General features: G+C 65.1%; 200 protein-coding genes, 1 pseudogene and 3 riboswitches (1 of these 204 only partly in view). Of the genes and pseudogenes, 119 read left to right on the top strand and 82 right to left on the bottom strand.

Annotated elements, in window-relative coordinates; all coding sequences use genetic code 11:
- The 6 genes from QUW00_RS03870 to QUW00_RS03845 all read left to right on the top strand — a co-directional run.
- Positions 1-569 carry the 3' portion of an ABC transporter substrate-binding protein gene (locus QUW00_RS03870; protein WP_289613084.1) on the top strand. 589 nt of this gene lie to the left of the window's left edge, so 569 of the gene's 1,158 nt are visible here — the last part of the coding sequence; its start codon lies off the left edge, out of view; its stop codon occupies positions 567-569.
- A gap of 88 nt (positions 570-657) precedes the next feature.
- A complete protein-coding gene (locus QUW00_RS03865) occupies positions 658-1,548 on the top strand; it encodes an ABC transporter permease (protein ID WP_289613083.1) in 891 nt (296 codons plus the stop codon).
- Complete coding sequence (locus QUW00_RS03860) at positions 1,545-2,369, top strand: ABC transporter permease (protein WP_289613082.1); 825 nt, start codon at positions 1,545-1,547, stop codon at positions 2,367-2,369. The genes QUW00_RS03865 and QUW00_RS03860 overlap by 4 nt, the downstream gene beginning before the upstream one ends.
- A gap of 4 nt (positions 2,370-2,373) precedes the next feature.
- Entirely contained in the window at positions 2,374-3,417 is a 1,044-nt protein-coding gene (locus tag QUW00_RS03855; protein ID WP_289613081.1) for an ABC transporter ATP-binding protein, read from the top strand.
- A 76-nt stretch (positions 3,418-3,493) separates the two neighbouring features.
- A complete protein-coding gene (locus QUW00_RS03850; RefSeq protein WP_289613080.1) occupies positions 3,494-4,477 on the top strand; it encodes a hypothetical protein in 984 nt (327 codons plus the stop codon).
- Between the two features lie 103 nt (positions 4,478-4,580).
- Positions 4,581-5,423, top strand: a complete 843-nt coding sequence (locus QUW00_RS03845) for a PHP domain-containing protein (protein WP_289613079.1) — start codon at positions 4,581-4,583, stop codon at positions 5,421-5,423.
- Between the two features lie 460 nt (positions 5,424-5,883).
- Here the strand turns inward: QUW00_RS03845 and QUW00_RS03840 are convergent, their stop codons facing one another.
- The 4 genes from QUW00_RS03840 to QUW00_RS03825 form a co-directional block, all read right to left on the bottom strand.
- Positions 5,884-6,348: a hypothetical protein gene (locus QUW00_RS03840; RefSeq protein ID WP_289613078.1), complete on the bottom strand. Its 465-nt coding sequence runs from the start codon at positions 6,346-6,348 to the stop codon at positions 5,884-5,886.
- A 184-nt stretch (positions 6,349-6,532) separates the two neighbouring features.
- Entirely contained in the window at positions 6,533-6,805 is a 273-nt protein-coding gene (locus QUW00_RS03835) for a metal-sensing transcriptional repressor (protein WP_289613077.1), read from the bottom strand.
- 5 nt (positions 6,806-6,810) lie between these two features.
- Positions 6,811-7,032, bottom strand: coding sequence for a heavy-metal-associated domain-containing protein (locus QUW00_RS03830; protein ID WP_289613076.1), 222 nt, complete (start codon positions 7,030-7,032; stop codon positions 6,811-6,813).
- 36 nt (positions 7,033-7,068) lie between these two features.
- Entirely contained in the window at positions 7,069-9,396 is a 2,328-nt protein-coding gene (locus tag QUW00_RS03825) for a heavy metal translocating P-type ATPase (RefSeq protein WP_289613075.1), read from the bottom strand.
- A gap of 206 nt (positions 9,397-9,602) precedes the next feature.
- Between QUW00_RS03825 and QUW00_RS03820 the strand changes: the two genes are divergently transcribed.
- The 4 genes from QUW00_RS03820 (at position 9,603) to QUW00_RS03805 (ending at position 13,678) form a co-directional block, all read left to right on the top strand.
- Positions 9,603-9,860, top strand: coding sequence for a DNA-binding protein (locus QUW00_RS03820; RefSeq protein ID WP_289613074.1), 258 nt, complete (start codon positions 9,603-9,605; stop codon positions 9,858-9,860).
- A gap of 302 nt (positions 9,861-10,162) precedes the next feature.
- Positions 10,163-12,016, top strand: coding sequence for a DEAD/DEAH box helicase (locus tag QUW00_RS03815; RefSeq protein ID WP_289613073.1), 1,854 nt, complete (start codon positions 10,163-10,165; stop codon positions 12,014-12,016).
- Positions 12,017-12,221: 205 nt separating this feature from the next.
- Positions 12,222-12,440 (top strand): type II toxin-antitoxin system RelB/DinJ family antitoxin, encoded by a 219-nt coding sequence (locus tag QUW00_RS03810; RefSeq protein WP_289613072.1) that lies wholly within the window; start codon positions 12,222-12,224, stop codon positions 12,438-12,440.
- Positions 12,437-13,678 carry a CPBP family intramembrane glutamic endopeptidase gene (locus tag QUW00_RS03805; RefSeq protein ID WP_289613071.1) on the top strand — a complete coding sequence of 414 codons (1,242 nt, stop codon included), beginning with the start codon at positions 12,437-12,439 and terminating at the stop codon, positions 13,676-13,678. Before QUW00_RS03810 ends, QUW00_RS03805 begins: the two co-directional genes overlap by 4 nt.
- A 341-nt stretch (positions 13,679-14,019) precedes the next feature.
- Here QUW00_RS03805 and QUW00_RS03800 read toward each other — a convergent pair whose 3' ends face one another.
- Positions 14,020-16,023, bottom strand: a complete 2,004-nt coding sequence (locus QUW00_RS03800; protein WP_289613070.1) for a YgiQ family radical SAM protein — start codon at positions 16,021-16,023, stop codon at positions 14,020-14,022.
- 192 nt (positions 16,024-16,215) lie between these two features.
- On the opposite strand from QUW00_RS03800, the gene QUW00_RS03795 reads away from it, so the two are divergent.
- From QUW00_RS03795 to fucO, 3 genes are all read left to right on the top strand, one after another.
- The gene (locus QUW00_RS03795; protein WP_289613069.1) at positions 16,216-17,613 is read left to right on the top strand and encodes a threonine/serine ThrE exporter family protein; all 1,398 of its coding nucleotides are present in this window, start codon (positions 16,216-16,218) and stop codon (positions 17,611-17,613) included.
- An 84-nt stretch (positions 17,614-17,697) separates the two neighbouring features.
- Complete coding sequence (locus QUW00_RS03790) at positions 17,698-18,024, top strand: L-rhamnose mutarotase (RefSeq protein ID WP_289613068.1); 327 nt, start codon at positions 17,698-17,700, stop codon at positions 18,022-18,024.
- Positions 18,025-18,303: 279 nt separating this feature from the next.
- The gene (gene fucO, locus QUW00_RS03785) at positions 18,304-19,464 is read left to right on the top strand and encodes a lactaldehyde reductase (RefSeq protein ID WP_289613067.1); all 1,161 of its coding nucleotides are present in this window, start codon (positions 18,304-18,306) and stop codon (positions 19,462-19,464) included.
- Between the two features lie 75 nt (positions 19,465-19,539).
- Here fucO and mnmA read toward each other — a convergent pair whose 3' ends face one another.
- Both mnmA and cysK read right to left on the bottom strand, forming a co-directional pair.
- Entirely contained in the window at positions 19,540-20,682 is a 1,143-nt protein-coding gene (mnmA, locus tag QUW00_RS03780; RefSeq protein WP_289613066.1) for a tRNA 2-thiouridine(34) synthase MnmA, read from the bottom strand.
- A gap of 7 nt (positions 20,683-20,689) precedes the next feature.
- Positions 20,690-21,628 carry a cysteine synthase A gene (gene cysK, locus QUW00_RS03775; RefSeq protein ID WP_289613065.1) on the bottom strand — a complete coding sequence of 313 codons (939 nt, stop codon included), beginning with the start codon at positions 21,626-21,628 and terminating at the stop codon, positions 20,690-20,692.
- 208 nt (positions 21,629-21,836) lie between these two features.
- On the opposite strand from cysK, the gene QUW00_RS03770 reads away from it, so the two are divergent.
- Complete coding sequence (locus tag QUW00_RS03770) at positions 21,837-22,262, top strand: RrF2 family transcriptional regulator (protein WP_289613064.1); 426 nt, start codon at positions 21,837-21,839, stop codon at positions 22,260-22,262.
- Positions 22,263-22,274: 12 nt separating this feature from the next.
- On the opposite strand, the gene QUW00_RS03765 is transcribed toward QUW00_RS03770, so the two are convergent.
- A complete protein-coding gene (locus QUW00_RS03765) occupies positions 22,275-22,649 on the bottom strand; it encodes a phage holin family protein (RefSeq protein WP_289613063.1) in 375 nt (124 codons plus the stop codon).
- A gap of 103 nt (positions 22,650-22,752) precedes the next feature.
- Between QUW00_RS03765 and QUW00_RS03760 the strand changes: the two genes are divergently transcribed.
- The 7 genes from QUW00_RS03760 (at position 22,753) to QUW00_RS03730 (ending at position 38,629) form a co-directional block, all read left to right on the top strand.
- Entirely contained in the window at positions 22,753-23,793 is a 1,041-nt protein-coding gene (locus tag QUW00_RS03760) for an FAD:protein FMN transferase (protein ID WP_289613062.1), read from the top strand.
- Positions 23,794-23,978: 185 nt separating this feature from the next.
- Positions 23,979-24,290 carry a YerC/YecD family TrpR-related protein gene (locus QUW00_RS03755; protein WP_289613061.1) on the top strand — a complete coding sequence of 104 codons (312 nt, stop codon included), beginning with the start codon at positions 23,979-23,981 and terminating at the stop codon, positions 24,288-24,290.
- A 169-nt stretch (positions 24,291-24,459) separates the two neighbouring features.
- Positions 24,460-27,429, top strand: a complete 2,970-nt coding sequence (locus QUW00_RS03750; protein ID WP_289613060.1) for a PD-(D/E)XK nuclease family protein — start codon at positions 24,460-24,462, stop codon at positions 27,427-27,429.
- Between the two features lie 5 nt (positions 27,430-27,434).
- Positions 27,435-31,028 carry a UvrD-helicase domain-containing protein gene (locus QUW00_RS03745; protein WP_289613059.1) on the top strand — a complete coding sequence of 1,198 codons (3,594 nt, stop codon included), beginning with the start codon at positions 27,435-27,437 and terminating at the stop codon, positions 31,026-31,028.
- Positions 31,029-31,175: 147 nt separating this feature from the next.
- Positions 31,176-32,633, top strand: a complete 1,458-nt coding sequence (locus QUW00_RS03740) for a M81 family metallopeptidase (protein WP_289613058.1) — start codon at positions 31,176-31,178, stop codon at positions 32,631-32,633.
- Positions 32,634-32,885: 252 nt separating this feature from the next.
- Positions 32,886-36,692 (top strand): DNA polymerase III subunit alpha, encoded by a 3,807-nt coding sequence (dnaE, locus tag QUW00_RS03735; protein WP_289613057.1) that lies wholly within the window; start codon positions 32,886-32,888, stop codon positions 36,690-36,692.
- A 461-nt stretch (positions 36,693-37,153) separates the two neighbouring features.
- A complete protein-coding gene (locus QUW00_RS03730; protein WP_289613056.1) occupies positions 37,154-38,629 on the top strand; it encodes a hypothetical protein in 1,476 nt (491 codons plus the stop codon).
- A gap of 81 nt (positions 38,630-38,710) precedes the next feature.
- On the opposite strand, the gene ilvC is transcribed toward QUW00_RS03730, so the two are convergent.
- The 5 genes from ilvC to ilvA all read right to left on the bottom strand — a co-directional run bounded on the left by ilvC (position 38,711) and on the right by ilvA (position 45,770).
- Positions 38,711-39,703: a ketol-acid reductoisomerase gene (ilvC, locus tag QUW00_RS03725; RefSeq protein WP_289613055.1), complete on the bottom strand. Its 993-nt coding sequence runs from the start codon at positions 39,701-39,703 to the stop codon at positions 38,711-38,713.
- Positions 39,704-39,814: 111 nt separating this feature from the next.
- Positions 39,815-40,300, bottom strand: a complete 486-nt coding sequence (gene ilvN / locus QUW00_RS03720) for an acetolactate synthase small subunit (protein ID WP_289613054.1) — start codon at positions 40,298-40,300, stop codon at positions 39,815-39,817.
- A gap of 2 nt (positions 40,301-40,302) precedes the next feature.
- Positions 40,303-42,378 carry a biosynthetic-type acetolactate synthase large subunit gene (gene ilvB / locus QUW00_RS03715; protein ID WP_354003403.1) on the bottom strand — a complete coding sequence of 692 codons (2,076 nt, stop codon included), beginning with the start codon at positions 42,376-42,378 and terminating at the stop codon, positions 40,303-40,305.
- Complete coding sequence (gene ilvD / locus QUW00_RS03710; protein WP_289613053.1) at positions 42,375-44,039, bottom strand: dihydroxy-acid dehydratase; 1,665 nt, start codon at positions 44,037-44,039, stop codon at positions 42,375-42,377. The genes ilvB and ilvD overlap by 4 nt, the downstream gene beginning before the upstream one ends.
- Before the next feature lie 510 nt (positions 44,040-44,549).
- A complete protein-coding gene (ilvA, locus tag QUW00_RS03705) occupies positions 44,550-45,770 on the bottom strand; it encodes a threonine ammonia-lyase (RefSeq protein WP_289613052.1) in 1,221 nt (406 codons plus the stop codon).
- 109 nt (positions 45,771-45,879) lie between these two features.
- Here ilvA and QUW00_RS03700 point away from each other — a divergent pair, with 109 nt between their 5' ends.
- The 12 genes from QUW00_RS03700 to QUW00_RS03645 all read left to right on the top strand — a co-directional run bounded on the left by QUW00_RS03700 (position 45,880) and on the right by QUW00_RS03645 (position 59,635).
- Positions 45,880-46,677: an ABC transporter ATP-binding protein gene (locus QUW00_RS03700; RefSeq protein ID WP_289613051.1), complete on the top strand. Its 798-nt coding sequence runs from the start codon at positions 45,880-45,882 to the stop codon at positions 46,675-46,677.
- 126 nt (positions 46,678-46,803) lie between these two features.
- On the top strand, positions 46,804-47,277 hold the full coding sequence (locus QUW00_RS03695; protein WP_289613050.1) for a universal stress protein: 474 nt from the start codon (positions 46,804-46,806) through the stop codon (positions 47,275-47,277).
- A gap of 103 nt (positions 47,278-47,380) precedes the next feature.
- Complete coding sequence (locus QUW00_RS03690) at positions 47,381-47,740, top strand: desulfoferrodoxin family protein (protein WP_289613049.1); 360 nt, start codon at positions 47,381-47,383, stop codon at positions 47,738-47,740.
- 140 nt (positions 47,741-47,880) lie between these two features.
- Positions 47,881-49,884, top strand: coding sequence for a hypothetical protein (locus QUW00_RS03685; RefSeq protein ID WP_289613048.1), 2,004 nt, complete (start codon positions 47,881-47,883; stop codon positions 49,882-49,884).
- A gap of 94 nt (positions 49,885-49,978) precedes the next feature.
- On the top strand, positions 49,979-50,500 hold the full coding sequence (ruvC, locus tag QUW00_RS03680) for a crossover junction endodeoxyribonuclease RuvC (RefSeq protein ID WP_289613047.1): 522 nt from the start codon (positions 49,979-49,981) through the stop codon (positions 50,498-50,500).
- Positions 50,500-51,120, top strand: a complete 621-nt coding sequence (gene ruvA, locus QUW00_RS03675; RefSeq protein WP_289613046.1) for a Holliday junction branch migration protein RuvA — start codon at positions 50,500-50,502, stop codon at positions 51,118-51,120. The genes ruvC and ruvA overlap by 1 nt, the downstream gene beginning before the upstream one ends.
- Complete coding sequence (gene ruvB / locus QUW00_RS03670) at positions 51,120-52,202, top strand: Holliday junction branch migration DNA helicase RuvB (protein WP_289613130.1); 1,083 nt, start codon at positions 51,120-51,122, stop codon at positions 52,200-52,202. The genes ruvA and ruvB overlap by 1 nt, the downstream gene beginning before the upstream one ends.
- A gap of 163 nt (positions 52,203-52,365) precedes the next feature.
- On the top strand, positions 52,366-54,033 hold the full coding sequence (locus QUW00_RS03665; RefSeq protein ID WP_289613045.1) for a formate--tetrahydrofolate ligase: 1,668 nt from the start codon (positions 52,366-52,368) through the stop codon (positions 54,031-54,033).
- 393 nt (positions 54,034-54,426) lie between these two features.
- Entirely contained in the window at positions 54,427-55,284 is an 858-nt protein-coding gene (folD, locus tag QUW00_RS03660; protein ID WP_289613044.1) for a bifunctional methylenetetrahydrofolate dehydrogenase/methenyltetrahydrofolate cyclohydrolase FolD, read from the top strand.
- A 339-nt stretch (positions 55,285-55,623) separates the two neighbouring features.
- Positions 55,624-57,261: a C69 family dipeptidase gene (locus tag QUW00_RS03655; RefSeq protein WP_289613043.1), complete on the top strand. Its 1,638-nt coding sequence runs from the start codon at positions 55,624-55,626 to the stop codon at positions 57,259-57,261.
- Between the two features lie 151 nt (positions 57,262-57,412).
- Positions 57,413-57,856: a hypothetical protein gene (locus QUW00_RS03650; RefSeq protein ID WP_289613042.1), complete on the top strand. Its 444-nt coding sequence runs from the start codon at positions 57,413-57,415 to the stop codon at positions 57,854-57,856.
- Between the two features lie 9 nt (positions 57,857-57,865).
- Positions 57,866-59,635 carry an ABC1 kinase family protein gene (locus QUW00_RS03645; protein WP_289613041.1) on the top strand — a complete coding sequence of 590 codons (1,770 nt, stop codon included), beginning with the start codon at positions 57,866-57,868 and terminating at the stop codon, positions 59,633-59,635.
- A gap of 24 nt (positions 59,636-59,659) precedes the next feature.
- On the opposite strand, the gene QUW00_RS03640 is transcribed toward QUW00_RS03645, so the two are convergent.
- Complete coding sequence (locus tag QUW00_RS03640) at positions 59,660-60,217, bottom strand: GNAT family N-acetyltransferase (RefSeq protein ID WP_289613040.1); 558 nt, start codon at positions 60,215-60,217, stop codon at positions 59,660-59,662.
- A gap of 301 nt (positions 60,218-60,518) precedes the next feature.
- Here QUW00_RS03640 and QUW00_RS03635 point away from each other — a divergent pair, with 301 nt between their 5' ends.
- Positions 60,519-61,361 (top strand): putative RNA methyltransferase, encoded by an 843-nt coding sequence (locus QUW00_RS03635; RefSeq protein ID WP_289613039.1) that lies wholly within the window; start codon positions 60,519-60,521, stop codon positions 61,359-61,361.
- Positions 61,362-61,483: 122 nt separating this feature from the next.
- Here the strand turns inward: QUW00_RS03635 and QUW00_RS03630 are convergent, their stop codons facing one another.
- Entirely contained in the window at positions 61,484-63,547 is a 2,064-nt protein-coding gene (locus tag QUW00_RS03630; protein ID WP_289613038.1) for a class I tRNA ligase family protein, read from the bottom strand.
- 256 nt (positions 63,548-63,803) lie between these two features.
- Between QUW00_RS03630 and QUW00_RS03625 the strand changes: the two genes are divergently transcribed.
- From QUW00_RS03625 to QUW00_RS03610, 4 genes are all read left to right on the top strand, one after another.
- Positions 63,804-64,505, top strand: a complete 702-nt coding sequence (locus QUW00_RS03625) for a DUF3267 domain-containing protein (protein ID WP_289613037.1) — start codon at positions 63,804-63,806, stop codon at positions 64,503-64,505.
- A complete protein-coding gene (locus QUW00_RS03620) occupies positions 64,502-65,089 on the top strand; it encodes an epoxyqueuosine reductase QueH (RefSeq protein WP_289613036.1) in 588 nt (195 codons plus the stop codon). The genes QUW00_RS03625 and QUW00_RS03620 overlap by 4 nt, the downstream gene beginning before the upstream one ends.
- 186 nt (positions 65,090-65,275) lie before the next feature.
- Positions 65,276-65,668, top strand: a complete 393-nt coding sequence (locus QUW00_RS03615) for a hypothetical protein (protein WP_289613035.1) — start codon at positions 65,276-65,278, stop codon at positions 65,666-65,668.
- Positions 65,669-65,671: 3 nt separating this feature from the next.
- On the top strand, positions 65,672-66,343 hold the full coding sequence (locus QUW00_RS03610) for an alpha/beta hydrolase-fold protein (protein ID WP_289613034.1): 672 nt from the start codon (positions 65,672-65,674) through the stop codon (positions 66,341-66,343).
- Between the two features lie 123 nt (positions 66,344-66,466).
- On the opposite strand, the gene QUW00_RS03605 is transcribed toward QUW00_RS03610, so the two are convergent.
- From QUW00_RS03605 to QUW00_RS03595, 3 genes are all read right to left on the bottom strand, one after another.
- Positions 66,467-66,685 carry a DNA alkylation repair protein gene (locus QUW00_RS03605; RefSeq protein ID WP_289613033.1) on the bottom strand — a complete coding sequence of 73 codons (219 nt, stop codon included), beginning with the start codon at positions 66,683-66,685 and terminating at the stop codon, positions 66,467-66,469.
- An 81-nt stretch (positions 66,686-66,766) separates the two neighbouring features.
- Complete coding sequence (locus QUW00_RS03600) at positions 66,767-67,129, bottom strand: DUF2200 domain-containing protein (RefSeq protein ID WP_289613032.1); 363 nt, start codon at positions 67,127-67,129, stop codon at positions 66,767-66,769.
- A 27-nt stretch (positions 67,130-67,156) separates the two neighbouring features.
- The gene (locus tag QUW00_RS03595) at positions 67,157-67,666 is read right to left on the bottom strand and encodes a hypothetical protein (protein ID WP_289613031.1); all 510 of its coding nucleotides are present in this window, start codon (positions 67,664-67,666) and stop codon (positions 67,157-67,159) included.
- A gap of 262 nt (positions 67,667-67,928) precedes the next feature.
- Here QUW00_RS03595 and QUW00_RS03590 point away from each other — a divergent pair, with 262 nt between their 5' ends.
- A complete protein-coding gene (locus QUW00_RS03590) occupies positions 67,929-68,564 on the top strand; it encodes a helix-turn-helix domain-containing protein (protein WP_289613030.1) in 636 nt (211 codons plus the stop codon).
- A gap of 129 nt (positions 68,565-68,693) precedes the next feature.
- On the opposite strand, the gene QUW00_RS03585 is transcribed toward QUW00_RS03590, so the two are convergent.
- The 4 genes from QUW00_RS03585 to QUW00_RS03570 form a co-directional block, all read right to left on the bottom strand.
- On the bottom strand, positions 68,694-69,431 hold the full coding sequence (locus tag QUW00_RS03585) for a TVP38/TMEM64 family protein (protein ID WP_289613029.1): 738 nt from the start codon (positions 69,429-69,431) through the stop codon (positions 68,694-68,696).
- Positions 69,432-69,536: 105 nt separating this feature from the next.
- On the bottom strand, positions 69,537-69,956 hold the full coding sequence (locus QUW00_RS03580; RefSeq protein WP_289613028.1) for a helix-turn-helix domain-containing protein: 420 nt from the start codon (positions 69,954-69,956) through the stop codon (positions 69,537-69,539).
- 178 nt (positions 69,957-70,134) lie between these two features.
- On the bottom strand, positions 70,135-70,554 hold the full coding sequence (locus tag QUW00_RS03575; RefSeq protein ID WP_289613027.1) for a hypothetical protein: 420 nt from the start codon (positions 70,552-70,554) through the stop codon (positions 70,135-70,137).
- Between the two features lie 126 nt (positions 70,555-70,680).
- On the bottom strand, positions 70,681-71,169 hold the full coding sequence (locus QUW00_RS03570; RefSeq protein WP_289613026.1) for a prolyl-tRNA synthetase associated domain-containing protein: 489 nt from the start codon (positions 71,167-71,169) through the stop codon (positions 70,681-70,683).
- A gap of 206 nt (positions 71,170-71,375) precedes the next feature.
- On the opposite strand from QUW00_RS03570, the gene QUW00_RS03565 reads away from it, so the two are divergent.
- Positions 71,376-71,855: a PH domain-containing protein gene (locus tag QUW00_RS03565; protein ID WP_289613025.1), complete on the top strand. Its 480-nt coding sequence runs from the start codon at positions 71,376-71,378 to the stop codon at positions 71,853-71,855.
- Positions 71,852-73,540 (top strand): PH domain-containing protein, encoded by a 1,689-nt coding sequence (locus QUW00_RS03560; RefSeq protein ID WP_289613024.1) that lies wholly within the window; start codon positions 71,852-71,854, stop codon positions 73,538-73,540. The genes QUW00_RS03565 and QUW00_RS03560 overlap by 4 nt, the downstream gene beginning before the upstream one ends.
- Positions 73,541-73,594: 54 nt before the next feature.
- Here QUW00_RS03560 and QUW00_RS03555 read toward each other — a convergent pair whose 3' ends face one another.
- A complete protein-coding gene (locus QUW00_RS03555) occupies positions 73,595-73,918 on the bottom strand; it encodes a DMT family transporter (RefSeq protein WP_289613023.1) in 324 nt (107 codons plus the stop codon).
- A gap of 100 nt (positions 73,919-74,018) precedes the next feature.
- Positions 74,019-74,582 (bottom strand): TetR/AcrR family transcriptional regulator, encoded by a 564-nt coding sequence (locus QUW00_RS03550; RefSeq protein WP_289613022.1) that lies wholly within the window; start codon positions 74,580-74,582, stop codon positions 74,019-74,021.
- Between the two features lie 143 nt (positions 74,583-74,725).
- On the opposite strand from QUW00_RS03550, the gene QUW00_RS03545 reads away from it, so the two are divergent.
- Positions 74,726-75,607: a DMT family transporter gene (locus QUW00_RS03545; protein WP_289613021.1), complete on the top strand. Its 882-nt coding sequence runs from the start codon at positions 74,726-74,728 to the stop codon at positions 75,605-75,607.
- A 274-nt stretch (positions 75,608-75,881) separates the two neighbouring features.
- Positions 75,882-77,231 carry an FtsX-like permease family protein gene (locus QUW00_RS03540; protein ID WP_289613020.1) on the top strand — a complete coding sequence of 450 codons (1,350 nt, stop codon included), beginning with the start codon at positions 75,882-75,884 and terminating at the stop codon, positions 77,229-77,231.
- 54 nt (positions 77,232-77,285) lie between these two features.
- On the opposite strand, the gene QUW00_RS03535 is transcribed toward QUW00_RS03540, so the two are convergent.
- Positions 77,286-77,498: a helix-turn-helix domain-containing protein gene (locus QUW00_RS03535; RefSeq protein WP_289613019.1), complete on the bottom strand. Its 213-nt coding sequence runs from the start codon at positions 77,496-77,498 to the stop codon at positions 77,286-77,288.
- A gap of 289 nt (positions 77,499-77,787) precedes the next feature.
- Between QUW00_RS03535 and QUW00_RS03530 the strand changes: the two genes are divergently transcribed.
- The 5 genes from QUW00_RS03530 (at position 77,788) to QUW00_RS03510 (ending at position 80,402) form a co-directional block, all read left to right on the top strand.
- On the top strand, positions 77,788-77,970 hold the full coding sequence (locus QUW00_RS03530; protein ID WP_289613018.1) for a Txe/YoeB family addiction module toxin: 183 nt from the start codon (positions 77,788-77,790) through the stop codon (positions 77,968-77,970).
- A 25-nt stretch (positions 77,971-77,995) separates the two neighbouring features.
- Entirely contained in the window at positions 77,996-78,277 is a 282-nt protein-coding gene (locus QUW00_RS03525) for a HigA family addiction module antitoxin (protein WP_289613129.1), read from the top strand.
- 44 nt (positions 78,278-78,321) lie between these two features.
- The gene (locus QUW00_RS09405; protein ID WP_289613017.1) at positions 78,322-79,101 is read left to right on the top strand and encodes an AAA family ATPase; all 780 of its coding nucleotides are present in this window, start codon (positions 78,322-78,324) and stop codon (positions 79,099-79,101) included.
- Between the two features lie 12 nt (positions 79,102-79,113).
- Positions 79,114-79,497: an MmcQ/YjbR family DNA-binding protein gene (locus QUW00_RS03515; protein WP_289613016.1), complete on the top strand. Its 384-nt coding sequence runs from the start codon at positions 79,114-79,116 to the stop codon at positions 79,495-79,497.
- Between the two features lie 80 nt (positions 79,498-79,577).
- Positions 79,578-80,402: a TipAS antibiotic-recognition domain-containing protein gene (locus QUW00_RS03510; RefSeq protein WP_289613015.1), complete on the top strand. Its 825-nt coding sequence runs from the start codon at positions 79,578-79,580 to the stop codon at positions 80,400-80,402.
- Positions 80,403-80,650: 248 nt separating this feature from the next.
- On the opposite strand, the gene QUW00_RS03505 is transcribed toward QUW00_RS03510, so the two are convergent.
- Both QUW00_RS03505 and QUW00_RS03500 read right to left on the bottom strand, forming a co-directional pair.
- Complete coding sequence (locus QUW00_RS03505; protein WP_289613014.1) at positions 80,651-81,292, bottom strand: DUF6796 family protein; 642 nt, start codon at positions 81,290-81,292, stop codon at positions 80,651-80,653.
- Positions 81,293-81,299: 7 nt separating this feature from the next.
- Positions 81,300-81,524: a hypothetical protein gene (locus QUW00_RS03500; RefSeq protein WP_289613013.1), complete on the bottom strand. Its 225-nt coding sequence runs from the start codon at positions 81,522-81,524 to the stop codon at positions 81,300-81,302.
- 259 nt (positions 81,525-81,783) lie between these two features.
- Between QUW00_RS03500 and QUW00_RS03495 the strand changes: the two genes are divergently transcribed.
- Both QUW00_RS03495 and QUW00_RS03490 read left to right on the top strand, forming a co-directional pair.
- Positions 81,784-82,371, top strand: coding sequence for a TetR/AcrR family transcriptional regulator (locus QUW00_RS03495; RefSeq protein ID WP_289613012.1), 588 nt, complete (start codon positions 81,784-81,786; stop codon positions 82,369-82,371).
- Between the two features lie 75 nt (positions 82,372-82,446).
- Positions 82,447-83,100 (top strand): class I SAM-dependent methyltransferase, encoded by a 654-nt coding sequence (locus tag QUW00_RS03490; protein ID WP_289613011.1) that lies wholly within the window; start codon positions 82,447-82,449, stop codon positions 83,098-83,100.
- A 69-nt stretch (positions 83,101-83,169) separates the two neighbouring features.
- Here QUW00_RS03490 and QUW00_RS03485 read toward each other — a convergent pair whose 3' ends face one another.
- On the bottom strand, positions 83,170-84,141 hold the full coding sequence (locus QUW00_RS03485; protein WP_289613128.1) for a helix-turn-helix domain-containing protein: 972 nt from the start codon (positions 84,139-84,141) through the stop codon (positions 83,170-83,172).
- 145 nt (positions 84,142-84,286) lie between these two features.
- On the opposite strand from QUW00_RS03485, the gene QUW00_RS03480 reads away from it, so the two are divergent.
- Entirely contained in the window at positions 84,287-86,221 is a 1,935-nt protein-coding gene (locus QUW00_RS03480; RefSeq protein ID WP_289613010.1) for an ABC transporter ATP-binding protein, read from the top strand.
- A complete protein-coding gene (locus tag QUW00_RS03475; RefSeq protein ID WP_289613009.1) occupies positions 86,222-87,955 on the top strand; it encodes an ABC transporter ATP-binding protein in 1,734 nt (577 codons plus the stop codon). It begins immediately after the preceding gene.
- A gap of 174 nt (positions 87,956-88,129) precedes the next feature.
- Here the strand turns inward: QUW00_RS03475 and QUW00_RS03470 are convergent, their stop codons facing one another.
- Together QUW00_RS03470 and QUW00_RS03465 are read right to left on the bottom strand one after the other, a co-directional pair.
- Positions 88,130-90,205, bottom strand: coding sequence for a heavy metal translocating P-type ATPase (locus tag QUW00_RS03470; RefSeq protein WP_289613008.1), 2,076 nt, complete (start codon positions 90,203-90,205; stop codon positions 88,130-88,132).
- Positions 90,206-90,213: 8 nt separating this feature from the next.
- Positions 90,214-90,504 carry a DUF6110 family protein gene (locus QUW00_RS03465; RefSeq protein WP_289613007.1) on the bottom strand — a complete coding sequence of 97 codons (291 nt, stop codon included), beginning with the start codon at positions 90,502-90,504 and terminating at the stop codon, positions 90,214-90,216.
- 415 nt (positions 90,505-90,919) lie between these two features.
- On the opposite strand from QUW00_RS03465, the gene QUW00_RS03460 reads away from it, so the two are divergent.
- Positions 90,920-91,132 carry a helix-turn-helix transcriptional regulator gene (locus QUW00_RS03460; RefSeq protein ID WP_289613006.1) on the top strand — a complete coding sequence of 71 codons (213 nt, stop codon included), beginning with the start codon at positions 90,920-90,922 and terminating at the stop codon, positions 91,130-91,132.
- Positions 91,133-91,278: 146 nt separating this feature from the next.
- On the opposite strand, the gene QUW00_RS03455 is transcribed toward QUW00_RS03460, so the two are convergent.
- The 4 genes from QUW00_RS03455 to QUW00_RS03440 all read right to left on the bottom strand — a co-directional run bounded on the left by QUW00_RS03455 (position 91,279) and on the right by QUW00_RS03440 (position 94,031).
- Entirely contained in the window at positions 91,279-92,004 is a 726-nt protein-coding gene (locus QUW00_RS03455; protein ID WP_289613005.1) for an ABC-2 transporter permease, read from the bottom strand.
- Entirely contained in the window at positions 92,005-92,925 is a 921-nt protein-coding gene (locus tag QUW00_RS03450; RefSeq protein ID WP_289613004.1) for an ABC transporter ATP-binding protein, read from the bottom strand.
- Positions 92,926-92,964: 39 nt separating this feature from the next.
- Entirely contained in the window at positions 92,965-93,333 is a 369-nt protein-coding gene (locus QUW00_RS03445) for a GntR family transcriptional regulator (protein ID WP_204618117.1), read from the bottom strand.
- Between the two features lie 209 nt (positions 93,334-93,542).
- Entirely contained in the window at positions 93,543-94,031 is a 489-nt protein-coding gene (locus tag QUW00_RS03440; protein ID WP_289613003.1) for a GNAT family N-acetyltransferase, read from the bottom strand.
- A 60-nt stretch (positions 94,032-94,091) separates the two neighbouring features.
- Between QUW00_RS03440 and QUW00_RS03435 the strand changes: the two genes are divergently transcribed.
- Complete coding sequence (locus QUW00_RS03435; RefSeq protein WP_289613002.1) at positions 94,092-94,901, top strand: alpha/beta fold hydrolase; 810 nt, start codon at positions 94,092-94,094, stop codon at positions 94,899-94,901.
- A gap of 36 nt (positions 94,902-94,937) precedes the next feature.
- On the opposite strand, the gene QUW00_RS03430 is transcribed toward QUW00_RS03435, so the two are convergent.
- Complete coding sequence (locus QUW00_RS03430; RefSeq protein ID WP_289613001.1) at positions 94,938-95,336, bottom strand: hypothetical protein; 399 nt, start codon at positions 95,334-95,336, stop codon at positions 94,938-94,940.
- Positions 95,337-95,502: 166 nt separating this feature from the next.
- Between QUW00_RS03430 and QUW00_RS03425 the strand changes: the two genes are divergently transcribed.
- From QUW00_RS03425 to QUW00_RS03410, 4 genes are all read left to right on the top strand, one after another.
- Positions 95,503-96,228 (top strand): response regulator transcription factor, encoded by a 726-nt coding sequence (locus QUW00_RS03425; protein WP_289613000.1) that lies wholly within the window; start codon positions 95,503-95,505, stop codon positions 96,226-96,228.
- Between the two features lie 145 nt (positions 96,229-96,373).
- The gene (locus tag QUW00_RS03420; RefSeq protein ID WP_289612999.1) at positions 96,374-97,402 is read left to right on the top strand and encodes an ABC transporter ATP-binding protein; all 1,029 of its coding nucleotides are present in this window, start codon (positions 96,374-96,376) and stop codon (positions 97,400-97,402) included.
- 80 nt (positions 97,403-97,482) lie between these two features.
- Complete coding sequence (locus QUW00_RS03415) at positions 97,483-98,367, top strand: hypothetical protein (RefSeq protein ID WP_289612998.1); 885 nt, start codon at positions 97,483-97,485, stop codon at positions 98,365-98,367.
- A gap of 496 nt (positions 98,368-98,863) precedes the next feature.
- The gene (locus tag QUW00_RS03410) at positions 98,864-99,769 is read left to right on the top strand and encodes a sensor histidine kinase (RefSeq protein ID WP_289612997.1); all 906 of its coding nucleotides are present in this window, start codon (positions 98,864-98,866) and stop codon (positions 99,767-99,769) included.
- Positions 99,770-99,796: 27 nt separating this feature from the next.
- Here QUW00_RS03410 and QUW00_RS03405 read toward each other — a convergent pair whose 3' ends face one another.
- Complete coding sequence (locus QUW00_RS03405; RefSeq protein WP_289612996.1) at positions 99,797-100,921, bottom strand: hypothetical protein; 1,125 nt, start codon at positions 100,919-100,921, stop codon at positions 99,797-99,799.
- Between the two features lie 251 nt (positions 100,922-101,172).
- On the opposite strand from QUW00_RS03405, the gene QUW00_RS03400 reads away from it, so the two are divergent.
- Together QUW00_RS03400 and QUW00_RS03395 are read left to right on the top strand one after the other, a co-directional pair.
- Positions 101,173-102,279, top strand: coding sequence for an AI-2E family transporter (locus tag QUW00_RS03400; RefSeq protein WP_289612995.1), 1,107 nt, complete (start codon positions 101,173-101,175; stop codon positions 102,277-102,279).
- Between the two features lie 181 nt (positions 102,280-102,460).
- Entirely contained in the window at positions 102,461-103,327 is an 867-nt protein-coding gene (locus QUW00_RS03395; RefSeq protein WP_289612994.1) for a hypothetical protein, read from the top strand.
- 86 nt (positions 103,328-103,413) lie between these two features.
- On the opposite strand, the gene QUW00_RS03390 is transcribed toward QUW00_RS03395, so the two are convergent.
- The gene (locus QUW00_RS03390; RefSeq protein WP_289612993.1) at positions 103,414-103,929 is read right to left on the bottom strand and encodes a nitroreductase family protein; all 516 of its coding nucleotides are present in this window, start codon (positions 103,927-103,929) and stop codon (positions 103,414-103,416) included.
- 158 nt (positions 103,930-104,087) lie between these two features.
- On the opposite strand from QUW00_RS03390, the gene QUW00_RS03385 reads away from it, so the two are divergent.
- The 3 genes from QUW00_RS03385 to QUW00_RS03375 all read left to right on the top strand — a co-directional run bounded on the left by QUW00_RS03385 (position 104,088) and on the right by QUW00_RS03375 (position 106,885).
- Positions 104,088-105,323, top strand: a complete 1,236-nt coding sequence (locus QUW00_RS03385) for an MFS transporter (protein ID WP_289612992.1) — start codon at positions 104,088-104,090, stop codon at positions 105,321-105,323.
- 48 nt (positions 105,324-105,371) lie between these two features.
- A complete protein-coding gene (locus QUW00_RS03380; protein ID WP_289612991.1) occupies positions 105,372-106,172 on the top strand; it encodes a methyltransferase domain-containing protein in 801 nt (266 codons plus the stop codon).
- A gap of 125 nt (positions 106,173-106,297) precedes the next feature.
- Positions 106,298-106,885: a DNA-3-methyladenine glycosylase I gene (locus QUW00_RS03375; RefSeq protein ID WP_289613127.1), complete on the top strand. Its 588-nt coding sequence runs from the start codon at positions 106,298-106,300 to the stop codon at positions 106,883-106,885.
- Here QUW00_RS03375 and QUW00_RS03370 read toward each other — a convergent pair.
- The 3 genes and pseudogenes from QUW00_RS03370 to QUW00_RS03360 form a co-directional block, all read right to left on the bottom strand.
- Positions 106,882-107,196 (bottom strand): annotated as a pseudogene (locus tag QUW00_RS03370) (histidine phosphatase family protein); the annotation flags it as partial. The gene QUW00_RS03375 and the pseudogene QUW00_RS03370 sit on opposite strands and share 4 nt — an antisense overlap.
- Before the next feature lie 137 nt (positions 107,197-107,333).
- On the bottom strand, positions 107,334-108,212 hold the full coding sequence (locus QUW00_RS03365) for an aldo/keto reductase (RefSeq protein WP_289612990.1): 879 nt from the start codon (positions 108,210-108,212) through the stop codon (positions 107,334-107,336).
- A gap of 48 nt (positions 108,213-108,260) precedes the next feature.
- Positions 108,261-109,169: an aldo/keto reductase gene (locus QUW00_RS03360; protein ID WP_289612989.1), complete on the bottom strand. Its 909-nt coding sequence runs from the start codon at positions 109,167-109,169 to the stop codon at positions 108,261-108,263.
- Between the two features lie 151 nt (positions 109,170-109,320).
- Between QUW00_RS03360 and QUW00_RS03355 the strand changes: the two genes are divergently transcribed.
- The 4 genes from QUW00_RS03355 to QUW00_RS03340 all read left to right on the top strand — a co-directional run bounded on the left by QUW00_RS03355 (position 109,321) and on the right by QUW00_RS03340 (position 115,273).
- Positions 109,321-110,199: a LysR family transcriptional regulator gene (locus QUW00_RS03355; RefSeq protein ID WP_289612988.1), complete on the top strand. Its 879-nt coding sequence runs from the start codon at positions 109,321-109,323 to the stop codon at positions 110,197-110,199.
- A gap of 137 nt (positions 110,200-110,336) precedes the next feature.
- The gene (locus tag QUW00_RS03350) at positions 110,337-111,827 is read left to right on the top strand and encodes a S10 family peptidase (protein WP_289612987.1); all 1,491 of its coding nucleotides are present in this window, start codon (positions 110,337-110,339) and stop codon (positions 111,825-111,827) included.
- Between the two features lie 286 nt (positions 111,828-112,113).
- Complete coding sequence (locus tag QUW00_RS03345) at positions 112,114-113,532, top strand: MFS transporter (protein ID WP_289612986.1); 1,419 nt, start codon at positions 112,114-112,116, stop codon at positions 113,530-113,532.
- A 130-nt stretch (positions 113,533-113,662) separates the two neighbouring features.
- Positions 113,663-115,273 (top strand): peptide chain release factor 3, encoded by a 1,611-nt coding sequence (locus QUW00_RS03340; protein ID WP_289612985.1) that lies wholly within the window; start codon positions 113,663-113,665, stop codon positions 115,271-115,273.
- A 93-nt stretch (positions 115,274-115,366) separates the two neighbouring features.
- Here the strand turns inward: QUW00_RS03340 and queA are convergent, their stop codons facing one another.
- Both queA and QUW00_RS03330 read right to left on the bottom strand, forming a co-directional pair.
- Positions 115,367-116,590, bottom strand: a complete 1,224-nt coding sequence (gene queA / locus QUW00_RS03335; RefSeq protein ID WP_289612984.1) for a tRNA preQ1(34) S-adenosylmethionine ribosyltransferase-isomerase QueA — start codon at positions 116,588-116,590, stop codon at positions 115,367-115,369.
- A 765-nt stretch (positions 116,591-117,355) separates the two neighbouring features.
- A complete protein-coding gene (locus tag QUW00_RS03330) occupies positions 117,356-117,637 on the bottom strand; it encodes a GNAT family N-acetyltransferase (RefSeq protein ID WP_289612983.1) in 282 nt (93 codons plus the stop codon).
- Positions 117,638-117,826: 189 nt separating this feature from the next.
- On the opposite strand from QUW00_RS03330, the gene QUW00_RS03325 reads away from it, so the two are divergent.
- The 4 genes from QUW00_RS03325 (at position 117,827) to QUW00_RS03310 (ending at position 121,457) form a co-directional block, all read left to right on the top strand.
- Entirely contained in the window at positions 117,827-118,855 is a 1,029-nt protein-coding gene (locus QUW00_RS03325) for a 3-deoxy-7-phosphoheptulonate synthase (RefSeq protein ID WP_289612982.1), read from the top strand.
- A 79-nt stretch (positions 118,856-118,934) separates the two neighbouring features.
- Positions 118,935-119,609, top strand: a complete 675-nt coding sequence (locus QUW00_RS03320) for a DNA-3-methyladenine glycosylase family protein (RefSeq protein WP_289612981.1) — start codon at positions 118,935-118,937, stop codon at positions 119,607-119,609.
- Positions 119,606-120,145: a methylated-DNA--[protein]-cysteine S-methyltransferase gene (locus QUW00_RS03315; protein ID WP_289612980.1), complete on the top strand. Its 540-nt coding sequence runs from the start codon at positions 119,606-119,608 to the stop codon at positions 120,143-120,145. Before QUW00_RS03320 ends, QUW00_RS03315 begins: the two co-directional genes overlap by 4 nt.
- Positions 120,146-120,587: 442 nt before the next feature.
- Positions 120,588-121,457, top strand: a complete 870-nt coding sequence (locus QUW00_RS03310) for a deoxyribonuclease IV (RefSeq protein ID WP_289612979.1) — start codon at positions 120,588-120,590, stop codon at positions 121,455-121,457.
- Between the two features lie 80 nt (positions 121,458-121,537).
- On the opposite strand, the gene QUW00_RS03305 is transcribed toward QUW00_RS03310, so the two are convergent.
- The 5 genes from QUW00_RS03305 to QUW00_RS03285 all read right to left on the bottom strand — a co-directional run bounded on the left by QUW00_RS03305 (position 121,538) and on the right by QUW00_RS03285 (position 126,199).
- Complete coding sequence (locus tag QUW00_RS03305; RefSeq protein ID WP_289612978.1) at positions 121,538-122,794, bottom strand: glycoside hydrolase family 3 protein; 1,257 nt, start codon at positions 122,792-122,794, stop codon at positions 121,538-121,540.
- A 169-nt stretch (positions 122,795-122,963) separates the two neighbouring features.
- Positions 122,964-124,205: an iron-containing alcohol dehydrogenase gene (locus QUW00_RS03300; RefSeq protein WP_289612977.1), complete on the bottom strand. Its 1,242-nt coding sequence runs from the start codon at positions 124,203-124,205 to the stop codon at positions 122,964-122,966.
- Positions 124,206-124,262: 57 nt separating this feature from the next.
- Positions 124,263-124,901: a lactate utilization protein gene (locus QUW00_RS03295; RefSeq protein ID WP_289612976.1), complete on the bottom strand. Its 639-nt coding sequence runs from the start codon at positions 124,899-124,901 to the stop codon at positions 124,263-124,265.
- A 162-nt stretch (positions 124,902-125,063) separates the two neighbouring features.
- Positions 125,064-125,483 (bottom strand): flavodoxin, encoded by a 420-nt coding sequence (locus tag QUW00_RS03290; RefSeq protein WP_289612975.1) that lies wholly within the window; start codon positions 125,481-125,483, stop codon positions 125,064-125,066.
- Positions 125,484-125,524: 41 nt separating this feature from the next.
- A complete protein-coding gene (locus tag QUW00_RS03285; protein ID WP_289612974.1) occupies positions 125,525-126,199 on the bottom strand; it encodes a DUF3793 family protein in 675 nt (224 codons plus the stop codon).
- A 168-nt stretch (positions 126,200-126,367) separates the two neighbouring features.
- Between QUW00_RS03285 and QUW00_RS03280 the strand changes: the two genes are divergently transcribed.
- On the top strand, positions 126,368-126,754 hold the full coding sequence (locus tag QUW00_RS03280) for a heavy-metal-associated domain-containing protein (RefSeq protein WP_289612973.1): 387 nt from the start codon (positions 126,368-126,370) through the stop codon (positions 126,752-126,754).
- Positions 126,755-126,876: 122 nt separating this feature from the next.
- Here QUW00_RS03280 and QUW00_RS03275 read toward each other — a convergent pair whose 3' ends face one another.
- The 6 genes from QUW00_RS03275 to QUW00_RS03250 form a co-directional block, all read right to left on the bottom strand.
- On the bottom strand, positions 126,877-127,317 hold the full coding sequence (locus tag QUW00_RS03275; protein WP_289612972.1) for a YolD-like family protein: 441 nt from the start codon (positions 127,315-127,317) through the stop codon (positions 126,877-126,879).
- Complete coding sequence (locus QUW00_RS03270; RefSeq protein WP_289612971.1) at positions 127,310-128,824, bottom strand: DNA repair protein; 1,515 nt, start codon at positions 128,822-128,824, stop codon at positions 127,310-127,312. Before QUW00_RS03270 ends, QUW00_RS03275 begins: the two co-directional genes overlap by 8 nt.
- A gap of 316 nt (positions 128,825-129,140) precedes the next feature.
- Positions 129,141-129,470 carry an MGMT family protein gene (locus QUW00_RS03265; RefSeq protein ID WP_289612970.1) on the bottom strand — a complete coding sequence of 110 codons (330 nt, stop codon included), beginning with the start codon at positions 129,468-129,470 and terminating at the stop codon, positions 129,141-129,143.
- 318 nt (positions 129,471-129,788) lie between these two features.
- The gene (locus QUW00_RS03260; protein ID WP_289612969.1) at positions 129,789-130,007 is read right to left on the bottom strand and encodes a DUF6485 family protein; all 219 of its coding nucleotides are present in this window, start codon (positions 130,005-130,007) and stop codon (positions 129,789-129,791) included.
- Between the two features lie 109 nt (positions 130,008-130,116).
- Positions 130,117-131,166, bottom strand: coding sequence for a tryptophan--tRNA ligase (trpS, locus tag QUW00_RS03255; RefSeq protein WP_289612968.1), 1,050 nt, complete (start codon positions 131,164-131,166; stop codon positions 130,117-130,119).
- Between the two features lie 36 nt (positions 131,167-131,202).
- On the bottom strand, positions 131,203-132,480 hold the full coding sequence (locus QUW00_RS03250) for an MraY family glycosyltransferase (RefSeq protein ID WP_289612967.1): 1,278 nt from the start codon (positions 132,478-132,480) through the stop codon (positions 131,203-131,205).
- A 324-nt stretch (positions 132,481-132,804) separates the two neighbouring features.
- On the opposite strand from QUW00_RS03250, the gene QUW00_RS03245 reads away from it, so the two are divergent.
- From QUW00_RS03245 to QUW00_RS03235, 3 genes are all read left to right on the top strand, one after another.
- Positions 132,805-133,710, top strand: coding sequence for a TIGR02452 family protein (locus tag QUW00_RS03245; RefSeq protein ID WP_289612966.1), 906 nt, complete (start codon positions 132,805-132,807; stop codon positions 133,708-133,710).
- Positions 133,710-134,375 carry a pentapeptide repeat-containing protein gene (locus tag QUW00_RS03240; protein ID WP_289612965.1) on the top strand — a complete coding sequence of 222 codons (666 nt, stop codon included), beginning with the start codon at positions 133,710-133,712 and terminating at the stop codon, positions 134,373-134,375. The genes QUW00_RS03245 and QUW00_RS03240 overlap by 1 nt, the downstream gene beginning before the upstream one ends.
- A gap of 519 nt (positions 134,376-134,894) precedes the next feature.
- Positions 134,895-136,406, top strand: a complete 1,512-nt coding sequence (locus QUW00_RS03235) for a YfcC family protein (protein WP_289612964.1) — start codon at positions 134,895-134,897, stop codon at positions 136,404-136,406.
- Positions 136,407-136,546: 140 nt separating this feature from the next.
- Here QUW00_RS03235 and thiD read toward each other — a convergent pair whose 3' ends face one another.
- The 4 genes from thiD to thiC all read right to left on the bottom strand — a co-directional run bounded on the left by thiD (position 136,547) and on the right by thiC (position 140,594).
- Positions 136,547-137,389, bottom strand: a complete 843-nt coding sequence (thiD, locus tag QUW00_RS03230) for a bifunctional hydroxymethylpyrimidine kinase/phosphomethylpyrimidine kinase (RefSeq protein WP_289612963.1) — start codon at positions 137,387-137,389, stop codon at positions 136,547-136,549.
- A 49-nt stretch (positions 137,390-137,438) separates the two neighbouring features.
- The gene (thiE, locus tag QUW00_RS03225; protein ID WP_289612962.1) at positions 137,439-138,113 is read right to left on the bottom strand and encodes a thiamine phosphate synthase; all 675 of its coding nucleotides are present in this window, start codon (positions 138,111-138,113) and stop codon (positions 137,439-137,441) included.
- Positions 138,113-138,946, bottom strand: a complete 834-nt coding sequence (gene thiM, locus QUW00_RS03220) for a hydroxyethylthiazole kinase (RefSeq protein ID WP_289612961.1) — start codon at positions 138,944-138,946, stop codon at positions 138,113-138,115. Before thiM ends, thiE begins: the two co-directional genes overlap by 1 nt.
- 289 nt (positions 138,947-139,235) lie before the next feature.
- On the bottom strand, positions 139,236-140,594 hold the full coding sequence (gene thiC / locus QUW00_RS03215; protein ID WP_289612960.1) for a phosphomethylpyrimidine synthase ThiC: 1,359 nt from the start codon (positions 140,592-140,594) through the stop codon (positions 139,236-139,238).
- A riboswitch (TPP riboswitch) is annotated at positions 140,586-140,703 on the bottom strand. (Overlaps the previous gene by 9 nt.)
- Before the next feature lie 180 nt (positions 140,704-140,883).
- Here thiC and QUW00_RS03210 point away from each other — a divergent pair.
- Positions 140,884-141,099, top strand: coding sequence for a hypothetical protein (locus QUW00_RS03210; protein WP_289612959.1), 216 nt, complete (start codon positions 140,884-140,886; stop codon positions 141,097-141,099).
- A gap of 62 nt (positions 141,100-141,161) precedes the next feature.
- The gene (locus tag QUW00_RS03205; RefSeq protein ID WP_289612958.1) at positions 141,162-141,494 is read left to right on the top strand and encodes a DUF6054 family protein; all 333 of its coding nucleotides are present in this window, start codon (positions 141,162-141,164) and stop codon (positions 141,492-141,494) included.
- A gap of 30 nt (positions 141,495-141,524) precedes the next feature.
- Here the strand turns inward: QUW00_RS03205 and QUW00_RS03200 are convergent, their stop codons facing one another.
- Both QUW00_RS03200 and QUW00_RS03195 read right to left on the bottom strand, forming a co-directional pair.
- Positions 141,525-142,328 carry a YaaA family protein gene (locus tag QUW00_RS03200; protein ID WP_289612957.1) on the bottom strand — a complete coding sequence of 268 codons (804 nt, stop codon included), beginning with the start codon at positions 142,326-142,328 and terminating at the stop codon, positions 141,525-141,527.
- Positions 142,329-142,505: 177 nt separating this feature from the next.
- Positions 142,506-143,897 (bottom strand): aminopeptidase, encoded by a 1,392-nt coding sequence (locus tag QUW00_RS03195; protein WP_289612956.1) that lies wholly within the window; start codon positions 143,895-143,897, stop codon positions 142,506-142,508.
- Between the two features lie 266 nt (positions 143,898-144,163).
- On the opposite strand from QUW00_RS03195, the gene QUW00_RS03190 reads away from it, so the two are divergent.
- A complete protein-coding gene (locus QUW00_RS03190) occupies positions 144,164-145,486 on the top strand; it encodes a DUF4041 domain-containing protein (RefSeq protein ID WP_289612955.1) in 1,323 nt (440 codons plus the stop codon).
- A 20-nt stretch (positions 145,487-145,506) separates the two neighbouring features.
- Here QUW00_RS03190 and QUW00_RS03185 read toward each other — a convergent pair whose 3' ends face one another.
- Complete coding sequence (locus QUW00_RS03185) at positions 145,507-145,797, bottom strand: nucleotidyltransferase family protein (RefSeq protein WP_289612954.1); 291 nt, start codon at positions 145,795-145,797, stop codon at positions 145,507-145,509.
- Positions 145,798-145,966: 169 nt separating this feature from the next.
- Here QUW00_RS03185 and polA point away from each other — a divergent pair, with 169 nt between their 5' ends.
- The 7 genes from polA (at position 145,967) to QUW00_RS03150 (ending at position 156,226) form a co-directional block, all read left to right on the top strand.
- The gene (polA, locus tag QUW00_RS03180) at positions 145,967-148,750 is read left to right on the top strand and encodes a DNA polymerase I (RefSeq protein ID WP_289612953.1); all 2,784 of its coding nucleotides are present in this window, start codon (positions 145,967-145,969) and stop codon (positions 148,748-148,750) included.
- Between the two features lie 84 nt (positions 148,751-148,834).
- Positions 148,835-149,668: an HAD family hydrolase gene (locus QUW00_RS03175; protein ID WP_289612952.1), complete on the top strand. Its 834-nt coding sequence runs from the start codon at positions 148,835-148,837 to the stop codon at positions 149,666-149,668.
- 91 nt (positions 149,669-149,759) lie between these two features.
- Complete coding sequence (locus tag QUW00_RS03170; protein ID WP_289612951.1) at positions 149,760-151,028, top strand: MFS transporter; 1,269 nt, start codon at positions 149,760-149,762, stop codon at positions 151,026-151,028.
- A gap of 662 nt (positions 151,029-151,690) precedes the next feature.
- Entirely contained in the window at positions 151,691-152,923 is a 1,233-nt protein-coding gene (locus tag QUW00_RS03165) for an argininosuccinate synthase (RefSeq protein WP_289612950.1), read from the top strand.
- A gap of 168 nt (positions 152,924-153,091) precedes the next feature.
- Positions 153,092-153,319, top strand: coding sequence for a hypothetical protein (locus QUW00_RS03160; protein ID WP_289612949.1), 228 nt, complete (start codon positions 153,092-153,094; stop codon positions 153,317-153,319).
- Positions 153,320-154,759 carry an argininosuccinate lyase gene (argH, locus tag QUW00_RS03155; RefSeq protein WP_289612948.1) on the top strand — a complete coding sequence of 480 codons (1,440 nt, stop codon included), beginning with the start codon at positions 153,320-153,322 and terminating at the stop codon, positions 154,757-154,759.
- A 144-nt stretch (positions 154,760-154,903) separates the two neighbouring features.
- Positions 154,904-156,226, top strand: a complete 1,323-nt coding sequence (locus QUW00_RS03150) for a serine dehydratase subunit alpha family protein (protein ID WP_289612947.1) — start codon at positions 154,904-154,906, stop codon at positions 156,224-156,226.
- A gap of 136 nt (positions 156,227-156,362) precedes the next feature.
- Here QUW00_RS03150 and QUW00_RS03145 read toward each other — a convergent pair whose 3' ends face one another.
- Positions 156,363-157,142 carry an HAD family hydrolase gene (locus QUW00_RS03145; protein ID WP_289612946.1) on the bottom strand — a complete coding sequence of 260 codons (780 nt, stop codon included), beginning with the start codon at positions 157,140-157,142 and terminating at the stop codon, positions 156,363-156,365.
- A 389-nt stretch (positions 157,143-157,531) separates the two neighbouring features.
- Here QUW00_RS03145 and rpsA point away from each other — a divergent pair, with 389 nt between their 5' ends.
- The 7 genes from rpsA to pstB all read left to right on the top strand — a co-directional run bounded on the left by rpsA (position 157,532) and on the right by pstB (position 165,317).
- Entirely contained in the window at positions 157,532-158,692 is a 1,161-nt protein-coding gene (rpsA, locus tag QUW00_RS03140; RefSeq protein WP_289612945.1) for a 30S ribosomal protein S1, read from the top strand.
- 303 nt (positions 158,693-158,995) lie between these two features.
- Positions 158,996-159,682, top strand: a complete 687-nt coding sequence (locus QUW00_RS03135; protein WP_289612944.1) for an HAD hydrolase-like protein — start codon at positions 158,996-158,998, stop codon at positions 159,680-159,682.
- Between the two features lie 36 nt (positions 159,683-159,718).
- Complete coding sequence (locus tag QUW00_RS03130; protein WP_289612943.1) at positions 159,719-161,131, top strand: Sapep family Mn(2+)-dependent dipeptidase; 1,413 nt, start codon at positions 159,719-159,721, stop codon at positions 161,129-161,131.
- Positions 161,132-161,655: 524 nt separating this feature from the next.
- Complete coding sequence (locus tag QUW00_RS03125; RefSeq protein ID WP_289612942.1) at positions 161,656-162,597, top strand: phosphate ABC transporter substrate-binding protein; 942 nt, start codon at positions 161,656-161,658, stop codon at positions 162,595-162,597.
- A gap of 56 nt (positions 162,598-162,653) precedes the next feature.
- Entirely contained in the window at positions 162,654-163,565 is a 912-nt protein-coding gene (gene pstC / locus QUW00_RS03120; protein ID WP_289612941.1) for a phosphate ABC transporter permease subunit PstC, read from the top strand.
- Positions 163,558-164,484, top strand: coding sequence for a phosphate ABC transporter permease PstA (gene pstA / locus QUW00_RS03115; RefSeq protein WP_289612940.1), 927 nt, complete (start codon positions 163,558-163,560; stop codon positions 164,482-164,484). The genes pstC and pstA overlap by 8 nt, the downstream gene beginning before the upstream one ends.
- Positions 164,481-165,317 (top strand): phosphate ABC transporter ATP-binding protein PstB, encoded by an 837-nt coding sequence (gene pstB, locus QUW00_RS03110; protein WP_289612939.1) that lies wholly within the window; start codon positions 164,481-164,483, stop codon positions 165,315-165,317. Before pstA ends, pstB begins: the two co-directional genes overlap by 4 nt.
- Positions 165,318-165,628: 311 nt before the next feature.
- On the opposite strand, the gene QUW00_RS03105 is transcribed toward pstB, so the two are convergent.
- Positions 165,629-167,257 (bottom strand): amidohydrolase, encoded by a 1,629-nt coding sequence (locus tag QUW00_RS03105; protein ID WP_289612938.1) that lies wholly within the window; start codon positions 167,255-167,257, stop codon positions 165,629-165,631.
- Between the two features lie 330 nt (positions 167,258-167,587).
- Between QUW00_RS03105 and QUW00_RS03100 the strand changes: the two genes are divergently transcribed.
- The 6 genes from QUW00_RS03100 to QUW00_RS03075 all read left to right on the top strand — a co-directional run bounded on the left by QUW00_RS03100 (position 167,588) and on the right by QUW00_RS03075 (position 175,931).
- Positions 167,588-168,841 carry a M20 metallopeptidase family protein gene (locus QUW00_RS03100; protein ID WP_289612937.1) on the top strand — a complete coding sequence of 418 codons (1,254 nt, stop codon included), beginning with the start codon at positions 167,588-167,590 and terminating at the stop codon, positions 168,839-168,841.
- 55 nt (positions 168,842-168,896) lie between these two features.
- Positions 168,897-170,234, top strand: a complete 1,338-nt coding sequence (locus tag QUW00_RS03095; protein WP_289612936.1) for an MFS transporter — start codon at positions 168,897-168,899, stop codon at positions 170,232-170,234.
- Between the two features lie 72 nt (positions 170,235-170,306).
- Positions 170,307-172,124: an ABC-F family ATP-binding cassette domain-containing protein gene (locus QUW00_RS03090; protein ID WP_289612935.1), complete on the top strand. Its 1,818-nt coding sequence runs from the start codon at positions 170,307-170,309 to the stop codon at positions 172,122-172,124.
- 23 nt (positions 172,125-172,147) lie between these two features.
- Complete coding sequence (locus QUW00_RS03085) at positions 172,148-172,510, top strand: hypothetical protein (RefSeq protein ID WP_289612934.1); 363 nt, start codon at positions 172,148-172,150, stop codon at positions 172,508-172,510.
- Positions 172,511-173,184: 674 nt separating this feature from the next.
- On the top strand, positions 173,185-174,879 hold the full coding sequence (gene pgi / locus QUW00_RS03080; RefSeq protein ID WP_289612933.1) for a glucose-6-phosphate isomerase: 1,695 nt from the start codon (positions 173,185-173,187) through the stop codon (positions 174,877-174,879).
- Between the two features lie 389 nt (positions 174,880-175,268).
- Positions 175,269-175,931: an HAD family hydrolase gene (locus QUW00_RS03075; RefSeq protein WP_289612932.1), complete on the top strand. Its 663-nt coding sequence runs from the start codon at positions 175,269-175,271 to the stop codon at positions 175,929-175,931.
- 378 nt (positions 175,932-176,309) lie between these two features.
- Here QUW00_RS03075 and QUW00_RS03070 read toward each other — a convergent pair whose 3' ends face one another.
- The 3 genes from QUW00_RS03070 to QUW00_RS03060 form a co-directional block, all read right to left on the bottom strand.
- Positions 176,310-176,582, bottom strand: coding sequence for a hypothetical protein (locus QUW00_RS03070; protein WP_289612931.1), 273 nt, complete (start codon positions 176,580-176,582; stop codon positions 176,310-176,312).
- Positions 176,583-176,689: 107 nt separating this feature from the next.
- Positions 176,690-177,451 (bottom strand): TatD family hydrolase, encoded by a 762-nt coding sequence (locus QUW00_RS03065; protein WP_289612930.1) that lies wholly within the window; start codon positions 177,449-177,451, stop codon positions 176,690-176,692.
- Positions 177,452-177,467: 16 nt separating this feature from the next.
- Positions 177,468-178,235 (bottom strand): tRNA threonylcarbamoyladenosine dehydratase, encoded by a 768-nt coding sequence (locus QUW00_RS03060; RefSeq protein ID WP_289612929.1) that lies wholly within the window; start codon positions 178,233-178,235, stop codon positions 177,468-177,470.
- A 208-nt stretch (positions 178,236-178,443) separates the two neighbouring features.
- On the opposite strand from QUW00_RS03060, the gene ettA reads away from it, so the two are divergent.
- On the top strand, positions 178,444-180,123 hold the full coding sequence (gene ettA / locus QUW00_RS03055) for an energy-dependent translational throttle protein EttA (protein WP_289612928.1): 1,680 nt from the start codon (positions 178,444-178,446) through the stop codon (positions 180,121-180,123).
- A gap of 86 nt (positions 180,124-180,209) precedes the next feature.
- Here ettA and QUW00_RS03050 read toward each other — a convergent pair whose 3' ends face one another.
- The 3 genes from QUW00_RS03050 to QUW00_RS03040 form a co-directional block, all read right to left on the bottom strand.
- Positions 180,210-181,511 (bottom strand): hypothetical protein, encoded by a 1,302-nt coding sequence (locus QUW00_RS03050; protein ID WP_289612927.1) that lies wholly within the window; start codon positions 181,509-181,511, stop codon positions 180,210-180,212.
- A gap of 184 nt (positions 181,512-181,695) precedes the next feature.
- A complete protein-coding gene (locus QUW00_RS03045) occupies positions 181,696-182,643 on the bottom strand; it encodes a hypothetical protein (RefSeq protein WP_289612926.1) in 948 nt (315 codons plus the stop codon).
- Positions 182,644-182,857: 214 nt separating this feature from the next.
- Entirely contained in the window at positions 182,858-183,901 is a 1,044-nt protein-coding gene (locus tag QUW00_RS03040) for a glycosyltransferase (RefSeq protein ID WP_289612925.1), read from the bottom strand.
- A 287-nt stretch (positions 183,902-184,188) separates the two neighbouring features.
- Here QUW00_RS03040 and QUW00_RS03035 point away from each other — a divergent pair, with 287 nt between their 5' ends.
- The 8 genes from QUW00_RS03035 (at position 184,189) to QUW00_RS03000 (ending at position 196,120) form a co-directional block, all read left to right on the top strand.
- Positions 184,189-185,331, top strand: a complete 1,143-nt coding sequence (locus QUW00_RS03035; protein WP_289612924.1) for a glycosyltransferase family 2 protein — start codon at positions 184,189-184,191, stop codon at positions 185,329-185,331.
- Entirely contained in the window at positions 185,324-186,427 is a 1,104-nt protein-coding gene (locus QUW00_RS03030; protein ID WP_289612923.1) for a glycosyltransferase family 2 protein, read from the top strand. The genes QUW00_RS03035 and QUW00_RS03030 overlap by 8 nt, the downstream gene beginning before the upstream one ends.
- 190 nt (positions 186,428-186,617) lie before the next feature.
- A complete protein-coding gene (locus tag QUW00_RS03025; RefSeq protein WP_289612922.1) occupies positions 186,618-188,660 on the top strand; it encodes an NAD(+) synthase in 2,043 nt (680 codons plus the stop codon).
- Between the two features lie 114 nt (positions 188,661-188,774).
- Positions 188,775-189,935, top strand: a complete 1,161-nt coding sequence (locus tag QUW00_RS03020) for a pyridoxal phosphate-dependent aminotransferase (protein WP_289612921.1) — start codon at positions 188,775-188,777, stop codon at positions 189,933-189,935.
- Positions 189,936-190,220: 285 nt separating this feature from the next.
- On the top strand, positions 190,221-191,168 hold the full coding sequence (locus tag QUW00_RS03015; RefSeq protein WP_289612920.1) for an L-lactate dehydrogenase: 948 nt from the start codon (positions 190,221-190,223) through the stop codon (positions 191,166-191,168).
- 327 nt (positions 191,169-191,495) lie between these two features.
- Positions 191,496-193,265 carry a glycoside hydrolase family 13 protein gene (locus QUW00_RS03010; protein ID WP_289612919.1) on the top strand — a complete coding sequence of 590 codons (1,770 nt, stop codon included), beginning with the start codon at positions 191,496-191,498 and terminating at the stop codon, positions 193,263-193,265.
- 284 nt (positions 193,266-193,549) lie between these two features.
- Complete coding sequence (locus QUW00_RS03005) at positions 193,550-195,037, top strand: DUF2974 domain-containing protein (protein WP_289612918.1); 1,488 nt, start codon at positions 193,550-193,552, stop codon at positions 195,035-195,037.
- A gap of 78 nt (positions 195,038-195,115) precedes the next feature.
- Positions 195,116-196,120, top strand: coding sequence for a nucleoid-associated protein (locus QUW00_RS03000; RefSeq protein ID WP_289612917.1), 1,005 nt, complete (start codon positions 195,116-195,118; stop codon positions 196,118-196,120).
- A 284-nt stretch (positions 196,121-196,404) separates the two neighbouring features.
- On the opposite strand, the gene QUW00_RS02995 is transcribed toward QUW00_RS03000, so the two are convergent.
- The 7 genes from QUW00_RS02995 to QUW00_RS02965 form a co-directional block, all read right to left on the bottom strand.
- A complete protein-coding gene (locus tag QUW00_RS02995; RefSeq protein WP_289612916.1) occupies positions 196,405-196,767 on the bottom strand; it encodes a DUF1667 domain-containing protein in 363 nt (120 codons plus the stop codon).
- A complete protein-coding gene (locus tag QUW00_RS02990; RefSeq protein ID WP_289612915.1) occupies positions 196,761-197,999 on the bottom strand; it encodes an FAD-dependent oxidoreductase in 1,239 nt (412 codons plus the stop codon). The genes QUW00_RS02995 and QUW00_RS02990 overlap by 7 nt, the downstream gene beginning before the upstream one ends.
- Positions 197,999-199,498, bottom strand: a complete 1,500-nt coding sequence (locus QUW00_RS02985; RefSeq protein WP_289612914.1) for an NAD(P)/FAD-dependent oxidoreductase — start codon at positions 199,496-199,498, stop codon at positions 197,999-198,001. The genes QUW00_RS02990 and QUW00_RS02985 overlap by 1 nt, the downstream gene beginning before the upstream one ends.
- A 209-nt stretch (positions 199,499-199,707) precedes the next feature.
- Positions 199,708-200,409 (bottom strand): 2,3,4,5-tetrahydropyridine-2,6-dicarboxylate N-acetyltransferase, encoded by a 702-nt coding sequence (gene dapD / locus QUW00_RS02980; RefSeq protein ID WP_289612913.1) that lies wholly within the window; start codon positions 200,407-200,409, stop codon positions 199,708-199,710.
- A 106-nt stretch (positions 200,410-200,515) separates the two neighbouring features.
- Positions 200,516-201,250, bottom strand: coding sequence for a 4-hydroxy-tetrahydrodipicolinate reductase (gene dapB / locus QUW00_RS02975; protein WP_289612912.1), 735 nt, complete (start codon positions 201,248-201,250; stop codon positions 200,516-200,518).
- A complete protein-coding gene (dapA, locus tag QUW00_RS02970) occupies positions 201,243-202,133 on the bottom strand; it encodes a 4-hydroxy-tetrahydrodipicolinate synthase (RefSeq protein WP_289612911.1) in 891 nt (296 codons plus the stop codon). The genes dapB and dapA overlap by 8 nt, the downstream gene beginning before the upstream one ends.
- A gap of 1 nt (position 202,134) precedes the next feature.
- Positions 202,135-203,445: a diaminopimelate decarboxylase family protein gene (locus QUW00_RS02965; RefSeq protein ID WP_289612910.1), complete on the bottom strand. Its 1,311-nt coding sequence runs from the start codon at positions 203,443-203,445 to the stop codon at positions 202,135-202,137.
- Between the two features lie 5 nt (positions 203,446-203,450).
- Positions 203,451-203,619: riboswitch (Lysine riboswitch) on the bottom strand.
- A 123-nt stretch (positions 203,620-203,742) separates the two neighbouring features.
- Here QUW00_RS02965 and QUW00_RS02960 point away from each other — a divergent pair.
- From QUW00_RS02960 to QUW00_RS02945, 4 genes are all read left to right on the top strand, one after another.
- A complete protein-coding gene (locus QUW00_RS02960) occupies positions 203,743-204,927 on the top strand; it encodes an amidohydrolase (protein ID WP_289612909.1) in 1,185 nt (394 codons plus the stop codon).
- Positions 204,928-205,122: 195 nt separating this feature from the next.
- Positions 205,123-205,764 (top strand): FxLYD domain-containing protein, encoded by a 642-nt coding sequence (locus QUW00_RS02955; protein WP_289612908.1) that lies wholly within the window; start codon positions 205,123-205,125, stop codon positions 205,762-205,764.
- A 116-nt stretch (positions 205,765-205,880) separates the two neighbouring features.
- Positions 205,881-206,300 carry an XRE family transcriptional regulator gene (locus QUW00_RS02950; protein ID WP_289612907.1) on the top strand — a complete coding sequence of 140 codons (420 nt, stop codon included), beginning with the start codon at positions 205,881-205,883 and terminating at the stop codon, positions 206,298-206,300.
- A 64-nt stretch (positions 206,301-206,364) separates the two neighbouring features.
- On the top strand, positions 206,365-207,813 hold the full coding sequence (locus QUW00_RS02945; RefSeq protein ID WP_289612906.1) for a serine/threonine protein kinase: 1,449 nt from the start codon (positions 206,365-206,367) through the stop codon (positions 207,811-207,813).
- A 130-nt stretch (positions 207,814-207,943) separates the two neighbouring features.
- Here the strand turns inward: QUW00_RS02945 and QUW00_RS02940 are convergent, their stop codons facing one another.
- On the bottom strand, positions 207,944-209,026 hold the full coding sequence (locus QUW00_RS02940; RefSeq protein WP_289612905.1) for a coiled-coil domain-containing protein: 1,083 nt from the start codon (positions 209,024-209,026) through the stop codon (positions 207,944-207,946).
- Positions 209,027-209,383: 357 nt separating this feature from the next.
- Positions 209,384-209,451: riboswitch (adenosylcobalamin-variant (AdoCbl-variant) riboswitch) on the top strand.
- Between the two features lie 140 nt (positions 209,452-209,591).
- Here QUW00_RS02940 and QUW00_RS02935 point away from each other — a divergent pair.
- Both QUW00_RS02935 and QUW00_RS02930 read left to right on the top strand, forming a co-directional pair.
- On the top strand, positions 209,592-212,822 hold the full coding sequence (locus tag QUW00_RS02935) for a DUF4430 domain-containing protein (protein WP_289612904.1): 3,231 nt from the start codon (positions 209,592-209,594) through the stop codon (positions 212,820-212,822).
- Between the two features lie 6 nt (positions 212,823-212,828).
- The gene (locus tag QUW00_RS02930) at positions 212,829-213,719 is read left to right on the top strand and encodes a DUF4430 domain-containing protein (RefSeq protein WP_289612903.1); all 891 of its coding nucleotides are present in this window, start codon (positions 212,829-212,831) and stop codon (positions 213,717-213,719) included.
- Positions 213,720-214,405: 686 nt separating this feature from the next.
- Here the strand turns inward: QUW00_RS02930 and QUW00_RS02925 are convergent.
- From QUW00_RS02925 to QUW00_RS02900, 6 genes are all read right to left on the bottom strand, one after another.
- Complete coding sequence (locus tag QUW00_RS02925) at positions 214,406-214,813, bottom strand: GtrA family protein (protein ID WP_289612902.1); 408 nt, start codon at positions 214,811-214,813, stop codon at positions 214,406-214,408.
- A 299-nt stretch (positions 214,814-215,112) separates the two neighbouring features.
- A complete protein-coding gene (locus tag QUW00_RS02920) occupies positions 215,113-215,508 on the bottom strand; it encodes a GtrA family protein (protein ID WP_289612901.1) in 396 nt (131 codons plus the stop codon).
- 237 nt (positions 215,509-215,745) lie between these two features.
- Positions 215,746-217,659 carry a fructose-1,6-bisphosphatase gene (locus QUW00_RS02915; protein WP_289612900.1) on the bottom strand — a complete coding sequence of 638 codons (1,914 nt, stop codon included), beginning with the start codon at positions 217,657-217,659 and terminating at the stop codon, positions 215,746-215,748.
- A 226-nt stretch (positions 217,660-217,885) separates the two neighbouring features.
- Positions 217,886-218,650, bottom strand: a complete 765-nt coding sequence (locus tag QUW00_RS02910) for an ABC transporter ATP-binding protein (RefSeq protein ID WP_289612899.1) — start codon at positions 218,648-218,650, stop codon at positions 217,886-217,888.
- Positions 218,651-218,668: 18 nt separating this feature from the next.
- The gene (locus QUW00_RS02905) at positions 218,669-219,499 is read right to left on the bottom strand and encodes an ABC transporter permease (protein ID WP_289612898.1); all 831 of its coding nucleotides are present in this window, start codon (positions 219,497-219,499) and stop codon (positions 218,669-218,671) included.
- A gap of 117 nt (positions 219,500-219,616) precedes the next feature.
- The gene (locus tag QUW00_RS02900) at positions 219,617-219,790 is read right to left on the bottom strand and encodes a helix-turn-helix domain-containing protein (RefSeq protein ID WP_289612897.1); all 174 of its coding nucleotides are present in this window, start codon (positions 219,788-219,790) and stop codon (positions 219,617-219,619) included.
- A 304-nt stretch (positions 219,791-220,094) separates the two neighbouring features.
- On the opposite strand from QUW00_RS02900, the gene QUW00_RS02895 reads away from it, so the two are divergent.
- The 6 genes from QUW00_RS02895 to QUW00_RS02870 all read left to right on the top strand — a co-directional run bounded on the left by QUW00_RS02895 (position 220,095) and on the right by QUW00_RS02870 (position 228,522).
- Positions 220,095-221,300 (top strand): CDP-glycerol glycerophosphotransferase family protein, encoded by a 1,206-nt coding sequence (locus tag QUW00_RS02895; protein ID WP_289612896.1) that lies wholly within the window; start codon positions 220,095-220,097, stop codon positions 221,298-221,300.
- A complete protein-coding gene (tagD, locus tag QUW00_RS02890; protein WP_354003402.1) occupies positions 221,290-221,787 on the top strand; it encodes a glycerol-3-phosphate cytidylyltransferase in 498 nt (165 codons plus the stop codon). The genes QUW00_RS02895 and tagD overlap by 11 nt, the downstream gene beginning before the upstream one ends.
- 12 nt (positions 221,788-221,799) lie before the next feature.
- A complete protein-coding gene (locus QUW00_RS02885; protein WP_289612895.1) occupies positions 221,800-223,098 on the top strand; it encodes a CDP-glycerol glycerophosphotransferase family protein in 1,299 nt (432 codons plus the stop codon).
- 77 nt (positions 223,099-223,175) lie between these two features.
- A complete protein-coding gene (locus QUW00_RS02880) occupies positions 223,176-223,982 on the top strand; it encodes an ABC transporter permease (protein ID WP_289612894.1) in 807 nt (268 codons plus the stop codon).
- Positions 223,972-224,766 (top strand): ABC transporter ATP-binding protein, encoded by a 795-nt coding sequence (locus QUW00_RS02875; protein ID WP_289612893.1) that lies wholly within the window; start codon positions 223,972-223,974, stop codon positions 224,764-224,766. The genes QUW00_RS02880 and QUW00_RS02875 overlap by 11 nt, the downstream gene beginning before the upstream one ends.
- Positions 224,767-225,378: 612 nt before the next feature.
- Positions 225,379-228,522: an RICIN domain-containing protein gene (locus QUW00_RS02870; RefSeq protein ID WP_289612892.1), complete on the top strand. Its 3,144-nt coding sequence runs from the start codon at positions 225,379-225,381 to the stop codon at positions 228,520-228,522.
- Positions 228,523-228,681 lie beyond the last annotated feature (159 nt).

Raw genomic sequence — 228,681 nt, 5'->3', positions numbered from 1 at the left:
CCATCGGCGACGTCGTCGCCGGCGCCTCCTCGCAGTACGCCGTACTCGCTGCCGCGTATGCGCTGGGCGGAGGCATCGACGATATGCAGCCCGCCTACGACTTCTTGACCCAGCTCGCCGAGGCCGGTCGCCTCGACACCGGCGACCCCTCCATCGCGCGCCTCGAGAGCGGCGAGATCGCAGTCGCCCTGCACTGGGACTACAACACCATGAACTATCGTGCCCAGATTCTCGAGAACAATCCGGACGCCTCCTTCACGGTGACGATTCCGCAGGACGCCAGCGTGCGCTCGGGCTACTGCACCATCATCAACAAGTACGCGCCGCATCCGGCTGCCGCGTGCCTGGCCCGCGAGTACATCCTGTCCGACGAGGGCCAGATCAACCTTGCCCGCGGCTTCGCGACGCCGATCCGCGACGTCGAGCTGCCCGAGGACGTCAAGGCCCTCCATCTCGATGATTCCGCCTACGGCGACAACGTCGTGGATGTCGACAACGACAAGTGGACCGATGTCTGCGCAGAGCTCATCACCTGGTATCAGGAGAACATCATCCCGATGATCGGCTAATCATCCAACGTCCCTTCCTGTCCGTGACGCGGAGCGGCTGCGCCAGCTGCCCCGCGTCACGGCGTCTTGTTTGCAAAGGAGGTCGAACATGGCGACATCCTCATCCGCGAGCTCCCCGGCCAAGGCGACGAAGCGTCGCATGTGGCTCGGATACGCCGCGCTCATCCCGTTTGCGCTCGTGGTCATCGCCTACGAGTTCTTGCCTTTGGCGCAGATTCTGATCGACAGCCTGATCGGCAAGGAATCCGGCGCACCTGGTCTCGAGAACTTCATCAAGATCTTCACGACGCCGCTGTATCAGCAGTCCATTTGGAACAGCGTCTGGATCAGCCTGCTGTCCGCCGTCGTCGGCATCGTGGTGGCGTTCCTCGCCGCACGCTTCGCCTACGAGTCGAGCGAGCGCGTGCGGGGCGTCTTCACGCTCATCCTCAACATGATGTCGAACTTCTCCGGCGTGCCGCTCGCCTTCGCCTTCATGGTGCTCATGGGCAACTCCGGCGTGCTTACCATCATGGGGCGCACCTGGGGCATTCCCTTTCTGGCGGACTTCGATCTGTATGGCAGCCAGGGCCTTGTGATCCTGTATATCTACTTCCAGATCCCGTTGGCGACCCTGCTGCTTCTGCCTGCGTTTTCCGGCATCCGCAAGGAGTGGCGCGAGGCGGCGATCATCCTCAAGGCGACGCCGATCGATTACTGGTTCAAGATCGTCATCCCGAACCTCATGCCCTCCATCCTGGGCACGCTGTCCGTGCTGTTCTCAAACGCGCTCGCCGCCTATGCGACCGCCTACGCGCTCGTCATGAACAACTTCGCCCTGCTGCCCCTGCAGATCACCTCGAAGTTCAAAGGTGACGTTCAGGTGGATGCCGCGACGGGCAGCGCCCTTGCCGTCGTGCTCATCCTGCTCATGGTCGCATGCACGCTCATCAACAACCACTTCACCAAGCGCGCCGCGAAAGGTCGTGAGATCGTATGAGTGCCCATTCCAAAAGCGCGCCGCGCGGCAAGAAGACTTCGCTTGGCGCCAAGATCTTCCTTGCCGTCGTGGGCCTGTATCTGCTGGTTCCGTTTGCCGTCACGTTTATCTACTCGCTGTTTGTGGAGTGGACCGACATCCTTCCTTCGGGATTCACCCTTCGCAACTACATCGAGCTGTTCAGCAACGCGACCTTTTGGGCTTCCATCGGCCGCACGCTCGTGCTGTGCTTGGTGAGCGTCGTCATCACGATTGCGTTGCTGCTGCTTGCGATGTACGTGGTCGTCGCGATCAATCGCAAGCTCGGCAACGTCATGCAGTTCGTGTGCATGATCCCCTACGCGCTGCAGGGCGTGATCTTGTCCATCGGCATCATCTCCCTGTACACGGGGACGGGAACCGTCCTGTCCAACCGCATGGTGATGCTGTTCGGCGCTTACACCATCCTCGTGCTGCCCTATATCTACCAGGGTATCCGCAACGCGCTCAACGCCATCGACGCCGAGATGCTCATCCAGGCGGCCGAGATGCTCGGATGCAGCCGCTTTCGCGCCTACGTGCAGGTGGTCCTGCCCAATATCGTCTCGGGCATCCTCGTCTCGAGTCTGCTTGCCCAAAGCATCGTCTTCGGCGACTTCGTGCTCGCCAACAACATCGCGGGCACCAACTATCAGAACATCCAGGTGTTCCTGCAGGCCAATATGGATAAATCGAGCGGTCTTTCGAGCGCCATCGTCGTCATCATCTTCCTGGTGGTGGGTGCGGTGACCGCCTTGGTCCTCAAGCTGCAGAGCAGCGCACGGAAAACCGAGAAGGAGTAATGCGATGTCCTACATCGAGTTCAAAAACGTGGTGAAGCGCTTCGGCGACAACACCGTCCTCGACCATATCGATTTCGGTATCGAGCAGGGCGATCTGGTGACGCTGCTCGGCCCCTCGGGATGCGGCAAATCCACGCTGCTGCGCTGCCTGTCCGGTCTGGAGCAGGTCAGCGAGGGCAAGATCATCCTCAACGGTCGCGACATCACCGACGTGCCGGCGTCCAAGCGCAACATCGGCATGGTCTTCCAGCAGTACAGCCTGTTTCCCAACATGACGGTGGAGCAAAACATCGCCTTCGGCCTCAAGATGAAAAAGGTGGCGCCCGACGTCATCGAGAAGAAGGTCGCCGATGCCATCGCGATGGTCGAGCTCACCGGCAAGGAGCGCTCCTATCCGGCGAACCTGTCCGGCGGCCAGCAGCAGCGCGCTGCCCTCGCGCGCTCGATCGTGACCGAGCCCGATGTCCTGCTGCTCGACGAGCCGCTGTCGGCCATCGACGCCAAGCTGCGCCGCGCCCTGCAGAGCCGTATCCGCGAGATCCAGCAGGAGCTGGGACTGACGACGATCTTCGTCACCCACGATCAGGACGAGGCCATGGTCATGTCCGATGTGATTCAGCTGTTCCACGCCGGTCGCATCGAGCAGGCGGGCAGCCCGGTGCAGGTCTACACGAATCCCGTCTCGGAGTTCGCGGCGAGCTTCATCGGCAGCTACAACCTCCTGACCGCCGATGAGTTCCGCGCGCTCACGGGCGATACGGTCGACGACGGGCACATGGTGGCGATTCGCCCTGAGACCATCGCCGTTTCCGCCGAGCCGCTGGTCGACGACGCGGCTTACGTCGTCGAGGCGACGGTGGTGCGCAACGTGCCTCGCGGCAACGTCTTGCGCTACACGCTTGACGCGTCGGGCGTGGAGTTCCGCGTCGACACGCTGTTCCGCAGCTTCCATCTGTTCGACGACGGCGACCGCGTTTTCGTCGCGCTTCCCAAGCACGACTGCCTGCGCATCCCCATGGAGGCTGTCGGCGCACGGACGGCTGCGTAGCCGGCAGACGACCGTATCCTTCGCGCCCGCCGGGACGGCTTTTGTCCGGGCGGGCGCTTGTCGATGAGGAGCAACTATGATCGACGACCAGATCGGCCTGCCTCAGGGCACGGGCCGCTATAAGGGCAACCTGCATGCGCACTCCACCAATTCGGATGGACGTCTGACGCCTGCCGAGGTGGTTGCCGATTTTCGGGCGCACGGCTATCAGTTCCTGTGCCTGTCCGAGCACGACGTGTTCACGGACCTTTCGGGGGAGTTCGACAGCGAGGATTTCATCGTGCTGCCCGGCATTGAGGCGTCGGCGTATCTGTTTGCGGATGACTCGTGCGACCGGCGCGCCCGGATGCGCTGCCATCACATGCATGGCATCCTGGGAACCGACGAGATGATCGCGGCTGCGCCAGCGCGTTTTGAGCACATGGAGCGCCTGGAGCCCCTCGTGTGCCATGGCGGATGGGACGGGCTGTCCGTCGCGCGTGCGCTGCGCGACGAGCTGACGCGTCGCGGCTGCGCCGTGATGTACAACCATCCTATCTGGAGCCGGATCGAGCCCGAGGACGTCTTGGGCCTTGACGGCATCTTCGGCATCGAGGTGTTCAACTACGACACCGTGAACGAAGGCGGCGACGGGGCCGACACCGTGTACTGGGACCTGCTGCTGCGTCGCGGCGTGGCGGTGGGCGGTATCGCATCCGACGATAGTCACCATGTTGTTGACTTCGATGACGTGTTCGGAGGATGGGTCGTCGTGTGCGCCGAATCGCTTACCCGCGATGCGATCGTCCGCGCTCTGATGGCGGGGGAGTACTATTCGTCCAGCGGTCCCGCGATTGAGGGATTTGGCGTTCGCGAGGGCGTCCTGTGGGTCGATTGCAGTCCGTGCGAACGCGTGACCATGGTGGCGGGCGGTCCCATCGGCGGCAACCGCACCGTGATCGCGCCGGCCGGGGATGCAATCGAGCACGCCGAGTTCAAGCTGTCCGGATGCGAGTCGTATGTCCGGCTCGAATGCACCGATGCGTCCGGGAAGACCGCTTGGACCAACGCTCTTCGCTAGCTGGTCACACGGTACAATCGTCGTGATTGCGATGTCGCGTGCCGCACGGGCACTGTGGTCAGATGCCCTGCTGCGGCGCGCGTTTCTTTGAATCGAGGTTCCCATGATGCGTCCGCTGCCCGCCCGCTCCATCGTCGACACTCATACGCACACGCGGTTTTCCGACGGCGTCGGCACGTTTCTGCAGAATGCTGACGCTGCCGTGAAGGCGGGGTGTGCGGTGATGGTCGCCACGGACCATCTCACCTTGCCGCATGCCATGGATCCTGCCGGTGAGGTGCAGGTGATCGAAGACGAGCTCGCCGCGCATCGGCAGGCTTTCGACGAGGCGGCGGCTGCCCATCCCGAGCTCGAGTACCTCTATGGCTTTGAGTGCGACTGGTACGAAGGCTGCGAGGAGAACATCCGCCGCTGGAGCGCGGGCGCGCAGGTGCGCCTGGGCAGCGTGCACTGGTTGGGCCCCATCGAGGGCGGCGCGTGGATCGACGACGCGAGCGATCAGCGCATCTGGCGCGAGCTCGGGACCGATGAGGTGTGGCGCCGCTACGTCGACACGTGGTGCCGCGCCTGCGCATGCGACCTGTTCGACACGATGGCACATCCCGATTTGGCGATGCGCTTTGCCAACGAGGGCTTCGCGCCGACGATCGACCTGCGCCCGCTCTGGGACGAGATGGTTGCCTGCGCGCGCGATACCGGCAAGCGCGTCGAGCTCTCGACGGCAGGCTGGCGCAAGGGCGTGGGGGACTACTATCCGGCGCAGGGCCTGCTCGAGCGGTTTTTGCGCGCGGGCGTGCCCATCACGGTGGGATCCGACGGCCATGCGCCGGGCGATATCTGCGACGGCATCGCGAGGGCGTATGACCATGCCGCGCGCGTGGGCTACCGCACCGTCGAGGTGCCCCGCGCCGACGGCTCGTGGGAGGCAATGCCGATTGCCGACTAGTCGCCCGCCCGTCCAGACGGGCGGGCGGCGCTGTACGCCGCCCGAAAACGGGTTGGAAGGCGTTGGGGATCGCGCATCTGGTCATCGGCGAACGTTTACTGTCGAGGGCACGGTGCGCGCTTCCGCTATGTACGCCGCCTCGCGGCGAAGGGACTGCGGTTTCGCGCCGCATCCATGGCAATCCGAGCGTTTCTGCTGGGGAGAGGGGCGCTGTGGGTCCGTTCGGAGTGCGGTGAACCCGGCACTAGCGGCTGCAGGCGACAGGAATCGTGTCCGTATGGTAGCCGTCGGCGGCTGCAGGCGACAGGAATCGTGCTCTCGTGACCACAATCGCCATCACGAGCCGCCAGCCGTTTTTTCGACCCCTGAAACGTGCATACGACCGTCCCTGAATTGAATAAAAAACGGGCGCCCGAAGGCGCCCGCCAAAACATCGGACAATGTTGTCGCCAAAGGCGCCTTACGAGCGCTTCTCGACCTTCGTGCCGCACTTGGGGCAGGTGACGCGGATGCGGCCCTTGCCGCGGGGCACCGACAGGAGCTGGCCGCAGTTCTTGCACTTGAAGTACATCGTGGTCTTGCGGTTCTCCCACATGGTCTGTGCGGTGCGCTTCTTGCGGTCAAAGCTGGAGGCGCCGGGAGCCGCAGCATCCTGCGGGTAGGAGGCGCGGGGGCCGGAGCCGCGCATGCTGCCGGCGAGCGGCGTCTTGGCGAGCAGATCGCGAAACGCGTCGTTCTCGCGCTCGCGGGCGGCGACGTTGGTCGAGAACGCGCGAAGGAGCGCGACGATAACCGCGACGAGCGCGATCCAGCCGAGCCAGGAGATGGAGAAGATCGACCCGATGAGCGCGAGCACCATGCTCGCGCCGCCCAGGGTGGTGGTCAACTCGTCCACGCCACGGCGGCCGTTCATGAAATCGTTCATAGCCACTAGCCTCGATTCTAAGCAGTCAGTCGAACAGGCAGCATTTTACCCGTTTCCTGCGCGCTGCGTATAGCCGAGGACGGGAGAGCCACAAGTTTTCGGAAAAACGTACCGCCGTCGGCGCGTTCGCGCCCGCGTTGCAAAGAGCTGTTGAGGCAGCCGCGATTCCGTCGGCACGCATCCTTCACTTGGCAAGCTTTTCGATGACCATCTCGATCTCGGCGAGCTTGGCGTCCTGCTCGACCTCGTCGCCCGTCTCCATCGCTGTGCGCACACAGCCCTCGACATGCGCTTTGAGCACGTCGGCGTTGATGCGGGCAAGCAGCGATTCGGTGGCCATGAGCTGCGTGGAGATGTCGATGCAGTAGCGATCGTCCTCCACCATGCGCAGGATGCCGTCGATCTGTCCGCGGGCGGTCTTGAGCAGGCGCGTGATGCGCTCGTGATCTGCCATCATGGCGGCTACGCGACCTTGATCTCGATGACCTTGAAGCTGTCGCCCGCGCCCTCGACGGCGGCGGTGAGCTGCTCGGGGGTCACGGTGTCATCGCATGCGACCTCCACGACGTTGACCTCGTGATCGGCGTCCGCGTCGGTCACGCCCGCGACGTTCAACAGCGCGCTCTCGACGGCGGCGTCGCAGTGGCCGCAGTGCAGGCCCTCGGTCTTGATGGTGTAGTTCATGGTATGTCTCCTTTCCTGTGGGAGCATCGTGTGCTCCTAGTTTCCCATATCGGTCGTCTTGGGGCGAAAACCGCGCAGGCGAAGGGCATTGCTCACCACGCATACGCTCGACAGGCTCATGGCAGCGGCGCCGAACATGGGCGAGAGCTGCCAGCCGAGTACCGGGTACAGCACGCCGGCGGCAAGGGGGATGCCCAGGCTGTTGTAGAACAGCGCCCAGAACAGGTCCTGCTTGATGTTGCGGATGACCGCGCGCGACAGCTCGATGGCGCGGGCGACGTCGAGCAGGTCGCTGTGCATGAGGACGACGTCGGCGCCCTCCTTGGCAACGTCGGCGCCGGCGCCGATGGCCAGGCCGACGTCGGCGCGGGCGAGCGCGGGGGAGTCGTTGATGCCGTCGCCCACCATGGCGACCACGTGACCCGCGTCCTGCAGGTCGCGCACGTGGCGCTCCTTGTCGGCGGGCATGACGTCCGCGACGACATCGGCGAGTCCCACGCGCCGGGCGATGGCGTCGGCCGTCATTCGGTTGTCGCCGGTGAGCATGACCGCGCGCACGCCGAGGCGCCCGAGTGCCTCGATGGCGGCGGGGCTGGTGGGCTTGATCTCGTCGGCCACGGCGATCGTGCCGGCGAGTTCGCCGTTTTTGGCGAAGAACAGCGGCGTTTTGCCCTCGCGCGCGAACGCCTCGAGCTGCGCGCGGTCGATTTCGATGCCCAGCTCCGCCATGAGCTGCGCGTTGCCCGCGGCGATGGGGTTCGCGCCCTCGCGGGCGGTGACGCCGCGACCGGGAACGGCGGCGAAGTCGGCCACCGGGCGCGCGACGATGCCCCGTTCGTCCGCTGCGGCCATGATCGCCTCGGCGAGGGGGTGCTCGCTTGATTTCTCGAGGGCAGAGGCAAGTTTGAGCAGCTGCTTCTCGCTCATGGCGCGACCATCGGCGCGCTCGGCGGGCAGGATGTCGGTCACGGCGGGGCGCCCCTGCGTGACCGTGCCGGTCTTGTCCAGCACGACCGTATCCACCTTGTGCAGGGTCTCGAGGGCCTCGGCGCTCTTGAACAGCACGCCCATCTCGGCACCCTTGCCGGTGCCGACCATGATTGCCACGGGCGTGGCGAGACCGAGCGCGCACGGGCAGCTGATGACCACGACGGCGACGCCGGCGGTGAGCGCCTCGTTGACGTCGCCGGTCAGGACCATCCAGACGATAAACGTGACGAGCGCGATGAGCAGCACGGCGGGCACGAAGACCGCGGCGACCTTGTCAGCCAGGCGCGAGATGGGGGCCTTCGTGGCGTTGGCGTCCTCCACGAGCTGGATGATCTTGGCGAGGCTCGTGTCGGAGCCCACACGGGTCGCGCGGAAGGTAAACGAGCCGGTGCGGTTGATGGTCGCGGCGTGCACGGTGTCGCCGGGGTTCTTCTCCTGCGGGATGGACTCACCGGTGAGTGCGCTCTCGTCGATGGCGGACGTGCCCTCGAGTACGACGCCGTCGACGGGCACCGACTCGCCCGGGCGCACGCGCACGGTTTGGCCCACCTGGATGGCGTCGACATCGACGGTCTGCTCGCTGCCGTCCGCGGCGACGACGCACGCCGTCTTGGGCGCGAGGTCGATGAGCGCCTCGATGGCAGATCCCGTCTTGGATTTAGAGCGGGTCTCCAGGTACTTGCCGACCGTCACGAGCGTGAGGATGGTTCCGGCGCTCTCCAGATACAGGTTGTCCATGGCGGTTGCGGCCGCGCCGTGCACATCGCCGTAGGCAAGCTGGTCGGCCATGACGAACATGGCGTAGACCGACCATGCGACGCTCGCCGCGGCGCCGATGGCGATGAGCGCATCCATGGTGGGAGCGCGATGCGCGAGCGACTTGAAGCCGTTGATGAAGTACGCGCGGTTCATGTACAGGATGGGCAGCAGGAGCACGAACATGGTGAGCGCGAGCGTCATGGCATGGATGTGGTCGGTGAAGACGCTCGGCAGCGGCCAGCCCAGCATGTGGCCCATGCCGATGTAGAACAAGGGGATGAGGAAGACGATCGAGACGATCAGGCGCGTCTTCATGGCGTCGGCGGTCGCCTCGAGTTTCTTCGTGGGGCTCTCGTGGTGGGCGGCGCCAGGGCCGGCGGTCGCGGTGCCCGGGGCGGCCGATGCGACCGGGGCGGCCGAGTAGCCGGCGCGGTCGACGGCGGCGCAGATGTCGTCGGCGCTCAGCTGGGTTTCGTCATAGTCCACGGTCATGGATCCGGAGAGCAGGTTCACCGAGACGTCCGTCACGCCGTTAAGGCTGCAGACGGCCTTGTCCACATGCGCTTGGCAGGCGGCGCAGGTCATGCCGCCGACGTCGAATTTCTCATGAGCCATGGCGGCTCCTTTCCTTCGCTGTTGTCTGCAGAGTACCCCCACCCCCCGGGGGTGTCAACCCGACAAGATGGTGCCAGGTATAAACTTGTCGCGACAAGTTTGTACCTGGCACCATCTTGTCGTCTCTTGTCTAAGAGGACGTTTCTGGTATTCCGGCATCGGGTATAAGCGGGACATGTGCCCGCGCGGTGGAAGAAAGGTGTTCCATGGGGTTCTTTTCGGAGTTTTCCAAGGCGCTGAACGGCGATGAATCCGGGGAGCGCTACGAGGTCGCCGGTCATGCGGTGACATGTCCTCACTGCGGCGGCAAGCGCTTCTTCGAGAGCTCCGCGCTGCTTGATGGGCGTGCGGGCTCGTTCATAGGCCTCGAGTGGGCGAGCGACTCGGCGGTGACGCTCATCTGCGCGACGTGCGGTCACGTGGACTGGTTCGCCAGCCCCAAGCTCGTGGAGCGCGTTTCCTGACAAGATGGTGCCAGGTACAAACTTGTCGGGTGACAAGAAGGGGCCGGGTTCAAATTTGTCGCAAACTTGTTGCGACAAGTTTGAACCCGGCACCATCTTGTCGCTCCTGATTTCGTGGTATTCGGGTGTGTCCACGTCATTCCCACAGGGTTTATCGGTTGCGTCCGTATACTTTTCCGCGGCGGAACCTGCTCCATCGCGCGCGAACAACGCCATCTTGCGCGAACCGCCGTATGCAACGCGACAGAATCGACAAATGCGGCGCGACCTTCATCGCGCCGTTTGGAATGGACTTTGCTTTCATGTCTTCAATCGAACAGAATTCAGTGACCTTTGCCGATCTCGGCCTGTCCGAGACCGTGCTCGCCGCCGTGGCGGACATGGGCTATGAGGAGCCCACGCCCGTCCAGGCAGCCGCCATCCCCGAGGTTCTTGCCGGCCGCGACCTGCTTGCTGCGGCGCAGACCGGCACCGGCAAGACGGCGGCCTTCCTGCTTCCCGTCATGGACCGCCTGCCGCACGTGGTGCCGCCCGTCAAGAAGGGCGAGCGTGGCCGCCGTCGCCGCAACGCCGCGAAGGGCCGCGGCCCCGCCATGCTCGTGATCACGCCGACGCGCGAGCTCGCTCAGCAGATCGAGGAGGTCTGCCGCGCCATCGCCGCGCGCACGGGTCACGTCGCCGTCACCGTGGTGGGCGGCGTGGGCTACGTCCCGCAAAAGCAGGCGCTCGCCCGCGGCTGCGACATCCTCGTCGCCACGCCGGGCCGTCTCGTGGACCTGATCGACCAGGAGTCCGCCAACCTCGATGAGGTGGGCGTGCTCGTGCTCGACGAGGCCGACCGCATGCTCGACATGGGCTTTTTGCCCCAGGTGCGCCGCATCGTCGACGCCTGCCGCACCGAGCGCCAGACCCTGCTGTTCTCGGCGACGCTCGACGAGAGCCGCGTGGGCGCCATCACCGATCTTGTGCGCGATCCCGCCCGCGTGGAGATCGCCCCGGTCACCTCGACGGCCGATACGGTCGACCAGTACGTGCTGCCGGTGTCGCTGGATGCAAAAAACGGCGCGCTGACCGCTGTGCTCAAGAAGGAAGGACCCGAGCGGGCGATCGTGTTCGTCCGCACGAAGCGCCGTGCCGACACCTGCGCGCGCCGTCTGGGCCGCGCCGGCATCACCTGCGGCACCATTCACGGCGACCGCAGCCAGGCTCAGCGCGAGCGCGCCCTGCAGGAGTTCCGCGAGGGCAAGGTGCAGGTGCTCGTCGCTACCGACGTGCTCGCGCGCGGCATCGACATCACCGACGTCCGCTACGTCGTGAACTTCGATGTTCCCGAGGAGCCGACCGACTACATCCACCGCATCGGCCGTACGGGCCGCGCGGGCGAGGAGGGCTGGTCCCTGACGTTCGTGACGCCCGACGACGTCGATGAGTTCTACGACATCGAGGCCCTGATGGGCAAGACAGCCGACCTGTACGATGCGGGCGACATCCGCTGCGGCGAGGAGGCGCCCGAGGTGGATCCCGATCGCGTGCCCGCGGCGCACGTTCCGTCCAAGAAGGCCAAGAAGCGTCGCAACCAGCGCGCGAAGAAGGCGACGAAGCGCGAGCGGGTGCGTGAGCCCCGTCAGCGCGCCCCGCGCCAACGCGACATCGAGCGCCGCGCCGCTCGCGACGCAGCGCGTGAGGCGGCCGGAGAGGCGGCATCGCGTCCCGCGGCGCGCAAGCGCCCCGGCAGGGTGCGCGTCCACGCTGAGGAAGGCGTCGCGGCCACGTCGCCCGCCGAGACCGCCGTTCCCAAGAACCGCGCCGAGCGTCGCGCCGAGCGCTTCGGCGACGCGTCGGCCCACCGCGGCCGTCCCGAGCATGCCGAGAGCCGTGCGGCACGCTCGGGACGCAAGGGGGCGTCACGCTCCTCTAACGCCTCTGAGGTGCAGGGACGTCGCTCCACCCGCTCCGGCGCCGGCGCGCGCGGGCGCGATGAGGCGCCCGAGCGCACGACGCGCGACGCGTGGCGAAATTACGACGAGGGTGATTCCCACGGCCGTGGGGGCAAGCGCAGCGGGCGCGCCGGTGGGCGCGACAACCGCACGAGCATGCGCCCGACCTCTTCGGGGCGCGCGGGGCGCCGTCCGGGAGACCGCGGCGGAAAGCGCTAAGTACCAGGCTTGATCCAGATAAGAGCGAGGGCGTGGATTCCCTCGCTCTTTTTTTGTCTGTCCGCGTTTGCGCGCGGTGCATATCTGCTATACTGCCGGTGGGGTATAACGAAGGAATACTAAGTAATACCACCACCGCAGAAACGCAGCACGCCGCGCGCGAGCACGCGGCAAACGAGCCACCAACATGCACCGAGGACCAGTCATGGCAGAACGTATGACCCCGGTCGTCGCGAAGGTCCTGCCCGAGGAGAAGGCAGCCTTCGCGGCGGCGACCCAGCAGGTGGGCACCACCCCGTCCAACGCCATCCGCATGTTCATCGCCGCCTTTAACCGATGCGGCACGTTTCCGTTTGATATCTCGCCGAACGGAGCGTTTGGGATCATGGCGTCGGGGGATACTGCACCCGAGGTGAGATCATGAACGACATGAACCGGCGCTCCTACGGCAGCCCCTATGCGACCGACGCGGGATATGCGAGCCCGTCCAGCGGTCCCGAAGCCGCAGGAGCGTCCTATCAGAATCCTGCGGGAGCGGACGTTCCCGCGCCCGGTCAGCCCGCTGTCGCGCCGACATGCGCGCCTGCCCCCGCGGCGGCGACCTCTCAGGCAGCCTACGGCCAGACGCCTATCTACGGCCAGGTGCCCGGCGCGGCACCATATGCTTGGGCGCCCGGTGCCCAGATGCCCGCTCTGCCGCCGCGGCCCTCGATGCAGCCGCAATCGCCTGCCAAGGGGCGTGCGGGCTGGCTCGCTGCCGCGCTGGGAGCGTTCATCTCAGTGCTCGCCGCGCAGATGCTCATAAGCTTTGTCGGCGCGATCGTGCTGACGATCGGCTACGCCATCATCGATCCGACCGCTGGCGTCGATGCCGTTACGAATGCCATCATGGGACCGCTCATGCTCGCCGCGCAGCTGGGGTGCCTTGCGATCTTCTTGCCGTGGTGGCTGCACCTGCGGCCCGTGTCGTTTGTCGAGTCGATGCGCGGACGCGCGTCGACAACCGCGGGCATGGTCGCCCTGCGCATCGTCGCCATCGTCATATTGGGCGTAGGGCTCCAGCTTGCCATCAGCTATGCGCTGACGTTTTTGCTGCCGCTCGCGCCCGATCTGCAGACCGAGTACACCGATCTTATGAACGATGGCGTCACGAGTGAGTTCTCGGTCCTGTCCGTCATCATCCTGGCGATCGGCGCACCGGTGACCGAGGAGCTCGCCTGTCGCGGCGTGATCTTCGAGTTTGCCCTGCGCATGCTCTGCCCCAGCTATGCCGCGCGCTGGCAGGACCGCTCGTGGCGCAAGGCTACCGGCACGCCCATGCCGAGCTTTCCGGCGGTGCCCTCGGCGAGCTTCTGGATGGCCAACCTCTTCCAGGCGCTGCTCTTCGGCATCCTGCACCTCAACCTGGTCCAGGGGCTTTATGCGTTCGTACTCGGTGCCGTCTTGGGTTGGGTCGCCTGGCGCACCGGCGGGCTCGCGTACAACATCGGGCTGCACCTGGTCGTCAACTTCTCCTCGTATTTCGTCGCGGTGCTCGCGAGCGCCCTTGAGATCGGCGGCGTGGTCTTTGCCGTCATGGCGGCCGTGAGCCTGGTGGCGTTGGGCATCTGGCTGTTCTGGTTCGCATCGCGCCCCGCCGCGGCCATCGGCAAGTCAGCCTGACAGACGCAGGATGACCGCTGAGGCGTACGTTTCGCCGGCACGATGTAGCGCGGCGGCGCCGTACTGAGCGGTGAAACGCCGAAACCCCCGTTTAGGGGACGGTTTTGCGGGCACCGTGCGCGTAGCGGTATCTTACGGCCCAAGGAATGAGCAGGTAGAGAGCTCGGACGTTTTGCTTGTACTCGCCAGGGGCACGCAAAACCGTCCCCTAAACGGGAGTAGTGCATCCCGGGGAAGCGGATGCCCCGAGCCGGACAGGCGAAATATACTCCGGTGTTATTTCAGCGCGCGAGATGCGAAAAACGTCCGAGACGAGTTCGCCCGAGCCAAGTTCACCCGCTTTAACGGCGGCGATTGCCACGGGCGCCTTCGCGGCCCTGGGCGGCGCGGTTGCGCGCATGGGGCGCCGAGCCGCTGGCGCCATGGCTGAGCGCCTTCTTGCCGCCCTTGGGCGACGGGGCACCGTGTGTCGTCTTGCCCGCGTGGACCTGCTTGCTGCCGGATCCCTTGCGCGCGCCTGTACCGCCGCGCGGCGGTACAGGTCGAATCAGGCAGTGCTTGTCGTAGCCGATCAGGTCGCGGCGGCCTGCCCGCTCGAGCGCCTCGCGCACGAGCTTGTAGTTCTCGGGCTTGCGATACTGGATGAGCGCGCGCTGCATCGCCTTCTCGTGGGGGTCGCGCGCGACGTAGACGGGCTCCATGGTGCGCGGGTCTACGCCGGTGTAGTACATGCAGGTCGACATCGTCGAGGGGGTGGGGTAGAAGTCCTGCACCTGCTCGGGCATGTAGCCCATGTCGCGCACGGCTTCTGCGAGTTCCACCGCCTCTTTCATCGTGGAGCCGGGATGGCTGCTGATCAGGTAGGGGACCACGTACTGCTCGAGGCCGCAGCGCGCGGACAGCTCGCGGAAGCGCTTGCAGAACGCGTCGTATACCGCGCGGCTCGGCTTGCCCATGATGGCCAGCACCGTATCGCTCACGTGCTCGGGCGCCAGGCGCAGCTGGCCGCTCACGTGATGGCGCACGAGCTCCTCCAGGAAGCGGTCGGACGGGTCGGCCATCGCGTAGTCGAAGCGGATGCCGCTGCGCACGAAAACCTTCTTGACGCCGGGAAGCCCGCGCAGCTCGCGCAAGAGGTCCGCGTAGCCGTCCTCGTCGACCACCATGTTCTTGCAGACGCTCGGCCATAGGCAGCGCCGGTTTGCGCACACGCCGTGCTCGCGCTGCTTGTCGCAGGCGGGACGGAAGAAGTTAGCGGTCGGGCCGCCCACGTCGTTGATGTAGCCCTTGAAATCGGGATCGTGCGTGAGCATCTCGGCTTCGCGCACGATGCTCTCACGGCTGCGAACCTGCAGCATGCGACCCTGATGGAACGTCAGCGCGCAAAACGAGCACTCGCCGAAGCACCCGCGGTTGGACGATAGGGAGAACTTGACCTCCGAGAAGGCCGGCACGCCGCCCGCCTCGTCGTAGTCGGGATGCCAGGCGCGCGCATAGGGCAGCTCGTAGACCGCATCCATCTCCTCGGTCGTCAAGGGTGCCGCCGGCGGGTTTTGCACCACGTAGACGCCGTGCGGATAGGGCTCGACCAGGCGTCCGCCCGTAATGGGGTCCATGTTGCGGTACTGGACGGCAAAGCTCCGCGCATAGGCGAGACGGTCGGCGGAAAGCTCGTCCCACGAGGGGAGCAGCTCGTAGTCGTAGACCTCGGCGAGCGCGTTCTCGCCGCTCGTGCGATAGACGGTTCCGGGCACGTAGGTGACCTGCTCGATGGGCAGACCGGCGGCAAGCGCATCGGCGACCTCGACGATCGCATGCTCGCCCATGCCGTAGATGACGAGGTCCGCGCCGGCGTCGAGCAGGATGGAGCGTTTGAGGCCGTCGGACCAGTAGTCGTAGTGCGCAAGGCGGCGCAGGCTCGCCTCGATGCCGCCGAGGATGATGGGGGTGCGCTTGAACGTGCGTCGGATGAGATTGCCGTAGACCGCGGCGGCGTGGTTGGGGCGCGCGCCCGCGCGTCCGCCGGGGGTGTAGGCATCGGTGCGGCGGCGGTGCTTGGTCACGGAGTAGTGGTTGACCATGGAGTCCATGTTGCCCGCGGACACAAGGAAGCCCAGCCGCGGCTCGCCGAGCACGGCGATGCTTGCCGGGTCGCGCCAATCGGGCTGGCAGATGACGCCGACGCGGTAGCCGTGCGCCTCGAGCATGCGGGTGATGATGGCCATGCCGAACGAGGGGTGGTCGACGTAGGCGTCGCCGCACACGTATACGAAATCGCAGGCGTCCCAGCCGCGCTCGTCCATGTCGGCGCGATTCACCGGGAGGAACTGCGAACGGTCTGCCATGGGGCCTCCTTGTGCGGTCGTCGTGCTCGTCGCTGAGTAAGTATACGCGGATGAGCTCGCATCGGCTCTGCCCGAGCGCGCCGGGTCCACATCTACACGGGTGCGCGAAAACAAACGCCTTGTTCGGGCACATCGCGGGGGCGGACCGGTACACTAGAGGGTACCGGTCCGCCGATCATGAGGAGTCGTCCCATGGACCACGAGCACACAAGCGCCGTCGACGGGATTCGCGAGGCGCTCTCCCATGCCCATCTGCCCCACGCGCACCGTGCGCGCGTGCGGCATCGCAACCACATGGCCGTGCCGTGGCACGAGGTGACCGATTGCGACGACATGCTCGCCGTCGATGCCGACCTCGACGACAAGTCGTCCATCATCTGTCGCGCGGGCCTGCTGCTGCTCGCGGGCGGCACGGGCAGCTGGCGCGTGCGGGACTGCATGAACAAGATCGCCGGCGTGCTGGGCGTCACCATCTCGGCGGCGGTGAGCCTCACCACGATCGAGTGCACGTGCATCGACGGGCACACGAGCTTCTCCGAGGTGATCTCGCTGCACACGACGGGTGTCAACACCGAGCGCATCCGCCTCATGGAGCAGTTCACGCGCGAGGTGCAGAAGCGCGGCGACACCTTCACCGTGCGCGAGTTCCACGACCGCATGGATGCCATCGAGCACACACCCGGCAACTACGCTCCCTGGGCGGTCGGTCTGGCGTCGGCGGCCGCCTGCGCGGCGTTCGTGTTTCTGCTCGGCGGTGGCCCCATCGAGATGGGCTGCGCGTTCGTGGGCGCCGGCCTGGGAAACTTCACGCGCCGCATCATGCTCGACCGCAGGCTCACGCACTTCGTGTGCATCGGCGCCTCGGTCGCCATCGCGTGCCTGGCGTACCTCGGCTGCCTGTCGCTGCTGTCGCTCGTCGTGCCCGGGGCGCTTGAGCACGAGGCCGGCTACATCGGTGCCATGCTCTTCGTGATCCCTGGCTTTCCGCTCATCACGAGCGGTCTGGACATCGCCAAGCTCGATTTCCGCTCCGGCCTCGAGCGCCTCGCCTACGCCGTGGCGGTCATCGTCGTGGCCACGCTCGTGGCATGGCTCGTGGCGATGATGGTCGAGCTTTCGCCCGACGAGTTCTCCGCGCAGGGCCTCTCCGCTCCCGTTCAGCTCGCCTTGCGCCTGGTCGCGAGTTTCGTGGGCGTCTTCGGGTTCTCCATGATGTTCAACTCGACGCTCGAGATGGCGGCGACCGCCGGCGTCGTGGGCGCGCTCGCCAACACGCTGCGCCTGTCGCTGGTCGACTTCGCGGCGATGCCCCCGGAGGCGGCGGCGTTCGTGGGCGCCACCTGCGCCGGCCTCATGGCGTCGGCCGCGGCGACCAAGACGGCGTTTCCGCGCATCTCCATCACCGTGCCCTCCATCGTCATCATGGTGCCGGGCCTGTACATGTACCGCGCGGTCTACTACATGGGCGTCTTCGACACGATCGACGCTATGGAGTGGATCATCCGTGCGGTCATGATCATCCTGTTCTTGCCGATGGGCCTGGGCCTCGCCCGCGCCCTTACCGATCCCGACTGGCGCTACTGCTCGTAGGGTTGCCGACGCGTGCCGGCGCCGCGCCGACGGGTCGGCACGCGTAGACGTATCATGGGAAAAGACCTAGCTGAGGAGGTTGCTATGGGTAAGATTCAACGGTTCGGTTCGATCTCGCGCACGAACGGCGAGGAGGGCTACCGCCAGTACAAGGCCTACCATGCGGCGCCGTTCGAGGGCGTCAACGAGATGATCAAGGCCTGCAACCTGCAAAACTACTCGATCTACTACTACGACGGCCTGCTGTTCTCGTACTACGAGTACACCGGCGACGACTACGAGGCCGACATGGCCAAGATGGCCGCCGACCCGCGGACGCAGGAGTGGTGGGCCGCCGTCGGCCCGAACATGAAGCCCTTCGGCGAGGACGGCGACTGGGAGTTCATGGAGGAGCTCTACCACCTGGAGTAGGCTTCCTGCGGGTTGTCGCCCGTTGCCGGCGGATGTGTCCGCATCGACGTCCGGGCGGCTGCCGGAAGGGTGGGGCCGTTCGCCGAACGATACCTACCGTCTACGTCGAACCGCCAGCTAGATGGCGGTGAATCCGATTCGGTGACCGGTTCGACCGCTTACGGTGTCCGCATGCGGGCATAAAATATCGATAGTTTGAGAGGATGCGCCGCGCACGCGACTCGCGCGGCGCATTCCCGTGTTTGCGGGGCCGTGCCCCGTGTGGAAAGGAAGGCAATCATGGCCAATCGCATCGTTTTGAACACCATCTCCTATCATGGCGCCGGCGCCATCAAGGAGATCCCCGGCGAGATCAGCCGCCGCGGCTTCAAGAAGGTCTTTGTCTGCGCCGATCCCGACCTGGTCAAGTTCGGCGTCGCCGCCAAGGTCACCGACCTGCTCGACGAGGCCGGCATCGCTTGGAGCATGTACTCCGAGATCAAGCCCAACCCCACGATCAAGAACGTCCAGGACGGCGTCGAGGCCTTTAAGGCCGCCGAGGCCGATTCCATCGTGACCATCGGCGGCGGCTCCGCGATGGACACCGCCAAGGCCATAGGCATCATCATCAACAACCCCGAGTTCGCCGACGTGCGCTCGCTCGAGGGCGTCGCCCCCACGAAGAACCACGCCGTGTTCACCATCGCCGTGCCCACCACCGCCGGCACCGCGGCCGAGGTCACCATCAACTACGTCATCACCGACGTCGAGAAGGTCCGCAAGTTCGTGTGCGTCGACACCAACGACGCCCCCGAGGTCGCGGTCGTCGACCCCGAGATGATGGCCACCATGCCCGCCGGCCTCACCGCCTCGACCGGTATGGACGCGCTGACCCACGCCATCGAGGGCTACACCACCCGCGGCGCCTGGGAGCTCACCGACATGTTCCACCTGAAGGCCATCGAGCTCATCGCCAAGAACCTGCGCGACGCCGTGGCCGAGGCCAAGAGCGGTCAGCCGGGGAGCGGCCGCGAGGGCATGGCGCTCGCCCAGTACATCGCCGGCATGGGCTTCTCCAACGTCGGCCTGGGCATCGACCACGCCATGGCGCACACCCTGTCCGCTCACTATGACACCCCGCACGGCGTGGCCTGCGCCATGCTGCTGCCGATCGCGATGGAGTTCAACAAGCCCGTCGTGGCCGAGCGCCTGGCCGACGTCGCCGTCGCCATGGGCGTTGACACCACCGGCATGACGACCGACGAGGCCGCCGACGCCGCCATCGCCGCGGTGCGCCAGCTGTCTGCCGACGTCGACATCCCGACCGTCTGCGAGGCCATCACCGAGGACGAGCTCGACCAGATCGCCGACGACGCGCTGGCCGACGCCTGCTACCCGGGCAACCCGCGCGACGCCGATCACGCCACCGTCGTGGAGCTGTTCCGCAAGATCATGAAGTAACGAGCGCCCAACGGTCTCGTTGCGAGGGGCGACCTGCCGACCGGGCGGGTCGCCCCTTGTGCGTTCGAGGGCTTGCTATCGTGAGTCCGCGTGGCGGACCGTGCCGCCGCCGAGGACCGTGTCGCCGTCGTAGACGACGACGGCCTGGCCGGGTGCGATGCCGCGCTGGGGCGTCTCGAAGCGCACGCGGACCCCGCCGTCCGCGCCTGCGCCGGCATCGGCGAACGAGAGGCGCGCTGCCTGATCGGGCTGGTGATAGCGGATCTTGGCGCCGACCGCGATGCCGGCGTCCCCGGCGTCGCGCAGGCGCTCCTCCATCGCGGCTGCCGGCGCGCTCCAGACCCAGTCGTCGGCGACGAGCTCGTCTGCCATCAGGTCGTCGACGGAGCCGAGCGTCACCGTGTTGCGCCCGATATCGATGGCGCATACGTACAGCGGGTGCGCGGCGGCGACGCCTAAGCCCTTGCGCTGGCCGATGGTGTAGCGCAGCGCGCCCCGGTGGTGTCCGAGCACGGCGCCGTGCGTGTCGACGACGTCGCCTTCCGGCAGCGGGCGCCCGTGGCGGCGTTCGATGAACGAGGCGAAGTCGTTTCCCGGCACGAAGCAGATTCCCTGGCTGTCGGGCTTCTCGGCGCTGACGAAGCCCTGCTCGCGCGCGATGCGGCGCACGTCGCGGTCTTTGGTAAGGGACCCGAGCGGCAGCAGCACGTGCGCCAGATGCCGTTGGGTGAGCGCATAGAGCACGTAGCTTTGCTCCTTGGCGGCATCGGCGCCCTTGACGAGCCGCCATGCCCCGTCCGGCTGCGCGGGCGGCACGACCTGCGCGTAGTGCCCGGTCGCCACGAAGTCGCACCCGAGCTCGCGGGCGTGGTCGAGCAGCGCCCCGAACTTGAGGTAGCGGTTGCAGTCGCAGCAGGGGTTGGGGGTGCGGCCCGCCTCGTAGGTGCGCACGAACTTGTCCACCACGCAGCGCTCGAAGGTCGCGCGCAAATCGAGGACGTGGTGTGGAAAGCCGAGCGCGTGCGCCACGCTCGCGGCATCGTCGGCGTCGCGCGACGACCCGCAGGTGCCGGTGTCCGCATCGTCCGCCGCCGGGTCGTCGTGCAGAAGCATCGTGGCGCCGACGCAGTCGTAGCCCTGCTGTTTGAGCAGGTATGCCGTCACGCTCGAATCGACGCCGCCGCTCATGGCGACGAGCACGCGCCTTCTTGCCGTCACGTCGCGCCTACTCGGCGAACAGGGCGCTCGACAGGTAGCGCTCTCCGGTGTCGGGCAGCAGCACGACGATCATCTTGCCGGCGTACTGCGGCATCTTGGCGAGCTCGATCGCGGCCCATGCGGCGGCGCCCGACGAGATGCCGACGAGCACGCCCTCGGTGCGGGCGATGAGGCGGGCGCAGGCGAGCGCGTCCTCGTCCGTCACGGGGACGACCTCGTCGTACACGCCGGTGTCGAGCACCTTGGGCACGAAGCCCGCGCCGATGCCCTGGATGGCGTGCTGTCCGGCCTCGCCGCCGGACAGCACCGGGGAGCCGGCGGGCTCGACGGCGACGATGCGTATGTCGGGGCGCTTGGTGCGCAGGTAGCGTCCGACGCCGGTGATCGTGCCGCCCGTGCCGGCGCCTGCGACGAAGACGTCGACGTCCCCGTCGGTGTCGCGCCAGATCTCCGGGCCGGTCGTCGCCTCGTGGGCGGCGGGGTTCGCGGGATTGGTGAACTGGCCGGCGATGATGCTGCCGTCGATTTCGCGGGAGAGCTCCTCGGCGCGGCGTATAGCGCCCGCCATGCCCTGCGCGCCGGGCGTGAGGATGACCTCGGCGCCGTAGCCCTCCATGAGCTTGCGGCGCTCGGGGCTCATGGAGTCGGGCATGGTGATGATGAGGCGGTAGCCGCGGGCGGCGGCCAGGGCGGCGAGGCCGATACCGGTGTTGCCGCTCGTGGGCTCGATGATGGTGCAGCCGGCGTGCGGCCGGATGGTGCCCGCGGCCTCGGCGTCATCGAGGATGCGCCGGGCGACGCGGTCCTTGGCCGAACCGGCGGGGTTGAAGTATTCGAGCTTGGCGACGACGCGCGCGCCGAGGCCCAGCTCGCGCTCGATGCCGGTGAGCTCGAGCAGGGGAGTGTTGCCGATCAGCTGGTCGATCGAGGTGTTGATGGCGCTCATGGACGCTCCTTGGCAGACGGGTTGCATGCACCCCGATTATACGGCGGGCGCACGCCGCGCGCCCGCGCCGCGCTATCGCGCGCACCGTCGTCACAGGTTCCGCAGGTGCGCGGCTCTATGGAATAAAAAGACCCCTACTATTCGGTTCACGTTATATAAAGGTATTTGGTATGCTGATGGAGCAATGTCGTCGAGAGGGGGAGATAGCATGCTGGTATCGACGAAAGGCCGCTACGCCCTGCGCGTCATGATCGATCTTGCCGAGCACCAAGCGGACGGTCGCATACCCCTCAAGGAGATCGCCGAGCGCCAGGGCGTATCCGAGAAATACCTGGAGAATATCCTGTCGACGCTCGTGCGCAACGATATGCTCACCGGCATGCGCGGCAAGCGCGGCGGCTACCGTCTCACCCGGCCCGTCGAGGATTACACGGTCGGCGAGATTCTGCGCCTGACCGAGGGCGGACTCGCCCCGGTGTCGTGCCTGGAGGGCGGCAAGACTGGGTGCGAGCGCGCACCCGAGTGCCCGACCATCCACATGTGGACCGAGCTCGATGGGCTCATCTCCCGCTATCTGGACGGCGTGACCCTGGCGGACCTGGCCGCCTCGCCCCGAGGGATCGACTGCCTCTAGGACCTGGGTCCCTTACGCCTGCGCGTCCTGCGTCACCATGTTGAGGATGCCTCCGACGATGCTGATGACGATCGCACCGAAAAACGCTGCCCAAAAGCCATCGATCGCGATGCCCGCTCCGAGCAGGTTCAGGGAGAACCAGCTCGCAAGCTCGAGCATGAGCCCGTTGATGACCAGCTGAAACACGCCGAGCGTCAGGATGGTCACCGGAAGGGACACGATGGTGAGCAGGGGCTTGACGAGTGCGTTGACCAGGCCGAGAAACAGCCCGACAAACGCGAAGCACAGCCAGGGATCCGCCTGCCCGAAGGGCTCGATACCCGGCACGATGTAGGCCGCGATGGATATGGCGATGGAAATGAGCAGCCAATTGAGGATGAAGCGCATGGGCGCCGACCGCCTTTCTGGGGGCCTGCCGCCGCGAAGCGGGGCGTATCATGGGTGAGAAGATTGTGAGCCATGCGAAAAGGGGTTGCCGGTGCGAGACGGGATGAGTCATCAAAAACCCAGACCGCCCGCGCCCGTGGGGTGTTCGGACGGCGGGCGCGAGCTCGCGTTCACGGCGTTTGACACCGAGGTGCGCCTGCGGGTCTACCCGGCGCCGGCGCGCCCGGACGCTGACGTCTCGCCCGCCGCGCTCGACGCCGCGCTCGCGACATGCCGGATGCGGTGCGCGTATTTCGAGGGCATCCTTTCGCGCACCCGCCCCGAGTCCGACATCGCCCGAGCCCATCGCGCGGCGCCGCGTCCGGTGCCGGTGGCGCCCGAGACCGCCGAGGTGGTCCGGCTGGCGCTCGGGTATTGCGAGCGGAGCCGAGGCCTGTTCGATATCACCATGGGCACGGTGACGTCGCTATGGGACTTCCACGCCGGTCGCGTCCCGACGGCGCTCGCGCTCGCGCGCGCCCTGCCGCATGTCGACTATCGACTTGTCGAGGTGAGCCCGCCGGGCACAGCACCGACCTTGGCGATCGGAGACCCCGAAACCGTCCTTGACCTCGGAGGCATCGCGAAGGGCTATATCGCCGACGACCTCGCGGCGCTGCTGGAGCGGGCGGGCGTGGGCTGCTTCGCGTTGAATCTCGGCGGCAACGTGATGCTGCGCGGCGGACGCCCTCCGCGCGCCGACGACGCGGGGGCGGCGCCGCTACCCTGGAGAACCGGGATCGCCGACCCCTTCGATGCGGCGCGCTTCTGCGCGGTGGTCGACGTCGTGGACGGCTCGGTGGTCACGAGCGGGGCGCGCGAGCGGAGCTTCGTCAAAGGCGGCAGGGTCTACCATCACATCCTGGACCCTGCGAGCGGCATGCCGGCGCAAAGCGACGTGGCGAGCGCGACCGTCGTGGCCGACCGCTCGCTCGACTGCGACGGCTATTCGACGACCCTGTTCATGCTGGGGGCACAGGAGGCCCTGGCGTTTGCCGAGGGGGTCAGCGGCATCGAGGCGCTGATCGTCGACGACCGCGGACGCCTCAGCTGGACGAGCGGGCTTGCCGGCCGCGTGCACGCCTCCGTGCAGCCGCGGCGATAGACCGCCGCCCGCCAAGGGTCGCGGTGCCGCTCGCCGCCGGATACCGCGATACTTTAGCGCGGTGGTGTGATACACTGCATCACGTGGCCGTGTCTTGTCGGGTGTTGGATATTTTGAGCCCCCAATACGCGTATGCCAGTATCAATCCGAGCCGATATGAGCTAATTTGGCGGTGCCGTATCCGTATGAATATCGAAAAGATGTATGAGCGAAGCGACGTCCAGCAGCTCGTGCGCGCGATGCTGCTGCTCGATGACGAGGACGATGTGCGGGCCTTTCTGACCGACCTGTGCACGCCGCGCGAGATCTGCGATTTCGGGCAGCGCCTTCAGGTTGCCCGCTTCCTCGACGAGGGTGAGCCCTACGTTGAGGTCCAGGCGCGGACCGGCGCGTCGTCCACCACGGTGAGCCGTGTGTCCAAGGCGCTCAACGGCGAGCACGGCGGGTATCGTCGCGTCCTCATCAAGCTCGAGGACCAGGAGCGCGGCCGGACGTAGCGGCCGCAGCGAAGATGGCAACGAGGCGTCCTGCATCCCATCGTCGGTGCAGGGCGCCTCTTCTTGTGTCGCGCCTGAGCGTTTTGGCGCAAGCGGCGCGCTGCGTGTCCGTGCGGGCGTGTAGGATAGGTGCAAGCGAATCTATACGAAGTCGATCCGTGGGAGGGCCATGTCGGTACGAATCGTGAAGACGCGCCCGGGCGTCGTCCCGGGCGATGCCGAACTCGACCTGATCCGTCGGGGCGTCTCCCAATGGGGGCGGTGCACGCTGCTTGCGCCCTCGCTGGCCGAGCGCGATCAGGTGCGGCGCAGCCTCGCGCGCGCCGGCGTGGGCGTGGGCGTCGACGCCGCCGTCGTGCCGGCGTGGATCGAGAGCCTGTGGGAGCTGCTCGGCGACGGCAGCCATCTGTGCTCAGGCGTCCAGCGCCAGCTCGTCATGGCCGAGCTCGTGCACACGAGCGCACCGGAAGATCTGGCGCCCCTGCGCGCGAACCCCGGCACGGTGCGGCTGCTCGCCGCCATGGCGCGCGATCTTTTGCCCTACGCTGGCGCCTCGGCGGCGCCTGGCGCCTCGGATGGGGCGGCGGCATCCGTGCTGGCCTGTCTTCGCCGGTACGCCGACGCCCTGGCGGGCCGCGGGCTTACCGAACCCTCGTGCGCGGCGGCCACGTTGGCCGAAGCGCTCGCCGCCTCACCGGTCGCCTGCGCGCGCTTCGTCGTACTGCGCGGTATCACGACGCTGCCCGCCTATCTGATGCGGTTGCTCGCCTCCATCGCCGTCGCGGGGGAGGCCGTGGTGCTGCTCGCCGGCGAACAGGCCGCATGGAGCGATGAGCTTGCCGCGGCGTTTGCGAACCTTGGCTGCGACGTCGCCATCGAGGAATGCGTCGACGGGCGCCCCGCTGCTCCGTGTGCTACCCCGACGTTTTTGGAGGTCTTCGGCCCCCATGCCCGGTCCCGCGCGTATGCCGACGCGATCGCGCGCGCCGGTGCGGACGGTGCGCGCAGCGCGGTGGTCGCTTCGGCACATGCGAGCGAGCTGGCGGATGCGCTTGCGCCCTATCTCGCCGCGCGCGGCATCCCCTTTGAGCTCACCCGGTTCGTGCGGTTCGGTCAGACGGCGTTCGGCCGGCAGCTGCGCGCCTTGGCGGACCTCGTCGCGCGCATGCGCGCGGACGAGGAGCAGACGGGGTCGGCGCTGGAATGGTGGCCTGCTCCCGAGCTCACCGACTGGCTCTATTCGCCGCTGTCGGGCGCGGACGCGCTTCTCGCGCGCTCGTTTGACAAGAAGGTGCGCGCGACGCGCTCCCTGGGCGTCCAGGGCGTTCTGCGCGAGCTGCAAAGCGTCCAGTCGCGCACCGCCGCGGCGCGCCGCAAGCTTGCCGACGGCCATCCGTTTGCCCGCGTCCCCGCCGTCTGCGCCGACGTCGTGCGCTTCCTGTGGCAAGATCGGCCGGTCTCGGCCATCAAGGCGATGCTCGAGGTGCTCGAGGCGCTGCCCGCCGCATCGCTTGGCTCCGTGGCGGGAACCTGTCGCGTGACGTGCGAGCGCGCGATGGCGCGCCGTGCGCTCGAGGTCGTCGCCGACGAGGCGCGCGCCCTCGGCGTATCGCAGGCGAGTGCCGTGGAGTCCCTCGACGGCCTGTGCGTCGTCTCGCGTGAGCGCGCGAGCGCGTCACCTGTGGACGAGGGCACGGCCGTCGAGGTGTCTTTCATGACGCTCGCCGACGCCGCGGCGCTGCCGTGCGGCTCGGTCGACTTCATGCTCCTGGCCGACGTGGAAGTCGCGAACTATCCGCTCTCCCATGACGAAGGGGCGCGTGCGTCCCTGGCAGACCTCCTCGGCGCGCCGACGCTTGCGCTCGAGCCCATCGCTCGCGTCCGCGACCTCGTGGGCCGCGCCCGCGCGGCGGCGCGGTCGTGCGTGCTCGCCCGTGTCACCCACGACCGGCAGGCCAAGGACCGCTATCCCGCTGCGATCTGGACCGAGCTCGTCGCCGCGCTCGGCGAGGGGGCCTCGATCGCGCGCGAGGGCGAGCAGGACGTCGCGGGCGATTTCGACCCCGCCGGCACCGGTTCCTGGTCGGCGGAGCGCATCGCCTGCCTGCCTCCCCAGCAGCTCGACGAGGCGGCCGCCCGCTACATGGTGCTCATGCGTCGCACCGAGGAGGGGGCGCTCGAGCCGCGTCAGTTCTCGGCGTCGCAGATCGAGATGTACTCGTCGTGCCCGCTGTGCTGGTTCATGTCCTCGCGCGTGCGCCCCGCCGTCATCGATGCTGGCTTCTCCAACATGGAGAAGGGCAACTTCGTGCACGACGTCATGGACCGCTTCCACGAGCGCCTGGCGTCCGACGGCGCGCGCCGCGTGACGCCCGAGAACCTCGCTTCCTCGCTCAACCTGCTCGACGAGGTGTTCGCCGAGGTGCGCGCCGAGCACGCCCGCGGCAAGACGGCGAGCTCGGCGCCGCTCGTGGCGCTGAGCGCTGGCGAGGAGCGGCAGATCGACGACATCCTGCCCCAGTTGAGGAAGGTGGTGCGCTACGAGGCGGGCGCGCTCGCGCCGTTCGCCCCCGCCTACCTCGAGTACTCCTTCAACGGGCTGGGGGTTGCCTACGCCGGCTACCCGCTCGGCGGGCGCATCGACCGCGTCGACGTCGACGCCGCCGGCCGCGCCGTGGTCATCGATTACAAGCACCGCTCGGACGTGACGCCGTTCAAGCTCGCCGACCCGACGGTTCCCAACAAGAAGACCGGCGAGGTCGCCGCGGACGATCCGCGGTGGCTCCCGGAGCATACGCAGACCCTCATCTACGCCCAGGCGCTGCGTCGCTCGCTCGGTCTAGACGTCCGCGGCGCGCTCTACTTCGCCACGAAGGGCAAGGTGGCCATGCGCGGCGCCGTGGCCGACGAGCTCGCCGAGGTCGAGCCTGATGACGGGCGCGTACCCGGTCTGCGCGACGGCTTTCCCGGCGAGCGCGCAGGGGGCACTATGGGTTTCACCGAGCTGCTTGACCGCGTGGAGGGCTCGATCGCGATGCGCCTGGCCGACCTCGCCTCCGGCAAGGTCGCCGCTTCTGCCGAGCAGCGTCCCAGCTGCGTGCACAACCATCCGATCGGATTCGAACGAAGGGACGCGTGACGGACATGGACCTCTCATCGCTCATGCCGCAGCAGCGCGAGATCGTCACCACGCTCGACGGTCCGCTGTTCGTATCCGCAGGCGCGGGATCGGGCAAGACGTTTACGCTCACGCGGCGCATCCTGTGGGCGCTCTCCGACGATTCGGGCCCGTATCTGTCGAGCCTCGACCAGGTGCTCGCCATCACGTTCACCCGGGATGCCGCCGCGGAGATTCGCGAGCGCGTGCGCGCCGCGCTCATCGAGGCGGGCATGGAGCGCGCCGCGCTGTCCGTCGACGACGCGTGGATCTCGACGATCCACGGCATGTGCGCCCGCATCCTCAGGGCGCATGCGCTCGAGCTGGGGATCGATCCCGAGTTCGGCATCGTCGAGGACACCGACGAGCTCATCGGCGCCGCGATCGAGCGGGTGCTCGCACGCGCCGACGACGGCGGGGATGCAGCCGGCGAGCTTTCCGCCCTGCTCGCCTGGTATCCGCTCAAGGCCGAGGGCGGCCCTGCCGCGCGTGCGGCCTCCACAAGCGTCGAGGGCATCGTCCGGCGCCTGCTCGAGCTTGTGTGCACCCTGCCTGACGGCATGGACGGCGTGCATCTGCATCGCGGGACCGATGCGGTGGCGTCGCTTGCCGATGCGTACCGTGCGTGCCTGGACGCAAGCCCCAAGGCCGCGCAGATCGCCCGCGACGCGATGGCGGCCATCGACGCCTACCTGGCAAGCGAGCGCACGGTGGGCGACGCGGTGCGCTGCATGATGAGCTGCGACATCCCGCGGCCGAGCAAGGCGCTGCCCAAAGAGCAGCTCGACCTGTTGCGCGCCGACGTCGCCAACACCTTTATCTGCGCCCTGCTCGCGTGTGGATCCGACGCCCTCGATTCCCTCATGGCGCTCGCGCGCGACGTCGAGGCCGAGTACCGCGCGCTCAAGCGCGAGGCGTCGGTGCTCGACAACAACGATCTGCTGCGCCTGACCTATCTCGCCCTGCGCGATCGGCCCGCCATCCGCGCGGCGTACGCCGACCGGTTCCGAATGGTGATGATCGACGAGTTCCAGGATACCGACCAGCAGCAGGTCGACCTCATCGGCTTTCTCACGGACGGCGGGCGCCGCCTGTGCACCGTGGGCGACGCGCAGCAGTCCATCTACCGTTTCCGCGGAGCGGAGGTGGAGGTGTTCCGCCGGCAGGAGCAGAGCATGGCGACCCCGGCAGCAGCCGGCGCCGATGCCGCTGCCGCTGGCAAGATCGTGCGCCTGGTGAAAAACTTCCGCAGCCATGCCGAGATCTTGGACTACGTCGCCCGCGTCTTTGACGGCGAGCACGGCGGCCTCATGCGCGGCTTTCTTGACCTTGTGCCCCATGACGAGCGCACCGACGCACTCGTCGCGCCGGCGTCGCGCCGCCAGGCGCTGCTTGTCGTGGGCGGGGTGCGCGCCGAGCGCACCGAGATGAAGGCCGCCGCCATCGCCGCGCGCTTCCGAGCGCTCGCCGATGCCGGCCAGCCCGCGGGCGACATGGTGCTGCTGCTGGGCGCCATGACGCAGGCGGGCGTGTACGCCGAGGCCATTCGCGCGCAGGGACTCGACTGCGTGATCGCGGGAGGTTCCGTGTTCTCGTCGACCCCCGAGGTGGCTGCCGTGCGCGCGCTCGTGTGGACGCTCGCGAACCCCGCCGACGCTGCCCAGGGCTTGGCGCCGCTGCTGACATCTCCGCTGTTCGCGCTCGGCGCGAAGGAACTCTTGGCGCTTGCGACCGCCTACGACCCCGCGACGGGCGAGACGCGCCGCCGCAACCTCGATGCGGGGCTGATGAGCGACGACGACGCGCCGGGCCTGGAGGGACTCGCGCTCGTCGAACGGGCGCGCGCCGTGCTGCGCGCGGCCCTGGCGCGCGTCGGCCGCGATCCTGTCGCCGACATCGTGCGCGAGGTTGTGCGCGCGTCGGGATGGATGGTGCGCCTGGCCGAGCGCGGGCCCGAGGGACGCGCCGTCGCCGCGAACGTCCTGAAGGCGCTCGATCTGATCGACGAGGCGCAGGCCGAGGTCGGCAACGCTCCGCGCGGCATCGCGCGCGCCTTCGATGCGGCGCTGGCCGCCAAGCAGGCTCCGGGCGCCTTAAACGAGCGGGGGACCGGCGCCGTGCGCATCATGACCGTGCACGCGTCGAAGGGTCTGGAGTTCCCCGTCGTCGCGGTCGCTGACTGCTTCACGGTCAAGCGCAGCGCCGACCGCTTCCAGACGCGCCGCTCGCGCGCGGGCGTCGAGGCGGTGGCGTTGCCCGCCCGGCTGCCGGGCACGGTGCTGGCGGACGGGCGCCATATCACCGACACGAAGGTCGAGGAGCGCTTCCGCAAACTGTACGGCACCTGGCTTGCGCCCGATACCCTCGACGAGGTCTGCGCCACCGGCTCGGCTGCCGAGGCGTTCGTGTCCATGCGCGAGGAGTCCCTATGTCGTGAGCTCGAGGAGCGTGCCCGCCTGCTGTACGTGGCCATGACGCGCGCCCGCGAGGTGCTCATCCTGGCGATGGACGCCGGCGTGGGGACGAGGGGGAAGCCGGAGCTCACGTTTGACGACGAGTGCGACCTGACGCGGTCGGTGCTCGAGCGGATTCTGCCCGATGAGGGCCGGCGCCTCGATGCGGATCGGCTCGTGTTCGAAGGCACGAAACCCGGCGACTACGAGCTCATCGCATGTCGCGACTTCATGTTCGCGGGCGTGGAGTATCCCGCCAACGTCGAGGTGGGGCAAAGCGCCGCTCCGGCGGACGCGTCCGCCGAGGGCCCTGACAGCTTCACCCTGGTCTGGCCGAAGCCCGTCGACTACGCCGTGGCGCCCGCCGAGCGGCCCGCTCGCGATGCGTACAGCTACTCGTCGATGTCCGCTGCCCTTCACGAAGAAGGGGAGGACCGCGCCTGTGCACGGGGACAGGACGGCGAGGCGCAGGTGAGCTCCCTGCGTGCCGAGACGGCGCCGGCCGCGGCGGATGGGACCGCTGCGGCAGGGGCGGCGGCGTCGGAGGTGCTCGACGTGATCGAGGCGTCCGATCCGGCGCCTGTCGGCGAGCCCGGGGAGGACCCGACGGCTTTGGGCTCGGCGTTCCACGCCGCGGCGCAGTGGCTGATCGAGACCGGCGCCGAACGCGTGCCGACCGAGCGCATCGATGCGCAGGCGCGCTATTGGGGCACAAGCGAGGCGCAGCGCGCCCGGCTCGACGCGGCGCTGCGGCGCTGGGAGGCGTCGCGGATGCGTGCCGAGCTGAGGTCGTGGCCCTGCGTGCGCGCCGAGGTGCCCTTCTTCTCGCTGGGCATGGATGACGACGAGGTCCGGGAACGGTTCGGGACGTTTGCCGAGGGCGCGATCGACGCGCTCGCGACCGATCCCGCACGCCCCGGCGAGGCGTTGGTGATCGATTACAAGACCGGCGGCAGCCCGCAGGAGACGCCCTCTCAGCTGCAGGACAAGCATGCGCTCCAGGCGCGCGTCTATGCAGATGTGCTGCATCGGGCCGGCTTTGCGCGCGTGCGCCTCGCGTTTGTCCGCGTCGAGGTGCCCGATGCGGACGATCCGACGCAGCCGCAGGTTGTGACCTACGACCTCTAGGGTTTCGAGGCGGTGCGGGCAGCGGGGAGACCGCTACCCGCACCGCTGTGTGTCTCAAACGTGTTCTTGCCGTCGATATGCATTTTGGCGAATGGTTTGTGCTAGGCTGGCGGGCTTGAGTGACGATGTCGATCGCAAGGAGCCGCCATGAAGGTCTTTGCCGCCCATATGACCGCCGAGTGCAACGAGCACGTCTCGCGCGATGCGAGGCTCGAGGACTTCCTGCTGCTGTACGGCGAGGAGAGCCTTGACGAGATGTGCGTCCGCGACGTGTTCGAGAATCGCGGGATCGAGGTCGTGCCGTCCATCTATGCCGCCATCAACCCGAGCGGCATGATCGAGCACGACGCCTACGAGTTCATCGTCGGGCGCATCATCGAGGACCTTCGCGCGCATCTTGACGAGATCGATGCGATCTACCTGCAGCTCCATGGCGCAAGCGGTGTGCGCGGCCTGGATTGCGTGTCCGGTGAGCACGACCTTCTGCGCCGCATCCGCGAGATCGTGGGCGTCCACATGCCGATCGCGCTCGCGCTCGACCCCCACGGCAACGTGACCTCCGAGCTCGCCTCGCGCGTGAACATCCTGCGCTGCTTCCGCGAGTCTCCGCATATCGACACGGTCGACACCTGGCGCATCGTCGCCGAGAAGCTCGTCGACCTCATGGGACATCGCCGTCCCATGCACCCCATCGTGCGCAAGCTCCCCATCATCGTGGAGGGCGAGCGCAGCGTTTCGGCCAACGAGCCGATGCGCTCCATCAATCGCCTGCTCGACGAGGCGGAGACCGACGAGCGCGTGTTCTCCGCTTCCTACCACGTAGGGTACCTACGCCACGAGGACGATAAGCTCGGCGCCGCCGTGGTCGTGGTGCCCAATGAGCCGGCGGACGCCGCCTGGTGCGCCGAGGTCGCCGACCGCATCGCGCGCTATGCGTGGGACCATCGCGGCGAGTTCGTATTCGGCGGCAACTACGGCGACGCCGCCGAGTCGGTGCGACGCGCGGTCGCCTTCGAGGGCAAGACGGCGGTCATCACCGATTCGGGCGACAACTGCGGCGCCGGGTCGTCGGGCTGCGGCACCGTGATACTGCGCGAGCTTCTGGCGCACGACTTGGGCGGCAAGCGCGTGCTGGTCGCCGGCGTCAACGATCCGGCTGCCTGCGAGCTGCTCAGCGGCTTTCCGGTGGGCGCGCACGTCTCGTTTGCGCTGGGCGTCGGCGAGAACGAGGTCTCGGCCCCGGTGGAGATCTCCGGTACGCTCACCGTCGTCGGCGACGCAGCCGTCGGCTCGCAGAAGGTCGTCGGCTCCAGCTATATCGTCAACGTCGACGGCACGGGCCTCGATGTGCTCGTGATGCCGCACAACGTGCAGTACGGCCACATGGAGCAGTTCCACGCCGCCGGCGTCGAGTTCCACGATTACGACATCGTCGTGGTCAAGATGGGCTACCTGGACACCTACCTCATCCCCGAGACCGCCTTCCACATCATGGCGCTGACTCCCGGGCCGACCGACCAGCTCTACGAGAAGCTGCCGTTCCGCCGCATCTTCCGACCCATGTGGCCGCTCGACCAGATGGACGAACTCATCTACATCGAGTAGCCCCTGCGCCTACGCGCTGTATGCGAACAGTCTGACGATACCCGGCAGGCGCGCGTCTCCCGCGAAAGGGGAGGGCGCGCCTGCTGTCCTATGCAGGCAACAAGCGACGTCGGCGTCCCCTTGTCCTCCCTCGACCGCCGAAACGCGGGGCGCCTGTGGGTGTTGCGCGACCGCCGCGCAGGGGCGCGGGCGCGTCTGCGCGCTGCGGTACAATGCTTCTTGCACAAGACGAAGGCGAGGAGTATCGCACGTATGGCGTTTGTCCACCTGCACAATCACACTGAGTATTCCATGCTCGACGGGGCCACGCGCATCAGCGACATGGTCGATCGCGCCGTCGAGCTCGGCATGCCCGCCGTGGCCATCACCGACCACGGCTACATGTACGGCGTCCCCGAGCTCGGCCTTGCCTGCGATGCCGTCAACCACGGCACGCCGGAGTACAAGACCTGGAGCCACGACAAGTCCTTCCTCCAGAAGGGCCGCCGCGACGAGCTCGAGCAGCCCGACCCCGAGAAGAACCCGCGCGGCTACGCGCAGTACATGAAGGATATGGAGGAGTGGGACCGCTCGGGCAACCTCGATGCGACCAAGCCCCCGCTCGTCATCAAGCCGATCTTCGGCTGCGAGGTGTACTTCACGCCCGACGACACACTCGCCCGCGACCGCAAGCCCGAGCTGTACCACATGGTGCTGTTCGCCCGCAACGAGACCGGCTACGTAAACCTCATGCAGACGGTGTCCGAAGCGGCCGTGCAGGGCTTTTACTACAAGCCGCGCGTGACGCTGGACAACCTGCGCCGCCATCGCGAGGGCCTGATCGCCAGCTCGGCGTGTATCGCGGGCATCATCCCGAAGTGCATCGACCGCGGCGACATCGATACGGCCGTCGCCTGGGCCGAGACCTTCCGCGACCTGTTCGAGCCCGGCAGCTTCTATATCGAGATCCAGGAGCACGGCATCACGACGGACTCCGGCATGACCGACGAGGAACTCGACCGCCAGCTCATCGACATCGCCAACCGCGTGGGCGTGAAGGTGATCGCCACCAACGACTTCCACTACCTCACGCGCGACGACGCCCCGGTGCAGGACATCATGATGTGCATCGGCATGAACTCCAAGGTCGACGACCCCAACCGCATGCGCATGCAGGGCTCCGAGTTCTACATGAAGACCGAAGACGAGATGCGCGCCCTGTTCCCGTACTGCCCGGAGGCGTGCGACAACACGGTCGAGCTCGCCGAGAAGTGCAACGTCGAGCTCGACTGGGACAGCATCATCCTGCCCAACTACCCGCTGCTCGACCCCGGCGAGACGCATGAGAGCCAGTTCCGCCGCGAGTGCGAGGAGGGCCTGGCGAAGCGCTACGGCGAGGATTGGCGCGAGCAGACGATCGGCGGCGTCAACATCCAGGAGCGCTTCGAGTACGAGTACAAGGTCATCTGCGAGAAGGGCTTCGCCGCCTACTTCCTGATCGTGGCCGAGTACGTGCGCTGGGCCAAGCAAAACGGCATCGGCGTGGGCCCCGGCCGTGGATCGGCCGCGGGCGCGTTGGTCGCCTACGCCATGGACATCACCACGTTCGACCCGCTGTCCAACGGCCTCATGTTCGAGAGGTTCCTGTCGCCCGAGCGCTCCGAGATGCCCGATATCGACATGGACTTCGACGATGAGCGGCGCCTCGAGGTCATCGAGCACGTCCGTCAGCTCTATGGCCCCGAGAAGGTCACCCACGTCATCACCTACTCGACCATCAAGGCCAAGCAGGCCATCAACGACGCCGCCCGCGTGCTGGACTATCCGGTCTACATGGGTCAGCGTCTGTCCAAGATGATCTCGAGCGATCCGTCCGTCAAGCTGAAGCAGGTGCTCACCCGCGTCGAGGGCAAGGAGGACCTGTACAACCCGGACTTCGCCGAGGCCTACCAGAAAGACGACGACGCCCGGCGCATCATCGACGCCGCACTTGCCATCGAGGGCCTGACGCGCGGCGAGGGCGTGCACGCCTGCGCCGTGCTCATCTGTCGCGACCCGGTCAACGAGCACGTGCCCACCAAGCTCGACACCAAGGGCGGCGTGGAGATCACGCAGTACGAAGGCCATACGGTCGCGGACATGGGCCTGCTCAAGATGGACTTTCTGGGCCTGCGCACGCTCACGGTCATCTCGAAGGCTAAGGCCAACATCAAGAAGAACTTCGGCATCGACATCGACGTGGACGCCATCCCCTTCGACGATCCCAAGATCTTCGAGCTCATGCAGGCCGGCCACACGGCGGGCGTGTTCCAGATCGAGTCCGCCGGCATGACGGCAACCATCAAGAACATGAAGCCCACCGAGTACAAGCACGTGGTCGCTCTGATCGCCCTGTACCGCCCGGGCCCTCTGGGAGCGGGCATGGTCTCGTCCTACATCAACCGCATGAACGGCAAGGAGCCCGCCGTCTCCTACGATCCGCGCCTGGACGACATCTTGGGCGAGACGTACGGCACCATGGTCTACCAGGAGCAGGTCATGAACATCTCGGTCGAGATGTGCGGCTTCTCCAAGGGCGAGTCCGACTCGCGCATCCGCAAGCCCGTGGCCAAGAAGAAGATCAAGATGCTCACCGAGCAGGTCTTCAACTGGTCTGACGGCGAGGACGAGACCATCTACGACCACTGGATGAACGGCGCCGAGAAGAACGGCTACAAGCGCGAGACGGCGCAGAAGATCTGGGACGACGTCTTGGAGTTCGCGTCCTACGCGTTCAACAAGTCCCACTCGGCGGGCTACGCCATCCTGGTCATGCAGACCGCATGGCTGAAGGCCCACTATCCGCATGAGTACATGGCGGCCGTGCTCACCTCCTACACGGGCAAGACCGAGAAGATCGTGCACTACGTGTCGGCCTGCCGCCATGACGGCATCCCCGTGCTGCCGCCTGACGTCAACGAGTCCGGACGCGAGTTCACGGCGACCTCCGAGGGCGTGCGCTTCGGTCTGGCCGGCATCCGCGGCGTGGGCGAGGGTGTGGCAGACGCCATCATCGCCGAGCGCGAGCGCGGCGGCGCCTTCAAGAACCTGCACGACTTCGTGGACCGCGTGGATTCCTCCCAGGCCAACCGCCGCGTCATCGAGGCGCTCATCAAGGCAGGCGCCTTCGACTCGACGGGCTATCCGCGCCGCCAGCTCATGAGTTTCGTGGACAAGAACAACCCCGAGAACATCATCGACGCCGCGACCAAGCGCCAGAAGGACCGCGCCGCGGGCCAGACGTCGCTGTTCGACGTGTTCGGCGACGTGGAGGGCTCGGGCTTCGAGGTCGTGGTGCCCGAGCCGGACGGCCAGGAGTGGGACCGCCACATGAAGCTTTCCGCCGAGCGCGACGTGCTGGGCATCTACGTCTCCGACCACCCGCTGCGCCCCTTTGAGTACGCGCTCGCCAAGGCGCGCGAGTACTCCCTGTCGCAGATTGACACGGGTTTCGAGATGGCGAACCCTGCGGGCGAGGGCACGATCAACCAGGAGATCCCCGAGGGCAAGCCGTTCTGGTTCGCCGGCATGGTGGCCGAGGTCTCCAAGCGCGTGACCAAAAACGGCGACCCCATGGCCATCGTGCGCCTGGAGGACATGGAGGGCGAGGCCACGGTCGTGGTGTTTCCCAAGACCTACAAGGAGTGCGAGGGCTACCTGTACGGCGAGACCGATCCCGAGACGGGCGCGGTGCTGTCCGACGCCTTCATCCGCGTGCGCGGCAAGCTGGAGCGAAGCGACCGCGGTGACCAGATCATCGCCCAGGAGATCTTGCCGCTCGAGCTCTCCGAGGAGAACAACCGCCCCAAGGTCTTCGAGATCATGGTGCCGAGCTCGCGTTTCTCGCAGAGCAACATGGCGCGTCTGGCCACCGTGCTCGCCACCAATCCCGGCGGCGACCGCGTCGAGCTGTTCATCGAGCAGGGTGACGGCCAGACCATGCGCGCCGAGATTCCCACGCGCGTGAACGCCCGCTCCATCCCGCTTATGGCGGAGGTGCGCGGCATCGTGGGCAACCGCGGGCGTGTGACGGTGGTGTAGGCTCGCGGGCCTTGCGGGTCCTGGCATATCGACAGCGTACAAGCCGGCTGTCGCCCGGGCGGGGCGGCAGCCGGCTTTGCCATGGGGCGGGGTGCGCGCGATGCGCGGCGGGGCGGGCGCATCGGCTTGTCGTGCGCGGCTGCCGAAGCCCGCGCGTCTGCAAGAGGCGCGCGTGCGCAAGGGCTCGTTTGCGTAGATTGCCTGGAAAACGAAACGCTTCCTGTGGAGGATCGGAGTGCTTGCAGCCGCTGCGGCGTTGCGGCGGCGAAAGCTTCACGGGGCTGAGCGGGGGCGTTGCCGGCTTGTTGGATACGGTGGGGTCGTGCGGTGGAATGGGGTCGGAGGACCGTCAGGATCTTTGGGATATCCGTATAAACCGGTGCGCTATCAATAAGGGGACCGGTCGCGCGGCGGCGCGTCTGTCGAATCTGTGATCCGTTTCGCGAGAAAGGGGATGCGCCATGAGCCATGCTCAAACGACTACCCGTCCTTCCTGTATGCGTGCGGGCGGAGATCCGCTGGATTCGCCCCGTCCGACCGGTCGGGAGCTTCCCATCGGGGTGCACCGCGGGGAACTTGCCGGCCTCTCGCAAGAGGATAGGGCCTGGGAGCTCGGGCAGTACCGGGGCTACGACGAGAAGGAGCGCCCGCCTCGAAGGAGGGAGCCGCTCAGATGCGCCTACGGCTGCCGGGCGGCGTATCAGGCGATCAAGGAGGAGCCGCCGACCGATCTGGAAGGATATCTGCTCACCACGACGAAGTCCGAGCTCAACGCCATCGCGTCGCGGGTTGGTATCGAAAAGCCGGGAAAGATTCTCAAGGTCGATCTGGCGCGCGAGCTCTCCTCTGTCCTGCCCGCTCATGGAGAGGTTCTCGAGCAGGCGCTTGTCGCCTGTGACGACGAGCAGTACGAGACGTTCAAGATGCTGCTGGATACCCCCGGTGCCGCGATTTCGTATCGGGATGTCAAACGCAGCGAGTGTCCCAACGTGACACCGATGCCCCCGTTTACCAATCTGTTCAAACGGGGAAGGGACTACGATGCGGGCATGCCACCGCAGGTCGTGGAGATGGCGCGCGGGCTGGATCTGGCAGCCATTGAGGATACGCGTCGGCGCGATGACCATATCGTGCACACCGCGCAGGTCATGACCGACCTAGTCGGTGCCGTCACGCTGGCGGAGATTGCGGCGCGCTGCGAGGAGCTCTTCGGCTTTCGCCCGGAAGAGCATGAGGTGGAAGATGCCCTTATCGAGGCGTATCGGGATTATCGCTACGACGTGACCTTCGTTCCGTGGGGCGCCTGGCGTGACGGCGGTTCCAACATCGTGGTCGACGCAGAGCTCGACACGTTCGAGCGGCTGAGCGCCGCTAACGGGGATTCGGTGCGGCGCGCCTGGGCGTTCACGCCATGGATGACCGAGGCGAAGGCGATACCGGGCGCTTCGGGGCCGCACTTAGATGAATATGATCGGGGCGCCCCTGCATATCGTCTGATATCCGATCAGACGTACTGGGACCGATTCGGACGACTGGAGATCGATAGCAGCTTGGCCGAGATGGACGTCATCGATTGGGAGAAGCGTCTGCCCGAGATCGTGGCGCTGAGAGATTGGCTCGACGCTCATGTGCCCGATCGGGAGAGCGACCACCAGTTTGCCGATGACGTTATCGACGAGCTGCTTCGCAGGCGCTCCGCGCGCGTCGACGCTACGGTCTTCGCTGCATGGTCGCAGCGATACGAGCTCTTTCGTCTCACGTCCGATGCTGAAGAGCTTTGCTCGCTGCTGGCGAAAGCCGCCTGCGCGCTGCCGTCGTGGCGCTATGGAGGCAGATCGGCCCATGCGGTCGCTGGGCTGCTTGCAACGGCTCGTGCGGCGAGCGAGGAGCGGCGGGGGACGGAGGCGGCTGGCACGGTGTTTGCCGCCGTCGCGTAGGGTCGGAATAGCCGTGGGCCCGCACGTCCATAGCGGTGTGCGGGCCCACGAGAACGCGATGCGCAAGGGGGTGGTTGCAGGCTACTTGATCCAGGAGAACATGGAGCGGATCTTCTCGCCGGTCTTTTCGATCTCGTGCTCGTTTATCTTCTCGCGCTGCTCGAGCAGCCACTTGTGGCCGTTGTTGCAGTCGTCGACGAACTCCTGCGCGAAGCTGCCGTCTTGGATGCGGGCGAGGATCTGCTTCATGGCCGCGCGGCTCTCGTCGTTGATGACCTTGGGGCCGGCGTAGTACTCGCCGTACTCGGCCGTGTTGGAGATGGAATAGTTCATGAAGTGGATGCCGCTCTCGTACATGAGGTCGACGATCATCTTCATCTCGTGGTAGCACTCGAAGTAGGCGAGCTCGGGCGGATAGCCGGCCTCGGTGAGGGTCTCGAAGCCCGCCTTGACGAGCTCAACCAGGCCGCCGCACAGCACGGCCTGCTCACCGAAGAGGTCCTCCTCGGTCTCCTCCTTGAAGGTGGCCTTGATGATGCCGGAGCGTGCACCGCCCACGCCCCAGCAGTAGGCGAGCGCGATATCCCAGGCGTTGCCGGTGGCGTCCTGCGCCACGCAGGCGAGGTCGGGCACGCCGGAGCCCTCGGTGAACTGGCGGCGCACGATGTGGCCGGGACCCTTCGGCGCGCACATGATGACGTTGACGTCCTCGGGAGCCTTGATGTAGCCGAAGTGGATGTTGAAGCCATGGGCGAAGGCAAGCGTGTCGCCGGGCTTGAGGTGCGCTTTGATGTGCTCCTCGTAGACCTTGGGCTGGGTCTCATCGGGCACGAGCATCATGATGATGTCGGCTTCCTCGGCGGCGGTGTCCATGTCGCACACCTTGAGGCCGGCCTCCTCGGCGGCGGCCCAGGACTTGGAGCCCTCGCGCAGGCCGACGCGCACGTCGCAGCCCGAGTCGAGCAGGTTGAGCGCATGGGCGTGGCCCTGGGAGCCGTAGCCGATGATGGCGATCTTCTTGTCCTGGATGACCTTGGGATCGCAGTCGGACTCGTAGTAGATAGTCACAGCCATTGTCGTTCTCCTTTGTTTCGTGGCCGTTGGTACCGAAAGGGGTTGGTTGGGGACGTGTTCCGTTCAACCCATCACGCAGGATGGAGATGGGCCGACGGGTGCCGGGGCAGGCTACTTGTCGCTTGCGCCGCGGGACATCGCGATCTTGCCGGTGCGGGTGAGCTGGCGGATGCCATAGCCGCGGAAGAGGTCTTCCAAGGCGTCGAGCTTGCTCGCCGTGCCGGTCGCCTCCACCGTGAGGGAGTTCTTGCCCACGTCGACGATGTTGGCGCGGAAGATGTTGGCGATCTCGATGATCTCGTGACGGCGGTCGGGCGTGGCGATGACCTTGAACAGCACGAGCTCGCGCTCGATGGCGTCGGTATCGGTGAGGTCGGAGATCTTGTACACCGAGACGAGCTTGTGCAGCTGCTTGGTGATCTGCTCGTAGCCCACCTCGTCAGCCTCGACGATGATGGTCATGCGGCTCATGGTGGTGTCCTCGGTGGGCGCCACGGTGAGCGAGTCGATGTTGAAGCCGCGCCGCGATACCAGGCCGGTCACGCGCGACAGGACACCGGGCTTGTTCTCGACGAGGACGGAGAGGATGTGCTTCATGCTCACTCGCCTCCCTTCTGGGCCGACTCGTCTGCGACGACATCGGCGGTGGCGCCGGCGATGCGCGTGTCGGCATCGTTGTCGGTCAGGGGCAGGGGCTCGGCGATGGCGCCGGCGTGCTCGCCGGCCGGGCTCATGCCCTTCTCGGTGACGCGGACGCCGCCGAGCGTCACGTCGATGGCGCCGATGATGTCGTCGATGGCGGCACCCGGGGCGACCATCGGGTAGACGGTCTGGTTGGTGGGGATGACCACGTCGAGCAGGTAGGGCATCTCGGAGGCGAGCATGCGGTCGAGGGCGTCGTCGATCTGGTCGGGATGCGTGATGCGCTCGGCGGTCCAGCCGTATGCCTCGGCAAGCTTGACGAAGTCGGGGTTGGCGGTGAACTCGGTGCACGAGTAGCGCTCGCGGTAGAACAGACGCTGCCACTGATGCACCATGCCCAGCGCGTTGTTGTCGATGAGCAGGATCTTCACGGCGGCGCCGTTGCCGATGGCGGTGGCCATCTCCTGGATGTTCATCTGGATGGAGCCGTCGCCCGCGATGCAGACGACCTGGCAGTCGGGACGGCCGATCTTGGCGCCGATGGCGGCGGGGAAGCCGAAGCCCATGGTGCCCAGGCCACCGCTCGAGATGAACGTGCGGGACTCCTCGCGGTGGACGTGCTGATGCGCCCACATCTGGTGCTGGCCGACCTCGGTGGTCACGACGCTCGCGTGCGGGTCGAGCTTGGCGGAGAGGCGCTCAAGCACGATCTCGGGCGCGATGCGGTCGGGGTAGTCGGCGAAGTCGGTGGTGTAGAACGGCCAGCGCTCGCGCCACCCGTAGCAGGTCTTCACCCACTCGTCACTCACCGGTTCGGCGCCGGTCTTGGCGATGCGCTCGTTGATGGCCGCGACGACCGCGCGCGCGTCGCCCACGATGGGCACCTGCGGGTCGCGGACCTTGCCGATCTCGGCGGGGTCGATGTCGATGTGGATGACCTTGGCGTGCGGGGCGAACTCGGTGATCTTGCCGGTCACGCGGTCGGAGAAGCGCGCGCCAACGGCGATGATGAGGTTGCACTCCGTGACGGCCATGTTGGCGTACTTGGAGCCGTGCATGCCCACGGGCCCGAGGTTCAGCGGGTTGGAGCAGGGGATGGCGGCCTTGCCGATCAGCGTGGTGACCACGGGGATCTGCATGGTCTCGGCGAGCTCGACCACCTCGTCGCAGGCGTGGCTCGTCACGCAGCCGCCGCCGACCATGAGCAGCGGGCGCGTGGAGGTGCGGATGAGCTCCACGGCCTGGCGGACCTGCTTGGCGTTGCCCTTGTAGGTGGGACGGTAGCTGGGGATATCGATCTTGTCGGGATAGTGGAAGACCATCTCCTCGCCGGCAAGGTCGCTCGGGATGTCGATGAGCACGGGGCCGGGACGTCCTGTGGAGGCGATGTAGAACGCCTCACGGAACGTGCGCGTGAGGTCGTCGTTGGACTGCAGCAGGAAGCTGTGCTTGACCACCGGCATGGTGATGCCCACGATATCGGCCTCCTGGAAGGCGTCGGTGCCGATCACGCCGCGCGTCACCTGGCCGGAGATGACCACGAGCGGCACGGAGTCCATATAGGCGGTGGCGATGCCGGTGACGGTGTTGGTGGCGCCCGGTCCGCTCGTGACGAGCACCACGCCCACGCGGCCGGTGGCGCGCGCGTAACCGTCGGCCTCATGTACCGCGCCCTGCTCGTGGCGGGCGAGGATGTGCCGGATCTTGGTGGAGTCGTACAGCGCGTCGTACATCTTGATGGCCTGGCCGCCGGGATAGCCGAAGACCGTGTCGACGCCTTCCGCCTCGAGGCTGGCGATGATCGCCTGGGCGCCGGTCATGGTCTTGCCCTCTTTATCGGTATGGCTGCCGGGGCCGAAGGGCTCGCCGGATATGGCGCGGCGCTTGCGCTCGAGGCGCGCCTCGCGGCTCATATCGGTCGCGGCGCGCTTGCCGGCGGCGCCGGTGCAGACGTGCTGACGGATGTCATCGGGCATGTCGGGCGTGCGCGGGCTTCCGGCGCGCACGGCTGCCGTGGTAGTGGTGTCGGTCATGAGAGGTACGCCCCCTTGTCGGCGCTCGTGACGAGCTTCGCGTAGCGCGAGAGCACGCCGGTGGTGTACTTGGGTGCGGGCGGCTGCCAGGCGGCACGCCTCGCTGCCATCTCTTCGTCGCTCACGCGTACGTCAAGCGTGCCCGCCTCGATGTCGATATCGATGACGTCGCCCTCCTGGACAAGGGCGATCGGGCCGCCCGCCGCCGCCTCGGGGCTCACGTGGCCGATGCACGGGCCCTTGCTCGCGCCGGAGAAGCGGCCGTCGGTGATGAGGGCCACGGAGCGGTCGAGCCCCATGCCGCAGATGGCCGAGGTGGGCGTGAGCATCTCGCGCATGCCCGGACCGCCGGCCGGTCCCTCGTAGCGGATGGCGACGACGTCGCCGGGGTTGATCTTGCCGCCGAAGATGGCCTCACAGGCCGCCTCCTCGGAATCGAAGACGCGGGCGGGTCCGGAGTGGCGGTACATCTCGGGCGAGCAAGCGCTGCGCTTTACCACGCCGCAATCGGGGGCGAGGTTGCCGCGCATGACCTTGAGGCCGCCGATGGGGGAGTACGCGTTCTCGACGGTGCGGACGATCTCGCCGTCGGGCTCGGGGCAGGCGGCAACCCATTCGTCCACCGTGCCGTGGCAGGTGAGCGCGTCGCCGGCGAGCAGGCCGGCGCGTCCGAGCACGCCCATGATGGCCGAGATGCCGCCCACGGCGTTCAGGTCCTCGATGTGCAGGGGGCCCGCCGGCGCGATGCGCACGATGTTGGGGGTCTCATCGGAGACGCGGTCCCAGTCGTCCATGGTCACGGGGCAGCCCGCGGCGTGCGCGATGGCGGTGAGGTGCAGCATCGTGTTGGTGGAGCCGCCGAAGGCCATGTCGAGCACCATGCCGTTGCGGATGGACTTCTCGTTCAGGATGTCGAGCGCGCAGACGCTGTCGCGCACGAGGTCCATCACCTTCATGCCCGTCTGCTTGGCCAGGCGGATGCGCTCGGAGTAGACGGCCGGCACGGTGCCGTTGCCGGGCAGTGCCAAGCCGAGCGCCTCGGCCAGGCAGCAGATGGAGTTGGCGGTGAACATGCCCGAGCAGCTGCCGCAGGTGGGGCAGGCGGTATTCTCGAGCCATGCGCACTCCTCGGGCGTCATGGTGCCGGCGGTCACCTGGCCCACGGCGTCGAACAGACTGTTCAGGTCCGTCTGGCAGCCCTTCTTGTCACGGCCGGCGAGCATGGGGCCGCCCGATACGAGCATGGTGGGGATGTTCAGACGCGCGGCGGCGATGAGCATGCCGGGCACGATCTTGTCGCAGGAGGGGATGAGGACCATGGCGTCGAACTGGTGGCCCTGGATGGCGCACTCCACGGAGTCGGCGATGACCTCGCGGCTCGTGAGGCTGTAGCGCATGCCCTCGTGGTTCATGGCGATGCCGTCGCACACGCCGATGGTGTTGATCTGTAACGGGGTGCCGCCGGCCATGCGCACGCCCGCCTTGACGGCGTCGGCGATCTGCTGCAGGTGGATGTGGCCGGGAATGACCTCGTTTTGGGCGGAGACGACCGCGACGAGCGGTCGTTCGAGCTCCTCGTCGGTAAGGCCGTCAGCCTTGAGCAGGCTGCGGTGGGGCGCTCTGGCCAGCCCCTTCTTGATGGCATCGCTTCGCAGTTGCATCCGATCCCCTCGCTCTCGCAGTGTCGTGTGCTGGGAGATGCGCCGGCAAGGGAGTTGCCCTGCAAGGATGCCCGTAACGGGGGCTTTCCGGCTCGGCGTACTGGCGAACGCGCGTCACGGGGATCGCCCGTGGGCCGCGTCCGTGTTCGGCCTGGCTGCTCGAGGGTATGTTCCCGACCGTCCGCCGCGGGTTCTCACGCTGCCCGCTCGCTGTGGTGCGTCCGTCCGGTACTCGCCCTGTCGTCGCATTTCCTCAAGTTGCTCCACTATGCTACAGTGCCGCGTCGCTGTGCAAGGAGTTTATCGAGAGGAAACACTTTACTCGGCAAAAGCGCGAAATCGGCCGGTTAGCGGCCTTGACGAGTCCCAATGTCCAAAAGGGAGCAGGGGAGATCGGGACATGCTCTGCACGCTAGGGCGACAGGGGGGGCGACAGGGTTGGACCCCGACAAGTTTGTACCCGGCACCATCTTGTCGGGCGACAAGTTTGTACCTGGCACCATCTTGTCGCTAGAGCATCGTCTGCGAAAGCTGGGGCTCGAAGCCTGCTGCGCGGAGGGCCTCGATGATCTGCTCCTTGTGCGCGGTGCCGTAAGCCTCGATGGTCACGCGCAGCTCCACCGCCGCGTTGCGGTTCGTGCTCACGAACTGGTTGTGCTCGAGCTTGATGACGTTGCCGTTCTGCTCGGCGATGGCGTTGGCCACGCGTACGAGCATGCCCGGGCGGTCGGGCAGAAGCACGCTCACCGTGAAGATGCGGTCGCGCTGAATCAGGCCGTGCTGCACCACCGAGCTCATGGTGATGACGTCCATGTTGCCGCCCGACAGAATCGAGACGATGCGGCGGTTCTCGGCGGGCAGGTGCTTCAAGGCAGCCACGGTGAGCAGGCCCGAGTTCTCGACGATCATCTTGTGGTTCTCCACCATGTCGAGGAACGCCACGATGAGCTCGTCGTCAGGGATGCAGATGACGTCGTCGAGGTTCTGCTGCAGGTAGGGGAAGACCTTGTCGCCGACCTCGAGCACCGCCGTACCGTCGGCGATGGTGTTGGCGGCCGGGATCTTCACCGGATGTCCCGCCTCGAGCGCGGCGGTGAGCGAGGGGGCGCCGGCGGGCTCCACGCCGATGACGCGGATCTTGGGGTTGTACAGCTTGGCAAAGGTGGCGACGCCGCAGGCAAGGCCGCCGCCGCCCACGGGGACCAAGATCGTGTCGACGAGCGGCAGCTCCTGGACGATCTCCATGGCGATGGTGCCCTGGCCGGTGGAGACGATCGGATCGTTGAAGGGGTGGATGAAGGTGTAGCCCCGCTCCTCGGCAAGGCGCATGGCGTGCTCGCACGCCTCGTCGTACACGTCACCGTGCAGGATGACCTCGGCGCCGTAGCCCTTGGTGCGCTCCACCTTGATGAGCGGTGTGGTCGTGGGCATGACGACGACCGACTTGGCGCCCGCGCGTGTCGCGGCGAACGCGACGCCCTGCGCGTGGTTGCCGGCGCTCGCGGTGATGATGCCGCGACCGAGCTCCTCGGGCGTGAGGGTCGAGATCTTGTAGTACGCGCCGCGCACCTTGTAGGCGCCGGTGCGCTGCATGTTCTCGGGCTTGAGGTACACTCGGTTGCCGGTCGCCTGCGAGAAGTGGGGGCTCTCGACGAGCTCCGTCTTCTGCGTGACCTCCTGGACCTTCTCGGAGGCCTCCTCGAACGCGTCGAGCGTGAGCATGTCTGCCATGGTGCGCCTTCTTTCCCGTGTGCCGTCGTGCTTTTGCATGGTAAAGTATCGTAGCAAAAAACGAGGGTGACGATACCGGGGGCATCGGTATCGGGGAATCGAGGATATCTTGGCAACAACGACCCCGCCGCTGTTCTCGCTGCGCGACGCGCAGGTGGTCCGTGCCGGCCGCACGATTCTGCACGTGGACCGCTTCGATCTGGCCGAGGGCGAACACGTCGCCCTGCTCGGTCCCAACGGCGCCGGGAAATCGACGTTCATCCAGCTGCTCACCCGCGAGGTGTTCCCGCTTCACCGCGACGAGCCGCCGGTGCGCTTTCGCGGGCAGGCGCGCCCGCTGCTCTCCGACATCAAGCAGGCGCTCGGCATCGTGAGTGCCACGATGCAAGACCAGGTCCGCGTGCACCTGCCGGTCACCGACATCGTGTGCGGCGGCCTGTTTGGCACCCTCGGTCTTCCGCGCCATGTCGAGGCGACCGCCGACGTGCGCGCCCGCGCCCTCGACGCTCTCGTGCGCTTGGGAATCGGCGAGCTTGCCGACCGCGATATCATGACGCTTTCGACCGGTCAGGTGCGCCGCGTGCTCGTGGCACGCGAGCTCATGAGCGATCCGCGGGTGCTCATCTTCGACGAGCCCTGCACGGGGCTCGATCCGCAGGGCATGTACCATGTGCGCGACACGATGCGCATGCTTGCCGACGAGGGCCGCTCGGTAGTCCTCGTCACGCATTACCCCGAGGACATCATCCCGGCGATCGGCCGCGTGCTGCTCATCCGCGATGCGGAGGTCTTCGCCGACGGTCCCAAGGAGGAGCTGCTCGACAGCGCGACCATGAGCGAGCTGTTCGGGGTGCCGCTCGCGGTCGACGAGCGCGACGGCTGGTACTCGCTGCGCGGTCGGTACTGAGGCTTGTCCGTATCCGCTCACCTGCCCTTTCATTCCGTTTGACTGTTGTACCTGCGGACCTGCCGCGCGGCGTCGCGTACGGGTATATACGCACTAAGTCCAACCGCCATCGGAAAGGAGCAGGCCATGTTGTTCAAAAACGTTATGGTCCCCTACGATGAGTCCGAGCATGCCAACAGCGCGCTGCATGCCGCATTTGGCATGGTGGGGGACAACCCCGATGCCACGGTTCACGTGGTGACGATTGTGTCGACGGGGGCGGTTCCGGTTCCCACGCTTGCCGGAGGGGCCTTCGACGACCCCTTCAACTCTGGCAGCATGGAAGGCTACGACGCCATGATCAGCTCGATCGTCCAGCGCACGCGCAACGATATGGAGCGCGTGGTGGAGGGCGCGCGCGATGATGCCGCATGCAAGGTCGAGGTGGCCGCGGTCCTCGCCGGGTCCGCCGTCGACGGCATCGCCGAGTACGTGACGACGCATGGCATCGACCTGGTCGTCATGGGTCGCCGCGGCCTGGGCGCCCTGCGCGGCATGCTCGGCAGTGTGAGCTTCGGCGTCCTGCGCTCCGTCGACGTCCCGGTCCTCACCGTCAAATAGCGTTACGCGGTGCATTCTGTATCTGAACGCCCCGTGTATGCAATGTTCGGCGTTGGGCATAATAGGGTGGTGTCTGATATCGATAACAGCGTAAGGAGCGCCCATGGCTATCTTTTATAAAAACGAGAACGGCACCATCCTGACGGCTTTGAGCGGCGGGTCCGTGCCCGCAGGGTTCGAGGCTATCGAGGCCAACACCGTCGACGCCGCGACCGAGAAGCACGTGCCCGCCGTCGAGCTTCAGCGTGACGGCCGCGTCATCCACGTTCAGGTGGGCGAGGTGGAGCATCCCATGGAGGAAGCGCACTACATCGAGTGGGTTGCGCTCGAGACCGAGGACCGTCTTGAGGTCCATCACTTCAAGCCCGGTCAGAAGCCGGTGACCTTCTTCCCGGTCGTCGCGAAGTCCGGCACCGTCTATGCCTACTGCAACCTGCACGGGCTGTGGAGCGCCAAGTTCTAGGGAGCCCGAAAAGCCGTCCGTAGGGAGGGTCGTCCGCTCGATGCGGGCGGCCCTCCTGCTTGCGTGTCCTCGTTTGCGCGCGAGGCAGGGGACGGGAAGGGTATCATGTCTGGAAAACGAACGACCGAAGGGACGCTTTGATGAAACTGGCGCTTGCGCAGATCGATATGCGCCTCGGCGACATCGAGGGCATCTGCTCCCGTATCGCCGATCAAGCGGCGCTTGCCGCCGCGGGCGGCGCGCAGCTGCTGTGCACGCCTGCGCCCCTGTTCGCGGGCGTGCAGCCCACGACGCTGATCGATTACGCCAACTACGAGCACGACCTCGTGGTGCATCTGCGCGAGCTCGCGGTGCGCGTCGAGGCCTCGCAGATCGCGTGTCTCGTTCCCGCCGTCATCTCGATCGACCAGGTTCCCCTCATGGAGTGCTTCCTGATTCGCGAAGGGCGCGTGATTCCGCTGCGCGCCATGATGGCGGAGCGCCTCGGCCGCGCCGACGCCGCCTCGTGGGAGCCAGCCGTCTTCGAGGTCGCGGGCACCCGCATCGCCGTCACCTTCGATTTCGCCCGCGATATCACCCAGGTTCCGCGCGGCTGCGACGTGCTCGTCTACTTCCAGGCAAGCGGTTTCGATGCGACCTGCGAGCAGACCAGCGCCGTTGCGTCGGTGGCCGACGGGCATTTTAGCGACGACGTCGCGCGAAGCGGGGTATGGCTCGCCTGCATGGCGCCGATCGGCGGGTTCGACGAGACGGTCTTCACGGGCGGTTCGTTCGTGATGGACGACGGCGGCCGCGTCGTCGCCGCAGCGCCCTGCTTTGAGGAGGGCCTGCTGATCCAAGACGTGTGCCGCGGCGTGATGGCGCCGGGCATCGACCAATACGAGCTGCCCCGGTTCAACCGCGAGGAGTGGCTCTGGGAAGCCCTGCGCATCCATGTTCGCGATACCGTTACCGCGCGCGGCTTTGCCCGCGCCGTCGTGCCCCTCGAGGGCGATCTGCCCACCTCGCTGCTCGCCGCGCTCGCCGTCGACGCGCTGGGGTCCCGTAACGTCGTCGGTATCGAATTCGCGCGCTCCGACGTGTTCACCCCGCGCCAGGAGGCGCTTGAGCGCGACCGCGTCGAGCGGATTCGCGCACTCGCGGCAAACCTGAACATTCAGCTGGTCGAGCGCGACCAGGGTGATGTTTCGCGCTGGATGGACCGCGACGTGCCCGCGCGCGATGCGGGCCGGCTGCGCGTCGGTATCGATGCCATCTATCTGGCCGATGTCGCCCATGAACTCGGCGCGTGCGTGCTGTCGCCCGTGACGAAGACCGATGCCGCCCTCATTCCCGAGGCGCTGCTCTCCGCCAGCACGCCCCGGACGCTCTGCGCGCCCTTTGGCGACGTGTACCTGACGGAGCTCGAGTTTTTGGCCCGGTATCGCAACCGTCGCTCGGCCGCGATTCCCCTCGAGACGGTCTCGCTGGCCGCCGTCGAGGAGCGCATGGAGGCCATCTGCTCCGCGGCGCTGTCCGCGTTCGAGGATGAGCCGGAGCGCGCCGCCGCAGCCGCCGCGCTGTTCGCCGAACTCGAGCCGGCGCAACTCGACGGCATCATCGAGGGCCATGTCGATCGCAACGCGGTGTTGGACGACCTGCCCGCCGCGCGCGGCAACGGCGCTGCCGCCGCGCTCGTGTTGCTGCTGATTCGCCAGGGGGAGGGGTACCGCAGGTCGCTTCCCATGGCGCCGATCGTGTCGGCACGCGCGTTTCCGGAGCGTCTGTGGCCGGTGTCGCTCGGATGGTCCGACTTGGGGCGCGGGGGTGCTGCCGCCGAGCGCGTGTCCGATCTGGTCGAGGGCGAGCTCGAGCGCTTCGAGTCGCGCGGCGCGGAGTACGGCGAGCGCGTGCGGGGCGAGATCATGAACCTGCTGGGCAACCTGCTTGGGCTCACGCCCGAGCAGCAGGCCGAGCTTGCGAGCGAGGAGGGTCAGCGGCGGATGCGCGAAAGCGCCGAGCGCTTCGAGAGCCAGCTGCGCGAGGCCCTCTCGCATGCCGCCGAGGATGCGGACCATCATGGGGAAGGGCATGTGCCGGGCTTCCCGGGCTCTTCGACCTCAGGCCATGGCGGTGTCCATTTCCCGTACTTCTCCCAAAACTGAGTCGCCGCGTCGCCGTCGCACCGCGCTTGCGCGACGGCACCCCGCCTGATATAGTAGAACAAATGTTCGAAATCGGCGGAAGGGGGTGCGCTGCATGGTCATCCTGGGCATAGATCCCGGTCTGGCGAATACCGGATGGGGGATCGTCGAGGAGCGCGGCGGCGAGGTTCGCTGCCGTGCCTATGGATGCATTCAGACATCCGCCGGCAGCGACCTGCCCGTCCGCCTTCGCCATATCGCCGACGATCTGACGGCGGTGGTCGAGCGCTACCGTCCCCAGGAGGCGGCGATCGAGAGCATCTATTTCGGCGCCAACGCGCGCTCGGCAATCCCGACGGCGCATGCGCGCGGCGCAGCGCTGGTCGCTGTGTCCCTAGCGGGCGTCGAGGTGGGCGAGTACACGCCCATGCAGATCAAGCAGTCCGTGGTAGGCACGGGCGCGGCTGACAAAGGGCAGGTCATCTACATGGTGCGCAACCTTTTGCACCTCGATCACGACCCGCGCCCCGATCATGCCGCCGATGCGCTTGCGTGCGCAATCTGCCATGCCCACCTGCGACGCACCGGGGCGCTGAGCGGGGGCGCATTCGTCCAGAGGAGAGGAAACGGCTACTGATGATCACCTTGCTCCATGGAACACTGGTAGAGGCCACGCCGAGCGTCGCCGTTCTCGATGTCGGCGGTGTCGGCTTCGAGGTCGGCATCTCCGGCACGACGGCCGCATCGCTCCCCGCACTCGGAGGCGACTGCCGGCTGTTTTGCCGCCTGCAGGTGCGCGAGGACGCGATGACGCTGTTCGGGTTCTCCACCAAGGAGGAACGGACGATGTTCGATCGCCTTGTCGCCGTATCGGGCGTGGGACCGCGCCTGGCGCTCGCCGTCCTCTCCACGTTTACCGTGTCCCAGCTCTATACCGTGGTGATGGCAGAGGATGACAAGGGCATGGCGAAGGTGCCCGGCGTGGGCAAGAAGACCGCCCAGCGCCTCATCCTTGAGCTGAAGAGCGTGTTCGCCAAAGACCACGGCCTGCTTGCCGCGGACGTTCCCGCCGCCGGTCAGCTTCCCCTGGCCGCAGCGCCTGCGCCCTCCGCGCTGGACGATGCCCGCACGGCGCTGCTCTCCATGGGCTTCAGTCCGCAGGAGGCGGAGCTGGCGCTCGACGGGTATGATGGGAGCGGTATGCGCGTCGAGGAGCTGCTTGCCGCGGCGCTTAAGCGACTCGGGATGGATGCATGATGTGGGAAGCAGATGATTCGGTCGACCTGTGGGCGGATGCCACCCGCACGCATCGCCCCGCACCGGGATCCGGCCGCGAGACGGACCGCTTCGTCACCGGCGACCTGACCTCCGAGGACCTCGACGTCGAGCGGACGTTGCGCCCGCAGCGCTTGGATGACTATTGCGGCCAAGATCATATCCGCCAGAGCCTGCGCATCCTGATCCAGGCGGCGCAGAGTCGTGGCGAGTGCCTCGATCACGTGATCTTCTCCGGCCCTCCGGGTCTGGGCAAGACGACGCTCGCCGCCGTTGTCGCCAACGAGATGGGCGCTCAGATCAAGACGACGTCCGGTCCGGCGATTGCGCGCACCGGCGACCTCGCCGCAATCCTTACGAACCTTCAGCCCGGCGACGTGCTCTTCATCGATGAGATCCATCGCCTCAACCGTTCGGTCGAAGAGATTCTCTATCCGGCGATGGAGGATTTCGCGCTCGACATCGTGATCGGGAAGGGTCCGGCTGCGCGCTCGATTCGCCTCGACATCCCGCGCTTCACGCTCGTGGGCGCCACGACGCGCTCGGGCATGCTCACCGGTCCTCTGCGCGACCGCTTCGGCATCTCGTTCCGCCTCGATTACTACTCCATCGAGGACCTGGCGGAGATCGTGATTCGCTCCGCGACGATTCTGGGCGTGCAGATCGATCGCGATTCGGCGCGCGAGATCGCCTCCCGGTCCCGTGGTACGCCGCGTCTGGCCAACCGCCTGCTCAAGCGCGTGCGCGACTACGCGCAGGTGCGGGGTAGCGGCCCGATCGAATACGGCATCGCGCGCGAGGCGCTCGAGTTCTTCGAGATCGACGAGCTCGGTCTCGACTGGATGGACATCCGCATCCTCGAGACGCTCGTCAAGACCTTCCGCGGTCGCCCTGTCGGACTCACGACGCTGGCGAGCGCGGTGGGCGAGGACCCCAACACGCTCGAGGATGTGTACGAGCCCTATCTGCTGCAGCGCGGTCTCATCGTGCGCACGCCGCAGGGGCGCGTCGCGACACCGGTGGCCTTCGATCATCTCGGTATGGAGCCGCCGACCAACGCGTAGGCTGCGTTGGAATGTGGAGGTGTCGTGCGGGCAGGGCGCCTCGAGGTTTCGCACCGTTTGCATAGATGGCCTTTCGGGCCGGTCGCGGACGATATCCCCGCGACCGGCCCTATTCGTTGTATGCTAAAGGTCTGTTTTGCCATGCGCGTTTGGGAGGTTCGCCATGATGACAGACATCGAGATCGCACATTCCGTCAAGCCCTTGCCCATCACCGAGGTCGCCCGGAATGCCGGCGTCGACGAGAAGTACCTGATCCCGTACGGTTACGACAAGGCGAAAGTCGACTACTCGCTGCTGAGCGAGCCGACCGATCATACCGCCAAGCTCGTCCTCGTGACGGCCATCAATCCCACGCCCGCGGGCGAGGGCAAGACCACGACCACCATCGGCCTCGCTGACGGTCTGCGCCGTCGCGGCATCAAGAGCACCGTTGCGCTGCGCGAGCCTTCGCTCGGCCCGGTGTTCGGCGTGAAGGGCGGCGCCGCGGGCGGCGGCTGGGCCCAGGTTATTCCCATGGAGGACATCAACCTGCACTTCACGGGTGACTTCCACGCCATCGGCGCGGCGAACAACCTGCTCGCAGCCATGCTCGACAACCACATCCAGCAGGGCAACGCCCTGGGTATCGACCCCAAGCGCATCACCTGGAAGCGCGCTGTGGACATGAACGACCGCCAGCTGCGCCACATCGTGGACGGCCTGGGCGGCCGCGCCCAGGGCGTGCCGCGCGAGGACGGCTTCGACATCACCGTCGCCTCCGAGATCATGGCGATCTTCTGCCTGTCCACGTCGGTCACCGACCTTAAGAACCGCCTGGGCGAGATCGTGGTCGGCTACACCTACGACGGGCGTCCCGTGCGCGCCGCCGAGCTCAAGGCCCAGGGCGCCATGGCCGCCCTGCTCAAGGACGCGTTGAAGCCCAACCTCGTGCAGACGCTCGAGCACACCCCCGCGTTCGTGCACGGCGGTCCTTTCGCCAACATCGCGCACGGCTGCAACTCCATCATGGCCACCCGCATGGCCATGCGTTTCGGCGACATCGCCATCACCGAGGCGGGCTTCGGCGCCGACCTGGGTGCCGAGAAGTTCCTCGACATCAAGTGCCGCATGACCGGCCTCAGGCCCGATGCCGTCGTCATTGTCGCCACCGCCCGCGCCCTTAAGTACAACGGCGGCGTGGCCAAGGCGGACCTCAACGAGGAGAACCTTGACGCCCTGCGCGCCGGCCTGCCCAACCTGCTGCGCCACGTGGGCAACATCCAGGATGTCTACGGCCTGCCGTGCGTCGTGGCCATCAACCGCTTCCCGTCCGATACCGAGGCCGAGCTGGCGCTCATCGAGGACGAGTGCAAGAAGCTCGGCGTGAACGTCAAGCTGTCCGAGGTCTGGGCCAAGGGCGGCGAGGGCGCGCTCGAGCTCGCCGACGAGGTCATGCGCCTCGTGAACGAGCCCAACGACTTCCGCTACTCCTATGAGGACGGCACCGACATCGCCGAGGCCATCGAGGCCGTGGCCACGAAGGTCTACCACGCAGACGGCGTCGACTTCACCCCGGCGGCCAAGAAGCAGATCGCGCGGCTGCGCGAGAACGGTTTCGGCAACCTGCCCGTGTGCATCGCCAAGACCCAGTACTCGTTCACCGATCAGGACAAGGTCCTCGGCGCGCCGACGGGCTTCCGCATCACGGTGCGCGAGGTGAAGGTGTCCGCCGGTGCGCACTTCGTGGTCGCGCTCACCGGTCAGGTCCTCACCATGCCGGGTCTGCCCAAGGTGCCGGCTGCCGAGAACATCGACGTCGACGATAACGGCGTGATCACCGGCCTGTTCTAGGCTTTCGGGTTATTCCGATCAGCGTGCCTTGCAGCCCGCGTTCTCCAGGGGAGGGTGCGGGCTGATTTTGTGGCGGTTGCGGCCGACGTTTCGCTCTCGCGACGCACAGGGAGGCGGCCGGCTTCCCTGCGCACCTCCCCGCGCACGGCGGTAAAGGGTTTACCCGGTCGGTTGTGACAGTTTTCGCCCGGAACCTGTCACAACCGACCGGGTAAACCCTTCATCAAGATGGACGAAGCGATTCAGCGGAATCGTTTCGAACGTGCCGGTCAAGCTGGCATTGCGCTGCATGCGGGACGGTGGGGCGGACTCATTCTTGTTACGATTGGCGCCGTATCGGCGGTTTTGTAGTAGCCTGTACGAATCAAAGGACTTTTGGAAGGGAACGGCGGCATGGCGACGATTATCGATGGCAAGGCGTTGGCGGCAAAGGTGCGAGAGCGCGCCGCGGCCGATGTGGCAGCGTTGGCCGAGCAGGGCATCTCATGCGGTCTTGCGGTGGTCCTCGTGGGCGACGACCAGGCATCAGCCACCTATGTCCGCTCCAAGCTGCGCGACTGCGAGCAATGCGGCATTCGTTCCTTCGACTACAAGCTGCCTGCCGAGACCTCGCAGGATGAGCTCATGGAGCTCGTCTTCCGCCTGAACGAGGATCCCGAGGTTGCGGGCATTCTCGTACAGATGCCGCTGCCTGCACACCTCGATACCGAGGAGGTCGTGGCTGCTATCGACCCGGACAAAGACGTCGACGGCTTCCACCCGATGAATATGGGTCGCCTCGTGCGCGGCCTGCCGGGCCTTCGTCCTTGCACGCCGGCGGGCATCATGGAGATGCTCGACGAGTACGGCATCGACCCGGCGGGCAAGAACGCCGTGATCGTCGGGCGCTCCTCCATCGTGGGCAAACCCATGAGCCTCATGCTGCTCGCACGCCATGCGACGATCTCGGTGGCCCATTCCCGCACCGATCCGCACGAGCTCGCACGCATCTGCCAGAGTGCCGACATCCTGGTGGCGGCCTGCGGCGTGCCGAAGATGATCAAGGGCACGTGGCTGAAGCCGGGCGCCACGGTCATCGACGTGGGTATGGACCGCGACGAGGACGGCAAGCTCTGCGGCGACGTCGACTTCGCCTCGGCTGAGCCGGTCGCTGGCGCCATCACGCCCGTGCCCGGCGGCGTGGGCCCCATGACGCGCGCCATGTTGATGAGCAACGTGGTCCTGGCCGCGAAGCTGCGAAACGGGCTGTAAGCCCCCCGGCCTCGCCCGATACGCCGAAGGCCCTCACCCTCCCTCGCTGGTCCTCGCTTCGCTGTGGAATCGCTCGGGAAGGTGAGGGCCTTCGGCGTATCGGGGCCAAGCGCTTGCAGCCCGTTTCGCGGCTCGAAGGCCGAAGGGTCACGTGGGGTGCTCTGGCTAGGGACTTTGGTTGGGGCTCATGTGGCGCATTCGCGCGGTGCGGTGTACATGCTCCGGACGCTTTGGGCGCACGATGTCTGGCGCGGGTGCGTGGTGAGTGACCAAACGGGTACACTGAGGGGCGGACGTCTTATCGGTGCGCCTTGGGCGCGATGCGAGAAGGAGGAGCACATGCCCTGCACGACGATTCTGGTGGGCAAGAACGCGAGCTACGATGGGTCGACGATCGTGGCGCGCAACGAGGATTCCCCCGGCGGGCAGTTCGAGCCCAAGCGGATGGCCGTGATCAAGCCCGAGGATCAGCCGCGTACCTACACGAGCGTTGAGACGCACCTGACCATCGAGCTTCCTGACGACCCCATGCGCTACACGAGCGTGCCCGATGCCCTGCCCGGCCATGGCATCTGGGCGGCCGCCGGCTTCAACACCGCGAACGTGGGCATGTCCGCCACCGAGACCATCACGAGCAACGAGCGCGTGCTGGGCGCCGATCCGCTCGTGGAGTACGTTCCCGCCCAGGGCAAAGAGGGAGAAGAGGGCTACGCGCCCGCGGTACCCGGCGGCTTGGGCGAAGAGGATTTCGTGACCGTCGTGTTGCCCTATATCCGCTCTGCCCGTGAGGGTGTCGAGCGTCTGGGCGCGCTGCTCGAGCGCTATGGCACCTACGAGATGAACGGCATCGCGTTTTCCGACGCGGACGAGATCTGGTGGCTCGAGACCATCGGCGGGCACCATTGGATCGCCAAGCGCGTACCCGATGACGCCTACGTCACCATGCCCAACCAGCTGGGCATCGATTACTTCGACCTGGCTGATGCCGAGGGCGAGCAGGTCGAGCATATGGCGAGCGCCGATCTGCGCACGTGGATGGAGGAGAACCACCTCGATCTCACGATGTATCGAGGCGATGCGCTCGATGATGTCATCGATGAGCTGTACGCGGGCGCGCCTGCAGACGCGTGCGACGACGATGAGGACCAGGAGTACTTCAACGAGCTCGATGAGCTGATCGAGGACGTGCGAGCAAGCTTGCTCGCGGGCGATGTCTTCAATCCGCGCGAGGCGTTCGGCTCGCACTCTGATTCCGATCACGTGTACAACACGCCGCGCGCCTGGTACATGCAGCGCTGCCTGAATCCGCACGACGGATGGGACGGCCCGCACGCCGCCTACAGCCCCGAGTCCGACGACATCCCCTGGAGCCGCGTGCCCGAGCGGAAGGTGACCATCGAGGACGTCAAGTACGTGCTGTCCGCCCACTACCAGGGCACGCCCTACGATTGCTATGGACGGCGCGGTACCGAAGCGTCGCGCAACGCGTACCGTCCGATCGGCATCAACCGCAACGGCCAGCTCGCCGTGCTGCAGATCCGCCCCTATGTCGCACCGGAATGCGCCTGCATCCAGTGGATGGCGTTCGGTTCCAACCCGTTCAACGCGCTCGTGCCGCTCTACGCGAACGTGGATGCGATGCCCGAATATCTGGAGAACACGACCGACCGCGTGACGAGCGAGAGCTTCTACTGGGAGAACCGCATCATCGCCGCGCTCGCCGACGCCCGCTTCCATGACAACGCGGCGCATATCGACCGCTATCAGCTCAAGATGGGCTCCCTTGCCCATCGGATGCTGCGCGAGACCGATGCCTCCGTGGCCGATCTGCCCGTCTCCGAGGTGCCCGCCGCGCTTACGGCCGCCAACGAGCACATGGCCGATGACCTGCGTCGCGAGACCGATGCGCTGCTCGGCCGTGTGCTGTACACCACGAGCCTCGCGATGAAAAACGCCTTCTCGATGTCGGACAACTAGAGCTGCCGCTTCATGCGTCACCGATTCCGAGGGGCCCGGGCCGCGTTGCCCGGGCCCCTCGGCGCATGTCGGCGCTATCGGGGGCGACATGCTAGGATGTGGGTACAAGGGTAGAAATGTTGTCTGAAACCCTCGTTCTAAGGAGCAAGTGATGGCCACGTCTTTTGAGAAGATCGTCAACAACATGGTCAACATCGGCTTCGGCGCCGCGGCGCTCACCGCCGAGAAGGGCAAGGAGGTGCTCGACAGCCTCTCCGCCAAGGGCGAGGAGGTCCGCGCCGACGCCGAGACGCCGGATTTCGCGCGCTCCATGTCCGACGTGTTCGAGCGCGCCGGCGGCATGTTCAGCGACGTGACCGACCGCCTGAGCAACCAGGGCGAGTCCGTCGCCGAGCGCATCCTGGACGAGCTGATCTTGGCCCGCGTCCGCCCCATGACCGCTGCTGAGCGCAGCGAGTTCGTGAACCATGTGACCGAGCTCGTGAGCAAGGTCGACGATGCGACGGTCAGCGTTAAGGTGGAAGCCGTCGAGGTCGAGACTGATGCCGACGCCGACGCCGAGCCCGCTGCCGAGGGCGAGCAGACGGCCGAGTAGCACCGAATCATGGCAGCCGATACCCCGAACAGCACGCGCCGCGATCGCCTCGATCCCGATGACACGCTCGTCTTCGACAACGAGGAGGAGCTCATCGCGCACGGCCTTCACCGCCGCCCGCGCGCCAAAGACGTCGTCCCGGACGAACCCGAGGTCATGGCTCCCACCGAGGAGTACCAGCTCACGGCGAAGGGCCGCCGCAAGCGCATCGCCGAGATCTTCGCCATCGTGCGCAAGTACGAGGCGTGGCACGACCTGACGCCGGTGCGCCTGCGCCGCATGCTCGAGGAGCTCGGCCCCATGTTCGTCAAGATGGGGCAGATCCTGGCCAACCGGTCCGAGATTCTGCCCCAGCGCTTCTGCGACGAGCTGCGCCGCCTGCGCACTGACGTGGAGCCCGTGCCGTTCTGGGTCATTCGCGACTGCCTCGAGGCAGAGTACGGCCGCAAGGTGTCCGAGGTGTTCGAGTGGATCGATCGCAAGCCGCTCGGCAGCGCCTCGCTCGCACAGGTCCATCGCGCGCGCCTTCTTTCGGGCGAGGAGGTGGCCATCAAGGTCCAGCGCCCCGGCGCCCAGCAGGTGATGGCGCAGGACATCGACATCATGCGGTCCATCGTGCGGACCGCCTCGCGCTTCGTCAAGACCGACCAGTTCGTGGATCTGCACGGGGTCGTTGAGGAGCTGTGGCAGTCCTTCCGCGAGGAGACCAACTTCATCATGGAAGCGCGCAACTTAAGCGACTTCCATGAGTTCCATAAGGACACGCGGGGGATTTCGTGCCCGCGTTCGTATCAGGAGCTGTGCACCGAGCACATCGTCGTCATGGACTACGTCGACGGCATCTCCATCGCCGACCCCGAGGCGCTCGTTGCGGCTGGCTACGACCTGGAGAAGCTCGGCGCTCGCATCGTGGAAGACTACTCCACGCAGGTGCTCGACGATGGTTTTTTCCACGCCGATCCGCATGCGGGCAACATCATCTGCAAGGAGAACGTCATCTACTTCATCGACTTGGGTATGGTCGGGCGCATGTCCAACCATGACCGCTCGATCGTGAAGGACATCATCTTCTCCGTGGCGGAAAACGACGTTCCCAAGCTCAAGGACTCGCTCATGCGCTTCGCGGTGACGCGCGGCGACTCCTCGGAGCTCGACCATTCGACGTTTCTGTCCGACTTGGACTTCATCGTCGCCGATTTCGCCGGCTTGGACTTGAAGGACCTTGATATCGGCGAGTTCTTGACCTCGCTGGTGAGTTTGGCGCGCAAAAACGACGTCGAGCTGCCGAGCGTGGTGACGATGTTCGCCCGCGGCATGGTGACGCTCGAGGGCCTGCTTTCCGAGTACATGCCCGACGTGAACATGGTCGAGATCATCTCCGCCCATATCAAAAACGAGAAGAGCTCGTTTGCGCGCGCGGCCGACACCGCTGGCGAGATGGCCCATGCCTCGGTGCGGGCGGCAAAGGGCCTGCTCGAGGCGGCTGACCAGCTGGGGCTCGCCTCGCGTATGCTCACGCGCGGCCAGCTCAAGATCAACACGCAGGTGCTCGGCAGCGAGCGCGTCTTGCGCCGCGTGGGCGGCATCGTGGACCGCATGTCCATGGCCATCGTGATCGCGGGCCTGTTCATCGGTTCGTCGGTGGTGTACTACGCCAAGATCGAACCGGTCATCTTCGGCATTCCGGTCATCGGGTTTTTGGGGTACCTGTCCGCGCTCGTGCTCGCGCTGGCCCTCGGCCGCGAGATCTGGCGCAACTCCCACGGTAAGCACGAGTAGGGGAGCCGCGCGGCCGCTTGGTGCCTATACGAGCTTTTCGTAAGCGATGCGGGTCAGGTCGGTCTCGGCGCCGCCCTTTTGCGTGAGTTCGAAGGCGGAAAGCTCGGTGTAGCCCTGTTTGGCAAGGAACGCGCGCATGGCGCGGTTGCCCGGATGGGTGTCGATGCGGATGCTCAAGGCGCCGCGGTCGTGGGCGATCTGCTCGGCTGCGGTGAACATGGCGCCCATGACGCCGCGCCCGAGCGCCTCGGCGGCGGTGGCGCTGCGGTGGATGGCAAGATACGGGGTCTCGCCGTCCTGCTCGCACGGGTTGTCCGTCAGCCAGGCGATGCGTGCGCGGCAGTATTCCGGATCGATGCCGGAAAGCAGCGCCAGCGTTCCCACGAGCGCACCATCGGCGTCCTCTGCCACATAGCACGAGCCGGTGGCGATATCGGCCTTCACGCTCTCGATGTTCGGGTAGCCATGCTGCCACTGCTCGATGCCGAATTGGGCGATTGTGCGCTTACCGTCCTCGAGAATCTCCGCCACGCGCTCGGCCTCCTCCGCGCGCGCTGGGCGTACCTGCAGCATGCTCGCCATACCTGATCCTTCCACCCGCCGGACGAAACCGACATCTTGTTGCCAACAAAACTTCTCGATTATGCCCCAAGCGCCCGCACGGGACCAGAGCGCGCCTGTCCCCGCAAAACCTCGACACGCGCGACGTGGGGGCCTGCGGCATGACGCGCTCGTGCGGGCGCTCGCCGGCCCCGTCCGTCCGTTTCGTTTCATGCCATAATCGACAGGTGGCCCTTGGTTGGGAGGGACTGTTCGGTCTTATGGCCCAGACGCGGCGAGACCGTTTTCGTTTCATATCGCATGCGAAAGGTTGGTGCGTCCGATGAATCCCGCGCGTATCGAGAAGTTCGTCGGTGTCGCCGAGTTGCTGCGCTGCCCGCTGTGCGGCGCGCGGATGCACGTGCGCGACGCGAGCCTTCGGTGCGAGGAGGGCCATGGCTTCGATATCGCCGCCAAGGGCTATGTCAACCTCATGCGCCGTGCCGTGCGCGACGAGTACGATGCGGGCTTCTTCGATGCCCGGTCGAAGATCCTTGCGGCGGGATTCTACGGCCACGTTCTCGAGGCGCTCGAGGACGTGCTCGCCTCAACGAACCTTGCCGGCCCCATGCTCGATGCGGGTTGCGGTGAGGGGTACTATGCTAAGGCCCTGGCTGAAGGCGTCGACGTGTCCATCATCGGACTCGACACCTCCCGCGATGCGATTCTTCGCGCCGCGCGTGGGGGCAATCGCGTGTGCTGGTTCGTCTCGGACGTGGCGAACCTTCCTGTGCGCGACGGCGCGCTCGGGTGCATCCTCAACATCTTCACGCCGGCAAACTACGCCGAGTTCACGCGTGCGCTTTCCGCGGATGGGATGCTCGTCAAGATCGTGCCGGGCCCCAGGCACATGATCGAGCTGCGTGAGCTCGCGGGCGAGCGCCTGCGCCATGCGCACCATTCGAACCGGCGGGTCGTCGAGCATCTCGAGCGCCATATGGTCCTCGAACGGCGCGTGCGCGCCTGCGCCACCTGCGATGTTGCGCCCGACCAGGTGGCCGATCTGCTGCGCATGACCCCGCTGCTCTTCGGGGTGGACGACACGCAGCTGCCGCACGACCGGATCCGCCGTGTCACCGTCGACGCAGAGCTGCTCGTCGCCCGTGCGGGGCATGCCGACGCATGACGGATACCTCTAAGCGGATCGCCCCGCAGCGGCTGCCATGATGGCATGTCGCGGCGGGGCGGTCTGTTGAGGCCGGATAGGGGAGCGCGCCGTTGCTGGCTGGGAGCGCGGCGGCAGGGGCGCTACTGCTGGCTCGGGTGCTTCTCGAAGAAGTCGAAGCGCGGCGGCAGCGGGACCACGCGGTGGCATCCGGGCTGCTCGCCCAAGCTCGCCACGAGCTCGTCGCAGGTGTCGAAGATGTGGTCCCACGAGAAGAACGTATCCGGCTCGATGGCAAAGTGCTCGCAGATGAGCTCGCAGCCCGCAGGCACGATGCCGTGCATGAGGACGGTCGCCACGCGCAGCTCATGGAAGGCGTTGACGAGCGCCTGCGCCATCGCGGCGTCGTCCTCGGCGTTCTTGGCGGCCTTGCTCGCATCGCTCCAACGCTTGTTGGCGGTGCGCAGGTAGGCGTCGCACACGCCGAGCGCATGGTGGAACTCAAAGGTGTGCATGGCCTGTTCGAACGCGAGGATAGCCTGCTCGGAGGCATCGATCACCTCGGTATCGGGAGCTCCTGTGGGGATGCAGCCGCTGCGGTATGCTGCCTCGTCGCCCTCCTTGGGCGCCACGCCGTAGAAGCAGGAGCGCGCCAGGCGGTTGAACACGCCGGTGAGCAACGCGCCCTCCTTGAGGACCGGGTCGATGACGCGCTTGTCGTCTCGGGCGAGCAGCGGCGTGCCGTCGGCGTTCTTGCCGGTCTCGCGCGTGTCGTAGGCCTTCGGCGAGAAGCTCACCGGCTTTTCGCCCAGGCCGAGCGACAGGAAGTGCGCGCGCAGTTGCTCGGCGGTGTAGTGGTCGAGGAGCTCCGAGGCGGGCGGGGGCGGGGTCTGGGAGCTGGAGCTCGCTTTTTTGCCCATGTAGAGCACGTGGTAGTTGGCCACGAGCGTCGACTGCTCCATGTGGCAGCCGAGCGCTTCCCACAGCGCCGTCTGCGCGATGCCGTAGAAGTAGATGTTGTCCTGGCCGATGAACTGGTAGGCGTGCGCCTCGGGGCTGCACCACCAGTCGTGCCAGTCGGCGCTGGCGTAGCGATCCGTCATGCCGGCGGCCTCGGCCTCGGCGAGCACCGTACGCGTGAAGCTGATGGGCGCCCACAGGCTCTCGGGCCACACCCAGCAGGTGAGGCCATGGCAGCCGCACTCGTCGGGCACGGGCACGCCCCACTCGATATTGCCGGTGATACGGAACGGCACGAGCGCCTTGCCGGAGCGGAAGCGCACCCCGCCGGCGGCGAGCACGGCATGCGCCGCGTCGCGCTCCTCCCAGCTGGGGAAGGTGACGGTGAAGGAGCTCTTGTTGCCTTCCGCCTCGGTCACGGTGTGGTCGGGCAGCTGGTCCTCGATGGCGTCGAAGGCCTCGCGGAACTTGGTCTGGATGTAGATCTGCGCGGGCAGCAGCCATTCCTCCATGGTCTTGGATACCACGGGGCGCACGGTCTCGTCAGCTTCGAGCTTGGCGGTGTAGTCCTTCAGGAAGTCGAGGTAGGCCGGCAGATCGAAGTAGATGTTATCCACGGGGCGCAGCTCGGGGGTCTCGCCGGTAAGGGCGGACTTGGGTGCGATGAGCTCCTCGGGCTCGTACTGATGGCCGAGGTCGCACTCGTCGGCGTAGGCCTTCTCGGACTTGCAACCCTGGATGGGGCAGCGGCCGATGACCTGACGGCCGTTCAGGAACTGGCCGGCCTTGACGTCAAAGAACTGCTTGGTCGCGCGCTTGTGAAGCACGCCCTGTTCGTTCAGGCGCTCGATGACCTCGGCGGTCGTCTGGTTGTGGATGGGGGCCGCGGGCGGGAGCGCCGAGCCGCCGAACAGATCGAGCTGCATCTCGAAGCCATCGATGGTGGCCTGCTGGAGGTCGTGGTTGGCCTGCACATAATCGGTCAGGGTGCAGTCCGATCCGCACGACTCGACGAGTTTGCGGTGACCCTCCATGATGGGGGAGCCGTAGCAGTCGGTGCCCGAGACGAAGATCACGTTCTGCTTGCCCAGGCGGTCGCGCAAGAAGCGCGCGAAGAAGTCCGCGGGGACAAACACGCCGCCCACGTGCCCGAAGTGCAGGTTCTTGTTGCCGTACGGCATGCCGGCGGTGACGACGGCGCGGTGCGGCCACGACGGGCGGGTATCTTTGCTGAGCTTGTGTGCCATGAGGGCTCCTTGTCGCTCCTGATGGGGGTCGTTGCGTATTCGGGCACCCATTATCGCACATGCACGCAGCGTGGCACCCCTGCGTCGCAACCCGCAAAAAACGACAGAGACGGCCGACGGGGAGGCCTCGAGGGTGTGCCGGAATGCCGCGAGCTTCGGGGGCGGGACGGTGATGGATGCCGCGCATGCTATCCTTGGGCACATGAGAAAGATCGCCGACATACGAACCTTCGAGGACAGGGGATTTCAGAGGCGCATGCTGCGCGCATCGGCCGCGGTGATCGCGGTCGGAGCGGTCCTCGGCATCGTGTGGTTTGCCGCCGGGATTCCGCAGCTGTTGGGGCTGCCCGGCATGGAGCTTCGCGCCGTCTTTGCCGGGGAGGGCGCCGAGGGCATGCCGCCGTCGTTTTGGTGGCTCGCGATCTGCTCTGTCGGCTGCTTCGCATCCCTTGCCGCGCACGAGGTCGTGCACGCCGTCTTCTTTAAGCTGTTCGCGCCCGCCGGCACCCGCGTGACGTTCGGCGCCAACTGGAAGGCGGGCATGCTGTACGCCTGCGCCAAGGACATCGTGTACACGCGTCGCCAGTATCTCGTAATCGCGCTCGCGCCCACGGTGGTCGTGACTGCCCTTCTACTCGTGCTCGGCGCGACAACCGGCTGGCCGCTCGTGTTCTACCTGGTGGCCGTGCTGCATCTTTCAGGCTGCACGGGAGATTGGGAGTATGTGCGGGCCATTGTGCGCGACGCGCGCATTGTGTACTGCGAGGATACCGAATGGGGCGTCTCGTTTTTCGGCGAGGGCGATGAGTCGGAAGGGGAGGAAGCCCGCCGCGGGTTGGTTGGGGACGTGTTCCTTCCAACCCATTTGCCCGCTTGCCAAGATGAATCTGCTGAACGGGTTGAAAGGAACACGTCCCCAACCAACCCGGCAAATCCGATGGAGAGGGGGTCTCGATGACCCGCTTGTTGCTGCACGCCTGCTGCGCGCCGTGCTCGCTCGAGCCGATGCGCCTGCTGACAGAAGAGGGGTTCGAGCCTACGATCTGCTGGACGAATCCGAACATCCAGCCTGCCGATGAGCACGATCGGCGCTTGGCTGAACTGCGACGCTGGTGCGCAGGCAACGACATTCCGCTTATCGAAGCGAGAGAGGACTACGCGGCATGGGAGCGCGGCGTGTCGCCCATCGGCGCGCGCGACCGTGAGCGGAGGTGCCGCGCCTGCTATGCGCTGCGGCTTGCCGAGGCCGTGCGCGTAGCCGAGGCGGAGGGGTTCGACCATGTCGCCACGACGCTCGCGGTGTCTCCTTACCAGCTGTTCGAAACCTGCAATGACGTGCTCGAGCGCCTGGCGAGGGCGCGTGGGCTCACCCCGGTCATCCGCGATTTTCGCCCCTGGTATCCCGAAGCCACGCGTCGTTCGCGCGAGCTGGGGATGTACCGGCAGAACTACTGCGGATGCCGCTTCTCGGCAGCCGAGGCGGCACTCGACCGCATCCGCCTGCGCGACGAGCGTCGCGCGGCGAAGCATCGGGAGGATTAGGGCGCTGCCGCTCGGAGCGCGGGAGTGTGTTTCCCGAATGTTCCGTCTTTCCCGATTTTGCCCGCACCCGCTCGAACACGCCTGTTCGTGGGTATAGGTGATGCAACGACAGCCAGCTTGCCCGTGCGGAGATGTGCCATGAATCGGAGAAAAAATCGTTCCTCTTCCAGCCAAGGAAATGCCGGCGTGCTGGTTCCGATGGGCAGGAAGGTCATAGGCGCCGCACAGATGTCCGCCGGTACGGCGCTTGCCATCGTGGGTGTTCCCCTGTGCGTGCTGCCCGGGCCGGGTATCGCTGCAATCGCGGGCGGTGCCGCGTTGGCAAGCAAGGGACAGCGGAACTTTTCCGGACGTGCGGCGACTCGCCTTGAGGAGCGCCTCGACAGCACTGCCGAGAAAATGGGGGCGGTGGCAAAGGAGCAGGCGGCAAAGGCAGCGCGCGTCGCTGCTCGCAAGGCGCCGGAGGTTGCTCACTCGGTTGCCGTCGCAGCGGGGCGCGGGCTTGTCGGTGCGGCAAAGGCGGGCGGCAGTCTTGTCGCAAACGCCGTGCGAGCTGCGCGGATGCGGGCGAGAGGATAGCGCATGGGTTACATCGACATCACGGGCGTCGAGGTCTACCGCGGTAGCGCGGGCGACACCTCGCCGGTTATCTACGTAATCGATTCCCCCGAGCATCCCGCCGGCTTGGCGGCCATAGCGACCGGCCGCGCGGCGACGGTCGTGGGCGTGCCCGTCCGCACGTGGAGCGCCGCCCTTACGCCCTGGGAGGCAGCGCCGCTGCGCCGCGGGACCCCGCGTTTCGCCGGCGATGCCGCGGCGACCTTGGCCGAGCTGCGGGAGACCGTGGTGCCGCTCGTCGAGGCGCAGACGGGGGCGCGCCGCCCCGCGCACCGTGCGATTTGCGGATATTCGCTCGGCGGCCTGTTCGCGCTGTACGCGTTCACGCACGACCGCATCTTCTCGGCATGCGCGTGCCTGTCGGGTTCGCTGTGGTACGAGGGCTGGGTCGACTATCTGCGCGAGCTCCCGTTTGAAGGCGCCGGGAAATACGCCTTCTTCTCGTTGGGCAAAAAGGAGCCCAAGGCCGGCGCGCCCATCATGCACAGCGTGCTGGACAACATGGAGCAGTGCGCCGACATCCTGCGCGATCGGGGTTGTGAGGTGGCGTGCTCGATCGGCCCGGGCAATCACATGCAGCACCATCGCGAGCGGTTCGAGACCGGGCTTGCCGCGCTCGAATCGTTTCTGGCGTAGCGCACCTGCTAGACCTTGAGCGACTGCAGATAGGCCTTCTGCTCAGGGGAGATGCGACGGCTCTCGCGCGCCTTTTGGAGCGCCTTGTTGTGCGTCCAGGCGTCGAGGCGTGTCGGTTTGTGCTCAAAGAGCGGTAGTGTCGCGCAGGGCTGCTTGATGAGCGCGAATGTCGTCTGCGCGCTCGCGGACGAGTCGCTTGGCGTACGCGCGAATCGCCGGCGTGCGCACGCCGAGGATGCGCTCGGTGTCGACGGTGGGCACAAGCTTAGCCTGGAACGCCCGGTATGCGGGGTCGGCGATCGCCTCGAGTTCACGTTTGATTCGAATCGGTGCGTCGGGCATCTCGGCCCTCCCTTCGCAAAGCATCGGTGTCAGGTCCATGTCCGTTGCGGCAGTTGAAGCAGCGGGCCGCCTCGGTTGCCTTTATGACTTCGGGGGTTGGCGCAAAATCTTATCCATCGCGCGCCCGCGTGCAAGCTCGTCCACGAGTTTGTCGAGATAGCGGGCGTTCTGCTCGATGGGATCCTCGATGGTCGCCACGTCGACCCCGCAGATCTTACCGGTGATAAGCGTGCGGTTGGGATTCAGACAGGGCGCCTCGGCAAAGAAGGCCTCGTAGGTCACATCGCGCGCAAGCTGACGCTCAAGGTCGTCGCGGCTGTAGCCGGTGAGCCAACGGGTGACGGTATCGACGTCCTCGCGCGTGCGGCCTTTGCGCTCGGCCTTCTGTACGAGGAGGGGGTAGATTTGGGTGAACGAGAGCTGGGCGATGGGCTTGCGTGGCATGGTGGCCTCCTCTTGCTGTGGGGTTTGTCACTCGGCAAGCGCGCGCAATGCGTCAGCAGTGCCGGCAGACGTGTCGAGATGGAGTGTGAGATCGAGGGGCGTCACCGTGAGGGTCACCACATTCGAGTCGCGATAGGTGATTGCCTCGAGGATTTGGATCTCTTCGGCATCGGCGGCATCTTCACCCAGCTTTACGGTCGTCGGCTGCCAGACCTCAATCAGGTATTCTTCAGCGTTCTCCGGTTTGGATGTCAGGCCGTTTTCCGAGCTGAACGATGCGAATGCGGCCTCGATCGTTGGCTGGTCGGTGACCTCGGCGACCACATCGCCCGTGGCGGCATCGCGCACCACGGCGCGGCTGAGCTTGCCCCATTCGACGTCTTGGAGCTGGTCGGCGGCCTCCACGGCGTTTTCGACAAGGTTGGTGAGTGAGTCGACGGGGCTATCCGCCGTGTCACCAAATATGCCGAAGCAGCCCGACAGGGGGAGGGTGAGCGTCGCTGCGAGCGCGCCGGCGGCGATGATGCGTACGTTCATAGCGGGTGCCTTTCTCAGTGCGTGGGATAAACGGGGCGTCCGTGCTGGTCTGAGGCAAAGTGTACCCAACGTCGTACTTGTCGATGGTGGCATGCGCGATCCGGCGTGCATGGTCGGCGGACGGATGCCGTGCGCACGCGAGTGAATTACGACGCGGGCGACTCTACGGTCCGTAGGTGGCGCGCTCCCAATCGGCGGGGCATACTGGGGCACGAATGAACGACGCGGCGCATAAGGCGCCGGCTGAAAGGAGACGGGCTCCATGGCATCGTATCTGACCGCTGAGACCATCAAGGCCCTGCGCGAGCAGCGCGGGCTCACCCAGCGCGCGCTTGCCGACGCCGTCGGCGTGACGGACAAGGCGATATCAAAATGGGAATCCGGACGCGGCCTGCCCGATATCTCGCTTGTGGAGCAGCTGTCCGCCGCGCTCGGCGTCTCTGTTGCCGAGCTGCTGACGGGCGATGTGCGCCAAAACGCCAACCGGGCGGCGAACCTCATGCGCTCCAAGTTCTACGTGTGCCCCGTGTGCGGCAACGTGATCCATGCGTTGGGCGAGGGGTCGTTTTCGTGCTGCGGCGTGCAACTGGCGCCCTGCGAGGCGGAGGAGCCGGATGACGCCCATGCGATTGCGGTGGAGCGTATCGAGGACGAGTGGTACATCGCACTCGACCATCCCATGACCAAAGAGCACCACATCAGCTTTATCGCCTACGTGAGCACGGGCGGCATCACGCTCGTGAAGCTCTATCCGGAGCAGGAGGCCGCCGCGCGCATCCGCATGGGAATGTCGGGCGCGATCTTTGCGTATTGCAACCGGCACGGGCTGTTCCGCATCCGCACGCCGCGACGCGAGCGAGCCGTGGGCGGGCGTATTCCGGGGAAGAGTGCCTCATAGCTTCCTGCGTCGATTTCATGCCGAGGACAAGATGGCGCCAGGTGCAAGGATGGCGCCAGGTGACAGGTGGCGCCAGGTGACAGGTGGCGCCAGGTGCAAACTTGTCAAAGCAGATGGGGCGTCGCCGGGTCACCGCGCCACGCGCTGGCTGAGCGCGCGGTACGCTACCGCACCGACCGCGATGATGACGCCGGTGACGAGCAGCGTGATGCCGGCAGCGACCCAGGATCCTTCGGATGCGAAACCGGCGGCGAGCGTCGAGGTCACGATCGAGGGGATCCTGCCCACCGTACCGATGACCGCGATGCGCCGCCAGGGGCACGTGGTGAGCCCCGCAGCATAGGTGAGCACGTCTTTGGGCGTACCGGGAATCAGAAACACGATGAACATGATGAGCTCGAAGCGCTTCGCATCGCGCAGCCACGAGATGCTCTCGAGCTTTTCCTGCGAGAAGAACGTCCGTGCTGCACGCATGCCGAACGCCTTGACGAGTGCGGTCACACCGAGGGTGCCGATAAGGCCTCCGATAAGGCAGATGGCGGTGCCCTCGAAGAATCCGAACAGGTAGCCGGCGGCGAGTTCGACTGGCTCGCCGGGCAGGATGGCGATCACGATCTGCGCCACGACGAGCGCGGCCATGGCGGCGGGAGCGAGAGCGCCCTGTGCGTCGACCCAAGTGCGGACGGCTTCTCCGTTGGAGAAAAACGTCCAGACGGAGGGACCGAGCACGACGGCGGCTGCGATGACTGCCGTTGCTACGAGGGCGATGGCGAGCATGGGCCTCTTGCGTGCGGCGGCGTTGGATTCGGCGCTGCTGCGGGGCGTGTTGCCACCGATCGTGGTAGTGCAGTCGTTCGGGCTGGACATGGATTCGCTCCCTTCCTGGTTATTCCAAGAGGGTAGGGAGCGGAAATCTACAATCCGTCAACGTTTTGACAAGATGGTGACAAGATGGTGCCAGGTGCAAACTTGTCACACGTCCGTCTGGTCGGTGTGGGACAGCAAAACGAGCGCAAGGCAGGCAAGGCCGATGCCGAGCAGGCAGAACGCGTGACGCGGCTCGATCTCGTCCATGATGGTGAGGGCGGTGACGCCGACGCCCATGGCGAGTGCGACGGCTTTGAGCACAAGCTCGACGAGGGCGGGGACCTTTGCGGTCGAGTTCTCGGGCTCCTCCTGCGCGGCGCTTTTTACTTCAAGCAGCTCGTCGACGGAGGTGTCGAGCACCTCTGCCAGCTTGGGCAGTGAGGCGACGTCCGGAAACGAGAGGTCGCGTTCCCACTTGGAGACGGCCTTGTCGGTCACGCCCATCTGGCGGGCGAGTTCAAGCTGCGTCATGCCCTTCTGCTTGCGAAGGGCTGCGATGGTGGCGCCGAAGCTCTGTGCGGTCATGATCGGTCCTTTCCCGGTGGCGTGTGTGGCGAGCCCATCGTTTCACGGGAGGGCAGCGCACTCAACCGACAGCTGGTTTAGTTTACTCGACCGCCAGTAGAGTCCCAGTTGAGCGGCAAAATGGTGCGACAAGATGCTGTCAGGTGACAAGTTGGTACCAGGTACAAACTTGTCGCCATCAGCGCCGGCTATCCCGGAGTCGCCGCAGTGCCCACCCGCAAGCGAAGCCGATCATGCCGGGCGCAAGGCCCGCGAGGAAAGCCGCGAGACCGACGGGCGCTATGTTTGCGAGACCCAGGGCGGAAGATAAACTGAACGTGAGCAACAGAGCGGCAACGTAGAGCAATGCACCGGCAAGCGGCGCGAGGAGGCGTACCTTTCCAGCCTCTGTGCGCCAGCCCGCGAGCGAGCAGACAACGGCGGAGGCTGCGGGCAGCGTGATGTAGTATACGAGCAGCGTGTAGGCGAAGATCCCACCGCCGGAAAACGGTATGCCCAACCAGAACCAGAGGATGCATGCCAGCCAAAGAAGCAGATAGATAACAATCGCGATCGACAGTGCCCGACCGGCGCGTTCAATCCACATCCCCATCTTCATCGTGGCCACCTCCTAAAAGCGTGCTTAGTTGGAGGATACCCCGTTCAAGCATGTGAAAAAGCGTCTGGCGTTTATTCACGATGCCAGAGGCTTTAGCCGAAACTCCTGGGATAGTAGACCGAGCGGCTACAGGGCTACCACGCGCACCGTGGAGCCGTGCCGCCGCAGCAGCTTGATGAGATCACTCGTGGCAAGAAGAACCGTTGCGGTGTTATCGCAGGGGTGCACGGCCACGCGTCCAGTGTTGACGAGCTCCCGATCGATGATGACTTCCACGCGGTGTTCGACATCGTTGAGTACGCCGAGCGGCGTGACCGACCCGGGGATGAGGCCGAGCATCGTTGCCAGGTCTCGGTCGCTCGCAAACGAGAGGCGCCGTGATCTCAGGCGCTCTTGGATTTCGCGGAGGGAAACGCCTTTCTGATCCGGTAAGACGACGAGGTAGTACGCGCGGTGCTTATCATCGCGTAGGAACAGGTTCTTGGCGCCGAACTCGCTGTGGGGGATATCCGCGGCAATGGCTTCCGCCACGGTGAAGACCGCGGCGTGCTCGTAGAACTCGTAGCCGATGTCTTCTCGATCGAGCAGCTGCAGCGTTTCCGCTTTTCCGTACATGGCGCCTCCCCTCTAAGGGTTGGTTGGGGACGTGCTCCGTTCAACCCGTCCAGCATGTCGAAAACTTCTGGGGTTATTGTACGTTGATGCGCCGCCTGCGTTCCGGGCAATCGGCCGTCGGAGGCGCTGGGGGCGGACATCCCATCCGTTGGTCTGTGCGGCAGTGTGTGCGAGAATGGTTCCATCCATACGACCGAAGGAGTCTTGTGAGCAGCCTGCCCTCGCACCGTCTCGATCCGCGCATGATGCGCGTATGGTGCATCTCTGACATCATCGGTATCGCCGTGGTCGCCGTGCTGGCGGTTGCCGCCTGGTTCATCGTGCGCCATCTGGGCGGAGACGTCTTCTGGGTCTACTTGGTTGCCGGTATCGTCGAGCTGATCTGCGTGGGCGACCTTCTTATCTCCCCGCGCGTGGAGATGGCCACCTGGCGCTACGACGTCACACCCACCGACGTGGACCTCTACCACGGCGTCTTCACCAAGAAGCGCGTGCTCGTGCCCCTCGTGCGCGTCCAGCACGTGCAGACCAAGCAGGGTCCCATCCTTCGTGCGCACGGCCTGGCCACGGTGACCATCTCCACCGCCGGCGAGAGCTTCGAGATCCCCGGCCTTGCGGAGACAGACGCCAACGAGCTGCGCGACCGCGTGGCCGAGCTCGCGCGCCTCGCCAAGGAGGACGTGTGAGCGTGGACAAGAAGGATGCGCCGTGCTCGCCGGGTGTTGACGTCGATAGCTTGGAGAGGGAGCTTGAGCAGCTTGCCGTTCCGGGGCGCTCGCTCTTCGAAGAGACGGATACCACTCCGGAAGCGCTTCTCGGCGTGCATCGCGCAAATCCGCTCTCGGTGCCTGTTGAGGCGTTCAAGATGGCGTCCGGCCTGGTCATGCTCGCGGCGTTCGGTCTGGCAGGTGACCTCTTTGCCGGAGACTTTTCCGTCACCCTCAAGCTTGTCTTGGCCGCCGCGGGCATCTTCGTGGTGTGCCTGCTGGTGAGCTTTGTCATCTGGCGTGCGAGAACGTGGGAGCTCAGGGCGGAGGGCGTTCGCCTGTGCCGGGGCATCCTCAATCGGCACAGCCTTACGATTCCCTACGAGCATATCCACACGGTTTCGATGAACTCGTCGCTAGTCGACCGCGTCTTCGGCCTTATGTCCCTCGACCTCGACACGGGCGCTGCCGCCTCGGAGGGCGATGCCTCCGAGATCTCCGGTCTTCGCGCGGGGGAGGCCGATGCCCTGCGCGCGGAGCTCTTCCGCCGTAAGCGCGCCGCCGCCGATCAAGGCGGGGAGGGCGAAAAGGAAGCTGCAATCGAGAGCGCGTCCGCCACGGAGCGCCCGCTTGCCACCTTCTCGCTTACGAGCCGCGATCTCGCGCTTGCCGCGGCGTCCCAGATGAGCGCGGGCGGCCAGGCCGTCGCGCTCGTGGTCCTTCTCGTCAACGGGGCCAACCAGCTGATCGAGTGGGGGCTGCTCGACGTCGTCGGCAGGGGCAACGAGCTCGTGGCGGGCATCGCCCCGGTGGCTGTGCCCGTGGTCCTGGCGTTTCTCGTCATCGCGCTGCTTTTGGGCGCAGCCGTCTCGTTTGCCGCCAACCTCGTGCGGTACGCGGGGTATCGCGTCGAGCGCTATGCCGACCGCGTTGTGGTGGAGCACGGCTTGCTCTCCCGCTCGTCGCGCGCGCTCGCGACGGGGCGCGTGCAGTACGTGATAGTGCGGCAGGGCATCATTCGCCAGCTCATCGGGTATGCCGAGGTCTCGGCGCAGGTGGTCTCCGCTCCGGGGGAGACAGATGGCGAGCCCGCCGGCGCCACGCTTCTGCATCCGTTCATCCGCATGGACGAGATCGATGCGTTTCTTGCTCAGGTGCTTCCGGAGTACGCGGGCGTGCTGGACGGCGTGAAGCTGGAGCGCTTGGGACCCGTCGCGCGCCGCCGCGCCGTGGTGCGCGCCGCGATTTGGTGGCCGTTCGCGACGGCGATCTTTTTCGGTGTGCACTGGCTGTTCGGTCTCTCCGAACTGCTTGCGAGTGTGGAGTGGCTGCTGGAGCCATTGCTCGTGGCAGCGGTGCTGCTGAGCGTGGCGTTGCTTGCGGGCCTTGTGTTCGATGCGCTGCGCGCCTGGGGTGCGGCACGCTACGGGTATACCGCTCGCGAGCTGGTGCTCGTCACCGGCGGGCTCACGCGGCTCACCGTGATCGCCCCGCGCACCCGTCTGCAGCACATGGAGGTTCGCGCCAATCCCTTCCAGCGCCGCTCCGGTGTGGCGACGCTCTCCGCGCGCACCGCGGCAAGTGAAGTCGGCGGTCTCTCTCTGCGCGACCTGCCGGCCGATGCCGCGGACGAGCTTCTCACCTGGTATCGTCCGCGCGGGTAGCCGACAAAAATGGGTTGGTTGGGGACGTGTTCCGTTCAACCCATTCCCGTCGTTTCAGTACGCCTCGCCGACCAGCTTGAGGCCGATGACGCACGCAACGAGGCCCGTGATGAGCAGGAGCTTTGCCCACGAGAACGGCTCGGCTCCCGTAAGGACGCTCCACGCGACCGTGAGTGCGGCCCCGATGGCGACCCAGACGGCGTAGGCGGTGCCCAGCGGGATCGTGCGGACGGCGTGGCTGAGTCCGAACATGCTCGCCGCGACCGCGATAAGGAATATGACCGTGGGGACGGGCTGCGAGAAGCCCTCGGAGCGGTCGAGCGCTTGGGCCCACACGGCTTCCATCGCACCCGACACAACAAGAATGACCCAATCCATGGCAACCTCCCAGATCGTGCGCCGTCTTTGCGATTCTGGTACGGCTGCCCTCGTCAGAGACCCCGTTGGGTCGAAGCCATCTTAGCATGCCTCGCTGTTGTCATTCCCGAAACATCGGCCGCACCGCCAGCAGGTATTGCTCGGCGATGCGCAGCGGGCTCTCGGCGAATCCGTCGCGCGCCCACCGCAGGGCGGTATCGAGGAAGCTGCCTGCCAGGAACTTCACCACGAATGTCCGATCCATCCTTCCCGCGTTTCCTGAAAGCGCGTGGGGGAGCATGTCCTCGATATGCACGACGAGCTGCTCGCGCAGGCAGCGCGCGAGCACGTCGGCGCTATCGCTGAAGACGAGGGCGCGTATGCCCGATTCGCGTTCGCGAAGGTGGAGGAGCGTGTGCTCGATGAGCGCCTCGCTTGTATGGTGGCCGCTGAAGTCGTGTCCGGACTCCGGACCGACCGGCGAGAGGACATGGTCGCAGATCGATTGGACGACGGCGCGCAGGACGTCGTCTTTGCCGTGGTAGTGCGCATAGAACGTGCTTCGTCCTATACCTGCGCGTTCGATGATCTCAGAGGTGGTGATCGATGCGTAGCTCGAGGTGCAAAGGAGCTCGGTAAAGGCTTTCGCGATAGCACGTTCGGTTCGGTCGAATCTGCGATCCATAGGCGGTCCTTACGACGATACGGTACATATCGGGCGAATTGTTCAGTACGGGACACCCACGGCGAGGTGTCCCGCAGCGCCGTCGCTATCGGACGGTATCGTAACTATAGAACAGTTTGTTCGGAAACAGGGGGGGGTGGCATATGGGAGCTGGCCGCGCGGGACGAAGCGTTGCTGCCGCCCTCGCCGCCGCGGTGCTCTATGCGCTGAGCACGCCGTTTTCCAAAGTGCTGCTTGCGGATATCGCGCCGAACATGCTGGCGGCGCTGTTGTATCTGGGGGCAGGTGCCGGCATGACGGTGTTGGCGTTTGCGCGTGCCATGCGAGGTGATAAGGCGGCAGCGCGTGGGAGACCGCTTGAGCGTGCCGATATCCCGTATGCGGCGGCGATGGTCGCGCTCGACATCGCTGCCCCTTTGCTGCTCATGGCGGGCCTCTCCCGCTCATCGGCGGAAAGCGTGTCGCTGCTGAACAACTTCGAGATCGTCGCGACCGCCCTTATCGCCCGCCTGGCGTTCGGTGAGCGAGTGGCGGCGCGCACGGCGGCGGGCATCGGCGCCATTACCCTGGCGTGCGTCCTTTTGTCGTGGGATGCGGATGCATGGGGGTTCTCCGTCGGCCCCCTCCTGACGCTCGCGGCATGCGTGTGCTGGGGCATCGAGAACAACTGCACGAACAGATTGTCGGGGTGCGACCCCGCCCACATCGTCATCATCAAGGGCTGGGGCTCCGGTGCAGGTGCGCTCATCGTGGCGCTTGGCGTAGGCGATGCGGTGCCGACGCTCGCCGACGCGGGACTTGCGCTCCTGTTGGGATTCGTCGCATACGGACTGTCGATTGCCTGTTACGTGCGTGCCCAGCGCGATCTGGGTGCGGCGCGCACGAGCGCGTTTTACGCGGTGAACCCGTTCATAGGCAGCGCATTGGCGTTCGTGCTGTTCCGCACGCCGCTTGCGCCATCGTTCGTTTTTGCGCTCATCCTCATGCTGCTCGGCACGTGGCTTGTCGCTCCGCGGGAGGGCTGATTCCGCGGGTGGGGTTAATCGATCGAGCCTCCTTCCTGTCGATACGGTCACGCGTCGGTTGACGCGTCGTGCCAATAGGTCACCAGCGCTCCTTTGATTCAACCGGCGCGCGACTGCATACTGAAGATGGATTGGTTGGGGACGTGTTCCGTTCAACCCATTCCAACGGAGACCAACCTTACACAGGCGTAAGCCACATGTAAGCCGAATCGATGGCACGCCCTTTGGCCGCTGCGGAAAATGGTGGCAATGTTCCGTACGACGGAAGGGTTCCATGCTCACCATCAAGCTCGCCTGCGGCAATGTTCGGCGCAGTGTTCGCGATTTCTCGATCTACTTCGTCACGCTTGCGTTCGCCGCCTGTTTGCTGTATTCGTTTCTGGCGTCGACCGACTACCTGCTTGCCCTCGACCTCACGCCCGACCAGCGTGCCTCGTTTGCAAAGGCAGGGGAGGTGCTCCAGGCGTTCGCCGTGTTCATCGACGTCATCTTCTGCTTCCTTCTGGGCTACGCCAACATGTTTTTGCTGCGCAGGCGCAAGCGGGAGTTCGGGCTCTACCTGATCGTGGGCCTCGAATCCCGCGGCATGGCCGCCGTGCTCGCTATCGAGTGCGCGCTCGTCGGGACGGTCGCGCTCGCATGCGGGCTTCTTCTGGGCTGGGCGCTCTCGCCGGTGTTCTCGCTTGTGGCAGCGTTCGTGTTCGGGGTGCCCTGGCGCCCCGCCCTCGTGTTCTCTGCCGCTTCGGCGATTCAGTGCGCCTGCTCGTTTCTCGTCATCAGCGTCATCGCTGCGCTGGCATCGGTGCGCGGCGTGTGTAAGCGTCCGATCGTCGAGTTGATTCACGCCGACAGGGTTCCCGAAAAGCGGCGCCTTGCCGGCGTCCGGTCGCTTCGCGTTCAGAAGATCGCCGCCGCGATCCTTCTCGCGCTCGTATGGGGCGTGTGTCTGCTCCAGCCCGGTTACTTCATCGTCTTCATCATCCCTATGGGCTTCATCGCGCTGTTCGGGTCCTACTTCCTCATCCGCGTCCTGTATGCGACTGTGCCCGAACGGCTGCGGCGGCGTCCCGAGCGCTACTGGGCAGGCGTCACGCCGTTCACGGTGCGCCAGCTCGAGGCCCGTGCCGAAAGCGGCGCCATGGCCATGGCGGCCGAGTGCGTGCTTCTGGCGGCATCGATGTGCATGACGCTCGCGGGGCTCGCGTTCAGCGTCGGCATGCGCGCCGGCTCTCTCGAGCAGAGCGCCCAGGCGCTGCTGCCCGTCGCCTACTCCTGCGTGTTCTACGGCGCGGCGTTTCTCGTCGCCGCGGCTGCGGTGCTTGCCCTGCAGCAGCTTGCCCAGGCATCCGAAGCCGGGCGCTCATACCGGACGCTTGCGGTGCTCGGGGCGCCGGAGGGCATGCGCCGCGCCTCGGTGCGCGTCCAGGTGGGAGCAAGCTTCGCGCTGCCGACGGCGATCGCATGCACGCACTGCATCTTCGGTTTCGTCCTCATCGCCGTGCTCTCGGCCATGTTCGGGGCGGAGGGTTTCCTGCCTCTTGCTGGGGGCACCCTGGCCTTCACTCTGTGCATCTTGGCTGCCTACTGCCTGCTGTGCGTGCGGGTCTGCCAGACCGAGGCATAGGGGCAAACACGTGCGTCGCATGGCGCAAGGGCCGCGCGACAACGATATCGGCCATCAGCCCCTCCGTTCTGCATAGAGGTCGATGCCGCGCATGGTGAGGACCCTGACCACGCGTCCCATCTCGACGGTTTCCTTGCCGTGCTCGAGCTGCGATATGAAAGTGATGCCAACGCCCGAGATCTCCGCGAGATCGGTTTGCGTGAGCTTCTTGCCCAGGCGTTCCTCCCGGATGAGGAAGCCGAGTTCTGCCATAGTGGTGACGCGCATAGACTCTCCTTCGACGGTTATGCGTACGCATAAGACAATCGGATATCGGGACGGTTTTATTCGTACGCATATCCTCGTGTCGCTGTCGCGGCCATCAGATCGGTATGAAATGAAGTCGGCGTGCAAGCTCGCGGCAGCTCCACTTTTGTGGGCGTGCGACCACGTCCGCAAAGAAGAAGGCGCGGTTTCCGAGTATGAGCTGGTGGAGACTGATGACGCGTAAGGTCTGGACGGACGATGCGCAGGACGCTTATATTTAGTGGCAGCGGCATGATAAGAAGACGTTAAAATGCTCAACCAACTCATTCGAGACGTCGAGCGTGATTCGTTCGACGGCATCGGGAAGCCCGGACCCTTTCGTGGCGAGTTGTCCGACATGCGGTCGTGCCGCATCAATCAGGACGACCGCTTGGTATACGAGGTTGCGGACGGCCAGCTCATCATCTATTCCGTTAAGGATCATTACGCGTAGGTGCCGTTTCGTGGAGGTGGCGAAGATGTCTGGCTTGTCGATTTCCGCTCAGTTGCAAAGAGGCGATAGTCAGCTTGCTCCCGTAACCCCAGGAGAGCCTCTTGTGGAGGAGCTTCTTGTTCCTATGGGAGTCTCCCAGCACCGCTTGGCACAAGAAGCTGGCATACCTGAGCGGCGCATCAATCGGATGGTGCTTAGCCAGTGCCCCGTCACGGCGGATATCGATTTTCGCCTGTGTCGATTTTTCGGCCTTTCCGACGGATACTGGCTGCGTGCGCAAGCGGTGTATGACGTCGATGCTGCTTGATCGAGGACATTTAGGGTTGACGCCAGACTCGGGAGGGTACGCACATGAAGCGGGGAAGAATCGTTATCGTCACCGGCGCGCCGGGGACGGGGAAGACCACGGTGGCGGAGCAGCTGGCGCGCGAGTCGGCCTGGGACAGGTCGGTGCATCTCCATACCGATGACTTCTACCATTATCTGAGCAAAGGTGCAATCGCGCCGCATCTTCCGGCGTCGGACGACCAGAACCGCGTGGTGATCGAGGCGATCCGGGATGCCGCATGCCGATTCGCCCGTGAGGGTTATGACGTCATCGTGGACGGCATTGTCGGGCCCTGGTTCTTGGGGCCGTGGCTTGATCTTGCCAGCATGGGACTTGAGGTCCGCTACGTCGTGCTTCGCGCCGACCGCGACGAAACGCTGCGGCGCGCCATCGCTCGCGCGAAGCTCGACGAGAAGACGAATGCGGAGCTTGTCGAAGCCATGTGGGGTCAGTTCTGCGACCTGGGGGAGTACGAGCGCTGCGCGGTGGACACGACGGGGCTTTCCGTCGATACGACCGTGCGGCAGGTGCAACAAGCGCTTGAGGATGACGCCACGCTGCTGTGCGGGCCTGTTGAGGGCGCCGCTTCGAGCCCCTCATACTCCGACACCGAGCTGAAGGAAGCCAAACGCCAAATTGACTCGACAGTGCATAAGATTCGCGAAACGCTGAGGACGCTCGAGGCCAAAGAGGAGCCGCGACGGTACAAATCGCAGATCACGCTGGCGACGCACCGTGTAGCGGCCTTTACGATCGCGAGCGACCTGATCGGGCGTGCGTGCCGGCGGGACGGCGTGTCGTAGGGGGCGGGGCATATGGACGTTTCCGTTATCGATAAGCAACTGCTTGCGCATCCCGGTGCCACGAAAGCTCTCCATGAGAAGTGGGGCTGGATGGTCTACTGGGTGGGCGGCAGGCAGTTCGCCTGCGAGTTCGTGGCATCGCCCGACGCCAAGGCGCCCTACGCGGGGCGCCACCTGCTGTCGCTCAAGTGCGACCCCGACCGCATCCTGGAGCTGCGCGCCGAGCACCCGGGCGCGGTGCTGCCCGGCTACTATTCCGACGGTCGCACATGGGTCTCCGTCGACCTGGACGCCGACCTTTCCGAGGGGCTCGTGCTCGACCTCTGCGACATGAGCTACGACCTCGTCTTCTCCAAGCTGCCGAAGCGCGTTCAGCGGGAGGTCTCCGGTGGGTAGCCGCGAAACGATCTGTTTCTCGACGGGCGGCCCGGCCTCAGGGACAATGGGCGAGAAGGACCCGTACGAGAGGAGCCCCGATGATCATGCTGAAAGATGCCCTGTCCCGCCTGCGCCGCGAGCGCGGGCTCACCCAGGAGGAGCTGGCGCGCCGGCTCTACATCACGAGGCAGGCCGTGAGTCGTTGGGAGACCGGAGCCACCGAGCCCAGCATCGACATGCTCAAGCTCATCGCTCGCGAGCTGGACGTCCCCGTGACGGAGCTCCTCGACATGCCCGAACGCTACTGCCAGAGCTGCGGCATGATGTTCACCGCTCCCGGTCAGCACGGTCATGAGGCGGACGGTTCCGAGGCCGAGGATTTCTGTCGCTGGTGCTACGAGAACGGCGTCTACACGTACGAGACTTCGATGGACGAGATGATCGAGGACTGCGCCCCGCGCATGGCCGAGGCGATGGGTTGGACTGTGGACGAGGCGGCGTCGCTTCTGGGCGCGGTGCTGCCGACGCTTCGCCGCTGGCGTGAGGTGGCCGAGAACGAGAAGGCCTACGGCGAGGAGACCCGCGCGGCATACGGCGACGAGGTGGTGGATGCCGCCAACAAGAAATATCTGGCGATGGGCGAGGCGGCGCACCTGCAGGCGGAAGAACTGGCGGTCGCCATCAACGAGCAGCTGCGCCGTGCGATGGAGGCGGGCGATCCGACCGGCCCCGAGGCGCGCAAGCTCGTGGTGATGCACGCCCGCTGGCTGCGCATGTACTGGCCAGATGGTACTTACACGCCTGAGGCGCACAAGGGTCTGGCGGACAGCTATGTTGCCGACGAGCGGTTCCAAGCCTATTACGAAAAGGTTGCGCCGGGGGCGGCGCAGTTCCTGCGCGATGCGATCCATGCGTGCGTGTAAGAAGGTAACCGCTGCTAGATTTTAAGTTTTGTGGCGTCGGGTGCCATTCACGATGCAGATTTATCCGTTTGCAAGATGCGTAACGGATACATCTGCATCATAAAGAGGCGGGATGAGCCAGTGTCTTTTGACCGCCGGCCGGCTTTGCCATCTATCAGTCGTCCAGAAAGAAAATCTCGTCCACGTGAAGCCCCAGCAGCCTTGCGATCTTCATCGCGAGCTCGAGCGTGGGGTTATTGACGCGCTGCTTAAGCGATTCCCATAAGCAGGCAGACAAGCATCGCAGTGAACATGATCGTGAACACGAGGTTGCTCCACCCGCCGAAGAGAATGCACCGCGCTGGCTGCGGCACGCGCATCCACACGAGACCTAAAAAGCTCGTCACGATGGGCGTGAAGACGACAAACCAGACGGGGAAGACGGTCTGCCCGAGCACGATGGCGATGGTGAACAGGATGAACCCGGCGTACATGGGGGTCGTTGCCAGGCGCATGAGAAGCATGATGTTGGCGGAGACCTCCTCGTAGAGATCCTCGTGCCCCGCCTTGGCGATGATGGAGAGGTAGGCGTACTGCGCGTGGTAGGCGCCGCCGCAGATGAGCGCGAAGGCAAGGAGTGCCGCTGCAAGCCAGACAAGCCAGGCGAAGTCGCCGCGCGCCATAAGGAGAAGTGCCAGAAAACCGAGCACGTAGAGGAAGGCGGCGACGGGTCCCAGCACCCCACCCAGGCGCACGCGCGCAGCGGGAAGGTCGCGCATGATGTGCAGGTACGGCTTGAGCGTACCGTCCATGTCATAGGCGCCGGGCGTGAAGTAGAGCAGCATGTCCCCGGCGAACATGAGGATTGAGCCGACGAGGCCGAGGGTGGCGAGCGCAAGGGTGAACGGCATGATTCTCCTATCGAGGTCGTATGTTGGTGGGGCAGCACGTGTCGCCGCGCCAATTTGATCCAAGACGAATCAATTTGAAACCGAGCGCAATGAAGGCGAATCCGCCGAAGATGAGAATGGCTTCAGCGCCCACTGTGAGGCATGCATGAGCAAAAGCACCGCAGGCGATTGCCCCGATGCCGACAACGCCTGCCATGGTGCCGGACATTCTCATATGTCTCTTCATGTTCATGTTGCTTTACCTTGCTTCGGTTCACGATGTCATCGATTTTGGCGGGGAAGATTCCGAGTTGGCGAACGATTGCCGCGTGATTCTCAAAAGATAACCTTGTCTAACTCTTTTGTATAACAAAGATGCCGAGAGGTCAATAGCCCCGATCCCATTGACTCTTCGCGCGCATGCGACGGTAAGCCATTGTTAGTGTTGGTGGTGACTGATATTGACCAATGTTCAATCAGGGTGTACCATCCGTCACGAGGAGGTGGCAGCCGTGACCAGAACCGTGATGAATCCCGAGGAGCGCAGGCGCGAGCTTCTCGTGTGCGCCATGAAGCTTTTCGCAGAAGAGGGTTACGACAACGTGTCCGTGCGCGCTGTAGCGCGTGCAGCTGGTGTGGCTCCGGGGCTCGCCTACCACTACTTCGACTCCAAGGAGAAGATGTTCGCCGAGGCCATCGAGGATTACGCACGCCGCTGCGCCGAAAGCATCTGCGAGTTGCTGGACGACAATAATCTCTCGTTGGACGAGAAGCTCGAGCAAGCTCTTGAGCTCGGCGCGAGCGATGATTATCCGCATGCGGCGTACTTTCATGCAGAGGGCCACGGTGCCCTACACGACCGGCTTTCGCTTGCCATGTGCGAGGCGGTGCGGCCGCACCTGCGCGCCGCGCTTGAGGACGACGCCGCCTCGCGCGGCGCGACGGTGCCCGACGCCGATGAACTCGCCGCGATCATGACTTACGGCGCGGTGGGCCTCGCCTCGGGTCCGGGCATGCCGGACGAGGCGGCCATCAAAGCTGCCCGCCGCTACCTTTGCGCGCTTCTTGCCGAGTTCCGCTCGGCGGGCACCGCGGATTAGGGATCCTGCCCCGGCGGCTGCCGGGGCTCTTTTCGGCCGATTGTATTGAACATTGTTTAACAGAAAGGACGCAAGATGGACACCAGGATGGACGAGAAGAGCGCCGAGCTGCTGCGCTCCCGCTCCCGCGCCGCCTTCGATGCGCAAGCGCCGACCTATGACACCGGGATGGAGGGCGAGCACGCGCGCCGGCTCTACCCAGATGTGCTCGCGGAGGTGAGGCGCGCCGTGGCCGGGAGGCCCGCCCCGCGCCTGCTCGACCTGGGCTGCGGCACGGGCGCCCTTGCCGAGCTGGTGCTCGAGGGGATTCCGGGCGCGCGCCTCAGCTGCGTGGACTTGTCGCCGAAGATGACCGAGGTCGCACGGGAACGCCTGGGCGACCGTGCCGATGTCCTCCTCTGCGACGCCGAGCGCCTTCCCTTTCGCGACGGTTCGTTCGACGCCGCCTGGTGCAACGACTCCTTCCACCACTACCCGGATCCGGAGCGTGCGGCCTTCCAGGTGTGGCGCGTGCTCGCGCCCGGCAGCACCCTTATCATCGGTGACGCGTGGCAGCCGGCACCCGCCCGCGCGATCATGAACGCGTGGATGCCGTATTCGCGCGAGGGTGATGTCCGCATTTACTCCGAGGCAGAGTTGCGCTGCATACTCGGCACCTGGTTCAGCGAGGTCTCGTGGCGCCGCGTGGGGCAGACCGCCTGCGTCGCCGTCGCGCGCAAGGGGGTCTGAGGCACGGTAGAATCGGCGTATCGGAGATGAAAACACGTCCCCACCGACCCGTCCCTGTCTGGACGGGGTTCAGGAATCCCTCCACTTTTGCGGAGATGTTCCCATGGCACTCGAGAATGCGTGACAGAACGCAGACGGAGTCGGGTAACCGAGAAGCCCTGCGACCTCACCGATGGTGAGGCTTTCGTCCTCGAGGAGGCGGCAAGCGCGCTCCAGCCTCAGCTGCCGTCCGTATGCGCCCACACTCTGCCCGGTCGCATGCTTGAACGTCGCGCACAGCCGCGAGCGGCTGATATAGAGCTTTCTGGCAACGTCGTCGATGGACGGGGGAGCGGCTCCCGCTTCGATAGCCTCGGATACGAGCTCCCGTGCGCGAGACGCGAGCGCTTCTGCTTCTGGTTCGGCGGCAGCAGGGGAGCGGTCCGCTGAAAGCGAGGCCATCAGGGCGATGACGGTCGAAAGAATTCCCAGCTCGCCACCGGGATGAAGGGGAGGTCGTGCGGGTATGCCGGCGAGGGCGCGCCTGATGGCGCGCTCGGCGGCCGCGCCCCATGCCCCGTCGAACAAAGGGAAGAGGCCCCGGTACTCTCCGGGGTAGCGCCGGTCCAGCTCGTCGAAGAACTCGGGCAGCATGATGATGGATTGCGAGCGATACGTATGCCCCGCGACAAGGCTGCTGGATAGCGAGCGGGGCTTGCGCTCGACGAACGTGGCGAGCTCGGTCTGCGCCCGGCGATCGCGGCGCCCATGCCCGATAGGCCTGATGGCAAGACCGCAGTCCTTCGAGCAGGCGAGCGCGTCCTCACCGAGCGTGCAGACGCAGGCGTAGGGCCCTAACGACCCCTCGAACAAGGGCATGTCGTTGCATGGCGTGACGTCGTGGGTGAGTACAAGGCAGTACGGTGACGGTGCGTGGAGCCACATCGTCCCGCGTGCGGCACTGCCCATGGCGGTTCCCGTCCAGATGCCGCCATGCTGTTCGAGCCGTATGCCGAGTTGTTCCGCCTGCGGCTCGAAGAGTGCCACGAGCTCGCGGGGCATGTCCTTCACACCGATCATCTTGAGGAAACGTCCACCCCTTTTGCGAGTTCGTCTCATTACAGTTAACCAAGACTAACACATTATGCACAACATGATACGGTGCGCGGGATAGCCAATCAAGAGTTCGATAGGTTAGGAGGACGATATGTCTGATTCGCAAACGTCCGCCGCAGGCAACGCGCGCAGCAAAGGCGCCATAGGACGGCTGCTTTCATTCGCAGGCCCGCGACGGGTGCTCACCTACATCGGGTGCGCGCTCTCGGCGGTGTCGATGCTCATAAGTTTCGGCCCGTATATCTGCATCTGGCTCGTAGCGCGCGACCTGATCGCCGTCGCGCCCGACTGGAGTGCCGCCACGGGAGTCGCCGTCTACGGCTGGTGGGCATTTGGGCTTTCGGTTGCGAGCATTCTGCTGTACTTCGCGGGCCTCATGTGCACGCACCTCGCGGCGTTTCGCTGCGCGTCCAACATGCGCAAGAGCACTACGGATCACCTTATGCACGCGAGTCTGGGATACTTCGACACGCATGCGAGCGGCGCGCTGCGCCGCGTCGTGGACGGTTGCGCCGCGGAGACCGAGGGGCTGCTCGCTCATAAGCTGCCGGATACGGCGGGGTCCGTGGCCATGATCCTCGGTATGCTCACGCTGTTCTTCGTGTTCGATTGGCGGCTTGGTCTCGCGTGCCTGGTGTCGGTGGTCGTCTCGCTCGGCTGCATCTTCTACATGATGGGCGGTCGCGGCATGGACTTCATGACGCGCTACATGGAATCGCTCGTCAAGATGAACAAGACCGGCACCGAGTACGTGCGCGGCATCCCCGTGGTCAAGGTCTTCCAGCAGACGGTCTATTCGTTCAAGGCGTTCCACGACGCCATTGACGAGTTCACGCGCCTTGCGCAGGACTACGCGGTCAAATGGTGCCAGACGCCGCAGTCGCTTTCGCTCACGGTCATCAACGGCGTCGCGATCTTTCTTGTGCCCGCAGCGATTCTGCTGGCGCCGGGTGAGGGGGACTTCGCGCGCTTCGTCGCCAACTTCGCGTTCTACGCGATCTTCGCGGCCGTGATTCCCACTGCGGTCACGCGTGTGATGTTCATGTCCGAGGCCTTCCAGTCCGCGGCGGACGCGGTCTCACGCGTTGAGGATGTGCTCGCCGCTCCCGTCATCTCGGCGCCTGCGCGCCCCCGCACGCCCCAGGGCAACGCCATCCGTTTCGCGGACGTTTCCTTCACCTACGAGGGCGCGGAGGCGCCTGCGCTCGACCGTGTGAGCTTCGATGTTCCGGCGGGCGCCACCGTGGCGCTCGTGGGGCCCTCCGGTGGCGGCAAGACCACGGCGGCGAGTCTCGTGCCGCGCTTCTGGGATGTCGGCTCGGGGCGCGTGGAGCTCGGAGGCGTGGATGTGCGCGATATGGACCCGCACGACCTCATGGACCGCGTGGCGTTCGTATTTCAGGCGAACAGGCCGTTCAAGCAGACGGTGCTGGAGAACGTTCGCGCCGCGCGTCCCGATGCGACGTACGATGAGGTGCTTGCCGCCCTCGAGGCCGCCCAGTGCTCCGACATTTTGGACAAGCTGCCGCAGGGTGTCGACACGCTTGTGGGCACCGGCGGGGCGCACCTTTCCGGCGGCGAGGTCCAGCGCCTGATGATCGCCCGCGCCATCCTGAAGGATGCGCCGGTGGTGGTGCTCGACGAGGCCACGGCCTTCGCCGATCCGGAAAACGAGGTCAAGATCCAGGCGGCTTTCAGGCGGCTTGCCCGTGGGCGCGATGGCGAGCCCCGTACGGTCCTCATGATCGCGCACCGTCTCTCCACGGTGCGGAACGCCGACAAGATCGTGGTGCTGGATGCCGGTCGCGTGGTCGAGCAGGGTGCGCACGACGAGCTGCTTGCTGCAGGTGGTCTGTACGCCCGCATGTGGGCCGACTACGAGAAGTCCGTGAGCTGGCGCATCACGAGCGGGAATGGGTTGGTTGGGGACGTGTTCCGTCCAACCCATTTTGATTCGGATGAATCATGTCCCAATGGGTTGGACGGAACACGTCCCCAACCAACCCATTCCCAGGAGGTGGAGTAGATGGGTATCCAGGAGAAGTACGCCCTCACTGATGAGGGCATGCGCAACGTCAAGCTCGGCACTGTGTGGACGGCTGCCTCGAACCTCGTCATCTTCGGCGGGGTGGGCATCATCTACAAGCTCATGGAGGCGTTCATAGCACACCTCACGCATGCCGCGCCGTTGCCCGCGCCGGCTCCGTACGCGCTTGCCATCGCGGTTTTCGCCGTCGTGCTCTTCGTGACCGAGTACTGGGCCTATTACTACCAGTACGGTGTCATCTACAAGGAGAGCGGCCGGCAGCGTATCGGCCTTGCCGAGCGTCTGCGCAAGTTGCCCCTGTCGTTTTTCGGCAGGCGCGATCTTGCCGATCTCACCGAGACCCTCATGACCGACGTCAAGACCACCGAGCACGCCTACAGCCACGTGCTGCCCGAGCTCTACGGAGCCTACGTTACGCTCGCTGTGGCCGCGGTGGGGCTCTTCGCATTCGATTGGCGGCTCGCGGCGGCGTCGCTGTGGAGCTGTCCGGTGGGTCTGGCAATCCTGTTCGGCGCGCGCCGCACGCTTCAGCCCATGATGGAGAAGACGCGCATGCGCGGCCTTGCCACCTCGGAGGACATCCAGGAGGCACTCGAGTGCGTGCGCGAGGTGCGCGCCACCAACCAGGAGGACCGCTACCTCGAGCATATCCACGCCGACGTGGACGCCGCAGAGCGCCAGGCGGCTCGTTCCGAGATCGCCTGCGGCGTCTGCGTGAACGGCGCGCAGATCGTGTTGCGCTTGGGCCTCGCGACGACGGTCCTCGCCGGCGCCGCCTTCATCTTGGAGGGCTCCTGCACCTTTATGACGCTGTTCGCCTTCCTTATCGTGGTGAGCCGCATCTACGCGCCCTTCGACCAGTGCCTCATGCTCATCGCGGAGCTCTTCTCGGCGAAAACGGCCGCAGCGCGCATGAAGGGCTTTTTCGAGGAGCCGCTCGCGCAGGGTTCAGGGGCCTATGCTCCGGCAGGCCATGATATCCGCTTCGAGGGCGTGTCGTTCTCCTACGGCGGCGGCGAGAGGGTGCTCGACGGCGTGACGTTTACGGCCCGCGAGGACGAGGTCACGGCGCTCGTGGGGCCCTCCGGCTCTGGCAAGTCCACCTGCGCGCGCCTGGCGGCGCGCCTGTGGGATGCGGATACGGGCCGTGTCACCGTGGGCGGCGTGGACGTGGCGACCGTGGATCCGGAGGTCCTGCTGCGTGATTTCGCCGTAGTCTTCCAGGATGTGCTGCTCTTTGACGATACGGTGATGGGGAACATCCGCTTGGGCAGGCGCGGCGCCACCGACGAGGAGGTGCTGGCCGCCGCGCGCGCTGCCAACTGCGATGAGTTCGTGAGCAGGCTGCCGCAGGGTTACGACACGATGATCGGTGAGAACGGCTCCAAGCTGTCCGGCGGCGAGCGGCAGCGCATCTCCATCGCCCGCGCGCTCCTCAAGGATGCGCCCGTCGTGCTGCTCGACGAGGCGACAGCGAGCCTGGATGTGGAGAACGAGACGAAGGTCCAGGAGGCGCTTTCCCGATTGCTCGTCGGCAAGACCGTCATCGTGATTGCCCACCGCATGCGCACGGTGCAGGCGGCGGACAAGATCGTGGTGCTCGACGGCGGCCGCGTGGCCGAGCAGGGGAGTCCCGCAGAGCTCATGGCACGCGACGGTCTTTTCGCCCGCATGGTGCGCCTGCAGACCGAGAGCGCGAGCTGGGCGCTGTAGAAGGGTGCTCCGATAACAGGAGCAGGCGGTCTCAGGCGTTTGCGCCATGCCCGCCCTTTGCCAGAAGCCAGATTCCTCATCGGGTTGCTTTCCGAGAGATCTCGGAAAAGTTCGCCACGCACATGTTGCGGCATGTGCGTGGCGGCCGGTTATTGGGGCGGGGTATCGGGTGCGTTAAAGCCGGCGGGCGCTTTCCGCAGCGAGCGCGATGGTGCTCCCGTTATGCAGCAACGCCGAGGTCTGGGGCTGGATGATGCCGGCGATGCCCGCTGCAAGCAGGGCGGAGTTGATCCCCATGATGGCGGCGAACGAGCGGTCGAGGCGGCCCATGAGGGCACAGCTCAACTCACGTAGTCGCACGACCGCGCCAAGGTCGCCCGTCGCGAGCGTGATGTCGGCCACCTCCTGGGCGATGGCGGTGCCCGTACCCATGGCGATGCCGACGTCGGCGGCGGAAAGCGCCGGGGCGTCGTTGACGCCGTCGCCCACCATGATCACGCGCCGTCCCGTTCGCACGAGCTCCTCCACATAGGCGTGCTTGTCCTCGGGGAGGAGGTCCGCACGGAATTCCGTGATGCCCGCTTCGGCGGAGATGCGGGCGGCGGTGCGCCCGTTGTCGCCGGTGAGCATGACGATATTTCGTATTCCCTGCGCGCGCAGTGAGGCAACCGCCTCGGATGCGCCGGGCTTCAGGGGGTCCTCGATGCCGATGGCTCCCACGAGCTTTCCGTCTTGAGCAAGGTAGAGCGGGGAGAGGCCCTCGAGCTCGCGCTCGATGAACTCCTGTGTCCCGGGGGTAACGTCGATGCGCTCGTCTTCCATCACGAAGTGACGGCTTCCGATGACGATGCGTTTGCCGTCGAGCTCGGAGGCAATGCCGTGTGCCACGATGTAGGCCACTTCGGCATGGCGCTCGCGATGTTCGAGGCCGCGTGCCGCCGCAGCTGCCACAACGGCACGCGCCACGGGGTGGGGGAAATGCTCTTCCAGGCAAGCGGAGGTGCGCAAGACCTCGTCTTCCGTCCAATCGGGCGCCACGGCAAGCACCCGTGCCACGCGCGGCGTCGCTTCGGTGAGCGTGCCCGTCTTATCGAACACGATGGTGTCGGCGGCGGCAATCGCCTCGAAATGCTTGGCTCCCTTCACGGTCATGCCCTCATGAGCGCTCTGCCGCATAGCGGCGAGCACGCTGATGGATGAGGTCAGCTTGAGCGCGCAGGAGTAGTCGACCATGAGGGCGGCGGAAGACTTGGTGAGGCTGCGGGTCGTTGCCGCGACGATGCCTGCGAGCAGGAAGTTCCAGGGCACGAAGCGGTCGGCGAGGCTTTCGCGGCGCGCCTGCACCTCGCTTTTGAGTGCTTCGGACGCCTCGACGAGGTTCACGATGGAGCGGAGCTTGGTCGAGGCGGGCTCGGCGCCCACACGGATGACGATCTCGCCCTCTTCCACCGCGGTGCCGGCGAAGACGTCATCACCGATGGTGCGCTCCACAGCGAGCGGTTCTCCGGTGAGCGCTGCTTGGTTGACGAGAGCGACACCGCGCTCCACCACGCCGTCTACGCATACGGGCATGCCGGTGCGGGCTACGACGAGGTCTCCCGCGCGAAGGTTCTGCGCGGGTACGATGACCTCATCACCGTCCTCCAGACGCCGTGCGCTCTGGGGAATCGCCATAAGCGAGCGGATGAGCTCGTGCTCGGACTTCGTGCGGGTTGCCTCCTCGAGCGCATCGCCCAGATCAAGCAGGAACATGGTGCTCGCGGCGGTCTTGGGGTCTCGCTTGACGAACGAGAGGCCTATCGCCGAGGCGTCGAGCACCGGTACGTCGAGCTTGCCGCGAGCGAGTGACGCCAGTCCCGCGCGCAAAAACCCAAGGTAGTGCATGGCTGCCCAGATTGTCCGGAGCGCGGGAGGCATGAACCAGCGTCGCAAGAGGTGGGCACCGGCAAGGCGGGCGATGTTGCGGACGACGGGCGTATCGACGGGTGCCAAGGTGCCCGTCGTCTGGGCACGTACGGCGTCAAGCTGCGCGGGCGTGAGCGCATCAAGCCTTCCGAGCAGGGCGGCTTTTGCTAGTTCGCTGCGGCACCAGATGGCAACGGAGCGTATGCGCGGATAGACGCGAACGCGCTCAACGCCGGCCCAAGACGCGAGCATTGGCTCCAGGACGGCAGCGTCGGATACGGAGATGCGGCCGACAAGGGTCAGCCGTACTCGTCGCGGCAGCTCGTGGTCTATGGTGTACTTCACGGTCTGCTCTACGCTTCCGTAGAGGCAGGCTCGCCGGATTCGACGTCCGGCTCCGCTTCGGAGCCGTAGGCGGTCTCGTTGAGGTAGGCCGCTTCGGCGACGATGTCGTCCACCTCGGCGCGTGCACTCTCGAATGTGTCCTCGCATGCGTGCTTGGCGCGCATGCCTGCGGCGACGGCTTTGACGTAGACGCGTTTGGCGGAGTCGCTCGTCAGCATCTTGATGCCGACCGATCCGATAACCACGCCTGCCCCCAGCAACAGACCATGCGTCCCCTTGAGCAATTTCAATGCGCTCATTGCGGCTCCCTTCGTGTGTACCAAAAGTACACTGATGTAAACAAATTCAAGTTTACTTTAGCTCACTTTTCTGAGAAAGAAAGGGGTTTTCTGGGAACGGATTTCTCCGCGAGGATGCGTGCAGGGATATGTAGATGCCGAGTCGGAACAGGGTTTTGTCCGGAGCCGTTATCTCGACCCATACTGGATGGAAGGCGACGCCGGTCCGTCGACTTCGATTTACCTCGAGACCGGCTATCTCGAAAAGACCGCGTACGGTTTCCGCGTCACGGGCTCTTGGGAATTCTCGCAAAGCTTCGAGCGCGTATGGCGGATGTCCGCCGGCGGGCGCCCGCGCAACGGGCTGTTTCTTGTGCAGCGGTAGGGGCTCGATGACAATGAACCTGCAAGACGGGTCCGATCAAGGAGGAACCCCATGCCCATGAAGGACGTCATCGCCGCCATCCGCAAGGAGGCGGGTATCACGCAGGAGGAGATGGCGCGACGGCTCTTCGTCACGCGCCAGGCCGTGAGTCGCTGGGAGAATGGCTGGTCAGTTTGGGTAATTTGCATTTTCTGCAAATTGCTCAGGCTGGAATCGGTCGGGGACCGACTGCCGTTGGCGGTCTCGACAGCATCGAATTCATAGGGCATCGGGTGAAGTTTCGGAGGCGACAAGTCTGAGCCTGGCCAATTTGTCAGAGGCGTCCGCCGTGCTTGCCGGGTGGCTGCACGGCGGACGGTATTATCTGAATTAAATGGGTTGGACGGAACACGTCCCCAACCGACCCATGGCTACAGCTCGCGCTGCTCGTAGAGCTTGAGCGAGACGGCGGCGGAGATGCCGAGGAAGAGAGCGGCGACGCCGAGCGCGACGACGAGGCTCACGGTCACGCCGACGGGGGTTTCGATAAAGGCGAAGATGTCCCGAATCGTGTCGGCGATGCCGGCGAAGTTGTCGAGCCCGCCGGTGGCGCCCAGGATCACCATGGGGCCGATGAACAGGAACGCGGAGATCATAGGGATCCACTGGGTCGCCTTCGTCTGGCCGAAGCGGAAGTAGACCGGCTCCTCGATGGCGGCCACGCCAGAGCCGACAACGGCGCACAGCGCGCAGGAGAACACCATGGCCTGGACGTTGTCGGGCGAAAGGCCGAGCGCCGTCTTAAGGTCGCCGGGCAGCGGCGCCACGGTCGCGATCGCGGAGAGCGCGACGGCACCGATGAGCCCTGCCGCCATTCCCATGATACCGAGCGTGGCGATGACGCCGTAGCGACCAAGCACGACATCGCGGCGGCTGATGGGCATGGTGAGGCGGTAGAGCCCCCAGTTGTTCTGCTCGTCGTAGGCCGAGGTGGCAAGCGCGCCCATGATGAAGTACATGCAGGTGAGCACGCCGGGCGCAGCGGCGACGCTCTGCATGCCGACACAGGTGCACGCGGCGACGAAGACGCCGAGGGCGAAAAGCTGGCGGGCGTAGTCGCGGATGACGGTCATCTCAATGAGGTATGCGCGCTTCATCTATCGCACACCACCTTTCAAGGTCAGTGCCATGTAGTCGTCGATGGTCATATGGTCGACGGGGATGTTGGGGAACTGCCGCGCGAATGCGAAGCGGTCGGGCACGAGCAGGTCGATGCCGTAGTCGTGCCTGCGGTAGCGCAGCTCGCGCTCGGGGATGATGCCCGAGGCGGCGATCGCCTCGAAGTCGGCTACGCGGCAGCGGGCGATGCCCATCTCGTCGGTGATCTCGTCTTTGGCGAGGTCGAAGACGATGCGGCCGCTCTCGATGCACAGAACGCGGTCTGCGATCTTCTCGAGATCGCTCGTGATGTGGCTGCTCATGAGAACGGCACGACCGGGTTCCTCCACGAAGGCGCGCAGTCGGTCGAGGATCTCGTCGCGCGCCATGGGGTCAAGGCCCGCCGTGGCCTCGTCGAGCACGAGCAGGCGGGCGCCGTGGGAAAGGGCGCAGGCAAGGCTGAGTTTCATACCCATGCCGCGCGACAGGTCCTTGACCTGCTTGTTGGGGCCGAGGCCGAATTCGCGCACGAGCTGGTCGAACAGGTGCTGGCTCCACTGGCCGAACGCGCGGGCGTGCACGCGGCCCACATCGGCCACGCGCAGGTGACCGGGCATCGACACGGTGTCGAAGACGACGCCGATCTGTTCCTTGACGCGTGCGGCGGCGGTGCCGCGCGCGAGGTCCGCGACGTCGGTGCCCAGGATGTGCGCGGTGCCTCCGTCGAGGGTGGTGAGACCCAGGAGCGCCTTGATGGTCGTGGACTTGCCGGCGCCGTTTTGGCCGACGAAGCCGACGATCTCGCCCTCGTCCACGGTGAGGTCAACGCCTTGGAGTGAGAAGTCCTGGTAATGCTTGGTGAGTCCGTGCGCCTCGATGAGGGGTGCGCCGGAGGTGATATCGGATGCCATAGCTGACATGGCCGGTCCTTTCTTGCGGCGTCTGCCTGCGGCGGGCGCCTATTCCAGTTCGAGCGCGAACATCTCGGTGAGTTCGGTGTCGGTGAGCCCCATGGCGCGGCCGGCGTCGATTGCGCGGGCCATATGCGCCTCCACCTGGCGGAGCTGCTCCTCGCGGATGAGCTCGGCGTTGCCGCCGGCGACGAAGCTGCCCTTGCCCTGCACCGTCTCGATGAAGCCCGCGGCTTCGAGGTCGGCGTAGGCGCGCTTGGTGGTGATAGCGCTCACGCGCAGGCTGTTGGCGAGCGCCCGGATACTGGGGAGCTGCTCGCCTTCAGCGAGCTCGCCCGAGAGGATCGCGGTTTTGATGCTGTCCGTGATCTGCTCGTAGATGGGCTTGCTGCTGGCGTTCGAGATGATGATTTCCAAAATCGGTTTCCTTTCGTGCCGCCCGGCAAGGCGTCCCTCGTCGGGGTGCCGCGCTCGCGGGCGTCCCCGTGCGCGCGGCAGGGAGGCGGCTGACGTCGGCGCCGCATCCCCTTGGGTATAGTGTATATACCCGACAAGCACAGTATATACTCACCTATACACAGTTGCAACCGACAACTTGGGGCAAGGTCCAAGTTGTCGGTTGGCCGCTACAGCTCCTTGAGGTAGAAGCGATCCATGGTGGTGTGGGCGGTGGGAACGGGCTGCTCGATGCGCTGGTAGCCGAGGTGTTCGTAGAGTCGGATGGCTGCGCCGAGCGCGGTGTGGGTCTCCAGATACAGTCGACGGTAGCCGAGCTTGCGAGCGTGCGTTTCCACCGCGCGGGCGAGGGCGGCCCCCAGTCCCTTGCCCTTGGCGAAATCTGTCAGGTAGATCTTCTGAAGTTCGGCGCATGCGTCCAGCCCGGGGAACTCCGCCAGGCCGGCGCCGCCCAGCACGGTGCCGGCGGCATCGGTGAGTATGAAATAGGCGCGGCGGTCAGGGGCGGCATCGTAGTGGGCGCTCAGATGATCGAGCTCCGGGTCGAAGTACGCGGTCCCGGGAATATCCAGCTGGTAGGCCTCAAGATTCGCGCGGATGATGGCGGCGATCGCCGCGTCGTCGTCAGCTGTGATCGGTCGGATGATGATGTCGCTCACGATGCGCTCCTGTGTGGGAAAATGGTGCCTGTCCCTATTATCCCACGATGGGAGAGGTTCATGGTCGGGCAGGAGTTCTCAACCGACGGCGGGGTCATCCGCTATTGGATATCATGCGGCTGTGCGAAAGCGCCGCAACTCGTGTTCCTTCCGGGGCTTACGGCGGACCATCGGCTGTTCGACAGGCAGATCGAGCATTTCGAATCGCGTGCGAGTTGCTTGGTGTGGGACCCTCCCTCGCATGGATTATCGCGACCATTCAAGCTCGGATGGAGCATGGCCGATCTTGCCCGGCTGCTGCATGCGATCCTGCAGCGTGAAGGGTTCACACGACCCGTGCTTATCGGGCAGTCGATGGGCGGCTACGTGGCGCAAGCATATCTCGATTTGTATCCAGGTGAGGCCGCCGGGTTCATCTCCATCGATTCCTGTCCGTTGCAGCGCGCGTACTACACGGCGGCGGAGCTGTGGGCACTCAAGCACACGCGCGCAATCTACCAGTCGATTCCCTGGAAGATGCTGCTTGACATCGGCTCGCGCGGCTGCGCGACCAGTTCGTACGGGCAGGAACTTATGCGTCAGATGATGAGCGATTACTCTAAACGGGAGTACATCGATCTTGCCGTTTGCGGCTACCGGGCACTCGCGGAAGCCGTGCTTGCGGACCGGCCGTACCACATCGACTGTCCCGCGCTTCTCCTCTGCGGAGACCGCGACGCTGCGGGTTCGGCCAAGCGCTACAATCGAGCATGGGAAAGGCGTGCGGGCCTTCCCATGAGGTGGATCGAAGGTGCGGGCCACAACTCCAACACTGACGCGCCGGAGTATGTGAACAGACTGATCGAGCGATTCGCCGCGGATATCGGGTAACAAGCGGCGCTGCTGGACGAATGACCGCTGCGCTTCCTACCTAATGTCGGAGCGCGCCTGTCCAGACGATTGCCGCTGTCGCATGACGCGCTTCTTGGGCGCGCGGGCGGCCTGCTCGGCTTGCTTGAGACGTTCGACGGCGGCGAGGGCCTCGGCGCCGGGGTCGGTGGGTTCGCTTGTGGTCGAGCCGCTCCGTCGGGTGCGCCGCTTGCCTGCAGCCATGCGCTTCAGTGCTTTCCGCTGCCCGCGGAAGATCAAGACGAGTGCGATGACGATGATGAGCGCGTAGCCGATGCCGTCGAAGTCGAAGTAGACGATCGTGCCCTCCGACGTGGTCTTCTGCACAAGGCCCATGTCTGCCCATGCGCATGTGGGGGAGGCAAACGCCGCGGCGGCTGCCAGCAACACGATTCTTGTATATGCCTTGCCGCCCATCATGCCCCCTTATGACGATCAGATAGGTTCACCTATCGCACCTGTGCCAACCACCCCATTGTCCCACGGGCATGATAATTAGGACAGGTTCATCTGTCATAACTTCGTGCCATGGGGCAGAATGGTGACAGCTGAACCGTCCTAATGGTTATGAGGGGGGCTGGGTATGGGCGCGGTACGCGTGCTGATCGTCGAGGACGATGCCGATATCAACCAGATCGTCGCCACACATCTGGCGCGGCGCGGCATGGAGTGCACCCAGGCGTTTTCTGGTAGCGAGGCGCGTCTGCTCATCGGCGGCGATGCCTTTCCGTTCGATATCGCAATCTCCGACCTCATGCTGCCGGGCCTGAGCGGTGAGGAGCTCGTCGCCCTTATCCGCGAACGCGACGCTCGCGTGCCCATCATCGTCATCTCGGCGCGTACGGCGACGTCCGACCGCATCGACCTACTAAAGCTCGGGGCAGACGACTACCTCACCAAGCCGTTCGATCTCGACGAGCTCGTGGCGCGCATCGAGGTGCAGCTGCGGCATCGCGGACTTGTCGGCGCAGGCGACGGAGCCGTCGGCACGGCGAGCGGCGAGACTCCGGATACGTTGCGCTTTCGCACGTGGGAGCTTGATCCGGAGGCGCGCACGTTCATGGTGGCAAACGAGCCGGTGGAGCTCACGCGCATCGAGTTCAACATCCTCCAGGCGCTCATCTCCCATCCCAAGCGCGTCTTCTCCAAGCAGGAGCTGTTCGAGCGGGCGTGGGGCGAGCCCTATGCGGCTGACGACAACACGGTGAACGTGCACGTGTCCAATATACGCGCCAAGCTCAAGGCGAGCGGCACCGACAGCTACATCAAGACCGTGTGGGGCATGGGCTTCAAGCTGCAGGAGAGCTGATCTTAGAAATCCGGCCCCTTCTTTAACCTTTCTTAAACCTTGGATAAGACGCGCTCAAAGGTCGCCTTCCATACTCGTAGTCAACAAGCGGGGCAGGCGCCGACAAAGGCGGCGCGCCCGCTGGACACAGCAGATGGGAGCAACCATGAACGTGATTGATATTCGCGGTCTCACCAAGCGATACGGAAAGGCCTTTGCCGTCGACCACCTGAACATGCGGGTGGCCTCAGGAGACATCTACGGCTTCGTCGGCAAAAACGGCGCCGGCAAGTCGACGACCATGAAGATGATCGCCGGGCTGACGACCCCGACCTCAGGCGAGCTCGCGCTGTTCGGCAGCGGCGAGGCGGGCGCCGGCCGCGCCGGCAGCTTCTCGGCCGCGCCTTCGCGCATCGGCGCGCTTATCGAGGAACCGGGTGTCATGCCCAACTTCTCGGCGGGCGAGAACCTCATGATGAAGGCGCTCGCCATGGGTGTGGTGCGTCCGCGCGAGCAGGTGGACGAGCTGCTTCAGCTCGTAGGCCTTGAGGCAGCCGGCACGCGCAAGGTCAAGAAGTTCTCGCAGGGCATGAAGCAGCGCCTGGGCCTTGCGCTTGCGCTCGTGGGATCGCCCGACTTGCTGCTGCTCGACGAGCCGTTCAACGGTATGGACCCCGAGACGACGCGCGACCTGCGCCGGGCGCTCGTGCGGCTCAATCAGGAACGCGGCGTGACCATCGTCATCTCGAGCCACGTGCTCGACCAGCTCATGCGCGTGTGCACGCGCTTCGGCGTCATCGCGGCCGGCCGCATGGTGCGCGAGTTCACCGACGAGGAGCTGCACGCCACCTGCGGAAGCTCGGTGCGCGTGAAGACCGCCGACCCCGCCCGCGCGCTCGCGATCCTTGAGGAGCGTCTGCCAGGGGCGACCTTCCGCGTGGAGCCCGACCAGGCCATCGTGGTCAGTGGGGGAGCGCGCCACGCTGCCGCAGCTTTCGGTGGCGCGGCGACCGACCCTGCGGCATCCGGTGCGCCAGCGGTCGAGGACGTATCCCGCATCCTGCACGAAGCCGATCAGGTGGTGTTGGAGCTTTCGGTGCTCGAACGCGATATCGAGGATTACTTCGTGGAGCTCATGGACGGCGGCGCCGGCCAGGCTGCCTACACGCCATCGCATATGCGAAGTGGGAGGTAGGACGATGCTCGATTGCCTGATCGACGCCCTCGTCGAACTCGTTCCCGCTCTCTTCTCCCGCCGCAAAGGAAGGTAAGACCATGTTGAACCTCATCAAATCCGACCTGTACCGCATCACGCGTCCGCGCGGTCTCCGCGGTAGCTTCTGGCAATACGGCATCGCGATCCTTGCCGCCTATGGCATCGTCATGGCCCTGGTGGCTTTCGCGAACAGCCCGATGTTCCATGACATGACGGGCGGCACCATCGGTAACGTGGTGACGAAGACCTCGCTCACGGTCTATTTCGCCGACATGCTGAACGGCCTGGTACCGCTCTGCGTCGCATTCATGGTCGTTGAGCATTCCCTCGCCGAGTTCAAGGGAGGCTACATCAAATCCGTGCTCTCGGCGCGTGCGGGCAGGCTTTCGTATATCGTCGGCAAACTGCTGTTCGCAGGTGTCCTGTCCGCGTTGGTCATCCTGTTCGCTACCGTTGTCGTGCTGGCGTTTCTGCCGATCATGACGGCGGGCCATCCGGAGTTCGCCGTGTCGGAGGGCCCCGTCGAGGTCATCGGCTGGTTCGTGGGCTTTTGGCTCAACACCTGGGCGCTTTCCGCGTGTTCCCTCATCCTCGTGTACGCGACTCGCGTGAGCCCGGTGAGCTACATCGGCGTTTTCTGCTTTGCCGCTTCGATGGTGCCGCAGACACTCATGGGCCTGGCGTATTCCACCGGCGGGATCCTGAGCGCGCTGCAGCCGATCCGCCCGGTGCTCGAGACCCTTGCCGCTTGGATGCCCTCCACGGCGCTCAACAACCTGAGCCAGGGCGGGCAGCTGTTCCTCAACGCGTCGCTCGGCATCTGGGGAGAGGCAGGTTACGCCTTCACCATCGCCCCCGGCATCCAGACGGTTCTCACAGGCATTATCTGGATCGTTCTCGCCGGCGCTGTCGTGCTTCTCATCTCCCGCAAGCGCGATATCTAGGTGGCGTGCGCGCTAGTCGTGTGCCGGGCAACGAGCCCCGCGGTCTACGTGACGTCTGCGGGGCGATCGTTGCCGTATATCTGGGAGACGCAGGATGGTTGCCCGCTGAACCTGGACAATTTGTTCAGATATGAAGGTTGTTTTTGCCTCCAACGGAGTTTCACGTACGAGTCGCAGGCGTTTATATACGAAACGAGATGAATCCAAGGGGATTTTATTCAAAACGGCCAAATCATGCGAACGTATGACGGAATCCGTCGGCTTGTTTGCCGATCAGATGCGGCTATTTGCGCGCCAAGACCTTCATATCTGAACAAATTGTCCAGTTTGAGATGACGAGGCACGATTTGAGTCGCGTGAACTACGTAAGACCGCCAAGCGGATACGGGAACGTCCGCGCGTTTGACGTGCCAATATGTCGGCAGATGGCCTTAACCGATCATTTTCGGCACAATAGCGCTAAGGGCAGTGAGAGGGTGGCGTGTTAGGAGGGCCCATGGACACCAGCGTACTGGCCATCGTCTTGTTCGTGATCGGGCTGGGTATGGGCTTGCTGCTCGCCGGAGCTCGTTACCTGGGCGAGCTGCGCCGTATCGCGCACTTCCTGCGTGAACGCGACCCGCAGAGCAACATGCGCGTGACGGCGGGCGGAGCTCCGGGTGTCACGGACCTGGCGGACGCTGTCAACGCCGAGCTCGATCGCGGCGCGCAGGCGCGCGTCGAGGCGCTGCGCCATCAGCAGGAGTTTCAGCGCGACCTCTCGTCGCTTTCTCATGACATCCGCACGCCGCTGATGGGTGCTAAAGGCTATCTACAGCTTGCGCGCGATGAGGCGGACCCCGATCAGCGCGAGCAGCACCTGGACGCTGCGGCGGCGCGCATCGACGCCACGACGGAGCTGCTCGATCAGCTCTTCGCGTATACAAAGTCGACTGACCCGGACCTGGCACTCACGGTGGAGCCCGTGGCGCTCAAGCCCTTCGCGGAGGAAATCCTGTTGGGTCAGTATCCTGTCTTCGAAGAGCGCGGATGGGAACCGCAGGTCGCTTTTGAGGACGATGCCCTTACCGTCGACGCCGACCGTGATGCGCTCGCTCGCATCCTCACGAATCTCGTGGTGAATGCGCTCCGGCACGGCTCGGCGGCCCCGAGAATCTCGGCGCGCCAGGAGGGCGATCGCGTTCTGCTGATTGTTTCAAACGCCATCGCGAATCCAGGGTCCATCGACGCGGCGCGGCTGTTCGATCGATTCTACCAAGCGGATGCGACGCGCGCCGCCGCTGGCAGCGGCCTGGGACTTGCGATCTGTGCGAACCTGGCCCGGGCCATGGGGATGGATATCGCAGCCGAGGTGAAGGGTGACGTTCTCGCCATCGCGCTTGCCATGCGCGCATCCCGGTAGCGCCCGGCAACGCGTATCCGGTGCCCGCTACCGGGGAAGCGACTCCACAAGAAGCTCGTCGTCAACCTCGACGGTGAGCGAGACGTAGCACTCATCGCTTCCATCCCAGGTGTCTTCGGCGCCGGCGACGAACATAAATCGCAGCTCGGCGTCGTCGACGATGGCGGAATCGACGTCGTAGCGGTCGAGGGAGAAGCCCTCCTTCATGTCGGCCGCGAGGAAGGCGTCCTTGAATTCCTGGGGCAGCTCGCCAGCGGTCACGAGTCCGGGAACAAGGGCGGGCGGTTCGGCCGCCTCAACCGCGCCGTGCATAAGCGCAAGGTTGCTCTCGATGTACGCGAGGTTGTCGGCCGCGCTCACCGCGGGGTCAAGGTCGATTGAGTACCAGACCTCAATCACGCGACCCGCGTTATCGACGTCCACGCGCACGGAGCCGGTCTCGGTGCCCGCCTCGTCAACGATATCGCCGGTGACGTAGTAGCTGACCTTTTCATGTTCGTCGGTGGGGTCGGGCACGAAGGTGTTGAGCCCTGCTTCCTCGAACGACGCCGCGAGCTCGCGCGTCGTCTGGGCTGCGACCTCGGTCTGCTGTTGCATGGTCGCGGCGCGTCCGATGTAATGGGGCACGTAGACGGCCGCGAGCAGGACGAGGGCCACGGCGAGGACGGCCCGGCGGAAGTGTTTGGGATTGGGCAGCGGTATGCCGAGAGGTTCGGCAACCCTCCACGCGGCGCGCATGAGGCCGTCGGTGTCCTCGCGGAAGGTGAAGACCGATTGCATCCCGCGCCGGCCGATCTCTGCGCGGCGTTTGCTGTCGTCCAAGTCGTCGTCTTGGACGGTTTCCGCCTTGCGACGCTTTGCCGCTCGCGCCTTGCTGGCGACGGAGTTCCACGTTTTCCTGTTGAGGTCCACGCGGGAGGCGAGCAAGGCGTAGCACTTCACGAAGGTAAATGCGATCACGATGGCGAGCATGGCGAAGAGTCCGCCGGGGTACAGGCCCGGGTTGTGGAACACGAGGTCGTCGAGCATGCTGAGGAAGAGGTATTCGACCATCACGATGATCATGTACCTGAAGGCGCGCTGCGCGAACGGCACCATGGCGTAGTACCACTGGATGAGCAACCGCTCGTTTCTGGTGACGTGTTCGTTCATGATGCCCCCGCGAGTCTCATAGCCTGCCTGCATGATAGCGGCATTGCGGCGGTTCAGGATGGTTCCGGTCGCAGCTGTTCGGCCTATGTGCCGTCTTGTATCGCGCACGGCTTTCATGACAGGACGGGGCCGGGTTCAATCTTGCCGGCATCGACAAGATTGAACCCGGCCCCATCCCGTCGCCATCCCGTCACGCGACGAAGCGGGTATGATGGAGCGAAGTGTCCGATGGCCTCTTGAGGGGAACATCCATGAACCAGCCCAGCCCGCGTACGATCGCCCTGATCGCCCTCGCCGCCTTCGCGGTGTATCTCGGCATCTACTACTGGCCGAATATCGCCGGCTTCGTCGGGCTCATCGCATCGGCGGTGGCTCCGCTTGCGCTCGGCCTCGTGCTCGCCTACCCGCTCAACATCCTCATGAGCTTTTTCGAGCGGCACTTCTTGCCCGCAAGCGACAACCGCCTCGTTTGCCGCCTGCGCCCGGCGATCAGCCTCGTCGCAGCGCTGCTCACGCTCGTCGTCGTGGCGACGGCGGTGCTGTGGCTTGTGGTGCCCCAGCTCATCGACTGCGTGCGCCTGTTGATCGACGAAGTCCCCGTGGCAACGGTCGCGCTGTTCGACTGGCTCGAGGAGAGCGACCTCATCACGCCCGATCTGGTGAACAGCGTGAGCGCATCCCTCGAGGCGTTCGATTGGAAATCGCATGTGAGCGACCTTGCCGGTGTCGTCATGTCGGGCGTGGTCGGCGCGGTGTCGGGTGTGGTCTCCGGGACGGCGACGTTTTTCCTCGGGTTCATCTTCGCCCTCTTCGTGCTGCTCAACAAGGAGCGCCTCGCCGTTCAGCGCGACCTGATCATGGAGCGCTATCTGAGGGCTGATCTTTTGCTGCGCGTCCGCTATGTCCTCGGTATCGCGGACGATTGCTTCCATCGGTTCCTCGTGGGTCAGTGCACCGAGGCCGTGGTGCTCGGCGCGCTGTGCGCGGTGGGCATGCTCATCCTGGGGCTTCCGTACCCGCTCATGATCGGGGCGCTCACGGCGTTCATGGCGCTCATCCCCATCGTGGGAGCGCTCATCAGCGGGGCGATCGGCGCGTTTTTGATTCTCATGGTTTCGCCGGTGCAGGCGCTCATCTTCCTCATCTTTATCGTGGTGCTCCAGCAGCTCGAGGGCGACCTGATCTACCCGCACGTGGTGGGCTCGTCCATCCAGCTGCCCGGCATCTGGGTGCTTGCCGCGGTAACGATCGGCGGCGGCGCGTTCGGTATCGCGGGCATGTTCGTGGGCGTGCCGCTCGCCGCCGCGGCCTATCGCCTGCTGCGCAACGACGTGTACGGCATCGGGCCGTCTCGATAGGGCGTCTGCCCTATAGCGCCTACTGTCCGATTGCCTTCGGCGAGGCTGCCCTGCCTGCCTATTCGTTACGGGTATGATGGAAACGGGAGGGGCTGGAACGAACACGTCCCGAGGGGCTGAAGGGGATGAAACGAACACGTCCCCAACCAACCCATAGTGGCGATAGGCGGGGAGGTGCGGCATGCGAATCATCGTCGAGACGCAAAGCCGCGTGCGCGCCCGTCTTCGCACGCGAATCAAGCGCAGGATGTTTCGCGCGCTCAATAGGCTTGCCGGCGTGCCGGTCGCCGCGGAGGGCGGTGGGGTCACGTTCCGTCGGGTTTCGCGCGTCGGCACCGTCGTGCGCAGCGTGGTTCCCCATTCGCTTATCGACAATCCCGAGGCGCGGGCGATGACCCTCGGGCTGCTGATCGGCGCGCTTCACGTGGCGTTTGCCGTGGTGAGCATCGTTGCCGGCCTGCTTGCGCGCTCGATCTGGACGATCTCGGTGGGCGTTGTCATCGCCGTGCTCAACACGTGCAAATCCTATCTGGCGTCAGGCGCGCTCATGAGCGTCGCTGTCGAGGATCGGCCCGAGACCGTCGACTCCCTCAGGCGCTGCCGTCGGGTCGGCGTGGCGCTCGTGCTTGCGGTCATGGCGATGTCGAGCACGGTGGCGCGCCTTGTGCTGCAGGGGAGCGGGGCGGCCTATCCCGGTGCGCTCGTCTACGGGTATGCAGGCTACGCGTTCATCATGATCGTGCTCGCCATCGTCAACCTGGCGCGCGCCCGCAGGCTCGAGACGCTCGCGGTGAAGGGCGTGCGTGCCCTCAACCTTGCCGGCGCGCTGACGTCGATCTTTGCCCTGCAGACGGTGCTGCTTTCGCGCGTGGCATGGGAGCTGCTTCCTGACGGCATCTCGCGTGATGTCGTCGAGGGCTCGCTTGGCAGCTTGGTGTGCCTATGCCTGCTGGTCATGGGGTTGTGGCTTGCGCTGTCGGCGACCGGACGTCTTGTCGAGCGCCGCGACGACGAACTCCGCTTCCGCATCGGCCGCCATCCGCGCTGACAAGATGGCGGCAAGATGGTACCAGGTCCAAACTTGTCGCGACGCGTTTGGACCTGGCCCCATTTTGGCGGGTTTCGTCCCGTTGCCTAGCGGTAGGTGACGGTGTCCTCGAGCGGCTTGCGACTGGCGTGGTTCGCGAGCGGGCCCGCACCCTCGGCGGCAAAGCCCAGATCCATGAACATGAGGATCTCCTCGTTGTCGGGCAGCCCGAGCTTCGCCTTGGCCTTGGCGGGATCCACACGGTTGACCCAGCAGTTGTCCACGCCCTCGTTCGTGGCGGCGAGGATCATGTGCGTCGCCACGATCGTCGCGTCCTCGATGCCCGAATCGCGCTCGTCGCCCGGATAGGTGTAGACGTTTTCGGTGTCGAACGCCACGACGAGCACCGTCGGCGCGCCGTAGCGGCACGGGGTGAGCTCGTCGACCAGGGCGAGGTCCGCCTCGCTCTGCAGCACGTAGACATGCTGCTCCTGCAGGTTCTTGGCGGTGGGCGCCACGCGACCCGCCTCGAGGATGGCCGCGAGCTGCTCGGGCGCCACCTGGCGTGTGGCGTCGTACTTCTTGCAGGAATACCGGCTCTTGATCACATCGCTGAACTCCATATGCGCTTCCTTCCTCTGGGCGCCCGCGGGCGCAACGGTTCTCCTCGATTGTACGACCGGCGACAAGATGGGGCCGGGTTCAATCTTGTCGGCTGCCGCACATCGGATACCCGCTTGCATCGGATAAGATGAACGGGAAATGAGTGATAGGGGAGTGGATGGAACGGTCGTGGCAGGCCAAGCTCGCCTGCGTGTGGGGCGGTGAGCTCGTCTCAGTGCTCACGAGCTCCATTCTGCAGATGGGCTTCATCTGGCATATCACGCTCGCTACGAACTCCGCGAGCATGCTGTCGCTGGCGTCGCTCGCGGGCTTTTTACCGTTGGCGCTGTTCGGCACCTTCGCCGGCGCCATCGTGGACCGGTTGCCGCTCAAGCGGGTGCTCATCGGCGCCGATCTGTTCATTGCCGCGGTGAGCGCTGTCGTGGCGCTCGTGTCGATGACGGGCGCGCTGCCTGTCTGGGTGGTCATCGCGGCGCTGTTCTTCCGTGCTATCGGCAGTGCCTTCCACACTCCAGCGTTCCAGACGTTGACGCCGCTCGTGGCGCCGGCCGAGCACCTGACTCGCCTGGCGGGCGTCACGCAGGCGGTGCAGTCGGGCGGCTACATCCTGGGCACGGCCATCGCGGCGGTGGTCTATCCGCTGTGGGGCCTGACAGCCATGATCGCGCTCGATGTCGCGGGCGCGCTGTTCGCCACGGCCGCTGTGCTTGCGGCACGGCTCGACGTGGGCGGCTCGCAGGCGCCGGCGGGGGAGGGCCGCGTCGGCATTGCCGCGCAGGTCCGCGCGCTCATGGGCGAGACGGCTGCCGGTTATCGCGTGCTGCGCGGCTATCGCGGCCTGTTCGCCCTGCTCTGGTGCGGCTTCGTGTTCACGCTCGTGTTCTCGCCCATCGCGGCGCTCTTCCCGCTCATGACGCTCGACCACTTCGGCGGCACCACGACCGACGCGGCGACCGCCGAGATCGTGTTCTCGGTGGGCATGATCGCCGGTTCGGCGCTGCTCGCCTCGACGGGCGGCTTCAAGAACCGCGCGCTCACCGTGGTGGCCGCCACGGCCCTTTACGGCGCGGCGACGTTCGTGGCGGGCATGCTTGGCGCAGAAGGTTACCTGCTGTTCTTGGCGATGAGCTTCCTCATGGGTCTGAGCTCGCCGTTCTATTCCGGTCCGCAGACCGCGCTCATGCAGGAGAAGATCCCGCCCGAGTACCTGGGTCGCGTGTTCGGCCTGTACGGCGCCATCATGTCGTGGGCGATGCCGGTCGGCCTTGCGGTCTCGTCGCTGTTTGCCGATGCTGTGGGCGCGCCGGCCTGGTTTGCGGGCGCGGGTGTTGCCATGGCGGTGCTCGCTGTGGCGACCTGGGCGATTCCCAGCATTCGTACGATCGAAGACTAGCGACAAGATGGGGTCGGGTTCAATCTTGTCGGCATAGGGAGTGGAGACATGGGATTGCAGAAGCATGGCGGTACGGGGGCGGAGGACGTCGTGTCCGCCGAATCGTATACCGACCTCAATGCACGGATCATCGACCAGTGGATCGATGACGGCTGGCAGTGGGGGACACCCATCTCGCACGAGCGCTACGAGGCAGCGCTCGCGGGCGACTGGTCCATGGCGCTCACGACCACGCGTGAGGTCCCGCGCAGCTGGTTTTTCCCCGACATGCGCGGCAAGCGCGTGCTCGCCCTGGCGGCAGGCGGCGGCCAGCAGATGCCGATCTTCGCGGCGATGGGCGCCACGTGCACGGTGCTCGACTACTCCGAGCAGCAGATCGCCTCGGAGCGGCTCGTCGCCGAGCGCGAGGGCTACGAGATCCGGTGCGTGCGCGCCGACATGACGCGCCCGCTGCCCTTCGAAGACGAGGCGTTCGACCTCATCTTCCACCCGGTGTCCAACTGCTACATCGAGGAGGTCCTTCCCGTGTGGCGCGAGTGCTTCCGCGTGCTGGCGCCGGGCGGGCGCCTGTTGGCGGGCCTCGACAACGGCTTCAACTACGTGGTGGACGATGACGAGGAGCGCATCGTGCGCGGCCTGCCGTTCAACCCGCTGCGCGACCCCTCGCTCATCCCCGAAGGCGAGCTTGCCGATTGGGGCATGCAGTTCTCGCACACACTCGACGAGCAGATCCGCGGACAGATCCAGGCGGGCTTTCGTCTGCTCGACCTGTACGAGGACACGAACGGCGAGGGACGGCTGCACGAACTCGGCATCCCCACCTTCTGGGCCACCTGCGCCGAGAAGTGATGGGAAAATGGGGGCAGGCACTTTTTCCCGCTCGGCCAGGCAAGATGGTGCCGGGTTCGATCTTGTCGGGTTCGATCTTTTTGGGGGCAACGATGTCGTACTGCGATTGAGATAGACCGAGCGAAATAACCCGACGCTACCACGATGAGGAGTGGGGCGTGCCGCTGCACGACGACATCGGGCAGTTCGAATTCCTCTCGCTCGAGGTCATGCAATGTGGGCTCAACTGGAACATGATGATGCAGAAGCGCGAGATCCTGCGTGGTTGCTTTGACGGTTTCGACTACGAACGCGTGGCTGCGTACGGTGAGGACGACATCGAGCGCATCCTGGCGACACCGGGGATGATCCGGTCACGCCGAAAGATCGAAGCCATCATCAACAACGCGCGACGCTTCATCGAGGTGCGCAAGCAGTTCGGCAGCTTCTCGGCCTACCTGTGGGGCTTTTCGGACAACATGACGATTCTCTACCACAAGCACGCCCAGGGCTATATCCCGGTGAGCAACGGGCTTTCGGCGAAGATCTCGAAGGATCTCAAGCGCCGCGGTTTCAAGTACTTGGGGCCCGTGGTCGTCTACTCGCACCTGCAGGCGTGCGGCATCATCAACGACCACGCCGAGGACTGCCCGCGCTACCGGCGGATCAACGATGCGAACCCGACGGTCATGCGCCGCCGCTACCTCGAACGCGACATCCACCACTACGGCTAGTGGGAAAATAGGGACAGGCACTTTTTCCCACGGAAGACCATCTCGCCCTCGCCGCCAAACGGCACGTAGAAATCGCCATAGGGTAGAGGCGGGTTCACGTCTTCCGTGAGTCCCTCGAACCTGCCGGAGTTCCACTCCTTCAGGCCCTTCACGCGCGCGTAGGGAAGCTTGGCTTGACCGGAGGTACCGAGCACGAGTTCGAGTGTATCGACGGCGCGCTCCGAGGTGGATGAGTAGGCATGGTCGAACGCGACGCCGTGCTCGGCAAACCACGCGCCCGCCCGACGAGCCTGTTCGCATCCCTGCTCCGTGAGCGGGGAGTCGCACTAGCCCTGCTTTCGCTTGAGCACATTGAACAGCGTCTGACCGTGACGCATAAGGTGGAGCTTGGACGTGCGGACTCCTTTCGGTTCGGTTGTGGGAAAAAAGCGCCTGTCCCTTTTTCCCACTAGTACAGGGTGGCGCCGCCCAGCTGCTGGGTCTTCACGAGGTCGTTCAGAAGCCAGCTCACCGTGTCGATGTCGAAGTGGTCGAAGATCATGGGGAAGGCGGGATCCTCCAGCGCGGCGACGGCAGCCATGTCGTCCGCGTCGAGCTCGAAGTCGAAGACGTCGATGTTTTCCACCATACGCTCGACGTGCACAGTCTTGGGGATGACGATCACATCCTGCTGCAGAAGCGAACGCAACACGACCTGCGCGGGCGTCTTACCGTGCTTGGCGGCGATGCCGGCGAGCGCCTCGTTGGTGAAGATGCCGTTTTGCCCCTCGGCGAACGGCGCCCATGCCTCGTGCGCCACGCCGAGCTTCTCCATCAGCTCGTGTGCCTCTCGCTGCGGGCGGAAAGGATGCGTCTCGATCTGGTTCACCGCGGGCGGCACCGCGGCGAGCGCACAGAGGTCCACGAGGCGCTCCGGGTAGCAGTTGGACACGCCGATCGCGCGGATCTTGCCGGCGCGGTAGGCATCCTCCATCGCGCGGTAGGCGCCCGGGTAGTCGCCCATCATCTGATGGAGCAGCATGAGGTCGATGTAGTCGGTGCCGAGCTTGGCGAGCGTCTCGTCGATCGAGGCGGCGGCGCGCTCGTAGTTCATGTTCGACACCCAGATCTTGGACGTGATGAAGATCTCGTCACGCGGGACGTCGCTAGATGCCACCGCCGCTCCGACGCCCTTCTCGTTGCCGTAGGCCTGTGCGGTGTCGATCAAGCGATATCCGGTGTCAAGCGCCTGCGCCACGCAGCGTGCGGTATCCTCCGGCGGCGTCTGGAACACGCCGAAGCCGAGCATGGGCATCTTCACGCCGTTGTTGAGGGTCTTGTAGAGCATGATATTCCCTTCTTCTCGAAAACGGAGGTGCGCACCAGGTAAGCCGCGCTACTCGCCGTCCGGTCGCATCGGTGAGCGGGGGCCGGACGTTGCCTGCTTGCTGTAGTCGTTGACCGTCAGCACAAACGCAGGCGGCTCCTCGGGCACCTCGTAGTAGGGGCGTTGCGGCAGGGCGCCGATGCGCGCCATCTCGCCGTCGCTCAGCTCGAAGTCGAAGATGTCGAGGTTGTCGGCCATGTGCGCGGGGTTGAGCGTCTTGGGGAAGGTGACGTTGCCCTCCTGGTAGCTCCAGCGCAGGATGATCTGGGCAGGCGTTTTGCCGTGCGCGGCGGCGAGCTCGGTGAACACAGGCTCGGCGAGCAGGGTGGCGTCACCGTGGCCGAGCGGGTACCAACCCTCGTACACGATGTCGGAAAGCCCGCGTTCGACCATGGCCGCCTTGAGCTCGCGTTGATTCCAGTAGGGGTTGATCTCGACCTGAAGCACCGCGGGCTTGATGGTTGCGACCTCGAGGATCTCGTCGATCTTGTGCAGCGGGAAGTTGGAGAGGCCGATGGCGCGAGCCTTGCCGGCGGCGACCGCCTCCTCCATGGCGCGCCAGCCGGAGACGTAGTCGCCGTAGGGCTGGTGGAACAGCAGCAGGTCGACGTAGTCGAGGCCGAGGCGCGCGAGCGTGGCGTCGATGTCTGCTCCGCACTGCTCGTATGGGTAGCTTTGCGGGAAGAGTTTCGTGGTCACGAACAGCTCCTCGCGCGGGATGCCGCAGGAGCGGATGACATCACCCACGGCGACCTCGTTGAAGTAGGCGTTCGCCGTATCGATGTGACGGTAGCCGAGTTCGAGTGCCTGGGGCAGATGCTCGAGCACCTCCTCGGAGCTCATCATGTAGACGCCGAAACCCATGGCGGGGATCGTCTGGCCATTTGCGAGAGTGAAGGTGGGAACCGATGCGGCCATATGCGGTATTCCTTTCTGCGTGGCAATGCTTACAATGCAAGTGTCCTGCATAATCGCTTGGAAGTACAATGCACCGTGGTGCGGTCTATATGCGTCTAACGCATAAGCGACACATGACTGAGCAGGCGAGCTGAAGGAAGGGGAGGGCGCGATGGAGCTTGAGCAGATGCGACAGCTCGAGGCGATCGAACGCTTGGGCACCATGTCCGCCGCGGCCGAGGAGCTGCACATATCGCAACCGGCGCTCAGCCGCTCCGTCCAGCGGCTCGAGGCGGAGCTCGGCTGCTCGCTCTTTGAGCGCGAGGGCAGGCGCGTCGTGCTGAACGACGTCGGCCGTGTGGCCGTGGATTGGGCGCGCGAGCTGCTGCGCGACGAGCACCTTATGCGCGAAGCGGTGTCAGCCACGGCTCAGCGCGCACATGCCCTGCGCGTGGCGTCGGTGGCTCCCGCGCCGGTGTGGCGCCTTACGGGCCTTATGGTCGAGCGCTTCCCGCAGGAGACGCTCACCTCGGAGATCGTCGAAGAGGACGCGGTGTTGCGCGGCGTGGTGGAGGGGGCCTTCGATTTCGGCATCGTGCTCGACCCGCCGCATCAGCCCGGCATCGTGTCGTGCGAACTCATGCGCGAGAACCTGTCGGTGACGTTGCCGCCCAACCACCCGCTCGCGGCGCGCCGCCAGGTGACTTTCGCCGACCTCGCCGGCGAGACCTTCCTCATCTTGACCGAGATCGGCTTTTGGCGCGGCATCGTCGATCGCGAGATTCCGGACGCCACCTATATCGAGCAGCGCGACCGTATGGTCTTCACGCAGCTTTCCTATTCGACACCGCACTGTACGTTTATCACCGATGCGCCCTTCCAAAGCGACCCGGTGCCCGGACGCGCCGTGGTGCCCATCGTGGATGAGGGCGCCCATGCGGTGTTCCACCTGATCGCGCGTGCCGATGCGACCGACATCGTCGCGCGCCTGTTCTCCTGGGTTCGGGGCGACAAGACGGTACCAGGTTCAATCTTGTCGCCCTATAGCTAGCGGGAAAAGAGGGACAGGCACTTTTTTCCCACCTGACAAGTTGGGACCGGGTTCAATCTTGTCGATCTTGTCGCGGGTCTCCCATGTTGAATCGGTGCTAAGGTGTCGGTAGCAAGCGACATGCAAGGAGGTCCGACATGGCAGAGCAGCAAGGCGTCGAGCGGCAGGGGAGCGCGGCCGCTACGGATGTGGCCTATACGGTTGATGCTGAGCGTCGGCTGCCCCTGCCTGACGCGGCGCGCGCGGACATGGCGTGGGAGTGCGCGGGCGAGCATATCGACTACACCGCAACTGCGGGCTACATCGATGTGCGCACCGACACGGGCGCCCTCATGGGCAAGATGTTCTCGCTGTCGTACGTGGCAAAGCGTCCGCAGGGCGCCGCAGCCCGTCCGGTCACCTTCTGCTACAACGGCGGTCCGGGCAGCGCGTCGGTTCCCATCAACGTGGGCGGCATCGGGCCTCGCCGCGTCGTGACCGACGGTTTGAACCATCTGCCCGCGACGCCTCGCACCGAGGATAACCCGGTGACGCTGCTGCGCCAAAGCGATCTCGTGTTCCTTGACGCGCTCGGCACCGGCTATTCCGTGGTCGCCGAGGACGCCGACGCGCAGGACATGTGGAGCGTCGACGGCGACGCCGACACGTTTGCACGGGCGATTGCAGCGTGGCTGACCGACAACGGCCGTTGGGGCGACCCGGTCTATCTGTTCGGCGAGTCCTACGGCACGGTCCGTAACGCCGTGCTCATGCGCGTGCTCGCCGAGCGGTTCGTGCCGGTCGCCGGCGTCATCATGCTGTCGTCGGTGTTCGACTGGGTCCAGAAGATGCCCGGCTCCGACCTGGGCTTCATGGGACTATTCCCCACGTATGCGGCGACCGCGCGCCACTTCGGCAAAGCGGGACAGGGCACGGACGAGGCCACGTGGTTTGACGAGGCGATGGACTTCTCCGAGCGCACGTACGGCCCGGCGCTGCTGCGCGGCGACCGTCTGACACCGGAGGAGAAGGCCTCCATGGCGGCGGAGATGTCGCAGCGCATCGGGCTTTCGGCGGATTTCATCGAGCGCTGCAACCTGCGCATCGATCTCGACACGTTCCGCCGCACGCTGCTGGCAGACGAGGGGCTCGTCACGGGTCGCTTCGATACGCGCTTCACTACGCATGCGCCCTCCACCTCGCTGGGCGGGACCACGCCGATCATGAGCGACGCCTCCTCCGATGCCGTGGAGCCGGCGTGGAACGCGGCGTTCCGTCGTCATCTGCAGGACATCGGTTTTGCGGGTGCTCCGATTTATCCGCTGAGCAACTTTCCCAAGATCGGTATCACATGGGACCGTTCGCATGCGGCGCCGGATTCGGGCATGAGGGCGGCGGCGCCCAACGTGGCCTACGACATCGCCGCGGCGCTCAAGCACAACCCGACCATGCGCGTGCTGGTAATCGGTGGCCGCTACGATGCCGCTACGCCGTATTGGAACGTGGTTCGCGACCTATCGTGCCTGTTTTTGCCGGCGGAACTCAAGCAGCGCGTGGAGCTCAAGCTCTACAGCTGTGGCCACATGGCCTATGTCGATGAGACCGCACTCGAAGCTCTCGGACGTGACCTCGCCGCGTTCGTGCGCTAGCTTCCCGACGGGCATGCGACAAGATTGAACCTGTCGCCAACTTGTCGCCCCAGCTTGTCGCCCCAGCTTGTCGCCCCAGCTTGTCGCCCGGCGTCAGCTTGTCGGCCGGATGCCGCCCGCGGCCGACAACATTGAACCCGGCACCAACTCGTCGCCACGCTGCCGGTGGTATGATGGGCGGGCCCATCGCGGACGTTCTGCTCGCCGCGATAGCGCCCGGCGCCACAAGCCGGGGAGGCGCGTTTCCAGGCGCGTGGATCTGTCCGCGCTCGCCTGGGAGGTTTGTGTGAGCCCTCAAGTCGCAACCGACGCTTGTCGCCCCAACAAATGGGTGGTCCTCTTTACCGTCGTGGCTATGACGTTCATGTCCACGCTCGACAGCAGTATCGTCAACATCGCCTTGCCCGTCATGCAGCGCGAGCTTGCGGCGACGGCCGCCGGTATCCAGTGGGTGTCGACCGTCTATCTGCTGGTCTGCTGCGCCACGGTGCTCATCTTCGGGCGACTGGGAGACACGTTCGGCAAGGTTCGCCTATTCCAGACGGGCGTGGCGCTTTTCACCATGGGATCCGCCCTCTGCGGTCTTTCCACGACCCTGCCTGCTCTCATCGCCGCGCGTGCGGTGCAGGGCATCGGCGCGGCAAGCGCCATGGCGAACAACATGGGCATCGTCACCGAGGCGTTTCCTGCCAGCCAGCGCGGCCGCGCGCTCGGTATCGTCTCGACGTTCGTCTCCCTCGGCATGATGTGCGGTCCTACCATCGGCGGCATGCTCGTGGCGGCCTTGCCGTGGGAGTCTATCTTCCTCATCAACGTGCCCATCGGTGCGGTGGCGTTCGCCGTGGGACTCAAGACGCTTCCTCGCGAGGTAGCCGCCATCAATCGCGGGCAGATTGACATCGCCGGCGCCGCGCTCATCGTGCCATCGATCCTTTTGCTATTCTGCTCGCTTACCTTCATGGCGACCGGCACCACGCCGATCCTCATTGGTATGTTCATTGCGGGCGCCGCGCTGTTCGCCGCATTCATTGCTGTCGAGAGCCGAGCCGCCGGTCCCCTCGTGAAGCTTGATGCATTTCGCAGCGTTCCGTTTTCGGTGAATCTCGTCACCATGCTCATCTGCTTTGCGGCGGTGGGCGCCACCGAGTATCTGATGCCGTTTTTCCTGCAGGATGCCTGCGGGTTCCCATCGGGAGTGGCGGGGCTTGCGCTTACGGCCATTCCGCTCGGCATGGCGGCGGTGGGTCCTGCGAGCGGTGCGTTGTCGGATCGCATCGGCAGTGCGCTGCCGTGTTGTGCGGGCCTGGTGATCTATGCGGCGGGCATCGCGTTTACCGGGTATCTGCCCACGACGGCGCCGCTTGCCGTCATCGTGGCGGGCATGCTGGTCATGGCAGTCGGAACTGGCCTGTTCCAGTCGCCCAACAACTCGCTCGTCATGGGATCGGTCGGACGCGAGCACCTGGGATTTGCCGGCAGTGTCGTGCCTCTCGTGCGCTATCTGGGCATGTCCGTCGGTGTGACCGGCGGCACGGCGTTGCTGTACGGCCATATGAGCGCGCTTGCGGGCCGTCCGATCGCCTCCTATGCGCAAGGCGGGGCCGAGCTGTTCAGCAAAGGGTTCGCGTTTGCGTTTGTCGTGTTCGCCATGCTATCGCTCGCCGGCGCTGCTCTCACGGCCCTCGCCGCCCGCGTGGGAAAATAGTGCCTGTCCCCATTTTCCCACGGCGAGCTTCGGACAGGAGCGGACCCGCGGTTTTCGCGTGAGGGACTCGTGCGCGACCTGCCTTGCGGCTACAATACCTCCGGTCAACATGCACACAAGGGGGATATCCATGCCAAGCATCGCCGACGAGATCGCCTCGAGGCGCACCTTCGCCATCATCTCGCACCCGGACGCGGGCAAAACCACGCTTACCGAGAAGCTCCTGCTCTACACCGGCACCATCCAGTCGGCCGGATCGGTCAAGGGCAAGAGCAGCTCCAAGCACGCGGTGTCCGACTGGATGGACATCGAGAAGCAGCGCGGCATCTCGGTCACCTCGTCGGTGTTGCAGTTCACTTACGGCGGCTGCTGCATCAACATCCTCGACACCCCGGGCCACCAGGACTTCTCCGAGGACACCTACCGTACGCTCATGGCTGCCGACGCGGCGGTCATGGTCATCGACGGCGCCAAGGGCGTCGAGGCGCAGACCGTCAAGCTCTTCCGCGTGTGCGCCCTGCGCGGCATCCCCATCTTCACCTTCGTGAACAAGCTCGACCGCGAGACCCGCGACCCCTTTGAGCTCATGGAGGAGATCGAGAACGTCCTGGGCATCGGCACGTGCCCCATGAACTGGCCGATCGGCTCGGGCCGCAACTTCCGCGGGGTCTTCGATCGCGCGAGCCGCCATGTGCTCGCCTTCGAGGGCGACGGCCGCGCCAACGCCTCCAAGAAGGTGAACGAGATCGAGGCGGAGTTGGGTGACGCCGCCTTGGACGAGCTCATCGGCGCCGAGAACCATCGCAACCTCATGGATGACATCGAGCTGCTCGACGGCGCCGCCGACGAGTTCGACTTTGCGGCCGTGCGAGCCGGCAAGCTGTCCCCGGTGTTCTTCGGATCGGCGCTCACCAACTTCGGTGTCGAACCCTTCCTCAAGGACTTCCTGCGCTTGGCTCCGGCGCCCTCGGCCCATGCCGATGCCCTGACGGGCACCGATGTCGAGCCGACGGACGACTTTTCGGGCTTCGTCTTCAAGATTCAGGCCAACATGGACCGCAACCACCGCGACCGCATCGCTTTCCTGCGCATCTGCTCGGGTAAGTTCGAGCGCGGCATGGAGGCCTTCCACGTGCAGGGCAACCGCAAGATCAAGCTTGCGACCGGCACGGCCATGATGGCAGACGACCGCGCTATCGTGGACGAGGCCTATGCCGGCGACATCGTCGGCCTGTTCGATCCGGGCATCTTCTCCATCGGCGACACCATCTGCGCCGGCAAAAAGCGCGTTCAGTTCGCCGGCATCCCCACCTTCGCGCCGGAGCACTTCGCGCGCGTTTCCCAGGTGGATACCATGAAGCGCAAGCAGTTCATCAAGGGCATGGAGGAGCTGGCCCAGGAGGGTGCCATCCAGATTTTCCGCGAGGTCGGCGCCGGCATGGAGAGCGTCATCGTGGGCGTGGTCGGCACGCTGCAGTTTGACGTGCTCGAGCAGCGCCTCAAAAGCGAGTACCGCGTCGAGGTCCGCCGCCAGCCGCTTGGCTACACGGACATCCGCTGGATCGCCAACGAGCCCGGCGAGGTGGATGTGGCAACGCTCAACCTCACGCGCGACACGCTGCGCGTCGAGGACATGCGCGGCGGCAAGCTGCTGCTGTTCACGAGCTCGTGGAACGTCGACTGGGCGACCGACCACAACCCGACGCTCAAGCTGTCGGAGTTCGGCAACGTGACGTTCTAGGTGCCTGTCGGACTGCACCGCCGCTCAAGAAGAATGCCTCCGGGCCCACAGCGGGCTCGGAGGCATTTTCATAGAGCGCAGAAGTCGCGGCTTCTACTGAATAAGCATCGCATCGCCAAAGCTGAAGAAGCGGTAGCGCTGCGCGACGGCCTCGGCGTAGGCATCCATGATCTGATCGCGCGTGGCGAAGGCCGACACGAGCATCATGAGCGTGGAGCGCGGCACGTGGAAGTTCGTGATGAGGGCGTCGACCACGTGATAGGTCGAGCCGGGCATGAGGTAGAGGTTCGTGGTGGCGTCGGCGCGCACCGTGATGTCGCCGCGGCCCAGGGTGTCGGCCCCGTCCGCGCGGCCCTCGAAGTAGCGCGCAGCCATGGGCGGATTCGCAGCGGGCGCATCGGTGTCGAAGGCGCTTTCGAGCGAGCGAACCGCCGTGGTGCCCACCGCGATGACGCGATGGCCGGACGCCTTGGCCTCGTGCACGGCGTCGACGACCTCGGCGGGCACGTGGTAGCGCTCGGTGTGCATGACGTGCTGGGTGGGGTCGTCCTCCTCCACAAGGCGGAAGGTGTCGATGCCGACCTCGAGCTCCACGGCGACGAAGCGCGCGCCCTTGGCCTCGATGCGCTCCATGAGCTCGGGCGTGAAGTGCAGGCCGGCCGTCGGCGCTGCTGCGGAGTGCTCTTCCTTCATGGCGTAGACGGTTTGGTACTTCTCGGGATCGCCCGCGTAGTCGGTGATGTAGGGCGGCAGGGGGACGTGCCCTGCGGCGTGGATCGCCTCGTCGAGCGTGCGGGGCGCGCCCGTCGGGCCCTTGCCGGCCGGTGTGAAGCGCACGAGACGGCCGCCGCGGCTCTCGGGGACAAAGTCGGTGACCTCGCCGGTCAACACAACCGGTGAGGTCTCGGGTGCGTGCGCGCCGCCCGCGCGGTACTCGATGACCGCTCCGGGCTTCAGGCGCTTGCCGGGATTGACCAGGCACTCCCAGACATGCCCGAGAGGGTCGATGTCTTCGCGGCGACGCAGCAGCAGCGTCTCGGCGACGCCGCCCGTCTTGGCCTTGCGGCCGATGAGCCGCGCGGGCATGACGCGCGTCTTGTTGATGACGAGCACGTCGCCCGGCTCGATGTAGTCGATGACGTCGCGGAAGATCTTGTGCTCGACGGTGCCGCCGTGGGCAAGCGCCATGCGTCCGTCGCCCGCCTGCGCGGTTCCGCGGCGGTCGAGCACGAGCAGGCGGCAGCTGTCGCGCGGTTCGGCAGGGGCCTGGGCGATCAGCTCGTCGGGAAGGTTGTAGTCAAAGTCGTCGGTGCGCATGGGAACTCTTTTCCGGTTGCCGGCTGTGGCATGTTTTCAGCGCTGTCTATCCTAGCGCAAAAGCCCTGCGTGCGACCGACCCCGACATCATCATCACGCGAGCGGCGACTCGTCGCGAACGTGTCCGAGGCCGTTGTCCGTTCCGGGCTGGCGTGCAAAACGCCTGGCGCCCTTCCATCTTCCGATGCGGCGTGCAAAACGCCTGACGCCCTTCCGTCTTCCGATTGGGCGTGAAAACACGCATGACGCCAGCTCGATCTTCTCGTCCGGCGTCATTTCGCCCTCCTTTATCCTTCTTTCTCTGTCGCATGAAACCGCCTGAAGCCATTCCGCCTGACTCCGAAATCGATGCCGAAAAATGCATGATTTTTGAATAAAGCAGGCGTCGATGGGCATATATAGCAATGAAAAGACAGGCAGTCGCGAAGAGGAAAGCGACCGAGGTAAGGAGGCGAGTCCAATGGGCACAGAGCAGATAGCGGAAGCCTTTGGGATCGGCTCCGAGGTATCCGAGGTCCGCTAGGTTTTCCGGTGGCGCCCGGTCAGAGCGCGAGGTTTCCCGACGATATGTCGGATGGGACCGATGAAGGGACCGCAGGACCGCCCAAAGGCACGTATAGTCCCCATTCCTCCGGTAGAGGATCGAAGGTGAGTCCACCCTAATAGAGAGCAAGAGGGCGACCTCGCAGGGATGCGGGGTCGCCCTTCGTGTGCGTTCGGCCTGCGGCGGAGCGCTGTGCGGCGTTCCGCCGGCGCATTGGGCCCCTACGCGAGCAGCGCGGCCCTCTCGGGGTGCTTCTCAAACCAAGAGACGGCATAGCTGCACGTCGGATGCGCGCGGCGCCCGGTTTCCTCGAGCTCTTGGGCAACCTGGTCGAGCAGCCTGCCGGCGATGCCCTGGCCGCGCAGCGAGGTGTCGACGTAGGTGTGGTTGATCTCGACGATGTTGCCGTCGAGCACCGGGAACGTGACTTCAGCCAGCACCTGCCCATCGGCGTTGACGTACTGGACGGCGTTCGAGTGAATCTCAATCTGAGGGTTATCCATAGCCTGCCAACCTTTCGTGAAAGCTGTCGGTGCTCACCGTTGTACCCTGTCGGCGCGGTCCCGTCGGTGCCGGCGCGATACGGTAACGTGCTTGAAACAGGCGAGCGGTCGGCTGTTGCGGGCAGGCGTTGTTCCCGTCATAATCGCCGATATCCGATAATGCCAGCACGTCTGTCGAGGAGACGCCCCATGACGATGAAGTTCAAGCGCCTGCTGCCCATCCCCAAGGAGATCCGCGAGGAGATGCCGCTTTCGCCTGCGATGGCGGAGAAGAAGGCGGCGTTTGATGCACAGGTCGCCGACGTGCTCACCGGACGCGATCCCCGGCGCCTGCTCATCATCGGGCCGTGCTCGGCAGACCGCGAGGACTCGGTGCTCGAGTACGCGACGCGCCTGGCCGCGCTCGCCGAGCGCGTGCGCGACCGCTTCGTCATCATCCCGCGCGTCTACACCAACAAGCCGCGCACCAAGGGCACCGGTTACAAGGGCCTGTTGCACAATCCCGACCCGGAGGGTGCGCCCAACCTGCTCGAGGGCGTCAAGGCCATCCGCCGCATGCATCTGCGCGTGGTGGAGGAGACCGGCATGTTCACGGCCGACGAGATGCTCTACCCCTCCAACTACCAGTACCTCATCGACCTGCTGGGCTACATCGCGGTGGGCGCACGCTCGGTCGAGAACCAGGAGCACCGCTTGGTGGCCTCCGGCGTCCCCATGCCCGTGGGCATGAAGAACCCCACCGGCGGCTCGACCGATGTCATGCTCAACTCCATCTATGCCGCCCAGCAGCCGCAGACCTTCCTGTTCCGCAACTGGGAGGTCGAGACCACGGGCAACAAGCTCGCCCACGCGGTGCTGCGCGGCTACATCGGCGAGGACGGGCTCAACTACCCCAACTACCACTATGAGTACCTGGAGCGCTTGGCCGCCAAGTACACCGAGGACGATTTCGCGAACCCCGCGGCGATTATCGACTGCAACCACGACAACTCCGGCAAGCGACCGCTCGAGCAGATCCGCATCATGAAGGAGGTGCTCGACTCCTGCCGCCGCTCGCCGGCAATCGGCCAGCTCGTGCGCGGCTTCATGGTCGAAAGCTACCTCGAGGACGGCAACCAGCCGGTGGACGGCGGCGTGTACGGAAAATCCATCACCGATGCGTGCCTGGGCTGGGAGAAGACCGAGCGCCTCGTGCTGGAGATCGCCGACCGCGTGTAGCGGCCGACCGCATCAAGCGCATTGATTGCAGGCCACCCATCGTGCTGCAGTGGGCGGCATTTTGCACGAGGAGGTGTCCATGGCCTGGTTCGAATACGGCGAGACCGAGCTTGCGTATTTGCGAAGCCGTGATGCGCGGCTCGCCGAGGCGATCGATGCGATCGGGCACGTGGAACGTGAGGTCGATGGAGACCTGTTCTCGTCGGTCATGCACCACATCATCGGGCAGCAGATCTCCACGAAGGCGCAGGCGACCATCTGGGAGCGCATGTGCGCGCGCCTGGGCGAGGTGACGCCGGCGTCCGTGCTCGCGTGCGGGCGTGACGGGCTGCAAGGTCTGGGTATGACATTTCGCAAGGCTGATTACCTGCTGGATTTTGCCGAGCGGGTGAAGAATGGGGCGTTTAACCTCGACGCCGTGGCGGCCATGTCGGACGAGGACGCCATTGCCGCGCTGACGCAGCTCAAGGGTATCGGCCGATGGACGGCGGAGATGATCTTGCTGTTCTGCCTGCAGCGGCCCGACGTGCTGGCATACGACGACCTGGCCATCCAGCGCGGCATGCGCATGCTCTACCATCACCGGAAGATCACACCGCAGCTGTTCGCCAAGTACCGGCGGCGCTACAGCCCGTACGGCAGTGTCGCGAGCCTGTACCTGTGGGCGATTGCGGGCGGGGCCATCCCGGGGATGCGGGACTGGGCGCCCGGGAAGTCGGTCGCCTCGACGCCGCGTCGAGACAAGGAGGCATGAGCGCGATGAGAACCGAGACCTACGAGTCCCCGTTGGGCGGGCTCGTGCTTGCGGCAGATGACGATGGCCTTGCGGGCGCATGGTTCGCGGGCCAGCGGCACTATGGCGAGTTCGGGTCGGTTCGGCGTGCGCTTGCGGGCGATCTCGAGTGCCCGGGCAATGCGGACGACGAGGCGCAGATTCGCGTTCTTGCGCAGGCGCGTGCGTGGCTCGACGCGTATTTCGCTGGCGATAATCCGAGCGGGCAGCCGCCGCTCCACCTGATGGGCACGTCGTTCCAGCAGCGCGTGTGGCAGCTCCTGCTTGAGATTCCGTGCGGTCAGACGACGACGTACGGCGCGCTTGCGCACGAATACGAGCGACGTTTCGATGCGCGCACCTCGGCGCGGGCGGTCGGCGGTGCCGTCGGGCGCAATCCCATCTCGATTATCGTGCCCTGCCATCGCGTGCTGGGGGCAGACGGAGCCATCACGGGCTACGCCGGTGGTGTGGACCGCAAGCGTGCGCTGCTGGCGCTCGAAGGCGCCAAGCGTTAGGCGTCGGGCGCTGGGCGTCAAGCGTCAGGCGTCAGGCGTTAGGCGTTAGGCGTTAGGCAGCAGGGGTCAGGCGCCGGGCGTCAGGCGTATCGCCCTCAGATCGCGCGGATACGGTCCGACCATGGCGTGTATACGTCTAGGGCGCGATTTTTCGGTGCCATTTGTCCATCGACGGCAGAACGCTGCCGTTTCCCCAGTTGATTCCTGCGACGTTGTTCATGGGTGTCGGAGTGGTGGGGAAGGGAGACCGAAAAATCGCGCCCTAGAACGGTGCCGCCTGCTCGGAATCGACTTCGCGGTCATTTCTATTCATAGCTTACAGGGAAACCCCTGTTGTCTGAATCATTCTATCCGGTTGCGAAAAAGCGCTGTCAAATCGTTCTACGCGATGCGGGCAGCCGTACAATGATGTGCGCGAAAAGCGTCTGAGAAAGGGTCTGCCATGCTCACCATCGGTTGTCATCTGTCTACTTCCAAGGGATTCGCCGCTATGGGTGAGACGGCGCTTTCCATCGGGGCCAACACCTTCGCGTTCTTTACGCGCAATCCCCGCGGAGGCAGCGCGAAGGCAATCGACCTCGATGATGTGGCGGCGCTGCAGCGGATACTGGATGACAATTCCTTCGGGCCGCTCGTCGCCCATGCGCCCTACACGTATAACCCCTGCTCGGCTAAGGAGCAGGCACGCGAGTTTGCGCTCGAGGCCATGGCCGATGATCTGCAGCGCATGGAGGCGCTGCCGGGCAACCTTTACAACTTCCATCCCGGTTCGCATGTGGGCCAGGGCGCCGAGCGCGGCATCGAGCTCATCGTTGACACCTTGTGCCAGGTGATGTTTGCGGGACAGCGCACAACCGTGCTCCTCGAGACCATGGCGGGCAAGGGTACCGAGGTCGGCCGTTCCTTTGAGGAGCTCGCGGCGATTATCGACGGCGTCGCCCGTCGCGCGCCGCAGCTTGCCGACCATCTGGGTGTATGTTTGGACACCTGTCATGTGAGCGATGCGGGCTACGACATCATCGGCGATCTGGATGGCGTGCTCGCCGAGTTTGACCACGTGGTGGGATTGGACCGCCTGCATGCCGTGCACATCAACGATTCCAAGAATCCGCGCGGCGCCCGTAAGGACCGCCATGCCAAGATTGGCGAGGGCTATCTGGGGGCGCCCGAGCTAGGTGGCGGCTCCGAGGTGCTCGCGCGCATCGTGTCGCATCCCGCCCTGCGCGACCTGCCCTTCATCTTGGAGACGCCCAACGAGCTGCCGGGATACGCCGCCGAGATAGCGCTTTTGCGCTCGCTTCAGACGGAGTAGCGGCCTCGCGCCCAAGGAAGAGCGCCCGCCCTCATTGTCCCGGATGGACAATGAGGGCGGGCGCTCTTTTCCCGGGCTTCCTATTTGAGGATCCCTGCGTTCTCCTTGGCGGTAAGGATGCGCAGGACGCTCTCGTCGATGCGCTCATCGGTAAGCGCGCCGTCTTCGATTGCCTCGAGTACGCCGTCGTAGGCTGCCTGCAGGTCGGACGTCATGAGCAGCATGTCGCCACCCGCCTGGAAGAACTGCACCGCCGCCTCGTCGGGCGTGTAGTTTTCGGTGATGGCGCCCATGGCAAACGAATCGGAGATGATGACACCCTCAAATCCGAGCTCGCCACGAAGCGCATCGCCGATCATGACGGGTGAGAGCGAGGCCGGCAGTCCGTCCGTGGCGAAGTTCGGCGTCTCGATGTGCCCCACCATGACCATGGGCACGCCCGCTTCGATGGCGGCGCGGAAGGGCTCGAACTCGCATGACTCGATCTCTTCTCGCGTGCGCTCGGTGTAGACGGCGCCGGTGTGGGAGTCGCCCGCGGTGTCCCCGTGGCCGGGGAAGTGCTTGACGCAGGGAATGACGCCGGTCGCATGCATGGCTTCGACCTCGGCGGCTACCATCTGGGCAACCAGCGTGGAATCGCTGCCAAACGAGCGCGGGCCGATGACCGGGTTCTCCGGGTTGGTGAGTACGTCCGCATCGGGGGCGAAATCAAGGTTGAAGCCGATATCGGAAAGGTACGTTCCGATCGCGTCGCCCACCTCAGCCGCCTGTGACGAATCTCCCGTGGCTCCGATCTCGCCCATGTTGGGAAACGTGGGGACGTCAAAATGGCCCGAGTTGGCGACGCGGGCGACAAGCGGGCCGCCCTCCTCGTCGACGGCGAGGAACGCCGGGACGCCAGCGCCTGCCGCGCAGCTCATCTCATGCGTGTGGGCGAGCATGTCGCGCAACTGCTGGTTTCCGGTGATGTTTTGGCCGAAGTAGACCAGTCCGCCCACGGGGATGCGCTCGAGCGCCTCGGCGGTCATGTCGCCGGCGGCGGTCGCGACCGCCACACCCGTGAGCTGCTCGGGCGTGACGCAGAACAGCTGCGCGACCTTCTGCTCGCGGGTCATGGAGGCAAGCGTCTGCTCGGCTAGGCTTGGTTCCGGCTGTTCTGCCTGCGGCTCGTCCTCGTCGCTCGGGGCCGTCGTGTCGAAGATCTCCGGAATCGACCATCCGGCATCCGACCCGCTGCCGGTCTCGGTGCCGCAGCCGGCCAGGCCGGCGGTGAGCGCCGTGAGCGAGCCCGCTGCCAGAACGGTGCGCCGGGTGATGGAGATATCGAGCGTCGACATGGGTTCTCCTCGGTCGTTGCATGTATTTGGACGCATTAGCATCCCATGGCGCCGACGTCCGGGCAAGCCCTTCAACTTGAATGCCATGCTTGCCCGGACGGCCGATACGAAGGAAGCCCGTGAAAACGGGCTTCCTTCGGGTCTTAGGCGGTGTTTGCGACGTTCGTCTCTACAGCGCGCTGCGGTAGATGGCGCGGGCGTCGTCGAGCGTCAGCTTCTTGAAGGAGCCGAACAGCTCGCCGCGGTTGATTGAAAGCCCGGGCATGAGCTTCTCGATGTCGTCCTCGGCCATGCCGAACTCCGACAGCGTGCGCGGCATGCCGAGCGAGACGAAGAAGTCCTGCAGCTCGTCGATGGTGGCCTCGACCGCGTCGGCCACGGCGCGCTCGGGCGTGATCTCCTCGTCGATGTCGGACAGGTCGTCCACGGCGGGGTCGACCGGCTCGATGCCGAAGAGTTGGCTTCCGAACTCCAGGAAGCGCTCGGGATGCTCGCGCCACACGTAGCGCATCCAGGCGGGGAAGATCACCGCGAGGCCGGCACCGTGCGTGATGCGGGTGTCGAAGGCCGACAGCTCATGCTCCAGGCCGTGGCAGGTCCAGTCGCCATCGCGGCCGCCGGGGACGCCCATGCCGAGGCCGGCTAGGCCGTTGTGCGCGAGCGTGCCGACCCACATGATGTTGGCGCGCGCGTCGTAGTCCTCCGGGTTCTCCATCACGCGCGGCGCCGCCTCCATCACGGCGCGGATCATGCCGAGCGCGATGTTGTCGGTGACGGGGACCGCGGGCTGGCCGGAGAAGAAACGCTCCATGATGTGGGCGATCATGTCAGTGACGCCGGCCGCGGTCTGATAGGGCGGCAGCGTGAAGGTGAGCTCGGGGTCCATGATGGCGAGCACGGGGCGGTTGAGGTCGGTGTTGAGGCCGCACTTGAGGCGCTCCTCGTCGTTGCTGATGACGCAGGAGTTGGACGCCTCGGAACCCGAGGCCGGGATGGTGACCACGCAGGCGAGCGGCAGGCGGTCGGTCGGCGTGGCGCGCTTGCGCCAGAAGTCCCAGGCGTCGCCGTCGTACACGGCGCCCAGCGCGATGGCCTTCGCGGCGTCCATGGCGGAACCGCCGCCCACGGGCAGCACCACGTCGGCGCCGAATTCGCGGGCGAGTGCGACGCCCTCGCGCACCGAGGTGATCTCGGGATTGGGGCGCACGCCGCCCAGCTCGGCGTGCTCAACGCCCGCTGCGTCGAGGGACGCCTTGACGCGGTCGAGAGTGCCCGTGCGGACCACGGAGCCTTGGCCGTAGACGATCAGGGCGCGCTTGTACCCGAGCGCGGCGAGCTCCTCGCCGGTGCGGTCGGTGACGCCGCGGCCGAAGACGAAGCGGGTGGGGGAGTAGAACTTGAAATCGTTCACTGCGGTTCCTTTCGTGTGTATGCCGGCGGGCTGGATATGCCCCGCCGCCGATTGGCTTTAGTACCCGAGGCTCTCGCCGATGAGGACGACCTTGATGCGCCCCTCGTGGCGCGAGTGGCGCGTGACGACCATCTGGCAGCACATGCAGCGCTCGCTGTGGCACTCAGAGCACACGCCCGCGACTTCGCACGGGGTGTTCGTATGGAGGCGCGCGGCATTGAGCGGGCAGGTCACGGTGCGGATGCGCTTGAATCCGGCGTCGACGTCGGCGACGAGCTTGTTCATGCCCACGAGGACGACGACGTGCTCGGGGCCGTGGAGGAGCAGCGACAGGCGGTCGGAGTTGCCGTCGATGTTCACGAGCTCGCCGTCGAGGGTGAGCGCGTTCGCGCTCATGAAGAACCAGTCGGCCGAGGTGCGGTCGCGCCACATCTCGCGCTTCTCCTCGGGCGTGGTCGCCGTCGCGCGGTCGATCATGCGCCAGCCGCCCTGCTCGAGGGCGGCCTTCACGCCGGTTTCCCCGAAGGTGACCGTGCCGCCCCAGGTGATGGAGTCGCCCGCCGGAATCATGCTGCGCACGAGCTCGACGGCCTCCTCGGAGGTCTCGCAGTAATAGCCCTCCATGTTGCGGCGCTTGAGGTTCTTGATGACGGTTTTTGCGGTGGTTCGATACGAGACGCGCTCGGTCTCTTCCATGGATTCCCCTCTCTGTTGCGCGTGCACCGTATCGATTGTACCCCGACGGCAGGAAGGATGATTCGCGGCGTTGCACAACGCAACGGGTCGCCGATATGCAACGTGCCCCGCCGCAGCGAGGCGACGGGGCACGAAAGGCGTCTGTCGTTGTTCGGCAGTCGGTTATGCCAGGGAGGCGCCCAGATCGTTGCAGGCGGAGACGGCCTCATCGTCGGGTTCGTTGTTGGCGATGACGGTTTCCACGACGGAAGCGCCCGTCCCTTCAGCGTCGTCCTTCCACGTGTCCATCCATTCGCCCGTGCCCCAGTCGTAGGAGCCGAACAGGGCGATCGTCTTGCCGTTGAGCTCCGGCGTGACGGCATCCCACATCGGCTGGAACTCGTCGGCCTCGAGCTCCTCGTCACCCATCGCGGGGCAACCGAAGGCGATGGCATCGTAGGCGGCAACGCTGTCAGCGCTGAAGTCAGAGGCCTGAATGAGGTCGACCTCGGCGCCCTTGGCGGTCGCTCCCTCGGCGACAGCCTGCGCCATCGCCTCGGTGTTGCCGGTTCCGCTCCAGAAGACGACTGCGATTTTGCTCATGGCTCAATCCTTTCTATTCAGTCCGGTCCCGTACCGGACGGTTACCGTGAGGGGGCGACAACGAGCTGGGCGAGTCGGTAGCCCCGCTCATGGGCGTGCATATACGCTGCCGCGCATCGCCGGAATCGCTCGAAGGTCGCAAGGGCACCCTCGAGGTTCGCGTAGACCTTCCACGGGCCTACCGCCAGGTAGTCCTGTCCGCGGTGCTCGATGAACCCCAGGACGTCCTCATAGGGGTAGCCGAGGAAAAATCCCAGTTCGTGTGGAAAGTCGGAACTGCAGCCGCGCCGTGTGCACGGGCATGGGGATCCGCCGCGCAGCTGTCTTGCCGCAGGGCCCGACATGGACTGCAAGCGCTCGCTGAGTGTCTGCAGGCTGGCCTCGAGGGATGCGGTGCTGTAGCCGAGTTGCGCCAGCGGCCGCGTCGCCCGTTCGTCTTGCAGGTACGCTTCGAGCGCGCGCGGTCGATAGACGTAGATCAGGGCGCCGCATGCACGCCATGCAAGGACGCGCACGGCAATCCGGGCGGGTGCAATCTGGTCCGCACACGCGGCGAGCGCCGTGTTCAAATCCGCCTTGTTCCGCAACCCTTCAGGGCCATCGACGAAATTGCCGGGGAACGTGAAGAGGCTTGCCGGTTTGAGGGCGGCGAGCGTAGGGGAGCAGTGGCGTACGAGTGCGCGCTCAAGGGAAGGCGCATCGATCGTTCGTGTCATGGGACCTCCTGCCGCTCGTGACCATCTATAAGTTAGCCAATAGCAACTTATAGCGACAGGCAAGCCCGGTCAAGAAAAAAGTAATACGTATCAAACTTTTTTCTCAAATCGGAGTATAGTGAGGCCGACGGCCGCGTCTGCGGCGTTCGGAGAAGGAAAGGGGCCGATATGGAAGATGTGCTCACCCCGGGCAATGTCATCGTGGTCGCTATCGTGCTCGTCGGGTTGGTCGTGGGAATCCGTCGTGCGGTCGACGGGCTGGTGCGGGGGCGAAGCTGCTGTTCCGACGGTGCGGCCCCGCGCCGCAACCGGAGCGTCCCGGTCGCTGATGTCGACGAGCGGCACTATCCCTTCAACGTCGAGCTTCCTATCGGCGGCATGAGCTGCCAAGGTTGCGCCGATACCGTCGCCGATGCGCTCAACAGCGTGCCCGGAACATGGGCCACGGTCGACCTTGCGACCAAAACGGCGCGCATCCGCTCCCGGAACCCGATTGATATCGATGCCTATGAGACGGCGGTGCGGAACGCCGGCTATCGCGTCATCCGACCGTAGCGTTCGTTTTCGCGCCCGACCCAGTGCGTCGCGCCCGACCCAGAGCGTCGCGAGCGCCTCATGTCCGGCGCTGTCGACGAGGAGGAGCGCGTCCGTCTGCTCGTGGATGGACGCGCTCCTCGTCAGGGCCGCCAGAGCTTCCAGATGTCGTCGAAGGGGATCATGTCGTCTCCCAGGTACAGCCGGCGGCGCTCGGGCTCGATGGCGCGGATGATGCCGGCGCGCGTCTTGTAGCCGCCGCGGTCGTAGTAGGTGATGCGCACCAGGTCGCCGCGGCGCACCTGCATGATGGCGCGCGAGAGCTCCTCGCCTTCCTCCTCGGTGAGCTCATGGCGCGGCTCCACGATGCGCTCCTGCTCGCGTACGAGGTCGTAGTAGCCGGTCAGCGCGGCGAAGGGCATGAACTGGGCGGCGCGGCTCGCGCGGGGCCGTCCGTCGGCGCGCCGCGCGCGGCGGTCGTCGGCAGCGCGCCCGTCCGACGTCGTTGCGGGTCGCTCGACCGGCGTGAACTCCAGGTCTCCCCAGGGAGACGCCATGCGTCGTGACTTCGGGCTCTCAGGCATGATGGCCTCCTACCTGCTCGTTGCGCTCGCGCCCCGTGGCGCCCTGCTTATAGCTCGTGCCCCGCAACAGGGCGTTCTTGCCGTACTTGCCGCGCACGGCGAGCACGGCGTCGGCGAGGTCGCGCTCGCTTTGCTCCGCCTGCACGTCGGTGAACAGGTCGACGGTCGCGAACTCCTCGGGCAGCAGGCCGCCAAAGCCTATGTTCACGCGTTTGATGGGCCGCGTGGGATCGACGATCTCGGCATACAGCGCGTCGAAGCGCGCCATGAGGCGCTTGAAGGAGTTGGTGCGCTCGCCCAGCTTGCGCGAGGCCTCGGCGTACCCGTAGGCGCGCCGCCCCCGGACGGTGCGCCTGCCGTGCTCACCGGTGAACACGGTGCTCGGCGAGGCGGCGTCCGGGTCGCGGAGGGCTTGCCGTGCCCGTATGCCGTCGGCGCTGTAGGAGGAAGGACCCGGCGCCCTATGGGGCGCGCTAACGGCATCGGGGAGCAGCCCGTGGTCGCTCGCATGCTCCACGCCGCAGCTATCGGTGATGCGCGCGCTGCCGCTTGCGCCCAGGCGCGCCAGATCGCGCTGATCGCTGGCGTATCCCACGTACAGCGATATGCCGTCGCACACCGCATGCTTGGCCACCAGGTCGAGCACCGAGGCGTCCACCATCTCGCGCAGCACCGTGCGCGCCTCGTCGTAGCTGTAGTTGCGCGGCAGCACCTGCCCGCTTGTGATGGAGGTCGCCTCGGGCACGTACGCATGGATCTCGGCGATGGTGCAGGGCTCGACGCCGTGTGCATGGTCGATGAGGTACTCGGCGTTCACGCCGAACTCGCGGTACAGGATGTGCTCGTCGAGCGCGGCCACGCCCATGAGGTCGGCCACGCCGTACTTGGCGAGACGCGCCGCGATGCCCGGGCCGATGCCCCAGATGTCGGTGATGGGGCGGTGGCGCCAGATCTGCTGGCGGAACAGCTCCTCGTCGAGATACCCGATGCCATCGTCCACGTGCTTGGCCGTGATGTCGAGCGCGACCTTGGCCAAGAACAGGTTGGTGCCGATGCCGGCCGTGGCGCGGATGCCGCAGCGCGAGAACACGGCGTCCATGAGCTCTTGGGCAAACGCGCGGGCCGTCGTCCGGTAGAGCGTCAGATAGGGCGTGGCGTCGATGAAGCATTCGTCGATGGAGTAGACATGGATGTCCTCGGGGCTCACGTACTCCAGGTAGATGCCGTAGATCTTGGCCGATACCTCCATGTAGTGACGCATACGGGGTTTGGCCATGATGTAGTCGATGTTCTCGGGGATGTCGAACACGCGGCAGCGATTGCGCACGCCGAGCTTTTTCATGGCAGCTGACACCGCCAGGCAGATGGTTGTGCGCCCGCGGTCGGGATCGGCCACCACGAGGTTGCAGGTCAGCGTGTCCCGCCCGCGATCGGCGCACTCGACGGAGGCGTAGAACGTCTTGAGGTCGATGCACAGGTACACCTTGTCTTCGCTGCGTCCGTCCATGTGCGCCCTCCCTCGATCGTCCCATCGCCTATTCCAGAACGTCTGTTCGATAATAGAGGGCTGCGTGGACAAAAGTCAAACGGGCAGGACGCATGCGGTGACGGGGAATGAGCGCGCAGCTAACAGGTGGCGCTTCCGTCCGCCTGCACCGAAATCTCCACGAATCTCCATGCGGCGCGATGTTGAGGGAGGCGTGCGCTCGCTGAGGCAATGAGGCGTGCGCTCGCTGCGAGATGGGGGAGGCATGTGCTCGCCGCCGCGATGGAGCGCGCATCCACCGCGGCGTCAGGCGTCGCGCCGGCCAGGCAGTCGCTCCCTACAGGCCTGCCGGCCAGCGGCTCACCGCAAGGTCGACATGGGTGTCATCGCGAAAGACGACGCCCTCGTCCTCGAGCAGGGTGCGTTGGACCTCGGGGCCGCCGAAGGCGAAGCCCTCGCAGATGCGCCCGTCGGCGAACACGACGCGGTGGCAGGGAATCTCGCCGGGACGGGGGTTCACATGGAGGGCGAACCCGACGTAGCGCGCCCGGCGCGGCTCGCCCACGAGCTTGGCGATCTGCCCGTAGGTGGCGACGAAACCCTCCGGAATCTGCTCGACCGTCTCGTACACGCGAGCAAAGAAGCCGTCTTTGTTCTGTGTGGCCATAAGAGGAGTCCTTTCGCGTCGCTCCATTGCTCCTATTATGCCGCGTTCGGGCGCAAGGTCTGCCACCGTGCATGCGGTTATCCAAGGTTAACTTATGAAGAGCTTATGGACGGCGAGGAGGCACTAGGCAAACGATGAGAAGTTTACTATAGTGAACTCAACGACAGAGCAGGTACAGGCGATGAAAGAAACCTCTCTTCGTCACATGATTGCATCCCTCCCCTCTGTGCGATCATCGTTGTGCTACGAAGGCGCCCGTCATCTCAGCGGATGGCGGGCGCCTTCGCGTGTCTATCGGTTGGGAGGGGCCGCTCGTCGCTAACCCAGATGCGCCTGGACGTGGCGGGCGAAGCTCTCCCACGACCAGTCGTCGGCGTCCTCGGGGAGCTTGTCGGGCGAGACGGCGCGGAACAGGCAGCTCGGTACCTCATGCTGGCGGAGGTTCTTGGCGATGCAGGGCGTGCAGCCCTTGTTGTGGTTCACCGGATGGCAGGGACACGCGTGGTCGGTGCAGGTGCAAAACGGTACGTCGGACATGATGCCTCCTTGATTCGCGATCAGGCGGGCTTGCCGCCCCTCATCTACCGATGATACGCCCCAGCGGTGCGAGGGCGACCCAGCGGCCACCCTGCCCCGTCCATGTGGGCTAGTAGACCATCCCCATGGCCTCGCGGACCTCGGCAAGCGTCGCCTCGGCGATCTCGTTGGCGCGGCGGTTGCCCTCGGCGAGCACGTCCTTCACGTAGGCGAGGTCGCCCTCGAACTGGTGACGGCGCTCGCGGATGGGCTCGAAGTAGCTGTTGACCGCTTCGGTCACGTACTTCTTGAGCTGGCCGGAGCCGCCCATGCCGATCTCCTCGGCGATCTCGACCTCGGAGCGGCCGGTGCAGATGGCGGCGGTGGACAGCAGGCCGGACACGCCCGGGCGGTTCTCGGGATCGAAGGTGATCATGCGCTCGGAGTCGGTCTGGCTCTTCTTGATGCGCTTGGCGGTCTCCTCGGCCGTCATGGAGATCGAGATGGCGTTGCCGTAGGACTTGCTCATCTTGCGGCCGTCGAGGCCGGGCAGAAGCGGCGTCTCGGACAGCAGGGCGTCGACCTCGGGGAAGACCTTGCCGTAGCGGTTGTTGAAGCGGCGGGCGATCAGGCGGGTGAGCTCGATGTGGGGGAGCTGGTCGCGGCCGACGGGCACCACGTTGCCCTTGCAGAACAGGATGTCGCAGGCCTGGTGCACCGGGTAGGTGAGCAGAAGGCCGGTGAGCTCATGGCCTGAGGCCTCCATCTCGGCCTTGACGGTGGGGTTGCGCTGCAGCTCGGCCTCGGAGACGAGCGACAAAAACGGCAGCATGAGCTGGTTGCAGGCGGGCACGGCGGAGTGCGCGTAGATCATGGTCTTGTCGGGGTCGATGCCGCAGGCGAGGTAGTCCATGACCATGTTGTACACGTTGTCCTGGATGTGCTCGGTGGTGTCGCGGTCGGTGATGACCTGGTAGTCGGCGATCAGCACGCTCGTGTTGACTCCCATGTTCTGCAGCTCCACACGGCCCTTGAGCGTGCCGAAGTAGTGACCCAGGTGCAGACGGCCGGTCGGACGGTCACCGGTGAGCATGGTGTACTTGCCGGGGTTCTCCGCCAGGTCGGCACGGATCTGGTTGCTGCGCTCAAGCGCGGTCTCGTAGCTGCGTTCGTTGGGCATGGTGTTCTCCTCGTTGGCTATCGGTTTGATCGGGCGCTAGGGGCGCCGCTTGTGGGGTTTCTCGCTGGAGCCAGCTCGCGGCTTGCGCGCCGGCTTGCGGTGAAGTACTTTCTCCAGGCTCTCGCGGTGCTGCTCGCGCAGCTCGCGGCGGTGCTCCTTTTGCGCCTGCTCCTCCTCGGCAAATGCCGGGTTGTCGGGCGTGACGAGCTCATCCTCGTGCGTCTTGGGGTTGTAGTGGTGGCGCAGCACCGGCTCGAACAGGTGCAAGCGCATGGCGAAGGCGACGGAGCAGGCGAGCAGCAGGACGAAGATTGCGATGCGGATCCCGATGGATACCTGGTTGATGGTCGCCGCGCCGATGGACAGCAGGATGCACCACAGGTAGATGAGCATGACGGCCTGGCGCTGGTCGTAGCCCTCCTCGATAAGGCGGTGCTGGATGTGGCCCTTGTCCGCCTGGCCGATGCTCACGTGCCCGCGCATGCGGCGGATGATGGCGGCCAGGGTGTCCAGGATGGGCACGCCGGCCACGACGAGCGGGATGATGAGCGAGGTGAGCGCCGCGGTGCGCGACACGTTGAGCAGCGACACGGTGCCTAGGGTGAAGCCGAGCAGCAGCGCGCCCGAATCGCCCAGGAAGATGCTTGCGGGGTGGAAGTTGTAGCGCAAAAACGCCAGGCAGCAACCGACGAGCGCCAAGGAGAGCGCGGCGGCGTCGACGCGGCCGGCGAGCACGGCGAACGAGAACATGGAGAGGCCCGCGATGGCCGAGATACCCGAGGCGAGGCCGTCGAGGCCGTCGACGAGGTTGATGATGTTGCTGTAGGCAACGAGGTACACGACGGTCAGGGGATAGCCGATCCAGCCGAGCTGGATGTGCGGACCGCCGAAGGGGTCGACGATGGAATGGATGACCACGCCGCTTGCCACAGTGACGCAGGCCGCCAGGACCTGGCCGGCGAGCTTGGCGCGGGGCCTCAGCGAGACGACGTCGTCCACGGCGCCGGTGAGGAAGATGAGCAGGAACGAGACGCCGAGCATCGGGTAGTTGATCGTCATGCTGGGGTGCGGGATGAGCACCGGCGGCCAACCCAGATACCAGGTTCCGAGCAGCTGGACGATGCAGGCGACAACCAGGCCGGCGAAGACCGCCACGCCGCCCATGCGCGGGATGGGCACCTTGTTGATGCGGCGCTTGGAGGGATAGTCGACGGCGTCCAGGCGGATGGCCAGGCGTTTGGCGAGCGGCACGCACGCGAAGGTGGTGGCAAACGCCGCCGCCGCTACGCATATGTAGGACACGAGGTAATCCATGTGCTGCCGTTTCGCCCGAAGAGTCCAAGGAACAGGTGTGTCGCGGCGAGGCGCAAACCCCTCACTTTGACCCTGACCATGATACACAAGGTTGCTGGCAGCGCATACAAAACATGGCGGGCAACACCGTCACATCAGATATCGGATGCGACGCATAGGGCCAAAGGCGGCGGAGGGCACGCGGCCGGTCGCGTGCCCCCAATGAGGCCAGAGTTAAATTGGGGCGCATCGCCCGCGTCGTGCCCCGCGTTCGCCGCGGCGATGGACTATCATATCGACTAACTACGAACCGCCGTCACGGCATAGGGTAAAGGAGCGTGGAGCATGGCTGAGCGCAGCAGGAACCCCCGTAAGATGGCGCGCGCGAGCGCGGCGAAGGAGCATACCGAGCAGATGGCGGCTCGCTACGGCCGCGAGATCGAGCGTTCGAGCGCGGGCACGGTCCGCTACGACGGACGGCTCGCTGCGATCGAGGAGGGCTGCGTGCCCCAGGTAAGTGTCGTGGCGACCGACGTCGTCTCGGCGATCCTGGAAAACGGCCGCGGCCGCGCGGAGTACTGCGACCTCGCCGTGCTCGACTTCGCCTCGTTCGTCAACCCCGGCGGCGGCTACATCCGCGGCACCATGGCGCAGGAGGAGGCCCTGTGCACCGAGTCGTTCCTCTACAACGTGCTCGAGGGCTTCGGTGATTGGTATGCCGAGAACCGCCGTCGCAACCTGAACTGCGAGCTGTACCGCAACCGCGCGCTGGCGGTGCCCGCGGTGCGCTTCGGTCGCAACCGCATCCACGCGTACGCCGACGTGATCGTCGCCGCCGCGCCCAACGCCCGCCGCGCCCGTGCCGATTATAAGGTTTCCGACGAGGTGCTCGAGGAGACCATGCGCGAGCGCATCGCCTTCGCCCTGTCCGTCATCGATGCGCGCGGCCTTAAGAAGGCCGTGCTCGGCGCGTACGGATGCGGGGTGTTCGGCTGGGACGCGAGCGTCGTCGCCGAGATGTTCCGCGCCGAGCTCGCCTCCGGCACGCACGGGCTCGAGGAGGTCGTCTTCGCCATCCCGCGCACGCGCTATGACGACAACCTGGCCCGCTTCGAGCATGCCTTCGCTGCGTTCCCCAAGAAAAATGATGAATCCTTCGCCGACGCTCAGGCGCGCGCTGCCGCCGCTGCCGCGCAGGCGACTCAGGACGACGATGACGAGGACGAAGACGACTGGCGGAAATACCTGTAATGGCACGGGCCTTCAAGGGGTTTGCCGGCGTCTCGGACGTAATCGGCGCGCACATGGACGCGGACGACCTGCGCGATGTCATGGCGGAGGGCGACGGCCTTGTCGCCAATACCGGGTTGAGCGACCTCGAGCTTGTCTGGGAGGATGCGGGCGCGGCGACGTTCGATACCGTTGCGTTTCACGGATGCCTGTTCGAGAGCGTCGATTTTACGGGCTGCACCTTTCGTGACGTGCGCTTCACCGGCTGCCGCTTCATCCGCTGCACCATGGACCGCGCGTGGCTCAACCGTGTCGATTTCGCCGACTGCTCGGCGCCGGGGCTGAGCCTTATGCAGGCGCGCCTGTCGAGCGTGTCGATGGCATCGAGCGATCTGAGCTACGCGAACCTGTCCGAGACCTCGATCGACCGGCTGCGCGCCGACCGCACGCGCTTTACCGAGGCGGCCCTGCAGCGCGCCCGCCTCAAGCGGGTGGAGCTTGCCGGGTGCGATCTTACCCGCCTGGATGTCTTCGGCACGCCGCTGTCGGGGATCGACGTCTCGAGTTGCGACTTCGCCGCCCCCGTGCTGTCCGCTGACTTTCGCGAGCTGCGCGGTTGCACGGTAAGCCCCGAGCAGGCGCTCGCTTTGGCGGAGCTGTTGGGTGTCCGTATCGCCGAGGATTGACGCTGCTTGAGAGGCCGAAGCGACACGGAATGATGTGCGTGCCGCTGCCGCTTTTCGGCCTCATCTGTCCGAACTTCTGTTTACGGTTCGGTTTTTGGAGGGTTCTTCCGAGTAGACGTCAAAGCACCGAGCTTTCTACCTGCGGGGTTTTGTGCGCTCCTAAGCCTTTCTCCTTGGGGCACTCGCTCAAAACCGAACCGTAAACGCGATGGGTTGAAACGAACACGTCCCCAAATGGCCCATGCGGGGGCGCCGGGCAAGATGGGTTGGATGGAACACGTCCCCAAATGACCCAAACGCGATGGGTTGGAAGGAACACGTCCCCAAATGACCCATCTTATTATGCATATGACCTTGTATTCTTTAGCGTGGAAAAGTGCTCTTTCCATCTATTGAGATAGGTTGTACCAGCGCAAATACCGAGTCGAAATAATCGGATGTTGCATCATTCTCGCGACCTCGCATGCATAATCGCGCTACTATTATGCGCGTTGTATTGGAAAACCAACGGAGGTTCGTATGGCATCCAACCAAACCGGCTCGGACATCGAGCTCGAGCCGAACGAGGGGAAACAGGCCGAACAGAAGGTCATGATCTCCTCGTACACCATCCTTATCGTCATCACGCTGCTCGTGGGCGTGGCGACGATCCTGCTGGCGCAGTTCGTCCCCGGCATCACGGCCGCTTCGCTGTCCGACATCCTTGTGTCGCCCATCTCGGGCTTCCTGGACGGCATCGAGGTCTCGCTGTTCCTGCTGCTGCTCGGCGGCTGCCTGGGCATCGTCAACAAGCTCGGCGCCCTCGACGCGGGCATCGCCGCGCTCGTCCGCGCGCTCCACGGCCATGAGACCGTGCTCATCGCCGCCATCATGGCGGTCTTCGCCGTGATGGGCTCCACCTACGGCTTCTGCGAGGAGACCATCCCGTTTTACGCTCTGCTGTCGGCCACGCTGTTCGCGGCCGGCTTCGACACCATGGTCGCGAGCGCCGCGGTCCTGCTCGGTGCCGGCGTGGGCTGCCTGGGCTCCACCGTCAACCCGTTCGCGGTGGGCGTCGCCATCGACTCGCTCTCCAGCGTGGGCATCGAGGCCAACCAGGCCATCGTGATCGGCCTCGGCCTCATCCTCACCGTGGTGACCTACGCGATCTCGCTGTTCTTCATCCTGCGCTACGCCAACCGCGTGCGCCGCGACAAGGGCTCGACCATCCTGTCGCTGCAGGAGCAGAAGGCCGCCGAGGAGGCGTACGGCAAGGACGCCGAGGCCGCCACGACCCAGACCCTCGAGTTCACGCCCAAGCGCAAGATCGCGCTGGCGCTGTTCGGCCTGTCGTTCGTGGTCATGATCTGCGGCTTCATCCCCTGGGAGGACTTCGGCGTGACCATCTTCACCGCCGGCGGCGTCTACGATGAAGCTGCAGAGGCCTGGTCGGTCATGCCGTGGAGCGGCCTGCTTACCGGCAACCCCATCGGCGAGTGGTACTTCAACGACGCGTCCGTGTGGTTCTTCCTCATGGCGATCATCATTGGCATCCTGGGTGGTCTGCGCGAGAACGAGATCGTCGACGGCTTCCTCGACGGCGCTGCCGACATGATCGGCGTCGCCCTCATGGTCGGCCTGTCGCGCGCCATCTCGATCCTCATGGGCGAGACCGGTCTGGACATCGTGATCCTCGACAACGCCTCGGCGGCCCTCGCCGGCACGAGCGCGCTTGTCTTCGGTCCGCTGTGCTACCTCGTGTATCTGGGCCTGTCCGTGGTCATCACGTCCACCTCGGCCCTGGCGACCATCTCCATGCCCATCCTCGGGCCGCTGGCTGCCAACCTGGGCTTCCCACCCGAGGTCATCATCGCCATCTTCTGCGCCGCCAACGGCCTGGCGAATCTCTTCAGCCCCACGGCGGTGTTCCTGCCGGGCCTGCTGCTCGCGCGCGTGCAGTATCCCACCTGGCTCAAGTGGGCGCTTGTGCCCATCATCGTGATCGCGGTGGCGAGTGTCGTCATCACGACCGGCGCCCTGATGGTGCTGTAGCATCTGCGCTGCCATCCGGTAACGTTTGAGCCCGCCGTGCCCCGCATATGGGGCGCGGCGGGCTTTTTGCGTTGATGCCGATGTGGCTTCACGGCTGCATCGTTGCAGATTGCTCGCTGGAGGCGGGATGCTGCTGGCGGTTAGCGTGACACCGGCTTGCGCTCGCCGCGGTGCTGCCACATGTGGTCGACCGGTCCGGAGCCGTGGCCCAGGTCCAAGCCGGCGGCAAGGGCACCCGTGAGGTAGGCCTTGGCCGCCTCGACCGCCTGCGGGACATCGAGTCCGCGGGCAAGTCCACAGGCGATAGCCGACGAAAGCGTACAGCCCGTGCCGTGCGTGTTGGCGGTTTCGATGCGCTCATGACGAAACCAGGTGAGCTGGGGCTTCGCATCGCCGTCAGCGGTCGGTTCGGCGAGCACGTCGTTGGCATCCGCAACACCGTGGCCGCCCTTGACGAGCGCGGTGCAGCCAAAGCGGCGCGCGAGTTCGGTCGCCGCGGCGGCCTGCGCCTCCTCGCTATCGATCGTGCGTCCCGTGAGCGCCTCGGCTTCGGGGATGTTGGGCGTGATGACGTGGGCGAGGGGAAGCAGCTTGCCCGTGAGCGCCTCGCTCGCGTCGTCGCTGATCAGACGTGCGCCCGACGTGGCGACCATGACCGGATCGACCACGATGTTCACGGCGTTCCATTTCACCAGCCGCTCGGCGATCGCCTCGATGATGGCGGACGACGACACCATGCCGATTTTCACCGCGGCAGGCGGAATGTCCTCGAACACGGCGTCGATCTGCGCCGCGACGAAGTCCGGCGTCGCCTCGAGCACGTCGCGCACGCCGCAGGTGTTCTGGGCCGTGAGGGCGGTGATGGCGGTCTCGGCGAACAGCCCGTTGGCGGCGATGGTCTTGATGTCGGCCTGGATGCCGGCCCCGCCGCTCGAGTCGGACCCGGCGATCGAGAGCACGGCGGGCACGGTGAACGTCTTCATGGATAACCTCCCCGGGGCGCGCCTGAAAGCGCGCCCGATCATGTCGTTCCTAGCGATTCAAGGCGAGCATAGAGAGCCTGTCCGTGAGCTCGCGCGTGGCGGCTTCGATGTCGTCGGCAGCAAAGATCGCCGACACCACCGCTGCACCTGCAACGCCGGTGCCGTCGAGCACGTCGAGCGTGTCGGCGTGCAGGCCGCCGATGCCCACCACGGGGATGTCGACGGCTGCACAGATCGCGGCGAGCTCGTCGCGCGTGACGTCGACCGCGTCCGGCTTGGTGGGGGTGGGGATGAGCGCGCCCACGCCCAGGTAGTCGGCGCCCGCGGCCTCGGCGGCGCGCGCCTGTTCCACGGTCTGGGCGGACACGCCGATGATGGCGTCCGGGCCGAGCACGCGCCGCGCCTCGGCGCAGGCGGTGTCGGACTGGCCCACGTGCACGCCGTCGGCACCGGAGCGCCGTGCCGCCTCGACGTCGTCGTCGATCAGAAACGGCACGTGCGCCGCGCGGCAGATCGGCAGGATGGTTTCCGCCTCGGCCACGAGCTCGTCGGTCGTCATATGCTTCTCGCGCAGCTGCACGAAGGTGGCACCGCCGTCGATCGCCTGCTTTACGCACTCGGCGAGCGTGCGGCCACGCAGCCATGCGGAATCCGTCACGGCGTACAGGAACATGCCGGCGCGGATGTCCGCGGGCGTCCAGGGGCCGCGGGTCACGGCGGGCATTACAGCTCCTCCACGCGCGCACCGGCGACAAGCGTCGCGGCGTCCATGTTGCAGATGGCGTCGAGCAGGTAGGTGCGCAGGCTGCCGTTGCCGTCGGCGGGCGTCATGCGCGCCGCCGCAATCTCGCCGGCAAGGCCGTGGCCGGCGATGGCGGCGACGGTGGCGTCGAAGACGTCGTCGGGGTTGGCGACGGCGTAGGCGGCGACCACGCAGGAGAGCATGCAGCCCGTGCCGGTGATCTTGCCCATGCTGGCCACGCCGTTGCGGATGGCGACCGCACGGTCGGCCGAGGCCACGATGTCGATAGCGCCGGTGATGGCCACGACCGCGTTGAGCTTCGCGGCGAGCTCGCGCGCGAAGGCGGCGCTGGCGGCGAGGTTGTCCTCGGTGACGGCATCATCGGGGTTCACATCAACGCCGCGGGTCGACGAGGCGGCGCCCGCGATGGCCTTGATCTCACTCATGTTGCCGCGCACGACGGTGATGGGCAGGGTGTCGATGAGCTCGGAGGCGGTGGCGGTGCGCAGCGCGCTCGCGCCGGCGCCCACAGGGTCGAGCACGATCGTATGGCCGAGCTCGGCGGCGCGCTTGCCGGCCACGCGCATGCCCTCGATGGAGCGCTGGTTGAGCGTGCCGATGTTGAGCACGAGGCCGCCGCAGATGGACGTGATGTCCTCAACGTCGGCGGGCTCATCGCTCATGATGGGGGAGCCACCGCACGCGAGCAGCGCATTAGCGCAGTCGTTGACCGTCACATAGTTGGTGATGCAATGCACCAGCGGCACGCCGGCGCGAACGTTATCCAAAGCGGTTCCAAGCACATTCATATCCATTTTAGAAATCCTTCCGACAGCGGCCGACAGCCCGCAAAGTTCAACAACGGGCCATCGACCCGCAACAACGTAACCAATCCAGCAGACGAATACGTCTCGACCACCCCATACCGCCCAGCACGTGCCAGCAAGCTGTGCGCACGCCGACCGTCCTCGCGCGGCACGGAGGGATGGAGTATGGTGCACCGGGCGGGCATATCGTCCCGCCCGGAGTTCCGCAGCGAGCGTAGCGAGCGAGGACTGTCTGAGGACGGGATGATATGCCCGCCCGGCGCCCCGCCCAAAGCCCCTACTTCGCGTCGAGGTCGATCGTCGTGCCCTCGAACACCTTGTTGACCGTGCGCACCGCGCACATCTTGCCGCACATGGTGCAGGTTCCCTCGGTGCTGGCGGGGGAGGCCTCGTAGCGCGCCTTGGACGTCACGGGGTCGAGCGCGTACTGCCACATCTCGTCCCATGCGAGGCGACGGCGGGCGTCACCCATGCGGTCGTCCACGTCGCGCGCGCCGGGCACGCCCTTGGCGATGTCGGCAGCGTGCGCGGCGATCTTCGTGGCAATGAGGCCGTCCAGCACGTCCTTGGCATCCGGCAGGCACAGGTGCTCGGCGGGCGTCACGTAGCACAGGAAGTCCGCGCCCGCGCTCGCGCTGATGGCGCCGCCGATGGCCGCGGTGATGTGGTCGTAGCCCACGCCGATGTCGGTGACGAGCGGGCCCAGCACGTAGTAGGGTGCGCCGTGGCACAGGCGCTTCTGCAGCTCGACATTGGCGGCGATCTCGTTGATGGCCATGTGGCCGGGGCCCTCGATCATCACCTGCACGCCGGCGTCCCAGGCGCGACGGGTGAGCTTGCCGAGCTCGATCATCTCGGCGGTCTCGGTGGCGTCGTTGGCGTCATAGAGGCACCCGGGGCGGCAGGAGTCGCCGAGCGAGATGGTCACGTCGTACTCGTGGCAGATCTTCAAGATCTCGTCGTAGTACTCGTAGAAGGGGTTCTCGTTGCCGGTGACCTCCATCCAGCCAAAGAGCAGCGAGCCGCCGCGGCTCACGATGTTCATGAGGCGGCCGGTCTCCTTGAAGGTCTTGATAACCGACTTGTTGATGCCGCAGTGGATGGTGAGGAAGTCCACGCCGTCCTCGGCGTGCGCGCGCGTGACCTCGAGCAGGTCGTCCACGGTGAGCTCGACGAGCGGCTTTTCCATGTAGCCGATGGCGTCGTACATGGGCACGGTGCCCACCATGAGCGGGGTCTTCTGCACGAGCTCCTGGCGGAAGAAGCGCGTCTTGCCGGAGTTGGAGAGGTCCATGATGGCGTCGGCGCCGAACTGCTCGGCGGTGCGGACCTTCTCCCACTCCACCTCGGCGTTCGCCACGTCGCCGGAGATGCCCAGGTTCACGTTGACCTTGGTGGACAGGCCGGCTCCGACACCGCGCGGTTCGAGGCCCATCTCCAGGTGGCGGATGTTCGCCGGGATGGCGATGCGACCGGCCGCCACGCCGGCGCGGATGAACTCGGGGTCGCGGCCTTCGCGCTCGGCGACGGCGCGCATGGCATCGGTGACGATGCCGGCGCGTGCAAAGTCGAGCTGCGTGACCAGCTTCTTGCCGCCTACCGATTCAGTTGTTGCAGTGGTGGTGTGCGCATCCATACGCATGCTCCCTTCGTTGGCATTACCCATATCAGGTTCGTCGGGTCGGGGCGGGACGCGCCCCCTCTCAGCCTGCCGTGGTGTCCTGCAAGCTCCCCGTGATATGCGATTGTTGACACGATTATAGCGCGTCGGCGCCCATACCGCTCAATGTAAAAATACCCCTGGGGTTTTTTAACATCGCGCCGGGTGCTTCTGCCGCCGACCTGCAACCCCGCATAGCTTCCGCTGCGCGCTGGGTATCATCAGGACAACGAATGCCCGACAGGGCCGGTCGCGGAGGAAGCGTATGAAAGACTTCTTGGATCGGGATAAAGACGGCCACCTCGGCATCGGCGACCGGGCGTTTGCAAACCTCATGTATGAAGAGGAAATGCGGACCATGCACGAGTCCGAATCGAACAGCAATGAGCGCGGGACGTGCAGCTACATGTTTTTGGGCTGCGTGATCCCCTTGGCTGCGGTCCTGCTGTTCTTCATGCTCGCCCTCGTGTGCTGCGGTTAGCTTCGCCCACGGCGGCGCCGACGCACATTCCCCGTGGTTGGACGCAACGATAGGAGGTCACCATGGTCGTGCTCCAAGCGAATATCGGTATCGAGGACGCGAAGGAACGCGTGCGCCACGCCATATCGCAGCTGGGCATGTCGGTCGAGACGGTGGACACGATCAACCGGTCGCTCGGCGACAGCGAGCTGTACGTTGTCGTGATCGAAAAGCTCTTCCTGCGCAACGGCAACTATGCGAGCCTGACCATCGTGGTGACGGGCGATGGTGCGTCCTCGCGCGTCGAGGCGATCGCTTCGGGTGCGGGCGAGGGCTTGCTCAACATCGGCCTCGGCGCGAAAAAGCGCTTCGCCGACGACTTCGAGCGCCTGATGCGCGAGTCGGGCTACAAATAGGCGAGGTAATGAGCGTCAGCCATCGCACGCTCAGTCCGCCATGAAGACGAGGGTCGAGCCGTCGGCCGCGGAGAGCTCGGGAGCATAACGGTAGCCCACGTCGAAGCGGGTAAGATCCGCAGCATCCTCGATACCGTGCTCGGCCATCCAGCGGACCATCGAGCCGCGGGCGATCTTGCTCGCCGTGGCGCGCTGCACCGGCTTGCCTGCGCAGAGTTCCTCGCCAAAGATGCAGGTGACGACCGCTGAATTCGCGGGCATATGCGGTAGAACGGCCTTGGCGTACTCCACGCTCGCGAGATTCACCAGCGTGGTCGGCTGGCCGTCGCATATCGCGCGGGCGATGTCGGGCTCCCAGAACGCGTACAGGTCGCGCGCACCGTCCACGGCGAGCTTCGCGCCCATCTCAAGCCGGTAGGGCTCCACGGCGTCAAAGGGGCGCACGCATCCGTAGAGGCCCGAGAGCACCCACAGGTGTTCCTGAAGCCATTCGAGCTCGTCAACGCCCATGACCTCGGGCGCCATGCTGCGGTATTGAATCCCCACGTAAGAGAAGACGGCGGGGGAGGCGAGGCGAGTGATTGCAGGATCGTCCAGCTGGTATTCATCGGAAACAACGCAAAACTCGTGCAGGCGCTCAACGTTCTCGGCAAGCAGCTTGTCGTTTACGCGCCACAGTTCGCGCAGCCCCTCGGCGCCCTCGGCGCGCTCGATGTCGCGCAGCGACCGGACGAGCCGGGCGGTCTTGGCGGGAAACGGCGGGATCCCGCGAGGCGCAAAGGAATCCGAGGCGACCCGCATCTGCTTGGCGGGCGAAACGATGACCTGCAGCATGTTGGATCCCTTTCCGATGCGGGGCGGACAACTTCGCATCCCATCATACCCGCTGCGGATGAAGCGGCGGGGCGAGCTGCCCATTCCCCATGCCCCGCGCCATGCAGAAGGCCGCGCGTCCCAAAGGACACGCGGGCCTCACGGCAAATGCGTTGCGGGCTTTACGCGCGGCGAGCGCTACGCGCGCTCGATGAACGCCTTGTAGCCCTTGTAGGCCTCGTACACGTCGGCCTTGTTGGTGACCTCCCATAGGGCGTGCATGGACAGCACGGCCACGCCGGAGTCGATCACGTCCATGCCGTACTCGGCGAGGATGTAGGCGATCGTGCCGCCGCCGCCCGCGCCGATGCGGCCGAGCTCGCAGGTCTGGAAGTCCACGCCGGCCTCGTCCATGATGTCGCGCACGAGCGCCATGTACTCAGCGTCGGCGTCGTTGGAGCCGGACTTGCCGCGGCTACCCGTGTATTTGTTGAAGCACAGGCCGTGACCCATGATGGCGGCGTTCTTCTTCTCGAAGCGGTCGGCGTAGAGCGTATCGAAGCCAGCCGACACGTCGGAGGACAGCATGCGCGAGTTGGCGAGCGCGCGGCGCAGGCGCAGCTCACCGCCCTCGCCGGCGAGCTCCATGATCTCGGCCATGGCGTTCTCGAAGAAGCGGCTCGTCATGCCGGAGGCACCGACGGAGCCGATCTCCTCCTTGTCCACGAGCAGCGTGACGGAGGTGCGCTTCACGGAGGGCACGGCAAGCTGGGCGGCGAGCGAGGTGTAGGCGCACACGCGGTCGTCCTGGCCGTAGCCCAAGATCATGGAGCGGTCGAGGCCCATCTCGCGGGCGGGGCCAGCCGGCACGACCTCGAGCTCGGCGGAGAGGAAGTCCTCCTCGGCAAGGTCGTACTTGTCGCGCATCAGGTCGACGAGCATCTGCTTGACAGGCTCCTTGGGCGCCTCGTCACCGGCGATGACGACGGGACGGCCACCGGCGATGAGGTCGAGGTTCTCGTGATCGACGGCCTCGGCGGCAGGTTTCTTCATCTGATCGGCGGACAGATGGATGAGCAGGTCGGAGATGCAGAACACGGGGTCGGAGGCATCCTCGCCGATACAGACCTGGACGGTGGTGCCGTCCTTCTTGCACACGACGCCGTGGATGGCGAGCGGCGTGGCGACCCAGTGGTAGGCCTTGACGCCGCCGTAGTAGTGCGTGTCGAGGTAGGCCATGTCGCCGGCCTCGTACAGGGGGTTCTGCTTGATGTCCAGACGCGGGGAGTCGATGTGGGCGCCGAGGATGTTCACGCCCTGCTCGATCGGGGCGGAGCCCAGGTTGACGAGCATGATGGTCTTGTTGTGGCAGACAGCGTAGACCTTGTCGCCCGCGGCAAGGGTGCCGTCCTGCGCCACGACGTCGTCGAGGTTCTTGTAGCCGGCGGCCTCGGCGAGCTTGATGCTTGCCGACACGCACTCGCGCTCGGTCTTGTTTTCGCTGATGAAGGTGCGGTAGTCGCTGCAGAGCTGCTCGAGCTCGGCGATGTCGGACTCACCGTACTTGTTCCATGCGTTCGGACGCTCCAAAATGGGCCTCCCCGTATCGATGCGGATAGTTACCGCAGGGTATGGTAGCACGGGATTCCTAGTGATGGTGTAGGGTTTTGGTGGGGGAGGGGGGGGTAAGACTGTGCGCTAAACGAGGCGATAACTTCTGTGCTAAGAAAACTGCTTGTCGAATAATAGCCGCGAGCTAAGGAGAATGAAGCTTTGAAGGTATAGGCTTCGGTTATTGCTAATAATGTTGCGCATTACACTGCGTGTAATAGATATCAAAGGATGGAGTCTGTTCGATGGCTATATCAGATGTCTTTAAAGCAAAAGAGTACAAGGAGCGGGCGGAAAGGCTATCGAAAGCCGTTGAGCAGCTTCAGGCAATGATGACTCCCGAGATGCGTGACGCTATGTCCATACAGCAACGCATTGACGTCCTAAAGACCCAAGAGGCTCAAGAACAAGGGAATCTTGAAGAGATAAGACAGAGAATTAAACTTCATAATGAAACAGACAAGCAGCTTCAGAGAGAAATAGAAGAGAAGCAGGCGCAGCTCGTCATCTTTGACGATGCTATTCTCGTTCAGGATTACGGGCTATATGAGCCAAGGTTCGATTTCTCTAATTCCACGCAGTTCAAAGATAGACTAAAAGCGTGTCGCGAGATTCAGAAGGAGCTAATCAAGGACATCAACAGGGCCGCGGCGTCGACAACGTGGACGGTCAACGGGAGCGCTTCTAAAGGTAAGAAGATGGTTAAGGAGACTACGAAGCTCCTGATGCGTGCGTATAACGGTGAATGCGATGAAATCGTGCGCAAAGTGAAGGCAACTAATATAAACAGGTCAATCGAGCAGGTTTATAAGACTGCCTCCGCCATCAATAGGCTGGGTTCAACGTTGGGGATTGAAGTCCCGGCTCGCTATCAGCAGCTTAAGGAAGAGGAAGTTCGGCTTGCTTACGAGTTCGCATTGCAAAAGGAGCGCGAAAAAGAGGCGCTCCGGGAAGCGCGCGAACAAGAACGTGAAGCTCGAAAACTTTCCCAAGAGATTGCGGCGGCGAGAAAGAAGCTCGAAAAAGAAAAGACCCAGTATCTAAATGCGTATAAAGAGGTGGTCGAGCGTTTAAAGACTGCAAACGATAACGAAAAAGAGAATCTTGAGAAAAGAGCAGAGGAGCTGAAGGCTAAGCTCGATGATGTCGAGACCGCTGTGGCAGATGTTGATTACAGGGAGGCGAATCAGAAAGCGGGCTTTGTATATGTCATCTCGAACATCGGGTCTTTTGGGGAGAACGTATACAAGATAGGAATGACCCGTCGCCTCGAACCCATGGATCGAATCCGCGAGTTGGGAGATGCATCCGTTCCATTCAACTTTGATGTCCATGCAATGATTTTTTGCGATGATGCGCCCAAGCTGGAAGCTGCCCTACATCGAGAATTTGAAGACCGTAAAGTCAATATCGTCAACCAGCGCAGGGAGTTCTTTAACGTATCGCTCAGCGAAATCGAAGAAGTTGTTAAGAAAAACTACGACAAGACGGTGGAGTTTGTCGAAGTGCCCGAAGCGGAGCAGTTTCGCACGAGCGAGGAGTTAAGAAAACGCGGCTTATATCATTGAGCTGACGTTTCATGACATCCTCACTCCTCATAAAGCGTTACCCCTTCGCGCTCAAAAGCCTCTCGGACGAAGGGGTAGAGGTTCGCGGCGCCGAAGACGATATCGACAGGTCTGCCTAGCTCTTCCTCGAGTTCGTTGCTTATGGCGCCTCGCGCAAAGCCCAAGGGCCGGGATGTCTCCACGACAAGGTCGACGTCGGATGAGTCATCAGCCCTTCCTCTGGCAAAGCTGCCAAAAGGAGTGGCTCGGGTCAGCCCGTAAGCTTGAGCCACGCGTTGGACGGCGTGTCGGATCGTTGATATTTCGAGCATGGTGGCCTCCTACGAGGCGATTATACCGAGAGCGCTGCTATGCCGCCGCAGATGGCGCAGCAGCGCATCCCGCCCCCTGCAAAAAATGTCGCGTCCCGCTCCCGCACTCGCGCGCGTCGGTGCGGGCGAGTAGACTGGTGGGAGCAATTCTTACGAGAGGACGTCTCCCATGCCCGACACTCCCGCCGCCGACACCCGCCGCATTTTCGCCGTCATCGACGGCAACTCGCTCATGCACCGTGCCTTCCACGCCGTGCCGCCCACCATGAACGCGCCGGACGGCAGGCCCACGAACGCCATCTTCGGCTTCCTCAACATGTTCCTCAAGATGATCGACGCCTTCCATCCGGACGGCGTCGCCGTGGCGTTTGACCGCGGCAAGCCGCGCGTGCGCATGGAGATGCTGCCGCAGTACAAGGCCCAGCGCCCGCCCATGGATCCCGACCTGCGCGAGCAGTTCCCCATGATCAAGAAGCTCCTCGGCGAGCTGTCCGTGCCCATCCTCGAGGCCGAGGGCTGGGAGGGTGACGACATCCTGGGCACGCTCGCGCGCACGGGCGAGGCCGCCGGCTGCGACATGTACCTCATCACCGGCGATCGCGACATGTACCAGCTGTCCACCGAGCACGTCAAGATCGTCGGCACCAAGAAGGGCCTGTCCGACGTGCAGATCATGACGCCCGAGTCGGTCGAGGACCTCTACCACGGCATCACGCCCGAGCTCGTGCCCGACTTCTACGGTCTCAAGGGCGACACCTCCGACAACATCCCCGGCGTGCCCGGCATCGGTCCCAAGAAGGCCAGCGCGCTTATCGCCCAGTACGGCTCGCTCGACGAGGTCATCGCGCACGCCGACGAGGTCAAGGGCAAGATGGGCGAGAACCTGCGCGCCCATATCGACGACGCGCTGCTCTCGCGCCGCGTGGCGACCATTCAGACGAACGCCCCGGTCGAACTCGACTTCGAGCACACGGCGTTTCCGGCCTACGATGCGGCCGCGGTGTCGGCGGCCCTGGGCGAGCTCGGCATCAACGCCATGCAGAACCGTTTCCTCGCGCTGATCGGCGACGACGGCGGTGCGGCGTCTGCGACGGCCGCCTGCATGGAGCTGCCCGAGACCATCTATGCGCGCGCCGCATCCGGCGAAGGCGTTGCCCGGGCTGCAGCACGGCTCTCCGCCGCGCTCGAGGCGGGGGAGTGGGTCGCCGCGGTGCTCGATGACGACCGCGAAGACGGGGCGCTGTTCGGCCTGACCCACACGCTGTGGGTGGCGCTGCCCGACGTGCTGCTCGCCTTCGAGGAGCCCGATGGCGGCGTCGCGGATGCGCTGCCCGCATCCGACGGCTTCGATTTCTCCCATGGCCTCATCGCCGGGGTACTCGGCCGCCTGTTCGCCGCGGGCAAGGTGGTCTCGCCCGACGTGAAGGCCCTTATCCACGAGCTCGTGCCCGCCGACTCCGCCGTGCCCGCCCTCATGGACGCGCTCGACGTCGATGCGGCGCGCATCTTTGACACGGTGGTCGCGGCGTACCTGCTCGACTCGGCGCGCTCGTCGTTTGACGACGGCTACATCGCCGACACCTACCTGCACGCTCCGCTGCCCGCGGCAGCAGGGGAGGACGGGGCCGCAGCTGACGCGCTGCCGGCTGCCGCCCGCTCGGCCGCCCTTGCCCTGGCGGCCCTCGAGCCGCTCGCGACGGCGCTCGACGCGAACGACGCCGTCGGCGTGTTCACCCAGATCGAGATGCCGCTCGTGCCCGTCCTCGTGGACATGGAGCGCGCCGGCATGCTCGTGGACCCCGCGCGCCTGGCGGCCATGTCCGACAAGCTCTCCGGCCAGATCGACGAGCTCGCCGACCGCATCCGCGCGCTCGCCGGCGACGAGACCTTCAATATCGGCAGCCCCATGCAGCTGTCGCACGTGCTGTTCGACGTGATGGGCCTGCCCACCAAGGGTCTCAAGAAAACCCAGCGCGGCTATTACTCCACCAACGCCAAGGTGCTCGAGGACCTCGCGCGCGACCACGAGGTGGTCCGCCTCATCCTGGAGTGGCGCGAGAAGAGCAAGATCAAGTCCACGTACCTGGACACGCTGGGCCCGCTTGCCGGGCAGTACGGCGACCGCCGCGTGCACACCACCTACAACCAGACCATCACCGCCACCGGCCGCCTGTCCTCGTCCAACCCCAACCTGCAGAACATCCCGACCCGCTCCGAGCTGGGCCATACGGTGAAGACCGCGTTCTCGGCCGGCGAGGGCAAGGTGTTCTTGGCGGTCGACTACTCCCAGATCGAGCTGCGACTGCTCGCGCACCTCTCGGCCGACGAGCATCTGGTGGCGGCGTTCAACGAAGGCGAGGACTTCCACGCCGAGACCGCCGCGCGCGTGTTCGGTGTGCCCGTGTCCGAGGTCACGCGCGAGCTGCGCAGCCGCGCCAAGGCCGTCAACTTTGGCATCGTGTACGGCCAGCAGGCCTACGGCCTGTCCCAGTCGCTGGACATCCCCATGGCAGAGGCGCGCGAGATGATCGAGGCGTACTTCCGGGCGTATCCCGGCGTGCGCACCTATCTGGACCGCACGGTCGCCGAGGCGAAAGCCCGCGGCTACGCGGAGACGATGTTCGGCAGGCGCCGCCCCATCCCCGAGTTCAAGATGCGCAACCCCGCGCAGCGCGCGTTCGGCGAGCGCACCGCCATGAACCACCCCATGCAGGGTAGCGCCGCCGACATCATCAAGATCGCCATGGCACGTGTGGCGCGCCGCCTGCGCGATGAGGGCTTTGCCGCGCGCATGATCCTGCAGGTGCACGACGAGTTGGACTTCGAGTGCCCCGAGGACGAGGTTGAGCGCCTGACCGCTATGGTCCGCGAGGAGATGGAGGGCGTGGTCTCTCTGCGCGTTCCGCTGATCGCCGAGGCCTCCACGGGCGTCACCTGGGCGGACGCCAAGTAGCATATCCGGGTGCCACCGGCCCTACCTACGAAGAAGCGAGGCGGGCGGCTGCGGCCGTCCGTCAGATGACGAAGGAGAACACACGTGATCCAGGGGTTTGAGAGCGATACCGAGCTGCCGCGCGTCAAGCTCGTCGCGGCGGACATGGACTGCACGCTGCTCGCCGACGACGGCAGCATGCCGCCGCATATGCTCGAGCGCATCTGCGCGCTCGACGAGGCGGGCATCACGTTCTGCGCGGCGAGCGGACGGCCCCTCTACACGCTGATGGACATGTTCAGCGAGGTCGCCGACCACATGGCCCTGCTGTCCGACAACGGCGCCGCCATCTGCTGCCGCGGCGAGCTCATCTACAAGGACCTCATCGACGTGCCGACCTACCACGAGCTCATCGACTACACGCTCGCGGACGGGCGCGGCTGCCCGGTGGTCTGCGGCATCGAGGCGGGTTACCTGCGCCGCTGCGACGAGGTGTACGACGACTTCTTCCGGCGCTTCTTCACCAAGATCGTCTACCTCGACTCCCTTGACGAGCTCGACGCCGACGTGAACAAGTACACGGTCTACTTCCCGGACCGCACCGCCGAGGAGGTCTTCGCGAGCACCTATGACGCCGCATGGTCCGACCGCTTCTCGGTGACCAACGCCGGCAAGGAGTGGATCGACTTCATGAACAAGGGCGTCGACAAGGGCACCGGCATCGAGCGCCTGTGCGAGCACCTGGGCGTGGCGCCCGCCGAAGCGGCTGCGTTCGGCGACACGTACAACGACATCCCCATGCTCAAGGCCGTCGGGCACAGCTACACCGTCGCCAACGCCGAGGAGCACATGCACGCGCATGCGCGCTTCCTGGCGCCGTCCAACAACGACCGCGGCGTGGCCCAGGTGATCGACCGGCTGCTCGAACTCGTCTCGTAGCGCTCTGCCGCGCCGACGGCGCGGCAGCCGTCATGGAAATCATGCCTGACGCTTTTCACGCGATGTCCCGATAGGAAAGGAGGGCCGTCGGATGCTCGCCTCTGCGCTGCGCGGCCTGCCGCGCGGAACGCTTTCGCTCGCGGCGGTCCGTCTCATGCTCTACCTGGGCGTTCAGGCGGCGTACTTCATCGGGATCATCGGGACGCTGACCTACCAGCTCCAGGCGTCCACGGCCGCCATCGCGGCGGCGGTCGGCCTGTTCAACCTGCTCATCATCATCGGCAACGCCGCGGGCGGTTCCGTGCTCGACCTGTATGGGCCGCGCATGCACACCGCGGTGACGCTCGGTGTGGCCGCGGTGTCGAGCATCCTGTTCCAGCTCGTCGTCTGCACCGTGACGAGCGTGCTCGCCATGAGCGCGGGGTTCGGCTTTGCCACCGGTCTGGGGTTTGCATATCTCAGCGCGTATCCCGCCTACCTGAGCGATGACGCCGAGGTGCTCAAGCGCGTAAACGCGTTGCTCTCGGTCGTGTCGAATACCGCGGTGATGGTAGGGCCTGCGGTGGGTGGCATCATTGCCGCCGTGCTGCCGTCGCAGCGCGTGTTCGTCTTCGCCGGTGCCCTGGCGGTGGCGGCAGCGCTCCCTGCGGCCCGCCTGCTGAAGCGCGCGGAACATGCGCGCCGCCGCCGTGCCGCCGCCGGCAACGGTGCGGATGGGGCATCCGCCGCGCATCCCGACGATGAGGCGGGCGGAACCTTCGCCGACTCCGCGCACACGGTGTTCGCCGTGCCGTCGCTTGCGCTGCTGTTCTGGGTCGGCGTGCTCGCGTATGCGGGCTACGGGGCGTTCGACCCGCTCGAGTCGCTGTACTATCGCGACGTGCTGCACGTCGAGATCTCGTGGATGGGGTGGCTGTCGAGCGCCGCCGGCGTGGGGAGCGTCATCGGTGCCGCCCTCGCCATGCGCGTGCCGCGCCGCCACGTCAACGTGCGGACCCTTATGGTGCTGATCGCCCTCGAAGGGGCGGCTTGCATCCTGTATGTGGGAACGCCTTACGTCGCGTGCGCGCTGGCCGGTCAGCTGCTGCTCGGCGCCGCGTTCGGCGTGATCACGCCGCTGCAGAACACCCTCGTGCAGATCCATGCGCCGCTGAAGCTGCTGGGGCGCGTGAACTCGGTCATGAACGCGGGCTTTAACGGCGCGGGCGTCGTGCCGCTGCTCGCGGCGCCTGTGCTCGCCGAGCTGTTCGGCGTGCAGGGGGTGCTTGTGGGGGCGAGCTGCATGGTGCTGCTCGTGCCGATCGCGTGCATGGTGGGCATGCGCGCCAAGATATCCCGCATCGTCGCCGACGAGGGTTGACCCGCCGGGTTCCCTGCACTAAATTGCGACGGGCGTCATTTCTCAGACACCGTGCGGAAAGACGCCTGGCGCTATTTCCCGTGTATGTGAATAAAGTTTCAGGTATGTTTCATGGCTGATATATACGATAAACGCCAGCTCAGAGTAGGTGAATGCACCGCACGTCCGCTTGATCTCAACTTTTTTCACCGTAATGTTTTACAAGCGTGCACTTTAGCGTATAGTAGCGTCCAACGTGTTGCGGGCGCGGTATCGACCGCTTGGCGAAGATTCGCCGCCGCTCACGGTATTGATCGCACGTACTGACGGTAGACGAGGAGCTGTCCGGTGAACAACGTTCTGGCTACATACGAGGGCATGGCCGCAAGCGCCATCATGCCCGGCCAGAATGCCGCCACGGTTGCCATCCGACGCCAGCGTGCGATTTCCCGACGACGATAACCTGGTCGTCTCTGTTCGCATGGGGGTAGACGCCCCCAGCAGGGTTCGTCAATAGGTGCGTCGGGTTTTTCCTCCCCACGGGGTCGCGCATATGCGCATAGCTTTGCCCCGTCCGCGAGGTCGCTTCTCTCAACACAACTCGATCAAGCGTGTGCGCAGCGCAAGCACTGCCAAGGCGGGCTCATCCGGTTCCATCCGCTCATATATCGAAAGGAACTCCCATGAGCAAGGAAAAGGTCGTACTCGCATACTCCGGTGGTCTCGACACGTCCGTGTGCATCAAATGGCTGCAGGAGGAGAAGAACCTCGACGTCATCTGCGTGCTGGGCAACGTGGGCCAGGAGATCCACGGCCTCGAGTACAAGAAGCAGAAGGCCCTCGACCTGGGCGTCATCGACTGCCACGTGCTCGAGCTCAAAGACGAGTACGCCGACGAGTACCTCACGAAGGCCATCGCCGCCAACTCCATGTACGAGAACAAGTATCCGCTGCTCTCGGCCCTGTCCCGCCCGCTGCTCGCCTCCAAGCTGGTGGACATCGCGCACCAGTACGGCGCCAAGTACGTCGCGCACGGCTGCACCGGCAAGGGCAACGACCAGGTGCGCTTCGAGGCCTCGATCCTCACCCTCGACCCGTCGCTCGAGGTCATCGCCCCGGTGCGCGAGTGGGACCTCAAGTGCCGCCCCGACGAGGTCGCCTACGCCCGCGAGCACGGCGTGCCGGTGCCCGAGGGCGCCAACGACAACCCGTACTCCATCGACGACAACCTGTGGGGCCGCGCCATCGAGTGCGGCGTGCTGGAGGACCCCTGGAACGAGCCGCCGCATGACGTGTGGGTCATGACGAAGGACCCCGAGGAGACGCCCGATACCCCCACCTACGTCGACATCGACTTCGAGGGCGGCAAGCCCGTGGCGCTCAACGGCGAGCAGATGCCGCTCGCGGCGCTCGTCGCCAAGCTCAACCAGATCGCCGGCGACAACGGCTACGGCCGCCTCGACCTCATGGAGAACCGCATGGTGGGCCTCAAGTCCCGCGAGTGCTACGAGGTGCCCGCCGCCCTCACCCTCATCAACGCCCACAAGGCGCTCGAAGACCTCACCCTTGAGCGCGACGTGCTGCACCAGAAGCTCTACCTCGAGCAGACCTGGGCCACCTGCGTGTACAACGGCCAGTGGTTCAGCCCGCTCAAGCGCGCGCTCGACGCCTTCATGGCCGAGACGCAGAAGTTCGTGACCGGCACCGTGCGCGTCAAGTTCTTCAAGGGCCACTGCACCGTCATGGGCCGCAAGAGCCCCTGCTCGCTGTACGACTTCGGCCTGGCGACCTACGACCGCGACACCACCTTTGACGAGAAGGCCGCCGTGGGCTTCATCCAGATCGAGACGCTGTCGCTCAAGACGTGGGCCAAGATGCAGGGCCCCACGTCCGAGGCCGCGGCGAATCTCGCCTAAGCTTTCTCCCGGCGCATATTCGGAGCAGTCCCTTCGAGCGCGCCATCCTGCCATGCGCGGCGGTTCGTGCCCGCCGCGATACCGTCCCCGGCGGCGACTCGCCGGGGACGGTCCATATCGGGCCGCCGTGCCCGCGTGTCCATCCCCGACAGCTCGATTGGAGTCCTCATGTTCGCTTTCATCGCGGCGCTCGCGCCCGCCTTCGACTACGATACGATTCACGCCACGCCGTCGACCCTGAAGGGTTGGACGCAGGGCGGCGGCCCCCGCGCGAAGGTGGCCGCATTTGTTGACGACGGCGCCGCGCCGGTGAATCCCGGCACCATGCGCGAGCTGCTGCACAGCGGCGGCGCCATGACGTGCATCTCGCTGCACGCGGGTGAGGGGGTCTGCTAGATGGCGCTGTGGGGAGGTCGCTTCGAGGAGTCGGTCTCGGAGCTCACGCAGGAGTTCGGCGCGTCGCTGCCGGTCGACCGGCATCTGTACCGCCAGGACATCGCCGGGTCGAAGGCGCACGCGGCGATGCTCGCCGCGCAGGGCATCATCTCCGCCGAGGATGCCCGGGCCATCCATGACGGGCTCGATGCGATCCAGGCCGATATCGACGCCGGTGCCTTCACCTTCGATATCAACGACGAGGACATCCACATGGCGATCGAGTCCGAGCTGACCCGTCGCATCGGCGCGGCGGGCGGGCGCCTGCACACCGGGCGCTCGCGCAACGACCAGGTGGCGACCGATACGCGCCTGGCCGCCAAGGCGCTTTCCGCCTCGCTCATGGAGGGCAACCTCGCGCTGCGCCACACGCTCGTCGAGGCGGCGGCTGCGGCGGGCGACACCATCCTGCCCGGTATGACGCATCTGCAGCACGCCCAGCCCGTGCTGTTTGCGCACCACCTGCTCGCCTATGCATGGATGCTCGCGCGCGACTTCACGCGCCTGCGCGCGGCCTTCGACGCCGCCGACGCCTCGCCGCTGGGCGCAGCCGCTCTTGCCGGCACCACCTATCCGCTCGATCGCCAGATGACGGCCGATGCGCTGGGCTTCTCGCGCGTGATCGAGAACTCGCTCGACGCAGTGTCCGATCGCGACTTCCTGCTCGACTTGGAGTATGCCTGCTCGGTCATGGCGGTGCACCTGTCGCGCCTGTCCGAGGAGATCGTGCTGTGGAGCAGCCAGGAGTTCGGCTTCATCACCCTGTCGGACGCCTACTCGACCGGCTCGTCGATCATGCCGCAGAAGAAGAACCCCGACTTCGCCGAGCTCATTCGCGGCAAGAGCGGGCGCGTGGTGGGCGACCTGGTGCAGCTGCTCGTGACCGTGAAGGGCCTGCCGCTGGCCTACAACAAGGACCTGCAGGAGGACAAGGAGAGCGCGCTCGACGCCGCGCGCACCCTCGAGCAGTGCCTGTCCGTGATGTGCGGGATGGTGGGCACCTGGACGGTGAACGCCGACCGCATGCGCGCCGTCATGCACCGCGGACATCTGGCGGCGACCGACGTGGCCGATTACCTTGCCAAACGCGGCATGCCGTTCCGCGAGGCGCACGCCGTGGTGGGCCATCTCGTGCTCGAGGCCGAGCGCGCGGGCTGCGATATCTCGGAGCTGCCGGTCGACACGTTCAAGGCTGCCAGCGAGCTGTTCGGCGACGACGTCGTGGGCGCGTTCGACCTGGACGCCATCGTGGCGGCGCGCACGACGCAGGGCGGAACGGCGCCCGTGGCCGTCGCCGCGCAGATGGAGAAGGTCAAGGCTGGTATCGCCGCCGACGAGGCGGCCGTGGCCGCGCTGTCGCCGGTGGTCGAGATGGGCGCCGGCACGCGCTCGGTGCTGTAGCGAAGGCCGAACGGCCTCGGTGGTATCCGGCGGCGCTGCCGCCCGCGCCGCTTGCTGGGCGCGGGCGGCAGCTGCTTTCTCGGCGGGCAAAAATGAATACAATGGAAGCGGTAATGAATACATGTGCCGTCCAAGGAGGCCCTCATGCCCCATACGCCCGCCGCTCCGTTTTGCGCCGAGGTCCGCGACCGCGCCCTGTGCGAGGTCCTCAACGAGGAGCTCGTCTGCGCGCTCGGCTGCACCGAGCCCATTTCGGTCGCCTACGCCGCCGCGCTCGCGAGCAAAACGCTGGGGGCTGAGCCCGATCGCCTCGAGGTGGGCTGCTCGGGCAACATCGTCAAGAACGTCAAGAGCGTGACGGTGCCCAACTCCGATGGCATGCACGGCATCGAGGCCGCGGCGACCCTCGGCGCGGTGGGCGGCGACGCGAACAGCGCCCTGGAGGTGCTCGAGTCCGTGACGCCCGAGCACATCGCCCGTACGCGCGAGCTGCTGTCCGACCCGGCGTACTGCGACGTCTCGCTCGTGGAGGACGTCCCCAACCTCTATATCAAGGTGCGCGCGCACGCCGCGGAGCACGTGGCCGAGGTCGTCATCGCCGAGCACCATACCAACGTGGTGTACCGCGCGCTCGACGACACCACGCTCGACGGTTCGCGCGACCAGGACCCCGCCCTGATGGAGCATGAGAACAATCCCGCCTACGAGCAGCTCAAGATCGACGCGATCATCGGCTTCGCCGAGAGCGGCGACATCGACGCCGCCCGCGAGGTCCTCGAGCGCCAGATCTCCTATAACGACACCATCTCGCGCGAGGGCCTGAACAACGCCTGGGGCGCCGAGGTGGGTCGCACGCTCATGGAGACGCGCGAGCACGACGCGGCCTGCCGCGCCCGCGCCCGCGCCGCCGCCGGCTCCGACGCGCGCATGAGCGGATGTGCCCTGCCGGTCGTCATCGTGTGCGGATCGGGCAACCAGGGCATCACCGCCTGCCTGCCCGTGATGGAGTACGCCGAGCAGCTGGGTGTCGACCACGAGCGCCTGCTGCGCGCCGTGGCCCTCTCCGACCTGGTCGCCGCGCACGTCAAGGGCTATATCGGGGCCCTCTCCGCGTTCTGCGGCGTCGTGTGCGCAGCCTGCGGCGCGGGTGCGGCCATCTGCTGGATGCGCGGCGGCACGCCGGAGCAGATCGGCGCGACGATCGTCAACACCCTGGGCAACGTGGGCGGCATCGTGTGCGATGGCGCCAAGCCGAGCTGCGCCGCCAAGATCTCGGCCGCCGTGGACGCCGCCATCATGGGCTGCGACATGGCCATGGCCGGGCGCGGATTCCGTGCGGGCGAGGGCCTGGTCCAGCGCACGGTCGAGGAGACCATCGCGAGCATCGGTTACGTCGGCCGCGTGGGCATGAAGCCCACCGACGAGGAGATCTTGAACATCATGATCGGCAAGACCACGCTGCGCTAGACGGCGCGGCGCGGACATAGGGGGCCGGGACGGGCCTCGATGCATGAAGGCGGGTGCAGCCCTGAGGGCGGCATCCGCCTTCGTCATGTGCATGAGGATAGGCAGCGCGGCGTCGCGCGCGTCAGGGGGGGCGGCCCTATCGTGCGTGGGCGACGTTCTGCACGAGTTCGACCAGGGGCTTTTCCTGCCGCTCGTAGAAGCGCTCCTCGATCTCGTCGAAGCTCGCCGCGAAATCTGCCATGGGGCCGCACCAGGTGGCGCGCACCGGCGTGCCGCGCCCCACGAAGGCGGTCTGCAGGCCGATGTCGGGATCGGGGAAGTCGCGCCGCGGGTCGTTGCCCACCATGAGGACCTCCTCGGGGGCAAGGCCCATCTCGTCGAGCGCGTCGCGGTAGTAGTCGGGGTTCGGCTTGCTGCGCCGCGTGTTCTCCATGGTGGTGACAAGCTCGAACGGCATATCGTGAATGTTCGCCCATCCCATGCGGCACTCGATGCATTCGCGGGTGAAGCAGGGGTTGGTGAGCAGCGCCACGCGCAGGCCGCGGTCGAGCACGCACGACAGCGCCTCGAGGCCGCCTTCCATGGGATGGGCCGCGATGATGCCGTCGTTGCGGTGGGGGAGGACCTCGCGCTCGAAGAAGGCGAGGGCCTCGGCGATGATCGGGTCGGCCAGCACCACGCCGCCGCGCCGCTCGATCGTCGAGCAGAACAGCTCGCGGTTGGTGCACGTGTTGTCGCGTTCGGCGCGGTTGAGCTCATATACCGCCGCGGTGTAGGCGGCAAACATGGACAGCGGGTTCTTGCGGCCGATATCGGCCAGCAGCTTGGATTCGTCCTTGGCGAGCACGGCCACGAACGCGCCCAGGTTGATGTCGAGCAGCGTCGAGTCCATGTCGAAGACGACCGCTTTGAGCATGATGCCTCCTTTCACCTCCATCGGCGGCGCGCGCCCGCGCGTGCGGTGCGCCCTGTGCGTTCACGTCTTGAGCTTATACCCACGATTCTGGCGATATGCCTGCCGCGTGGCTTACGAAACCGTCATGGTGGGCGCCACCGCCGCAGGCAAGCTGCGGACAAGGTAAAAATGCGGATTCTTTTCGTACCGCTTACGTAAAAATCAGTGTTGCGGCTTGAAATGCAAGGCGATTCCATGTAGTTTAGACGAACGTGAATGCAAATGCTTCACATCCGTATCTGTCGGCTCCCGAGAAGTTCCAAACGGTGCGCGCGACATGGGCGCCAGTCCAGACGCGCAATCTGCAGGTCCTAGCAATCGGGGCCCCGTAGTTCGAAAGGGGTCCACCTTTGAGTGAGATTCAGAACTCGTCCATTTTCTCCCTCGACGATGTCAACGAGGAGGAGATGAACAACCTCATCGACGGCACCATCACCGATTTCGACGAGGGCGATCTGGTCAACGGCACTGTCGTCAAGATCGAGCACGACGAGGTCCTCGTGGACATCGGATTCAAGTCCGAGGGCGTCATTCCCGTTCGCGAGCTCTCCATCCGCAAGGATGCCAACCCTGCAGACATCGTCAACCTGGGCGATCCCATCGAGGCCCTGGTCCTTCAGAAGGAGGACAAGGACGGCCGTCTGGTGCTCTCCAAGAAGCGTGCTGAGTACGAGCGCGCCTGGAACCGCATCGAGGAGAAGTTCAACTCCGGCGAGAACGTCGAGGGCGAGGTCATCGAGGTCGTCAAGGGCGGCCTGATCCTCGACATCGGCCTGCGCGGCTTCCTGCCCGCGTCCCTGGTCGACCTCCGTCGCGTCAAGGACCTCAGCTCCTACCTGCACACCTCCATCGAGGCCCGCGTCATCGAGATGGACCGCAACCGCAACAACGTCGTGCTGTCCCGCCGCGTGGTGCTCGAGGAGTCCCGCAAGGCCGAGCGCACCGAGATCCTCTCCAAGCTCAAGAGCGGCATGCGTCTCAAGGGCACCGTTTCCTCCATCGTGGACTTCGGCGCCTTCGTGGACCTGGGCGGCATCGACGGCCTGATCCACATCTCCGAGCTCTCCTGGAACCACGTCAACCACCCCTCCGAGGTCGTCAAGGTCGGCCAGGAGGTCGAGGTCGAGGTTCTGGATGTCGACCTCAACCGCGAGCGCATCTCCCTCGGTCTCAAGCAGACCACCGAGGATCCTTGGCGCGCGCTCGTCAAGAAGTACCCCGTGGGCGCTATCGTCGAGGGCACCGTCACCAAGCTCGTGCCGTTCGGCGCCTTTGTCGACCTCGGTGAGGGCATCGAGGGCCTCGTGCACATCTCCGAGATGGCCAACAAGCACGTGGACCAGCCTTCCCAGGTCACCCACGTGGGTGCCAAGGTCCAGGTCAAGGTCATGGAGATCGACCTCGACCGTCGTCGCATCAGCCTGTCGATGAAGTCCGCCGCCGAGACCCTCGGCGTCGAGATCGAGGTCGCCCCGCTGCCGTCCGAGAAGAAGGACGAGGACGCCGAGTAGCGTCTGCGCGATAACCTGTCGCATGAGGGCTCCCGCATGGTCGGGAGCCCTTTTTTCTTACCCGTCGGGGACGGAGAGGGGCCAGGCTGTGTCCTGTTGCGGTATTCACCGTGCACAGAGCTGTCCTCATGGACGCCGTCGTCCCTGAGGTGCTACGGGTGTGTACCGCCGAGCGACCGCTGCGCCGACTTCTCCCGTACCACCGTGCAGATCCGTGGCCTCCTTCGACAAGCGCTCCTCGTTTCGGGTGCACCGATGGCGTATGATGTACGGGCATGTCTGTTTGACGGAAAGGGGACATCGATGACCGAAGCGGCCCAAGCCGACGCGTTGCATATCGCCGAGCGCCCGGTCGTCCTGTTCGATTTCGACGGAACGCTCGCCGATACGAGCCCGGCAATCCTGCGCACGGCGCGTGCCGTGCTCGAGCGCCGCGGCTACGACGTCGATGCGCTCGATCTGACCAGCCTGATCGGTCCGCCGCTCTACGACGGCTTCATGGATCTGATCGGGGTTGAGCTCGACGAGGCCATCGCCATCACCAACGAGTACCGCGCGCTGTTTGACGCCGAGGTCCGCCCCGAGGACTATCCGCCGTTGCCGGGGATACCCGAGCTGCTGCGCGGCCTTGTGGCGCGCGGCACGCGCATCGCCGTCGCGACCTCGCGCCTCGAGTCCATGGCCATCCGCATGATCACATCGCTCGATCTGCCGCCCTTCGAGGCTATGGTGGGCAGGTTGGAGCCGGGTCGCGATACGAAGGCCGACTGCATCCGGGCGGCCCTGGATCAGCTCGGCGCGTCATGTGACGAGGCCGTCATGGTGGGCGATCGCAAGCACGATACGCTGGGCGCCCATGCGTGCGGGATCCCGTGCGTCGCGGTGTACACCGGGACCGCGAAGCCCGGCGAGCATGAACGGGCGGGCGCCGACGTGATCTGCCACGGCGTCGCGGAGCTCGCGACGGTATTCGGCGTGCGGCTCGTGTAGATTGATATGCCCTCGAATCCAGGTAAAGGAGTAGCTATGGACAAGACACTCGAAACCCAGGTCGACGCCTATGTCGACGAGGTCTGGGAGGACGTCGTCGCCGACATCGCCGAGCTGGTGGGCCACCCCTCGGTCGCCGACTCGTCGACGGGTACGCCCGGCTCGCCGTTCGGTGCGCCCGTGCGCGAAGCACTCGACTGCGCGCTCGGCATCGCGGCGAAGCTCGGGTATGAGGTGAGCGATGACGAGGGCTATGTGGGCATCGCCGACATCCCCGGCGCTTCCGAGACGCAGATCGCCACGATCGCCCATGTGGACGTCGTCCCGGCGGGTCCCGGTTGGAACACCGATCCCTTCGCCTGCACCCGTCGCGAGGGCTGGCTGCTCGGCCGCGGCGTCATCGACGACAAGGGCCCGGCTGTGCTCGCCCTGTACGCGGGCGCCTTCCTCAAGCGCCTGGGCGCTCAACTGCGCTACACGTTCCGCGCGCTGATCGGCTGCGACGAGGAGGTGGGCATGACCGATGTCCACCATTATCTGGACGGCCACGATGACCCCGCCTTCCTGTTTACGCCCGATGCCGAGTTCCCGCTGGGCAACGCCGAGAAGGGCCAGTTCGGCGCGACCTTCACGAGCGCGCCGATCGAGGGCGGCCGCATCCTGTCCTGGAGCGGAGCCGAGGCGACCAACGCTATTCCCGCCGAGTCCATCTGCGAGATCGCCGTGGACATCGCCGACTGCCCGGCGCCGGTCGCCAACGCCGAGAGGCTGACGCTCGAAGCCGCAGCTCCTGGGAAGACCCGCATCGTCGCACACGGCATCGGCGGACATGCCTCGCTGCCGGAGGGCACCATCAACGCTATCGCCCTCATTTTGGGCTACCTGCGCGAGGCCGACCTGGCGGCTGTGTCGGAGAAGCCGTTTCTCGACCTCATGGCGATCATTCATGCCGACACGGCGGGGGAGGGGCTGGGCATCGCGAGCGAGAGCCCGGCGTTTGGCCCGCTGACGCTCAACGGCGGCACCGTCGAGGTCGCGGACGGCCGTATCCGCCAGACGATCGATGTCCGCTTCCCCGACAGCACGTCGGCCGAGGTGCTCGAGCGCACCTGCCGCGAGGTTGCGGAGCGCTTCGGCGCGCAGCTGACCGTCGACCACGACAAGGTGCCGTTCTCGATTTCGGCCGACCATCCTGCTGTGCAGACGCTGCTGTCCACCTACCACGAGGTCACCGGCAAGCCCGCCTATCCGATCTCGATGGGCGGCGGCACGTATGCGCGCAACTTCGCGCGCGCCGTCTCGTTCGGACCGGAGGACAACGGCCTTGAGCTCCCGGCGTGGGGCGGTCCCATGCACGGACCCAACGAGTGCGCAAACGAGGCGCTGCTCAAGGAGGCACTGAAGATCTACATCCTGTCCATCGTGCGTTTGATGGATGTCGACCTGTAGCAGGCGACCCATTTGAGCCATCATCATCGGGGGGGCGTGCCACACGTGAAGCGGCACGCCCCTTTTGCTTATGCGACTTACTCTAGGGGCGGGGACGTACGACTCGCTCGGGGGATGTGGGGATGGGCGACTTGCTTGGGATGCCGGGATGTAATTTCACCCTAGGGATTTTGTTGCATTGGGCTGGGTTTGCCCAGCCCAATGCAACAAAATCCCTAGGGTGAAATTACATCCCCGCATCCCCGGCCCGCATCCCCGGCCCGCATCCCCGGCATGAGCCCATGCGATCCCAGGTGAGCGAAGTCGTTCATGTTAGGCGAGAGACGAGGAAGCCGAGCAATTGTAAGGAGGCTGTAAGGCGGTAGAAATCAGCCGGTAATGCTTGGTCAGAGCATCGTAATAAGACGCGAACGAGCAAAAGGCCGCAGATTGCGCGCGATAGAGTACGTAGCGGAAACGCGGACGGGTATGCATGGCCGCCCGCACAGCTTGTTGCGAATCCTCGCATTCGCGAAAGGAGAACCATGTTCGACTACGCTTGCTCTCGTCGTCAGTTCCTCGGTCTCGCCGGTGGCCTCGCTGCCGTTGCGGGCCTCGGTCTCGCTGGTTGCGGCGGTGGCGGCACCACGACCGCCGGCTCCGCTGCCGCTGAGGGCTCCTCGCTCGTCGGCACCGTCACCTACGATGGCGCCTCTTCCTTCCAGGCCCTCGTCGAGGCTGCCGCCGAGCAGTTCATGAGCGAGAACACCGACGTCTCCATCACCGGCTCCGGCAACGGTTCGGGCACGGGCCTGACCGCTGTCGCCGACGGCACCGTCACCATCGGCAACTCCGACGTCTTCGCTGAGACCAAGCTCGAGGCCGAGCAGTGCGCCGACCTCGTCGACCACGAGGTCGCCGTCGTGGGCATGGGTCCGGTCGTCTCCATGAACGTCACCGTCGAGGACCTGACCCTCGAGCAGCTCAAGGGCATCTTCTCCGGCGAGATCACCAACTGGTCCGAGGTCGGCGGCGAGGATGCGGCCATCTACGTCATGAACCGCAAGTCCGGCTCCGGCACCCGCGCCACCTTCGAGGCCGCCGTCTTCGGCGCTGGCCAGCCCGAGTCCACCTTCAAGGGCGAGGCTGAGCTCGACAAGTCCGGCGACGTCGTGACCCAGATCGGCTCCACCGACAACGCGATCTCCTACCTCGACTTCTCGCACTTCGACGACACCAAGTTCAAGGCCATCAAGGTCAACGGCGTCGAGCCGACGAGCGAGAACGTCGCCACCAACGACTTCCCCATCTGGGCGACCGAGCACATGTACTGCAAGAACGACGCCGACGAGGCCACCACGGCCTTCCTCGAGTACATGCTCTCCGACGCCGTTCAGGGCTCCCTCGTGGAGGAGCAGGGCTTCATCCCCGTGTCCTCGATGACCGTCGTCAAGGACGCCGAGGGCAACGTCACCCCCAAGGAGTAGCGGTCCGAACACCTCGGACCACGCCCTGTACGTAGAACGTTTTCGAAAGGTGCGTTATGGCAAAGCAGATGCCGAAGCGCAGCCTTGAGAAGGTAGGCTTGAGTGTCACGGGCGCCTGCGTCGCGCTCGTGACACTTGTCGTTGTGGCGCTCATCTTCATGGTCGCGCAGCGCGGCTTGTCCACCTTCTACAAGGACGGCGTAAACATTGTAGAGTTCTTCACGGGCACGACGTGGAACCTCGCCAACACCAATGAGGCGACCGGCCTGCCGTTCACCGGTGCGCTGCCGCTGATCGTGACGTCGTTTGCCGTGACGGTGATCTCGACGATCATCGCGGTGCCCATCGCCATCGGTGCGGCCATCTTTACCGTCGAGATCCAGCCCAAGTTTGGCCAGAAGTACTTCCAGCCGCTCATCGAGCTGCTCGTGGGCATTCCGTCGGTCGTCTTCGGCCTCATCGGCTTCCACGTGATTGTCGGCGCCATGCGCGTGATCTTCAACGTCGACCTGGGCCTGGGCATCCTGCCCGGCTCGATCGTGCTTGCGCTCATGATTCTGCCCACGATCACCACGCTGTCCATCGACGCGCTGCGCGCCGTGCCCGACGGCTACCGCAACGGCTCGCTCGCCTTGGGCTACACGCGCTGGCAGACCATCTGGCACGTCGTCCTCAAGAGCGCCACGCCCTCGCTCATGACCGCGGTCATCTTGGGTATGACGCGCGCCTTCGGCGAGACGCTCGCCGTCCGCATGGTTATCGGCGGCGTCGAGGCTATGCCCGAGGGCCTGCTCGACTCCGCGTCGACCATCACCACGACGCTCACGACCTCCATGGCCGTCTACGCCACCGGTTCGGTCCAAAACGACGTGCTGTGGTCGCTCGGCCTGCTGCTCATGGGCATGTCGCTCATTTTCATCCTGATCATCCATCTCATCGGCGCGAAGGGGGCGAAGTCCCGTGGCTAGCATCTCCGCCGAGGCGCAAAACGCCCGCATCAAGCGCTCCATGCGCAACGACCGGATCGCCACCGGCATCCTTACCGCCATCGTGGGCCTCGTCATGGTCATCGTCATCTCGATGGTCCTCTACATCCTGGCCCAGGGCATCGGCCAGCTGCTGCAGCCGGGCTTCCTCACCGAGGCGTCACGCTCCAACGGCACCGAGGGCGGCATCGCCTATCAGCTGTTCGACTCCTTCTACCTGCTGATCTTGACGCTCATCATCTCGTTGCCCATCTCTTTGGGCGGCGCGGTGTTCCTCGTCGAGTACGCGCCGGAGGGCCCGATCACCAAGATCGCCTCGACGGCCATCGAGACCCTGTCCAGCCTGCCTTCCATCGTGGTCGGCATGTTCGGCTTCCTCATGTTCTCGGTGAACTTCGGCTGGGGCTACTCGCTCATCTCGGGCGCCATTGCGCTCACGATGTTCAACATCCCCATCCTCACCCGCGTGATCCAGCAGGCGCTCGAGGACGTTCCGGCAAGCCAGCGCGACGCGTGCCTGGCCATGGGCCTGACGCGCTGGGAGACCACCCTGCACGTCCTCATCCCGGCGGCCATGCCCGCCATCGTGACCGGCGTGGTCCTGTCTGCCGGCCGCGTATTCGGCGAGGCAGCGGCCCTGCTGTTCACCTCCGGCATGTCGTCGCCGGCGCGCCTGAACTTCTTCTCGCTCAACTTTGCGAGCCCGACATGCGCCTGGAATATCTTCCGTCCCGGTGAGTCGCTCGCCGTGCACATCTACAAGATCTACGGCGAGGGCAGCCCCGAGGCCCAGCACATCGTCTGGGGTACCGCCGCGCTTCTGATGATCTGCGTGTTGCTGTTCAATGTGCTGTCGCGCATCGCCGGCAAGGCGCTCGCAAGGAGGATGACTGCCGAATGACGAACGAGACCGATCAGTTCCTCAAAAACGTCGGTTCGAGCGAGATCTCCAAGCGCACCACCGGTGTCGCCATCTCCGACGAGGTCGTGCTCGAGACCCGCGACGTCAACGTGTACTACGGCGACCACCACGCGCTGCACGACACGAGCCTCGCGTTCCATAAGGGCGAGATCACCGCGCTCATCGGGCCTTCGGGCTGCGGCAAGTCCACCTACCTGCGCAGCCTGAACCTCATGAACCGCGAGATCCGCGGCTGCCGCGTGGAGGGCGAGATCCTCTACCAGGGTCGCAACATCAACACGACCAAGGAGAACCTCTACGAGCTGCGCCGCTCCATCGGCATGGTCTTCCAGCAGCCCAACCCCTTCCACAAGTCCATCCGCGAGAACATCACGTTCGCGCCCAAGCGCCACGGCATCAAGGACAAGGCCACGCTCGAGCAGATGGTGGAGGAGAGCCTGCGCGGCGCTGCCCTGTGGGACGAGGTCAAAGACAAGCTCGACCAGAGCGCCTTCGCCCTGTCCGGCGGCCAGCAGCAGCGCCTGTGCATCGCGCGCACGCTTGCCATGAACCCGGACGTCATCCTGTTTGACGAGCCGTGTTCGGCGCTTGACCCCATCTCGACGCTGGCCATCGAGGACCTCATGAACTCCATCGTGAAGGACCGCGCCATCGTCATCGTCACCCACAACATGGAGCAGGCCTCGCGCGTCTCCAACCGCACGGCCTTCTTCTACATGGGCGACATGGTGGAGTACGGCGAGACCGACCAGATCTTCCAGCGCCCCAACGACAAGCGCCTGAACGACTACCTTACCGGTATGTTCTCGTAAGCAAACGCTCCCGTATAACCCGTCGTGACGGTTCCTGTGCACCCCGAACCGACCGGCGCGGATTCCCATGCAGCGGCGGCGGCCCGACGATATGCGGGCCGCCGCTGTCTATGTATCGGGTTGGTTGGGGACGTGTTCCACCCAACCCAAAATGGGTTGGGTGGGGACGTGTTCCGTTCAACCCAAACGAGCCGAACCGAAGGTCGGCTCAAACCATGTGCCCAAAACCCGAACCGTAAACGGAATGAGGAGAATCCGCCAGTCCGCAGCGTCCCGCGCGGAACGCTGCGGCTCGTCAGCGAGGGCCCACGTCAGCGCTCGTAAACCTTCTTGCCGCGGATGTAGGTCGCTGCCACGCCGACGCCGTCGATCTCGTCGGCGGGTACGGCGTAGATGTCGCGATCAAGCACGGCGAAACTCGCCTTGTAGCCCGCGCGGAGCATGCCGAGCCCCTCGAAGCCCACCATCTTGGCGGCCTCGCGCGTGTAGAGGGTGATCGCCTCGTCGATGGTCAGGCGCTCGTCTGCGCCGAAGTCAAAGCCGTTGTAGGCATGGCGGGTGACGGCGGACTTGATGTTGGGGAAGGGGTCGGAAGGGACCGCCCACGAGGTCGCCGGCGCATCGGTCGAGATGCAGAGCGCCACACCCGCATCAAGCATCGTGCGGAACGGGTAGCATGAGCGGGTGCGCTCGGGCCCCAGGTTGGCAAGGTAGGTTCCGATCTCGGCGTAGGCAAAGATCGGCTGGGTCACGATGCCGATGCCGTCGCGGACAAACGCCTCGATCGCGGCCGCGGAAGGTGCGGTGACGTGCTCGATGCGCACGTGGGGGTAGGCGCCGTCAACCCAGGGCGCATGTCCGCAGAGGTGCTCGACCGCCCGGTCGATCGCGCGGGTGCCCATGGCGTGCATCGACAGCTGGCAGCGGTTCTTCTCGCAAAACGCGATGGCGCCATCGAGCTCCTCGGCGGTGCAGGTGGGAAAGCCGCAGGCGTCGGCATTCGCGGCGTCGCAGCCCAGATAGGGGCGGTCGAACCATGCGGTCTTGCCCGAGACGCTGCCGTCGGTGAGCAGCTTGATGCCGGCGCAGAACAGCTGACGGGAGCGGTCCTGCTCGGCGGGCGCGATGGTGTAGGCGGGGTCGTCTTTCACGTAGTCCCACAGCACGTAGGTGGCGATGTCCTGCGCAAGGCCCGCCTCCACCGCACGGGCGAGCAGGGGCTGGGCGTCGGTGCCGTCGAGCGTGCACATGTCGGTTGCCGCGACGATGCCCTGCGAGGCGAGCAGGTGCCCCAGCTCGACGAGGCTCGCTACGGTTTCCCCCTCGCTTGCGCGGGGGATGAAGGGGGTGACAAGGTCGCGCGCGGTCTCCTTTAGAACGCCGGTGGGCTCGCCGTGCTCGTCGCGCTCGATCTGACCGCCCTCGGGGTCGGGGGTGTCGCGCGTGATGCCCGCGATCTCGAGCGCGCGGCTGTTCACGCAGCGGATATGGCCGCAGGTGCGCATCATGCACACCGGGGCGCCATCGCTCGCGGCATCCAGGTCGTAGCGGTTGGGCGAGCGGCCTTCGGCGAGCAGTGCCTCGTCGTAGCCCCAGCCGTGGATCCAGGTGTCGGCGTCCTGGTGGGCGCGCTGTTCGCGGATGGCCTCGATAAGTTCGGCGATGGAGTTGATCTTGGGCGGCAGAGCCGAGATCTGACGGCTGTAGTCGGCAAGCATCACGGCGTGCATGTGCGCGTCCACGAAGCCGGGGATGACGCGCGCCCCGCCGAGGTCCACCGTCTCACATGCCGCGCCGACGTAGGCGGCTGGCAGATCGGCTGCCCATCCGACCCAGGCGATGCGCTCGCCGTCGACAACCATCGTGTCGGCGTGCGGGCTATCCGGGTCCTGGGTGGCGATCAGGGCGTGTTCGAAGCGAATTGGCTTGCTGGTGTCCATGAAGGCTCCTTCGTCGCGGCGTGTTAGCACAAGCATAGCCATCTGCCGACGGCGCGAGGGCCCTGATTCGGGGACGGGTCGATTTCAGTCATTTTGCGCGGGGCGACAGGGCTCGGGCGGAGGGCAACGGTATTCATGCACTATTAAAAAAGCGGGACCGTTACGCGAAAATACGGTCATCTCACCGATAGTCTATGCATAGACGTCAAGGTGTGGCAGGGGAGGAGTGCTAGTATCGGCTATGCATCGCGCCTCCGCCCGTGACAAGCGAGCGTCCCATATCGCCGCGGGCGGCGAGGCGCAATAGCCGTACGGAAAGGTGCGAAGACCATGGACCGACGCGAGATGCCCGTCGCCTGCTCACAGCTGATCGATGAGGCACGGGCCCTGCAGGACGAGATCGTGGCAGACCGCCGCGCGCTCCATCAGATTCCCGAGGTTGGCATGAGCCTGCCCGAGACCCGCGCGTTCGTGACCGCGCGCTTGGACGAGCTCGGAATTGCATGGCGCCCCTGCGGCGTCGTCTCCCCGCAGACCACCGAGAGCTACGAGCGCCTGGGCTACCACGACATCACCGAGTCGACCGGTGTGGTCGCCGCGGTCGGGCACGGCGGCCCGTGCATCCTGCTGCGTGCGGACATGGACGCCCTGCCCATCGTCGAGGACAACGACCTGCCATTTTGCTCGACGCGCCCCTGCAGCCACATGTGCGGCCACGATGCGCACGCGGCCATGCTGCTGGCGGCGGCGCGCATCCTGAAGCGTCACGAGGACGAGCTGCCCGGTACCGTGAAGCTCATGTTCCAGCCGGGCGAGGAGCTCGGCTACGGCTCGAAGACCATGATCGACGACGGCCTGCTGGAAGACCCTCATGTCGATGTCGCCTTCGCCCTGCATGTCATCGCCAACGCGCCGGCGGGGCGCGTTACCTACACGCCGGGTGTGGCGAGCGCTTCGCTCGATACCTTCGGCGTGCGTATCCAGGGTCGCGGTGGGCATACGTCCGCCCCGCAGCAATGCGTCGACCCGCTCATGGTGGCAAACCAGATATACCAAGCGGCCAACCTCTTCATGACGCGCGAGATCGATCCGTCCGCCTCCATCACGCTGTCGTGCGGGACCATGCACGGCGGGACGGTTCCCAACGTGCTGCCCGATACGGCCGAGCTGCAGTTTGGCATGCGTAGCTTCGATGTGGACGCCCGGGCGCACGCGCTTGCGCGCTTGCCGCAGATCTTTGAGTCCTACGCGGGGGCCTGGCGCGCGACCTGCGAGATCGCGACGTTCAGCTGCCCGTGCACCCGCACCGACCCCGACCTTGCCGCCGAGCTGGCCGGCGCTCTGCGCGCCGTCGCGGGGGAGGGGTGCGTGTCGAGCGATGTCCCCATGCCGGTGACCGAGGACTTCGCCTACGTGTCCGAGGCCGTCCCGAGCCTGTTCGTTCAGCTCGGCGCCGGCTCGCCCGACGCGGCTCCTCACCACAACCCGCATATGGTGCTCGACGAGAGCGTCTTTTGGATGGGCGCGGCGATGCACGTCGTCTGTGCGCTTACGTGGCTTGACGCCCACGCTGAGGCTCGATGACCCGAAGGGCGGCGCTGCGCAGCCGTCTTCGCTACGTTGAGAAAGGAAATCGACCATGACTCGGATGCAGACGGGCGACGCCCGCAGCGGCAAACCGTTCTTTGGCTGGTGGCTCGTGCTCGCGGGCTTCCTCATCATGGCGACGTGCTACACCATCATGGTGAGCGGCATGTCGCTGTTCCAGCCGCATATCGTGGCTGATCTCGGCATCAGCGTCGGCACGTACAACACCGCCAACTCGCTGTCCACGCTCGTGTCCATCGTGGGCGCGCTGGTGGTGGGCAACGTCGTGGACCGCGTGCCCGGGCGCATCCTGGGCGGCCTGTCGGTCGCCATCACGGCGGCAGCTCTGGTCGGGTTTGCCTGCGTGGGCGAGGCCTGGCAGCTGTTCGTGCTGTTCGCCATCGACGGCCTGGTCGTCGTCGCGGGTACGCGCTTGCTCATCTCCATCGTCGTGACCAACTGGTTTACCGCCAAGCAGGGTCTTGCCGTGGCGATCGCCCTGTCGGGTTCGGGCTTCGGCGGAGCGATTCTGGGGCCCGTGGTCAACGGCTTGATCGGCGCCTACGGGTGGCGCACCGCCTTCATCGTGCTCGCCGCAGTCTGCTTCATCGTGTCGTTCCCCATCACCGTGGCGGTATTTCGCAGCCGTCCGTCCGATATCGGCCTTGAGCCCTATGGCGCCGGTGACGCGGGCGACAGCGCTGCGGCCTCCTCGCGCGCGGGGGATGCGTCTGCTGTGGACGTCGAGGTCGGGTGGAGGCGCGTGCGCGTCCATCCCTCGTTTTGGATGCTCGTCGCCGGCTTCATGGTGATGGGTGTGTTGAACGGCGCGGCCATCCCCAACTCCATCACCAACCTGACCTCGGTGACCGTGGAGGGCCAGCAGGTCATAACCGGCGGGCACACGGCCGAGTTCGCCAGCATGTTCTACTCGTACAACATGATCGTGGTGCTCGTGTCCAAGATCGTCACCGGTGGGCTGTACGACCGCGTGGGCGTGCGCTGGGGCATCATCATCGGCAGCCTTGCCTGCCTGATCGGCAGTGCGGGCATGTGCTTCCCCGCGACGACCGTGGGCCCGCTCGTGGCGGCCACGTTCTTCGGCTTCGGCACGTGCATGGGCACGGTCGCGCCGCCGCTCGTCGCGGTGCGCCTGTATGGTACGAAGGACATGGGGCAGATCACCGGCTGGATCACGAGCCTCGAGATGCTCGGCTATGCGCTCGGCACCATCCTGTCCGGTGCGATCTTCGACGCGTTCCTGTCGTTTATCCCCATGTGGGTCGCATCCATCGTCGGCGCGGTCGTCATGCTCGCGCTGCTGCTCGCCGCCGCACCTGCCGCACGCGGCCTGGTCGAGCGCGTGCGTGCGGAGCAGAACGCGAAATAAGGCCGATGCCGCCCGGGTAACCTGCTAGGATGGAATGTCGGAAAACGACGGGTCCTGAGGCGGTGTTGCGCGATGGCCATTCTTCTTGGCTGCGATTCGGTACAGCTCGAGTTCGCGACGAAGCGAGTCTTCGATGCGGTCACGCTCGGCGTGAACGAGGGCGACCGCATCGGTATCGTCGGCCGCAACGGTGACGGCAAGTCGACACTGCTGTCGGTGCTTGCCGGCGCGCTCGTGCCCGACGAGGGCCGGGTGACGCACCGCCGCGACGTGCGCGTGGGGCTGCTCGGGCAGAAGGACGACCTCGATGACGCTGCGACCGTTCATGCGGCCGTGGTGGGCGATGCCCCCGAATACGAGTGGGCGTCGAGCCCGCGCGTGCGCCAGGTGCTCGACGGCCTGATCGCCGACGTTCCCTGGGAGGGCAAGGTCGGCGAGCTGTCGGGCGGCCAGCGGCGCCGCGTGGACCTCGCGCGCCTGCTCATCGGCACCTATGACGTGCTCATGCTCGACGAGCCCACCAACCACCTGGACATGCGCACCATCAACTGGCTCGCCGCTCACCTGAAGGCGCGCTGGACGGATGGCTCGGGTGCGCTGCTCGTGGTCACGCACGACCGTTGGTTCTTGGACGAGGTCTGCACGTCCATGTGGGAGGTGCACGACGGGCGCGTCGACCCGTTTGAGGGCGGCTACTCCGCCTACATCCTGCAGCGCGTTGAGCGCGACCGCCTGGCGCAGGTGGCCGAGGACCGCCGGCGCAACATGGCGCGCAAGGAGCTCGCCTGGCTGTCGCGCGGAGCGCAGGCGCGCTCGACCAAGCCCAAGTTTCGCGTCGAGGCGGCCCGAGCGCTCATCGCCGACGTGCCGCCGGTGAGAAACGAGCTGGAGCTCAAGCGGCTGGCGGTTGCGCGCCTGGGCAAGCAGGTGATCGACGTGCTCGATGTCACGGCTGGCTACGGCGATGCATCGACGGGCTCGTTCACGCCGGTGGTGCGCGACGCGACGTGGCTGATCGGAGCGGGGGACCGCTTCGGCCTGCTCGGCGAGAACGGTGCGGGCAAATCGACCATGCTCTCGGTGATTCAAGGGAAGCTGGCGCCGGCTGCCGGTCGGGTTAAGATCGGGCAGACCGTGCGCTTTGGCGTGCTGTCGCAGCAGCTGGATGAGCTGGCTCCCCATATGGACGAGACGATTCGCGAGGTCCTGTCGCGCTATAAGCGCGTCTACGTGGTGGACGGCAAGGAGACGAGCCCCGAGAAGTTGCTCGAGCGCCTGGGATTTACCACCAAGCAGCTCTGGAGCCGCATCGGCGACCTGTCCGGCGGCCAGCGTCGTCGCCTGTCGCTGTTGCTCACCATCTTGGACGAGCCCAACGTGCTCATCCTGGACGAGCCGGGCAACGACCTTGACACCGACATGCTCGCTATCGTGGAGGACCTGCTCGACAGCTGGCCGGGCACGTTGATCTTGGTAACCCATGACCGCTACCTCATGGAGCGCGTGACCGACCATCAGTACGCACTGATTGACGGCCACTTGCGCCATGTGGCGGGTGGGGTCGACGAGTACCTGCGTCTGGTGGAGCAGGCATCGGCGAGCAGGAGCGACGATGCGCCGAGGCCTTCTGCCGAGGAGCCCGCCGCGAAGCGCGACGATGGGCTGACCAATGCCGAGCGGCAGCGCCTGCGCCGCGAGGTGTCGTCGCTCGAGCGCAAGATCGAGAGCCGCCGCGCCAAGCTCGAGGAGCTGAAAGGTGCCATGGGCAGCATCGATCCGACGGATTACGCGGGCCTTATCGCCCAGCAGCAGGCGATTGACGAGGCGGCTGTCGAACTTGACGAGCTCGAGACCGCCTGGCTCGAGGCAAGTGAGCGTCTGGAGGTCTAGGCGCCCGGTCGATGGGAGTGGATATGGCACGTCTGCCGATCAACTGGTTAAGCAAGCGGGAACGCAGCCAGCTCGAGGGGCGCTGGTACAGCGTCGATGAGCTGACGGCGCTGCATGCGGCCTTGGAGCGGGGACAGCGACGGCGGATCCGTGCGTTTCTGATCGCCGCCTGCCTCGTGTTCGTGATCTCGGTGGTGCTTGTTGCCATGACCGGCTCCCTCACGGGCCTCACGCCAGCCTTTGTCTTTGCGGCGGCAGCCGTGCTTGCGCTGGATGTCCTTTGCCTGGCGGCGGTATGGGTGTTAGGGATCGCCCTGTACGCTTGGCAGTTCAATCGCGCCATCGACCGGGGCTATCCCGAGCTCGCTGGCAGGCTGCACCTGTAGATGCAGGTGCGGTTTCACGCGATGGGGGAAGTTTGATCGACGTGCTTACGGGCGGTGCGTGTCCTGCAAAGTGCCGCTTGCGTGCTTCTGAATGATATTGATGAAATATCCGAAGAAGTGCATATTTCTGTCCTCGTTCGTGAAGCCGTCCAGAGGCCGCCCTTCTAGGGCGCGGTTTTTCGGGGACAACACTCCACAAGCGCTATACCACCAAACAAAATCCCAGTTGAATCCTGCGGCGTTGTAGAGGGGTGTTTCCCCGCTTACAAAAGCGCTCTCAAAAACCGCGCCCTGGAGCGATACTCGATTTTGAAAGCCTCCGTCGAGAGCGCTTCGTCGGAAGGGCTCGAGTATTCATCGTGCTTCGGCGCTGATCTTTCCGCAGGGAGCGTAAGGAAAGCGCTTTCGAGACGTCCTGCGGAGCGGGTATGGGCCGATGGCGCATGGGACGGGCGCGGCCCGATGGCGCGTGGGGCGGACGCGGGCCGATGGCGCGGCCGGACCCGTCGCATGCATCGATGCCACTCGAAAAGGGGTCGGTAATATGGCCCCGTTCCGCGTCCCTGTGTCCCGCGCTGCGCTAAAATAAAGTCACTATGGTTGTTCGGCACGGGCGCCGCGAAGAAAAAAGGATCGCGGTCAATCCTGCCTGTGCTGAAAGGCAAGGAGGACACATGTCTACCGTTCCCGCTCCCATCGATGCGACGAGCACGGCCGCTTGGGCTGCGCTGCAGAAGCATTACGACGAGATGACCGCCGCCGGCGTGGACCTCAAGGGCTGGTTTGCCGCCGACCCCGATCGCGTGAAGAAGCTCAGCTACGACATGGGCGAGTTCCACATCGACCTGTCCAAGAACCTCGTCACCGACGAGACCATGAAGCTGCTCGTCGAGCTCGCGCGCGAGATGAAGATCGAGGAGCGCCGCGACGCCATGTACAGCGGTGTGCACATCAACACCTCCGAGGACCGCGCCGTGCTCCACACCGCGCTGCGCCGTCCAGCCTCCGATGCGGGCACCGTGTTCGACGGCGACCAGGACTGTGTCGCTGACGTTCGCGAGATGCTCGACCGCATGTACGCCTTTGCTGAGAAGGTCCGCTCCGGCGAGTGGAAGGGCGTCACGGGCAAGAAGATCGAGCACGTCATCTCCATCGGCATCGGCGGCTCCGACCTCGGCCCGGTCATGGTGTACGAGGCCCTCAAGCCCTATGCTGACGCGGGCATCGACTGCCGCTACATCTCCAACATCGATCCCAACGACATGGCCGAGAAGGTCCGCGGCCTCGACCCCGAGACCACGCTCGTCATCGTCGTGTCCAAGACGTTCACCACGCTCGAGACCCTCACCAACGGCCGTGAGGTCCGTACCTGGCTGCTCGACGCCCTCGAGGCCGCCGGCGCCATCGACGGCTCCGAGGCCAGCCGCGCCGAGGCCGTGAAGAAGCACTTCGTCGCTGTGTCGACCGCTCTCGACCTCGTCGCCGACTTCGGCATCGACCCCGAGAACGCGTTCGGCTTCTGGAACTGGGTCGGCGGCCGCTACTCCGTCGACTCCGCCGTGGGCCTGTCGCTCATCATCGCGCTCGGCCCCGAGCGCTTCGAGTGCTTCCTCAAGGGCTTCCATGATGTGGACATGTACTTCCAGAACACCCCGCTCGAGGAGAACGTCGTCGCGCTGATGGGCCTCATCAACGTGTGGTACGTCAACTTCTTCGGCGCCGAGAGCCACACGGTGCTGCCGTATAACCAGTACATGCACCGCTTCCCGGCCTACCTGCAGCAGCTCACCATGGAGTCCAACGGCAAGGGCGTGCGCTGGGACGGCTCGCCGCTCACTACGGCCTCCGGCGAGATCTTCTGGGGCGAGCCGGGCACCAACGGACAGCACGCCTTCTACCAGCTCATCCATCAGGGCACGCGTCTGATCCCCTCCGACCTCATCGCCTTTGTCAACACCCCGAATCCCAATAAGGACGGCGACCAGGACGTCCACGAGCTGTTCTTGGGCAACTTCCTCGCGCAGACCAAGGCGCTCGCGTTCGGTAAGACCGCCGACGAGGTTCGCGCCGAGGGCACGCCCGAGGAGCTCGTGACCGCACGCATCTTCACCGGCAACCGTCCGACCACCTCGATCTTCGGCATCGACCTCACTCCGCATGCGCTCGGCGCGCTCATCGCGCTCTATGAGCACATCACCTTCGTCGAGGGCACGGTCTGGGGCATCGATTCGTTCGACCAGTGGGGCGTCGAGCTCGGCAAGCAGCTTGCCAAGCAGATCACGCCTGCGTTCCACGACGACGAGGCGCTCGCCGCCCAGGACGCGAGCACGAAGGCGCTCATCGAGTTCTATCGCGCTCACCGCAAGTAGCGTTCGCTAGAAACGGGGTGATTTTGTAGCCCCTGCTGGGCCCGTCTCTTCCGCTGGAGGGGACGGGCCTTTTGCGTGACGGGGGAGGGTGAGCCGCAGCCGTCCTCTGGTGATTGAGCCTGCAGCCGCTTGTTGCCGATTGGGCCCGCAGACGCTTGTTGACGATTGAACTCGCAGCTGCTCTATGGCGATTGAGCCCGCAGCCGCCCTCTGGCCATGTCCCGGATTTGTGCCCCCGGGTTTGTTTCATATAGCAGCGTCTAACTGAGACAAACCCGAGGGCAAGAATTGATCCAAAGCGACCTCGGGGCATACAGGGCAGTGTCGGTGCGGTATCATGGCGGAACATGTGCCCTGCTACGTATGCGCGCAACGAGAGGATCGTTCCGATGTCATTTCCCTTCAAGGCGGTCATCTTCGATATGGATGGCGTGATCGTCGATACCGAGAAGTTCTACTTCGATGAGCTTGCCGTCATGAGCGACGAGCTGGGGCTCGGCATCACGCTCGAGGAGCGCAAGCGGCAGGTCGGCATGTCGCACCAGGACTTTCAGCGCAGCCTGCAGATGTGGGCGGCGCGCGGCGGCTACGGCGAGCTGACCGGCGGCGAGGCGGAGGATATCTACAACCGCTGGGCGATCGGCCGTCCGCGCCCGTATGCCCAGCTGCTCAACCCCGGCGTGCGCGAGACGGTGGCGGCGCTTCATGACATGGGCGTCCGCGTGGCGCTCGCTTCGTCCTCGCCGCTGGCAAACATCCGCGACGTGCTGGCCGCGTGCGGGCTCACCGGGAGGTTCGACCCGATCGTGTCGGGGGAGCAGTTTCATCAAAGCAAGCCCGACCCCGAGATTTACCTGCATACGCTTGACGTGCTGGGCCTGCCGGCCGAGGTGTGCTGTTGCGTCGAGGACTCCGTCTACGGCATCGCTGCCGGTCGCGCCGCGGGGTTGACGGTCATCGCCAAGCGCGAGGAGCGCTTCGGCTTTTCGCAGGAGGGCGCCGACCTCATCATCGACCAGGTCCCCGACCTGCTGAATGTAAAATTACCCTAGGGATATTTTTACATTGAGCGTTGGCTGGGGATGCGGACATATTCTTGGACCGGCGTAGGCGGCCAGCCCAAGGGGGATGCGAGCATATTCTTGGACCGGCCTGGGCGGCCAGCCCGAGTCACCTCGCGACCTGCTTTCAGGTCGATTCAACATGGTCTAGCTGGTACTATGACGCTGACCGCGCGCATGTCCTGACCGGATGATCAGGTGGCAACGGTCAGGCTAAGGGTGCCATTTTCGTACGTCTGCCTGCGACAATATAACGAGCCGGAAGCCTGCTTTGTCCTACGGGCCTCCTTGGGACCTTGTCCCCGTGGCGCAAAAGAGAAGGGCCGAAGCCCTCCTCTTTTCCCTGGACTGATTTGAATCGTGCTGCGATTACGCCGCTTGGCGTATCGGGCGGTTGTTCATGAACGGATGCGCGGAGCTGGCGTGCAGCTTGCGGCCGGATGCCGGCGCGACCCCTGACGGCGAGGCATCGATGGGACGGTGCGCCCACGCGACAGTATCGTCCTCGGTGTTCAGCCACCTCGAGGCGCGTGCCGCGAGCGCGGGCAGCGCGACCGACGCCGCCTCAAGGAAAAGGTACACGACGGCAAGCGAGGCGAGCATCCCTGCAAGCGTGCCGATATCGTACAGATCGAACATCATGGTCTCCTTTCCTCGTCGCGGCCTTACGGGACGGGCGGCAAAGCTGCCGCTCATATACTCAATACCCGCTTGAAGGGGAGATAAGCGCACGGATTTGCGAACGCCGCCTAGTCGATGGCGAGCAGCGCCGCGCTGCGCTCGACGATACGCTTACCGAGTTCGCACGCGTCGACGCCGCGGATTTCGGCAAGGTGAGAAAGGGTTTCCTCTAGCTCGTCTTTAATCGCTAAAGCAGAGTAAGGCCCATCACCCGGCGGCGCGTCGGTTTCGAGCAAAAGCGAATCCTCGGGGATGACGCGCGCGTACTCGCGCCCGCGTTTGGTGGCAAGCATCCGTCCGTTGATCGAGAACAGACAGCCCACCCGCCGTGCGCGGGTCAGCTCGTCGCTCGTGCCCGAGAACCAATGAATGATGCAGGCGGCGCTCCGGTCAAGGCCGTGGCGCTCGAGCACATCGAGTACGGTGCCGGTTGCGCGCACGGCGTGTATGGTCAAAAGCCGTCCGGGCAGCGGATGGGAGGCGCAGGCCTGGACGATGGCATCGAAGGCTTCTGTCTGCAGGTCAGCGCTGGCGGCGTGTCGCTGCGAGAAGTCGAGTCCGACCTCGCCCACGTAGGGGCACGAGGTGATCTGGGCCACGAGCATCTCGATGTCGGTGCGATCGCAGCGTCCGTCGTCGAGCCACCACGGATGCAGCCCCGCAGCGACGCGCACGGCGGGCGCATCCGCGTGGATCTTGCGGGCCTGAGCGAACGCTGCAGGGGTCACGGTCGCATCGAGCAGGCCGATGCCGAGCTGCGCGGCGTCGCGTGAGACCTCGGCAGCATTGGACATCAGCTCGAGGTGGCAGTGCATGTCGTAGAGCTTCATGCGACCTCCCGACCCCTTATGCGCCGGCGCGCGTGCCGTCGGGACGGACGGGCTCGCAGCCCACGCCCGAGATGCGCCGAATGACCTCGCCGGCGATCATCTGGCCCATGATGGGCGGCATGAAGCTCGCCGTCCCCAGCTCGCGGCGCCCCGCGCCCTGCGCGTCGCGCGACGCGGGTGGCTCCTCGCACGAGTACAGCACGCGCAGGTGCCGGATACCGCGGCGCCGGCACTCCTTGCGGATGACGCGCGAGAGCGGGTCGCGGATCGTGTCGTGGATGTCGGCGATGCGCAGGCACTCGGGGTGCAGCTTGTTGGCAGCGCCCATGCTGCTGATGAGGGGGATGCCGCGCGCCGGCGCGAGCTCGGCGATGGCGAGCTTGGTCGCGACGGTGTCGATGGCGTCGACGATGTAGTCGATGCGCCCGCCACAGGCCGCAAGGCAGTTGTCGACAAGCTCGTCGAGATTCTCGGGCAGCACGAAGGCATCTCGTGCGACGACCTTGCAGGCGGGGTTGATGTCGGCGATCATGGCCGCCATGACATCGATTTTGCGTCGGCCGACGGTGCTGGTAAACGCGATTGCCTGGCGGTTGATGTTGCTCGGGGCGACCACGTCCTTGTCGATGATGACAAGGCGTCCGATGCCGCCGCGCGCCAACGCCTCGATGCAGTTGGAGCCCACGCCGCCCACGCCGAACACCATGACGGTTGCCTGCTGCAGGCGGGCGAGTCCCTCGTCGCCCATGATGATGCGAAGCCGATCGGTGGCTGTCTCTGCCATGTTCATGCCTTTCGCGTCCCGGTTGTACGATCACGATTATAGGGGTCCATGACGTCGGCGACGTGTCTTGTGGGGCGAACAACAGGTCCGCTCCTCGATGAGTATCCGAGTGGTTTCGTCGTGGAGAAGAAAGTCGCATGTCGCGCTCGCTGCGGTTATCTGCGAGGATGGTCGCATACCTATCAACTGACCCAACAGGGAGTTCTTCATGGCAGAGTTCATCTACCAGATGTATCAGGCGCGCAAGGCGCACGGTGACAAGGTCATCCTCGACGACGTCACGCTGTCGTTTTACCCGGGCGCCAAGATCGGCGTCGTGGGCCCCAACGGCATGGGCAAGTCAACGCTGCTCAAGATCATGGCCGGCATCGAGGAGGTCTCCAACGGCGAGGCGCGCCTCACGCCCGGCTACACCGTCGGCATCCTCGAGCAGGAGCCGCCGCTTGACGACGACAAGACCGTCATCGAGAACATCCGCATGGCGTTCGGCGACCTGCTCGCCAAGGTCGATCGTTTCAACAAGATCGGCGAGGAGATGTGCGACCCCGACTGCGACATGGACGCCCTCATGGCCGAGATGGGCAAGCTGCAGGACGAGATCGACGCAGCTGACGGCTGGGATATCGACAGCAAGCTCGGCCAGGCGATGGACGCGCTGCAGTGCCCTGACGCCGACATGCCGGTAAACGTCCTGTCCGGTGGCGAGCGCCGCCGCGTCGCCCTGTGCAAGCTTTTGCTCGAGGCGCCCGACCTGCTGCTGCTCGACGAGCCCACCAACCACCTCGACGCCGAGTCGGTTCTGTGGCTCGAGCACTTCCTGCACAACTATTCCGGCGCCGTGCTCGCCGTCACCCACGACCGCTACTTCCTGGACAACGTCGCCGAGTGGATCTGCGAGGTTGACCGCGGCCACCTGTACCCGTACAAGGGCAACTACTCGACCTACCTCGAGACCAAGGCGGCGCGCATCGCCGCCCAGGGCCAGCGCGACGCCAAGCTCGCCAAGCGCATGGCCGCCGAGCTCGAGTGGGTCCGCAGCTCGCCGAAGGCGCGCCAGGCCAAGAACAAGGCCCGTCTGGCCCGCTACGAGGAGATGGAGGCGGAGGCCCGCGCGAGCCAGAAGCTCGACTACACCGACATCCGCATCCCGGTCGGCCCGCGCCTGGGTGCCAAGGTGCTCGAGGTCGAGCACCTGCACAAGGAGTTCGACGGCCGCGTGCTCATCGACGACCTGTCGTTCAGCCTGCCGCGCAACGGCATCGTGGGCGTCATCGGCCCCAACGGCGTGGGCAAGTCGACCCTGTTCAAGATGATCATGGGGCTGGAGCAGCCCACCTCCGGCACGATCACGCTCGGCGAGACCGTGAAGCTCTCCTACGTTGACCAGGGCCGCGAGGGCATCGACCCCAACAAGTCCCTGTGGGAGGTCGTCTCGGATGGCAACGACATCATGATCGTGGGCGAGTCCGAGGTGCCGAGCCGCGCCTACGTGGCGAGCTTCGGCTTCAAGGGCTCCGACCAGCAGAAGCGCGCCGGCGTGCTCTCCGGCGGCGAGCGCAACCGCCTGAACCTGGCGCTCACGCTCAAGCAGGGCGGCAACCTGCTGCTGCTCGACGAGCCTACCAACGACCTCGACGTCGAGACGCTCTCCTCGCTCGAGGCGGCGCTGCTCGAGTTCCCGGGCTGCTCGGTCGTCATCAGCCACGACCGCATGTTCCTCGACCGCGTTGCCACGCACATCCTTGCGTGGGAGGGCACCGACGAGAACCCGGGCAACTGGTTCTGGTTCGAGGGCAACTTCGAGGCCTATCAGGAGAACCGCGTCGCGCGCCTGGGCGAGGACGCCGCCCGCCCGCATCGCATTCGCCGCAAGCTCACCCGCGACTAGCGCCAACTGAAACAACGTAAGGGACGGGACCGCTTGAGCCATTTGACTCAAGCGGTCCCGTCTTCGTGTGCATCGATGTGCGAGGGCTATTCGGCGGAGGTGACGATCCAGGCGGCACCGCCGTTCGTCGTGTTGCGCCTGAGGTGGATGGTGACGGCGTGGCGCTGGCCATCGCGCGTGTAGCCCAGGGGGAAGGCCATGCGGTTGCGCGTGGCCTCGAGTGTCCCGCGCAGCCGGGCGATGTGGTAGTACTCGGTCATGATGCCGAGGACGTCTGCGCCGTAGGGGAGCAGATAGGTCATCTCGGCGAGCACCTCGGCGGGACAGTAGACGTCGTAGGCGAAGTCGCACGGGGCGTCGTCAGGCAAAGCCGGCTCGGGAGCGGGCGCGGCTGCGGGGGCAGGCTTGGCGGGCGGCGTCGCGCTTGCGGGCTCAGCTGCGGGCGCGGGCTCCGTCGTGGCGGCCGGTTCGTCTGTCGGTGCGTCTTCGGTGGCAGACGGCTGGTCCACAGGTGCATCCTCGGCGGCGTCTGCAATCACGTCCAGCCGCTCTGGCGCGGCCTCATTCGAATCGTCCACGGCGGCGCTTGTGATGCCGGGCGTGGACTCGAGCGTCCTCATGCCGGCGTTTGCGTTTTCGGGGTCGTAGACGACGGTCAGGGTGATGGCGGGTTGCACGGCTTCCGCGTCGGCAGGGGCTTGCTCGTCCTCTCCAGCGTCCTCGGGCGCCGTGGGCACGTTGTCGGCGGACTCGTCGACAACGGCTTCGGTTCCGGTCGCCTCAGGCATCGGGGCCGCGGTGCTCTCTGATCCCTCGCCATCGCTCTGCGCTTCAGAGGCGTGCTCCTCCGCGGCGGGGCTCGGCGTGCTCGGCACGCCGGCTTCCGTGGACAGCTCTGCCGCATCTGGCGAGCCGTCGGACGCGGTTTGGGGGGCCGCGCTCGCGTCGGGCACGGCCGCGTCCGCCGCAACGGCATCTGCCGCGGGGGCGTTCGCGCCGACTTCCTCCACCTTGCGCTTGATGCGGCGCGGTTTGACGGGTTTCAGGCTCTTGTCGGCTTTCTTGCGCTTCCACGGTTTGCCGGAGGTGTCGGTCTGCTGCTTCTCGGGCGCGGCGAGCGCCTCGTCCCAAGCGGGCTGGGCGATCACGGTGGCGTAGACGCGCCCGCCCTTGAACACGGTGAGCTTGATGAAGTCGTCGAGCTGTTCGAGCAGCTCGCGTGTGCTTTCAAAACCGAGGTCGACCGCTTCCATGCGGTCGGTGGCAAGGGCCTCCTCGACGCGGGGCAGCAGGGTCTGCTTGCCGCATCCCAGCTGTTCGGAAAGCAATCGGTACAGGTAGATATGGTTGCCGGTCGTCAGCGACGGCCGCGTATCGCGCATGCTCATGGTGCCTCATTTCTTCTGCGTCTGCACACCATCTTAGCATCGGCTGCGGCGCCCGCCGCGCGCGAGATGCACCCGCCGGCAAATCGGTGCGCGCTGCGACAAGCCGGGCGCACGCGTCGTGTCAGGGTCCGCCTCACAGCGCGTCAGGTGCCGTCCCGCAGCACCGGTACCGTTTCCTTGCGGCCTACTGGGCGGCGCCCGTCTGCCCGTTTGCCGGGGCCTGCGAAGACGTGTCGCCCGAGCCCTCGGATCCAGCCGTGCCGTCCGTGACGATGTCGCTTCCATCGCCGGGCGTCGTCGTCTCGCCGGGCGTCATCTCGCCCGTGTTCTCTCCGGTGTCGGTACCGGGTGTCGAATCCGACGCGCCCGCGTCGTCCGTGCCCGGAGCGCCGGCGGGCTCGTCAGCCGTCCCTGCATTGCCGGACGCATCGTCCGGCGCGGTGCTGTCGGCGGCATCGCTGTCGGTGTCGGCCTGTTCCGCTTCACCTTCGGCATCCTCAGCGTCAACGGTGCCGCTATCGACGGGCTGCTCGCGGGTGATGACAGGAATGATCGGCGCGGTCTTCTCACCCAAGCCGGCGCCTGCGGTGCCCAGCAGGATGGCGGCTGCGCAGGCGACGACGGCGACGAGCGCGATGACGATCGAGAACGCGATAACCTTCCGCTGGTTCGCGGTCCGCGCGGCAGCGGCGCGGGCGCGAATCTTGGACGGCGCCATGCGCGCACCAGGGGCGTCCGCGGCAGGGGCGATAACCTCGGTGGCGTCGGCAGAGCCATAGCCCGAGGCGTAGCCGCTGCGCGCGCGGTTGCCGGCCGTCTTGATCTTGCGCGCGCTCGCGTCGAGGAAGCGACGGTACAGTTGGGACGAGACGACCGTGACCACCGAGCTCACCGCCGCGCCGATGATCGAACCGGCAAGTCCGATATACGATGCGAGCGCCACGGAGGTCGCGGCGGCAGCGGCGCCGGCGATGATCTGCGCGACGGACAGCCCGTCGAACAGCCCCTGTTTGATCGGGATGGCCTGCGTCTGTCCGATCAGGTCGTCCTTGCTGGGTGCCTCATGGTCGGAGGGGCGCACGTAGATGCGCGTCTTCCGACGGCTCGTGTAGTCGTCCATATAGGGTGCCATGCCCGGTCCTTTCGCTCATGGCGGAATGCGTGAAGAAGGATGCCCGATGCGCGCCGATATGCGAGCGCGCCGAACGGGCTCCTTGGCATTTTGTACCCGTGGACGATGTATCGAGGCCCCGCGCGCAAGAGAACAAAAAGTAGCAACACACGGGGATTTCCTATGGAGCTTTGAGCCGGGACCTCAGCTGGAGCGGCGGGAACCTGACGAGGGCTTACGCGAGCACGCCGAGGGGAGGCATGGGCGCCCAGCTGCGGTCGCGGTAGATCTTGCGCGCATCGCGCATGCCGCGCACGAGGGCCGGGATGCCCGTTGCAAACGACCGGTCGACCATGACCAGGCGGATGAGCTCCTTGATGAAGGTCGCCGCGGTCCCCACACCGTACCAGAAGCGGTGGTAGTCCCCGTGCGCCTTCAGGTACTGCGCGGTATAGCCGCGGTTGCGCATGATGAAGTAGCGGTTGAAATCGCTCGTCGAGTTGAGCTGCCGCTTGCCGGCGATGTCCCAGTTGGACACGGCACGCCCGCGCTTGAGGATGACGTCGCTGACGGCTGCCGCCTTGAAGTGCTTGCTCGCCAGATAGCCATAGACGGCGTCATCCCCGTAGATGAAGTAACGCGGGTCGGGAAGGCCGATCGCCTTCACCACGCGGCGCGAGAACAGGCCGCCCTCAAAGCACAGCTGATTGGTGGGGCGAAAGCCCGTGGGGCCAAAGCCCGCGGGCGCGATGGGGTTGGGGATGCCGAGCGGCGTGATCAGGCGATACATCCAATAGAAGTCGCCGCCGTCGAAGTCGTGGCGTGCGCCCTGGATGACGTCGAAGCGGTCGGTCCAGCGCGCGAGCTTGTCGATGGCGTCGGGCAGGACCGTCACGTCGTCGTCCATGACCCAGAACCATTGCGCGCCCAAGCGATAGGCGCGATCGATGCCGGCCGAGAAGCCGCCGGCGCCGCCCAGGTTATCGGTCTGCGGGGCGTAGACGACGCGCACGCCTCCGCCGAGATCGTCGGGCTCAGGGGCGCCCCATGCGGCGTCCAGGCGCTCGTTGAGGTCGGACACCATGCGGGCGGTTCGCTCTGAGTTCTCGTTGTCGACGACGATGATGCGCCACGGCGCGGATGTCAGGTTGACCAGGGATTCGAACAGGTCGGCGAGCAGTTCTTGGCGCTTGTAGGTGACGGCGATGACGGCGAGCCGGTCGATGGGGCACGGCGCGTGCGTGCGCTTGTTCCCGCGTTTGTCCAGGATATGTTCCATGTCCGAGCCACCACCTTTCAAGGGGCTGTCGGTGGGTTGGGGCGTGGCGCCCGATACGGGCGACACGATGCGGCTCATTATAGAAACGCCGTGTTTGCAAACCGTAAGAATGGCGAAAGCTTGCAGTATCTGTATCAAAACGAAATGGTTTCTTTATCTATGTGAAGAGCGCGTGTCACATCTGTCTACCTGCGGTAAAGAGTTTTACAACTTTGCATCATCCCGGCCGACGCGGGGTAGTATCGCAGCGCTTTGTGTGGTGAGAGCCAACGCGAGGAGGCGACACCGTGGTTTTCGCAAACAGAGCGGGCGAGGCCGCCGGGGCACCCGTGCGGTCGGGAGAGGCACCCGTACTCTCGCTGCTCGTTCCCGTCTATAACGTCAGGAGCTATCTCGAGGAGAGCCTTGCGTCGGCATGTGCCCAATCGCTTGCCGACATCGAGATCGTGTGCATCGACGACGGGTCGACCGACGGCTCGGCGGACATCTTGCGCGCCCGCGCCGAACGCGACGCGCGCATCCGCGTGATATCGAAGGAAAACACGGGCTACGGCGACTCCATGAACCGGGGTCTCGCCGCTGCCCGCGGCGAGTTCGTAGGCATCCTCGAGCCCGATGACCTTGCATGTGCGGACGGCCTGCGCGCGCTCGTCGCCGCCGCCCGTAAGGCCGGCGCCGATCTGGCGAAGGGCAACTTCGAACGGTACTGGTCCGTTCCCCGCGTGCGTACGGCGCCTGTGCGGGTTGTGCCCGCGAACAGGTGCGGTAAGGCGCTGCGCCCCCGGGACGACGCGACGATCTTCTCCTGCGAGCCCTCGATCTGGTCGGCGGTGTACCGTCGTTCGTTTTTGGAGGACAACGGCATTCGCTTTTTGCCCACGCCCGGCGCGTCGTTTCAGGACTGCTCCTTTGCGTTCAAGGTGCTCGCGAGCGCCGAGCGCGCGGTCTACGTCAACAGGGCGGTCGTGCGCTATCGACAGGACAACGAGAGCTCGTCGGTCAAGGCGCCTGACAAGGCGTTTTGCACATGCGGCGAATACGCCGAGATCGAGCGCTGGATCGGATGCGAGTTCGCCGCGCGCCATGGCGAGGCGGAGGCGGTCCGGCTGCTGCGCGCAGCCCAGGTCGCCAAGTACGACTCGTATATGTGGAGCTATGTCCGCTTGGCGCCGGAGCTCCGCGCGCCGTTTCTTGACCGCATGGCGCGCGAGTTCGCGCGGGATCTGGACGCCCAGACGGTGTCGCTTGCGGACTTTCGCCCCTGGAAGCGTGCGAACCTCGAGGCGATCGTGCGCGACCCTGAGCTCTGGCTCAAAAGATATCCAGGCTATGCCACGGCGGGATCGCTTGGACGCATGGTCCACTACCTGCGGCTGGGAGGTCCCGGCTTGGTGGCATCATACGCGTTGGGCAGGCTTCGCCATGGCTGATGAGACGAACGCTGCCATGCCGTCTGGACGGGTGTCCGACGCCTGTGCGCCGCAGTCGCCCCTCATGACCTTCGTCGTTCCCGTCTACAACACCGAGACGACCGTGGGCGCGTGTCTGGACTCGGCGCTCGTCCAGACCGTGCGCGACATCGAGGTCGTCTGCGTGGACGACGGCTCGCCCGACGGGGCGGGGGAGGTGCTCGAGCGCTACGCCGCGCTCGATGGCCGCGTGCGCGTCCTGCATCAGGCGAATGCCGGTCTGGCTGCGGCGCGCAACGCCGGCATGGCCGCCGCGCGCGGGCGTCTCGTGGCGTTTCTCGATTCCGACGACATGGTCGCGCCGACCTTTGCGGAGCGCATCGCCCGCGCCTTCGCGTCGGCGCGCGATGTCGACGTCGTGACCTGCGGCGCTGCCTGTGAGCCGCCCGAGCTCGCCTCGGCGCGCATCAAGCGCCTGCTGAGTCCCGCCGACGCCGTCTACCGCGGCTTCAGTGCGGACCTGCTGTTCTCCGCCAACGCGCAGCCCTATGCGTGTCGCACGGTCGTCGACCGCTCGTTTGCCCTGCGCGAGAGCATTCGCTTCGATGAGTCGCTGCGCTTCGCGGAGGACGTCGCCTTTCACTTCACCGTGTATCCGCTCGCTCGCACGACGGTGCTCATATCGGACAAGCTCTACCGCTACCGCATGAACGATGCCTCGCTCACGCACGAACACGACGGCGCGGCCGCCCGGGAGCGCAAGCTCGCCAGGCATCTGGACGTGCTTGCGAGCATCTTCTCGGCATGGGACGCGCGCGGCCTCGGCCCTCTGTGTCCCGAGCGGATGGTCACGTGGTGTCTCGACTTCACCCTGTTCGACATCGCCTGCCTTGATCCGAAGACGTCCAGTGCGATGTCGTGCCGTTTGAACCGGATGCTCGCGCAGGCGTATGGAGCGGCGTGGGCCGACCTGCCGGCGCACCCTGCCGTGCGACGCGCGGCGCATGCCGTGGCGGGCGCGGACGCCTGCGGAATCAGGCTCGGACGGCTCGGCTTGGCGCGCTTCTTCGTGGCGACGCGCGGCTGGGCGCAGTGTCTCGCGCGCTTGGTGCGATAGCGCGCGTCCGAACGCCGAACGGGCGGCGGTGACGCGCGGGGGACGGCGTCGGGAACACCGCGCAAGGGGATAGGGTCGCCGCGCCTTCTTGGTCAATGGGTCTCATCTGTCCGTCCGTGAGCTCGCGGGTGCCGTCGGGTGCTCGACAACGCTACAATAGCGGGAGCAACACGACTGCGAAGGAGCGGGCATGGACGAGCTGTATGTTACGGGCGCACAGAGGGCGTCGGGATCTTGTGGCGACGGGTTTTTCCGCGTTGCGGCGGCCACCCCGCATATCCGGGTCGCCGACGTTGACGCCAACGCCGATGCGGCGCTCGCCTGCATCCGTGACGCCGCGGCGCGCGGAGTCGGCGCGCTCGTGCTGCCCGAGCTCAACCTGACCGGATATACCTGCGCGGACCTGTTCTTGGATCGCGCGTTGCTGCGCGCTTGCGAGCGCGCCGTGGCGCGGCTGCTCGACGAGACGCGCGACCTGCCGATCCTGTTTACCCTCGGCGTCCCCGTCGCCTGCGACGAGGCGCTGTACAACTGCGTCGCCGTGTGCTGCGCAGGGCGCCTGCTGGGCCTCACCGTCAAGCGCAACCTGCCCACCTACAGCGAGTTCTACGAGCGCCGCTGGTTTGCTCCCGCCCCCATCAATCCCATGCGGCCCATTCGCTATGCGGGCCAGGAGTCCGTGTCCATAGGATGGGGCACCGTCTACCGCTGCGTCGATGCCGGTCTTGAGTACGTGGTGATCGGCGTCGAGGCCTGCGAGGACCTGTGGGTGCCCGCGCCGCCTTCGATCGACATGGCGGTGAGCGGCGGCGCGACCGTCATCCTCAACGCATCCGCCTCCGATGAGGTCATCGGCAAGGCGGAGTACCGCCGCGACCTGGTGCGCGGGCAGTCGGCGCGCCTGTATTGCGCCTATGCGTACGCCGACGCGGGCGAGGGGGAGTCCACGACCGACCTGGTCTTCGCCGGCGAGAACCTCATCGCCGAAAACGGCAGCCTGGTTGCGCGTACCGACCTGTTCACCTGTGATATGGCCGTGGCCGACGTCGACATCGACCGCCTGCTCGCCGAGCGCCGCCGTTGTACCACGTGGGAGAAGCCCGCGTTTTCCTGCGGCCCCAGAAGCGTCGTCGACTTCTCCTATCGGGGTGAGGCCTACGTCGCCGGGCAGGGACAGGCGTCCGATGCGCCGAAGCTCATGCGCTCGGCCCTTGCGTGCGACCGGGTCTTTGCCCGCACGCCGTTTGTCCCCGCCGATCGCGGCGACCTCGCCGAGCGCTGCGAGACGATTTTCGGCCTGCAGGCCGCGGGTCTGAAGACGCGTCTTGCCCACACCGGCACCAAGCGCGCCGTCATCGGCCTGTCCGGCGGTCTCGACTCCACGCTCGCCCTGCTCGTCACCGTCCGTGCCTTTGATGCCCTGGACATGCCGCGCACCGGCATCACCGCCGTCTCCATGCCCGGGTTCGGCACGACGGGGCGCACCAAGGGCAACGCCGAGACGCTCGCGCACGCCCTTGGCGTGGATTTCCGTGAGATCTCGATCCATGCGGCGGTGGAACAGCACTTTGCCGACATCGGACACGACCCTGCCGTCACCGACGTCACCTACGAGAACAGCCAGGCCCGCGAGCGCACGCAGATTCTCATGGACCTTGCCAACGAGCTCGGCGGTTTCGTGATCGGCACGGGCGACCTGTCCGAGCTCGCGCTCGGCTGGGCTACCTACAACGGCGACCACATGAGCATGTACGCCGTGAACGCGAGCGTCCCCAAGACGCTCGTGCGGCACCTCGTCCGCTATGCGGCTGGTCTGTATGGCGGCAAAATCGAGGAGACCCTGCTCGACATCCTGGATACGCCCGTCTCGCCCGAGCTGCTTCCGCCGACCGGCGACGGCCAGATCGCGCAGAAGACGGAGGACCTCGTGGGGCCTTACGAGCTGCACGACTTCTTCCTGTATCACCTGCTGCGCTTCGGGTTCGCTCCGGGCAAGATCTACCGCATGGCGTGCCGCTCGTTTGCCGGCGCCTACGACGAGCGCACCGTCTGGAGTTGGCTGCGCGTGTTCTACCGGCGCTTCTTTGCCCAGCAGTTCAAGCGCAGCTGCCTGCCGGACGGCCCCAAGGTGGGCTCGGTCACGCTCAGCCCGCGCGGCGACTGGCGCATGCCCTCCGACGCGAGCGCCCGCCTGTGGCTCGCTGAGATCGACGAGCTGGAGCCTGCGTCCTGATACGGAGACGTATCATGTTGTCATGCCCGTAGTCGCGTGCGGGTCGCATTGCGCTGCGGCATCGCGCGCCCTTGATGATCCGGATGAAACCCTGTGAGTGGAGGAGATGCATCCATGCAGTTCTCAAAGCGTCTCGATCTGTTTGGCGACGAGGTGTTCGCCGCCCTCAACCAGCGCCGCCTGAAGCTCGAGGCCGAAGGCCGCACCATCTATAACCTTTCGGTCGGCACGCCCGACTTCGCTCCGTACGACCATGTGGTCGAGGCGCTGCGCACGGCTGCCGCCGAGCCCACGGAGTGGAAGTACAGCTTGGGCGATCTGCCCGAGCTCAAGCAGGCGGTCTGCGACTACTACGCGCGTCGCTTCGGGGTTGAGGGCATCACGCCCGACATGGTGGCCAGCTGCAACGGCACGCAGGAGGGCGTGGGCCATCTGGGTCTGGCGCTGCTCGATCCGGGCGATACGGTGCTCGTGCCCGATCCGTGCTATCCGGTGTTCGAGGCGGGCGTGAAGATCGCCGGCGGCGAGCTTGCCTACTACCCGCTCAATGCGGAGCACGATTTTCTGCCCTATGTGGCCGGTATCGACCCTGCGGTGGCCGATCGCGCCAAGTACATGATCGTGTCGCTGCCCGCCAACCCCGTGGGAAGCGTGGGGACGCCGGAGCTCTACGAGGAGATCATCGCCTTCGCGCGCGAGCACGACCTGCTGATCGTCCATGACAATGCCTATTCCGACATCGTCTACGACGGCCCGCACGGCGGCAGCTTCCTGAGCTATCCCGGCGCGCTCGAGGTGGGCGTCGAGTTCTTCTCGCTGTCCAAGTCCTTCAACGTGACCGGCGCGCGCATCGGCTTCATCGTCGGCCGTCCGGATGTCGTGGCTGCATTCGCCAAGCTGCGCGGCCAGATCGATTTCGGCATGTTCTTCCCGATCCAGCGCGCCGCGATCGCCGCGCTCACCGGCCCGCTCGATGAGGTCGAGGCTCAGCGGCTCAAGTACCAGGCGCGCCGTGATGCGCTGTGCGACGGGCTGGAGCGCATCGGCTGGGAGCGTCCCAACGCGCACGGCACGATGTTCGTGTGGGCCAAGCTGCCCGGCGGGCGCACGGACTCCATGGCGTTTTGCGAGGAGCTTATGGACCGCGCAGGCGTGATCGTCACGCCCGGCGCGAGCTTCGGTCCGCACGGCGAGGGCTACGTGCGTATGGCCCTCGTGCTGCCGCCCGAGGGCCTTCAGGCCGCTGTCGCCGCAATCGAGGCCGCCGGCATCTAGTATCTGGATGGGTTGGTTGGGGACGTGTTCCTTCCAACCCATTTTCGCTTTCAGATGGGTTCGCTGGGGGCGTGTTCCCTCCAACCTATTTTCGCTCGGCGCTCCTTCAGTCAACCCGACGTCACCGCAAGATGGGTTGGCGGGAACACGTCCCCAACCAACCCCTCATATGTAAATGTTATAAGAATGGTAGGAATTAGCGGCGACGCGTTTAGGGCGGAGCAATCCGGATATATTTGACACCGTGGTACCGATACCAATCCCGATTGAATCAGGGGGACTACCATGGTCAACGATAGAAAAGTCGCCGTCGTCGGATGCGGGTTCGTCGGCTCGTCGTCGGCGTTTGCCCTCATGCAAAGCGGGCTGTTTTCCGAGATGGTCCTTATCGACGTGGACCGCGCCCGCGCCGAGGGCGAGGCGCTCGACATCAGCCACGGGGCGCCGTTCGCGCATCCCATGCGCATCTACGCCGGCGACTACGAGGATGCCGCCGATGCGGCGATCATCGTGGTGACGGCGGGCGCTGCGCAGAAACCCGGCGAGACGCGTCTGGATCTGGTGAACAAGAACGTCGCCATCTACCGCAGCATCATCCCGCGCATTCGGGAGGTTGGCTTCGAGGGCATCCTACTTGTCGTCTCCAACCCGGTCGACGTGCTCACCTATGCCGCCATCAAGATGTCCGGCCTGCCCGAGAGCCGCGTGATCGGTTCGGGCACTGTGCTCGACACCGCCCGCCTGCAGGAGGCACTCGGCGATCATCTGGGCGTTGATCCACGCGATGTCGAGGCGTACATCATCGGTGAGCACGGCGACTCCGAGCTTGCCGTGTGGTCGAGCGCCGACGTTGCCGGCGTACCGCTCAAGGACTTCTGCGAGATGCGCGGCCACTTCGACCACGAGGCGACCGAGGCGCGTATCGCCGACGAGGTCCGCCATGCCGCCTACGAGATCATCGCTCGCAAGCACGCGACGTATTACGGCATCGCGATGTCGGTCCAGCGCCTGTGCCGGGCGATTATGGGTGACGAGAAGTGCATCCTGCCCGTCTCGAGTCTCATGGTGGGGGAGTACGGCCTTTCCGACATCGCCATCTCCATGCCCACGATCATCGGCCGCGGCGGCATCGAGTGCCGCGTGCCCATCTCCCTTGACGATGAGGAGCTTGGTGAGCTGCACCGCTCCGCTGCGGCGCTGTCCGAGGTCATCGACCGCGCGCAGCTGCGCTAGCTGAATGTGCTGGCTGCGTCGGCGCCCATCGGCCTGTGTGACGGTGTGCGCCGGCTGCTGGAGAAGCGGTTATCGACTGGCTCCCGACCGACCGGCGACCTCCCGGTGGCTGACCGATTGGCAACCAACCGGCTTCCGACCAAATGACAACCAACCGGTCCTCGACCCACTTCCGACCGACCGCCTTCCTCCCGACCGGCAACCACCCCTCGCACCCTGTCATATCCCGCGCAAAAACCGGTCGCATTTTGCTATCGCGCCATTCTTGTTCGTACAAGCATGGCGCGATAGAATGGCCCCGATGACCGACGCGAGAGGGAGGTAGCCATGGCACTCAACGCGATCGAATGGTGGAAGCAGGCTGTCGTGTACCAGGTGTATCCGCGCAGCTTCCGCGATGCCAACGGGGACGGTCTGGGCGATATCCGCGGGGTGACCGCCGAAATCGATTACCTCGCCGAGCTCGGCATCGACGCCATCTGGCTCTCGCCGTTCTATCCTTCAGAGCTCGCCGACGGCGGGTACGACGTCATCGATTACCGCGACGTCGACCCGCGCTTGGGTACGCTCGACGATTTCGACGAGCTTGTCGCCGCCGCGCACGGCCGCGGCATCCGCGTGATCGTGGACATCGTGCCCAACCACACCTCAAACAAGCATCGCTTCTTCCAGGCGGCGCTCGCCGCGGGTCCCGGTTCGCCCGAGCGCGAACGCTATATCTTCCGGCCCGGACGCGGGGATCACGGCGAGCTTCCTCCCAACGGCTGGATGTCGTGCTTCGGCGGCTCGGCGTGGGAGCGCGTCGAGGACGGCGAATGGTACCTGCACCTGTTTGCCGCCGAGCAGCCCGACCTCAACTGGCAGCACCCCGACGTGCGCGAGGAGTTCGAGCGCACGCTGCGCTTTTGGTGCGACCGCGGCGTCGACGGCTTCCGCGTGGACGTGGCGCATGCCCTGGCCAAGGACCTGACGAGCCGTCCGCTCGACGAGCTCGACCAAGCGCCCAAGCAGGGGAGCGGCAACGCGGACAACCCCTTGTGGGACCGCCCCGAGGTGCATGAGATCTACCGCTCGTGGCGCCGCATCTTCAACGAGTACGAGCCGCCGCGCTTCGCCGTCGCCGAGGCCTGGGTGACACCCGACCATCAGCGCTTCTACGCCTCGCCCGACGAGCTGGGTCAGGTGTTCAACTTCGAGTTCGCCAAGGCGGACTGGTTTGCCGCTGATTTCCGCCGCGCCATCGAGGAGGGCCTGTCATGCGCCGAGCTCTCCGGCTCGACGAGCACGTGGGTGCTCTCGAACCACGACGTACCGCGACACGCCACGCGCTACGGGCTTCCTCAGGTCAAGGCCAGCACGCACCATCAGCTCGCGGCCGACTGGCTGCTGCGCGACGGCGCGACCTACCCGGAGGATCGCGCGCTGGGGACCCGCCGCGCGCGGGCGGCGCTGCTCATGGAGATGGGGCTTCCCGGTTCGGCCTATATCTACCAGGGTGAGGAGCTCGGTCTGTTCGAGGTCGCAACCATCCCGTGGGATCGCCTGGAAGATCCGCAGGCGCGCCGCACAGCGCATGGCGACGCCATCAAGGGCCGTGACGGGTGCCGCGTGCCGCTTCCGTGGGTCGCCGGCGATGCGCCGCAGCCGGCAGCCTGGGACCCGTCGTTTGGCGATGGCGCGACGGGCTCGTTTGGGTTCTCGGCTCCTGTCGTCGGCGGGCGGGACGCCGTGACGGCGCCCGCCGCACCTCACCTGCCGCAGCCGTTGTGGTTCGCCGCGCATGCCGTCGATGCCGAGCGCGCCGACGCCGATTCGATGCTGTCGTTCTACCGCCGCGTGCTTGCGCTGCGCTCCGAGCTGCTGGCCTCCACGGGCGACACCTCGTGCGCCTGGGTCGACGAGGCGACGTTGGGTGACACGCCCGAGCACGTCATCGCCTACGAGCGCCCGGCATCCGGCGGGCGTGTTGTGGTGAGCGTGACGAACTTCGGGTCGGCGCCCGTTCCTGCCCCCGCAGGCGAGTTGCTGATCGCATCTGCACCGCTGGCGGATGACGGTTCCGTCCCACGCGATACCTCGGCGTGGTTTATCCGCTGAGTAGGCGAGACCGAAACCGAAACCGAAATTCGAAATGCTAGGCGCATCTTCAAGGGGCGCTTCACGGCCTTGCCGTGCAGCCCCTTGTGCCCCGCCCGGCAAGTTTGTACCTAGCGACAAGGGTGCAGCTAGCGACAAGGGTGCACCTGGCGTCATCTTGTCGTCCGGCCCCTCGCCGCCCTCACGGCGACAAGTTTGTTCCCGGCACCATCTTGTCGCCATTTTGTCGCGCTTGCGGAGGGAGTAGCATAGGGGTGTCTGGTGTCGAGGGCAGAGGGGCACGTATGGTGGATATGTTGGATCATGGGGCGGAGAGGCCTGCCGACTTCGCTATGTCTGGCGATGGGGAGGAGCCGTCCGTCAATCCTGTACCAGATAAGCCTGACGAGCCCGCAGGCGCGTGCGAACCCGCCGATTCCGCCGAGCCCGCGCCTTCCGCTCCGTCAAGGATCGTCGCCGCGCTCACCTCGATCCTTCCCGACCGGGTGTCGAACCGCCTGCCGATGCTGAGCGACACCTCCGATCCCGTGGCGGCGTCCGTTGCCGATGAGGCTCACGATGCCGAGGCATCGCAGGCGCAGGCCCGCGCGGGCAAGCCGGGGAACTTTCTCACCTATGCCCAGACCGTGCACGACACCTTTGCAGATCGCCCGTTTTGCACGCTCGACAGCCTTGTCTTCTCGTGGATGTCGTACTATCGCCTGAACTCCGCTTTGCGCCTCTCGCATACGCGCGGGGGCATCGCGCTGCACGAGTTGATGCGTGCGGAGGATTTCGACACCATGTTCGGCACGAACTGGGATCCCGAGGGCAGTCGGGACCTGCTGTACGCCGTGTGCTCCAACCCACGCTTCCGCGATGCGCGGCTGTGCCTGTTCGCGTTTCGTACCGACCTCGATTCCGCCGAGCAGTTCGCGGCGATGACGTTTCTGCTGCCGGGAGGCGGGGCGTTTATCGCCTTCCGCGGAACGGATTCCACCCTTGTGGGATGGCATGAGGACTTCAACATGGCCTCACGCTGTCCGGTTCCCTCGCAGCGCGAGGCCCGGGCGTACCTGGAGCGCGTCGCGTCGGCGGCGGAAGGGCCGCTCTACCTGGGCGGCCACTCCAAGGGCGGCAACCTGGCGGTCTACGCCGCGTCCTGCGTCGATGCGAGCATCCAGGAGCGCATCGTGCGCGTGTACTCGCATGACGGCCCCGGGTTCAACGAGGAGTTCCTGGCGAGCGAGGGCTACCGGCGCGTGCGCGAGCGCGTGGAGAAGGTCGTGCCCAAGTCCTCCATCATCGGCCTCATCATGGACACCGAGCGCGACTTCACGGTCGTGGAGAGCGACGGCATCTCCGTTTTGCAGCACAATCCGTTTCTGTGGGAGGTCGACGGGTGCGCGTTTCGCGTCGCCGACGGGCTCTCGGCGAGCTCGCGGTACTTCGCAGCGACGATCTCGGACTGGATGGACCGCTTTACGGCAGAGGAACGCGCGTCGTTCATCGACACGCTCTTCGACGTTCTGAGCGTTCCCGGTGCGATGCGCTTCGCCGACATCCGCGAGACCTGGCGCACCAGCCTGCCTGCTATCCGCGATGCGGCCGAAGCGCTTGCGCCCGAGCAGCGCGCGTTTGTCATGGACGTCCTGAAGGCGCTCGCCCGCGTCGCGACGATCGACCGCGTCTCGGACGCGGCGTCCAGCCTGGTGGAGACCTTCCTGCCGGGGCTGGGCGATGAGGGCGATGGCGGCGAGGGCGAGGAGCAGCAGGGCGATTCGAGCGCGTGACGGATTCGTCGGAGGGGCCATCTTTGCGCGGGATTGGTATACTTTGCTGGCCTTACCCGACGCAAAGGAGACCTCTGCATGAAGATCAACCATGCCATCCTGCACATCCTCGACTTCGAGTCGGCGGTCAACGTCATGAGCGCGCGCGAGCTCGATTTGGATACCCGCGCGGTGCGCTCGTTTGTGACCTCGCATCTGCGGCGCGCCCGCGTGAGCCCCGACAACAGGCGCGGCTCGTTTGCCGAGGACAGCGCCTTTGCCGAGGAGGTCAAGGCGTATCTATTCGGCGACCGCGAGTTCGTGGACCTGTCCTGTCAGATCGCCGAGTTCTTCGCCGGCGAGCTCACCCGTGCCGACAAGGCCGAGTCGACCGACATCCTGGTGGCCGATTTCGACGACGATGACGACGTGCGGTGGTTCGCGGTGCTGCTCATGGGCAGCCGCATGGCGTTCATGCACGAGGTGGCGCGCGAGGGCGGCGAGGTGCGCAACGACATCGCCCGCCACTACGCCATCCTGCCGAGCCCCTCGCAGAAGATCACGAGCTATGCGCTCGTGCGCGCGAGCTCGATGGAGATCTTCTACCAGGACAAGAAGCGCAAGATCGCCGGTACGGACACCATGATCATCCCGGACGGCCTGCTGCAGTGCGCCACCGGCGTCTCGGGCAAGGAGGTCATCGATACGGTGACCCGCATCGTCGCAGAAGTCGCCGAGGAGCACGGCGCCAACAGCGCGGTGGCGCTCGCCCGCGCCAAGGAGGTCGTGGCGGAGCGCGTCGAGGAGGATGAGGAGATTGCCCCATGGGACCTGGCTGACGAGATCTTCGAGGACGAGCCCGCGATGCGCGAGCGCTTCGCGGCAGAGATGCGCGAGGAGCAGCTGCCCGAGCGCGTTCCGGTGGAGCGTGCGCAGGTGGAGCGCGCGGCGGTGCGCAACCATAAGATCCGTACGGACACGGGCATCGAGATCACGTTCCCGGCCGAGATGCTGCGCAACACCGAATACGTGCAGTTCGTCAACGAGCCGAACGGCCTGATTTCCATCGAGCTCAAGAATATCGGGAGCATCGAGAACCGCTAGGGCGCGCTGAGGGGCCTCGGGGAGAGCGCAGATTTCAATACCCCCGTTTAGGGGACGGATTTAGGACGACCTGCCGAGTATCACTTTTTTGGACAGTCTCTCTACCAGCGGGTTTATCAGCTGCATGCGCGTCTCTACTCAAAGGGGAACAGCAAAACCGTCCCCTAAACGGGGGTAGTGGTTCTCGCTGGTCCATAGACAACATAAAACGATACGAATGAGCGGGGCGCCCGGCCGAACCGGAGCGCCCCGCTCGTCTCATGGTGTATTGTGCGCGCCATCGCTTACGCGACGTCGACGTCCTTCGTGATGATGACGTCTGCACCGAGGCCCAACACGTCGTGGATCACCACGTCGCCCTCATGGACGGGGGCGGGGAGCTCCACACGGCGAATCTCGGCCATGACATCGAAGATGCGGTCCTTCGGGATGACGTTCGACAGGCGCACGCTCGCCAGCGGCAGCTCGCCGCCGTCGATAAGCACGGAGGTCGCGATGTTGCGCATGGGATTCTCGATCTCCTGCGTGACGTATGCTTCGCCCTTGGCGCACTTGTTGCCTGTGATGCTGGTGATGGTCGTGCCGTCCAGCTCGACGGAGATGTCGCACCCCTGAGGGCACATGATGCAGGTGAATTCCCTTAGCATGACACCTTCACCTCCAGGTCGTCGGTTTGATTGAGATCGTCTGCCTTGAGCTTGATCTGGATCATCTCGGCGGGCAGCGCCTTGGGCATGCGGCGGCGCTTGACGACGGTGTCGCCCTGCACGAGCTCCACGGTGCAGTTACGCAGCGGCCGGCGCACACGGAACGAGACGGTGACGTCGCCGGTGCCGCTGATGCGCGATGGCGTAAGGCCGCCGACGAGCTCGTTGCCGCGCACGGCGAGCTCGCATGCGGGCAGGGAGCCCTCGCGGATGAAGCGCGCCGCGCCGTCGGCCAGCGCCTCGGCCTCGAGCGACACGAAGTCAACGAGGTCGTGCACGTGCAGCACGTTGCCTGCAGCGAAGATGCCCGGAACGGTGGTCTGGTAGTTCTCGTCCACCGCCGCGCCGCTCGTGCCCGGATCCTTCTCGGCGCCGGCCATCCAGGTCAGCTCGTTTTCGGGGATGAGGCCGACCGACAGAATGAGGGTGTCGCACTCGTATTCCTGCTCGGTGCCGGGAATTGGCTGCATGTGGTCATCGACCTGCGAGATCACGACGCTCTCCAGGCGATCGGTGCCGCGGATGTCGGTGACGGTGTGGGACAGCGACAGGGGGATGCCGTAGTCGTTCAGGCACTGCTCGACGTTGCGAGGCAGACCGCTCGCGTACGGCTGAACCTCGAACACGCCGAGCACCTTGGCACCCTCGAGCGTCATACGGCGCGCCATGATCATGCCGATGTCGCCGGAGCCCAGGATGACCACGCGACGGCCCACCATCTTGTTCTTAAGGTTGATGTATGCCTGAGCCACACCTGCGGTGTACACGCCGGCCGGACGGGTGCCGGGGATGCTGATCGCGCCGCGGGTGCGCTCACGGCAACCCATGGCGAGGACGATTGCGCCGGCCTCGAACTCCATCATGCCGTGCTCCGAAGAGGAGGCGTACACGTGGCGGTCGGGTGTGATCTCGAGCACCGTGGTGTCGGTGAGGCAGGGAATCTGGAGCGCCTCGGCCTCGCGGACGAAGCGCGCGGCGTACTCGGGGCCCGAGAGGGTCTCGCCGAAGCGCGTCAGGCCGAAACCGTCATGAATGCACTGGCGCAGGATGCCGCCGGGCTTCTTCTCGCGTTCGAGGATGAGGATGTCGTCGATGCCCTTGCGGCGCAGCTCGATGGCCGCGGCGAGTCCGGCGGGACCGCCTCCGACGATGACAGCGTCCACGTGCTTCATTATGCGCTCACGCTCCCTTCGGCGGCCTCGCCCGGCGCCTGCGCGCCGCGGACGGGTCCGGTGAACATATAGGATCCGGCGTGGTTGAAGCGCACGTCGGTGGGCTCGATGCCCAGCTCCTGCTCGATCATCTCGGTGATGCGGGTCTCGCAGTACCCACCCTGGCAGCGGCCCATGGTGGCGCGCGTGCGGTTCTTGATGCCCGTGACCGTGTGGACGCCGAGCGGGTTGTTGATGGCGCGGCGGATCTCGGCGCGCGTCACCGTCTCGCAGCGGCATACGATCTCGCCGTACTCGGGGTCTTCGGCGATGGCCGCGGCCTGCTCCTCGCGCGTCATGTCGTAGAAGCGCTTGGGAGCTGGGCGCACCGGGTCGAAGTTCTCGTTGACCTGAGGCTTCTCGACCTCGACCAGGCGGGCGACGGCGCGACGCGCCAACGGCAGGGCGCAGGTGACGCCCGGGGACTCGATGCCCACGAGGTTGACGGTGTTGGGGTTGTGCTGCTGGTCGCTCTCGAGCTTGAAGTCGAGCACGTTGCCGTCCTCGTCCACGCGCTTCCAGCGGATGCCGGCAAAGTTGCGGATGAAGTACTCACGGCGCATCTGCTTGAACATCTTGGAGCCATCGCGGATAAGGCCGTCCAGATGGTCCTTGGTGCACTTGTAGTCCTCCCAGTCCTCGGTGACATAGGAGTCCGGACCCACGAGGATGTTGCCGTCGACGGTGGGCGTGGCGTGTGTGGAGAAGCCGCCCTTATCGTTGGGAGCGGGGTAGACGGGGATCTTCAGGAACTCGCCGGCCTTCTTGTCGAGCACGAAGTACTCGCCCTTGAAGCCGCGAACCGGGTAGTTGGGATAGCCGAGCATCTCGGAGATCTGGCTGGCGTAGGCGCCCGCGCAGTTGATGACCCACTTGGTGCGGAACGCGCCGGCAGGGGTGTGGACGAGGTAGCAGTCGTTGGCGATGTAGCGCTCGATGGCGGTGACCTTGCGGTCGAAGAAGAACTTCACGCCGTTTTGCGCCGCGTTGTCTGCGAGCGCGATGGTGTAGGCCATGGGGTCGAGGATGCCCGAGGACGGCACGTACATGGCGAACTCGCCGCCGGCGTGCGGCTCGATGCGCTCGATCTCCTCCTTGTCGATGATGCGCATGCCCTCGACGCCGTTCTGCTCGCCGATGGCCTTGAACTTGAGGATGTTCTCCATGTCGTGGTCGGTGAAGCCCACGACGAGCTTGCCGGTGCGCTTGAACGGCACGCCGAGCTCAGCGGCGACCTGGTCGAACTCCTTGTTGCCCTCGACGGCGCATTCGGCCTTGAGGGAACCGGGCTTGTAGGTGAATCCGGCGTGCAGCATACCGGTGTTGCGGCTGCTGTTGCCGCAGGCCACGTCGAGCTCCTTCTCGAGCACGGCGACCCGCAGGCGGTAGCGCGCGAGCTCGCGTGCCACGGCGGAGCCGACCACGCCCGCGCCGATGACGACAACGTCCCATTGCTCCATACGAATCCCTCCTGATCCGCGTCGGATAGTGCTGACTCAATCCTACGGAGCACGGGTTTCGTTGTGGTTGTTACGCAAACCACGAATCTGGTGCGGAATGCGCCGATTCTTGGTTGCCGGGTCCGGTTACGCCGATGGGGGCAGGTCGCCTGCGGTTGTGACGTGCCAACCGCAGGCGACCTGCCCCCATCGGCGGGATGTGTGCGCCTCTACAGCTGGCGCAGGCTTTCTACCAGGCCGGTCTTGCTGTCGGTCTGGGCGTCGCGCTGTTTGATGACGCGCGCGGGCACGCCGGCGACCACGGCGCCGGCCGGGACGTCCTCCACGCATACGGCGCCGGCGGCCACCACGGCGTTCTCGCCCACGCGGACGCCCTCGAGCACCACGGCGTTCGCGCCGATCATGACGCCGTCCTCCACGATGACGGGGGTGGCGCTCGCCGGCTCCACGACGCCCGCCAGCACGGTGCCGGCGCCGATGTGGCAGTTCTTGCCCACGGTGGCGCGACCGCCCAGCACCGCGCCCATGTCGATCATGGTTCCCGCGCCGATGACCGCGCCGATGTTGATGACGGCGCCCATCATGATCACGGCGTTGTCGCCGATCTCGACGCGGTCGCGGATGATCGCGCCCGGCTCGATGCGGGCGTTCACGCCCTTCAAGTCGAGCAGCGGCACGGCGGAGTTGCGACGGTCGCACTCGACGTCTGCGTACACGATGTCGTCGTTGTGGGCGTCGAGCACCGCGGCGAGCTCAGACCACTCGCCAAAGACGATGCGGCCCTCGGGTCCGCCGTAGACATGTGCGGCGCCCCAATCGATATCGGCGCCGGCGCGCTCGCGTACATAGAGCTTGACGGACGTCTTCTTCTCCGCCGAAGCGATGAAATCGATAATCTCCTGTGCGTTCATATCAATCCTTCCAAGGTGGAGTGGCTGGGGACGGATGGGTCGGTTGGGGACGTGTTCCCCTCAACCCATTTTGGGTCGGTTGGGGACGTGTTCGTCTCAACCCATTTCAGAACATCAGCTCGTCAAAGGTGTAAAAGCCGGGTTCGCGCACGGCGAGCTTTGCCGCCGCGGCGAGGGCGCCGTTCACGAAGATCTGCCGGCTCGTCGCGCGATGGGTGAGCGAGACCTCCTCGTCGGTGCCGAAAAACGACACCGTATGCACGCCGGCGACCGTGCCGCCGCGCAGGGCGTGCACGCCGACCTCGTGCGCATCGCGCGCGCCGCACATGCCCTGACGGCCATAGACGGCATGGACCTCGTCAGCGCGGGCGGTCATGACCTCGTCGAGCAGCATCTTGGCCGTGCCGCTCGGCGCATCGGCCTTCTGGTTATGGTGGCATTCGACGATCTCGACATCAAATCCGGGCAGCTCACGCGTGGCCTGCGCGGTCAGATGGCGCAGCGCCGCAACGCCGATGGAGTAGTTGCCCGACCACACGACCGGCGCGCTCGCCCCGAGCGCGCGAATCGCATCGAGCTCGTCGTCGCTGTAGCCGGTCGTTCCGCTTACAAGCGCGCAGCCGCAGCGCTGCACGTAGGAGATGACGGCGGGAAGGGTGCCGACGTTGGAGAAGTCGATCAGCACGTCTGCGGCAGGCGCGCCGTCGACCCCTGACAGGTCAAAGCCGAACTGCGCCACCACCTCAAACGCGTGCGCACCGTCGGCATCGCACATCGCCTCGGCGGTCGTGCGGATGAGGGTTCCCATGCGCCCGTCGCCCATGATCGCGATCTTAAGCACGCAGACCAGCCTCCTTCATGACGGCGACGAGCGCCTCGCGGTGAGCGTCGGCCATGGGCACGAGCGGCAGGCGGTAGTTGGCCTCGCACAGACCCATCTGCGCGCACGCCTCCTTGACGGGGATGGGGTTGACCTCGCTGAACAGGGCGTGGATGAGCGGCAGGCTCTGCACCTGGATGTCGCGGGCGCGCGCCACGTTGCCGTCCAAAAACGCGCGCACCATCTCGTGCACGAGCGCGGGCTGGATGTTCGCCCACACCGAGATCACGCCCGAGGCGCCCAGGCTCATGAGCGGTACGACCATGTCGTCGTTGCCCGAGAACATCTTGAAGTCGGGACCGATCAGGTGCGCGATGTCGCTCGCATAGGCGATCGACCCGCTCGCCTCCTTGATGCCCAGCGCGTTGGGGTGCGCGCTCAGGCGCTCGAGGTTGGCCACGCTGATGGAGCAGCCGGTGCGCCCGGGCACGTTGTACAGGATGCAGGGGATGTTGACGGCGTCGAGCACCGTGGCGAAGTGGCGGTAGATGCCCTCCTTGTTGCTCTTGTTGTAGTACGGCGTGATGAGCAGCAGGCCGTCAACGCCGAGGCGCTCGAAGGCGAGGCTCTTCTCGAGCATGGTCTGCGTGCTGTTGGAGCCCGAGCCCGCGATGACGGGGATGCGGCCGGCGGTGCGCTCGACCACGAACGACACGACCTCCTCGTCCTCCTCGTGCGTCATCGTGGAGCTCTCGCCGGTGGTGCCGAGCGGCAGCAGCGCGTCGGTGCCGGCGTCCAGGTGGAAGTCGATCAGGCGTCCGAGCGCGTCGAAATCCACGCTGCCGTCGGCGCGAAACGGGGTGATGAGGGCGACGATTGATCCCTCGAGGTTGCGGATGTCCATGTCAGTTCTCCTTATCCTGCAGGCGGGCGAGCAGGGTCCTCCCGGTATCGGTGACATCGAGGGTCGCGAAGTAGTCGGCCGGCGTCTCGGCACGTCGGATGAGCTCGCAGGTGCCGTCCGTGCGCAGCAGCACCTCGGCGTGGCGCAGGCGTCCGTTGTAGTTGTAGCCCATGGCGTGGCCGTGCGCCCCCGTGTCGTGGATGACGAGCAGGTCGCCGGTGTCCACAGCGGGAAGCGCGCGATCGACGGCGAACTTGTCGTTGTTCTCGCACAGGTTGCCCACCACGTCGTAGACGCAGGTGGCCTCGGCGGCGCTCTTGTCGGGGCCGCCCGCCTGGCCCATCACGGTGATGTGGTGGTAGGCTCCGTACATGGCCGGGCGGATGAGGTCGCAGGCGTTGGCGTCGACGCCGATGTAGTCCTTGTAGATATGCTTCTCGTGGATGGCGCGGGTCACCAGGCACCCGTACGGACCCGTCATGAAGCGACCCATCTCGGTGTAGATGGCGACGTCGCCCATGCCGGCGGGGACGAGGACGTCCTCGTAGGCGCGGCGCACGCCCTCGCCGATTGCGCGGATGTCGCAAGGGGTCTCGTCGGGGCGATAGGGGATGCCCACGCCGCCCGACAGGTTGACGAAGCCGATGCGCACGCCGGTCGTGCGCTCGAGCCGCACCGCCAGCTCGAACAGGATGCGCGCGAGCGCGGGATAGTACTCGTTGCCGTGAGTGTTGCTCGCCAGGAAGGCGTGGATGCCCAGGCGCTCGACACCGCGCGCGGAAAGCTCGGTCAGGGCCTGCGCGAGCTGCTGCTCGGTCATGCCGTACTTGGAGTCCCCGGGGTTGTCCATGATACCGTTGGCCAGCTGGAACAGACCGCCGGGGTTGAAGCGGCAGCAGGCGGTTTCGGGCAGCGAGCCCGTCGCGCGCTCGTAGAAATCGATGTGCGAGATGTCGTCAAAGTTGACGATTGCCCCGAGCTGATGGGCGAGGCGAAAGTCCTCGGCGGGCGTGTCGTTGGACGAGAACATGATGTGCTCGCCGCGGATGCCGAGAGCATCGCTCAGCATGAGCTCCGTGTCACTCGAGCAGTCGCACCCGCAGCCGTATTCGGCAAGGATCGAGATCAGGCGGGGGTTGGGGTTTGCCTTCACGGCGAAGTACTCCGTGAAGCCGGGGTTCCACGCGAAGGCCTCGCGCACGTCGCGCGCGCAGCGGCGCAGCCCCGCCTCATCGTAGAGGTGAAACGGCGTCGGGAACTGCTCGGCAATCTCGACAATCTGGTCTTTTGTCACAAAGGGAGTCTTTGGCATCATGCCTCCTGGATAGCGCTCCTGCAGATCGTTGCAGACAGTCCTGAGGGTGTTTCCCGCAGGCCCACCCGACGCGCCGCGCCCGGCTGCCGAGTTCGGCGGGTTTGCCCTTGCGCGGGGTCGTCGCCTGCCGGCTCGCCCGCGCGCCATCGTGCCCGCGCCTCTATCGAATGGAGGAACCTTAACACGAAACACTTTGCTCAACAAGAGCGAATCCTGCGGCGATACCGGTTGGAAACGTTTCAGGGCATCGACGTATACTGGGACCGATTCAATGCAGCGCGCCTGGGGGAGACCATGACCCACACCGATACCGTCCTCGCCGAGCTTGTCCGTTACCGTCGCGACCTCCATCGCATACCGGAGCTGGACGACGACCTGCCGTGCACCGTCGCCTACCTCGAGCGGGTGCTGGCACAGCTTTCGTGCGAGATCGTGCATCCGATCCCCTCGTGCGTCTGCGCGTATTTCGATGCGGGCGCCGAGCGCACCGTGGCCATCCGCGCCGATATGGACGCCCTGCCCATAGGCGAGGCGACGGGAGCGCCGTTTGCATCGGAGCATGCGGGGCGCATGCATGCGTGTGGCCACGACGCCCATATGGCCATGGCGCTCACGACGGCTACGTGGGTCGATACGATGCTGCGCACGGGCGAGGTAAAGCTGCCCCGCAACGTCCTGTTCGTGTTTCAGCCTGCGGAGGAGACGACGGGCGGCGCGGAGCGCGTCTGCGCAAGCGGTGTGTTCGAGCGGTTCGCGGTCGATCGGATCTTCGGGTTCCATGTCTGGCCCGACCTGCCGTGGGGCACGGTCGCGTCGCGTCCGGGAGCACTGCTCGCGCGGTCGAGCGAGACCCACATCAGCATCCGCGGGCGCGCCCTGCATATTGCAAAAACCTATGGGTTGTCTGATGTCGATAGCCATGATGCGGCGCTCGCCACGGCACGGTTTTTGGTTTCGGAGCGCTGGCTCATGCGGCGCCTGATGCAGGAGGAGTCCTGCATCGCGCAGTTCGGCTTGGTCGAAGCGGGCACCGTGTGCAACGCGGTGGCGGCCGAGGCGCACCTTGCCGGCAGCCTGCGCGTGTTTTCGGACGAGATGTTCGAGCGGGCGAAGCGCGAGATCCGCGCGACGCTCGATGAGGCGTGCGCCTCGACCGGCTGCACCGCCACGGTTGACTTCGCGGCAGGATATCCGCCGGTGACCAACGATGCCGCGCTCTACACCGAGGTCGCAGCCGCGCTACCCGATCTGGTGCGCATCGATGAGCCGCTGCTGATCGCTGAGGACTTTGCGTTTTACCAGCGTCAGCTGCCCGGGGTGTTCTTCCTGCTGGGCGTGGGCGCACCTGAGGATGGCGATGCGGCGGACTGCGGCGAGCTGGGCTGCGCCGATGCGGCGCTGCACGCGAGCGACTTCATGTTCGACGAACGCGCCCTGCTGCGCGGCGTGGAAACCTACCGCAGCCTGCTGCTGCTCTAGCGACAAGATGGTGCCAGGTACAAACTTGTCGCCCGACAAGATAGTGCCAGGTACAAACTTGTCGGTTCAAGCTTGTCATAGCGGCGCCCTCAGATTAGCCGCGAGCTAATGTAATCCCCTGACCCTTTCCCTATATTCGATGGCGAACGGCGCAGGCGCGTCGTCCGTGTCTATATAGAGGGAAAGGACAGTTTCATGGAAACTCAGAACGTATCGGGCAAACCGGCTCGATCCTCGATGGCGGTAGCATCGCTCGTCTTGGGGATTATTGCCCTGTTGACCTCGCTGCTTCCGATTATCAACAACCTTTCGTTCCTGCTGGCGGCGCTCGGTCTCATCTTCGCGTTGGTGGGTCTTGTCGGCTGTATGCGCGGAAAACGTTCCGGAAAGGGATTGACCATCGCCGCGCTCATTGTCAACATCGCTGCCGTCGCGCTCGTTTTGGGAAGTCAGAGCGTATACAGCGCGGCACTTGATGACGCTGCGTCATCTGCCACCGTTGACGTGCAATCCGGTGAACCGGCTGCTCAAGATAGCGATGATCCCGCCGACTCGGCCGAACAGAAGGCGGACTATTCCATTTCCGACGAGGAGCTCGATGCGTCCAACGAGTATGCTGCCGTGATTACGGGCACGCTGACCAACAATACGGATGAGGAGAAGAGCTACATCCAGGTCGAATACGTCATATATGATGCCGACGGAGCGCAGATTGGAACCGCCCTTGCCAACACCAACAATCTGAAGGCTGGCGGAACGTGGAAGTATGAGGCCTACTCGACGGTGAGTCCAAGCGAAGTGGATTCTTGGGAGCTTGCAGACGTCTCGGGATTCTAGAGTTGCCACTTGTTTTGGGGCGGTATAACGGAACAGACGATCTGGTGATGTATGCGGCAAAGAACTCATCAGCAGTGCCGAATTGTCACTTGAAGTATAGAGATAGGTAAGAACAAATGACCGAACGCCTGACCGAGGAAGTGCTCAAGGAGCTGCTTGATGCTCCGAGCATCGACTCGTTTATAGACAAGCACGAGTTCCCCTCCTGCTCGCTCGCCGAATACCTGCAGCAGATGCTCGAGAAAAAGAGTCTCGAGCGGGCGCGCGTCGTGCGCATGGCCGACCTGAACGAGACGTTCGGATACCAGATCTTCACCGGTGCGCGTAATCCCTCGCGCAACAAGGTTCTGCAAATCGCCTTTGCCATGGCTTTGACGCTTCGAGAGACCAACCGTGCGCTTTCAGCGGCAGGGTCGAGTACGCTCAACTGCAAAAGCCGGCGCGACGCCATCATCATCTTCTGCATCGACCACGGCTGTTCACTGCAGAAGGTAAATGAGGAGCTGTACCGGCTGGGTGAGGAGACCATCTGCTAAGCCTGTATCACACAGCAGATGGCCACGCAGCCGCATGTCCGCGCGCGCTGGTAAGATAGCGGGCATGGATACCGATACCTTGCGACATAGCGACGGGGATGCAGCGCTCTCGTCGGGACTCGACGCGTTTCTGTCCGCGGTTGACCGTGCGGGCAGCTGGCGCGTCGAGCGCGTTATGAAGAGCTCGCCGTTCGAGACGACCGAGGTCGTGTACTTCGTCGGCGCAGGCGGCGGCGAGCTCGGTCCGTTCGTCCGCAAGCGCATCGACTGCTCGGCGGGTGTCGGCTCCGTCTATGAGCGGCTTTGGGAGATACAGCGGCGTGGTAATCGGTCCCGGTCGGTCCCGCGCATCGTCGAGTGCACGCGGTGCGGAGATGCGCTGACTGTCGTCATGGAGTATATCGAGGGGCCCACGCTCGAGGCATTCGTTGCGCGGCAGGGGCATTCGAGCGCGCTTGCGTGCGAGATGGGCATCAAGCTATGCGATGCCGTATCGGATTTGCACATCCGATTCGACCCGCCGCTCATCCACCGTGACCTCAAGCCATCCAACATCATCGTGGGCGATGGCGAGCCGGTGATCATCGACTTCGGCATCGCGCGCACCTGGACCGAGGGTGCCGCGGTCGACACGGTGCATTTTGGGACAAGGTCCTATGCGCCGCCCGAGCAGTTCGGCTTTGGCCAGACCGATGTCCGCAGCGACGTCTACGCTTTGGGAAAGCTGCTGGCGTTCTGCGCGACGGGAGCCGAGCCGTCTGTGTCGACCGACGCCGACGCGCTCGTGTGCACGGGCGTCGATGGCGCCCTTGCGGCGGTGATTGCGCACGCGACCGCGTTCGATCCCGATGCACGCTTTCGGAGCGCAGGCGAGCTCAAGGCCGCACTCATCGATGTGCGCGCCGCTCCGGCGGCAGAGGCGATGGCGCCTGCGGTTTCCTCCGCTGCCGCCGCACCTGCCGTGCCTGCCGCGCCTGCCGTGCCGGCAGCTGTTCCTGCCGTCGCCCCATCGGCAGCCGCCTCTTCGCGCGCTTCGGCGGTTGCGCCCGCCGCCCCTTTGAGCCCAGCCGCTCGCGACGCGTCGGTTCACCCGTCTGTTTCGCACGGTCGGTCGCCCGCGGCGGCCCAGGAGGGCGCCAAGCGGGGCGTCTCGCGCCCGCGCTGGTACAAACGCATCTCGATTCCGCGTCCCATCGGCGATGTCTGGAACATCTTCGTGCTGCTCACCTATGCCGCCGTCATCGCGACCTGCGTCGAACAGCTCTCCTCGCCGGCGCCGGAATATGCCGACTACCCGTTTTGGTTCTTGGTGCTCGAGTATGTCCTGTGCTTCGGCGTGGGGTTTGCCGCCATCGGCTATCTGATGCTCGACAAGCGGCGTCTGCGCTCGTGGATCAAGCCCCTGGGGCGTGTCCCGCGCAAGTTGGAACTCGCCGTCTGCCTGGGAATCCTGGTGTGGAGCTATCTGTTCACCGTGATCGTAGGCCTAGCCATCGGCGTCGGCGCGACGTAAGGCCGTAGGGCGATCTGCAGACGAGCGGTAATCCCGTCATAGAATAAGGTCGCCCGGGCGAACACCCGAGCGACCTATGAGCGTCGATGGGGACTGCTGCAAGCCAACTGCCTGCGTAAACGTAAACCCGCTAGATGATGTTCATCTGCCCGGCGACGTTGCTGTACCACTCCTGCCAGGTGGGCGGGCAGTACTTCTGCGCAAGCGACGGGGTGAGCGTCGGGCCGTAGCAGCTGCCCAGGAACGCCACGTGCGCGGTGATGGACTCCTCCCAGCTGCTGAACTGCGTGCTGGTCATCCAGCCCCACGCGTTGTAGTCGCGGAAGCAATACGTTCCCTTGGTGCTCTCGATGCACGAGATGGCGGGCGACCAGCGCGGATCCACGCCGTTGTCCCACGCCGCGTTGGCAAATGTGCTGCCGTAGCCGGCAAGCGGGCTACCTGCAAGATAGGCGTCGATGCGCGCCGTCCACTCGGAGACGAACTCCTCGCGCGTGACGTTCCAGTTGACCGCACCGCTCGCCACGGAAGCGGTGACGGTCTGGTCCGCCTGATCGGCGTCGCCGTCGCTATCGTCCTTGGCTGCCGCGGCCAGGCGCGCGAGCTCCTCGGCGGCCTCGCGCTCGGCCTTTTCCTGCGCCTCGGTGCGCAGGCGCTGGGCCTCGGCGAGGGCGTCTTTGGCCTTCTTCTCCTCGGCCTTTGCCTGGGTCTTGGCCTGCTCGAGCTCGACGCGCTTGGTCTCGAGCTCTGCCTCCATCTCGTCCAGACGCTCGATCTCGGCGTTGTTGGACTCCTGGATCTCCTCCAGATACGCCGCCGTGGAGATGGCATCGTTGATCGAGGACGTCCCGAGCACGACGGACAGCAGCGTGTTGGTGTTCTTGTGGTACTTGTACTGGACGCGCATGGCCTCGGCGGCCTTGGCGCGCTGACCGGGGAGCTGCGCCTCGATCTCGGTGATGTCCTCGGTGTTCTGGTCGATGAGTGCCTGCAGCCCCTCGAGTTTCTCCTGGGCCTCCTCGTAGGTCGCTGTTGCCTTCTCCACCTGCTCCTGGGTTTCGGTAAGCTGCGTTTGGGTCTCGGCGGAGACGGCGAAAGCGGAGGAGGGGAGGACGACGGGCGCGGTGGTGAACGCGACAGCAAGCGCGGCGCAGGTGAGCGCACGGGCGGGCTTACGCGTCAGAAAGGCGATGCGAGAACGGCTCGTCTGCATGCGCGGTCCTTTCATCCGAAACCCCCTAGCTTTTCGCGACTGATTATAGAGCATGCTTAGACCTCAACTTGAACCTTAGGCTTCCTTAAGGGTCAAGTTGAAGGTTTAGGATTTTACCGGCTCGGCTTTGAGCTGGTCGTGAGCTGGCACGAAGGATAGTTGTCGAGAATCTTTGGAGTTTCGGGACCGTTGGCGGAATCCGACGCCGCCGAACGGCCTTGCGCTTCCGTCGTTTGCGAGTCCTCGGCGCCCACCTGGCCTTCCGGAGCGCAGCGTACCCGAACCGTTGTGCTACGATGGGCGAACCAATATGGCCAAGATGGTGGTGCGGAGACGCACGAGCGCGCCCATGGAGCGGCGCGCTAAGGGAATCGGGGTGAAAGTCCCCGGCTGTACCAGTAACCGTAATTCGGACGGCCGCGAGCAACGCGCTGCAGATCGGGCGGCGTGCGTGGTCGGTTGACGTCAAGTCGGATCTCTTCCCATCTACTTGTCGAGCGCACAGGGGCATTCGGTTCTCCCGGATGCGTGCCTCGGCGGCGGCCCTGGATAGAAAGGACCCGATATGAGGGTACGCAAGGACGCGCTTCGTCAGATGGACGCAAGGCGACCGATTGCGCTGGTGCGATGCGCCAAGACCATGACACACAAGATGCTCGTTGCGCTGCTTGCCGCATCGCTTGCGACAGGCCAGCTTCCCGCTGCGGCATGGGCCCAGGATGCCGGTTCCGCTGCGGTTCTCGAGGACGCTGCGACCGGGCAGGGCGCAGCCGATGGAACGGGCGGCTCGCTTGGCGATGGTGCCGACGGAGCGGGTGCGGGCGCCTCGGATGGCGAGTCGGGCTCCGCGGCGGATACGGGTGCGGGTTCGGATTCGGGCTCGACCTCGTCCGCGGGCGATTCGGGCGCCGGATCCACAGCGGGCGATTCGGTGCAGTCTGGCACGGGCGACCTGTCCTCGGGCGGCGTGACCGATTCCGGCGCCGACCAGCCCTCAAGCGGTACAGGTGAGATGCCGGGCGACGGCGACACGCTGCCCGGCGAGCCCGATGGCTCCCAGACATCCGCCGACACGCAGCCGAACGGTGCCGGCAACATATCCAACGGCCTGCAGGCAAGCGATGACCCCGAGACCCCCAAGGACGGAAGCGACGCCGATGAACGCGCGGCCACCGTCAACGTCTCCTCGACCATCATCGGCATCGATGCCGCAGGCGAGGAGCAGGTGTGGGCCGCGTCGACGTCCTACGAGATGGACGAGGGCTCCACGGCCGCCGACCTGCTTGAGCGCCAGCTTGCCGACGCCGGCCTTTTCGCTGTCGTTTCGGGCGAGGGGGAGAGCTGGTATCTGTCCTCGATCGCGGCTCCGTATGACCCGGGAACCCAGATCGGTTGGGACGAGGCGACGGGCAGGTACTGGCAGCTGTTCGTGAACGGCAAGGCCGCTGAGCTTGGCGCAGGCCAGATCGAGCTTGCCAAGGGCGACCGCATCGCGCTGTACTACTCCGCCTTCGGCGACGAGCTTCCCGAGGAGGCGCCCGAGGAGCCGGCCGACGAGGTCACGGCGACGATCGCCATCGCCGGTCCCGATGCGAACGGCAACGCCGTCTGGTGGGCCGACGCCTCCGAGCTGACGCTCGAGCAAGGCGCCACCGCGGCGGACCTGACCGAGCTCGCCCTCGAGCATGCCGGTCTTGCGGCGGATTGCGGCGTGGGCGAGTGGGGATGGTTCCTCAATGCCATCACCTCGCCGTTTACCGGGGAGTCGCTTGGCTACGACGCCGATACCGGTGCCTATTGGCAGCTGTATGTGAACGGCGTGAGCTCCGAGCTCGGTGCCGGCAGCGTGGTGCTCGAGGAGGGCGACAGCATCGTATGGGGGTACGCCGCCTACGGTGACGAGCAGCCCGACCCCGACGAACTGCCCATCGACCCGGATGCCGAGCGCCCCGACTACGATGCGTCCTGGGTCGGATTCGGCAACGCGGGCGGCACGACGCTCGTAAACGTCCCGACGCCCAGCGAGGCGGCGAACGAGAAGTGGGCGATCGACCTTCGCCCCGAGGGCACGCAGTACATCTCCGCCGGCGATCCCATCATCGCGGGCGGCAGCATCTTCGTGACATCGTCGACCGAGCTCATCAAGGTCAACGCCCAGACAGGCGCCATCGAGAAGCGCGTGACGACCGGCGGCAGGACGTCGTATTTCTCGCGCCCGGTGTACGCGGACGGCCTGATCATCGTTCCCTCGGACGACGGATCGCTTTCCGCGTTCACGGCGGATACCCTCACCCGTGTCTGGCGCACACCGGTGCTCGAGGCCCCTGCGAACGGTGGTCGCTACCAGGCCAACTCGACGCTTACCGTCACGAACGGCTGCGTCATCGCGGGCTTTGAGTCCGGCGCGGGCGCCACGGGCAACGCGCGTGCGGGCGCCCTCGTCTGCGTGCGCATATCCGACGGTCGCGTCATGTGGCAAAACATCACCGTTGCGGGCGAGGGCGACGCCGGTGCCGGCTACTACTGGGCAGGCGCGTGCGCCTCGGGCGACGAGATCATCATCGGCGACGAGGCCGGCCGCGTGCAGCTGATCGATGCCGCCACGGGTGAGGTCGTCTCGAGCGCGTACATCGGCATGGCCTGCCGCTCGACGATCGTCTCCGCCGGTACCGAAGACGGCAACCCGGTGTATCTCGCCGTGGGCCGCGGGCCTGCGACCCTGTTCAAGATTGTGCGCGAAGGGGACACCCTGCGCGTTGCGGGCAGCGTGGCGTTCGCCTCGTCCTCGACCTCCACGCCGGCGGTGGCGGATGGCGTGGCGTATGTGGGCGGTATCGACGCCGAGTACCACGGCGTGCTCGTCGCGATCGACCTGGCGACCATGGAGGTTGCGGGCAGCTATCGCACCGAGAGCTCCGGCGAGGTCAAGTCCTCGCCGCTCGTATCGGTGCAGGGCGACGACACCTACGTGTACTTTACGAGCAACAGCAAGCCGGGCGGCGTCTACCGATACGCGGCGAGCACCGGCGCGGTGGAGCTCATCTACACGCCAGGCGAAGACCAGCAGAACTACTGCACGGCCAGCGTGATCGCGGACGCTGACGGAAACCTGTACTACACGAACGACTCCGGGCATCTGTTCTGCCTGAGCGCCGCTGCAGGCTATACGGTTCGTTTCGATAGCCAGGGCGGAAGCGAGGTGTCCGGCGCCCGTCCCGTCCAAGGCGGAAAGCTCGTGAAGCCCGCCGATCCTGTGCGCGCAGGCTATAGATTTGCCGGCTGGTACGTCGACGCTGACGGTACCGTCGCCTGGGACTTCGATGATCCGGTGACGGGCGATATGACCCTGTATGCCAAGTGGGTCGCGCTCGGCGGTGGCCAGACCGGCGGCGGCTCGGGATCGACAGGGACCGGCTCCGGCACGGGCTCGCAGCAGCCCACAGCGCCCCAGGGCCCGAGTGCGTCTGCGGGTACGGTGGCCCCGGGTGCTCGACCGCTGGCGGCCGGTACGGTCGCGGCCGCGCACGCTCCGCTTGCGGACGGGAACGCGGCGCGCTCGCAAAGCCAGGTGGCAAGCGACGCGGCCCAGGCGGGGACGTCCGCCGAAGCTGCGGGCGCAGTTGGTGACCGCACGGTGGCAACCGCTGCCGGAGGCGTCTCGGACAGCGCTGGGCATGCGGCCGAGCTTGCGACCAACACCTGGGCATACGCCGGCGTTGCCGCCGGTGCGGCCGGCTTGATTGCCATCGGTGCGTACCTTGCCTTTGGACGCTCCCGGTACGGGAAGGAGGGGTAAGCCATCATGGACGATCGTAAGATCAAGCAAGCTGATGATGTGCGCGTTGCGGACGATGCGGCAAAGGATGCGCAGGGTTCCCAGAGCCACCCTGATGACTTCCTGCGGGTTGCGTCTGAGGGTTCCCCATCAGGTCGGGCCCGTGCAGGGGCTTCGCGCCGACCCATCGTGCTCGGCGCCCTTGCCGTGCTGTGCGCTGCGCTCATCGTCGTGTCACTGGGCTTTATCCATCCTGGTCCCCATGGGAGCTGGTCGGTGTCCTGGTTGTTCCAGACGACAGCCGAGGCCTCATCGAATGACGCTGAGCAGGGCTCTGCTCAGCAGAAGCCTGAGGTGAAGGACGAGAAGAACGAGAACGAGCCCGAAGAGGCGAAGGACGAGGAATCCTCCGCCGATGACGCGACCGATACGACGGCTGACTCTGCCGGTGCTTCAGATGGACAGGCGTCCGGTTCTGTTGAGGGGGCAGGCGGCTCCGTATCGTATAGCGACGCTGCCGGCTCCGATGAGAGCGAGCAGAGCGGCGCCACCCAGACGGCGCCTGAGCAGTCGGCGCCCGCTCCGCAGGAGCCGCCGGCTGAGCAACGCCATACGGTTACCGTGAGCGTATCGGTGAGCTCGAGCGCCGTCGGCGGTCAGGTTTCCGGTGGGGGAACCTTCACGTTTGATGAGGGTGCGACCGCATACGATGCACTGTGCGCCTGCGGCCTTTCGGTCAACGCAAGCAACTCGGCGCTCGGCATCTACGTGAGCGCTATCGGCGGTCTTGCCGAGATGGAATACGGTGAGGCCAGCGGCTGGAATTACGCTGTCAACGGGGTGACCCCGGGCATGAGCTCCGGCAGCTACGTGCTGTCCGACGGCGACTCGGTGGAATGGTTCTACATCACCGGCTAGTCTGTTCTTGGCTTTGCCCTGAAAAACAATCCCATAGATGGTTCGCATCTTGCAGCGCCGCGCATCGCGCGGCGCTGCTGTTTCCTTTCGGGTTGCCTGCTGGCTTTCCGGGCGCTGCAAACCCTTAAGCCCTCGCGTCTATCCTTCCGGGTGCCTTCAACGCGCTTCCGACACCTCGCTGTGGTGTCATTTGAGTGCCTTAGACCCCTTCGGGCGCGCTCGTGATCGCGAATGTGGTCACGAGAGAACGATTCCTGTCGTATCAGCATCCCGTGAAGCGCCGCGAACTCCATATAAAGTCCGAGTTCAGACTAAATGTGGGTCTTAGAAGGCTTCATGAGGGGCTGCGAGGGGTTACAACGGGTCGTAAAGTGCCCGAGAGGTGCAATCGGAGGCCTTTCGGGGGCCGGACCAAGCCGTCAAGGCGCACCGGATTGACGGTAATCGTGTCCTCGTGACCACTTCGCCGAATACGAACGATTCTCAGGCGCGTGGGGAGGCGACGCAGAGCACGCCAAGGGCGCAAATCGGTACGAGGTGCGTACATGTGGCAGCGAGCACGCCAAGGGCGCGAATTAGTGTACGAGGTGCGTACGGGAGGTAGCACGTACGTGGGGCAGCGCTGAGCGCGCGAATCGCGAATAGCCACGCCAAACGCTTCTCGGTGCGTTCGGACGCGTTCTTCGCTACGCGTGGCCGCCGTCCAGAAAGCGCCTGCGGCTGAAGAAGTTGTACCAGGTGACCATGAACGTGGAGATGAGCTTCATGGCCTGGTAGCCGATGCTCAAAAACGCGACGCCTACGAACATGAACAGGTCGGTAAGGCCCAGACCGATCGCGGACAGCACGGCGAAGATGGTGAACTCGCGCTTGCGCGACAGGTCGTCGCGGCGCTCGAAGACATACTTCATGCTCAGCAGGTAGTTCACGACGACCGAGGCGATGAAGGCAATGGTCGTTCCCACGAGGACGTCGATGTGGAAAAGCTCGACGAGGGCGACCAGCAAGACATAGTCGACCGCAAGCGACGTAAAGCCCACCAAGGCGAACTTGGCGAACTGCCTCGTCATGGGATTGTTGAGTGCCCTGCGCACGCGGTCTCCTTCGTTAGGTTCCGGCAGGACGCTACCTGCCGATAAAGTGTGACCACTTTAGGTCAAGCGAAGCCAAAATGTAAGGGCGCCCGAAAAAAGTCCAGTTAGATACCAGAGGCTATCCACATTTGAGGGGTCGTTTCGCGGCTGGGGTCGGCTGAGAGGTCGTGGGATGCACGGTCGGCGCCCGTGCGCAAAGCCGCAGGCGCACGCTCAGCGCCAGCGCGCAAATTTCCGCACGTCCAAGCGGCGCCGCCATGCGGGCGCGCCCGCATGGCGGCAAGCGCAAAAAGCCGAGCCTAGGCGTCCTGCCCGCCGTCCAGAAACACCTTGCGGGTTACGAAGTTCCAGACCATCACCACGGCGGTGGCAAAAATCTTGACGATGCGGTAGTCGATGGCGACAAGCTCGGTGCCCGCCCACATGATCGCATCGTTGATGCCCAAACCGATGACCGACAGCACGATGAAGATGACGAACTCGCGCCTGCGGCTCATGCCCTCGCGGTGGCTGAACACGTAGCGCATGCTCGCAGCATAGTTGAACACGACGGACACGATGAACGAGACGGTGGCGGAGGCGACCGGCGGCACGCCGAACACCTCGGTCAGAAGCACCATAACGCCGTAGTCGATGAAAAACGCGATGACGCCCACCACGCCAAACTTCATGATCTGGGCAAGCAGCTTCTCCATGGGAGGTCATATCCTTTCCGCAGCGCAAATCGGACGGCGGCAAGCGCGCGACAAATCAAGGCAAACCGGCAATCGATGCAGCCGGCAACGGGCGCAAATGATGCGACGGCAATCGGAGCGTCCGCCATGGCGCGTCCTCGCGCCGCCGAACATAGGATACCCAGTACAAGCGTGCGGCCCGCAATGAAGCGGGCCGCAACAGGAAATCTCTAGGTAAAGCCGTCCGGGCAGGGCTAGCTACTCGCAGGCGCGCTCGGGGAGCAGGCCGGTGCGGTACGCCTCAAGAAGCTGGCGCAAATCGTTGATCTGGTTGCGGATGTCCTCACCGGTATCGGTGTCGGACACCATGAGGCGACGCTTGGGCACGTCAAAACGAGTCGTTTCGCTCTGGATATCGGCGTTGCGTTCGAGCGCCTCCTCGACGCTCTTAAACGCTTCGTGCGCCTTCAGGCGCATGCCGCGCGAACTCGAGATCAGCGTGTATCCCGCGATGCCGGTCTTGGGATGATAGGCCTGGCAGAAACCGCCGTCGATAACGAGTAGGCGGCCGTCTGCGCGGATGGGCGACTCGCCCTTGATGGTTTTCACCGGTGTGTGGCCGTTTACGATATGGCCGTATCCGGGAGTGAGGCCGAACTCGCGCAGGATGGCATCGCATGCGGGAATCTCCTTGGTGACCTCGAAGTAGGGGTCCATCGGTTCATCCCATGTCGACTCGTCGGCGATGTAGGAGCGCTCGAACGTCTTGACGATGCGCCCCGAGGCAGGCGAGCGGTAGCCAACCCACAGATACCACATCCAGTCGAGGGCCTCCTGGTCGTGTTCGCGCCACGCGCGCCGCGCGATGGCGTCGCAGAAGTCCAGGTAGTCGCGGCCCGCGCGCCAGGTGCCCATGCAGTTCATGCTGGCAAACGTTCCGTCGGAATTCATGGGGATGCAGCCGTGGAACAGCAGGTTGCCGTTGCGCACGAGATACATGGAGCCGTGGCGGTAGAGGTAGTCGATATGGCGGTGCAGGTGGTCGGTGTGGGTGAACTCGTACACGAGCTTGTCCATGATGCGCTGCTCGTCAGCGCTGAGCTCGTAGGGGTGCTCGGGGTCGAGGGTGGGGAAGTCGTCGGTGAGCATGGGGTACTTGACACCGTCGATCTCCACCGTGCCGTCGCTCACGTCGATCTTCTCGAGCAGCAGACGGTCGGCCATGTCGAACTCGGGATGGCGCAGGATGATCTGCCCCTCGAGCTTGAACAGCATGACGTTGATGGCCTTGATGAGCGGTGAGATGCTGTCGCCCGCGCGGTAGGTGCGGTCGGCAAACGCCACGAGCTCGCGCAGCGAGATGCCGTAGTCGTTCTCGAGGATCTCGTAGTTGTCGTAGCGCAGGTTGTTGCGCAGCACGGTCACGATGCAGGCGGGCTCGCCCGCGGCGGCGCCCATCCACAGCAGGTCGTGGTTGCCCCACTGGATGTCGGTGCGCTGGTGCACGCAGCACAGCAGGCGGTCGAGGATCTTGGCCGCGCCGCCGCCGCGGTCGAAGATGTCGCCGACCAGGTGGATGTGGTCGACGGCGAGCACCTTGATGAGCTCGGCGAGCGAGTAGATGAAGTCCTCGGTGGAGTCGGTCTCCAGGATGGAGTCGATGATGCGCTCGTGGTAGCGCACGCGGTAGTTGTTCTCGTCGGGATGCGTGTGGAGCAGCTCGTCGATGATGTAGGCGAAGTCGTGCGGGATGGCCTTGCGCACCTTGGAGCGGGTGTAGCGGCTCGACAGGCGGCGCGCGACGGTGATGAGCCTATCGAGCATGGTCTTGTACCAGCTGGGGGAGTCCTGGCGCGCCGCGCGCACGAGGGCGATCTTCTCGCGCGGATAGTAGATGAGGGTGCACAGGTCGGCCTTCTGCTGATCGGTGAGGGTGTCGCCGAAGTCCTCGTCCACGTGCTCGCGGATGACGCCTGAGCAGTTGTTGAGGATGTGCAGGAAGGCCTCGTACTCGCCGTGCAGGTCGCTCATGAAGTGCTCGGTGCCCTTGGGTAGGTTGAGGATGGCCTGCAGGTTGATGATCTCGGTGAAGACCGACTGCTGGTTGGGGAACTTCTCCGAGAGAAGGTCGAGGTACTTGAGGGTTTGCTCAGAACGTTCGGGAGCGATCATGCTCGGGCCTCCTTGTCGCGCCGTTGCATCCGCGGCAGCGACACCGATATGAGTGAATGGTGTGTTCCAGTATGCCCCAATGGTGTCAAGACGGGGTGAAGGGCAGCGCGGCTATCGGCAAACGGCCCAACCGGTCGCGGAGGAGCGGAAGGCGGGGGAGCGGCGAGGGGCCGCCCGCGACGGCAAGTGTCGGCGACCCTGCGGCTCGCGCCGCCCCGCGCGCCGCCTACCGAAACTGGTTGCGGTACGCCTCGCAGACCTCGCCAACCGGACCGTCCATGCGCAGGTCGCCCTTCTCGATCCAGATGGCACGCTGGCAGATGCGCTCGACCTGCTCGATATCATGCGACACGAACAGCACGGTCACGTCGCCGGATTCGATGAAATGGCGGATGCGCTCCTCGCATTTACGCTGGAAGAACACGTCGCCCACCGATAAGGTCTCGTCCACGATGAGGATGTCGGGCTCGGTGATGGTGGCGATGGCGAACGCGATGCGCGCCACCATGCCGCTGGAGAAATTCTTGAGCGGCATGTCGATGAAATCATGGAGTTCTGCAAAGTCGATGATGCCCTGCAGGTTGGCGTCGATGAACTCCTTGGTGTAGCCGAGGAGCGCCCCGTTGAGGTAGATGTTCTCGCGCGCGGTGAGCTCGGGGTCAAAGCCCGCGCCCAGCTCGATAAGCGGCGCGATGTTGCCGCGTACCCGGCAGGTGCCCTCGCTGGGCTCGAGCACGCCGGCGATGATCTTGAGCATGGTCGACTTGCCGGAGCCGTTGGTGCCCACAAGGCCGACGACCTCGCCGCGGCGCACCTTGAACGAGATGTTGCGCAGGGCGCGGAACTCCTTGAAGAACAGCTCGTGCCGCACGAGCTTGATGAAGTACTCCTTGAGGTTGGTGAGGGACTCCGACGCCATGTTGAAGATCATGGTGACGTCGTCGACCTCGATGGAGTAGTCGTTGTCTGCCACCTGTGCGATATCGGCCATAAGGATTCCTTAGCTGCCTTAGATATAAAGGATGAATCGGTGTTCGAGCCTGTGGAACACGGCGTAGCCCAGGACGAGCATCACGACAGCCCAGCCAGCGCACATGGCCACCGTCATGGGCTCGGGGCTCGTCTGCCACAGGAAAATCTGGCGCATGAAGTTCAGGTAGCTGTACATGGGGTTGCCGTACATCAGCACCTGCAGCGCATGCGGCATGATCTTGATGTAGTCGTCGGTCCAGAAGATGGGCGTGAAATAGGTCCATGCGGTGAGCACGACGCTCCACAGATGCATGATGTCGCGGAAGAACACGGTGAGCGCCGAGAGCAGAAGGCCGAGCCCCATGCAGAACAGCATGAGCAGGATCAGGCCCACGGGCAGCCATATGAGATGCCAGGTGGGGACGATGCGGAACCACAGCATGACGATGGCCACCGCGACGAGCGAGAACGCGAAGTTCACGAGCGAGAACAGAATCTTCTGCACGGGGAACACGTAGCGGTGGATCTTGACCTTCTTGAGCAGGGACGAGTTGTCGATGATGGACATGAGCGCCTGCGAGGTCGAGTCCGACATGACGGCGAAGGTCACGTTGCCGACGATGAGGTAGAGCGGGTAGAGCTCGGGCGTGATGGAGCCGTTGCGCCCCTGGGCGAAGATCGTGGAGAACACGACCGCCATGACGATCATCATGAGCAGGGGGTTCAGCACGCTCCACACGATTCCTAAGACGCTGCGGCGGTATTTGCGCTTGAAGTCGCGTCCGACGAGTTGCCGCAGGATGTAGGCATCCTTTTGCAGTTCGGTCTTGGCGTGGGACGTCAAGCGATGAGTTGAGGTCGTATCCACGTACCAGCCCCCTTGCACAAGTGCGGTTGCTTTGACCGTGCATCCTAGCACAGCGCCAGCGCGCGCATCGTATCTGCACGATAGCCTAAGGTTTCCTTATGCAAGGGCGTGTAAAGCCTAGGTAAGCAGCTCCCAAGCTTCCATGTCGAGCGCGTTGGCGAGGCGGTTGAGCGTATTGAGCTTGATGTTGGTCCTGCCGGCCTCGATGGCGTCCAGCGTCGGGCGGCTGATGTGGGCCATCAGGCTGAAATCGACCTTGTTGTATCCAAGGCGCTTGCGTGCCTGCTGCACGTTGTTCCCGAGCTTTTGCTGAAGCGAAGTATCCATACGGCGAGTGTGGTGAGCTTTCGCCGCGGCGGAGTAAATTGGAGTTTACGTATGGGCAAAGTAACGTAGGTTTTCCATGAGTGCGTGCGCGTCCGCGGCATTCGGCACGGGCGCCCGCGGACCTCGTTCGTGCTTTTGTAAAGCACGTGTCCAATCAGCACTGCGCAAACACATCTCTTTGCAAAGAATATGTTAAGCTTTCGCCTCGATATGGGGATATTGCGCCGCGCCATGTCGCTGACGCGCGCAGCTGTCGGGGAGGGGAGCGATGCGCTTCGTAGCATGGATCGTGAAGATCGTGTTCAAGATCTTCACGCTCTTCCCCCAGCAGAACAAGGTCGTCTTCCTGTCGCGTCAGTCGGCCCGCCCGTTTGATTTCCTTTTGCTCGAGACCTACCTGCAGATCCTGTACCCGCAGGTCAAGTTTGTGTGGGCGTGCCTGCCCAAAAGCGGGCGCTTCGGCCTGCGCACCATGGTGGCGCAGCTGTGGCATGCCGCGACGGCCTCCGTGTGCTTCGTGGACGGCTACGTGCCCGCCATCTCCATCCCGGCATCTATGCACCGCGCGTTCTGCGTGCAGGTGTGGCATGCTCCGGGCGCTATCAAAAAGTTCGGCTACCAGTCGCTCGATACGCCCGACGGCCGCTCTTCGCGCGCGGCAGACGTGCTGGGCATGCACCGCGGGTACGACTGCATCGTCGCGGGGTTCCCGGGGGCGCGCGCCTGCTACGCCGAGGCCTTCAACTATCCCGAGGACAAGATCGTCGCCTGCGGCCTGCCCCGCATGGACTACCTCACCAGCCGTTCCTACGAGCACCTGCGCACGCGCTACGTGCATCGCGTGGAGCGCCGCTTAAAGCAGCAGGGGTATCGCGAAGACGCGACGAGCCCCGTGGTGCTCTACGCCCCGACCTTCCGCCGCAATCCCCAGGACCCGCAGTGGCTTGAGCGCGCCGTGCGCGATCTGGCGCAGGCGCTTCCGTCCGATGCGCGGCTCGTCGTCTCGGGCCATCCCATCGAGGCGCAGGCCCCGCACGATAAGGGTGTCGTCAGCGAGGGCTGCAGCGTCTACAGCCTCGCGGGGATCGGCACTATCCACGCGCTGCTGCTCGCCGACTACGTCGTGACCGACTACTCCACCGTCGCCTTCGAGGCGGGCTTGCTCCACAAGCGGGTGCTGTTCTTCACGCCCGATATCGACGAGTACCGCGTCTCGCCGGGCCTCAACATCGATCCGCTCGCCGAGCTGCCGAGCATCACCTATACGACGGCCGATGCCGTCGCCCGCGCCATCGAGGACGATGTCGCACACGGCACCTACGATATGACGTCGTTTGACGCCTTCATGGAGGATTACGGTCGCTCCGAGATGGAGCCTTCGCGCTCGCTCGAGAAGATTCGTTCGATGATTTCCCCGTACTTTGTCCATGAGTCGCAAGACAGCTATTCAAAGGAGTTAAACCATGGAAAATGAGAACATGCAGCGCAGCGGTTCGAGCGTCGAGATCAGCACGTCTGATGACTTCGCCGCCTACGCTGCCGACCATCACACCGGCGTGCGCCGCGTGCTCACCTACGGCACGTTCGACCTGCTGCACTACGGCCATATCCGCCTGCTGCAGCGCGCCGCCGCGCTGGGCGACTACCTGATCGTGGCGCTTTCGACCGACGAGTTCAACGCCGGCAAGGGCAAGAAGAGCTTCTATCCCTATGAGGTCCGCAAGGAGATGCTCGAGGCCATCCGCTACGTGGACCTGGTCATTCCCGAGAATAGCTGGGAACAGAAGGCTCAGGACATCGAGGACTACCACGTGGACATCATGTGCATGGGCAGCGACTGGGCGGGCAGCGACCGCTTTGAGTATCTGCGCGACAAGTGCGACATCGTGTACCTGGACCGCACGGACGGCATCTCGACGACCGAGGTCAAGGGCCGTTTGGCAAACAAGGACAAGGCATAGGGCGGGCAGAGCATGAAGACGATCGGACACGTGCGGCGCCTGGTGCGCTCGGCGGGCCTGGGCGTGTTGCGCTATATGCCCAAGACGCGTCTCGCGGTGCGCCATACCTACTGGAAGCACGAGGCGAAAAAGTACGATGCCCAGGCGGCGAAGATCGCCGTCGACCCCAAGCGCGTGTTCTTCGAGTCGTTTGGCGGCCGGTCGTTTTCGTGCTCGCCGCGCGCCCTCTTTTTGGCCATGTGCGACGACGAGCGTTTTGCCGGCTACGAGTTCGTCTGGTCGTTCAAGGGGCAGGAGCGCACCGATGAGGCTCGGGAGAACCCGTCGCTGGCCCGCGCAACCGTGGTGCAGCGTGGCTCTGCGGAGTATTTCGAGGCCCTGGCGAGCTCGGGCACGCTGATTCTCAACACGCGCCTGCCCGAGTACGTCACACCCAAGGCCGACCAGGTCTTCGTGCAGTGCTGGCACGGCACGCCGCTCAAGCGGCTGGGCTACGACGTGCAGATCGAGACCGCCAACGCCCTGAACACCACCTCCGAGCTCGCCGAGCGCTTCGGTATGGACGCGCGAAAGTGGACCTATCTGCTGTCGCCCTCGCCCTATACCTCCGAGCACCTGGCGAGCGCCTTCGGCCTGCCCGAGGATCGCCGTGCCCAGACCGTGCTGGAGCTCGGCTACCCGCGCAACGACGACATCGCGCGCGCGGCGGCGGATGATACGGGGGAGACCGTGCGCGCCATGCGCGAGAAGCTCGGCGTGCCCGAGGGCAAGAAGGCCCTGCTGTATGCCCCTACCTGGCGCGATGACTCGTATCAGGCGGGCGTGGGGTATACCTTCGACTACCTCATCGATTTCGACGAGCTGCGGCGCGAGCTGGGCGACGAGTGGGTGGTGCTGTTCCGCCCGCACTACTACATCGCCAATGCGTTCGATTTCAGCGCCTACGAGGGCTTCGTGATCGACGTGTCGGACGCGCCGGACATCAACGAGCTGTACATCGCGGCCGACGCGCTGGTGACCGACTACTCGAGTGTCATGTTCGACTACGCCATTCTGCACCGACCCATCCTGCTGTTCGTGCCCGACTACGAGCGGTATGCCGGCGACATCAGAGGCTTCTATTTTGATATGGCCGAGGTCCCTGGTCCGCAGTGCGTCACCACCGAAGAGCTCGTGGCGCAGGTGAAGGGGTTGGACGATACGTACTGGCAGCAGTACGGCGAAGCTTTCGATCGCTATGCCGCGACGTTCTGTCCGCTGGATGACGGGCATGCCGCGCAGCGCGTGCTCGAGCGCGTGTTTGTCGGTTAAGTAAACGTTGGTCTTGAGCATTGCGAACGTGGTATTCTTCTCGCACTTGATTGGTTTCTTTGGAGTGGGAATCGAAGATGTTTAAAACTCTCGCGCAGATTCTTTCCGAAAACTGGCAATGGCGTCATCAGATCTGGGATCTTGCCAAAATCGATTTGGTAAAAACGTATCGCGGCGCCGCGCTCGGTAAGGTATGGCTCTTCACGAAGCCGACGGTGTACATCCTTGTTTACTGGTTCACGTTGTCTGTCGGCATGAGGGCTGGTAGCACCATTAACGGGGAGCCCTTTCTTCTCTGGCTTGCTGCCGGAGTCTTCCCTTGGTTCTTTATGTCGGATGCTATCAATACGGGAAGCGACGTCTATAGGCGTTACCCCTATCTTGTCAACCGCATCAAGTTTCCTCTTTCGGTGATCTCGACGTTTTACACGCTGTCGCTGTTAATCATTTTCGCTGCGACGATGGCTATTACGACATTGATCTGTGTATTGCTCGGTGTCCATATCTCGCGTTATATTCTGCAGCTTCCCCTTGTCATGGTGGTCATGTTTGTATTTTGGACCGCTTGGTCCATTGCGCTTTCCCCGCTTTCGGCTATCTCGAAGGATTTTGCCAACTTGGTAAAGACGCTTTCTACACCGTTCTTTTGGCTTTCAGGCGTTCTTTTCCAACTATCTTCTCTGCCGCCTTTGGGGCAGCACATCATGGCTTTTAATCCAGTGGCTTGGTGTGCCGAAGCTGTGCGCTGCTGCTTTATTTATAAGAAGTGGTTTTGGACTCGTCCAGATGAATTGATTCCGTTTTTGATCGTCTTTTTGGTGGTCGTTCTTGTCGCTCTGCGCAATTACCGCCGCCTGTCCAAGGAGGTCCCCGATGTCCTCTAGCGTTCGCAGCGATACCGCGCTCGATCTGGGATCGGCCACGATCATTCGCGACGAGGACCGCACCAATCCCGTCGCTGTTCGCTTTGAACATGTGCGCAAGACGTACAAGCTGTTCAAAAACGATCGCCAGCGCCTGATTGCCTCGTTTACCGATCGCGTCAAATACGACACCATCAACGCGAGCGACGATTTGACGTTTACCTGCGGTCGCGGCGAGGCGCTTGCCTTCTTGGGCGACAACGGCGCCGGCAAGTCCACTGCACTCAAGATGATCACCGGAGTGTGCTTTCCCACGAGCGGCACCATCGAGGTCCACGGTCGCGTCTCGGCGCTGCTTGAGCTTTCCGCCGGCTTTGACATGAGGCTCTCTGGTATGGAGAACGTCCAGATGCGCTGCCAGCTGTGGGGCCTGTCCGAGGAGGAGTCCAAGGAGCTCATCCCGCAGATCGTGGAGTTCTCCGAGTTGGGCAAGTACATCGATCAGCCCATGCGTACCTACTCGAGCGGTATGCGCGCGCGTCTTGGCTTTGCGTTCGCCTCATCCATCAAGCCTGACATCCTGGTTGTGGACGAGGCTCTGTCGGTGGGCGATCGCAAGTTTTCCGCAAAATGCCAGCAGCGCGTGTCCGACATCATGGCCAATGAAAACGTGACGGTGCTCTTTGTTACGCACTCCACCGCCCAGGCCCGCAAGTTCTGCACGCGTGGCATCGTGCTCGACCACGGCCGTACGATGTTTGAGGGCACGATCGACGAGGCGGTCGACTTCTACGAGGCGACATAATTTAACTTGGCTTGCGCTCAGAGTATTCTTATTAATTCGTCTGCCGCTTTCTTGCATTGGGGAACGGCGAACGAATTATCTTTTGCATTGGACGTGGCCTACGTTGTTATGACATATTACGAGCTGATACCTGTAGAGTGATTAATGATATATAGAATAGTACTTAATCTATCATCGTCCCTGCCAAATCAGACATTCTGTCTAGCCTGTCCGTTTTGAGCACTTATACATGTCCATCTTTAATATGCATTCTAGCTGAGTACATATGGCGCAGAAAACTAATTCCAATGCAAAGATCCTGCTTGATCAAGGGCATGAATGTCTGCGCGAAGATGATATAGAGGATGCCTGTGAAGACTTCCGTGATTCTAAGAAAAGACTCTTACAGTCGATGAAGTTTTTTACTGCAGAATCTTTATAAAACGCGTTTTCGACTTTCTATTGGCTTTGAAGGAACTATTCGGATTAAAAGCTTTATAACTGATAGAACCGTATACTATATGGTACATAAGCGTGATTGTGCGAGCTAGATACCTTACTATTATCAAAAAAGGTCCAACAAACCGTTGGGTATGACCGATTGGTTTAAATTATGAACGGGGATTAATCGATATGGACTTCAAAGTTTTTGCCAAGCGCGCTCTTGTGGGAGTTCTTACTATAACGTTGGCATATCCCCAAGGTCTCGCCTGGGCTATTGACAGCTCGCAGGAGAGTGTTGCCGATTCCAATGTGCAGGGTGATCAGTTTCAGCAGGATGAGATTCTGTCGAGTGAAGATGATTTAGGATCCGATGCAGACGATTCCGTACTTGTTGATGGTAATAAGGATGATTCGCTATCTGTTACGGAGTCAGATGGCGCAGGCGACATTGATTCCAGCGACGAAATGTCGAATTCTGACGGTCTCTCTTCCGATAACCAGGATGATTTGCAAGGTGGTTTTCTCGAATCCGCCGAGCAATCAGCAGACGTTGTCGAAAACGATGTTTCAAATGATGATGCTCAAGATGATAAGAATGGTGAGTCCTTCTTTGATACGTTTGCTGGCAACAGTTGGCGTTACAGCGATGGAGCGCTGATTTCCGACTATGCTCGCGAAGGTCTTGTGAGTTGGAAAAAGAACAGTGACGGTACGTTTAGCTTTAGTAATGGAATTAAGGCGGGCGATGCGACCGCCATCGGTATCGATGTTTCCGAGTTCAACTATACGATTGATTGGCAAAAGGTAAAAGATGCGGGTGTCGACTATGCCATCATACGTATCGGATGGGGCTGGGGCGGCCTAGATAAGACGTTTGAAACGAACGTGCGAGGGGCTCTTGATGCCGGCGTTCCGATAGGCGTATATCTTTATTCTTATGCTTGGGATGAAGAAAGTGCGAGCGACGAAGCCGATTGGGCTCTCGAGGTGCTATCCGATGTTGGAATTACCCCATCGGATCTGTCGTATCCTGTGTACTACGACATCGAGAACGCAGACAAAAACGGTGTGCCGGCAGGAGTGGACGACAACAATACCTATCGTCCTATTGATGGGCGTTTTGCAGAGATGGCCCAAGAGTTCTGCGGCAAGATATCCGCAGCTGGATATACGCCGGGAGTCTACTCAAGTTTAAGTTGGTGGGAGTCCTACTTTACCGATTCTTGCTTTGAGGGATGGAACAAATGGGTCGCTCAGTACTATACGTCGTGTACGTATGAGCAGCGTTATGATCATTGGCAGTGCACAAGCATTGGATCTGTGCCAGGCATTTCCGGTGCCGTTGACTTGAACCTCGAGTATGGTGGCATTGGTCCGGTTGAAAACTATAAAGATGTGATTCCTGACGGATCCTATTCAATCCGTGTCTCCAATTCTTCAGCTTCCGTGCTGGATGTGCAAGGCGCTTCTGTTTCTGAAAACGCCTACGTGAATCTGTGGACACGTAAGTCTGCGGGCGACAATCAGGTGTGGAATGTCACCCACGATCATGAAGGCTATGTCATTCTCGAGAATGCCTACTCAGGGCTTGTCCTGAGTGTTAAGGGTGAAGCGAAAAAGAACGCTCGTGTAATTCAGACTTCATATCGCGATGGGGATATGCTCCAGCGATGGATAGTGGTGCCGCGCGGCTCTTCTTACAGTTTGTATTCTGCCGCAGATACCTCTCTTGTGCTCGATGCCAGTCGCAGTTCGACTGCTAACGGAACATGGGTTGCTCTGTATCCAGCGAATGGCGGCAAGAACCAAAGGTGGTTTTTTGATTCGGATATGACGATGCGGGACAGGCTTGATGAGCTTGCCAGTAACAACCGTGCCGTTCTTGCAGATGGTGATTATGCCATCAAGCCCTCTTATGCAACATCTCTGTGCCTTGATGTCCAAGGTGCGTCGTCGGCGGACGGTGCCAAGGTTAACCTATGGGAGTATGGCGGCAGAACCAACCAGGTATGGACCGTGTCCCATGATGAAGACGGCTACATCACTTTCGTGAATTATTCTTCTGGGAAAGTTTTAGATTCCTCTGGTCCTACTAGCATGCGGCAGAGGACTTCGAATGGCGGCTGGAGTCAAAAATGGATAGCCTTAAAGTGCGCCGGCTATATCCAACTTATATCTGCAGAGAATGATTCGCTTGTCCTTGATGTGCGAAGGGCGGGTTCTACAAACGGAACAGAGACGATTATGTACTCTAAAGGGGATGCAGCCAAGAATCAGCTGTGGCAATTCGAGAGTGTTTCCGCGCGCCGTTGCGAGATTAACGATCTTGCATATGAGCATGCTAACGACATGAAAGATGGGACCTATACCTTTGCGTCGGTGAATAAGGATTCTGCTGTGGCGGATGTCCAGGGAGCCTCAACGAGTAACAGTGCCAATGTTAATCTGTGGACATACGATGGCTCTCCCAATCAGGCATGGAAAATAACCCATGACTCTAAGGGTTATATAACTATTACCAATGTCTATTCGAGTAAGGTTCTCGATGTCCAGGGGGGAAAGGATTCTGTAGGCGCCCGCCTGATTCAGTACACGTCTAATGGGGGATGGAACCAGAAATGGATTGCAGTTAAGTCTGGCAATGGCATTAAGCTGGTTTCAGCTATGGGCGGGGGATACGTACTATCCCGTAGCGGGGGAGCATCTTCTAACGGCACTAAGATTGTATTGGCGAAAGACAACGGTTCGCAAAGTCTTGAATGGATCGCCAAAGCATACACGTTGACGCCAAGCCAATATCCATACAAGGGTTTTCAGAACCCATCTAATTATTATCAAGTATCAAATCGATCGGTATCGATTAAAAATCAAGGTGTAGGCATACATGGTTACGCAACATCTTCCAAAATTGGGTGGAAGGCGACGCGCCAAGATTGCGTCAATGCGATGATCACGCGTTCGATGGATTACCTCAACACGCCTTACATCTGGGACTACTCATGCGCGCCGGGTGTTGGAGTAGATTGCGCGGGTCTGGTTATGCAGGCTTTGTACGCAACAGGCATGGATCTTTCACCGATGAATCCATGGGATCACTACTACACGCCCGGCCACGATCAGTATGCAAACTATATGTGGACAAACGGGCGCTTTCAAAAGGTATCCTGGTCCAATCGTCAGCCGGGAGATATCGTTAGCTCCGCGGGCCATGTCCAGATCTATATTGGAAGCAATAAGATTATTGAGGCGTACAGCCCGAGCGTCGGAGTGAGAATTAAGACGGCTTCAAGCTCAGGAGTGCGCGGATTGCTCAGGCCTTTTTATAAGAAATAGCAAAACAGCAGTTGAGAAAAGGGCATGCGGGGTAACCGCATGCCCTTTTCAGCACGATTATGGTAGAGCTAGCGTTTCGGGGCGGAGGCTCCCGCCTAGCGCTTGAGCCCGCCGCGCTCCTCGACGGCCTCCCAGAACGCGTCGGCGAAGCGCGGGTCC

The organism is Collinsella tanakaei (assembly GCF_030373545.1).
Lineage (GTDB): Bacteria > Actinomycetota > Coriobacteriia > Coriobacteriales > Coriobacteriaceae > Collinsella > Collinsella tanakaei_C.
Note: the sequence above shows the minus strand (reverse complement) of the source record. Positions and strands in the feature narration are given on the sequence as shown.

Coding starts and splice junctions, on each gene's coding strand:
- QUW00_RS03130 (WP_289612943.1), top strand. CDS start 159,719: ATGGACAAGACACTCGAAACCCAGGTCGACGCCTATGTCGACGAGGTC.
- QUW00_RS03135 (WP_289612944.1), top strand. CDS start 158,996: ATGACCGAAGCGGCCCAAGCCGACGCGTTGCATATCGCCGAGCGCCCG.
- QUW00_RS03270 (WP_289612971.1), bottom strand. CDS start 128,824: ATGGACGGACGCAGCGAAGACAAGGTGTACCTGTGCATCGACCTCAAG.
- QUW00_RS03755 (WP_289613061.1), top strand. CDS start 23,979: ATGAATATCGAAAAGATGTATGAGCGAAGCGACGTCCAGCAGCTCGTG.
- tagD (WP_354003402.1), top strand. CDS start 221,290: ATGGAAAATGAGAACATGCAGCGCAGCGGTTCGAGCGTCGAGATCAGC.
- QUW00_RS03730 (WP_289613056.1), top strand. CDS start 37,154: ATGAGCCATGCTCAAACGACTACCCGTCCTTCCTGTATGCGTGCGGGC.
- QUW00_RS03000 (WP_289612917.1), top strand. CDS start 195,116: ATGAAGATCAACCATGCCATCCTGCACATCCTCGACTTCGAGTCGGCG.
- QUW00_RS03695 (WP_289613050.1), top strand. CDS start 46,804: ATGTTGTTCAAAAACGTTATGGTCCCCTACGATGAGTCCGAGCATGCC.
- QUW00_RS03365 (WP_289612990.1), bottom strand. CDS start 108,212: ATGCTCTACAAGACCCTCAACAACGGCGTGAAGATGCCCATGCTCGGC.
- QUW00_RS03575 (WP_289613027.1), bottom strand. CDS start 70,554: ATGAAGATGGGGATGTGGATTGAACGCGCCGGTCGGGCACTGTCGATC.
- QUW00_RS03585 (WP_289613029.1), bottom strand. CDS start 69,431: ATGTCCAGCCCGAACGACTGCACTACCACGATCGGTGGCAACACGCCC.
- QUW00_RS03280 (WP_289612973.1), top strand. CDS start 126,368: ATGGAAGATGTGCTCACCCCGGGCAATGTCATCGTGGTCGCTATCGTG.
- QUW00_RS02995 (WP_289612916.1), bottom strand. CDS start 196,767: ATGCTAAGGGAATTCACCTGCATCATGTGCCCTCAGGGGTGCGACATC.
- QUW00_RS03820 (WP_289613074.1), top strand. CDS start 9,603: ATGGGGTTCTTTTCGGAGTTTTCCAAGGCGCTGAACGGCGATGAATCC.
- QUW00_RS03420 (WP_289612999.1), top strand. CDS start 96,374: ATGAACGTGATTGATATTCGCGGTCTCACCAAGCGATACGGAAAGGCC.
- QUW00_RS03835 (WP_289613077.1), bottom strand. CDS start 6,805: ATGATGGCAGATCACGAGCGCATCACGCGCCTGCTCAAGACCGCCCGC.
- QUW00_RS03430 (WP_289613001.1), bottom strand. CDS start 95,336: ATGGGCGGCAAGGCATATACAAGAATCGTGTTGCTGGCAGCCGCCGCG.
- QUW00_RS03350 (WP_289612987.1), top strand. CDS start 110,337: ATGGCAGAGCAGCAAGGCGTCGAGCGGCAGGGGAGCGCGGCCGCTACG.
- QUW00_RS02885 (WP_289612895.1), top strand. CDS start 221,800: ATGAAGACGATCGGACACGTGCGGCGCCTGGTGCGCTCGGCGGGCCTG.
- QUW00_RS03480 (WP_289613010.1), top strand. CDS start 84,287: ATGTCTGATTCGCAAACGTCCGCCGCAGGCAACGCGCGCAGCAAAGGC.
- QUW00_RS03815 (WP_289613073.1), top strand. CDS start 10,163: ATGTCTTCAATCGAACAGAATTCAGTGACCTTTGCCGATCTCGGCCTG.
- QUW00_RS03330 (WP_289612983.1), bottom strand. CDS start 117,637: ATGGATAACCCTCAGATTGAGATTCACTCGAACGCCGTCCAGTACGTC.
- QUW00_RS03580 (WP_289613028.1), bottom strand. CDS start 69,956: ATGACCGCACAGAGCTTCGGCGCCACCATCGCAGCCCTTCGCAAGCAG.
- QUW00_RS03305 (WP_289612978.1), bottom strand. CDS start 122,794: ATGTCGACGCTCGATATCTCCATCACCCGGCGCACCGTTCTGGCAGCG.
- QUW00_RS02940 (WP_289612905.1), bottom strand. CDS start 209,026: ATGCAGACGAGCCGTTCTCGCATCGCCTTTCTGACGCGTAAGCCCGCC.
- thiC (WP_289612960.1), bottom strand. CDS start 140,594: ATGGATGCGCACACCACCACTGCAACAACTGAATCGGTAGGCGGCAAG.
- QUW00_RS03630 (WP_289613038.1), bottom strand. CDS start 63,547: ATGGCACACAAGCTCAGCAAAGATACCCGCCCGTCGTGGCCGCACCGC.
- QUW00_RS03525 (WP_289613129.1), top strand. CDS start 77,996: ATGTCTGGCTTGTCGATTTCCGCTCAGTTGCAAAGAGGCGATAGTCAG.
- ilvB (WP_354003403.1), bottom strand. CDS start 42,378: ATGACCGACACCACTACCACGGCAGCCGTGCGCGCCGGAAGCCCGCGC.
- QUW00_RS03235 (WP_289612964.1), top strand. CDS start 134,895: ATGGCATCCAACCAAACCGGCTCGGACATCGAGCTCGAGCCGAACGAG.
- ruvA (WP_289613046.1), top strand. CDS start 50,500: ATGATCACCTTGCTCCATGGAACACTGGTAGAGGCCACGCCGAGCGTC.
- QUW00_RS03360 (WP_289612989.1), bottom strand. CDS start 109,169: ATGGCCGCATCGGTTCCCACCTTCACTCTCGCAAATGGCCAGACGATC.
- QUW00_RS03200 (WP_289612957.1), bottom strand. CDS start 142,328: ATGCTGCAGGTCATCGTTTCGCCCGCCAAGCAGATGCGGGTCGCCTCG.
- QUW00_RS03690 (WP_289613049.1), top strand. CDS start 47,381: ATGGCTATCTTTTATAAAAACGAGAACGGCACCATCCTGACGGCTTTG.
- QUW00_RS03530 (WP_289613018.1), top strand. CDS start 77,788: ATGCTCAACCAACTCATTCGAGACGTCGAGCGTGATTCGTTCGACGGC.
- QUW00_RS03610 (WP_289613034.1), top strand. CDS start 65,672: ATGGGTTACATCGACATCACGGGCGTCGAGGTCTACCGCGGTAGCGCG.
- QUW00_RS03845 (WP_289613079.1), top strand. CDS start 4,581: ATGATGCGTCCGCTGCCCGCCCGCTCCATCGTCGACACTCATACGCAC.
- QUW00_RS03105 (WP_289612938.1), bottom strand. CDS start 167,257: ATGGACACCAGCAAGCCAATTCGCTTCGAACACGCCCTGATCGCCACC.
- QUW00_RS03100 (WP_289612937.1), top strand. CDS start 167,588: ATGGACCGACGCGAGATGCCCGTCGCCTGCTCACAGCTGATCGATGAG.
- QUW00_RS03385 (WP_289612992.1), top strand. CDS start 104,088: ATGGAACGGTCGTGGCAGGCCAAGCTCGCCTGCGTGTGGGGCGGTGAG.
- cysK (WP_289613065.1), bottom strand. CDS start 21,628: ATGAGCGCCATCAACACCTCGATCGACCAGCTGATCGGCAACACTCCC.
- QUW00_RS03745 (WP_289613059.1), top strand. CDS start 27,435: ATGGACCTCTCATCGCTCATGCCGCAGCAGCGCGAGATCGTCACCACG.
- QUW00_RS02915 (WP_289612900.1), bottom strand. CDS start 217,659: ATGATCGCTCCCGAACGTTCTGAGCAAACCCTCAAGTACCTCGACCTT.
- dapA (WP_289612911.1), bottom strand. CDS start 202,133: ATGGACATCCGCAACCTCGAGGGATCAATCGTCGCCCTCATCACCCCG.
- QUW00_RS03515 (WP_289613016.1), top strand. CDS start 79,114: ATGGACGTTTCCGTTATCGATAAGCAACTGCTTGCGCATCCCGGTGCC.
- QUW00_RS03765 (WP_289613063.1), bottom strand. CDS start 22,649: ATGCGCTTCATCCTCAATTGGCTGCTCATTTCCATCGCCATATCCATC.
- QUW00_RS03315 (WP_289612980.1), top strand. CDS start 119,606: ATGAGCGCGATGAGAACCGAGACCTACGAGTCCCCGTTGGGCGGGCTC.
- QUW00_RS03510 (WP_289613015.1), top strand. CDS start 79,578: ATGATCATGCTGAAAGATGCCCTGTCCCGCCTGCGCCGCGAGCGCGGG.
- trpS (WP_289612968.1), bottom strand. CDS start 131,166: ATGCCCAACGAACGCAGCTACGAGACCGCGCTTGAGCGCAGCAACCAG.
- QUW00_RS03400 (WP_289612995.1), top strand. CDS start 101,173: ATGAACCAGCCCAGCCCGCGTACGATCGCCCTGATCGCCCTCGCCGCC.
- QUW00_RS03810 (WP_289613072.1), top strand. CDS start 12,222: ATGGCAGAACGTATGACCCCGGTCGTCGCGAAGGTCCTGCCCGAGGAG.
- QUW00_RS03750 (WP_289613060.1), top strand. CDS start 24,460: ATGTCGGTACGAATCGTGAAGACGCGCCCGGGCGTCGTCCCGGGCGAT.
- QUW00_RS03540 (WP_289613020.1), top strand. CDS start 75,882: ATGCTCACCATCAAGCTCGCCTGCGGCAATGTTCGGCGCAGTGTTCGC.
- QUW00_RS03860 (WP_289613082.1), top strand. CDS start 1,545: ATGAGTGCCCATTCCAAAAGCGCGCCGCGCGGCAAGAAGACTTCGCTT.
- pstB (WP_289612939.1), top strand. CDS start 164,481: ATGACGAACGAGACCGATCAGTTCCTCAAAAACGTCGGTTCGAGCGAG.
- QUW00_RS03740 (WP_289613058.1), top strand. CDS start 31,176: ATGAAGGTCTTTGCCGCCCATATGACCGCCGAGTGCAACGAGCACGTC.
- QUW00_RS03025 (WP_289612922.1), top strand. CDS start 186,618: ATGGACGAGCTGTATGTTACGGGCGCACAGAGGGCGTCGGGATCTTGT.
- QUW00_RS03415 (WP_289612998.1), top strand. CDS start 97,483: ATGTTGAACCTCATCAAATCCGACCTGTACCGCATCACGCGTCCGCGC.
- QUW00_RS02990 (WP_289612915.1), bottom strand. CDS start 197,999: ATGAAGCACGTGGACGCTGTCATCGTCGGAGGCGGTCCCGCCGGACTC.
- QUW00_RS02960 (WP_289612909.1), top strand. CDS start 203,743: ATGACCCACACCGATACCGTCCTCGCCGAGCTTGTCCGTTACCGTCGC.
- pstC (WP_289612941.1), top strand. CDS start 162,654: ATGGCAAAGCAGATGCCGAAGCGCAGCCTTGAGAAGGTAGGCTTGAGT.
- QUW00_RS03460 (WP_289613006.1), top strand. CDS start 90,920: ATGCCCATGAAGGACGTCATCGCCGCCATCCGCAAGGAGGCGGGTATC.
- QUW00_RS02910 (WP_289612899.1), bottom strand. CDS start 218,650: ATGGCCGATATCGCACAGGTGGCAGACAACGACTACTCCATCGAGGTC.
- argH (WP_289612948.1), top strand. CDS start 153,320: ATGGCGCTGTGGGGAGGTCGCTTCGAGGAGTCGGTCTCGGAGCTCACG.
- QUW00_RS03760 (WP_289613062.1), top strand. CDS start 22,753: ATGAGTCATCAAAAACCCAGACCGCCCGCGCCCGTGGGGTGTTCGGAC.
- QUW00_RS03355 (WP_289612988.1), top strand. CDS start 109,321: ATGGAGCTTGAGCAGATGCGACAGCTCGAGGCGATCGAACGCTTGGGC.
- QUW00_RS02930 (WP_289612903.1), top strand. CDS start 212,829: ATGGACGATCGTAAGATCAAGCAAGCTGATGATGTGCGCGTTGCGGAC.
- QUW00_RS03570 (WP_289613026.1), bottom strand. CDS start 71,169: ATGTACGGAAAAGCGGAAACGCTGCAGCTGCTCGATCGAGAAGACATC.
- QUW00_RS03555 (WP_289613023.1), bottom strand. CDS start 73,918: ATGGATTGGGTCATTCTTGTTGTGTCGGGTGCGATGGAAGCCGTGTGG.
- QUW00_RS03010 (WP_289612919.1), top strand. CDS start 191,496: ATGGCACTCAACGCGATCGAATGGTGGAAGCAGGCTGTCGTGTACCAG.
- ilvD (WP_289613053.1), bottom strand. CDS start 44,039: ATGCAACTGCGAAGCGATGCCATCAAGAAGGGGCTGGCCAGAGCGCCC.
- QUW00_RS03005 (WP_289612918.1), top strand. CDS start 193,550: ATGGTGGATATGTTGGATCATGGGGCGGAGAGGCCTGCCGACTTCGCT.
- QUW00_RS03040 (WP_289612925.1), bottom strand. CDS start 183,901: ATGGAACATATCCTGGACAAACGCGGGAACAAGCGCACGCACGCGCCG.
- QUW00_RS03085 (WP_289612934.1), top strand. CDS start 172,148: ATGGCACGTCTGCCGATCAACTGGTTAAGCAAGCGGGAACGCAGCCAG.
- QUW00_RS03405 (WP_289612996.1), bottom strand. CDS start 100,921: ATGAACGAACACGTCACCAGAAACGAGCGGTTGCTCATCCAGTGGTAC.
- QUW00_RS03550 (WP_289613022.1), bottom strand. CDS start 74,582: ATGGATCGCAGATTCGACCGAACCGAACGTGCTATCGCGAAAGCCTTT.
- QUW00_RS03600 (WP_289613032.1), bottom strand. CDS start 67,129: ATGCCACGCAAGCCCATCGCCCAGCTCTCGTTCACCCAAATCTACCCC.
- QUW00_RS03150 (WP_289612947.1), top strand. CDS start 154,904: ATGCCCCATACGCCCGCCGCTCCGTTTTGCGCCGAGGTCCGCGACCGC.
- dapD (WP_289612913.1), bottom strand. CDS start 200,409: ATGAACGCACAGGAGATTATCGATTTCATCGCTTCGGCGGAGAAGAAG.
- QUW00_RS03065 (WP_289612930.1), bottom strand. CDS start 177,451: ATGAAGCTCTACGACATGCACTGCCACCTCGAGCTGATGTCCAATGCT.
- QUW00_RS03825 (WP_289613075.1), bottom strand. CDS start 9,396: ATGGCTCATGAGAAATTCGACGTCGGCGGCATGACCTGCGCCGCCTGC.
- ruvC (WP_289613047.1), top strand. CDS start 49,979: ATGGTCATCCTGGGCATAGATCCCGGTCTGGCGAATACCGGATGGGGG.
- queA (WP_289612984.1), bottom strand. CDS start 116,590: ATGCGCACCGACGACTTTGACTACAACCTTCCCGACGAGCTGATCGCC.
- QUW00_RS03290 (WP_289612975.1), bottom strand. CDS start 125,483: ATGAGCAAAATCGCAGTCGTCTTCTGGAGCGGAACCGGCAACACCGAG.
- QUW00_RS03260 (WP_289612969.1), bottom strand. CDS start 130,007: ATGTCCGACGTACCGTTTTGCACCTGCACCGACCACGCGTGTCCCTGC.
- QUW00_RS03535 (WP_289613019.1), bottom strand. CDS start 77,498: ATGCGCGTCACCACTATGGCAGAACTCGGCTTCCTCATCCGGGAGGAA.
- QUW00_RS03605 (WP_289613033.1), bottom strand. CDS start 66,685: ATGCCCGACGCACCGATTCGAATCAAACGTGAACTCGAGGCGATCGCC.
- QUW00_RS03015 (WP_289612920.1), top strand. CDS start 190,221: ATGGTCAACGATAGAAAAGTCGCCGTCGTCGGATGCGGGTTCGTCGGC.
- QUW00_RS03340 (WP_289612985.1), top strand. CDS start 113,663: ATGCCAAGCATCGCCGACGAGATCGCCTCGAGGCGCACCTTCGCCATC.
- QUW00_RS03450 (WP_289613004.1), bottom strand. CDS start 92,925: ATGTCAGCTATGGCATCCGATATCACCTCCGGCGCACCCCTCATCGAG.
- QUW00_RS03380 (WP_289612991.1), top strand. CDS start 105,372: ATGGGATTGCAGAAGCATGGCGGTACGGGGGCGGAGGACGTCGTGTCC.
- QUW00_RS03310 (WP_289612979.1), top strand. CDS start 120,588: ATGCTCACCATCGGTTGTCATCTGTCTACTTCCAAGGGATTCGCCGCT.
- QUW00_RS03665 (WP_289613045.1), top strand. CDS start 52,366: ATGATGACAGACATCGAGATCGCACATTCCGTCAAGCCCTTGCCCATC.
- QUW00_RS02880 (WP_289612894.1), top strand. CDS start 223,176: ATGTTTAAAACTCTCGCGCAGATTCTTTCCGAAAACTGGCAATGGCGT.
- QUW00_RS03285 (WP_289612974.1), bottom strand. CDS start 126,199: ATGACACGAACGATCGATGCGCCTTCCCTTGAGCGCGCACTCGTACGC.
- QUW00_RS03545 (WP_289613021.1), top strand. CDS start 74,726: ATGGGAGCTGGCCGCGCGGGACGAAGCGTTGCTGCCGCCCTCGCCGCC.
- QUW00_RS03595 (WP_289613031.1), bottom strand. CDS start 67,666: ATGAACGTACGCATCATCGCCGCCGGCGCGCTCGCAGCGACGCTCACC.
- QUW00_RS03240 (WP_289612965.1), top strand. CDS start 133,710: ATGGCACGGGCCTTCAAGGGGTTTGCCGGCGTCTCGGACGTAATCGGC.
- QUW00_RS09405 (WP_289613017.1), top strand. CDS start 78,322: ATGAAGCGGGGAAGAATCGTTATCGTCACCGGCGCGCCGGGGACGGGG.
- QUW00_RS03030 (WP_289612923.1), top strand. CDS start 185,324: ATGGCTGATGAGACGAACGCTGCCATGCCGTCTGGACGGGTGTCCGAC.
- QUW00_RS03060 (WP_289612929.1), bottom strand. CDS start 178,235: ATGGCAGAGACAGCCACCGATCGGCTTCGCATCATCATGGGCGACGAG.
- ettA (WP_289612928.1), top strand. CDS start 178,444: ATGGCAGAGTTCATCTACCAGATGTATCAGGCGCGCAAGGCGCACGGT.
- QUW00_RS03205 (WP_289612958.1), top strand. CDS start 141,162: ATGGTCGTGCTCCAAGCGAATATCGGTATCGAGGACGCGAAGGAACGC.
- QUW00_RS03325 (WP_289612982.1), top strand. CDS start 117,827: ATGACGATGAAGTTCAAGCGCCTGCTGCCCATCCCCAAGGAGATCCGC.
- QUW00_RS03850 (WP_289613080.1), top strand. CDS start 3,494: ATGATCGACGACCAGATCGGCCTGCCTCAGGGCACGGGCCGCTATAAG.
- QUW00_RS03425 (WP_289613000.1), top strand. CDS start 95,503: ATGGGCGCGGTACGCGTGCTGATCGTCGAGGACGATGCCGATATCAAC.
- thiE (WP_289612962.1), bottom strand. CDS start 138,113: ATGCCCGCCGTGACCCGCGGCCCCTGGACGCCCGCGGACATCCGCGCC.
- QUW00_RS03125 (WP_289612942.1), top strand. CDS start 161,656: ATGTTCGACTACGCTTGCTCTCGTCGTCAGTTCCTCGGTCTCGCCGGT.
- thiD (WP_289612963.1), bottom strand. CDS start 137,389: ATGAAGACGTTCACCGTGCCCGCCGTGCTCTCGATCGCCGGGTCCGAC.
- QUW00_RS03185 (WP_289612954.1), bottom strand. CDS start 145,797: ATGCTCGAAATATCAACGATCCGACACGCCGTCCAACGCGTGGCTCAA.
- QUW00_RS03395 (WP_289612994.1), top strand. CDS start 102,461: ATGCGAATCATCGTCGAGACGCAAAGCCGCGTGCGCGCCCGTCTTCGC.
- QUW00_RS03855 (WP_289613081.1), top strand. CDS start 2,374: ATGTCCTACATCGAGTTCAAAAACGTGGTGAAGCGCTTCGGCGACAAC.
- QUW00_RS03505 (WP_289613014.1), bottom strand. CDS start 81,292: ATGCCGTTCACCCTTGCGCTCGCCACCCTCGGCCTCGTCGGCTCAATC.
- QUW00_RS03250 (WP_289612967.1), bottom strand. CDS start 132,480: ATGGATTACCTCGTGTCCTACATATGCGTAGCGGCGGCGGCGTTTGCC.
- QUW00_RS03655 (WP_289613043.1), top strand. CDS start 55,624: ATGCCCTGCACGACGATTCTGGTGGGCAAGAACGCGAGCTACGATGGG.
- QUW00_RS03770 (WP_289613064.1), top strand. CDS start 21,837: ATGCTGGTATCGACGAAAGGCCGCTACGCCCTGCGCGTCATGATCGAT.
- QUW00_RS03170 (WP_289612951.1), top strand. CDS start 149,760: ATGCTCGCCTCTGCGCTGCGCGGCCTGCCGCGCGGAACGCTTTCGCTC.
- QUW00_RS02985 (WP_289612914.1), bottom strand. CDS start 199,498: ATGGAGCAATGGGACGTTGTCGTCATCGGCGCGGGCGTGGTCGGCTCC.
- QUW00_RS03635 (WP_289613039.1), top strand. CDS start 60,519: ATGAATCCCGCGCGTATCGAGAAGTTCGTCGGTGTCGCCGAGTTGCTG.
- pgi (WP_289612933.1), top strand. CDS start 173,185: ATGTCTACCGTTCCCGCTCCCATCGATGCGACGAGCACGGCCGCTTGG.
- QUW00_RS03800 (WP_289613070.1), bottom strand. CDS start 16,023: ATGGCAGACCGTTCGCAGTTCCTCCCGGTGAATCGCGCCGACATGGAC.
- QUW00_RS03410 (WP_289612997.1), top strand. CDS start 98,864: ATGGACACCAGCGTACTGGCCATCGTCTTGTTCGTGATCGGGCTGGGT.
- QUW00_RS03245 (WP_289612966.1), top strand. CDS start 132,805: ATGGCTGAGCGCAGCAGGAACCCCCGTAAGATGGCGCGCGCGAGCGCG.
- QUW00_RS02965 (WP_289612910.1), bottom strand. CDS start 203,445: ATGCCAAAGACTCCCTTTGTGACAAAAGACCAGATTGTCGAGATTGCC.
- polA (WP_289612953.1), top strand. CDS start 145,967: ATGCCCGACACTCCCGCCGCCGACACCCGCCGCATTTTCGCCGTCATC.
- QUW00_RS03500 (WP_289613013.1), bottom strand. CDS start 81,524: ATGAACATGAAGAGACATATGAGAATGTCCGGCACCATGGCAGGCGTT.
- QUW00_RS03295 (WP_289612976.1), bottom strand. CDS start 124,901: ATGGAAGAGACCGAGCGCGTCTCGTATCGAACCACCGCAAAAACCGTC.
- QUW00_RS03795 (WP_289613069.1), top strand. CDS start 16,216: ATGGACCACGAGCACACAAGCGCCGTCGACGGGATTCGCGAGGCGCTC.
- QUW00_RS03265 (WP_289612970.1), bottom strand. CDS start 129,470: ATGGCCACACAGAACAAAGACGGCTTCTTTGCTCGCGTGTACGAGACG.
- QUW00_RS03485 (WP_289613128.1), bottom strand. CDS start 84,141: ATGCCCCGCGAGCTCGTGGCACTCTTCGAGCCGCAGGCGGAACAACTC.
- QUW00_RS03020 (WP_289612921.1), top strand. CDS start 188,775: ATGCAGTTCTCAAAGCGTCTCGATCTGTTTGGCGACGAGGTGTTCGCC.
- QUW00_RS03160 (WP_289612949.1), top strand. CDS start 153,092: ATGTTCGCTTTCATCGCGGCGCTCGCGCCCGCCTTCGACTACGATACG.
- ruvB (WP_289613130.1), top strand. CDS start 51,120: ATGTGGGAAGCAGATGATTCGGTCGACCTGTGGGCGGATGCCACCCGC.
- QUW00_RS03320 (WP_289612981.1), top strand. CDS start 118,935: ATGGCCTGGTTCGAATACGGCGAGACCGAGCTTGCGTATTTGCGAAGC.
- QUW00_RS03075 (WP_289612932.1), top strand. CDS start 175,269: ATGTCATTTCCCTTCAAGGCGGTCATCTTCGATATGGATGGCGTGATC.
- QUW00_RS03645 (WP_289613041.1), top strand. CDS start 57,866: ATGGCAGCCGATACCCCGAACAGCACGCGCCGCGATCGCCTCGATCCC.
- QUW00_RS03435 (WP_289613002.1), top strand. CDS start 94,092: ATGGTCGGGCAGGAGTTCTCAACCGACGGCGGGGTCATCCGCTATTGG.
- QUW00_RS03625 (WP_289613037.1), top strand. CDS start 63,804: ATGCTGCGCGCATCGGCCGCGGTGATCGCGGTCGGAGCGGTCCTCGGC.
- QUW00_RS03640 (WP_289613040.1), bottom strand. CDS start 60,217: ATGGCGAGCATGCTGCAGGTACGCCCAGCGCGCGCGGAGGAGGCCGAG.
- QUW00_RS03790 (WP_289613068.1), top strand. CDS start 17,698: ATGGGTAAGATTCAACGGTTCGGTTCGATCTCGCGCACGAACGGCGAG.
- QUW00_RS03190 (WP_289612955.1), top strand. CDS start 144,164: ATGGCTATATCAGATGTCTTTAAAGCAAAAGAGTACAAGGAGCGGGCG.
- folD (WP_289613044.1), top strand. CDS start 54,427: ATGGCGACGATTATCGATGGCAAGGCGTTGGCGGCAAAGGTGCGAGAG.
- QUW00_RS03090 (WP_289612935.1), top strand. CDS start 170,307: ATGGCCATTCTTCTTGGCTGCGATTCGGTACAGCTCGAGTTCGCGACG.
- thiM (WP_289612961.1), bottom strand. CDS start 138,946: ATGGATATGAATGTGCTTGGAACCGCTTTGGATAACGTTCGCGCCGGC.
- QUW00_RS03455 (WP_289613005.1), bottom strand. CDS start 92,004: ATGAAGCGCGCATACCTCATTGAGATGACCGTCATCCGCGACTACGCC.
- QUW00_RS03390 (WP_289612993.1), bottom strand. CDS start 103,929: ATGGAGTTCAGCGATGTGATCAAGAGCCGGTATTCCTGCAAGAAGTAC.
- QUW00_RS03045 (WP_289612926.1), bottom strand. CDS start 182,643: ATGGCACCCTATATGGACGACTACACGAGCCGTCGGAAGACGCGCATC.
- QUW00_RS02920 (WP_289612901.1), bottom strand. CDS start 215,508: ATGGAGAAGCTGCTTGCCCAGATCATGAAGTTTGGCGTGGTGGGCGTC.
- QUW00_RS02955 (WP_289612908.1), top strand. CDS start 205,123: ATGGAAACTCAGAACGTATCGGGCAAACCGGCTCGATCCTCGATGGCG.
- QUW00_RS02875 (WP_289612893.1), top strand. CDS start 223,972: ATGTCCTCTAGCGTTCGCAGCGATACCGCGCTCGATCTGGGATCGGCC.
- ilvC (WP_289613055.1), bottom strand. CDS start 39,703: ATGGCTGTGACTATCTACTACGAGTCCGACTGCGATCCCAAGGTCATC.
- QUW00_RS02870 (WP_289612892.1), top strand. CDS start 225,379: ATGGACTTCAAAGTTTTTGCCAAGCGCGCTCTTGTGGGAGTTCTTACT.
- QUW00_RS03650 (WP_289613042.1), top strand. CDS start 57,413: ATGGCCACGTCTTTTGAGAAGATCGTCAACAACATGGTCAACATCGGC.
- QUW00_RS03490 (WP_289613011.1), top strand. CDS start 82,447: ATGGACACCAGGATGGACGAGAAGAGCGCCGAGCTGCTGCGCTCCCGC.
- QUW00_RS03685 (WP_289613048.1), top strand. CDS start 47,881: ATGAAACTGGCGCTTGCGCAGATCGATATGCGCCTCGGCGACATCGAG.
- QUW00_RS02945 (WP_289612906.1), top strand. CDS start 206,365: ATGGATACCGATACCTTGCGACATAGCGACGGGGATGCAGCGCTCTCG.
- QUW00_RS03145 (WP_289612946.1), bottom strand. CDS start 157,142: ATGCTCAAAGCGGTCGTCTTCGACATGGACTCGACGCTGCTCGACATC.
- QUW00_RS03210 (WP_289612959.1), top strand. CDS start 140,884: ATGAAAGACTTCTTGGATCGGGATAAAGACGGCCACCTCGGCATCGGC.
- QUW00_RS03805 (WP_289613071.1), top strand. CDS start 12,437: ATGAACGACATGAACCGGCGCTCCTACGGCAGCCCCTATGCGACCGAC.
- ilvN (WP_289613054.1), bottom strand. CDS start 40,300: ATGAAGCACATCCTCTCCGTCCTCGTCGAGAACAAGCCCGGTGTCCTG.
- QUW00_RS03590 (WP_289613030.1), top strand. CDS start 67,929: ATGGCATCGTATCTGACCGCTGAGACCATCAAGGCCCTGCGCGAGCAG.
- ilvA (WP_289613052.1), bottom strand. CDS start 45,770: ATGGCAGACATGCTCACGCTCGACGCGTTCGAGGAGGCCTCCGAGAAG.
- QUW00_RS03465 (WP_289613007.1), bottom strand. CDS start 90,504: ATGAGCGCATTGAAATTGCTCAAGGGGACGCATGGTCTGTTGCTGGGG.
- QUW00_RS03840 (WP_289613078.1), bottom strand. CDS start 6,348: ATGAACGATTTCATGAACGGCCGCCGTGGCGTGGACGAGTTGACCACC.
- QUW00_RS02950 (WP_289612907.1), top strand. CDS start 205,881: ATGACCGAACGCCTGACCGAGGAAGTGCTCAAGGAGCTGCTTGATGCT.
- QUW00_RS02895 (WP_289612896.1), top strand. CDS start 220,095: ATGCGCTTCGTAGCATGGATCGTGAAGATCGTGTTCAAGATCTTCACG.
- QUW00_RS03865 (WP_289613083.1), top strand. CDS start 658: ATGGCGACATCCTCATCCGCGAGCTCCCCGGCCAAGGCGACGAAGCGT.
- QUW00_RS03165 (WP_289612950.1), top strand. CDS start 151,691: ATGAGCAAGGAAAAGGTCGTACTCGCATACTCCGGTGGTCTCGACACG.
- QUW00_RS03050 (WP_289612927.1), bottom strand. CDS start 181,511: ATGAGCATGCGCGATACGCGGCCGTCGCTGACGACCGGCAACCATATC.
- QUW00_RS03275 (WP_289612972.1), bottom strand. CDS start 127,317: ATGCCTGAGAGCCCGAAGTCACGACGCATGGCGTCTCCCTGGGGAGAC.
- QUW00_RS03475 (WP_289613009.1), top strand. CDS start 86,222: ATGGGTATCCAGGAGAAGTACGCCCTCACTGATGAGGGCATGCGCAAC.
- dnaE (WP_289613057.1), top strand. CDS start 32,886: ATGGCGTTTGTCCACCTGCACAATCACACTGAGTATTCCATGCTCGAC.
- QUW00_RS03830 (WP_289613076.1), bottom strand. CDS start 7,032: ATGAACTACACCATCAAGACCGAGGGCCTGCACTGCGGCCACTGCGAC.
- QUW00_RS02935 (WP_289612904.1), top strand. CDS start 209,592: ATGAGGGTACGCAAGGACGCGCTTCGTCAGATGGACGCAAGGCGACCG.
- fucO (WP_289613067.1), top strand. CDS start 18,304: ATGGCCAATCGCATCGTTTTGAACACCATCTCCTATCATGGCGCCGGC.
- QUW00_RS03095 (WP_289612936.1), top strand. CDS start 168,897: ATGACTCGGATGCAGACGGGCGACGCCCGCAGCGGCAAACCGTTCTTT.
- QUW00_RS03620 (WP_289613036.1), top strand. CDS start 64,502: ATGACCCGCTTGTTGCTGCACGCCTGCTGCGCGCCGTGCTCGCTCGAG.
- QUW00_RS03070 (WP_289612931.1), bottom strand. CDS start 176,582: ATGATGTTCGATCTGTACGATATCGGCACGCTTGCAGGGATGCTCGCC.